Origin of the sequence: Caulobacter sp. KR2-114 (genome assembly GCF_049446115.1) — a bacterium.
Taxonomy (GTDB): Bacteria; Pseudomonadota; Alphaproteobacteria; order Caulobacterales; family Caulobacteraceae; genus Acaudatibacter.
On record NZ_JBMSEC010000001.1, the window covers coordinates 1 to 227,868 of the forward strand.

Consider the following 227,868-nt stretch of genomic DNA (forward strand, 5'->3'; position numbering starts at 1 on the left):
GTGCCGTTGGTGGTCACGCTGACCGAGCCGGCCGTGCCGGTGTCGGAAGCGTTGATCGAGGCAAAGCCGCCCGTGCCCGAGCTGACGTCCGTGCCGGCGCCGGTCAGCACCGTCACCCCGCCGGTGTTCGCCACCGCGTTGATGCCCGCGCCGTTGGTCGCCTGGATCAGCGCCGCGCCAGGCGACACCGTCGCCGACACCGCGCCCGACCCCGTGGCCGTGACGTCGATCGCCGCGCCGTTGGTCGAGGTCACGTTGCCGCCCGTCGTCGCGGAGGCCGTGCCGTCAACGGACGCGACCACGATGCCGCGTCCGTTGTTGTTCGTCACGGCGGTCGTGCCGAGGGTGACGGTGGCGTTGCCCGTGCTGCCTGTCTGCGCCAGGACGCCCGCGCCGCCGATCACGCCGTTGGTGGCGGTGATCGAGCCCCCGGTGAAGCCGTCGACGGTCGCGTTGCCGGTCCCGGCCACCGCCTGGACGCCCACGGCGCCCGTGCCGGTGACGGAGATCACATCGCCCGCGCCGCCGGTCACATGCGCCGGGCCGCTGCCGCTCAGGGCCACAGCCTCGACACCGACGCCGCCCGTCGCGGCGGCGCTGCCGACCGTGATGGTGTTGGTGGCGCCGAGGGTCACGCTCGCGCCGTTGCCGCCGATGTCGTCGGTCCGCGCCTCGATGCCGATGTCACCGTTGCCGCCGGTGGCGCCCACGCTGATGCCGAGGCCGGCGTTGGTGGTGACCGCCGCGCTGGCGTCGTTGTTGCCGAGGCCGCCCGAGCTGACCACCTGGATGCCGGCCAGGCCGCCGCCGGCGCCCGTCACGTTGATGGCGCCGCCCGTACCGTTCAGCGTCACGCTGGCCGTCCCGCCCAGGCCATGATCGTTGACCACGATGCCGCTGCCGTTGGTGGCGGTGACGGACGCGCCGCCGTTCATGACGACGGTGTCGGTGCCCCCGGTGAGGAAGTCGTTGCCGGTGACAGTGATGCCGTTGCCGTTGGTGGCGGTGATCAGGGCGCCATTGTTCACCGTCACGGTCGCCGCGCTGGAACCGTTCTGGGTCACGACGATGCCGCTGGCGCCGGAGACGTTGGCGTCGGCGGTGGCCGAGGCCGGACCGCTGATGCCCAGCGTCCCGCCGGTCACCGAGATGCCCACACCCGTGCCGCCCTGCACCGCGCCCTGGGCGTGGACGGACGTCGAGCCGGTGCCGACGTTGGAGACGACGATGCCGCCGTTCGCGCCGGTCACGGCGCCCGTGGTGACGCTGAGCGGCTGGTTCGAGCCCGCATTGTTGATCTTGGCGATGATGCCCGTGCCGCCGGCGCTGGTGACCGTCGCGCCGCTGACGTCGACCGTCACCGCGCCCGTGTCGCTTTCCGCGTCGATGCCGGCGCCCGTGCCGCCCGTGGTGTGGATGACCGAGCCGGGCGCCGTGGCGGTGACCGTCACCGCGCCGCCGCCGGTGGACTTCACGTTCAGCGCGGCGTTGTTGCCGACCGCCCCGGTGGAGGTCACCACCGCCGTCGCGCCGATGGTGGCGGTGTTGGAGCCGTTGACCGAGGTCTGGTTGATGCCGCCGTTGGTGCCGGTGACCGCACCACTGTAGGTCAGGTTGACCGTGGCGGTGCCGGTGACGTTCACGTCTGCGGCGTAGTCGCCGCTGATGTTGCCGGCCAGGGTCCCCGACACGTTGCCGGTGGAGTTCACCGCCAGGCCCGTACCCGAACCGGAGCCGTGGATGGCCGAGCCGGCGGAGGTGTTGACCGTGGCGCCGCCTGTGCCGGCGAGGATGTTCACGCCGTTCTGGTTGTTGCTCGCCGTCACCACCGACGTACCCGTCTGGGTGAACGAGTCGGTGTTGCCGATCAGTTGCACCGCGCCGGTGCCGAAGTTGTTGCCATTGACGTTGCCGGCCAGGCTGGCCGTCGCGACGCCCGTCCCCGTGCCGCCGGTGGTCAGGCGAACGTTGCCCGTCACCGTGCCGTTGTTGGTCAGGGTGATATTGCCGCCGGTCGAACGATCATCCACGCCGTAGTTGGCGCCGGCGACCGTGACGCCGGTGTTGATCGTCGTGTTGGTCGTCCCCGTCGCGGCCGAGGTTTCGATGCCGTCGACCGCATTGCCCGTCACGTTGGCGCCGGCCGTCACGATGATCGTGCCGCCGCCCGTCGTCGTCGCGAAGAGGCCATCCGTCGCGCCGGTGACCGTCATGGCGTAGGCGCCGCTGGCCCCGCCGTTGGCGATCTGCACATTGCCGCCGTTGCTGACCACCGCGATGCCGGCATCGCCGGAACCGGAGGAATTGATGCTGCCGCCCGAGAGGCCATCGACCGGAACATAGACCGCCAGGTTCTGCGCGCCGGTCGAGGTCAGCAGCACGCCGCCGTCGCCCGCCGCAGAACCGTTCACCACCAGGTTGCCCGACAGCGCCAGGTTGGTGCCCGTGGTGTTCGACTTGAAGCCGATGCTGTTGATCGGGCCAGGACCGCAGATGATCGTGCCGCCGGTCGAGGTCGCCGGCGCGCTGTATGGCCCGGGGTTCTGGGTGCAGGTGGCCGCGAGCGCGACCGCTGGGGTGAAGGTCGTCAGGGCGACGCCCCCGACACCGGCCAGTAGCGAAGACGCCACGAACGAGGACGTGGCGAGCAGCGAGACCCGATTACGGACGGAAGCGCGGCTAGAACGAGACATGCTTTTGAAGCCCCTCAGCGTTTCTTGGGCACATTGCGTGCGGGCACACCGCTCCCAGGGAACGGTGTTCGATCGGGCATCTACAGCCGGTTCGGCAAGCTGCGCAACAGGCTATCTCTGCCACGGCCCAGTCTTTCCACAGCAGAGCGAAGGATATGGCACACGGCATGTCAGCGGCCCGCGAAGTTACGGGCAGGCAAAACTAATCCTCCGGAGGGCAGAAAATCTGCTCACTGAGGCCGCGCGCTCTGCGAACTGGATATCCGCCCGCCTGAGAGGGCCGGCAGACCTCTCTTCGGGACCAGCATGCGCGCACCGACTCGCCACCGTACGTTGCTGGCCGCTATGGTGGGCGCAAGGCCAGGCCTCGCCGCGAAAAGATGGCGGGGCCGTGGTTGTGGAAGGCTGAGGGGCGCTACGACCCGCGCCGAACGAGGAAACGAAATGATCACCCTCTACGAGCACCCCCTCTCCCCCTACGCCCAGAAGGTGAAGATCGCGCTGCGCGAAAAGGGCCTGACCTTCGAGCTCGCCATGCCCGGCGGCCTCGGCGCCGGCGGCGCGGCCGGCCAGTTCGTGGACGCCAATCCGCGCGCCGAGGTGCCGGCGCTGATCGACGACGAGACCGCCGTCTTCGATTCCACCATCATCCTGGAATACATCGAGGACAACTGGCCCTCCCCGGCCCTGCTGCCGCACGGCGCCGGCGAGCGCGCGCGGGTGCGGATGATCGAGGAGGTGATGGACACCCACTTCGAGGCCGTGAACTGGGCCATGGGCGAGATCAACTGGTTCCGCCGCGCCGAGGGCGACCTTGCCGAGCAGCTCAAGGCCCGGGCCGCCGAGCAGACCCAGGGCTTCTATGCCTGGCTGGAAAAGCAGCTCGGTTCGCGCGACTGGTTCAACGGCGCCGAGTTCGGCTGGGGCGATCTGTGCGTGGCGCCGTTCGTCGGCACGGCGATCGGCGTCGGCCACCGGCCGGCCGAGGGCTCGCCGCTCGCCGACTGGTGCGCCCGCGCCTTCGCTCGCCCGTCGGTGGCCCAGACCATCGCCGAGAGCCGGGCCTTCGACGGGGCCCTGACCGACGTCGCCAGCCTGGTGCGCCAGGGCCTGTTCAAGCGCGAGTACCGCGACCACCGCCTGGAATGGATGATCAAGGCCGGCGGCGTGGACGTGGTGCTGAAGGGCCTGGAGGCCGGCAACATCCGCTTCTCGCCGGACTTCGGCTGAGGGGCGCCTCCACCCTAGTCCTCGAAGATCGCCACCGCCCGCGTCCAGCCGGCGGAGGCGCCTTTGATCTTCACCGGAAAGCACGCCACCTCGAAGCCGAAGGCCGGCAGCGCCTCCAGGTTGGAGAGCTTCTCCATCTGCCAGTACGGGATCTCGCGGCCGGCCTTGTGGCCCTCCCAGATGATCTTCGGGTCGCGATCCTCGGCCCAGCGCCGCGCAGTATGGCTGAACGGCGCGTCCCATGACCAGGCGTCGGTGCCGACCACCCGCACCCCACGCTCGGTAAGATACAGCGTCGCCTCGCGGCCCATGCCGCAGCCGGCATGGATGTACTCCGGCTGGCCGAACACCGACCCGGCGCGGGTGTTGACCAGCACGATGTCCAGCGGCTGCAGCGCGTGACCGATGCGCGCCAGTTCGGCCTCGACGTCGGCGGCGGTGGCGACGTAGCCGTCCGGCAGGCCGCGGAAGTCCAGCTTCACCCCCGGACGCAGGCACAGGTCCAGCGGCGTCTCGTCGATGGCGGGCGCGGGCCGCGCCCCGTGGTCGGTGGTGGAATGGAAGTGCCAGGGGGCATCCATGTGCGTGCCGTTGTGGGTGGAGATGGTCACCGTCTCCACCGCCCAGCCCTCGCCGTCCGGCAGGTCTTCGGCGGTCAGGCCGGGGAAGCTGCGCGCCATCTGCGGCACGGAGTCGGCGTGCCGGGTATAGGTGATCTTCGGCTCCATGCCCGGCGGGTCGGAGGGCACGCCCACTTCCAGGGCGATGGACAGGTCGACGAAGCGGCGGGCCATGGGGCCTCCCTATTGCGCGGCGACGGCGTTGGGGCCGTCCAGTTGCTTGGTCAGGCGCTTCGGCGCCACGGCGCGGTAGCTCTGGGCGATCCAGCCGCGCAGCGTCTGGTGATCGATGGCGTCGCCGGGCTGGAACACGGCGTGGACCCAGCCGGACTTGCCAAGCCCGTGCCCGGCCTTGCTCACATAGGGCAGGGTCAGGGCCATCTCGGCGGAGATCGGCAGCTTGACGGTCAGGCTCAGCACGCCCGGCGGCGAGGCCGCCCCGCCGAAGAACACGAACACCTTCTTGCCGACCTTGACCACGGTGTGGTCCCACGGATGGTCCTCCCACCCGCCGGGAAAGCCCAGGGCGTAGGCGATCAGCGCCTGCTCGGCGGCCTTGGCGGCGTCTTCGGCCATCGCGTTCCTCCGCCGCGGAGTAGCGCCCGCACCGGCTTTGCGGTCAAGCGGCCGGACCGATCAGGTCGTCCACCGCTTCCAGCCAGTGGCGCACCGGCGCCGGCGAAGTCTCGCCCAGGTGCATCCAGCAGCCGATGTTGGCGGTGTAGACGGCCGAGGGGCTGTGGGCGTTGAGGGCGGCGACCTTGGCCGCACGCAGCGGCTCGGCCATGTCCGGTCGCAACAGGGAGTAGGCTCCGGCCGAGCCGCAGCACAGATGGGCGTCGGCGACCGGCTGCGGCTGGTAGCCCAGCCGGGTCAGCAGGCGGCCGATCCGGCCCGGCAGGCGCAGGCCGTGCTGCAGGGTGCAGGGCTCGTGCACGGCGATGCGCGGATGGGCCGGCGCCGCCGTAGCCGGCAGGTCGGCGTCCTCCAGCACCTGGATCGGGTCGCGCAGGGCGGCGGCCACGCGGCGGGCCTTGTCGGCATAGGCCGGGTCGCCGCGCAGCAGGTCGGGGTAGTCGGCGATGAACGCCGCGCAGCCGGAGGCGTTGACCACGATCGCCTCGGACCCGGCGTCGAGCTCGCCGATCCAGGCGTCGATGTTGCGGCGGGCGAAGGCCCTGGCCTCGTCCTGGGCGTCGAGGTGGAAGCTGAGCGCGCCGCAGCAACCGGCGCCCGGCGCCTCGCCCAGGCTGATCCCGCAGGCGTCGAACACCCGGGCGGTGACGGCGTTGAAGTGCGGCGCGGCCACCGGCTGCACGCAGCCGCCCAGCTGCGTCATGCGCCGGACGTGCTGGCGGGCGGGCATCGACGGCGCGGGCGGCGGGGCCTTGAGCTTGGCGGCGAGCGATGCCGGGAGGGCGAAGCGGAAAGCACGGCCCAGAGCCATCAGCGGGCGCAGCCGGCCCGGATGGGCGGCGACCTGGCGCAGCGCCCAGCGCTTGAAGCGCTCGGGCCAGGGGCGCGGGACCTGGCGGGCGACCACCTCGCGGCCGACGTCCAGCAGGCGGTGGTATTCCACGCCGGAGGGACAGGTGGTCTCGCAGGCCCGGCAGGTGAGGCAGGCGTCGAGATGGTCCTGGGTGATCGGGCCGGCCTTCTGCCCCTCCAGCACCTGCTTCATCAGGTAGATGCGCCCGCGCGGGCCGTCGAGTTCGTCGCCGGTCAGCTGGAAGGTCGGACAGGTGGCGTTGCACATGCCGCAATGCACGCAGGCGCGCAGCACCTCGTCGGCCGCCTGGCCTTCGAGCGTCGCCGCGAACTTGGGGTCGAGGGTGGTGCGCATCAGAGATCCGGGTAGAGGCGGCCGGGGTTGAGGATGCCCCTGGGGTCCAGCGCCGCCTTCAGGCGCTTGTGCAGGGCGTGCAGCGCGGGCGCCAGCGGGGCGAACGGCGTCTCGGCCGGCCCCTCGCCGAAGAAAAGAGTCGCGTGGCCGCCGGCAGTGGCCGCCGCCACCCGCACCCGGGTCGGATCCTCGCCCGCGGCCAGCCAGCGCTGGGCGCCGCCCCAGTCGATGAACATCTCGCCCGGCAGGTCGACTGTGGACAGCGGCGGCACGGACAGCCGCCAGAGGCCCTTGGGCGGGGTGAACACCGGCAGCGCCATGTGCCGCACGGCGTCCCAGAAGCCGGGCGCATCGTCCTGGCCGCCCAGCTCGGCGCGCGCCGCGGCGACCGCCGCCTCGGGGCCGGACAGGCGCAGGTGCAGCCGGCCCTGGTGGTGGGCGGCCGCAGAGAGCGGCAGCGGCCGGCGCATCAGGCCGGCGATGCGGCCCTGGGCCTCGCTCCAGCCCATCTCGAACGCCAGGGCGGCCTCGGCCCGCGGACGCGGCGCTACGCGCAGGGAGATGTCCAGCAGCACCCCCAGCGCCCCTTGCGCCCCGGCCATCAGGCGGAAGGCGTCGAAGCCGGCGACGTTCTTGAACACCGTGCCGCCGAAGCGCAGCCGCCGGCCGAGACCGTCCAGGATGGTCACCCCCAGCACGCTGTCGCGCACCGCGCCGGCGAAGGGCCGGCGGGGACCGGAGAGGCCCGCGGCCACCACGCCGCCGAGGGTGCTGGCGGGCCCCGTGGAGGGCGGTTCGAACGCCAGCATCTGGCCGCCTTCGGCCAGCACCGCCTCGATCTCCGCCAGAGGCGTGCCGGCGCGCGCGGTGATCACCAGCTCGCTCGGCTGATAGGCGACGATGCCGGCGTGGCCGGCCAGCGGCAGGGGCTCGCCCGCGACCGCGCGGCCGTAGAAGGCCTTGGTGTCGCCGCCGACCAGCCGCAGCGCCTGGCCGGCGTCGGCGGCCGCGCGCACCCGCTCGCCCAGATCGTTCGAGAGGTCTGCGTCGGCCATCAGAACCGCGGCAGCTCGGGGTGCGGCAGCTCGCCCCTGTGCACGTGCATGGCCCCGTACTCGGCGCAGCGCGCCAGGGTCGGGATGGTCTTGCCCGGGTTGAGCAACCCCTGGGGATCGAAGGCGGCCTTGATGGCGGCGAAGGCCTCGACCTCGTCCGGGGTGAACTGCACGCACATCTGATTGATCTTCTCGCGCCCCACGCCGTGCTCGCCGGTGATCGAGCCGCCGACCGAGACGCACAGCTCCAGGATCGCCCCGCCCATGGCCTCGGCCCTTTCCAGGTCGCCCGGCGCGTTGGCGTCGTACAGGATCAGCGGGTGCAGATTGCCGTCGCCGGCATGGAACACGTTGGCCACCAGCAGCCCATGCACCTCCGACAGCCGGCTGATCTCGCTCAGCACGTGCGGCAGCTGGTGGCGCGGGATGGTGCCGTCGATGCAGTAGTAGTCGGGCGCCAGGCGTCCCATGGCCGGGAAGGCCCCCTTGCGCCCGGCCCAGAAGGTCTTGCGCTCGGCCTCGTCGCGGGCGAGCCGCACCTCGGTGGCGCCCGCCGCACGGCAGAGATCGGCCACCCGCGCCAGCTCCTCGCCGACGTCCGCCTCCGCCCCGTCCAGCTCGCACAGCAGGATCGCCTCGGCGTCGGTGGGGTAGCCGGCGTGAGCGAACTGCTCGGCCGCCCGCAGCGCCGGGCCGTCCATCATCTCCAGGCCCGCGGGGATCACCCCGGCGGCGATGATGTCCGCCACCGCCGCGCCGGCCTTGCGCACGTCGTCGAAGGCCACCAGCATCACCTGGGTGAAGCTGGGCAAGGGCGTCAGCCGCACGGTGATCTCGGTGATCACGCCCAGCAGCCCTTCCGAGCCGGTGATCAGCGCCAGCAGGTCGAAGCCGGGCGTGTCCAGGCACCCGCCGCCCAGGGTGACCAGATCGCCCGCCAGGGTGACCATCTCCACCTTCAGGATGTTGTGCACCGTCAGGCCGTACTTCAGGCAGTGCACGCCGCCCGCGTTCTCGGCCACGTTGCCGCCGATCGAGCAGGCCAGCTGCGAGGACGGGTCGGGGGCGTAGAACAGGCCGAGCGGGGCCACCGCGTCGGAGATCGCCAGGTTGCGCACCCCCGGCTGCACCACCGCCGAGCGGGAATCGGCGTCGATCGACAGGATGCGATTGAACTTGCCGAGGCTCAGCAGCACGCAACCCGGATAGGGCAAGGCGCCGCCGGAGAGCCCGGTGCCGGCGCCGCGCGCCACCACCGGGACGCCCATCTCAGAACAGGCTCGCAGGATCGCCTGCACCTGGACCGTCTGCGTCGGCATGGCGACCACCGCCGGCAGCACCCGGTAGCCGGAGAAGCCGTCGCTCTCGTAGGGGCGCAGGCCCTCGGCCTCGGTGATCAGTCCGCCAGCCGGCAGGATGGTCCGCAACCGCGCGATCAGCGCCGCGCGGTCAACGGGGGCGAACGTGGGATCCAGCCGGTCGTCGAACGTGTCGAGCATGGGTCTGGCTTAGCACGGGACGCCCGCGTGGCGAGCCCCCTCACCCAACCCTCTCCCCCAAAAGGGGGCGAGGGCTCGGAGGTCGAACGGTTCGCTGGAAAAAGCCCTCGCCCCGCTCGCGGGGAGAGGGTTGGGTGAGGGGCCGGCGCAGACCTCAGCTGAAGCCGAGCGACTTCGCCGCGGCCACGTGGGTGATGTGGCCGCCCTGCACGTTGAGGCCGGCCGCGAAGCCGGGATCGTCGGCGAAGGCGCCGTCGACGCCCTTGGCGGCCAGGTCGGAGATGTACGGCGCGGTGGCGGCGTTCAGGGCGTAGGTGCTGGTCAGCGGCGCCGCGCCCGGCATGTTGGCCACGCAATAATGGATCACCCCGTCGACCACATAGGTCGGATCGGCGTGGGTGGTGGGATGGCTGGTCTCGAAGCAACCGCCCTGGTCGATGGCGACGTCCACCAGCACCGAGCCCGGCTTCATGTTGGCCAGGTCCGCCTGGGTCACCAGCTTGGGCGCCCGGGCGCCGGGGATCAGCACGCAGCCGATCACGAGGTCCGCGGTGGGCAACGCCTCGGCCACGGCGTCATGGGTGGAATAGGCGGTCTTCAGCCGGCCGTGGAACTGATCGTCCAGTTCCTCGAGGCGCTGAGCGGAGATGTCGTAGAGGGTGACGTCGGCGCCGTGGCCGATGGCCATCTGCGCCGCGTGCTTGCCGGCGACGCCGCCGCCCAGGATCAGCACCCGCGCCGGCAGCACGCCGGGCGCGCCGCCCAGCAGCATGCCGCGCCCGCCGGCGGGCTTGAGCAGGTTGATCGCCCCCACGTCCACCGACATGCGCCCGGCCACCTGGCTCATCGGCGCCAGCAGCGGCAGCCGGCCCCAGCGGTCGGTGATGGTCTCGTAGGCGATGGCGGTGCAGCCGGAGGCCATCAGCCCCTTGGCCTGGTCCGGATCGGCGGCCAGGTGCAGATAGGTGAACAGGATGTGCCGCGGCTTCAGCCGGGCGATCTCGACCGCCTGCGGTTCCTTGACCTTGATGATCATCTCGGCCGCATCGAACACCGCGTCGGCGGTCGGCAGGACCTGCGCGCCCACGCCAGCGTAGACGCTGTCGGCCAGGCCGATGCCCGCGCCCGCGGCGGCCTCGACGAAGACCTCGTGCCCCTCTCGCACCAGGCGCTGCACCACGCCGGGCGTGGCGCCGACCCGGAACTCCAGGGTCTTGATCTCCTTGGGGATGCCGATGCGCATGGACGAGGTTCCTCCGTTGGGCGGGCGCCTCATAGCATGTGGGAATTCATGCCGTCACCGCCAAAGTCGTGAGAATTCACGACCCGGCTTTACCGATCAGGGCACAACAAATTTTCACCTCGATACAGCATCGCGCAATGAGATTGCGCATCGCGGCGGCAAGCGGGCCTCAGGCCGGCAAGGCGCTGACCTGCCCGTCCACGGTGTTGGTATAGCGCTTGGGCACCAGCAGCAGCATCGGCAGGATCAGGGCATAGACCATGATGGTGACGATCACCGCGGTGTTGAACCCCCCTTCCTTGTAGAGCCTCGCGCCCAGCAGGTCGCCGCCGCGGTAGGCGAACCAGTAGGTGCTGATCAGCAGCATCATCATCGTGCCCTGCAGGCCCTTGGGCGTCACCCGGATCGCCAGGTCGACGTAGGCCCCCTGCCCCAGGCCCCCGAGCACCCCCAGCGCCACCGCGGCGACCAGCGAGTCGTTCACCGAGTGGATGAAGAAGAACGGCGCGAACTGCGGGATGGCCAGCAGGGTGCCGATCCACAGCAGGGTCGAGAGCTTCAGCTTGCTGCACAGCCAGCCATAGGCGGTGATGACGGGGATGAAGCCCAGCGAGAACAGGGCGTACCAGAGGCCGACCTGGGCGTCGCTGGCGTGCAGGTCGTTGGACAGGTGGTACTGCAGGGCCACCCCGCCCGCGGGGCCGAACTGCCAGAGCACGTAGATGGTCAGCACCACGTAGATCGGCCAATGTCCGGCCAGGCGGCCGACGTCGGCGAGGAAGGTGAACTGGCCGCGTGTGGTGACGCTGGAATCGAACAGTCGCCGCGGCCCGAACAGGCCGAACAGCATGACCGCGAACATCAGCCCGGCGCCGACCAGGAAGATGGCCCGCGCCGCCGCGGCCGCCTGCTGCCCCTCGAGCGACTGGCTGAGGAAGCCGCCCAGGGCGTAGGAGCCGGCGTCGGGCAGCAGCGAGGCGAGGTTGACGATGGTGCCGGCCATCCCGGTGACCGCGTTCTTCTGGCCGATGGCGGAGGTCAGCGCCCGTGCGGCGCTGGAGCACAGCATCAGGCCGGTGGAGACCAGCAGCACGCCGAACAGCAGGGTCGCGTAGCTGGGCGGCAGGAAGGCGACGAGGCCGAAACCCGCCGCCGTCAGGGCGCCGAAGATCGACAGATAGCCGCGGTCGCCCAGGCCGAACGGGTTCCAGCGGTCACGCAGGAAGCCGATCAGGAAGGAGAAGATCAGCGGGATCGAGGCGAACAGGTTGAAGTTGGCCACCGCCTGGGCGTCGAGGTGCAGCTTGTTCTTCAGGAAGAAGGTGATCGGCAGGCCGATCAGGCCGACGGCCGGCGAGGCGAACTGCAGCAGCACCAGCACGACGCCGCCGCTGAGCAGCACGCCTATCCGCTGCAGGGTGCTGGCCGGGGGCGCGGGGTGCGGCGCCTGGTCGGGGATGGCGGTGACTTCGATCGGGAGCGCCACTTCGGCCAAATCCGCCTCCAACGTGCTGGTTGCGGGCACGCTAGCAGCGCGGCCACGGCGCGCCACGCAAAACTTTGTCCGTGGCGTTCAGGCGGGGACGGCGGCGTCGTCGGAGGCGCCCGCCGCATAGTGGCGCCACAACAGGGCGGCGTTTGCGCCGGCGCCCAGCACGGTCAGCCCAATCACCGCCGACAGCGGCGCCCCGGCCGCGATCAGGCCGGCGGCGGTCAGGCAGCCTGCGGCGCACCCAAGGTCCCAGCCACCCTCGATGGCGACGTGAAAGCGCAAGGCGCAGGGCGAGGCCTTGGCCAGGTTGTAGACCGCGGTCATGGTGGCGGCGACCACGGGCGTGGCCACGAACGCGCCCAGGGCGTTGGCGCCCACCGCCAGCCACGGCGAGCCGACGCTCGCCGCCCGCAGCAGGGCCGCCACGGCGAACACCAGGTTGGCGATCAGCGCCGCCCGCCGCCCATGGCCAAGGTCGATGAACCGGCCGGTCATCAGGCCCGCCGCGGCCCCGGCCAGCGCCGCCAGGGCGGCGGCCCCGCCGTAGGCCGCCAGGTTGCGCCCCAGGGAGATGAACAACACGACCTGCCAGACGAAGAAGAAGCACGCTGCGGTCCAGCCGTCGGCCACGAACAGGGCCATGGCCATGCGCGCCTGCGGCCGTTCGGGGGCGGGACGCCGTTCGATGCCGATGTTCGGCGCGCCGAGCAGTGGCAGCGCGGAGGCCGCCTGGATCAGGGCGACGACGCCGAAGCCGCCCAGCGGGCCGAACCGGGTCAGCATCCAGGCGCCCAGCAGCGGCGCGACGACGCCGACTGCCGCGGCGGCGGCCTCCCGCGCGCCGATCTGGCGGCCCCGCGCCTCGGAGTCGCCCAGGGCGGCGAAGAAGGCGTGGTAGCAGGGCCAGTAGAGGGCGTCCCCCACCGAGGCCATGACCACGGTCGCGGCCAGCCAGCCGTCGACGCCGCGCACCTGCGACAAGAGCGGATACTGCGCCCCCATCATCAGCGCCCCGGCGATCAGCAGCGGCTTCAGGCCGAAGCGCCGGGCCAGCGGCAGCACCCCCTGGCGCGCGCCATAGCGGCAGGCCACGATCGCCACCTGGGTCAGCAGGGTCACGGGCACGGAGACCCCGGCGTGCAGCAGGTAGGCCAGGAAGAACACCCCGCCCGCGCCCATGGCCAGCGCCTGGATCGCATAGTGCAGGTTGGCGCGGTTCACGGCGCTGTTGGTCAGGAAGGCCATTGGCGCTCCGGCGGATGGCCGCCGTTTCGAGGGGATCGCAGACCGCGAGCGCTATCGCATCGTCGGCGGCAAGGCGAGTTACAACGCCGCCATCCGGGCGCCGCCGATTGCCGCCGCGCGGTTCCGCCGGCGCCGGGAGCCTAGCCGCCGTAGCGCGCGGCTTCTCCGGCCGGCGCCGGCGTGTCGCCCAGCGCCTTCGCCGCCCAGTCGAGATCGTCGAGATAGGTTTGCGCCACGCCCAGGTGCACCGGCGACAGCATCAGGTGCAGGCCCGGCGGCTCGGACGTGGTGGAGGTGAACCAGCCGCGCTCGCGCAGCTTCATCCACAGCGCGCCCGGGTTGGTCATGCCGGAATAGGCGATGAGACCCAGTTGCGGGCGACCCTGCACCTGGTAGCCGCGGGCGCGCAGTCCCGCCTCGATGATCTCCCGCGCGTCGGTGACCTGCTTGTGCCGGGCGCGGTAGCCTTCGACGCCAAGGTAGCTCATCACCGCATAGGCGGCGGCGATCGCGCCGCCCGGCCGGGTGCCGGCCAGGGTCGGGGTGACCATCCGCCCGCCCGGCCAGTCGCGGAAGTCGAAGATCATGGCCTTGTGCAGCTCGGCGGAGCGGAACAGCACGGTCGAGGCGCCCTTGGCGCAGAAGCCGTACTTGTGCAGATCGGCCGACATCGACGAGACCCCCGGCACGGCGAAGTCGAAGTCCGGGATGTCGCCGCCGTTGAGGCGCACGAACGGCGCCGCATAGCCGCCGACGCAGGCGTCGACGTGCAGCCACAGCCCCCGCGCCTCGGCCAGCCGTCCCAGCTCGCCGATCGGGTCGATCAGGCCGTAGGGAAAGCATGGGGCGGAGCCGACGATCATCACCGTCTGGCCATCGGCGGCGGCATCGATGGCGGCGGGATCGGCCAGCAGCTCCTTCAGCGCGACCCGGCGGACCTCGATCTCCATCAGGGCGGCGGCCTTGTCGAACGCCAGGTGCGCCGAGCGCGGCAGGACGATGTTCACCGGCCCGGTGACGCCCCGCGTCCTGCGCGCATGATCGCGGGCGGCCTTCAGCGCCATGGTGATGCTGTCGGTGCCGCCCGAGGTGATCGAGCCGGCCGCGCCCTCGGGCGCATGCAGCAGCGACAGGCCATAGCCGATCACCGCCTCCTCCATGCTCTTCAGGCTGGGGAAGGCCGAGGGACCAAGACCGTTCTCGGCCATGTACATCGTATAGGCCGCTTCCTGGACGGCCTCGATGTCCTCGCCGGCGTTGAACACGTAGACGGCGGCCCGGCCGTGGCGCCAGTCGACATCCCCTCCCCCCATCGCGGCCATGCGGGCCTTCAGTTCGGGCCAGGCTTCGCCCGCTTCGGGCAGGGATGCGCGCATGTCAGACCGTCGCCTTCCTTCGATTTCGCGGCTCTTCCACCAGGGTCAGCAGGATCATCAGGCCCATGATCAGGAACGCGATCGAGACAGAGAACATGGTGCTGTAGCCGAGCTGATGGACGATCACACCGCCGATCAGCGGTCCAATGGCCGCCGTTATGCCCTGGGCGGTCTGGGTCAGGGCCAGTCGCATGGCCATGTCCTCCCGCGTGCCGAACTCGAGGACCATGGTTTGCGAGCTCATCATCTGGCCGGATAGCGCGGACCCCAGGCCGATGTAGCTGACGAAGATCCACAGGACCACGCCGCTCATGCCGGCGCCGTGCAGATGCACGAACCAGAGGTCGATGGCGTAGCCCGGGAGGTGCAGGCTGGGCAGCTGCCTGGCAAAGATGAAGACTGCCGTGGCCGCGATCCACAGCATCACCGAGCCGATGAAGGTGGTCCGGAAGCCGAATCTGTCGCCCATGTAGCCCCAGCCCATATTGGTCAGGGTGTCGGCCAGCAGGAACGCCAGCGTCAGTCCTGCCTGCAGGTTGCCGTCGACGGTGACCAGTTTGGCCGAGGCGCCGATGAAGAACGGGATCGCCATCCGCGCCGCCGACGACAGCAGCTGGGCCAACATGAAGAACTTGAAGCTCTTGTCGGCCATGATCAGCTCTGGGAAGTCCTTCATCCGCGCCAGAACGCTGGTCTTCTCGCGCACTGTGGGCGGCTCCGGCTCCTTCATCAGCAAGGCCAGGGCGGTCAGGCCCGCGCTGGTCAGGATCACGGCGAGGAAGAAGGTCGTGGCGTATCCGTTGCCGAACAGATTCTTCTGGATGATGTAGCGCCCGGCGACGAACGACAGCGCGGCGGCCACCAAGCCGCCGATGACGTTGCGCAGCGACTGGAGGATGCCGCGCCGCTTGATGGGGATCACCTTGGCCAGCAGCAGCTGAAACGCCACGCCCTGGGCGCCCTGGAAGAACCCCATGAGGAACAGGAAGATCAGGGTGACGATCAGCATCAGTCGCAGGTTGCCGGTGAGGAACCATCCGGCCAGCGAAATGCCGAGCATGCCCAGGCGCATCATTGTGCCCATCAACATGGACACCGGCAGCACCCGCTTGCGGTGCTCGATGTTGGCGGCGCCGACGATGGGCGAAACCACCGCGCCCACCTGCTGGCAGAAGCCGCCAAGGCCCACGATCAGCGGCGAGCCGCCCGAGATGTGGCCAAGATAGGCCGGCAGAAAGGTCGGGGCGTTGAACAGGCGAAAGCCCGTCATCCCCAGCATGCCGTGCATGAAATGGCCGGCGAAATTGCGCGGCAGGTTATCCCAGACAAATTTCTCGTATTCGGCTTCGGCGGCGGCCGCGGCGTCCAATTCGCTCGTCGCAACCGCCTGTTCTTCAATCACAGCATCGGTCAAAGCGTTTCCTTCTCTATGGCGCCGTCCTAGCAGGAATCCCGCGCCACGGAAGTCTCGGTGATCGCTGTTAAGCGTGCCGCCCTCGTCGGCCGCGCCTGGCCGGGGGCGCCGCCGACGCCGCGCCGCCGCAGCGCCAGCCGGACGGCGCCTTGGTCGCCACCTGCGGGTAGGGACACAGCAGCTGCCCCGGCGCGTCGGCCGGACCGGGCGCCGCGGGCGAACCGGCGCCGGCCTGCAGCGGCCCCGGGGCCTCGCCCACGGTCACCCAGCGGTCCAGCTGCGCCAGCCAGTCGACGTTCCCCGGCCCCGCCCCGCCGCCGCAATGCAGCATGCCGGGGACCATGTAGAGCCGGTAGAAGCCGTCCGTCGGCCCCATCGTGCGGCGCACGTCCTCGTAGTAGGCGATCGACAGGCGGGCCGGGATCGCCGCGTCGTTCCAGCCGTGGAACTGGATCAGCTTGCCGCCGTGCGCCTTGAACCGGCCGAGGTCGGGATCGACGGCGTCGAGATCGTGGCTGGTGCGCCCGCGCGCCTCGTCCAGGCCCGCCCCCAGGTCCAGCTTCAGCATGTCGTAGGCCGGGTCGCCGAAGGCCATGTACTTGAAGAAGTTGCTGCCGAACTGGTTCGAGCGCGCCTGGTCAAGGCGATCGCCCGAGGGGCCGGTGACCCAGGCCTCCCAGCCGCCCGGTTGCGCCTCGCCGCCGAAGGTCAGTCCCGGCATCAGCAGCTTGCCGCTGCGCGGGTCATGCAGCCCGCCGTAGATCGCCCGCGCCGCGCCCACCTGGGCGGCGGTCAGGCAGTCCCCTCCGTTCTGGCCAGGCCGGCACTGCGCCTGCCCGGGATCGAACCGGCAGGCCATGGGATCGACGATGTAGCTCCCGCCGCCGGCGCAGGCCTTCAGCGCCGCCGCCTGCAGGATCGCCAGCTGCGGCGGTCCGAGGTAGGCGTCCGGCGCGGCCTTCAGCGCCTGGGCCTCGAACGCCGCGTAGCCCAGCAGATGGGTGAAGTCGTAGGCGGGCGCGCCGGCGACGATGCCGTCGAAGTCCTCCGGCTGGCGCTGCGCGGTCATCAACGCCTCGCGGCCGCCGTCCGAACAGCCGTCGAAGTACGACTTGCCGGGCCCGACGCCCTTCTGCGCCAGGATCAGCGCCTTGCCGACGTCGGTGGTGACCTTCAGCGCCCGCCAGCCGAAGTCGGCGACCTTCTCCGGATGGCGCAGCGCCCAGCGCCCGTCCGTGCCCTGGTCCGTCTGGTGGCCGTCGTCGGTGGCGGCGGTGGCGTAGCCCTGCGCCGCCGCGGCCTTGATATAGGCGGTCGGAATGCGGCCGGCGAAGCCGCCGTTGCCGAACTGCACGAACTTGCCGTTCCAGGCGCCGCCCACCGGGATCCACACCTCGATGCGGATGTCCGAGCCCGGCGTCGGCTTGGCCGTGACCTGCAGGCGGCAGGCGTTGACGGTGTCGCTCAGCGCCTCGGTGGTGACCTTGGTCACCCCGGCGTGATCCAGGGCGATGTCGCGCAGGTCCGCGCACTTCAGCTCCCGCGCCGAAGCCGCCTGCGGCGACAGAAGCAGACCCGCCAGCGCCAGCACACCGGCGCCCAACCACCCAAAACCACGCATGACTCTGAACACCCCTCCCCGCCCGGTCCGACCCCGGCGCGCAGGACCCGAGTTTTCCCAAGCCTTGCCGCCAGCGCAAGGGGCGCGAACCCTCGTTCGCCCAGCTTGCCTCGCGGCGGACGCCGGGCCATCGTCCCCGCGCCCCTTTGAGGAGAACCCCATGCTCGTCTCGACCAGCAACGACGTCCCCGGCCATCGCGTGGTGCGCCACATCGGCATCGTGCGGGGGATCACCGTGCGGTCGCGCAGCGTGATCGGCAACTTCGCCGGCGGTATCCAGAGCCTGTTCGGCGGCAAGCTGTCGGTCTACGTCAACCTGGCCGAGACGGCCCGCCAGGAGGCCTACGACCACCTGGTGCAGCACGCCCAGGAACAGGGCGCCAACGCCATCATCGCCATGCGCTATGACGCCAACGAGATCATGGAAGGCATCACCGAGGTGCTGGCCTACGGCACTGCCGTGGTCGTCGAGCCGGCTTGAGCTTCATCTCCCTTCCCCCATCGGGGGAAGTACGGCCGAAGGCCGGGATGGGGGCTGAAGCGCGCCGGCCGAGCCGCAAGGGCCCGTTCTCCGCTGGAGCCCCCTACCCCCGCTTCGCGGGGACTTCCCCCAAAGGGGAAGAGAACGAGTGGCTCATCCGTAGAGCGGCGGGCGGCGGTCCTTCCAGGGCAGTTCCTTTTCCAGCTGGCCCGCCAGGCGATAGAGGGTCGCCTCGTCGGCGAAGCGGCCGGTGAACATCATGCCCATCGGCAGGCCGTCATCGGACTGCCACAGCGGCAGCGACACCGACGGCTGGCCGGTGAAGTTGAACGGCGGCGTGGTGGCGTAGGTGTCGGCCTGCCGGCGATCGAACTCCTTGAGCTCGACGGTCAGGGGGTTCAGCCAGTCGATGCGCGGCGAAGTGCGGCTCATGGTCGGCGTCAGGAACACGTCGAAGGTCTCGAACCGCTCCAGGATCTGCCGGTTCATCAACCGCAGCTGCTGCCAGCCCCAGAACGCCTGCTGGCCGGTGAGCCGCTGGCCGCCCTCATAAGCCCGCTGCGCCAGGGGCCCCAGTTCCCCGGGCTGCGGCTCGCGGCCCAGCCGTTCGACCCAGCGCTGGATATTGGCGGCGAAGTTCGAGGCGCTGACGGCGCCCTGGGCCCGGTAGAGCTGGCGGTAGTCGATGCCCAGGCCCTGCTCGAACACCTCGTGCCCGAGGTGCTTCAGGGCGTCGACGGTGCGGGCCAGGGCCGCGAGCATTTCGTCGCCCATCGGCCGACCGCTGGGCGTTTCGGCCGACCAGGCGATGCGCAGCTTTCCGGGGCTGCGCGACACCTCGTCGAGGTAGGGACCGTCCTTGGCCGGCGCCTGGAACGGGTCGGCGGGCTGGGCATAGCCGGTGGCGTCCAGCATGGCGGCGCTGTCGCGCACGGTGCGGCTGACGACGTGGTGCACGGAAAAGCCCATCGCCCCGTCGGAGACTTCGCAGATCGGGGTGCGGTCGCGGGTGATCTTCATCCCCACCAGGCCGCAGTTGGCGGCCGGAATGCGGATCGAGCCCAGGCCGTCGCTGGCGTGCGCCAGAGGGACCATGCCCGACGCCGTCGCCGCCGCGGCGCCGCCCGACGAGCCGCCGGAGATGTGCTCGGGATTCCACGGATTGCCGCAGGCGCCCAGCCGCTCGGAATTGGTCACGCCCGGGATGCCGAACTCCGGCGTGTTGGTCTTGCCCACCAGCACCACGCCCGCCGCGCGGTAGCGCCGCACCAGTTCGCTGTCGCCGGCGTCCGCGGCCACCTGGGCGTAGTTGGAGCCCGCGGTGCGCGGCCAGCCCTTCACCTGGGCGCCCAGATCCTTGATCAGGAACGGCACGCCCTTGAACGACCCATCCGGCAGCGGCCCGGCCGCGACCTGCCGCGCCTCGTCATAGGCCTTGTAAGTGACGGCGTTCAGCGCCCCGTTGTGGCGCTCGATCCGCTCGATGGCGGCCTCGACCAGCTCCGCGGGCGACACCTCGCCCCGGGCGACCAGGTTGGCCAGGCCGAGGCCGTCGTGGTTGGCGTAGTCTTCGAAGGCCATCGCGCGCTCCGCTGGGAAAGGGATAGCGCACACTATCGACCGGCGCCGAGCGCCGCGCCAGTCGCCAGGCTCAGGTTTTCGCGCCGGTCGGCGCGTCCTGGCCGACGAAGGCGACGCTGACCCCCTTCTTGACCGCCTTGCCCAGCTCGACCACGTCCCAGTTGGTCAGGCGCACACAGCCATGCGACTGCCGCTTGCCAATCAGAACCGGGTCGGGCGCGCCGTGGATGCCGTAGGTGGGCACGGTCAGGGCGATCCAGGTCGAGCCTACCGGATTGTTGGGACCGGGCGCGATCTTGAGCTTCCCCTTGGCCCCCTGCGGCGTGAAGGTCAGGCGCGAAGGGTCGTAGTAATAGGCTGGCCGGGGCGCGACCGCGGCGACGGCGAAGACGCCGCTCGGCGCCGGGCGCTCCGAGGAGCCCACCGAGGCCGGATACACTGCCAGCAGCTTGCCGTCGGCGCCGTAGGCGCGGACCTGTTCGTTGGTCTTGTCCACCTCCAGCCGGGCCGCCTGGAAGTCCCGCGGGCCGCTGCGCGGTGCGACCACCAGCAGCCGGCCGCCGGCCTGGGTCAGGTCCGCGCCCGGGTTCAGGGCCACCAGCAGCTTGGGATCCATGTGGAAGCGCTCGGCGAGTTCCTGCCGCGGGTCGGTGAAGCCGAGCGCCGGCAGCTTCGCCATGGCGCGATAGTCCTTCGGGATCGCGCCGATGAACGGCCCGGCCTCGTCGTCCGCGGAAATCACATAGGACTGCATCACCGGCGCGGCGTCCTGGCTGAGCGCCTGCCAGACGGCGGCGTCGAGCGCGCCGGTGGAGGCCAGGCCATGGGCGGCGGCGAAGGCCTTCAGCGCCCGGTGCAGGTTCTCGCCGTCCCGCCCGTCGATGGCGCCCGGCGAGAAGCCGGCGCGATCGAGTAGCACCTCGGCCCGGATCAGCACCGGATCGTAGCTCGCCGGCCTGGCCGCGGGCTGGGCGGTGGTCGGGACCGCCTGGTCGATGGCGAGACCGGCCGGCGGCAGGTTCGCATCGCTCAACGCCACATTGGCCGGCGGCGGCGCCAACACCGGCGCGGCCGAGGCCGAGGACGCCGCCAACGTCACCGGGCGGGCCGCCGTCGCAACCTCTGCCGGGGTCACGGACTTCTGAGAATGATCCTTGAAGTCGTCGCAACCGGCCAGGGCGCCCAGGACGCCGACAGCGGCAGTCAGACGAAGAACAGAAAGGCCGGCCATGGCGCAGCACTCCGAAGCAGGGATCAGGCTTGAACAAGCCCCCGCACCCGCCGGAGTTCCCTCGCCGGTCGGCGCGCCATGATCGGCCGCATGCTGCAGACCGTGGTGGCGGCAGGTTTCGTGCTGGCGCTGATCGCGCTCGCCTGGCGTTGGCTGACGGGCTCCCCGCGGCCGCCAACCGTCGCTCCGCGACCTCCCGCAGCCTTGGGCTCGATGGCGGCGCCAGCCCCCGCGCCGCGCCGGACCGCGACCTGCGAACCGGCGCCCGCCTTCGCCGCCGCGGCGGCGGCCAATCGCGCGAGCCTGGACACGGCCGCATGGTCAGCGCTCGGCCGACCGGAGATCGGCTGGAGGGTCTATGTCCCCCTGACGGCGCGCGAGATCGGCGCCGGCTGCGGCCCGGCCGAGGACGGCTTCGCCCAGGCGCTCGACGCCTGGCAGCGGGCGCATGGCCTTACGGGCGGCGGGGTGATGGACGAGCCGACGCTCAAGGCCCTCGACCTCGTCTGGCTGCGCCGGCGACCCTTCGTGGCGGCCACCGCGCACGGGGCGTGCCCGCCGCCCCCGGATCCCGCGCGCCTCGGCGACCTGCAGCCGGACGAGACCTATGGCGCCGCGCCGATCCAGCTGCGCTCGGACGCGCTGGCCGCCTACCGCCGGATGCTGGCCGCCGCGCGCGCCGACCTGCCGGAGCTGCGCGCCAGTCCGAAGCTGCTGACGGTCTTCTCGGGCTTCCGCGACCCCGCGCTCGACGCCGTGCGCTGCGCGGCCGCCGGAGACTGCGGCACGGTCACCCGCGCCAACTGCTCGGCGCATCGCACCGGTGTCGCGGTCGACCTCGACCTGGGCGCGGCGCCCGGCTTCAGTCCCGACTCCGCCCAGGACGCCAACCGGCTCTACCAGGCCCAGACCCCCGTCTATCGCTGGCTGGTGGCCAACGCCGACCGGTTCGGCTTCGCCAACTACGCCTTCGAGCCCTGGCACTGGGAATGGACCGGCGGCTGAGCGCAAAAAAAAGGGCCCGCCGAAGCGGGCCCTTTCCGTCGTCTGATCGGGCGTGAGGCCTACTGGTAGACCTCGAACAGGCCCGCGCCGCCCATGCCGCCACCGATGCACATGGTGACGACGGCGTGCTTCACGTTCCCGCGGCGACGGCCTTCCTGCAGCACGTGCCCGGTCAGGCGCGCGCCGGTCATGCCGTACGGGTGGCCGATGGCGATCGAGCCGCCGTTGACGTTGTACTTCTCCGGGTCGATGCCCAGCTTGTCGCGGCTGTAGAGGCACTGCGAGGCGAACGCCTCGTTCAGTTCCCACAGGTCGATGTCCTGGACCTTCAGGCCATGACGTTCCAGCAGGCGCGGCACGGCGAACACCGGACCGATGCCCATCTCGTCAGGTTCGCAGCCGGCGACGGCCCAACCCATGAAACGGCCGAGCGGCTTGAGGCCGCGGCGTTCGGCTTCCTTGGCTTCCATGATCACCACGGCGGCCGCGCCGTCCGACAGCTGCGAAGCGTTGCCGGCGGTGATGAACTTGTCCGGGCCCTTCACCGGGGCCAGCTTGGCGAGGCCCTCGAGGGTGGTGTCGGGACGATTGCACTCGTCGCGGTCGACCACGACGTCGACGATCGACTCTTCCTTCGTCTCCTTGTTGACCGTCTTCATGCGGGTCTTCATCGGGACGATCTCGTCCTTGTACTTGCCGGCCTGCTGGGCGGCCGCCATGCGCCGCTGGGATTCCAGCGAGTACTCGTCCTGGTATTCGCGGCTGATCTTGTAGCGCTCGGCGACGATGTCGGCGGTGTCGATCATCGGCATGAAGATCGCCGGGTACTGTTCGGTCAGCCTCGGGTCGTTGTTCTCACGCGCGCCGCCGCCGCCCGGGAAGCTCAGCGATTCCACGCCGCCGGCCACCACGCAGTCGGCGCCGTCGTCCATCACGTAGCGCGCGGCCATGGCGATGGTCTGCAGGCCGGACGAGCAGAAGCGGTTGACGGTGACGCCCGAGGTGGTGATCGGCAGGCCGCCCAGCAGGGCCACTTGCCGGCCCAGGTTGCCGGCGCCGTGCGCCACGTTGCCCATGTAGCAGTCTTCGACGAGTTCCTTCTCGACGCCGGCGCGCTCGACCGCGTGCTTCACGGCGTGGGCGCCCATGGAGACGGTGGGGGTGATGTTGAAACCGCCGCGACCAGCCTTAGCCAGACCCGTACGAGCGTAGGACACGATGACCGCTTCACGCATGATGCGAAAAACCTCCCTGGAGAACAGTTGTTCGAAAAATAACGATCCATAGGCCCGTGGCTACCGAAAAGCGACTCGATCCCTTTGCCGCTTGGGAGTTTTTGCCTTTGGGCTGACGTTTGGTGAACCGGCCCCGACGCCGGGGGCGCCGGCTCAGGCGGCCTGGGCCACCGGCGGACGGCCGATCCAGACCTGGTGGCTGCGGGCCAGCAGCTCGCCGCCGGCGGTGAACAGGGCGGTGCCGGAAATGCGACGGCGCCCCTGCTGCTCGATCGGCCAGGCCATGACGATGCAGGCCTCGCCCACCGCCGGCCGGCGCAGCACCTCGCAGGTCATGGTGCCCAGCAGGCCGCCGCCACCTTCGGTCACCACCCAGGCCACCGAGCCGGCGCAGTCCAGCGCGGCCCACAGCACCTCGGTGGGGACCAGGCCGGCCTCGTCGGCGAACGCCGGATTGGGCGTCCAGGGGCCGGCGACCAGGCCGGGCTCTCGGCCCGCCACCTGACCGGTGAACACGCGCAGGCCGAAGCCTTCCTCCAGCTTGTCGCCGCAGGAGAAGCAGATCGGGTGGAACGGCCGGTGCAGACCCGGGAAGCCGGGCGCGGCCGCCTTGGCCTCCTCGAGCGTCGGCGGCGCGGGCGGCGTCGGGATGTCGGAGATATCGCCCGGCCGGCCCTCGCCGATCAGGTCGCCCTCGGCGGTCTCCAGGCGCACGCCATCGCCGAACGGCTTGAGGAACAGGGGCGTGTTGAGCGGCGGCGGCGCGCGCAGCACGGCGGTGACCACGCCGCTGAGCGGCTTGGCCAGGATGCCGCTGACATAGCCGCCATTGCCGGAGTTGGGGGGCCCACAGAACTGCTGGGCGATCGAAATCTCGGTCGTCATCAAAACCTCGGTCGTCGAAAATGACTGGCGCGAATGAAGAGCGCCGGCAGGAAATCGGGCCTCAGAATTCAGAGCCGCGCCTAACCGTCAAGAGGGACTTCCACCCTCCCCTTCATGGCAGGGGAATCGCATATGGAATTGGCTTCCAGACTGGCGGCCCGAGCGCCGAAGCCCCAAAGGGGGAGGAGAAGCGCCGTTACCGTTCTCTTCCCCCACTGGGGGAAGTACGGCCGAAGGCCGGGATGGAGGCTCCAGCCAGGCGCCGACCGTTCCCATTTTGTTCCATCCATGGTAGAGCTCTGCCATGGATGCGCCCAAGCGCACGATCGACAGGGCCCGCACCCTCAGGCGGGCGATGACGCCCCCCGAACTGCGGTTGTGGGTCGAGTTGCGCGGTCGCAAGCATGGGGGCCTGCGCTTCCGCCGGCAGCATCCGTTCGGCCCCTTCATCCTCGACTTCTACGGCGACAGCGCCCGGCTGTGCGTTCAAGTCGACGGTGAAGGGCACGGCTTCGGCGACACCCCGCGGCGCGACGCCTTTGGCGATCGGTGGCTGCGCGACCAGGGCGTGCGCACGGTGCGCATCGCGGCCGTCGACGTGCGCGACAACCTGGACGGGGTCGTGCAGATGATCGTCCTCGTGGCGCGTGGAGAATGGGAAGGCTAGGTCGGTTCTCCGCTGGAGCCCCCATCCCCCGCTTCGCGGGTACTTCCCCCAAGGGGGGAAGAGAACCGTTCTCCTCCCCCCTTGGGGACCCTGGCCCGTGCGTCGGCCGGTGACCCCCACCCTGCCCGCTTCGCGGGCTGTCCCTCCTCACGAGGGGGAGGGCCCATATCTTACGCGCTAAGGGCGACGTCCTCGGCCGTGCGGTCGTTGTCCGCCGGCGCTTCGCCCAGCCGCTCGACCAGGGCGTGGTATTCGCTCCACAGCCCCTCGGGCAGCCGCTCGCCGAACCGCTCGTAGGCCGCCGGGATCAGCGACGCCTCCTCGCGCCAGACGCAGTCGTCCACGCTCAGCAGCAGGTCGAGCGCCGCTTCGCTCAGGTCCAGGCCGGAGACGTCCAGCGCCCCCTTGGCCGGCAGTCGGCCGATCGGTGTCTCCACCGCCTCGGCGCGGCCGTCCAGCCGCTCGGCGATCCACTTCAGCACCCGGCTGTTGTCGCCGTAGCCCGGCCAGACGAACTTGCCGTTCGCGTCCTTGCGGAACCAGTTGACGAAGAAGATGCGCGGCAGCTTGGCCGGATCGGCCTGTTCGCCGACATTCAGCCAGTGGCCGAAATAGTCGCCCATGTTGTAGCCGCAGAACGGCAGCATGGCGAATGGGTCGCGGCGCAGCTCGCCGACCTTGTTCTCGGCGGCGGCCGTGCCTTCGGAGGCGACGTTGGAGGCCATGAACACCCCGTGGCGCCAGTCGAACGCCTCTGTGACCAGCGGCACGGCGCTGGCGCGGCGGCCGCCGAACAGGATGGCCGAGATCGGCACGCCCGCGGGATCCTCCCACTCCGGCGCGATCACCGGGCACTGGCCGGCGGGGGCGGTGAAGCGGGCGTTGGGGTGGGCGGCCGGCTCGCCAGAGCCGGGCGTCCAGGCGGCGCCCTTCCAGTCGATCAGGCCTTCCGGCGGGGTGTCGGTCAGCCCCTCCCACCAGACGTCGCCGTCGGCGGTCAGCGCCACGTTGGTGAAGATGGCGTTCTCGCTGAGGCCGGCGATGGCGTTCGGGTTGGTGGCCAGGCCGGTGCCCGGCGCCACGCCGAAGAAGCCGGCTTCCGGATTGATCGCATACAGCCGACCGTCGTCGCCGAAGCGCATCCAGCAGATGTCGTCACCCACCGTTTCGGCCTTCCAGCCCGGCAGGGTCGGCTGCAGCATGGCCAGGTTGGTCTTGCCGCAGGCGCTCGGGAAGGCGGCGGCCACGAAGTGCGAGCGGCCCTCCGGCGAGGTCAGCTTGAGGATCAGCATGTGCTCGGCCAGCCAGCCCTCGTCGCGAGCCATCACCGAGGCGATGCGCAGGGCGAAGCACTTCTTGCCCAGCAGGGCGTTGCCGCCGTAGCCGGAGCCGTAGGACCAGATCTCACGGTCCTCGGGGAAGTGGACGATGTACTTGGTCTCGTTGCACGGCCAGGCGCAGTCGGCCTCGCCCGCGGCCAGCGGCTTGCCGACCGAGTGCACCGCCGGCACGAAGAAGCCGTCTGTCCCGATCTGATCCAGCGCCGCCTGGCCCATGCGGGTCATCACCCGCATCGACACCACGACATAGGGGCTGTCGGTGATCTCGACGCCCAGCTGGCTGATCTTCGAGCCCAGCGGCCCCATGCAGAACGGCACGACGTACATCGTGCGCCCGCGCATGGCGCCGTCGAACAGGCTGTTCAGCTGCGACCGCATCTCGGTGGGCTCGAGCCAGTTGTTCGTCGGGCCGGCGTCGGCCGGATCCTTCGAGCAGATGAAGGTCCGGCTCTCGACCCGGGCGACGTCCTTGGGATCGGAGCGGGCATAGAAGGAATTGGGACGCTTCTCGGGATCCAGGCGGATCAGCGCTCCGGCGTCGATCAGCTGCTGCGTGAGGCGATCCCACTCCGCCTCGGACCCGTCGCACCAGACCACCCGGTCGGGCTTGGTCAGGGTGGCGATCTCGCGCACCCAGGCCACCAGGCGTTTGTGTTTGGTGGGCGCGGGGTCGAGCCCCGGAATGGCGGCTACCGCTACTTCCCCATCGGGCATCGACGTCATCACCGTATCTGTTTCGGCCAGGCTGGCGCTGGCCTGCAAAGCCTGTTCCTAAGGTCCGAAACTCGCGACGGCAATGAGTCGTTCAATGCAAAGTTCGTCGAATTGTCGCGGGTTTAGGGCTCACGCAAGGTGAACCCGGCAGCGCCGAAATCGTGGTCAATCTCTCGTCCGGCGGTCAATCCTTGCGCGGAGCGTCGCGGCATCTTGCACTGACCTTTTCTATGACACCGGTAGCATTGGGTTTATCGGCCACGGATGCTTCGAGCCCAGCCGGGCATCTTCCGCAAAGGCCTTGAACCAAAGAGAGACGGACCTGCCGCTCCGGCTTACCGCAACGAGGCGTTCAGGGCGTCGAGCGCCTTGGCGCCGGGGATCAGCTGGGCGTCTCCGAGCTGGTTCAGCGGGGTTTCCACCGTGTTGAGGTGGTCGTGCAGGTCGTCGGCCGCGGGGTCGACGTACAGCAGGCCGGTGACGATCTCGCCGCGCGCCTGGTGTTCCTGCAGCTTGGTGATGGCGCTGATGCGGTTGGTCGGATCGTAGCCGCCGTCCAGCTTGCGCAGCCGCAGCACCGAGCCGTCGTGCTGGGTGACCAGCTCCACCGAGCCCGGCGCATAGTCCACCAGGATCTCCTCGCGCTCCTCGATGATGTCCAGGCGGTTCACCGCGGCGTTGTGCTCGCGCACATAGTCGAAGCTCTTGGTCGAGCCGGCGTGGTTGTTGAACTGCACGCACGGGCTGATCACGTCGATGAAGGCCGCACCCTTGTGGCGGATGGCGGCCTTGATCAGCGGCACCAGCTGAGCCTTGTCGCCGGAGAAGCTGCGGGCGACGAAGCTGGCGCCCAGCTGCAGCGCCAGGCCGACCAGGTCGATCGGCTGGTCGAGGTTGGTGACGCCCTTCTTCGACTTCGAGCCCATGTCCGAGGTGGCCGAGAACTGCCCCTTGGTCAGGCCGTACACGCCGTTGTTCTCGACGATGTAGGTCATGTTGACCCCGCGCCGGATCGAGTGGGCGAACTGGCCCAGGCCGATCGAGGCGCTATCGCCGTCGCCGGAGACGCCCAGGTAGATCAGCTCGCGGTTGGCCAGATTGGCGCCGGTCAGCACCGACGGCATGCGGCCGTGCACGCTGTTGAAGCCGTGCGAACTGCCGACGAAATAGTCCGGTGTCTTCGACGAGCAGCCGATCCCGGACAGCTTGGCCAGGCGGTGCGGCGGCAGGTCGATCTCGTAGCAGGCCTGGATGATCGAGGCCGAGATGGAGTCGTGGCCGCACCCGGCGCACAATGTGGAGACCTTGCCCTCGTAGTCGCGGCGGGTGAAGCCGAGGCCATTGGGCTTCAGCAGCGGGTGATGCAGGCGCGGCTTGGTGATGTAGGTCATGGGCCTGCCTCTACTCGGCGACTTGGGGCACGGGGCGGACGTTGACGTCGCGCACCTGGCGGGAAATCTCTTCGGTGATGAAGCGCGCAGTGATCGGCGAGCCGTCGTAGTTGAGCACCGGCACCAGCTTGGCCGGGTCGACCGCGCCCTCGTTGATGATCAGCGCCCGCATCTGGGCGTCGCGGTTCTGCTCGACCACGAACACCGTCTCGTGCGCGGCGATGAAGTCCAGCACCGCGTCGCTGAACGGGAAGGCCCGCAGCCGCAGGGCGTCCAGGTGGATGCCGCCGGCCTCGAGCGTGTCGAGCGACTCGGCCATCGCCGGGCTGGTCGAGCCGAAATAGATCACCCCGTGCGGCGTTCGCCGCTTGGCGGGACGGATGACCGGCGCCGGCACCAGCGACTTGGCGGTCTCGAACTTCTCCAAGAGCCGCTGCATGTTGCCGACGTAGACCGGCCCCTCCTCGCTGTAGCGGGCATAGGGGTCGCGGCTGGTGCCGCGGGTGAAGTAGCCGCCGCGGCTGGGGTGCGTGCCCGGATAGGTGCGATAGGGGATGCCGTCGCCGTCGACGTCGAGGTAGCGGCCGAAGTCCTTGCCGGCCTCGAGCTCCTCGTAGGTCATCACCTTGCCGCGGTCGAGGCGGCGGCTGTCGTCCCAGGCGAACGGCCGGCACAGCCACTCGTTCATGCCGATGTCGAGGTCGAGCATCACGAAGATGGTGGTCTGCAGGCGGTCCGACAGGTCGAAGGCCAGCGCGCCGAACTCGAAGCATTCGGTCGGATCTTCCGGCAGCAGCAGCGGATGCTTGGTGTCGCCGTGACTGGCGTAGGCGGCCACCAGGATGTCCGACTGCTGGGTGCGGGTGGGCATGCCGGTGGACGGGCCGCCGCGCTGCACGTCGAAGATCACCGCCGGGATCTCGGCGAAATAGCTGAGGCCGATGAACTCCTGCATCAGGCTCACGCCCGGGCCGGAGGTGCAGGTGAACGAGCGGGCGCCGTTCCAGCCGGCGCCGACGACGATGCCGATCGAGGCGATCTCGTCCTCGCCCTGGACGATGGCGTAGCGGTGCTGGCCGGTCGCCGGGTCGACGCGGAACTTCTCGCAATAGTTGGTGAAGCCCTCGGCGAGCGAGGTCGACGGGGTGATCGGGTACCAGGCGCAGACCGTGGCCCCGCCATAGACGGCGCCCAGGGCCGCCGCGTCGTTGCCCTGCACGAAGATCCGATCGCCCACCTTGTCGGCGCGGCGCATCTGCAGGCCGATCGGCTGCAGGATCTTGGCAGCCTCGTCGCGGCCCATGTGCAGGGCCTCGAGGTTGGGCGGGATCAGCCGTTCCTTGGCGGCGAACTCCTCGCGGATCAGGGTCTCGAAGACCTCAACCTCCATCCCCAGCAGGTACGACAGGGCGCCGACGTAGATGATGTTCTTGAACAGCTGGCGCTGGCGCGGGTCGCGGTACGCGGCGTTGCAGATCGCCGTAAGAGGCACGCCCAGGATATTGATATCCTTGCGAAACTTCTCAGCCGGCATGGGCTTGGTGTTGTCGTAGAACAGATAGCCGCCCGGCTCGATGGAGGCGACGTCCGCATCCCAGGTCTGCGGGTTCATGGCCACCATCAGGTCCACGCCGCCGCGCCGGCCCAGCCAGCCCGCCTCGCAGATGCGCACCTCGTACCAGGTGGGCAGCCCCTGGATGTTGGACGGGAAGATGTTGCGCGCGGCCACGGGCACGCCCATGCGGATCACCGCCTTGGCGAACATGCCGTTGGCGCTGGCCGAGCCGGAGCCGTTGACGTTGGCGAACTTGACGACGAAGTCGTTGACGGCGCGAAGGGCGTTCATTCGGCGGCCATGCGGCTGTGGCTCGGGCATGCGCCGTCGGCCTGGGTGATCTCGATCAGGAACTTCTGCATGTCCCAGGCCCCGGTGGGGCAGCGTTCGGCGCAGAGCCCGCAGTGCAGGCAGACGTCCTCGTCCTTCACCATCACCTTGCCGGTGGGCAGGGTCTTGGAGACATAGAGGTCCTGTTCCAGGTTCAGCGCCGGGGCCTTCAGCCGCGGCCGCAGGTCGGCCTCATCGCCGTTCTCGGTGAAGGTGATGCAGTCTACCGGACAGATGTCGACGCAGGCGTCGCATTCGATGCACAGCGGCTCGGCGAACACCGTCTCCACGTCGCAGTTGAGGCAGCGCTGGGCCTCCTTGTAGCCCACGCCCTGGTCGAACCCGAGCTCGACCTCCAGCTTCACATTGCCCAGCGCCTCGACCTTGTCGCGCTGGGGCACGCGGTGGCGGACCGCGTTGGAGATGTCGTTGTCGTAGCTCCACTCGTGGATGCCCATCTTCTGGCTGACCAGGGTGACGCCCGGCGCCGGCCGGTCCGCCACGTCCTGGCCCTCGCACAGGAGGTGGATCGACACCGCCGCCTGATGGCCGTGGGCCACGGCCCAGATGATGTTCTTGGGCCCGAACGCCGCATCGCCGCCGAAGAACACCTTCGGGTTGGTCGAGGCGAAGGTGGTCTCGTTGACCACCGGCATGTTCCAGCGGTCGAACTCCAGGCCGATGTCCCGCTCGATCCAGGGGAAGGCGTTCTCCTGGCCGACGGCCACCAGCACGTCGTCGCATTCGAAATGCACATCCGGCTCGCCGGTGGGCAGCAGCTGGCGGCGGCCCTGGTCGTCGAAGCTGACGTCAACCTTCTCGAAGGTCACGCCGGTCAGCTTGCCAGCGTCGTGGGTGAAGGCCTTGGGCACCAGGTAGTTGAGGATCGGGATGTCCTCGTGCATCGCGTCCTCCTTCTCCCAGGGGGACGCCTTCATCTCGTCGAAGCCGGAGCGGACGATGACCTTCACGTCGGTCCCGCCCAGGCGGCGGGAGGTGCGGCAGCAGTCCATCGCGGTGTTGCCGCCACCCAGCACGATCACCCGGCGGCCGATCTTGTCGACGTGGCCGAACGAGACCTTGGACAGCCAGTCGATGCCGATGTGGATGTTGGCCGCCGCTTCCTGACGGCCGGGGATGTCGAGATCGCGGCCGCGGGGGGCGCCGGAGCCGACGAACACCGCGTCGTAGTCCTCCGCGAGCAGAGCCTTCAGGCTGTCGATCCGCTCGCCGAGGCGCAAAGTGGGGCCCAGGGCGGCGACGTAGCCCACTTCCTCGTCGATCACCGATTCCGGCAGGCGGAAGCGCGGGATCTGGCTGCGGATCATGCCGCCGGCCTTGGCGTCGCCGTCGTAGATCACGACCTCGTAGCCCAGCGGCAGCAGGTCGCGCGCCACGGTCAGGGAGGCGGGCCCTGCGCCGACGACGGCGATGCGCTTGCCGTTCTTCAGCTTCGCCCGCGGCGGCAGGCGGCCCGTCACGTCGTCCTTGTTGTCGGCGGCCACGCGCTTGAGGCGGCAGATGGCGACGGGCTCTTCCTCGATGCGCCCGCGCCGGCACGCCGGCTCGCACGGACGGTCGCAGGTGCGGCCCAGCACCCCCGGGAAGACGTTCGACTTCCAGTTGATCATGTACGCATCCGTGTAACGCTGCTCAGCGATCAGACGGATGTATTCGGGCACCGGCGTGTGGGCCGGGCAGGCCCACTGGCAATCAACCACTTTATGGAAGTAATCGGGCGCCTCAATATTCGTAGGCTCCAACGCGAATAACCTTTCCTTCGGTTCCCCCGGTCTCTTGCGATCAAGGGATGCGCGACGCGGTTGACCCCGCGGCGGCCCCCTGGCGCAGGACGTTTGAGTCCGAACTTAGGCTCAATGTCGAAGCGGCGCCAGCATCGGGCGGCGATTTCGGTGGGACTTTTTCCAGGCGCCGCAAGGGAATTCAACGCGGGGTGAAGACCGCGACGGTCAGGGAATAGGCGGGAAGGCGGAGGATATCGCGGCCCGACGGCAGCACGAAGCGCACCGGCGGCTGGTCCCTGGACGGGTGGCCGCGCACCCCGTCGGCCCGCCAACGGTACTGCCCCGGCCCGTACTGCACGACCTGGACGGCGCCCCCGGGCGGCGCGCCGGCGAACGCCAGCCGCACCGGATGCTCCGTGGCCGGACCACGGTTCAGCAGCAGCACCGCCACCGATCCGTCGGGGCGGCGCAGGGCGTAGGCGGCCACCGCCAGGGTCCCGTCGGCGGCCAGGACGGGACTGTGCGCGGGCAACAGGCGTCCGCCCGGGCCGGCCCAGTCCTGGCTCAGCATCCGCGCGCCCTGGAAGGCCGGCAGCGCCCAGGTCGCCTGGCCGTCCTCGTCGGCCTCCAGGATCATCAGCTCGCCGTTGCCGACGCAGGCTTCGCCGTGCTGCCAGGGGCGGTTGGGATTGTAGCCAAACAGGAAGGCGCCCTGCCCGCCCAGGCTCAGGGTCTCGGCGGCGATCTCGGCGTTGACCAGCGCCCCCGGCAGGTCGTCCTCGGCCGCGCCGCCGAAGGCCGAGAAGCCGTATTCCGACACGATCCAGGGGATGTCCGCCGGCACGCCGTCGGCCTTCAGCCGCGCGAAGGTGTCGGCCAGGCCGCGGGTCTGGCGGCGCAGCCTGGCGCCGATGTCGCCGCACAACTGGTCGTACGGATAGCGCTCGAAGGTGAAGAAGCCGAGGTCGCTCAGCCGCCCCCGCGCCCTCAGCGCGGCGATGAAGCGATGGGTCCACGACCGGTCGGCGCCGGGCGCCAGCCAGACGTCCGAGATCCCGTCCTGCAGCGACGGGCCGCCGGTCTTCAGCGCCGGATCGACGGCGTGGACCACGTCGGCGAACTGGGCGTACAGCCGCGCGAAGTCCTCGGCGGCGATGTTCTGCCCGTCCGGTTCTTCGCCCAGCTCCACCTGAGTGAACGGATAGCCCCGGCGCTTCAGGAAGCGCAGCTCGGCGGCGGCGTTCTCGGGCGTGTCGTAGAGCGCGCCGACCGGGATCATCACCGGCAGGCCATTGGTGATGCCGCTGGCGAACAGCCGGTCGAATCCGGGCTGCTCCAGCCCGACGTCGCGATCGACGGCGCGGTGCCAGGGATCGGTGGAGGAAACCGTGGCGAGCGTCTGCAGCGTCGGCCCGGCGCCATGCCGGACCACGTCGTGGAAGGTCCCGTCGGCGCCCGTTACGCCGAACCCCAGCTCACCGATCGCGTAGCCCATGGCGTCGCGGGGATCGGCGGCGCCCGGCGGCGCGGTGCGCGAGCTCTCGCTCAGCAGCAGGCGCAGGTAGCGGGCGTGGACCGGCCGGTCGGCCAGGCGCAGCAGCCCCGCCCCGCCCTGGCCGTCGTCCACCCGCCCGTGCGGGAAGGTCACCCAGTCGCCGTCGGGATCGTATTCATCGACCCCGGTCCAGTACTGCACCTCGAAGCGGCGGGCGTAGGGGGCCGCCCAGGCGATGCGCGCGGTATCGATCGGCGCCGCCGCATCCAGGCTCAGCACCACCCACTGCGGCCCTTCCTTCGCCTCGCCCGTATAGTGGCGGTCGAGGTAGGGGCTGGACTTCCAGAACGTCGACGGGTCGCCGTCGTCGAGACGCGAATAGCCGTCGTTGTTGGCTTGGTCGACGGTGTCGCCGCGCCGCGGCAGGCGGTAGCCCCAGGTGATCAGGATCGGCGCCTTGGGATCGTCGCTGGAGGTCCAGTAGCCCTGGGCATGCGCCGGATCGCTCCAGGCGCCCTCATTGCCCCAGTGCCACGCCTCGATGGCCAGCTCGGTGCGCAGGCGATAGGTGACCGGCTTCAGCCCCGCCTTGCGCATCCAGGCGATGTTGTGCGCGGTGAACAGCTCGTCGACCCCGCCCCGGGTCATGCCGTCGATGCCGGCGCCGAAAGCCTGGTCGGTGCGGAATGCCGGGCCGATGGGCGTGGGATCGATGCTGACAGTCGGCGCCGGCGCGGGCGGCGACGCCCCGAGCAAGCCCAAGGCGGCGAGCGGAATCAGTGATCGGAAGGGGAGCGCGCGCACGGCGAAGGCATCGCATGCCCCCTACCCGCTCGTCACCCCGGCCGCAGCGAAGCGAAGAGCCTGGGCCGGCGGTTCAGCCACCGAGAAGACATCCAGTCTGGCGCTGCCGCGGAGGTGCGCGATCCCCGTCCGCCATGCGCCCGCACGGCTGGCCCCGGATCTGCGCTGCGCTCCGCCCGGGGTGACGGGAAATGAAGGCGCTGAATGGCGCTAACCGTTGAACCGGTACCCCACCCCTGGCTCGGTGGCGATCAGCTTGGGCGCCGCCGGATCCTCCTCGATCTTGGCGCGCAGCTGGCCGACGAACACGCGCAGGTACTGCACGTCCTCGACGTGCGCCGGTCCCCAGACGGCGGTCAGCAGCTGGCGGTGGGTGATCACCTTGCCGCCGCCCTCCACCAGCCGGGCCAGCAGGTCGTATTCCTTGGGCGAGAGGCGGATCGGCTCGTCGCCGCGGGTGATGCGCCGGCGCTCCAGGTCGATGGTCAGGTCGCCGGCCTTGACCACCGGCTCGGCGCCGCTCTGCAGCAGCCGGTGGCGCAGGGCCACCCGCAGCCGGGCGAGGAATTCGCCGACCCCGAACGGCTTTTCCACATAGTCGTCGGCGCCCAGGTCCAGGGCGTCGATCTTCTCGGTCTCGCGGTCGCGGGCCGACAGGATCAGGATCGGACCGGCGTAGAAGGCGCGCGCCTTCTGCAGCGCCTCCTTGCCGTCCATGTCCGGCAGGCCGAGGTCCAGCACCACCGCGTCGGGCGGCTTGCGGGCGATCTCGCGCAGGCCCGAGGCGCCGTCGTCGGCGCGCACCGGATCGTAGCCGGCGGCGTCCAGCGCCGGGCCGAGGAAGCGGTGGATCTGCGGCTCGTCGTCGATGACCAGGATTCGGGGGCGCGAGGCTGACATGCCTTCTACTTAAGCTCGCTCACAGGAGGATGGCAGGGGTGCGGATGTCCTTCGGCAGGCTGATCAGGATCCGCGTGCCGCGGCCCTCGAAGATCGGGCTGGCGGCGGCGATGCGCCCGCCCATGGCCTCGACGAAGCCCTTGGCGATGGCCAGGCCCAGGCCCGCCCCCTTGCCGCGGTCGCTGGACTCCTCCATCCGCCGAAACTTCTCGAACACGTTCTCCAGCTCGGCCGTGGGGATGCCGCGCCCCTCGTCCTCGATGCTGATCACCACATTGCCCTGGTCCTCGTAGGCGGCAGCCTCGATGGTCGAGCCGTCGGGGCTGTAGGCGATGGCGTTCTCCAGGATGTTGACCAGCACCTGCTGCAGCAGCGACGGGTCGGCCTTCACCAGGGTCAGCTCGCGCGGGAAGTCGGTGGTCAGGCGGCGCTGGCCGCGGCGGCGCTCCACCCGCTCGAGGGCCGCGCGCAGCACGTCGCGCACGTCGATCCAGTCGCGACGGGTCTTCAGCGCCCCGCCCTCCAGCCGGGTCATGTCCAGCAGGTCGCCGACGTAGCGGTTCAGGCGCTCGGCCTCCTCCTTGATCGCCCCCAGCAGGTCCTTCTGCACCCTGGGGTCCAGGGTCTTGCCGTAGTCGATCAGGGTGGTGGCCGATCCCAGCACGGTCGAGAGCGGCGTGCGCAGGTCGTGGCTGATCGAGTTCAGCAGCGCCGAGCGCAGCCGGTCGGTGCGGCGCAGCGCCTCGGCGTCGGCGGCGTCGGCCGCCAGCTCCGCCCGCTCCAGGGCCACGGCGCCCTGGTCGATCAACGCCAGCACGAAGCGGGCGTCGTCCCCGCCCCGCCCCCGCGGCTCGATCGCCACCACGCCGGAACGCGCCTTCAGACTCTGGATCGGCAGGAAGGTCCAGTCGAGGTTCGGAAGGGTGCCCGTGCCGGCGCCGGCCGACTCCCCGTGCTCCCAGGCCCAGCGGGCGGCGGCCATGTCCTGGGTGGCGAAACTGGGCATGTCCGGCGAGGCGACGGCCGGCAGGATCTCGCCGTGCTGGGGCATGAACACCACCGCCGGGCCGCCGGTGGCGGCCGCCAGCTGCTCGGCCAGGGCGCGGGCGGCCTCGTCCTGTTTCGCCGCGCCGGACATCCGGCGGCTGGCGGCCAGCAGGGCCCCGACCGCCGAGGCGCGCTGCGAGGCGGCCTGCGCCTGGTCGCGCACCCGCCCGGTCAGCCAGCCGGTGGCCATGGCGACGGCGAAGAACACCGCGAAGGTGAACACGTCCGAGGCGTGGCCGATGTAGAAGGTCAGCCGCGGCTCGAGGAAGAAGAAGTTGTACGCCACCGCCGCCAGGGCGGCGGCCGTGACCGCCGGCCAGAAGCCGTACAGCACGCCGCTGGCCAGCACGCTCAGCAGGAACACCATCGCCAGGTTCACGCCGGGGGCGAACTGGTCCAGCAGCGCCGCCGCGCCCACCGCCGCCGCGACCAGGCCGACGGCCGCCAGATGGCCCAGCCACATCCGCTTCTTGTCCGCGCGCACCCGCTCCGGCCGCGGCTCGGCCGGGTTGGCGTCGGTGACGATGTGCAGGGCGATGCCCTCGGCGCGGCGCACCAGGGCCGAGGCCAGCGAGCGGCCGCGGGCTTCGCGCCACCAGCCGCCGCGGGGCTTGCCGACGACGATCTGGGTGACGTGGTTGCGCGCGGCGTAGGACAGGATCGCTCCGACCAGGTCGTCGCCACTGAGGGAGACGGTGGAGGCGCCCAGCTGTTCGGCCAGGGTCAGGGCGTCGGCCAGCTGGGCGGCCGCCTGGGCGCCGGGCGGCGGGCGGTTCGGCTGTTCCACGTGCGCCACGGTCCAGGAGGCGTCCATGGTGTCGGCCAGGCGCCGGCCGGCCCGCGCCAGGGCGGTGGCGGTGGCGTCGGCGCCCACCAGCACCAGGATCCGCTCGCCGGCCGCCCACGGCCCCTCGACCCCGGCCCGGCGCATGGCGCCCAGCAGCTGCTGGTCGACGGTCTGCGCCGCCCGCCGCAGGGCCAGCTCGCGCAGGGCGGTGAGGTTCTCGGTCTTGAAGAAGTTGTCCGAGGCGACCCGGGCGGTCTCCGGGACGTAGACCTTGCCCTCCTCCAGCCGCTTGCGCAGCTCGGCCGGGGTGATGTCCACCAGCTCGATGTCGTCGGCGCTGTTGAGCACCTGGTCGGGCACCGTCTCGCGCTGGCGCACGCCGGTGATCTTCCAGACCACGTCCACCAGGCTTTCCAGATGCTGGACGTTAAGCGTGGTCCAGACATCGACGCCGGCGGCGATCAGCTCGGCCACGTCCTGCCACCGCTTGGGATGGCGCGAGCCGGGCACGTTGGAGTGGGCGTATTCGTCGACCAGCAGCAGCCCTGGCTTGCGGGCCAGGGCCGCGTCGAGGTCGAACTCCATCAGGGTGCGGCCGTGGTACTCGATCGGCCGGCGCGGCAGCACCTCCAGGCCGGCCAGCATGGCCTCGGTCTCGGCGCGGCCGTGGGTCTCCACCACCCCTACCAGCACGTCGACGCCCTCGGCCTGGCGGCGCCGGGCGGACTGCAGCATCTCGTAGGTCTTGCCGACCCCGGGGGACATGCCGAGGAAGACCTTCAGCCGTCCCCGTCCCGCCCTGCCGGCCTCGGCCAGCAGGGCGTCAGGATCGGGTCGTCCAGGCTCGCGCCTTCGGGGCTCGTCGAGAGTCATTTGCCCGAAGGGTGAGCCTTGCCGAGCGCGGCGTCGAGGGCGAGGTTGGTCTTCAGCACGTTGACGTGCGCCTGCCCCAGGAAGCCCAGGGTCGGGCCGTCGGTGTGGGCGTCGATGACCGCCTGCACCTTGGCCACGTCGATCCCCCGCGCCGCGGCGATCCGCGCCGCCTGGCGGGCGGCGTTGGCCGGCGAGACGTCCGGGTCGAGACCCGAGGCCGAGCTGGTCAGGGCGTCGGCCGGGATCGCCCCCTTGCCCTCCCCGGCCAGGCTGGTCGCGTCGCCCTTGATCCGCTTGGCCAGATCGGGGTTCAGCGGCCCGTAGTTGGACCCGGACGAGGCCGAGGCGTCATAGCCGTTGCTGCCGGCGGCGGACGGCCGCGGGTGCAGGTATTCCGGCTTGGCGAAGGCCTGGCCGATCAGGGCCGAGCCGATCACCTGGCCCTTGGCGTCGCGGATCAGCGAGCCGCCGGCCTGGTCGGGAAACGCCGCCTGGGCGACGCCGGTGATGGCCAGGGGATAGCCGAGGCCCAGCAGGACGGTGAAGAACACCGTCGAGACGATGGCGGGACGAAGTTGCGAAAGCATGGGATGGGGTCCTCAGGCCAGGTGCAGGATCGAGACAATGACGTCGACGATCTTGATGCCGATGAACGGGGCGATGATCCCGCCCAGGCCATAGATCAGCAGGTTGCGCGACAGCAGCTTGCCGGCGCCGATGGGGCGGTACTTCACCCCGCGCAGCGCCAGCGGGATCAGGGCGACGATGATCAGGGCGTTGAAGATCACCGCCGAGAGGATCGCGCTCTTCGGGTTCGACAGGCCCATGATGTTGAGCGCGCCGAGCGCCGGCAGGGCCCCGACGAAGATCGCCGGGATGATGGCGAAGTACTTGGCCACGTCGTTGGCGATCGAGAAGGTGGTCAGGGCGCCGCGGGTGATCAGCATCTGCTTGCCCACCTCCACGATCTCGATGAGCTTGGTGGGGTCGCTGTCGAGGTCGACCATGTTGCCGGCCTCGCGGGCGGCCTGGGTGCCGGTCTGCATGGCCACGCCGACGTCGGCCTGGGCCAGGGCGGGAGCATCGTTGGAGCCGTCGCCGCACATGGCCACCAGACGGCCCTTGGCCTGTTCCTCGCGGATCAGCCGCAGCTTGTCCTCCGGCGTGGCCTCGGCCAGGAAGTCGTCGACCCCCGCCTCGGAAGCGATCGCCGCGGCGGTGACCGGGTTGTCGCCGGTGATCATCACCGTGCGCAGGCCCATGCGGCGCAGGTCGGCGAAACGCTCCTTCACCCCCGCCTTGACCACGTCCTTCAGGTGGATGACCCCCACCAGGACGCCGTTCTCGGCCACCGCCAGCGGTGTGCCGCCCGAGCGGGCGATGCGGTCGACGGCCGCCTTCAGCTCGGTCGGCATGCTCTCGGGGGCCATGCCGACGGTGCGCAGGATCGCGTCCACCGCCCCCTTGCGCCAGCTGCTGTCGCCGGCATCGAGGCCGGAGATGCGGGTCGAGGCGCTGAACGGCACCGGCTGCGAACCGGCCGGCGGTTCGCCGGTCATGCCGCGTTCCAGCGCCAGGTCGACGATCGAGCGGCCTTCCGGCGTCTCGTCCGCCAGCGAGGCCATCATCGCCGCGCGCATCGCCTGCTCGGGCCGCACGCCGGGGGCGGCGACCACGTCAGTGGCCATGCGGTTGCCGTGGGTGATGGTGCCGGTCTTGTCCAGCAGCAGGGTGTCGACGTCGCCGGAGGCTTCAACCGCCCGGCCGGAGGTGGCCAGCACGTTGACCTTCAGCAGCCGGTCCATGCCGGCGATGCCGATGGCCGACAGCAGGCCGCCGATGGTGGTCGGGATCAGGCAGACGAACAGCGCGCCCAGCACCATCGGGTCCAGCACCACGCCGGAGTACTTGCCCAGGCCCAGCAGGGTCGCCACCGCGATCAGGAAGATCAGGGTCAGACCCGCGAGCAGCACGGCAAGGGCGATCTCGTTGGGCGTCTTGCGCCGCTCGGCGCCCTCGACCATGGCGATCATCCGGTCGAGGAAGGTGTTGCCCGCCGAGGCGGTGATGCGCACCTTGATCCAGTCGGAGACCACGGTGGTGCCGCCGGTCACCGCCGAACGGTCGCCGCCGCTCTCGCGGATAACCGGCGCGCTCTCGCCGGTGATGGCCGCCTCGTTGACCGAGGCCACGCCCTCGATGATCTCGCCGTCGGAGGGGATCACGTCGCCCGCCTCGACCAGCACGACGTCGCCGGCGTTCAGCTTGAAGGCGGCGGTGGGCACGATCATCTGCGACGCCGGGTCGGGCAGCAGCTTGGCCTTCACGTCCACGCGCTGGGCGCGCAGGGCGTCGGCGGCGGCCTTGCCGCGGCCCTCGGCGATGCTCTCGGCGAAGTTGGCGAACAGCACCGTGATCCACAGCCAGGCGGCGATCTGCACGGCGAACCAGGGGGCCGCGCCGGTGCGGAAGGCGTCGACGGCCGAGACGGTCGCCAGGAAGGCGACCACTTCAGTGGCGAGGATCACCGGATTGCCGGCCAGCTTGCGCGGGTCGAGCTTGGTAAAGGCGGCGGCGATCGCCCGCCCGACCACGGCCGAGGAGAAGGCCTGGCTGGAGACGGTGGAGCGCCGCGTAGCGCCCAGGTGGAGGGAAGCGTCGGTCATGGCTTTCTAAGCGCCTTTGCGAGGATCAATGGGCCGCCGCGAGCACTTGGAAGTGCTCGACGATCGGGCCCAGAGCCAGGGCGGGGAAGAACTGCAGCCCGCCCATGATGAGGATCACCCCGATCAGCAGGCCGATGAACAGCGGCCCGTCGGTGGGGAAGGTGCCGCCCGAGGCGGCCAGCTTCGGCTTGGCGGCGATGGAGCCGGCCATGGCCATCACCGGCACGATGTAGGCGAAGCGGCCCAGCAGCATGGCGACGCCCAGGGTGGCGTTCCAGAACGGGGTGTTGGCCGACAGGCCGGCGAAGGCCGAGCCGTTGTTCCCGGTCGCCGAGGAATAGGCGTAGAGGATCTCGGACAGGCCATGGGCCCCGGAGTTCTCCAGCCCCTTCAGGGCGATCGGCAGCACGGAGGCGACGGCGGCGAAGCCGAGGATCGACGCCGGCAGGATCAGCACCGCCAGCATGGCGAACTTGATCTCCCGCGCCTCGATCTTCTTGCCGAGGTACTCGGGCGTGCGCCCGACCATCAGGCCGGCGACGAACACCGCGATCAGGGCCATCACCACCATGCCGTAGAGGCCCGAGCCCACGCCGCCCGGCAGGATCTCGCCGAGCTGGATCATGAACATGGCCACGCCGCCGCCCAGCGGCATGAAGCTGTCGTGCATGCCATTGACGCCGCCGTCCGAGGCGCCGGTGGTGGCTGCGGTCCAGACCGCCGTCGACGGGGCGCCGAAGCGGACCTCCTTGCCTTCCATGTTCACCGAGGCGTCGGCGTGCACCGCCGTCAGCGACGGGGCCGGTTGGGTTTCGGTGGCGTAGATCGCCGCCGATGCGCCCAGCACGAACAGCGCCATCACCGCCACCAGGGCGCGGGCGTCGCGGCGGGCCACGGCCACGCGGCCGAAGGCGATCACGCAGGCATAGCCCAGCACGTTCATCGAGATGATCTCGATCAGGTTGGTCAGGGCGTTGGGGTTCTCGAACGGGTGGGCCGAGTTGGCGTTGAAGATGCCGCCGCCGTTGGTGCCCAGCTGCTTGATGGCTTCCTGGCTGGCGGTGGGGAACAGGCTGATGGTCTGCTTGGCGCCTTCGACGGTCACCGCCTGGGCGTTGGCGAACAGGGTCTGGGGCTCGCCAAGGGCGACGTAGGCCAGGGCGATCACGATCGAGAACGGCAGCAGCAGGTAGAGGCTGATGCGGGTCACATCGACCCAGAAGTTGCCCAGGCCTTCGCCCCGGTTGGCGGCGAACGCCCGCGCCACGGCCGCGGCGATGGCCAGGCCGGCGGCGGCCGACAGGAAGTTGTGGCTGGTCAGCCCGGCCATCTGCGAGAACGTCGAGAGCGTCGTCTCCGGCACATAGGACTGCCAGTTGGTGTTGGTGATGAAGCTGATCGCCGTGTTGAACGCCAGGTCCGGGCTCGCGCCCGGGAAATGCTGCGGGTTGAACGGCAGCAGGTCCTGGAAGCGCACGATCAGGTACAGCACCACGAACCCGGCCATCGAGAAGGCCAGCACGCCCATGGCGTAGGCGATCCAGTTCTGGCTCTTGTCGGGATCGACGCCGAACAGCCGGTAGGAGACGCTCTCCACCGGCTTCAGCACGGGATCCAGCCAGGTGCGCTCGCCCTGCCAGACGCGCGCCATGTACAGCCCCAGCGGAAACGCCAGAGCCACCGTAAGACCGATCGTCACGACGATCTCAGCCCAGCCTCGCAAGTCCATCGCGAGGTCTCCTTTTCTTTGAAATACCTAGAATTTTTCCGGGCGAAGCAGGGCGACGACCATGTAGATGGCCACCGCGACCGCCGCCGCTGCGTAGAGGGCTCCGACCAGCATCAGATCCTCCTCAGGGCGATCACATAGGCGGCGAACACGGCGAGCACGCCGATCCCGCCCAGGATGTAGAGTGTGTCGAGCATCGCTCACTCCGTGGCGGCGCACGCCGCCTCAAAGGCCACGATGGAGCGGGCGATCAGCGGGTCAGGCAGAACAGGGCGGCGACGAGCACCCCCATGAGCGCCATAGCGATATCGGCCAGGATCCGTTCGATGACCTCGCGCCAGCCCCATCGGGACCGAACACGCCTGCCATCGTCCGTTCCTGGCTCGCGCAAGGCCGACAACCAACTTCATCAACGGCCGACAGAATGCGAGCTTGGCCGTCAAGTCTCGACGGGAAGACCTGTGTCTTGGCGTAAAGAGCGCATAAGGGCGCAAGCGCCGTCGGGGCGCCGGCGGCAACCTCCAGCGCAGCGGCGGTCGACGCCGGCTCTTGAGGCCCGAGGGTGAAACGCATGGCCAGGCTTTTGTCCGTCAACGTCGGCCTGCCGCGCGACGTCGCCTGGAACGGGCGCACGGTGCGCACCGGCATCTGGAAGGCCCCCGTGCAGGGCCGCCCTCGCGTGCGCCGGCTGAATGTCGACGGCGACGGCCAGGGCGACCTGGCCGGGCACGGCGGCGAACAGCGGGCCGTGTTCGTCTACCAGATCGGCTCCTACCGCCACTGGGAACAGGCCCTTGGGCGCAACGACTTCGTTCCCGGCCAGTTCGGCGAGAACTTCACGGTCGACGGGCTGGCCGACGACGAGGTCTGTATCGGCGACCGCTTCCAGATCGGCGAGGCGGTGTTCGAGGTCACCCAGCCGCGGGTCACCTGCTACCGGGTCGGCATCCGCCTGAACGAGCCGCGCATGCCCGCCCTGCTGACCGCCAGCGGCCGCCCCGGCTTCTATTTCCGGGTGCTGCAGGAGGGCGATGTCGGCGCGGGGGATGATATCCGCAAGGTCGCCGAGGGCCCCGGCCGGATGTCCGTCGCGAGCGTCAACGCCCTGCTCTATTCGCCCGGCCATCCGCACGACCAGCTGCAGCGCGCGCTGCGGATCGACGCCCTGTCGCCCGGCTGGCGCGCCTCCTTCGAGGCGCTGTTGCAGAGCGGCTCCGACGGCAACGCCGGTCTGGCGCCCGCCGCCGCGTCGCATCCCGCCGCCCCGGGCTTCCGGCCGCTGGCGGTGACCGCCGTCGCCCCCGAGGCCGCCGACGTGCTGTCGCTGACGCTGCGGGACCCTGGCGGGGCCGCCCTGCCCGCGCCGCTGGCCGGCCAGTTCGTGGTGTTGAGGCTGCGCCCGGACCCGGACGGGCCGCCGCTGCTGCGCAGCTATTCGCTGTCCGGTCCGCCCTCGACGGACGGCTATCGCATCAGCGTGAAGATCGAACCGCAGGGCCGCGCCGGCGCCTGGCTGCGGGACCACCTGCGGGTCGGCGACACGGTCGAGGTCAGCGCGCCGCGGGGCGGCTTCGTGCTGGCCGCCGGCGAGCGGCCGGTGGTGCTGCTGAGCGCCGGCATCGGCGCCACGCCGGTGCTGGCGATGCTGCACGCCCTGGCCTGCGCCCGCTCGACCCGGCCGGTGCTGTGGCTGCACGCGGCCCGAGACGGCGCCCACCTTCCGTTCGCCGCGGAGGTCGCGCAGCTGATGGGCGCCCTGGCGCAAGGGCGCCGCTTCGTCTGCTTCAGCCGCCCCGCGGCGGACGACCGCCCTGGCGGCGACTTCGACGCCGCCGGCCGCCTGTCCGCGGCGATGCTGGATCAGGCAGGACTGCCGCGGGACGCTGACGTCTACCTCTGCGGGCCGCAGGCGTTCATGGCCGACATCAAGGCGATCCTGGCGGCGCGGGGCGTCGCCCCGGGCTGCGTGCACAGCGAGATGTTCAGCGGCGGCGAGGCCCTGACCCCCGGCGTGGTCGGGACGGTCGCCCGGTCGCCGCACCCCCCGGCGGGCCAGGCCGGAACGGGTCCGCAGGTGTCGTTCGCGCGCAGCGGCGTCACCGCGCGCTGGACCGCGGGCGCCTATCAGAGCCTGCTGGAGCTGGCCGAGGCCTGCGACGTGCCCGTGCGCTGGTCGTGCCGCGCCGGCGTCTGCCACAACTGCGAGAGCGGCCTGATCTCCGGCGCGGTCGACTACCAGCCCCAGCCGCTTGACGCGCCCGCGACCGGCAACCTGCTGGTCTGCTGCGCCCGGCCGACCGGCGACGTCGTGCTCGACCTCTGAGCGCCACCCGCCGCCACGCAGCCTTCGAAGCTCGGCCTACCCGCCTAGACGCCCTCGATCCAGCTGCGGGGGTCGCAGGCGAACTCCAGCCGCAGGCCGCCGGGCTCCTGGATGATGAAGTGCTGCTTCGGGCCGCCGCGCACCGGCTGCGGCGCGAACTCGACCACGACGCCGGGCCAGGCCGACAGGCGGTCGTGCAAGGCCGCCAGGCCGCCCTCGTCGGCGACGGCGAGCGCAAGGTGGTGCAGCCCGACGTTGGCGCGCCGGTCGAAGGCCACAGCCCCCGCCGGGTCGGCGACCTGCCACAGCGTCAGCACCCCGTGGCCGTCGGATACGAAGGCGGCGGGATAGTCCTTGCGCTCGCCGACCACCTGCCAGCCGAGGGCCTGGCGGAAGAAGTCGACGGTCTGCTGCAGGTCGCGAACGCTCAGGCCGACGTGGTCTATGCCCCAGGTCATGGGAGCGGGGTGGTCCGTCATCGAAAGATCTCCAGTGAAGGGATGAGGCGTGGGGGCGGTCGGCCTCAGGCCGCCGGTCGCGGGACGAAGCCGGGCACGCCGGTCTCCACCACGGCGTTGAACCGCACCCGGGTGGCGATGCGCTCGCGGATCTCTTCCATCGCCTCGTCCGGCAAGGGGGCGATGTCGAAGTTCCCGGCGATCCGGTCGGGATGGGTCGAGGTGGTCAGCACCGCGGTCCCGCGCTGCACCGCCCAGGCCAGGGCGACCTGCGCCGGCGTGCGCTGCAGTCGGCCGGCGATCGCAACGATCACCGGGTCCTCGGTCAGCCGCGGCTCCATACCGTGGCCCAGCGGGGCGAACGCCTGCAGGACGATGCCGTGCTCGCGGCAGTAGTCCAGCAGCTCCCATTCCGGCAGGTAGGGATGCGACTCCACCTGCACGATGGCCGGCAGGATGCGGGCGCCGACGACGATCTCCCGCAGCCGCTCCAGGGTGATGTCGGAGAGGCCGATGGCCCTGGCCTTGCCGGCGTCGACCAGCGCCTCCATGGCGCGCCAGGTCTCGGCCAGCGTCACCCCGGTGTCGTAGATCACCCGGCCCTGGGCGTCCCTCGGCTGCATCTCCTCGCCGGGCGGGAAGGCGAACGGCGTGTGCACCAGGTAGGCGTCGACCTGGTCGAGCTGCAGGCGCCGCAGGCTGGCGTCCAGCGCTGCGGCGACCCGGTCGGGGCGATGGTTGTTGTTCCAGAGCTTGGTGGTGACGAACAGGTCTTCGCGGCGCAGGGTTCCGGCGTCGAAGGCGTCCCGCATCGCCGCCCCCGTGGCCTCCTCGGTGCGGTAGAGCTCGGCGCCGTCCAGGTGCCGGAAGCCGACCTCCAGCGCGGTGCGGATCGCCACGCGCGCCTCGGCGGGATCGCGGATCAAGGCGCCGAAGCCGATCACCGGGAGCGCGCCGGCGCCGCCGGCCAGCGGTATCCGTCGATCGCGGAACGGGTTCGAGAGGGACATGGACTGCACTCCTGAGCTTGCGCGGCGTTGCGGCCGCAGGGGACCTGCCGGCCGGGCCGGCTTTCAGTCTTTTGAAAACAGAGCGGTTTTTGACGGTGCGGACGGGACCGGGCTCGCCGAACGCTCGCCGCTGCAGCCCATGGCGCGCGTGACCGCCTCGCCGCCGCCGAGCGCCACGGAGAGCTGCACGGTGTCGAGATATTGCGCGGCGTGCGCCCGGATGCGGCCCAGCACCGCGTGCTGATAGGCGCGCTCGGCGTCGATCACGTGCAGGCTGTCGACCTCGCCCGCCTGATAGCCGCGCCGGTTCAGCGCCAGGCTGGCTTCGGCCGCCCGCACCGCCCCCGCCTGAGCCGCGGCTTCCTCGCCGTCGTGACGGATCGCCTGCAGCCCGTCCGCCACCTGGCCCAGCGCTTCGACCACGGTCTGCCGGTAGGCCGCCAGCGCCGCCGCATAGCCGTCCACGGCGGCGCGGCGCTCGGCCTTCAGGCTGCCGCCGTGGTAGATCGGGCCGGCCAGCCCGGCCAGAACGCCCCACAGCGCGCCTACGCCTGGCCCTGCGTCGACCAGCGAGGCGGACAGCTGCAGCCGCGGATAGAGGTCGGCGGTGGCCACCCCGACGGCGGCGCTGGCGGCGTGCAGCTGGGCCTCGGCCTCAAGTATGTCCGGCCGCTGGCGGGCCAGTTCGGAGGGCAGGCTGACCGGCAGGTCCGCCGGCAGGGTGAAGTCGTCCAGGTCGAAGTCCGGCGCCGTCCAGTCGGCCGGGCCCTTCCCCGCCAGCACCGACAGGGCGTGCCGCGCCTGATCGCGCTGCTGTTCCAGCGGCGCCAGCAGGGTCTGGTCCTGGGCCAGCTGCGTGGCCGCGGCGGCCACGTCGACCTCGGTGGCGTCGCCGTACCGCCGGCCCGTCCTGACCAGGTCCAGGGTCTTCTGGTCGTCCGCCAGCAGCGCCCGCACGGCGTCGATCTGCGCCCGCGCGGACGCCAGCTGCAGCGCCTGGGTGGCGACGTCCCCGGTCAGGGCGAGATAGGCGGCCTGCAGCCGACGCCGTTGCAGCTCGGCGAGCGCACCCTTCTCCTCCACCAGCCGCTTCGCGCCGCCGAACAGGTCGAAGTCGAAGCGCACCTGCGGCCCGACGGCATAGACGTTCGAGGTGGTCGCCGCGCCGCCCGCCGCGCGCTGTCGCCCGGCCTGCCCCGCGACGTCGAGCTGCGGCAGCAGCTGGCCCCGGGCGGACGCCACGCCCTCGTTCGCCTGGGCCAGGGTCGCCTCCGCGCCGGCCAGTCCGGGGCTGCCGTCGATGGCCTGGCGCATCACCGCGTCCAGCTTGGGCGAGCGCAGCGCCGACCACCATGCACCCGGCGCGGCAGCGGCCAGGCGGATGCGCTGCGGCTGGCTCGCGTCCGGGGCCGCCGGCGGGCGCTCGGCCTGTTCGTCATAGTGCTGGGACTCCGGCGGGGCCGGCCGGCGAAAATCCGGTCCGACGGCGGCGTGCGCCGACAGGGCGGCGAACATCGCCCCGGCGAGAACGACGCGCGGAATGATCCGGTCGGGCCGGGCGCCGGGGTTGCGGATCATCGGACAGCTCCAGAAACGGCGGCCGCCCGCGCGGGCCCGCGCAGCAGCAGCGCCAGCGGGCTGGCGACCAGCATGACGGCCATCAGCAGGGCGAACTGGTCGATCACGGCGATCATCGCCGCCTGGCCGGTGACGGCCTCGTTGAGCGCGGCCAGCCCGGCCCCGGCAGGCGACGCCGCCAGCCGGTCCGCCGTCACGTCCCTGGCCAGCGCCAGGTGCGCGGCCTGGGTGTTGGCGTAGAACAGCATCTGCACCACGGCGATGCCGATCGTGCTGCCGTACAGCCGCGCCAGGTTGAACAGCTCGCCCCCCTCGGCGCGAAGCCGCGGGTCCAGGGTGCTGAAGGCGGCGCGGGTGAGCGCCGGCATCGTCACGCCCAGGCCGATCCCCTGCAGCACCCCGGCGATCGCCACCGGCCGCCAGTCCATCAGTGGCGAATAGCCCAGCATCCGCGCGTTGGCGTAGACCACCAGCGCCATGCCGCCGAGGATCAGCAGCCGGTTGTCGATGCGGGCGGGCTCGCGCCAGGTGACGACCAGCGCGCCGACCAGCGCCAGGCTGCGCGGGATCGTCAGGTAGCCGGTGGTGTCCGGCGGAAAGCCGAGCAGTTCCTCCAGCATGGGCGAGGTCAGCGCCACGGTGGGCAGCAGCACGAAGCCGAAGGCGAAGAACATCACCGTCGAGAGGACGAAGTTGCGGTCCCGGAACAGGGCCTTGTCCAGGAAGTGCGCGCGCGCGGTGAGCATGCGGGCGAGGAACAGCCCGAAGCCGGCGACGGCGGTGATGGCCTCCAGCCGGCTTTCGGGCGAGGCGAACCACTCCAGGCGCTCGCCGCGATCCAGGAACATCTGCAGCCCGATCACGCCCAGCGAGAAGGCCGCGGCGCCGGCGATGTCGAACGCCGGCGCCCGGTCGGCGCGCGTCTCGGTGAGCCGCAGCGACAGGACCAGCAGGACGAGACCCGCCAGCGGCAGGCCGAGATAGAACATCGACCGCCAGCCCCGATACTCGGCCAGCCAGCCGCCAAGGCCGGGACCGCTGAGGATACCGACCAGGGCGACGACCGCGGCGGCCAGGCGCAACCGCCCGTGCGCGCGAGGCGGCGACACATCCAGCAGGATCGCCATCGCCAGCGGCGGGATCACCCCGCTGGCCGCGCCCTGCAGCGTTCGCGCCGCGACGAACTGCAGCGGCGTCGTCGCCCGCGTGACGAGCACCAGGGCGCCCATGAAGATCGCCAGCGCGACCTGGAACACGATCTTGCGGCCGAACGCGCCGGCCAGCCAGCGGGTGGCAGGCATGACCACGGCGCTGGCGGCGATGTACGACGAGAACACCCAGCCGATCTCGTCGTCGCTCATCGACAGGGCGCCCTGGATGTGCAGCACCGCGGCGTTGGGCAGGGAGATGTTGACCCCCTGCAGATAGGTCGCCAGCAGGACGGCGAACGCGACCAGAGGCTGGCCGTCGGCGCGCTCCGGCGCGCTGGCGCCGGCGCTCATCGGACCGCGCCGCCCGGCGAGTGGGAATGGCCCGGCCGCGTGTCGATCCGCGCCGTCACGCTGATGCCCGAATAGAGGGGCCGCGCCGGATCCAGTGTGTCCAGCTCGAGCCGCACGGGCAGCCGCTGCACGACCTTGACCCAGTTGCCGGTGGCGTTCTCCGGCGGCAGCAGCGAGAACTCGGAGCCGGCGCCGGGGCTCAGGCTGGCCACGTGCGCCCGGAAGCTGCGCCCGGGATAGGCGTCGACGTCGATGGTCGCCGCCTGGCCGGGCCGCACATGGGTCAGGTCGGTTTCCCGGAAGTTCGCCTCGACCCAGATCCGCCGGGCCGACATGATCGAGAACACCGGCGCGCCGCTGCTGACGAAGTCGCCCAACTGCAGGCTGTCGACCCGCGTCACCACCCCGTCGTCCGGCGCGGTCACCCGGGTGTAGGCCAGCTCCAGGCGCGCCTTGTCGAGCTGCGCCTTGGCCTCGAGCACCGCCGGGTGGCGGTCGGCGACGATGTTCGGGTCCCCGCCCAGGGCGGCGACGGTGTTGGCGACCTGCTGCTCGATCGCCGCGGCGTGCTGCTGGGCGACCTTGAAGTCGGTCTCGGCCCGCTCGTAGGCCGACCGCGAGGTGAACTCGGAGTCCAGCAACGCCTTCTTGCGGGTGAACTCCTGGCCGTCGAACTGGGCGGAATCGCGCGCCGACTGCAGTTCGGCCAGCTGCTGGCGATAGGTGGCCTTCAGGGCCTCGATCTGCAGCCGCGCGCCGCCCAGCCGCGCCTGCGCCTGCTCGACCGCGATCTGGTAAGGCTGCGGGTCGAGGCGAAACAGCAACTGGCCCCTGCGGACCGTCTGGTTGTCGCTCACCGCGATCTCAACCACCTGGCCGGAGACCCGCGCGTTGATGGCGCCCTTGGTCGCCCGGACGAAGGCGTCGTTGGTGGACACGTAAGGCCTGGGCGCCACGTAGGCGGCCCCAGCGCCCAGGAGAAGGAGCGCCGGAACCGTCACGATCAGCGCGCGGCGAAGCCGCCCGCGCCATGCTCCTGCCGCTCGCCCGGCAGGATCGCCCTGCCCTGTCGGAGCCGATCCATCGGGCGTCGCGCCGGTCCCCTTGTGCATGATCCATCCGCCTTCCGCTGCCGCGGCGCCATCGCCCGCGAACGTCGCCATTGCTTTTTATGCGACGGCGGACAAATATGGAGGCGAGAGACAGGCGTCAAGGATTTTGTTCGGCATGGGACAAAAAGAAAAAGCTCAGGCAAGGCCGCGCGGCCGTCCGAGGGAATATGACCCCGACGCCGCTCTGCAGCGGGCGACGGAGGTGTTCTGGAAGACCGGCTACGCCGGCGCCTCGCTGGACGAGATCTCCGCCGCCGCCGGGATGAACCGCCCCAGCCTGCGCGCGGCGTTCGGCGACAAGCACGCCCTCTACCTGAAGGCCCTGGGCGCCTACTGGGACGCCAAGTTCGCCGCCCTGGGCAAGGCCCTCGACGCGGCCCCGCTGGAGACGGCGCTGATGAACGCCTACGAGGCGGCGCTGGACCTCTATTTCTCGGCGGACGAGGCCGCGCGGGGCTGTTTCGTCGTCGGCACTGCCCTGACGGAAGCGCCGGAGGACGCCGAGATCCAGCGCATCGTCACCGCCGGCTTCCGGCGGCTCGACGCCGATTTCGAGGCCCGCCTGCGCGCGGCGCGGGCGGCCGGCGAGTTGAGCGGCGACGCCGACCCCGAGGCGCTGGCGGTGCTGGCCACCGCCACCATGCACACCCTGGCGGTGCGCGCCCGCGCCGGGGCGACCCGCGACGACCTGCTGGCCCTCGCGCGCCGGGCCGTCGGCGTGATCTGCCGATGAGCGGCGCCCTTGCCGACGTCATCGCGCCGAACCTGAAGGTGCTGTTCTGCGGCATCAATCCGGGACTGACGGCGGCGACGGCCGGTCACAACTTCGCGGGCCGAAGCAACCGCTTCTGGCGGGCGATCCATCTGGCCGGCTTCACGCCCCAGCAACTCGCGCCGGAGGACGAGCGGATGCTGCTGCAATTCGGCTGCGGCGTCACCGCGGTGGTCGAGCGGGCGACGGCCGGGGCCGGCGACCTGACCCGGCAGGACTATGCGGCCGCGGCCGCAGCCTTCGGCCGCAAGATCGCCCGCAACGCGCCAGGCCACGTCGCCTTCCTCGGCAAGCCCGCCTGGTCCGCCCTCTCAGGCCAGCGCCGCATCGCCTGGGGGCCGCAGCCCGGCGCCTTCGAGGGTTCGCGCGTCTGGGTGCTGCCCAATCCCAGCGGACGCAACCTGGCCTTCACCCTGGATCAGCTGGTCGCGGCCTATCGCGACCTGTACGCGGCGGCGTTCGCCGACGGCGAGGGCCCCTAGCTCGCCTGGAGCGTGGTCAGTTCCAGCCGCTCTCGCAGCCGCGGGACAGCGAAGTCGACGAAGGCGCGAAGCTTGAGCGGCATGCGGGCCTGGCGGTTGTAGACCAGGTGCACGGGCCTGGGGGGCGGCTCGAAGTCCGCCAGCACCACGCGCAGCCGCCCGTCGCGCACCGCCTCGGCGACCTGGTACGACAAGGCGCGGACCAGCCCGGCGCCAGCCAGGCCGGCATCGATCGCCGCCTCGATGGTGGTGACGCTCAGGCGGGGCCGGAAGGGCGCCGAGACCTCGGCCCCGCCCTGCCAAAAGCTCCAGGCCGTCTGCACCGGCGCGTCGTCGAACGAGATCACCTGATGGTCTGCCAGGTCCTCCGGCGCGTCCGGCGCGCCGTGAGCGGCCAGATAGTCGGGACTGGCGCACATCACCCGGCGCAGCCAGCCGATCCGGGTCGCAACCAGGCTGCTGTCGGCCAGGGCGCCGATGCGCAGCGCCACGTCCACCTGGTCGTCGAGGAAGTGCGTCACCCGGTCGGTGAGCATCAGGCCGACGGCCACGTCGGGATAGGTCGACAGGAACGCCGTGGCCACCGGCAACAGGTGCAGGCGACCGAACATCGTCGGCGCCGTGACCACCAGCTCGCCCTTGGGCTCGGCGTATTCGCCGGCCGCCGCGCGCTCGGCCTCGGCCACCTGCTCCAGGATCGTCCTGGCCGCGACGACGTAGTCACGGCCGGCCGGCGTCAGCTCCAGTCCCCGGGATGAGCGGATCAGCAGGGTCGTCTTCAGGTTGGCCTCGAGGTCCGCGACCTTGCGGCTGACCGTGGCCAGCGGCAGCCCCAGCGCCCGGCTGGCCTTGGAAAGGCTGCCGCTATCGACGGCGGCCACGAGCAGCGACATGGCCTCGAGACGGTCCATCTACAGGCCTCCCAAATTCCGAGAAGATGCATCCAGGAATCAGCCTCTATCCCAGGCAGTATGGAAGGGACAAGTTTTTCCCCAAGCCCGCATCCGCGCGCCGCTTGAAGGAGATCCCCCTGTGTCCCATGCTCCCCACCACCAGACCGTCGCCGTTGCCGATCGCCGCGGCGGCCCGCCGCTCAACCTGTTCTTCCGCGAGGCCGGACCGAAGGATGCGCCGGCCGTACTGCTGCTGCACGGCTTTCCCTCGTCGAGCCACCAGTACCGGGGACTGATCGAGCGGCTCTCCGGAAAGTACCGGGTGCTGGCCCCCGACCTGCCCGGCTTCGGCTTCTCCGACGCCCCGGACGCACGCCGCTTCGGCTACAGCTTCGACCACCTGGCCGAGGTGATCGAGGACTTCACCGACGCCGTGGGACTGCAGACCTACGCCCTCTATGTGTTCGACTACGGCGCGCCGGTCGGGTTCCGCCTCGCCGTGTCGCGGCCCGAGCGCGTGACCGCCCTGATCAGCCAGAACGGCAATGCCTACGAGGAAGGCCTGTCGCCCGGCTGGACGCCGATCCGCGCCTATTGGGACGATCCGAGCCCGACGAACCGCGAGGCGCTGCGCAGCTTCCTGACCTCCGAGACCACCCGCTTCCAGTACCACCACGGCGAGGCCGACCCGAGCCTGGTCGCGCCGGAGAGCTATACCCTCGATCAGCACGTCCTCGACCAGCCCGGTCACGACGAGATCCAGCTGGATCTGCTGGGCGACTACCGCAGCAACCTGGCCGCCTATCCGCGGTTCCAGGCCTATTTTCGCACGCACCGGCCACCCACCCTTGCGGTCTGGGGGCGCAACGACCCGTTCTTCCTGCCCGAGGGCGCCCTCGCCTATCGCCGCGACAATCCTGAGGCCGAGGTCCACTTCCTGGACGCCGGCCACTTCCCGCTGGAGACGCACCTGGACGAGGCGGCGCGCATCGTGCTGCGCTTCCTGGCGCGTGTGCTCGACGTTCGCCAGGGGCCCGCGCTGTTCGGCGAGCTGACCGAGGCGGCCGCGCCGGCGGAGGCCGCGCCGCACTTCGAGACCATGCGGGCGGTGTTCGGCTTCGTGCCCACGCTGGGCTACGCGCTGGCCGCCGAACCGGCCGTGCTCGGCATCTACCTCTCGATGCTGCAGGCCCTGGGCCAGACCGGCTCGCTCGATCCGATCGCCCAGCAGGTCGCCCTGGCCGCGGTCAGCCACGCCAACGCGGCCGACTACGGCGTCGCAGTGCATGCGACCTTGGCCGGAAGGCTGGGGGCCGGGGAAGCGATCGTGGACGCCCTGCGCCGCGGCGCGCCGTTGCCGGACGACAGGCTGGAGGCGGTCCGTCGCTTCGCCCGGGCGCTGACCCTCGGCCGCACCCAGGTCTCCGACAGCGACGTCGCGGCGCTGCTGAACGCCGGCTACGACCGGCGCGCGGTGGTGGCGATCGCCCTGGCCGCCGCATCCAAGACGCTGGTCAACAGCGTCGCGCAGCTGTCGCGCGCCGAGATCGACGTCGCCTTCCTGGCCCCCGCCGGACCTGCCTCGACCTGACGGGAGAGCCGCCTGCGCAGCGACCGCCGCCGGCTCTAGCCGGCGGCGGTCTTGTCTTCGCGCCAGTCGGCGGCGGTAGCGGTGAACAGCTTGACCATGTCGCCGAGACGCTGCGCCTGGGCGTCCAGCAGGTCGCGACGCACGGTGTTCAGCCGGCGCTGCGCGGTGATGATGTCGACATAGGGCCCGCCGCCGATGGTGTAGGCCGAGCGCGCGTCCTTCAGGTTGGCCTCCGCCGTCGACTGCGCCAGGGCGACCGCCTTCAGCCGCTCATCGTCGTTGGCCAGGGCGGACAGAACGTCCGCCACCTGGGTGAAGGCGGTCAGCACGGTCTGGCGATAGCGCGCCAGCGAGGCCCTGGCCTCCGCCTCCGCCGCCCGCCGGTTGGCCTTCAGCGTGCCGCCATGGAACACCGGGGCGGTGACGCCGGCGGCCAGGGTGTAGCCGGTGGCGTCCCACGAGAACAGCTTGTCGGGCGTGAGCGCGCTCTGGGTCAGGTCCGCCGTCAGGCGGACGTCCGGATAGAGCTTTGCGGTCTGCACGCCGATGTCCGCGGTGGCCGCGTGCAGGTCGGCCTCGGCGGCCAGGATGTCGGGGCGCCGGCGCACCAGGTCCGAGGGTAGGCTGACGGGCACGCTGGCGGGCGCGACGAAGCCGGCCAGGGCGAAGTCCGGCGCGCTCCACTCGGCCGGCGCCTTGCCCACCAGAGCCGCCAGGGCGTGGCGCGCCTCGGCCAGCTGCTGGTTCAGCGGCGGCAGCAGCGCCAGGTCCGCGGCCAGCTGGGCGCGGCCGCCCACCGTCGCCGACTGCGGCTCGCCCCCGGCCGCCTCGGCCTTGCGGATGATGTCGATGTTGGTCCGGTCGTCGGCGACGATCGCCTGCACCGTGGCGATCTGTTCACGCAGCACGGCGATGCGCACCGCCTGCATGGCCACGTTGCCGGTCAGGCTGAGATAGGCGGCGTCGGCGCGCTCGCCCTGCAGGTCGACGCGGGCGCGCGCCTCCTCGACGCTGCGCCGGCCGCCACCGAACAGGTCGAGGTCGTACGAGACGTCTCCGCCGATGGAGAACAGGTTGATCGTCGGGTTGGGAAACCCGGTGAAGCCGAATGACTGGATGTTGATCCGCTCGCGCGCGGCGTTGGCCTTGGCGTCCACCTGCGGCTTCAGGCTGCCTTCCACGCCGGTCGCCTGCTCTCGCGCCTTGGCGAGGTTGGCTTCGGCCTCGGCGACGGTCTGGTTGTCGGCCAGCGCCTGGGTCATCACCGCGTCCAGCTGGGGATCGCCCAGCGCCCGCCACCAGGGGCCCAGGACCCGCTGCTCGGGCGTCAGCACCGCGACCGGCGTGGCGCGATCGCCGGCCATGGCGTAGCCGCCGGCCTTCGGCGCCTCGGGCGGCTGGAAGTTCGGCCCGACCGTGGTGCAGGCCGCAAGGCCCGCGCCGAGGATCGCGATCAGCGCCGTCGTCGCGGCGCCCTGACGTCTAATCCGCCGCGACATGGACCATCTCCGTGGAACGCAGCCGAGGCGTGCGCATGATGAGTAGCAGGGGCATCAGGCCGAGGGTCATCAGCAGCATCAGCCAGAAATCGTCGACATAGGCGACCATGGCGGCCTGGCGCGTGACCTCGCCGTTCAGCGCCTGCAGGCCGCCGGAGCTGCCCGGGTCGAAGGGCGGCGGCAGGTTGGCGTTCAGCACGGTGTCGCCAGGGATCACCCGACCGGCGATGGTCGAGTGCACCACCTGGGTGTTCGAGGTCCACAGCGCCTGCATGATCGAGATGCCGACGCTGGAGCCCAGGCTGCGCATCAGGGTGTAGACCGAGGTCGCCTCGGGCCGCAGCGCCGGGTTCAGGGTGGCGAACGCCAGGGTCGACAGCGGCACGAACAGCAGGCCGATGCCCAGCCCCTGGATCACCCCGGCGCTGATGATCGGCATCTGGCCCATGGCGATGTCCCAATGCGTCATCCGCCACATGGCGTAGGCGTTCAGCGACAGGCCGACGAACAGGATGCCCCGCGTGTCCACCCGGCCCACCAGCCGGCCGACGATGAACATCGCCAGGAACGAGCCGACGCCGCGCGGCATGGTCACCAGACCGCTCTCGAGCACCGAATAGCCCATCAGGTTCTGCAGCATCGGCGGCAGCAGGGCCATGGTCGAGAACAGGAAGACGCCGATGAACATGCCGAACAGGGTGCAGGTGACGAAGTTGCGGTCCCGGGCCAGCGCCCGGTCGAAGAACGGATGCTTCGCCGTCAGGGTCTGCATGATGAACAGGTAGAGGCCGATCACCGCGACGATGGTCTCGGTCCAGATCTCGCTGGAGGAATACCAGTCCTGGGTCGGCCCGCGGTCGACCACCAGCTGGAAGCCGAGGATGAACAGCACCAGGGCGCCGAAGCCGAGGAAGTCGAACGGCCGGCCCTGGTGGCTTCGCTCGGAATCCATGAACACCCAGACGCCGAGGAAGGCCAGGATGCCGATCGGCAGGTTGATGAAGAACACCCAGCGCCAGGTGAGGTTGTCGGTCAGCCAGCCGCCGAGCGCCGGTCCCAGGATTGGCCCCAGGATCGCGCCGGCGCCCCACAGGGCCATCACCTGGCCGATCTGCTCGGGCGGGAAGATGTCCAGCACCACCGCCTGCGACAGGGGCACCAGGGCGGCGCCGCAGGCCCCCTGCAGCAGCCGGAACAGCACGATCTCCGGCAGGCTGGTGGCGATCCCGCACAGCATCGAGGCCATGGTGAAGCCGGCGATCGAGATGACGAACACCTGCTTGCGCCCGAACTTCACCGACAGCCAGCCGGTGAGCGGGGTCATGATCGCCGTCGCCACGATGTAGGACGTCAGCACCCAGGTGATCTGGTCCTGCGACGCCGACACGCTGCCCTGGATGTGCGGCAGGGCGACGTTGGCTATGGTCGAGTCCAGCGAATTCATCACCGTCGCCAGCATCAGGCAGACGGTGATCGGAACCCGGTTGGCGATGTCCTTGGCGGAAGCCATGGCGCGAAACGCTTTGCTACTGGGCGGCCTGCGGAGAGGAAACGGCCGCGTGGGTGGGACCGTTCGCCGGCGCCGGCGGCTTGGGAGGATTGGGATTGCGCACGTCGACGGTGACGTTCGCCGAGAGGCCGGCGCTGGAGGCGACGCCCGGCGGCGGGTTGCGGAAGGCGATCCGCACCGGCAGGCGCTGCACCACCTTCACCCAGTTGCCGGTGGCGTTCTGGGCCGGCAGAGCCGAGAAGGCCGAGCCGGTGCCCGGGCTGAAGCTGGCCACATAGCCTTCCAGCTTGCGCTTGCCGAAGGCGTCGATCTTGATCTCGGCCGGCTGGCCGACGCGCATCTTGGCCAGCTGGTCTTCCTTGAAGTTGGCCTCGACCCACGGGTCGCCGGAGATCAGCCAGAAGGCCACCTGCGAGGCGTTGAGATAGGCGCCCAGCTGCAGCTGGTCGACCCGGGTGACGACGCCGTCCACCGGCGCCACCACCACCGTGTGGCTGAGGTTGGTGCGCGCCGTGCGCAGCGCCGCCTGGGCCTGCAGCACCGCTGGCGGGGCGCCGCCGCCGCCGTGGCCGAGCTGGGCCTGGGCCGCCGCCAGCTGCTGCCTGGCGCTGGCCACCTGCTGGCGGGCGAGATCGGCCTGGTGGTCGGCCTCGGAGACCTGCTGCTTGGAGGCGACCCCGGCGTCGGCCAGGGCGTGCTGCCGCGCGGCCTCCTTGGCGGCAAAGGCCGAGGTCTGCTGGGCGGTGTTCAGCGCCACCTGCGCCTGGTTCTCCTGCGCCTGCAGGGTGGTGATCTGCACATTGGCCGACGCCAGCTGCGCCGCCGCGCGATCGAGCTCGGCGTTGATGTCGCTGGTGTCGAGCCGGAACAGCACCTGGCCGGCCTTGACCGGCTGGTTCTCCTTGACGTCGATCTCGATCACCCGGCCGCCGATGCTGGGGCTGATCGGCGCCTTGCCGATCTGCACATAGGCGTCGTCGGTGTTCTCGAACCGCCCGCCGGTGAGCACGAAATAGGCCACCACCGCCAGGATGAGCACCGGCCCGCCGATCATCAGCGGCCAGCGCCAGCGCTGCCAGAATCCGCCTTTTCGACTTGCCGTGGCGTCACTCACGCGGACCATCCCCTACGGATACAGAAATGAGCAAGCGACACCTTCCGCTCCGCCCGGCGGCGAAACGTGGCGTCTTTATGGTTTGTGCCTACGCGGCGGGAGCGCATGATGGAAATGAAAACTCGTCAAAGGCGCTATGATGACCGTGCATATTTCAGCCCTCGACCTCAATCTCCTGCGGGTGTTCGACGCGGTGCTGGAAGAGAAGAGCGTCACCCGCGCCGGCGCCCGCCTGGGCCTCAGCCAGTCCGCCGTCAGTCACGCCCTCAACCGCCTGCGTTACGCCCTGGACGACGAACTGTTCCAGCGTGACTCGCAAGGGATGACCCCGACCCCGCGGGCGATGGAGATCGGGCCCAGGCTGCACGCCGCCCTGGCGTCGCTGCAGGCCGCCGTCACCCCGGCGGATTTCGACCCCGGGGTGTCCGAGCGCCGTTTCACCATCGCCGCCGGACCGTACAGCTGCTCGGTGCTGGTGCCGGCCCTGGTCGGACGCATGGCCAGCGTCGCGCCGAACACCCGCCTGGAGATCAGCGAGATCACCGCCGACCTGGTCGAGAGCCTGGACGCCGGCCTGATCGACTTCGTGATCGCCGCCTTCGACGACGTGCCGGCGCGCTTCGGCCAGGAGGTGCTGATCGAGGAACAGCTGGCCTGGATCGTGCGGTCGGGTCATCCCCTGACCGAGGGCGAGGTGAACCTGGAACGGCTGGTGGCGACGCCGCACGTGCATGTGGCCAGCCGGCGCGCGACGCTGGGGGGCGGACGGCGGGGGCTGAGCATGCGCTCCAGCTACGAGGACGCCGGCGCCTTCGAGGGCGAGCTGGCGCGGCGCGGCCTGACCCGCAACATCGGCGTTACCGTGCCCGACACCTACGCCGCCCTGGCGGTGGTGGCGCGTTCGGACATGGTGTCGCTGATCCCCCGCCGCCTGGCGCTGATCTCGGCCCAGAGCGGGCGCCTGCAGCTGATCGCCCCGCCCTACGCCTCGCCGACCCTGGAGGTGAACATGCTGTACCGCTCCGACCGTCTGGGTGACCCGGCCATTGCCTGGATGCGGCAGCTGCTGCTGGACGTCTGCGCCGAGCTCTAGTTCACGGAGTCCGCCGGCGCCGCGAGCGCCGCCGGATCGGTGATCCAGGCCGGCCAGCCGTCCACCGGCCAGCCGGCGGCCAGGTGCAGGCTGTGCATCGCCGACAGCATCTGGCGCACCTCGGGGAAGGCCAGGGCCATGCTCTGTACGCCGTCGGCGCCGGCTTCCAGGGCCTTGAACTCCAGGGCGATGTCGATGCCGCGTTCGAGCGGCGTCAGGTGCGCCGAGTGCACCAGGCCGACCGACGACTGCGCCGTGGTCTCCACCGCCGGGGTCTGGCCGAAGTCCGACAGGGCCGCCACCTGCTCCCAGGACTGCACCAGCGCCTGGTGCGCCTCGTCGGTGGCCACGCTGCGTTCGAGGATCGGCAGGATGGCCAGCACGAAGCCGCGGCAGAACCGCTGGGTCAGCCACAGCCGCGCCGTGGCGTCGTCGGTCAGCTCGGTGTCGCAGGCCAGCCGATCTTCGGCGGCGTCGTAGACGAACGAGAACTTGCGGATCTGGCTCATGACCGCCCGGACAGTTGCAGCATCCCCGCCCGCCTACGCCATCGCCCGCCGGGAGGCCAGAGCCGCCGCCCCGGCGCCGCGGCCGGCGAGCCTCAATGCGGGGTCGAGGGCGGCCCGGTCCACAGGTCGCCGTTGCCCGATCCGGTGACCGGCGCGCCGTTGGCGCTCTTCTCGTCGTCGCTGGTGTCGTCGATCTGAATCGACTGGGCAAAGCCGGTGGGGGTCTGGGAGGCCGAGGCGGATGAGGAGTCGGCGGCGGCCTGCGCCTGCACCACCTCGTCGGTGGGGACCTCGATGCGCGGCGGCGGGGCCGTCAGGCAGCGGGTGGCGAACACGCAGGTGTTGATCCTGTACTGGCTCACGTCGGCGATCGCGGGCGCCGAGAGACCAGCCTCCATCGCCGCATCGACCGAGTTGGTGGTCGTGCCGTTGGGCCGGGTGACCAGGCCGAACACGTCGACCCGGGTCGGACCCGCCGCATAGTTCGGCGTCCAGCCCCCGCCGTCATTGCCGGCGCCTAAATCCTGGCCGTCGAGGCTGGTGGGGTTGGCGATCAGCTCATGGCCGCTGGTCGGGGTGTCGAACACCAGGCCGGCGTAGCGCAGCTGACCGCCGGTGTTCTGCTGGATGATGCGCCCCTCGGCCCCAAGCTCCAGGTCGTGGCTGGCCAGGAACACGTGGCCGGTGTCGATCGCATAGGCGCCGGAGGCCTTGCCGGCGTCGAACTTGGCGTCGGCCTTCGCCGCGGCGATGAAGTCCGCCGAGCCCATGAAGATGTCGTCGCGGGCCAGCAGCACCGCCGTCTGGAACGGCGCGGCGGCCGTGCCGAGCGAGCCGCTGACGTCGATCTCGCCCGGCACATAGCCGGTCAGGAGGGTCTGTGGCTGCTGGGTTGGCGGCGCGTCGGTATTGCCGCCGCCGATCACGGTCGTGGAGGCCGCCCGCGCGAAGCCGAGATGCAGGTCGACCTGGCCGCCACCCTGCAGCGCCACGGCGCCGGTGACATCGATGCTGTGCCCGCTGTCCGTGCCCAGCGCCAGGGCGCCGAGCTGGGCCGAGTTCAGCGTCAGGTCCTGCACCAGGATGTCGGCGTTGGCGCCGCCCTCGCCCTGCCCTGCCATGACGACCAGGTTGCGCGCCGTGATCCGGCCGATCGCCGCGTTCGACAGGTGGAACCCGCCGGAGGCGTCCGCGCCGCCGACCACCACAGACTGCGGCGCCCCCAGGGCGGTAATGTAGACATCGTCGCGCGCGCCGGCCTTGCCCGCCACGATCGAGCCCTGCAGGTCCAGCCCTGCCGCGGCGATGTTCAGTCCCCGGACGACCAGCCCGCCCTCACCCTGGTTGACGACGGTGGTGGGCACGATCGGCCAGGTCGGCGCGGTCGCCTGGCCGGTGGTGTTCAACGTCGCCCCACTCGCCAGGTGCAGCACGCCCTGGGTCTGCGCCAGCAGCGACACGCCGGTGACGCTGGCGTTGGCGCCGATGGTGAGGTCGCCGTCGGAGATCAGCGCCACCTGATCGCCGGTGCTGGTCACGCTGACGCCGGAGCCGACGGTCAGCACGCCGCCGGAGCCGGTGGCGAGGTAGATCTGTCCGCCGCTGGACATATTGGCCAGGATGGTCAGGTCGCCCGGGTCGACGAACACGCCGTGCGCGCCCTGCACGGCGCCGGCCAGGGTCACGTCTCCGCCGCCGAACACGAATACCTGGTCCGCCGTCGCCTGGCCCAGATTCACGTCGCCGCTGGCCTGGACATTGACCTGGCCGGAAGGGCTGGCCGGGCTGGCGCCCGCCAGCAGCAGGCTGGTGGGGTCCGCGACGATGCTGTCGGCGGACAGGAACACGCCGCCGGCGCCGGTTCCGGCCGCATCGCCCTGGAGCTGGTCGTTGGCCGCCAAGGTGATCGCCGCGCCGGCGCCGAGGGTCAGGTCCCGACCGGCCTTGAAGGTCTGTCCGGAGGCCACGGCGATGCCCTGGCCGGCCTGAAGGTCGATGTCGCCGCCGGTGATCCCGGCATTGGCCGCGATCGACTGGGCGTTGACGGCGATGGCCCCCGTGGCGGTCATGGCGCCGTTCAGCGTCGCCGCCTTCGCCGCAGAGATCGTCAGGCTGCCGCCGGAGGCCGACGCCAGGGTCACCGCGCCCTGGTCGCTCGTCACGCTCGCGGCGGCGGCGCCGCCGTCGACCAGCGCGCCGGCCCCCGCCGTGATGTCGCCGGTGGCCGCATGCAGCGTGAGGGTGCGCGCGCCGCCCTTGTGCTGGGCGTCGGAGGCCACCGTGGCGCCCGCGCCGAGGGTGATCGTGGTCGCCTCGCCGTCAAGATGCCCCCCCGCCGAGACCGTCACGCCGGTGGCGAAGCCGAGGGCGGCGTGGGCGTCGAGGGTCATGTCGCCACCGCTGGCGAGGCTGGACTGGACCTGGACCTGCCCGGCCGTGCTGGTCGCCGAAAGCGCCCCGGCGGCGTTGATGTTGCCGCCCAGCGCCAGATCCTTGGCGCTCGACAGGGTAATGCCATTGCCGGAGACCGCGCCGAGGGTCAGCGCTCCGGTGGAGCTCGTCACGCTGACGTTGCCGCCATGACCGGCCAGCGCGCTGCCCGGCGCGGCCGTGACATCGCCGCTGGCCGCCAGCGTCAGGTCGCCGCCGCCGCTGTTGTCGGTGTCCGAGGCGAAGCCGCCGCCCGCGCCGATGCTGATGCTGGCCGCGGTGGCGTTCAGGTGGCCGGCGGCGCCGACCACCGCCCCCGGCGCCACTATGATCGCCTTGTCCGCTGTCAGGTCGATGGTCCCGCCGCCGGTCACGCCGCCGCCAAGCGTGATCGTCCCGCCGACCGCCTTCACGGTCAGGGCGGCGCCCGTCGCCGAGGGGCCGGCCAGGGTGACGTCGCCCGCCTCGCCGGTCAGCGCCACCACGTCGCCGGTCACCCCACCCAGATCCAGGCCGCCGGCGCTGGCGTCGGCGGTGATCGCCGCCGACGGATGGGTGGCGTCCTTGCCGGCGATCAGGCTGACGCCGCCGCTGACCGACTGGGCCGTCAGGGTCATGTCGCCCGCCCCGTCGCCGTCGGAATCCGACTGCAGCACGGCGCCCTTGCCGGTGGCGATGGTGGTGGCGGTGAGGTTCAGGTGATCGCCGGCGCTGACGGTGACGCCGGCGCCCAGGGTGATGGCGTTGTCGGCGGCGATGTCGAGCGCGCCGCCACTGGCCACGTTGGCGTTCAGGGTCACGTCCGTGGGATCGATGGACACGCTGGTCGAGCCGTAGAGGGCTCCGCCGACGGTGACCGCATCGGCGGTGCTCAGGGTCACGTCCGTGCCGGCGATGGCGCCGGTGTCGATGGCGCCGCCAAGCGCCGTGAGCGCTACCTTGCCGGTGGGATGGGCCGCCGTGGCGCCGTTCTGCAGCGAACTGGCGGCGTCTAGGCTGATCGCCCCGCTGGCGGTCAGGGTCAACGCCGAGCCCGCGCCGCTGGTGTCGCCGATGATCGCCATCCCCGGACCACCCAGGATGTCGCCGGCGGCGTTGACGTTCACCACCCCGGCCGCCGTCACGGCGCCGTCGGCGTGCACGTCGGCGAAGTCGCTGATCGCATCGAAGCGACCCGCCGCCTTGATCGTCCCTTCCAGGTAGACGCTGCCCCCACTGCCGGCGCCCAACACCGGACCGAATTCGCCGAACCCGCAGTCGGGGCACTGGCTGGCGCCGGCGTCGGCCTCCAGATGGACATCCGTGCCGACGATGTTGCCGGCCTTCAGGTCGCCCCCGTCGGCATAAACGGTGACGGCGTCGGTTCCAGGACCGGTCACCGGCCCGGCGGACAGCAGCGACGTCGGCGCGGCGTCCACCGCGAACGACTCCAGCCAGATGTCTCCCCCGCCGCTGGCGGTGTTGGACTGCAACACCGCCTTATCCTGCAGGGTGATCAGCGAGACGCTCTCGACATCGACAAAGCCACCGGCCGCGACCTTCACCCCCGCGCCCACGGTGATGCTGTCGGGAATGTCGTAGTAGTCACCGTTCGAGTACTGGCTGACGGACACATTGCCGGTGGCCAGCACGTCGCCGCCCAGCGTCACGTCGCCATAGCTGTCCACGGTCACGTCGTGACCGGTCACCTTGCCGATGTTGGCCGTGTTGAAGCCACTGAGCAGCACGTCGCCCACGGGGGCGCCGGTCACCGGCCCGGCGATCAGCGCCGAGGTCGGATCCAGCTCCAGGTCGTAGGTGGTCAGGTCGATGCCGCCCTTGGGTCCCCCGCCGGCGTTGGAGCGCAGGGTCACGCCCGCATCGGCCTGTATCGCGTTGCCGCCGTCGATCTCGATCGCGCCCTGGCTGGTGACGTCGGCGGAGACCACCACCGCGCCGCTCGGCGCCCAGGCGTGGAACAGCACGCTGGCTGTCGAGGGGCCCAGCAACGTCAGGTCGCCGCCGTCGGCTTCCAGATAGACCGTCGCGCCGCCGGTGGTCCCCAGGGTGACGGTCTGGCCGGCGACGATGGTCAGGTCGCTGGTGGGCGCGCCGCTGGCCGGGCCGGCGACGATCGCCGACGAGGCGTCCGCGCTCACGGAACCGGCGCCCAGGCTGAGGCTCGCCGAGCCGGCGCCGCCGCTGTCGGCGCGCAGCACGGAGCCGGCGCCGAGGGTCACGGCCCCGCCGGCGTTGACGGTGACCGCCCCTGCCGCGCTGACGCCGGCGTTGGCGGCGATCGTCAGGTCGCTGCCGGACTCCAGGTCCACGTCGCCGCTGAACACGCCAGGCGCGCCGACGGTGATGGTGTCGCCGGCCAGATAGACGTCGGCCGCGGCGGTCGTCCCGGTCAGGGCCAGGTCGCCGTCCACCGCCCCGTCCAGGTTGCCCTTGACGTTGACGGCGCCGAGGCGGGCGCTGGAGCCGGTGAAGAACAGCCCGCCGTTGGCGGCCCCGATGCTGCCGCCCGAGGCGTCGATGGCGAAGCTGCGATTGCCGCCGGTGATCGGCGTGGCGACCGTCGTGTCGACGCCGACCAGCAGCACCGAGGCCTGGTCCGTGCCGGCCGGCGCGACGCCGGTGGCCTGCGTTACGCCCGACATGTTGATCACCCCGGCGAACGGGGAATCGCCGCCGGCGGCCTCGTCCGGCGCGGCGACCTGCACCCAGGCCCCGGTGGTCGAGCCGCCATGGTTCAGGCTGGCGTCGGCCTGTTCCGAGCCGCTGACGTCGATCGCGCCCAGCCGTTGCACCGAGCCGCTGGCGTTGGTGTCGGTGAAGCTGATGGTCGGCGCATCGGCCAGCACGTAGCCCACCGCGTCGCTGGCGGTGATCTGGCCGTTCTGCGTCACCTGTTCGGAATTCAGCACCACGAAGCCGTTGCCGGCGTTGATCGTCGCCCCGGACTGCACCGTGATCGGCGCCGTGGCGCCGAAGATCGGCACCGAATGATCCGTCAACGGAAGAAACGCCCCCGGTCCGCTCGGGCCGCAGTCGGAACCGCAGAAATTCGGCTCGACGTTGCCGGTCGAGGCGACGAAGGCGCCGACGTTGATCTTGGCCGTCGGACCGATGATCAGGCCCGAGGGGGTGAACAGCCAGACCGCGCCGGGGGCGGTGATCGAGCCCTGGATCGTCGTCAGGCTTTCGCCGGTCACCCGGTTGAAGGTGATCGAGCTGGCGCCGAGCGCCTGCTTGAAGGCGACGATCTCGTCAGCCGACAGGTTGAACGAGCTCCAGTCGATGAACGCCCGCTGGCTGGACTGGTTGACGTCGACTTCCTTGCCGGACCCGGCCGTGGTCACGGTCGCGGTGCCCGTCTGGACGGTCGATCCGGTGGGCAGGGCGCAGGCGTCGCCGCCCCACAGCACGGCGCTGCCGAGCGCAGAGGCGGCGCAGGCGGCCAGCAGGCCGGCCCGACGCGAAGGGGAACGAAGGACTGCAGGGCGGGTCATCGACCGCCTCCCTTGGACACGGAACGGGTAAGCATCGACACGGCGTCGGTGAGGCCGACCGTCAGGTTGACCATGAAGCGCGAGCCCGGGACCGGCTGGCCGTGGCCGAGCGGCGGCTCGTGCGGGACGGCGTAGGTCATCTCCAGCCGCCCGCGGCCGGGCATGTCGATGCGCAGGCCACCGCCGTAGGAGGCGACGTCGATCGTGGTGTGGGCCCCCGGCGTCAGGGTCCACAATCTCGCGGCGTCGTAGAACACGAACGGCTCCAGCCGGAACCGGCTGGCCACCGGGAACGGGCCGAAGCGCACCTCGGCGACCCCGGCGATGGCCTTGTCGCCGAACGCGGCGCCGGGCTCGTAGCCGCGGCCGATCGACAGGTTGCCGACCGCGTACTGTTCCGGGGCGGTCAGCGGATGGTCGGAGTCCTGGCCCTCCAGGCGACCGTACAGCCTCAGCCTCTGCACCGTCGGCGTCTCGCCCTCGAGCTTGAACTTGGCGACGAAGGCCTGCGGATCGGCGCCCAGGCGCGACAGGTTGGTGTCGCCGCTGTGCGAGGCGCCCAGGATGTCGAGGCCCTTGCGCAGCTCCACCGAGCCGCTCAGCTGGCCGCCCTGGCGCGGCCGCCACTCGGCGCGCAGCGAGGCCGACAGCACCCGCAGCTCGTCGTCCGAGATGCCGATGGTCTTGAACAGCTTGGTCTTCTGGTCATCGATCTCGAACGCCGCCTCGCCCACCACGGAAAGGCTCGTGCGCTCGACGAACGGCTGGCTGATGGCGAAGCGGCCGGTGGCGACGTTGGTGGCGATGTCCAGCGGCGCGACCGCGCCCTTGGGATTGGCCCAGGCGCCCAGCCCCATCAGCGTCAGGGTCGTGCCGGAAGCGTTCAGCCGCTGCTGATGGGTCAGGCGCACCACCTCCTGGCGCCCGCCGTCCAGCGAGGTGTAGGCCTGCAGCGAGGTCTGGTCGCCAAACTCCGAGCCGCCAAAGTGGTCGACGCCCACCAGGGCGCCCCACGGGCCGTTGGCGTCGGGATAGAGGTTGTTGACGTTGGCGTAGACCCGCCATTCCTCGCGCTTGGCCTGCACCACCAGGTCCATGCCGCCGGGAACCGTGCCGCGGCGCAGGGCCCCGGCGAGGGCGAGGCCGGGAATGTCCCGCGCCCGCTGGTAGGCGCCTTCGATGGCTGGCAGGGAGAGCGGCTTGACGTCGATCAGCGGCGCGAAGGCGGCGCTGGCCTGGCGCCGCGCGACGGGGTCCTTGGCCAGCACGGTGAGGTTCGACACCCGTCCCTCGACCACCCGCATGTGCACGACACCGGCGTCGACCGCCTGCGGGGTGACCACGACGGCGACGAAGGGATAGCCGGCGGCAGCGTAGAGCGCCTCGGCCTTGCGGGCGATCTTGCGCAGGTCCGCCAGGGTCACCGGCTTGCCGCGATACGCGGCCCAGGCCGGCTCCAGCGCCGCGGCGGGCAGCGCCGTGGCCTCGTCGAAGCGCACCGCCTCGAGGGTGAACTGCGGGCGCAGGTCCTGCGCCGAGGGCGGGACGGTGGTGCGGTCGATGACCGGAGGCTGCAGCGGCGCGGACGGCGACTCGACCTTGGGCAGGGCGGCCGTGGGGTCGACGGTGGACGACAGCGGCGGCGTCGCGCCCTGCGCCAGCGCCACCGCCGGAATCACGGCCGCGAAAATGGGACCGAACGCTAGGCTCGCGCCGATGGCCTTCAAGGCAGTCCTCCAAGCCACCGGCCCAAAGGCGCACAACGGTAGCGAACGTTGTTATTGCAACATGTTTCGGCGTCGCGTCCAGGCCCCGCATGCGTGGATTTCTCCCTGCGCGCGAAAAAAGCACCGCCGGGTTCAGGCCTGCCCAGGCCGACGCCGGCCATCTGCGCACCGGCCAAGCCTCTCGACGCGGCGCGAGCGGCCGTGCTCTATTCGCCTAACAGCGTTAGGTCTGCGCAGAGGAATACCATCGTGAGTTTCAGCCGCCAGGCCGCCCTGATCGCGGCCGTGGCCGCCCTGGCGGTCGCCCTGCCCCCCTCCGCCCAGGCCCGCAGCTACCAGGACATGGCGCTGGGCCAGAACCGCGAGGCGCAGGCCTGTCATGGCGTCTGGCGTTTCGAGGGCGCCGGGGCGCCCAGCGCCGTCGATGTCTACTGCGGCGCGTGGGACTCGCCCACCGGCACGGCGCGGGCGGTGGCGAGCGCGGATCAGGCGGCCGCGAAGCTGGCGGAAACCTGCGCCGGCGCGTCGCCGCTGGTCTCGGCCGACCCGGCTCTGATCGTGCGCCAGGTGGCCTGCCGCCGCGCGGACGGTGACACCGGTCCGGCGCGATTCGGCCTGATCGCCGTGTCGCCGGAGGGTCGCGCCGCCTACGGAACCGCCTTCCCCGCCGACTGGGCGCCGCTGCTGGCGGCGGCGCGGGCGACGCTCGGCGAGACGGCGGGCGCGGCGGCCGCGCAGAGCCCGCCCGGGCTGAAGGAGATCGAGGCCGTCTACCCGGAAGGCCCGCCCGGCCAGGGCGCTGCCTTCAACTACGAGCTGCTGCGCCGCCGCGGCTACGAGCAGAACGTGGCCTGGAGCTTCGGCGCGTCGGAGCGCGACTTCAGCGAACTGTTGCGCGCACACCAGAAGGCCGCGCCGGACGACAAGGCTGGCGAGGCCGAGATCCTGGGCGAGATCGGCCTGAACCTGTCCAACGGCGGGCGCTTTCAGGACGCCGCCGACCTGTTCGACCGCGCCGAGGCGGAGGCTGCGGGCGCCGGCGACCGGCTGCTGGTCAGCAAGATCGCGAACTACCGCGCCATCGACGCCCTGAACCGCGGCGACAACGCCGCCGCCCGGCGCCTGGCGCTGGCGGCGAACATCGAGCGCGAGCGCACCCTGGGCGGGGCGCCGAAGCCCGGCGGCGGACCGCGCATCACGGGCGCCGATGCGATGCAGATCGAGGACCGGGCGGCCGCCCAGCGCCAGCGCGCCATCGTCGCGGCGCTGGAGGACATCACCCCGGCCGACAAGGCCCGCGTGCTGTCGGCCCAGGCCGACGAGATCGCCGCCGTGGCGGCCCGCGCCCTGGGCCAGGCAGACGCCGGCGCCCTGCTGGACCGCGCCCTGGCGGAGCTGTCGCAGAGCGCCGCCCAGCCCGCCTGGCTGGCCGGGCAGATCTATGAGGAACGCTCGACCCTGGCCCTGGCGCGCGGCGACGCCGCGGCGGCGGCGGCCGAGGCGGCGCACGGCCTTCGCCGGGTGCGCGAGCTGGCGCCGGAGACCCGCATCGAGGCGCGGCTGATGCTGGCGCTGGAGCGGGCTGAGTGGGCCGCGGGCCAGCGCGCCGAGGCCCTCGCCACCGGCCGGGCGGCGGTCACCATCCTGGAGCGCCAGAGCGAGGCGCCCGGCATGCCGGCGGACGTGGCCTCCGGGCACATCGAGGCCCTGCTGAGCGAATACGAGCGCACGGGCGACCCGGCGCTGGCCAGGGAATATTTCGAGACCCTGAGCCTGGTCTGGGACGGCGCGGCGTCCCGCGCGGCCGCCCAGCTGGCCGCCCGCCTCGGCGAGGGCAAGGGCGGGGACACGGTTCGCGCCTACCAGGACGCCCAGCGCGCCTACCGCGCGGCCCTGTCCCGCCGCGTGCGCCTGTCGGGCGCCGAGGCGACCTCGGAAGACCTCGACAAGGCCGACAAGGCGGCCGACGCCGCCGCAAAGCTGATGTTCGCGGCCGAGAACCAGGTGCGGGCCGTCTCGCCCCGCTATCTGGAACTGCTCAATCCCAAGGTCGCCACCGGCGACCTGCAGGCCGTGCTGCGGCCGGGCGAAGGCTATGTGCGGGTGGTGCTGGCCAAGGCCGGAGGCTATGGCGCGGTGGTCACCCGCGACGGGGTGACGCCCTATCGCATCGCCCTCGGCGCCGGCGAAGCCGACCGGCTGGTCACCGGCCTTCGCACCAGCGCCGTGATCCGTGGTCGGCGCCTGCCGGACTTCGACATCCTGGCCGCCCGCAAGCTTTACCGGGCGATGTTCGAGCCGGTGGCGGCCATCATCAGCCCCCTGCGCACCCTGCACCTGGACGGCGGCGGCGTGCTGGCCGCCCTGCCCGCCGGCGCGCTGATCGTCAGCGACATCGACGACGCCCACCTGCAGCAGATCGCCCTCGACCAGGACTATTCCGGCGTGGACTGGTTCGCCCGCCACCACGCCCTGGACACCGCCCTCGGTCCGGCCGCCTTCGTGCGCACCCGCCAGGCCGGCGGCGCGGCGCCGATCCCCAACGTGGTGGCGTTCGGCGACTTCCGGCCCGACCCCGCCCGTGCGGCCGCGCAGATCGCCGCCGCGCACGGCCTCTCCGAGCGCTGCCGCGCCGAGGTGCAGAGGGCGCTGACTGGCCTGCAGGCCCTGCCCGAGACCGCCACCGAGGCGCGCGACGCCGCCGCGGCGTTCGGTGCGGACGGCCATGCCACCCTGGGCGCCGCCTTCACCGACGACGACTTCTTCAAGGCCTCGGACGTGGCCAACGCCCAGGTGCTGGTGCTGGCCACGCACGGGGTTCTGGGCCTGTCGACCTGCTTCGCCGAGCCGGCGCTGCTGACCTCGGTGGGGCCGCAGGGCGATGGCCTGATCGAGGCCTCGCAGCTGCTCGATCGCTCGCTGAAGGCGCGGCTGGTGGTGCTATCGGCCTGCGACACGGCCGGCGGCGGGCACGTCACCGGCGCGGCCCTCACCGACGGTGGCGAGGCCCTGTCCGGCCTTGCCCGCGCCTTCATCTACGCCGGCGCGCCCAGTGTCCTGGCCACGGAATGGAAGATCGACGCCAGCGCCTCGGCGCTGCAGACCGACGTGCTGCTGCGTACGGCCGCGCGGGACGGCCGGACCGTGGCCGAGGCGCTCAACGCCGCCCAGGCCAGCCTGTACGACAACGCCGAGACCGCCCACCCCTTCTACTGGTCGGGCTTCGTGCTGATCGGCGACGGCGGCGCCAAGCTGGTGGGCCCGGGGGCCTAACGCCCCCCCCACTGTCATCCCGGAATCCGCAAAGCGGATATCCGGGACCGCGGCAGGCGCGGGCGCTCGCCACGCCCGTCATCCGCCAGCGCTTCCGGCGGTCCCGGATAACGCTCCGCGTTTCCGGGATGACAGAGAGTGGCGTCAGTCCAGGCCGTAGCTCTCGATCAGGGCATACACCCGGGCCCGGTCGAGGCCATTGCTGGGCGCGGCGGCCAGCACCTGCTCGGCTTCCAGGGCGTGGGTGGCGGAATCGGCCCGCGCCAGGGCGCAGGCCGTGGCTGCGGCCCGGACTTCCGGATCGCTGAGCGCGGCATAGGTCTGCGGCAGGCCCGGCGCGCCGGCGGACACAGTGAAGTCGGCCTGCACCGCCCCGCCCGACGCGTCGGTCGCCGCCAGATGATAGCGCCCGGGCGCGAAGCTGATGGTGGCGAACACAAGATCGCCGGCGCCCGACGCCTCGCCCAGCACCTGGCCGCCTGGGCCACTGAGCGTCGCCTTGTAGGGTCCGGCGCCGCCGGTCAGCCGCACCAGCAGCGCGCGGGGGCCCGGCGAGAGCTCCTGGCTGCCGGCGGCCAGCTGCGGCAGGGCGAAGCCGAAGCTGTCGGCGCCGCCCTTCAGGCGCACATCCCAGGGCAGCCGCTTCATGTCGGGCATCACCTGATCGTTGACCGCGCGGTAGGCGTTGCCGACCATGGTCGGCGCGCCCGCCCGGGCGGCCACCACGAAGGGCGCCTTGGCGTCGACCTTGACCACGCCTCGCCCGTCCAGGGACAGGGTCAGCCGCGTGTCGCCGGTGGCGGCGATGCGATCGCCCACGCAGACCACTTCGAGCACCCGCGGCCGGGAAACCGCCGCGCCCGCGCGGGCGATGTTGACCCCGGCCGGGTTGCCGTCGATGCGGGTGACCACGCCGGCCCCCACGCACGCTGCCTGGGCGGCGCCGGCGAAGGCCAGGGCCGCGACGGCCGCGCCTGCGGCCAGCAACAGACGCTCAATCTTCTTCGTCATCAGCGAATTCCTGCATGGCGCCGACCGCCGCGGAGGCGAATGCTGGCGCGGAGAGATAGCCCCAATAGCCGTGATCCAAGGATATCAGAAGTAGGCCTATGCCCGTCCAGTGGGCGGCAAAGGCGAACGCCCAGTTCAGCACCACCGGATTGAACGGCAGCAGGCGAAGGCGGATTAGAAAGTGCCGCCCGCGGTGCCGGGTCCGCAGGTTCAGGTAGTGCTCGCGGATTCGCCCGGTGACCAGGAAGCCGTAGGTGATGGCCGAGGACACCACTAGCAGGGTGGTCAGCTGGATCCACAGCGGCACCCGCTTGAGGCCGCCGTCGGAGAGCTCCAGCCCCCGTACTGAGTTGGCGATGATCATCGGGCCGGCCATCTCGTTGAGCGGGGTCTGCTCGAAGTCAGCCGCCACCGCATTGGTGCCGCCGACGATCACCAGGCGCCCGCACAGCAGGTCGTGGCTGGCGTTCTGGCCGGCGGCCACCACGTCCGCGGCGGAGATGCGGCGGAACACGGCGTGGTCGGCGCCCGGGCCGCAGTTGGCGAAGCCCTTCCAGTCCGGGGGCAGGTCCGGCCAGACCCGGCTGTTCTCCCCCTTGCCCAGCGACAGGTGGTAGTTGATCAGCTCCCCGTGGCTGGCGGCCTCGGCCTGCGGCTTGGCGCAATCGGTCTTGGCCTTGTCCAGCCAGCGCTGGGCCGGTGAGCCCGGCGGGATCTTGCCGTCCTGCAGGAAGCCGTAGGCCAGCAGCACCGCCGAATACAGCACCGGAGAGCCGCCGGGATTCTTGACGCACTCGTAGGGCAGGAACTCGCGCACCACCCCGTCCTGGTCGGCCATCATCTTGACCTGCGACCAGAAGATGTTGGGCGCCGGCACGACCACGTCGTCGAAATCGGTGGCCGGCAGCACGATCGACGAGCCGTCGCCGCCCAGCACCGAATCGGGAAACGCCTGCCGCGCCAGGATCAGCGGCGGCGCGGTCGGTGTGTGGCCCCAGTCCTGCAGCACCTTGTGCAGCTTGGCCGCGCCAGCCTCGTCGCCAGGCGTCGGGGTGGCGAAGTCGACATCGACGATCACCGCCCGGGCGCCCTTCCCGCCCGGCGCGGTGCGGATGTAGTCCAGGGTGTCGGCGATCACCCCGCGCGGAGCGGTGGCGGAGGGCGCGCGCGGCGGTCCGCTGGCCGAGCCCACCGACGAGATCGTCTGGTCGTCGACGTCGATCAGCATCGCCGGGTCGCCCTTGCGGATCAGGTCGGCGCGCATCTTGAAGGCGCTCTGCATCATCTCGCGATCGGGCTGGCCGAACATCGAGCGGTTCACGGCCGGGATGCGCATCGCCCCCAGCACCACCAGCCCCGCCAGGAACGAGACGATGAATCGCCGAGACGTGCCCATGCGCGCGATGTGCTGGCGAACCCGCACCAGGGCGCGGACGATGGGGCGGTCGTTGCCCTCCATCAGGCGTCGGCGCTCATCACGCGAAGGGGTGCGGCGCTAAAACGGGGAACGCACTGACGATGGGGACGGCGGCGGGCCATGTCCTGTCATGCTTCGCCTCGGCGAGCTTTGCAATCGTCGGTCGGCGAACGATGGAGTCGGAACGCCTCCCGGGCGTCGATTCAGAACGACAGACGCAGCGACGACTGCAGCACGGTCTGCGCCTGCGCGGCCGGCTCGGCGGCCGTGGCGCGCGAGGGGCGACTGCTCCAGATCTTCATAGCCTCCAGGCGCAGGTCGGCGTGCTTCGACAGCGCCAGGCGCCAGGCGCCGGTCAGGGCCCAGCCATGCTCGTCGTTGTTGTCGATCGTGGTCAGACTGTGATCGACCACGTCGAAGCCATCGATGCGCCCGGTCAGGGTGGCGCGGCCGACGTCGTGCGAGACCAGGGCGTAGGCGGCGTGGAAGCTGACGTCGGCGAACAGGCCGTCGCCCGTGGGAAAGCCCATCTCGGTGCGCCCGACCATCGCCTGGGCCAGCACCCGGGTGTGCGGCGCGGGGTCGAGCCGGGCGCCGACCTCGGTGAACCGGGTCGCCCAGGCCCACTGCAGGTCCGGCGTGACGCCGACCTTGTCGCCGCGGTTGTCGTAGTGGAACACGTGGACGGCGAAGGCGTCGGACGGCCGCCACTCGCCGCGCAGGTACCAGCCGGTACGGTGATCGATCTCGAGCTGGGAATAGCTGTCTGTCGCCTGCACCATGGCGGCGAATGGGCTCAGCGGCGGCAGGGGGAACGACCCGTTGGCGGTGGACTTCAGGTCGTGCATCGCCCAGCCGCGATAGGTCAGCAGGGTCCCCGCGGTGTCGTCGTAGCCGAACACGCCCCCGGTCAGGGACAGCTGCTGCTCGCCGAAGTCGCGGCTCACCTGCGCCTCGGCCCCGACCACCTTGACCTCCTCACCCACCCAGCTGTTGATCGCCGACGGGGTGATGGTGTCGGTCACGCCCCAGACCGGGGCGTCGTGCTCCAGGGAGATCGGCGGGTAGAACAGGCCGAACCGGGCCTGGAAGCGGGTGTCGGAGCGGGGGACCGGCTTGAACACCACATAGGCCTGCGAAAGATCGACCGGGTGTTCCTGGCCGGGCTGGGCGGTGACATCGACCACCGCGCTCCAGGCCCAGTTCAGTCTGGGACGCCACTCCAGCGCCGCTTCCGCCACCTGCAGGCGCGCGCGATAGCCGCCGCGCGCATCGCCGCCGTAGCGCGCCTTGCCATAGCCGCCGTCGGTGAACGCGGGCTCGCCGTCGGCCGCGGACAGTCGCAGGTCGACCAGGCCATGCAGGGTGTCGGGCGACAGGATGTCGGCCTGCGCCCAGGCGGGCGACACCCAGGCGATCTGGGCCACCAGCGCCCAGGCCAGGCTCAATGGTGTCAGCGCCGCAAGCCGCATGGCCGGCGCCCTCCCCTCGGCGCGAGCTACCCGCCGCCGCTGGACGCCAGGGGCGTCGACCAGCCGACGGAAGTGGCTGAATTCACGCGTCTATCTTCGTGCAAGAAGGTCAACACTTCCTTGAGCGGCATCGGCCGGGCGATCAGGTAGCCCTGCGCCACGTCGCAGCCCATCGCCGCCAGGATCGCGTAGGCGGTCTCGGTCTCGACCCCTTCGGCGGTGACCTTCAGGCCCAGGCTGTGCGCCAGGTCGACGGTGGAGCGCACCAGCAGGGCGTCGCGCTGGCTGTCGGCGACGTTCAGCACGAAGGCCTTGTCGATCTTCAGTTCGTTGGCCTTGATCTGTTTCAGATAGGCCAGCGACGACAGGCCCGAGCCGTAGTCGTCGATCGAGATGTGCAGGCCGGCGCCGGAAAACCGCTCGATCAGCCCCAGCGCCAGTTCCGGGTTCTCGATCACCGCGGTCTCGGTGACCTCGAAGCACAGCGCCCCCTCCGCCCGGGACGCCAGCTGCAGGGCCGTGTCGCCGAAGTCCGGGTCGCTGAGCAGCCGACCGGAGATGTTGACCGACATCTCAAGCTCGTGCCGCGCGATGCGCATGGCCGCCTGATGTTCGATGGCCTCGGCCAGCACCCAGTCGGTGAGCGCGCGGATATGGCCGGTCTCTTCGGCCAGCGGGATGAACCGGTCCGGCGCGATCAGGCCCCGGGTGGGATGGCGCCAGCGCACCAGCGCCTCGACGCCGCAGATGCGGCCGCTGCGGATGTCGCGCTTGGGCTGATGGTGCAGCACCAGCTGCCCCGCCTTCAGGCCCTCCAGCATCTCGCTCATCATCGACAGGTTGCTGGCCGGATCGCCGTAGGCGGCCGGGTCGAAGACGGCGATCTTGCGCCGCGCGGCGCGCGCCTGCTCGACGGCGATGTTGGCCCGCTCCACGGCCGAAAGGCCCTGCGGCGCCTCGGCCGGCTGCCCGGCCAGGCCGACGGTGACGCCGACGTCCACGGTCGCGGCCGCCAGCCGCACCGGCGCCTCCAGGCCGTCGACCAGGCCGGCGAAGAGCGCCGTCGCTGCGGCGTCGTCCGTGGCGCGGAAGGCCAGGCCCAGCACATCGCTGGACAGGCGGGCGATGACCGCGGACGGCATGCGCCGCGCCAGGCGCGCGCCGAGTTCGCGCACCAGGGCGCCGGCCTGCTCATAGCCGATGGCCGCGCGCAGGTGGCCGTAGCGCTCCACGCCGACGGCCGCGACCATCACCCCGTCCGCGCCGCGCCGGCGCAGCTCCGTCAGGTGCTTTTCCAGGCCCAGGCGGTTGGCCAGTTCGGTCTCGCCGTCGTGCATGGCCAGGTGGGTGATGCGCCGTTCGCGCTCGCCGATCTCGGCGGCCATGGCGTTGAAGCTGTCGGCCAGCCGGGCGATCTCGTCGCGGGTGTCGACGGTGACGCTGGCGTCCTGACCGGCCTGGAGCCGTCTTGCGGCGTCCTCGAGCGCCGAGATCGGCCGGGTGACGCTGCGCGCCAGGGCCCAGCTGCCGGCGAACACCAGCGCCAGCCCCATCAACCCGGTGACCAGGATCACCCCGGTCAGCGCCTGGTAGGGCGCCAGCGCCCGCGCCAGGGGATAGCGCAGCAACAGCACCGCCGGCGCGCCGCCGCCCATCGCCTTCAACGGCTTGGCCAGGGCGATCGCCGGGCCCTCGGCCGACGGAAGATCTCCCGGCTCGCCCTTCCCGGCGCGGCTGGCGGCGATGAACCGGTCGATGGTCCGCATCTGTGCGGCCTTGAAGCCGGCGTTCGACGACACCCAGCCGCCGCGCCCGTCGCGCCCGAGCACCATGGCGTCGAGCGGGATGGCGGAGAGCCGCTCCAGGGAAGTCATCTCGCGGTCGTCGAGGCGGCCGGCGAACACCACCCAGCCGGTCAGGGTGGGCGACAGGATCGGCGCGGCGATCGCCTGGAAGGGCCGGCCGTTCATCACCAGCACCCCGGCGGGCGCATCCTCGTTCTGCGCCGCGCCGCTCACGGCCGCAGCGGCGTCGCCCAGCGGGCGGTCGTCGGAGGCCATGACGGTTCCGTCGACCCCGACGATGAAGGCCTCGTCGATGCCCAGCCGCCGGCGCAGGTTCTCCAGCGCCGACTGGATGGTCGCCTTGTCGTGCGTCGCCACCGCGGCGCGGAAGCCGAAGTCGCGCGAGAGCAGCCCGGCGCCGTCTTCCAGCTGCTGCGAGCGCATCGACCAGAGCCGGTCGAACACCGCCCCGCTGGCGGCCAGCTGCTGGCGGGTGACCCGCTCGGCGTTGCTGGTCACGGCGCCGTAGACGGCCAGGGAAATCAGGGTCAGGGCGACGCCGAACAGGGCGGCGTAGAGCACCGCCAGCCGGGTGCGCAGATGCCGGAACTTCGGCAGGCGCATCGTCAGTAGGCTCCACGATGTTCGGGCGGCGCGCGCATCTCCGCGGTGACGGCCATCCGGCCCTGGCCGCGGGCGGTCAGGGTGTTGCCGGCCGCGCGAAGGTACGGATGCCAGACCCGCACGGTCAGGTCGCCCGCGGGCACGTCGTGCAGCACGGCCAGGCCATTGGCGTCGGTCTTCGCCGCGGCGGCGGCGTCGGTCACCAGGATGAAGGCGACCATGCTGTCGTGGATGTTGCAGCCGAGGGCGATCACCCCCGCCTTGTCGAAGCGCACCTTGCGGCTTTCGTCGCGGCCATAGAGCTTCAGCTCGAAGGGATGCGCCGGCGAAAAGGAATAGACGTGGTGGCGCACCTTATCGAGGTTGGGAAAGGCCACCTCGGCGCCCACGGGCACGACCAGGACGAAGGGGTCGAACTGCAGGTCGTGCTGCGCCATGCGGTAGGGCCCGCTCAGGTGCGACGGCCCGTGAACGTCGGGCAAGGTCACCACCGCATCGGCAACGGGCCGGCCCGAGGCGGTCCGCACGCTCACCAGCAGGTCCGCCGCCCGCGCAAGGGTGGGAGCCAGCAGGACGAGCATGGACAGCAACACGGCGCGCATGACGCCGGATTAACCGGATTTGGTGAACCGCCCCTAAAGCCGGCGCCGGACTGGCGTGCGCCTCAGCCGTACCGGCGCGCCTGGCCACGGTCTTCGTGCAGGAACCGCACCAGGTCCTCGTAGGCCATCGGCCGGGCGATCAGGAAGCCCTGGGCGGTGTCGCAGCCCATGGCGGCGAGCAGGGAATAGGCCGCGTCGGTCTCGACCCCCTCGGCGGTGACCTTCATTCCCAGGCTGTGCGCCAGGGCGATGGTGGTGCGCACCACCAGGGCGTCCTTCTGGCTGTCGGCGACGCCGAGCACGAAGGCCTTGTCGATCTTCAGCTCGTCGGCGCGGATCTGCTTGAGGTGCGCCAGGTAGGACAGGCCCGCCCCGTAGTCGTCGATGGCGATGCCGATGCCGGCGTCGGAGAAGCGCTCGAGGGTGGTCAGGGCGACCGGCGGATTTTCCATCACCGCCGACTCGGTGACGTCGAACACGATGCGCCCCTCGGCCTTCGCCGCGGCGGTGATGGCGTTCTCGATGAACTCCGGGTCGCTGAGCAGCCGCCCCGGCACGTTGATCGACATGTCCAGGTCGTGGCGGGCGGTCTTCAGCGCGGCCTGCAGGTCCAGGGCGTTCTTCAGCACCCACTCGGTCATCGGCCGGATGTGGCCGGTGGTCTCCGCCACGCCGACGAAGCGGTCGGGCGACAACAGGCCCAGCCGCGGGTGGCGCCAGCGCACCAGGGCCTCGACGCCGCTGGTGCGGCCGCGGCGCATGTCGTGGCGCGGCTGCAGGTGCAGCACCAGGTCGCCGGCGGTGATCGCCTGCGCCATCTCGCTCATCAGCGCCAGGGTCGCCGCGGGATCGCCATAGGCGCCGGCGTCGAACACACCTACCGGCCTGTGCGCCTTGCGCGCCTGGTCCACGGTCGAAAGGGCCCGCTCCACCGTGGTGCGCGCGCCTGCGTCGCCGCCGATCAGCGTGGCCAGGCCGACGGTGACGTCGATGTTGAAGCTGACCCCGCTGACCGTCACCGGCGCGCGCAGCGCCTCGGTGATGCCCAGCGCGACCTTGCGCGCGGCGGCCTCGTCGGGGGTGCGGAAGATCACCCCCAGGCTGTCGCCGGAAATCCGCCCGATCGGCCACTTGGGCATCGCCCGCGACAGCCGCGCGGCCACCTCCTCCAGCAGCTTGCCCGCGGGCTCGTAGCCGACGGCGACATGCAGGCTCTTGAGGCGGTCGACGCTGACCGCGGCCATCACCACACCCGTCGCGTTCTTGCGCGCCAGGTCGGTCAGCCGCCATTCCATGGCGAAGCGATTGAGCAGGCCGGTCTCGGCGTCGTGCATGGCCGTGTGGCGGATGCGCCGGTCGCGTTCGGCAAGGGTGGAGGCCATGGCGGTGAACCGGCGCGCGATGTCGCCCGCCTCGCCCTTGCCCTCGGTGTCGACCTCGGGGGACGAGCCCTTTTCCACCTGGTCGATGGCCTGGCCCAGGGCCTCCAGCGTGCGCGCCAGACGGTTGGCGCGGCGGGTGGCCAGGACGACGAACACGCCGCCCACCAGGGCGAAAACCAGGCCGGCGGCCGCCGCCACCATCCAGATCGCCGCCGGCAGCAGCGCCGCCGGCGCCGCGAAGGCCGCCTTGGCCGGAGCCGCCGCGGCTGGCGCCGCCAGCGCGGAAGCCGGCGCGGCCAGGGTCAGTCCGATCAGGGTCAGGGTGCGGCAAGCCATGCCGCCGATCTAGCTGAACTTCGTGAAGCCCAGCTAAAATCAAACGGTTAGTACGACTTAACCCTACCGCGCCCCAACACCGGCTTCAGGTCGCCAGGGCGATGCCGCCGTCCACCGGGATCGTCGCCCCCACCACGTAGTCGCCGGCCCGCGACGCCAGGTAGATGGCCGCGGCGGCCATGTCCTCGTCCGTGCCGATGCGGCGGGCCGGCACGCGCTGGGCCACCTCGTCGCCGTGGTCGCGCGCGTCGCGGTTCATCTCCGAGGCGAACGGCCCGGGCGCGATGCAGCTCACCACGATGTTGTCCTCGATCAGCCGCGCGGCCAGGCGCCGCGTCAGGTAGATCAGCCCCGACTTGGAGGCATGGTAGGAATAGGTCTCCTGCGGGTTCAGCCGCATGCCATCGATCGAGGCGATCATGATCACCTTGGCCGGCCGCTCGTGCGACCCCGCCGCCGTCAGCGCGCCGTGCAGCGCCTGGGTCAGGAAGAACGGGGACTTCAGGTTCAGGTTCAGCACCTTGTCCCAGCCGCTTTCCGGGAAGCTGTCGAAGTCCGCGCCCCAGGCCGCGCCGGCGTTGTTGACCAGGATGTCCAGCTTGGGCTCCAGCGCCGTCAGCCGCTCGGTCAGCGCCTTGCAGCCCTCCACCGTCGACAGGTCCTGCGGCAGGGAGATGCACGTTCCGCCGCCCCGCGACAGCTCCTCCGCCGCCGCGTCGCACTGGGCGACCTTGCGCGAGGAGATGTAGACCTTGGCCCCGGCGTCGAGGAAGCCTTCGGCGATCATCCGGCCGATGCCGCGCGAGCCGCCGGTGACCAGGGCGACGCGGCCCTCCAGTGAGAACAGATCCTTGCGCATGACGTCCCTTCCCTTTGCCTGTGCAGGGGCGGAGGTCACGCGGGATGGCGCTTCAGGTCAAGCGCGGAGGCTTCAGTCGCCCGCGGCGGCGTCCAGCAGCAGGTAGGCGCGCCCAGCGTCGGAGGCCAGCAGGGCGGCGGCCTGGAAGCCCTGGTGGTCGCGGCGCATGGCCTCGGCGATGATCGCGGCATAGCGCTCGACGAAGGTCTGGGCGTTGGCGCGGAACGGGGTGTCGCTGATCAGCCGGCGTGACAGCCGGCGTACGGCCGCCGGCGCCAGGGTGCGAACCACCTCGCGCGCGCCTACCGGGTCGTTGGTCTGCACGACGGCGGCGATCTCCTCGACCCGGCCGCGCGACAGCAACGCCGTCGGATCGATCCCCATGCCCTCCACCTCCCGGAACAGGCTGCGGCCAAGCTCGGCGTCCTGGCCGGCGGCGTCGCCGTCGATGGAGGTCAGCAGCTCCTTCCACGACCAGCCTTCGGCGGCCGTGGTCGGCGGCGAGGCGCCGCCGGCGGCGCCCTGGAACACCGCCTTGAATTCCTCGTCGGTCGCTGTGGGCGTCAGCCGCAGGCGCGGACGGCCCGCCGGTTCCGGCGCGGTGGGCGCCGCCGCGGGCGGGGTCGCCGGCGGGACGACCTCGGCGGCGGCCGGCGCCTCGACCGCGGGCGGCGGCGGGGCGGCGGTCCCGGCGGTCGGCTCGTGCGGGTGCAGCGACGAGATCCGCGCCGGCCGGCCGGCGGGGGCGCGGCGCAGGCCCTCGGCCCCCTGCCCGCCCTGGGCGACCACGCCCATCAGCTGGACCGCCTCGCTGAGCATCTCGTAGTTGCGCTTGACCCGGTCCTGGAAGGCCGCGTCGATCGCCTGGGTCTCCTCCGAGGCGCGGCGCGCGGTGGCCAGCAGTTCGTCGAGGCCGGTGGCCAGGGCGGCGCGGATCTGCTCGGCCTGCTTCTCCGCCTCGGCCGGCATCTGCGAGGCGCGGGCGCCCACCTGGTTGAGGACGGTCTCCAGCGTCTCGATCGCGGTGCGGGCGTCGGTGACCCCGGTCTCCAGCCGCTTCGAGGTGCGCTGGCCCGCCTCCTCGATCAGCCGAGCCGACTGCTCGATCAGCCCACGCGCCTCCGACAGGCGGGCCTCGAACACCTGGTCGGCCTTCTGGCCGGCGGAAAACGCGGCCTCGTTCAGCTGCTCCACCCGGGCGCGGGCCGCCTCGGCGTGGATGTCCGCCGCCTCGCGCGCCTCGCTGGCGGCGTGAGACAGGGCTTCGACCGCGGCGTGCATCTGCGCCTCAAGCGCCTGCCGCTCCTTGGCCCCGGCCTCCGACAGGGCGTTCAGCGAGCCGACGGCGCTGTCGCTGAACAGGTCGCGCTCATGCCGCGCATGCTCGGACAGCTCGCGGAACTTGGAAGCGGCGGCCTCGATCAGGTCGCTCAGCGCCTGGGCGCCGATCGTGGTCACCTCGTTCAGCGCGGCGACGTCGCGGCTGGCGCCGGCGATGAAGGTCGACAGCTGCGCCGTGCGGCTCTCGGCCAGGGCCGCGAAGTCCTCCTGGTCGGCGCGCAGGGCGTGGGCCACCGTCACCAGGCTGGCGCGCTGGTGGGTCAGGCCGTCCTCGAGGGCCCGCAGCTGGTCGCCCACGCCGAGCCCGGCGGTCTCCAGGCGGGCGATCTGCCGGGCCAGGTCGTCGCCGGCGGTGCGCGAGGCGTCCGTGGCCTCCATCGCGGCGGCGGCGAGGTCGGCGGCGCGACCGGCCAGGCTGGCCTCGGCCTCACGCAGCTGGGTTTCGGCCAGGTCGGTGGCCTGGGCCACCATGTCCACCTGGCGATTGATCGCATCGGCCACGGCGGCGGCGCGGGCGTCGAGGGTCACCGCCAGGGTCTGCATCTGGCCCCGTTCCTTCGAGAGGCCATCCGTCAGGGCCACGGCGGTGCGGTGCGCGTTGCCGGCGGCGTCGGACAGCTGGGCGGTCTCCCGCGCCAGCGCCTCGCGCAGGGCGCTCAACCGCTGCGAGGCCTCGTCGGCCATGCGAGACGCGGCGTCCACCTGCAGCCTCAGGGCCTCCACCACGCTGCCCGCCTCGTTGGCCGCCACGGCGGCCGGGCCGATCATCACGTCGGTGAGCTGCTTGGCGCGGCGCACCTCGCCGGCCAGCAGCAGCGCCTGGCGCACGGCGAAGGCGGCCGCCCAGATGAAGCCCAGCGGCGCCACGGCCAGGGCGGCCAGCACGGCCAGGCCGAAGGCTTCGTTGTCCAGCGGGCCGAGCCGCGACTGGTAGCCGACCACGAACGCGGCCAGCCCACCGGCCCACAGCAGCGAAGCCACCGTCGCGGCGATATACGGGCCGCGGACCGGCGGGGCCTTGGGCGCTCTCAGGTCCGGCAGGGCGCTGGCGGGCAAGTCGGTCCTCGCCGGAAACAGCGCCTGGGCGGGCGCATCCGTGGTCCTGGCCACCGATTGCGCCGCCGCGGGCGCGGGGGGCTGCATCCGCAAAGCCGGTTCGGCGGGCGCGGGTTCCGTGCGGACAGGTTCGGCGGCCGGCGGCGCGGCGAGCGTCGGCTCGGGCGGCGAAGGCGCGTCCAGCGGCTGGGCCGGACGCAGAACCGGTCCCTCCGAAGCGGGCGGCGGCGGCGCGGAGGGTTCAGCGGCGGCGGGCGGAGCGGCGTCCGGCGCAGGTTCGGGCGCCGAGCGCTCGGGCGTCGGCACGGCGCCCACCTTGATGGACGGGAAGACCAGAGGAGTACGTTTGCTGCTGGACATCGCGTCCCGAACTCGAGGCCACGCCAAACCCCGCGTGCGACGGCCCCCTTCGCACGCGTTCTGAAGGTAGCGGCGAAATCGCGAATGCGCAAAGCGACTTCGCCCGATCAATGATCCTGACATGCCGATGAGAAAACCTCGCCCATCCGGCGGGGGTGGTTCGCTTGCGCCGAGGGCGCGCCTCGCATAATTCACCGGCAAAGGGCCCGTCCGTCGACGCACATCATGCGGCGGCGGATTTTTCGTTTGGCCTGGACCCGCCTTATGTCGCTCGAACTCGCGCCGCCCCCTCCCGCCCTCGGGCGCGCCAAGGATCCCCACGCCATGCTGACCCACCTGCAGCGCCTGGAGGCCGAGAGCATCCACATCATGCGCGAGGTCGTGGCCGAGTGTGAGCGGCCGGTGATGCTCTATTCCGTGGGCAAGGACTCCGCCGTGATGCTGCATCTGGCGGCCAAGGCCTTCTATCCGTCCAAGCCGCCGTTCCCGCTGCTGCACGTCGACACCACCTGGAAGTTCCAGGCCATGTACGAGATGCGCGAGCGCATGGCCCGCGAGCTGGGCTTCGACCTGATCGTCCACCAGAACCCCGAGGCCAAGGCGCGCGGCATCAACCCGTTCGACCACGGCTCGCTGCACACCGACATGTGGAAGACCGAGGGCCTGAAGCAGGCGCTGGACAAGTACGGCTTCGACGCGGCCTTCGGCGGCGCCCGGCGCGACGAGGAGAAGAGCCGGGCCAAGGAGCGGGTGTTCTCGTTCCGCTCGGCGCAGCACGTCTGGGACCCGAAGAACCAGCGGCCGGAGCTGTGGAAGCTCTACAATGCCAGGAAGCGCCAGGGCGAGAGCCTGCGGGTGTTCCCGATCTCCAACTGGACCGAGCTGGACATCTGGCAATACATCCACCTGGAGAACATCCCCATCGTGCCCCTGTACTACGCGGCCGAGCGGCCGGTGGTGGAGCGTGACGGCGCGCTGATCATGGTCGACGACGAGCGCATGCGGCTCAATCCCGGCGAAACGCCGATGATGAAGAAGGTCCGTTTCCGCACCCTGGGTTGCTACCCCCTGACCGGGGCGGTGGAGAGCGAGGCCGACACCCTGCCGCAGATCATCCAGGAAATGCTGCTGACCACCACTTCGGAGCGCCAGGGCCGGGTCATCGATCACGACCAGTCCGCCTCGATGGAGAAGAAGAAGCGCGAGGGGTACTTCTAGTGGCTCACATTAGCGACCTGATCGCGTCCGACATCGACGCCTATCTGGAGCAGCACCAACACAAGTCGCTGCTGCGCTTCATCACCTGCGGCAGCGTCGACGATGGTAAGTCCACCCTGATCGGGCGGCTGCTGTACGATTCCAAGATGATCTTCGAGGACCAGCTGGCGGCGCTGGAGGCGGACTCCAAGAAGGTCGGCACCCAGGGCGGCGAGATCGACTTCGCCCTGCTGGTCGACGGCCTGGCCGCCGAGCGCGAACAGGGCATCACCATCGACGTCGCCTACCGGTTCTTTTCCACGGACCGGCGCAAGTTCATCGTCGCCGACACCCCCGGCCACGAACAGTACACCCGCAACATGGTCACCGGCGCCTCGACGGCCGACCTGGCGGTGATCCTGATCGACGCCCGCAAGGGGGTGCTGACCCAGACCCGCCGTCACTCGTTCCTGGTCAGCCTGATCGGCATCAAGAACGTGGTGCTGGCGGTCAACAAGATGGACCTTGTGGACTACGATCCGGCCGTGTTCGAGCGCATCGTCGCCGACTACCGGACTTTCGCCGCGGGGATCGGCATCGACGACTTCCTGGCCATCCCGATCTCCGGCCTGCGCGGCGACAACATCACCAGCGCCAGCGACCGCACCCCCTGGTACGGCGGGCCGACGCTGATGCAGCACCTGGAGACGGTGCAGATCGACGAGGCGCGGCTGCAGGCGGGGCCCTTCCGCATGCCCGTGCAGTGGGTCAACCGACCGAACCTCGACTTCCGCGGCTTCGCCGGCCAGATCGCCGCGGGCGTGGTCCGGCCCGGCGACGCGATCAAGGTGCTGCCCTCGGGCCGCGAAAGCCGCATCGCCCGCATCGTCACCAAGGACGGCGATCTCGACGAAGCCGTGGCCGGCCAGTCGGTGACCCTGACCCTGACCGACGAGGTCGACTGCTCCAGGGGCGACGTGATCGCCGTCGCCGGCGATCCGCCGGAGGCCGCCGACCAGTTCGAGACCACCGTGGTGTGGATGGCCGAGGAACCGCTGCTGCCCGGCCGCCCCTATTGGCTGAAGATCGGTACACGGATGGTCTCGGCGACGGTCACGGAGCCCAAGTACAAGATCAACGTCAACACCCTGGAACACCTTGCCGCCAAGCAGCTGGAACTGAACGAGATCGGGGTCTGCAACATCAGCCTCGACCGGGCGGTGGCGTTCGATCCGTACGAGGTCAATCACGACCTGGGCGGCTTCATCCTGATCGACCGGATCACCAACGCCACGGTCGGCGCCGGCATGATCCGCTTCGCCCTGCGCCGCTCGCAGAACATCCACTGGCAGGCGCTGGACGTCACCAAGGCCACGCGCGCGGCGGCCAAGGGTCAGCGCCCGGCGGTGCTGTGGTTCACCGGCCTGTCCGGCTCGGGCAAGTCCACCATCGCCAACCTGGTGGAGAAGAAGCTGCAGGCCATGGGCCGGCACACCTATATCCTGGACGGCGACAACGTCCGGCACGGCCTGAACCGCGACCTCGGCTTCACCGACGCCGACCGGGTGGAGAACATCCGCCGCGTGGCCGAGGTGGCCCGGCTGATGGCCGACGCCGGCCTGATCGTGCTGGTCTCGTTCATCAGCCCGTTCCGCTCCGAGCGGCGGCTGGCGCGCGACCTGCTGCCGGCCGGCGAGTTCATGGAGGTGTTCGTCGACACCCCCCTGGCCGTCGCCGAGGCGCGCGACGTCAAGGGCCTCTACCGCAAGGCCCGGGCCGGCGAGCTGAAGAACTTCACCGGCATCGACAGTCCCTACGAGCCGCCGGAGAACCCCGAGATCCGCGTCGACACCACCCAGGTGGCCGCAGCGGACGCCGCCGAACTGATCGTGCAGCGCATGGACGAGCGGGCGGAGGACTACAGCATCTGAGGCGGCGCGCGCCTCAGGCGAAGACGCCGGCCAGTTCCTCCCGCGAGCCCAGCCCGGTCGCCGGGCCGATCGCCGCATGGAGAGAGTCGAGCGCGCCCAGCCCGAACACAAGACCGATCGGCGAGCCCGCGGCAGAGCCGCACGCCGCCGGCAGTTTGGCGATGAGCCAGCTTGGCGTTCCACTCGCGGCCGCGCGCAACACGCCGCCCACCCCGCCGGCGACACCGCCGGCAACCCCACCGGCCAACGCGGCGGCGACAAGGGTCGCGATCGAGAGGCCGAGAATGCGCCACACCAGGCGCCGGGTTGCAGGCCAGCTGCGCCAGACACTGACCCGCCCCTCGGCGGCGGTGACAAACGGCGAGAACGCCAGCCGCGCGTAGAGGTAGACATAGGCGGCGGCAAGCGGTGTCGCCGTCGCCGCCAGGACGAGGCTCATGCGCAGGTCGAGCATCGCCAGCACGTCCTTCAGGGCCGGATGCGCCGGAAACTTCGCCGCGTTGCCACCGACGCCGATCATCACGCCGAAGATCACCGCGATCGCCAGCACCCCGAGGATCGCCAGCCCCCCGAGACAGATCGCGCGCAGCAGCCCTGCGCCGAGCAGCCGCCATTCGAGCTTGGTCCATTGCAGGCCCCAAGGGCCCAGCCTTCGGTTGTCGTGATGATCCGCCGGGAGCTCCATCACCAAACGCAGCATTGCGCCCGTCAGCATGGCTTCGCAGACAAGCTTGAGCGCCCCGACCAGCAGCGAAAGCCAGACACTTAGCGTGCTGTCGCCGGGCGCCAGCTCACCGGCCAGGGAGACCGCCGAGAACAGCAACATGGCCAGCGGCGCCCGGCGAAAGGCGACGTTCAACGCCGCCCATCCGGACCTCATCGCATCTGCGAACACGCCCATCCCCCCAACTGCATCAAGACACCCTTGCCTGAGCAAGGGCGCATTGCAACGGCCGGGCGAACAGCGTGTGGCATGCCTTCGACGCCGGCAGACGGCGTGCGAAATGGCGCGGCGCCTCATCTCGGGGATTGAGCGGCTCAACCCTTCGTGTAAGGCCAAGGCTGTTCAGCGCTGGGGGAAGTATGCGTCTGAGTCTTGTGACCGCTCTGGCGGCGTTGATCGGCGGACCGTGTCTAGCGGCCGACATCACCAAATCCACCGACGGAGACACCTACTTCAACCGGCCCGGTGCGAGCCTGGCGGCGCATGACGCCGACGTGCGCGAGTGCCGCAAGCTGAGCGAGCTGGTGCACCAGCCCCTGGGCGCGATGCCCGCGACCACGATCTACACGGACTCGCCAGCCGCCGGCGCCATCGGCGGGGCGCTCGGCACGGTCGTGGCGGTCGACATGCAGATCGCCATCGAAGACAGGGCGGTGCGGCCCGTGCTGATCGAGGACTGCATGGTCGTGCGCGGCTGGCGGGTGGTCCAGGTGAACGCCGCCCAGGCGCAGGCCCTGACCGAGCTGCCGCACAAGGACAAGGCCGCCAGGCTGGCCGAGTATGTCGGCGCCGCGCAGCCGGTTGGAACGGTGGTGCGCACGTTCGCCAACGAGGCCGCAGGGCCGGGCTCCGCCGGCATCTTCGTTCCGGGGGCGCGAGGAGGGTCGCAGCTCAGCGCGGAGGCCGCTTCGCACGCGGACAACGGCCGGCCCGAGGTTCCGCGGGGCCGCTACTACACCCCGCCCGCCGACCCGCGGAACGCGCCCTGGCGGCCGTACAGCGCCCGGCCGCCGAAGCCGCTGAAGGACGTGGAGCTGGGGGGCGCGCCGCCGCACATGGCCCTGATCGTCGTCAACGTCGGCGGCGACGACCGCGTGGTCAAGGTCACCCTGGAGCGCGTCGGTCCCGACTGGGCGACACCGGCCTGGTCCGACGGCAAACCTGCGCAGATCACCGCCGCCCTGCCGGCCACGACTGTCGCCAAGGCCGGGCAGCGCAACGGCGCCACCCTCGTGTTTCCCGCAGCCCCAGGGCGCTGGCGCATCGCCAGCGTGGGCGTCGGCGAGGTGACCTTGAGCCTCTGCTTTGGCTCGCCCGCGTTCGAGGTCAAGGAAGGTGAGGTCGTCTACGCCGGCGCGTTCGCGCCCGACCACGTCATGCCGGACATGACCCTCGAGCCTGCCAGGGCCGCCTTCCCCGCCTTGTCCACCGCGGTGGATAAGCTGCGAGCGGCGGAGTGGATCAATGGCGCGCAGGGTCAGTGCGAAGGGACCTATTTCTATGTGATGGAGGCGCCGGGCAGGCCGTACCTGCCAGACTACCGGTTCGGCGCCCGGGCAGGCGTCAATCCCCCGGACGTCGCGCCCAACCCCGGCGTGTCGCCGGGGCCGGACGGCGCCACGCCGACGGGCGGCCGTGGCGGCTAGAGCGATGGCGCGCCTGGCGATCGGCGTGGGCCTGGCGCTGGCGGCCGCCGCGACGGCGGCCTTGGCCGCGCCGGAAGCCTATATCGTGCACATGCCGGGCTATCAGCCGCCGGACACGCATCGCGCGCCTCGGCCGCCGGTCTCCGAAGACCTGCAACGCGACCTGGCGCGGCCGGCGCTGGTCGCGGATGGCTCGGCGCCGGCGGTCCAGAGCGGCGCGCTCAGCAAGGGGCAAGCCGTCCTCACCGTCGGCGTACTCCATGGCCTGACGGCGACTCTCGACGAGGCGATGAGCACGGGCGGATGGCGTCCGGTGCGGATCGCGGCCGGTTCGCCGCTGTTCGGAACGCCGATGGGCGGACCGGATGGCCCGACGCTGGCCTGGTGCGCGCCACAACGCCAGCCGGATGCGAACGGCGCGCCGCATTGGCGCACCTTCTGCCTGCCCTTCGGGGAGAAGGGCTTTGTCTGGGTGGAGGCGAAGCCGGCCCTGATGCCCCTGACCCTGGCCTGGATGGACGGCGTCGCGCGGGACGCTCCCGCGCCGAAGGTCACCCGGGGGACGGCTGCCCTGCCGGCCATGAAGCTCGCCTATGTGTTCGGGGGCTGGGACAAGCGCGGGTGGATGCTGCTGCAGGAGACCTTGGACTGGGGCGAGGGCCCGCAGCCGCTCCGCGCCATCGCCCTGCCGCCAGGCGGCAACGGCGCCGTCACCGTGAAGTTGATGGGCGGCGAGATCGCCTTGCGCCAGGCCTCAGCCTCGCGCCCCGAGGCGGCGGTCGCCGACGTGCTTGCGCCGCCGCGGGCGGACGCGCCGATCGTCTTCTAGGCGCCGGCGCAGAACTGCGACTGCTTCCCGTCACAGATTTCCTGCAAGGCCCGGCGCCCGCGCCTGTGGCAGAAGGCGGGTCACAAGACATTCTGGAGGAACCGCAATGACCATCGGCAATGACGGCACGGGGCTGCAACTGCGCTCCCTGGTGAAGGACACCGGCGAGATCGAGATCTCGCTGGCCCGCGTGCCGATCCCGCAGCCGGCGGACGACGAGATCCTGGTGCGCATCGAGGCCACGCCGATCAATCCGTCCGACCTCGGCCTGCTGCTGGGGCCGATCGACGTGTCGACGGCCAAGGTCAGCGGCTCGGGCGACGACGCGGTGGTCACAGCCCCCCTCTCCGCCCCCGCCATGCGCGCCCTGGCGGCGCGGGTCGGCGAATCCCTGCCCGTCGGCAACGAGGGCGCGGGCACGGTGGTCGAGGCCGGGTCCTCGCCGGAAGCCCAGGCCCTGGTCGGCAAGAAGGTCGCCATCCTCGGCGGCGCCATGTACGCCCAGTACCGGGCGGTGAAGGTGCGCGACGCCCTGCCGCTGCCGGCGGACGCCACCGCCGCCGACGGCGCCTCGTGCTTCGTCAACCCGCTGACCGCCTTGGGCATGGTCGAGACCATGCGCCTGGAGGGCCACACCGCCCTGGTGCACACCGCCGCCGCCTCCAACCTCGGCCAGATGCTCAACAAGATCTGCCTGAAGGACGGCGTCGATCTGGTGAACATCGTGCGCAGTCCGGCGCAGGCGCAGATCCTCAAGGACATCGGCGCCAAGCACATCGTCGATTCCAGCGCGCCGACCTTCATCGACGACCTGATCGCCGCCCTCACCGAGACCGGCGCCACCCTGGCGTTCGACGCCATCGGCGGCGGCAAGCTGGCCGGCCAGATCCTGAGCGCCATGGAGGTGGCGGCCAACAAGCGCTCGGGCGCCGCCTACAGCCGCTATGGCTCGACCACCTACAAGCAGGTCTACATCTATGGCGGACTGGATACCGGCCCGACCGAGCTGAACCGCGCGTTCGGCATGAGCTGGGGCCTGGGCGGCTGGCTGCTGACGCCATTCCTCGGCAAGATCGGCGCGCAGGGCGCCCAGCGCCTGCGCCAGCGCGTGGCCGACGAGCTGAAGACCACCTTCGCCAGCCACTATACGGCCGAGATCTCCCTGGCCGAGGCGCTGAAGCCCGAGGTGATGGCGGCCTACAACCGCAAGACCACCGGCGAAAAGTACCTGATCAACCCGAACAAGGCCTGAGCCTGGGTCGGCGAGCGGCGAACCGCCGCTCGCCCGCCACGGCGCCGCTCAGTCCGCCAGCAGGGCGTGGGCGATCTTCTCGCGGGTGAACGGCAGCTCGCGGATACGCGCGCCAAGCGCATGGGAGACGGCGTTGCCGATCGCCGCCATCGCCGGTCCCAGCGAGACTTCGCCCGCGCCCACGCAGCGTTCGTGCTGCGCCATCACCAGCTCGATCTCCACCGGCGGGACCTCGTCGAAGCGCAGGATCGGATAGTCGTCCCAGGTGATCGACTGCACGCCGCGCCCGGCCAGGCGCACCTGCTCCTTCAACGCCCAGCTGGCGGCCATGATCATGCCGCCCTCCAGCTGGTTCTTCACCCCGTCCGGATTGATCACCTGCCCGCAGTCGGCGGCGCACCACAGGCGTTCGAGCCGCACTTCGGCGTCGACGCTCAGCGCCGCGGCGACGGCGACATAGGCCCCGCGGTCGCGATAGCGGCAATACGCCAGTCCGAGCCCCTGCCCGGCCCCGCCGGGACCGCGCTCGGCCCAGCCGCTCATCCGCGCCAGCGTCTCCAGCACATGCCGCGCGCGCGGATCGGAGGTCATCCCCAGGCGGAAGGCCAGCGGGTCCTGGCCGGCGATCTCGGCCAGCTCGTCGATGAAGCATTCGCCGGCATAGGTGTTCACCGGCCCGCCCAGGCCGCGCAGCGAAGAGGTGCGCACAGGGCCTGGCGACACCAGGTGCTCGGCATAGCGCCGCGCCGGGATGTCGTAGGACGGCAGGGCGTTGAGGATGCCGCCGCTGAAGCGCACCCCGCCGGGCCCGGTGGGCGGGACCATCGGCGGCGGCGGCGGCAGGCCGAGCGCGGTCTGGGCCAGGGCCTGGCCCCGGCCACCGGTATGCGAGCCGCTCCAGATGTCGGCGGTGTAGTCGACCAGCCGCCCGCCGGCGTCCAGCTCGGCCGCCAGCTCGATGTGCATCGCCGTGCCGAGCGGTTCGTGGCCGAACTCGTCCTCGCGCCGCCATTGCACGCGGATCGGCGCGCCCGGGCGGCGCATGGCGATCACGGCGGCGTCGACGGCGGCGTCGTCAGAGCCGTTGTGGCCATAGGTTCCCGCCCCCTGGGCATGGATCACGCTGATCGCCTCGGGCGCCAGGCCGCAGAGCCGCGCCAGCAGCTGGCGCATCGGATAGACGCCCTGGGCGTGGGTCCAGACGGTCAGCCGGCCGTCCTGAAACTGCGCCACGCCGCATGACGGGCCCATCGAGCCGTGGGCTATGTATGGCCGGCCGTAGGCGGCCTGATGGCGGCGCCGATTTGAAGCCTCCGCCGGCGGATCTCCGGTCGGATAGGCCGTGGCGGGCATGGCCTTCAGCGAGATCGGCTCCGACACCGCCGGCGACAGGTCGCGCGCGCCGTGCCAGGCGGCGCCGAGCTCGGCGGCGCCGATGGCCGCCTGCACCGCCCGCTCGCTGGGCGACAGCAACGCTACGAACTGGCCCTCGCGGACGATCTCGATCGCCGCCTCGCCCGCGGCGTGACGGATCGCCGCCTCGTCCAGGTCGGCAAGCACGGCGTCCGGGCCGGGCTGGCGCAGCACCCGCGCGTGCAGCATGCCGGGCAGCGCCAGGTCCTGCAGATAGGCGGCGCCGAACACCTTGGGCGGCAGGTCCAACCGCGGGGCGCTCTGGCCCAGCAGCCGGTGCTGATCGGGGGACTTCCAGCGGGCTTCGCCGGTGGGCGGCTGGCTCAGGTCCACGGCGTCGGCCAGGTCCCAGTAGCTGAGGCCCGCATCGGCGCCGTCGCGCTGGAAGACGCCGTCGCGCACGTCCAGCACGCCCGGCGCGCAGCCCAGGCGCTTGGCCGCCTCGGCGACGAACAACGCCCTCGCCTCCGCGCAGGCCGCGCGGATCGCCGCGCCGGAAGTCTCGATGCTCATGCTGCCGACGGTCAGGCCTTCGTCGGGGGACAGGTCGGTCTGCGGCGTGACCACGTCCAGCCGCGACATGCCCACGTCGAGTTCCTCCGCGGCGATCATCGCCAGGCCGGTCAGCGCCCCCTGCCCATACTCCACCTTGCCCACCGCCACGCGAACGCGGCCGGGGGTCTCGAAGCCGATCCAGCGATCCAGGCGCGGGTTGTTGGCCAGGTTGACCGGGATCATGCCGCCACCTGCGCCCGCATCCGCTCGGCCGCCAGGGCCACCGCGGCCAGGATCCGGTTGTGCGCCCCGCAGCGGCACAGGTGCCAGGACAGCGCCTGGGCGATCTCGGCGCGGCTGGGGTCCGGATTGCGGTCCAGCAGCGCCTTGGCGGCGACGATGATGCCGGAGAGACAGTAGCCGCACTGGCCGGCCTGCAGGTCCAGGAACGCGGTCTGCAGCGGATGCGGCCGTTCCGGGGTTCCGATCCCTTCCAGGGTGGTGATCGACTTGCCCTCGAGGTTGCCGACCTCCAGCTGGCAGGACGCCCTGTCCTCGCCATCCACCAGCACCGCGCAGGCGCCGCACTGGCCGGCGCCGCAGCCGTAGCGGGCGCCCTTCAGCTCAAGCTCGGTGCGCAGAACGTCCGGCAGGCTGGCGGTGTCGTCGACGCTTAGGCGATGCGTCTGGCCGTTGATGGAAAGGGTGACCTCGCGCAGCACGCCGACCTCCGGGAAGCGAGGCCGCCAGCGTGGCGCCATTGCGCGCCGGAGAGAAGCAATTCAGTCGGCGTCGTGTCCGTCATCGGTCAGCGCATCGGTGATGCGATAGCGTCGGCCGGTCTCGACGTCGAAGTGGGTGGCGGCGGGGTCTTCGCCGGCCAGCGCCTGCAGCACCCGTCCGTTCCAGCTGACGAGCCGGCCGGCCGGCGAGCGGCGCAGCCAGGCGGTCTCCACCGCCGGCGGACCATCAACGGCGGCCACCCGCGCCCGCCAGATGGCGGGCGCGGGCTCGGCAGGAGCCCCCTGCCCGGCCTCTGGCCGCTCCCCGGTGACCGCCTGCAAGCGCAGCCAGGCGTTCACCGCCGCGGCCACGGGCCCCGGCACGGGCAGGCCGGCGAACCAGCGGGAGACCGTCGAGCGGTCGACGCCCAGGGCTTCGGCGAGGCGGGACATCCAGCCCCGCTCGCCGAAGAGGGCGACGGCCGCCCGACGGAGCTCCTCGGCGGTCAACCGGTGAACTCGGCCGCAAAAGCTTCCTGCGCCTGGATGAACCGCAGGACCTGCTCCGAAAAGCCGTCCAGGTGGGTCCAGGGACCGTAGCCGACGCCGTTGCGGGCGCTGGCCACGTTCAGCAGGTAGGCCTTCGCCGCACGGGGCGGCGGGACCTGGTCATGCGACTGTTCGTCGGTGACCACGATCAGCCGGTCGTGCGGCAGCCGGTTCACGTGCGCCACGGCCTTGCCGAGGTAGGTGCCGCCGTGCGGCTGCGACCGCACCACCGCGTCCACCCCCGCCATGCCGCGCCGCGCCGGGACCTCCACCACCTGGTTGGAGAAGGTGAAGACCCGCACGTCGCCCGGGACGATCGAGGCCAGGGTCGCAGCCGCGTCGAGCCGGGTGAGGTCCGACTTGGCCGAGAGCCGTGCGTCCATCGAGCCCGACACGTCCACCAGCACGATGGTCCGGCCGGCCAGGACGGGGCCTTGCAGCACCGCCTCGGCCAGGGCCTGGTCGAGCTGGGGTTCGAAGCGCGGCGCCGCGCGGGCCGCCGCCACATAGCGGAACGGCAGCACCCGCTCGGCGCCCCGGCGCGCCAGGATCGCCTCGGTCACCAGGGCCTCGTCGACGCCCGCCTGGTCCATGTTCCGCAGGTTGCGGAGCAGGGCCAGGTAGCCCAGCTTGCGCTCGGCCAGCAGGCGCTCGAAGGTCTCGCGCTTGTCGGCGCCGCCGGACAGGGCCACTTCCCAGGTGTCCGGAGACGGCAGGGTGCGCTCGGCGACCTGCTTCCACAGGGCCGCCTGGGCCTCGTCCTTCGGCTTGGCGTGCACCAGGAACAGCACGTCGCGCAGCTTCACCGGGCCCTCGCGGTCGTACTTGGCCAGCTGGTAGGCGTCGAACTTGCCGAACGCCTGCGCCAGGCCGAGCTTGACCTGCTTGGCCAGGGGCTTGCGCCCGCCGCGCCAGTACAGGGCCAGGAACTCCGACAGCTCGTCCGCCCGCTGGATCACCCGCGCGATGGTCTGCGAGACCAGGGCGGTCCCGCGGCCGGTGCGCACGAGGGCCAGCAGCAGCAGCAACGGCGCATGCCGCAGCTTGAACTGTTCGCGCGCCTCGATCGCCAGGGCGGCCGTGGTCGCGGCGGGAACCTCGAGGGCCAGGGCCAGGATGCGATCGGCGATCGCCTGGCCGTCCTCGTAGAACTCGTCTTCCCACAGCAGGCACGACAGCACCGAGCGGCGCAGCGCCTGTTCGGCGGTCAGCACGACGGCGGGCGCGCCCTCGTGGGTGAGGGGCGGCGGACGGGGAGCAAAGATGTTGAGACGCATCGGACGCCTCCTCTGACTGAATTACGGACAACCGGGCCGGGGAAAGGGCGAGAACGAAGTCCCCCCGGCCGAGCGGCTGTCACCGCCCTTTCAGGGAGTGGGATTCGAACCCATGCCGTGAGGCTTCACCATCGAAGAAATCGCTCTCTTCACCACCAATCCGGAGCTCCGAAAGCCACGGCGGCCGGTCCGTTTCCGGAGCCAGCCGCCGCGATCTCGAAGCTGAGCCTTGATACCAGAAATGATGCGTTATGCAACACGAAAGTTTCACGGGGAATGGTCGTCCTGGGCAGGCGCTTCCCTCGGATCACGTCCATCCGAACCTCGGGCCGAAGCCCGGGCCGCCCTTTTCCTGGTGACGATGAACCCCAGTCCTGTCGCCACCGCGAAACCTTCAATGCCGGGGAACGTCCGGGGATCGTAGCCTCCCGAAGGAAGCGCCGTTTCAAGGACGAAGTAGCGATCCCACATCACCACCGGCAAAGCACGCAACACTAAGCGCCCTGGGGAACAGGCGAGATCGAAGACGCCCCTTGCGGGGCCCCGGCGCGCGAGGCGTGTGGCCCCCGCCTTCCGGCTTGCGAAGAAATCGATCTCTACGCCACCAGGACGCACGCCGCAGGGGTACAGGCGGAAGCGGCCATTCCATCGCTCTATCCAACTGAGCTACGCGGCAAGCCGCGAGGGGACTCGAACCCCCGACCTATGGATTAACGAAGCAATCGCTTCCTACGCCACCTGAGGCGCGGTCCTTCTATGACGGGATGGTGCGTAATGCAACAATTAATGTTCGCGCTCCGCCCGCCCCCTCGAGCCCTCTGCTGGCGCTCCGGGCGTTCGGCGCGGCGATCGCCTTCGGCGACCGCATAGGCGCGGGCTTACGCCCGCGCCTCGCGCCTCACCCCTTCACGCACACCACCTGGCGCAGAGTGTGGACGATCTCCACAAGGTCGGACTGGGCGGCCATGACGGCGTCGATGTCCTTGTAGGCCATCGGCGTTTCGTCGATCACGCCCTCGTCCTTGCGGCATTCCACGTGGGCGGTGGCCGCGACGTGGTCCTCCAGCGAGAACCGCCGCTTGGCCTCGGCCCGGCTCATGGCCCGGCCGGCCCCGTGCGAGCAGGTGCAGAACGAGTCCGCATTGCCCTTGCCACGGACGATGAACGACTTGGCGCCCATCGAGCCGGGGATGATCCCCAGGTCGCCGTCGCCCGCGCGCACCGCCCCCTTGCGGGTCAGCCAGACCGTCTCGCCGAAGTGGGTCTCCTGCGCCACATAGTTGTGGTGGCAGTTGACCGCCAGCTTGGTGAGCTGGAACGGCGGCAGGGTCTCGCGCAGGGCCATCAGCACCCGGTCCATCATCAGCTGCCGGTTGGCCCGGGCGTAGTCCTGGGCCCAGAGCACCGCCTCGACGTAGTCGTCGAACAGCGGTTCTCCCTCCAGGAAGAACGCCAGGTCCCGGTCCGGCACGTGGTAGCCCAGCACCCGTCGCGCGAGCTCCTCGCGGGCCCGTTCGATGAAGTAGGTCCCCACCAGGTTGCCGGTGCCGCGCGAGCCGGAGTGCAGCATCACCCAGACCCGGTCCGCCTCGTCGAGGCAGACCTCGATGAAGTGGTTGCCGCCGCCCAGCGTACCCAGCTGCTTCAGCGCCTTGTCGCCCCGGATCTTCGGGTGCTTGTCCACGATCCGCTCCAGTCGCGCCGACAGACCGCCCTTGAAGGCGGTCGCCGAGGAGGCCGGCGCATCCTTGAAATCACCCCCCGGTCCGTTGCCGGCCGGCGCCTTGCGTTCGATTGCGGAGCGAAGCGGCGCAAGGGAATCCGGCAGGTCGGACGCCGTCAGGCTGGTCCCCACCGCCATCATGCCGCAGCCGATGTCCACCCCGACCGCCGCCGGGATGATCGCCCCCTTGGTGGGGATCACCGAGCCCACCGTGGCGCCGCGGCCAAAGTGCACGTCGGGCATCACCGCCACGTGGCTGTGGATGAACGGCAGGCCGGCGACGTTGCGCAGTTGCTGCACCGCCTGGTGTTCCATGGGCACGCCACGGGTCCACGCCCGGATCGGCGCGCCGTGGCTTTCGATCACTTCATATCCGCTCATCGTCCTCACTCCTCTGCCGCCCCTCCCGGCGTCACGGTCGAAGGAGGACTCCGCAAACGAAGAACCCCTCCAGGCCGGGCCGGGAGGGGTTCGCTCGCATCGCCGAAAGATCCGGTCGGACCCTTAAGCCTCGCTCCCCTCCGCCGCGCGCACGTCCAGCCGCTCGGTCATCTGACCGGGCTGCGTGACCTTGCGATTGGTGTCTGGCGAGTGGCCGAACATGGTTCCGTGTCCTTTCGGGAGCGGCGCTGGTACACGCATCGCGCGACCGGCGCCAGCCCCTTTCGAAAAGAATCTGCGGGCGCCGCCTATTTGCGGCAGACGACGTCGCGCAGCACCGGCGCGTTCAGGGTGAAGCCGCCGCCGTTGAAGCGGAAGCCGCGGCCCCGGTAGCTGGTGTCGTAGTAGGCCGCCGCGCCCAGGCCCTGCCGGCGGCAGAACCAGTCGGCCGCGCTGCGGTCGAAGGCGGCGATGTCCTGGCCGTCCTGCTTGGGACGCGGGAAGAACACCACCGAGCGGCCGGGGATGCCGCCCGAGCCTGACCAGCGGCTGTCGTCATAGCCGCGATCGTCGCCATATCCGCGGTCGGGGCCACGATCCGGGCCACGGCCGTAGCCGCCGGCGTAGCCGCCGCGGTCATCGTCGCCCCGGTCACGGTCGCCGTAGCCGTAGCCGCGGTCCGGCCCCGGATCGCGGCCGTAGCCGCCGCCGCCGGCCTGCCCGTAGGCCGAGCCTTGGCGCAGGGAAGACACGGAGCGGCCCAGGCCGAAGCGGTCGAGATTCGGCACGTCGCCCGACAGGGTCTGGCAGTTGCCGCGCAGGCCGGCGTCGGAACACACGGTCCAGTCGCCGTCGAAATGGGCGCTGCGGGCGGTGTCGTTGAAATTGTCGTTCTGCAGGTTGTCGTCGGCGCCGGTGATGGTGATCGAGCGGCCCTGGAAGTTCGGGAATTCATAGAGGGTGGCGCGCGCGCCGGCGGCGGGCTGGGCGTGGGCCGCGCCCGCCACGGCGGCGGCGGACGCCAGAACGGCCGCGACGGCGGTCAGTCGGATCGTGCGAGTCATCGATATCTCCTCCCAGGCGGCGAACCGCGGGGTTTTTGTTGCGATGTCGCAACCTCCATCCCACGCCATGAACCGGGGCTGAACCATGTTCGCCCGCTCGGTGAGACGCGCCGCGCGGAGGCCGCGCCCTCAGGCCCTCAGTCGAAGCTCAGAACGATCTTGCCGAAGTGCTCGCCGCCCTGCATCGCCTTGAACGCCGCCACGGCCTCGGTGAACGGGTAGACCTTGTCCACCACCGGCTCGATGCGATGCAGCTCCAGGGCCTTGCACATCGCCTCGAACATCGCCCGCGAGCCGACCGAGACGCCCTGCAGCTTGGCGCCGGTGGCGATCATCGTGCCGATCTGCAGCGGCTCGGCGGCGCCCGCCAGCACGCCGATGATGGCGATGTGGCCCATCAGGGCGATGGCCTTCAGGCTCTCGGTGAGGGTGCCGGCGCCGCCGACCTCCATGACGAAGTCGACGCCAGCGCCGCCGGTGATCGCCCGCGCCGCGCGACCCCACTCGGGCGTGGTCCTGTAGTTGATCACATGGTCGGCCCCGAGCGCCTTGGCGCGCTCCAGCTTCTCGTCCGACGAGGAGGTGATGATGGTGCGATAGCCGGCCGCCTTGGCGAACTGCAGGCCGAAGATCGACACGCCGCCGGTGCCCTGCAGCAGGACCGTGTCGCCGGGCTCGAGGTGAGCGTCGCTGAACAGCGCCCGCCACGCGGTCAGGGCCGCGCAGGCCAGGGTCGAGACCTGGTGGTCGCTCAGATAGTCGGGAACCTTGGAGACCCCCTGCTCGGAGAACACCGCCAGCTCGCGCCCGGCGCCCGGGATCGGCAGGCCGAGCGCCGACATCTGGCCCTCCATGGTCGGCTTGCCGGCGAACCACTTCTGGAAGAACAGGGTCGAGACCCGGTCGCCCACGGCGACACGGGTCACCCCCTCGCCTACCGCCTCGACCACGCCGCAGCCGTCGGAAAACGGGGTCAGGGGCAGCGGCGTCTGGGGGCCGTAGACGCCGCCCACCATCAGCAGGTCGCGGAAGTTCAGCGACACGGCGCGCATGCGCACCAAGACCTCGCCCGGCCCGGGCTTGGGATCGGGAACCTCCAGGACCTTCAGGTTGTCGAGGCCGATTCCATCCACCAGCTGCAGCGCGCGCATCGCAAGCTCCTCCCAATTGTTGAAACACGTTCTGATCCGTGTTCCGCGAGGGCCGGCAAGCGCCATTTCTGCCGCCGTCAGCCGGTGGCGGGCGCCCCCAGCCGCCGGCGGATGGCCCGCGGCAGCGCGACGGCGCCGGCCAGGCCCAGGCCCGCCAGCAGGCTCATCGCCAGGTAGCCGCGCGCGCCGATCATGTCGAACAGGGCCCCCGACCCCATCGACGCCAGGCCCATGAACAGCCCCCCGGAGAGCACCGAGTTCACCGTCTGGGCGGCGCTGGCGCTGCCCGGCGGGCTGAGCCGCTCGACCAGCTGCAACGAGCCCATGAAGGTGGCGGTGAAGGTGGCGGCGTGCAGGCACTGGATCGGGACCAGCACCCACAGCGGCGGGGAATAGGCCAGCACCGTCCAGCGGACGAGGCCGCCGACGGCGCCGGCGATCACCAGCCGCTCGGCCCCGAGGGCCCGGCGCAGCGGCTCCATGAACCACAGGAAGCCGATCTCGGCGACCACGCCGACGCCCCACAAGACGCCGGTGGCGCTGGAGGGCAGTCCCTGGGCGCGCCAGGCCAGGGTGGAAAAGCCGTAGTAGAAGGCGTGGCTGGACTGAATCAGCCCCACGGAGACCACCGCCAGCATGAACACCGGATCGCGCAGCAGGCCGCCCAGGCCGCGCCAGCGGTCGGGCCCGGCGACGTCCTCGCCGGCCTCGTGCACCGGGTCGTCCGGCAGGATCAGGAACCCGCCGACGGCCGCCGCCGCCGCGGTGGCCACCAGCCACCAGAGGATCGCGTCGGGGCTGGTCCCGGTCAGCATCACCCCCATCAGCACATTGGCGACGACATAGGCCGCCGACCCCATGCCGCGCGGCCAGCCGTAGTTGAAGCCATGCAGCCGCGCGCGGCGCAGGGCGATCACATCGCCGAGGGGGCTGAGGTTGGCGAACAGGCTCTGCGACACCAGCCACAAGGCCCACCATGCCGCAAAGCCGTGCGTGGCGAAGAACAGGCCGTACAGCGCCGTCGTGCCGAGACCGAGCAGCCCCAGCGGCGTGCGGCGAAGGCGAAACCCGTCGGCCCAGACGGCGATGGCCGGTCCGGTGACCATGCGGGCGATCGCGGGCGCGGCCAGGATAAGGCCGATCTGCGCGCCGGAGAGGCCGTGCGCCTTGAACCACAGGCCGATGTATGGCGCGGAAACGCCCGTGCCGAGGAAGATGAAGGCATAGAAGAGGCCGAGGCGCCGGGTGACCGACATGGCTCCGCTAGAGCGCGACACGGTCGGACAGAGGCGGCCGATCGTCAGATCGCAGCGCGGATTCAGCCGTTCGAGTGCGGTCTGGTCGCAATACCGGGTTCCCGTTGCGCCACGCGCTCTAGCAGAGTCGGCTTTCCGCGTCGCGGCTGAAGGCCGCCCGCGGGCCGGGACCTTGCGGGGCGGACGTCAGCGCGCGCGGGTCGCCCAGAGGCTGGGCCAGTCGTCCATCGGCACGCCATGGCACTCGGTCATCACCTGGGCCGAGGCCAGCTGGAAGGCCTTGCCGTCCCAAACCCAGCTCATCACCTCGCCGCAGTCGCCGATGCCGCGGCCCTTGGCGAAGCTGGAGAGGGTGGCGGTCTTGGGCTCGAACTCCGGATCGGCCAGTTCGTTGGTGTCGCGTTCAGCCAGGCCCGGCGGATAAGGCAGCCGCAACGGCCGAAGCGCGCCGCCCTTCTCGTCGCCCAGCATCAGGGTGTTGCCGATGCTGTAGGCCCCCTGATCGCAGACCGGCCCCCACAGCACCAGGCCCGGCGCCAGCCGGGCGATCAGCGGCGCATCCATGTCGCCGCCCGGCTGGGCGGTGCAGTCCCTGCCCCGCGCGCGCCGCACGGCGGTGGGCACATGCCCGGGGAGGCCCGCCTGAGAGGGAATCGTCGCTGCCCGCACGACGGGCGCCGGCGGGACCGCGGGCACGGCGGCGGCCGGCTTGTCGCCCTTGCGGCCCAGGGCCGTGACCGTGCCCACCCGCTGCTGCTGGTCGTCGACCCACAGCAGGGCGGCGGCGCTGCCGCCGAGATCGAGGGAGAAGATGCTCTTGCCGCCGCCCGTGACCTCCAGGCCATGGCCCTCGCGCAGGGCTTCGACCAGGGCGGCGCCCTGGGGGGGCGACAGCTGAACCGACTGGCCGTCGTCCCCCGCCTTCACGGGGAGAGTCGCCAGTCCGGGCACAGGGCGGCCGTCGATCTGCACCGCCCAGGCCGAGGCCTTGGGCGCATCGTCGGCGGTGATCACCAGGCTGACCACGGGCTGCGCCCCCGCCGCGCCGCCGCGGGCGATGCGCACATAGCCGCCGATATCGGCGTCGGCGTCGGGGAAGCCGAAGGCCACGCAGGCCCTGACGTTGTCGCAGACGGCGTACCAGGCCTTGAAGGTCTTCACCCCGGTGGCCTGCGCGGCGCCGGCCTGAACGAGCGCGATCACGGCGACCACGGCGAGCTGAAGCGCTCTCATCACCCTTCCCTCCCTGCGCCGCCGCCGGGCGGCGGGTCAGCCCCCGAGGTCGAGGCGCCGCTCGTGGGCCATCTGAGCGTAGAGGCCGATGATGCGACGGTCGAGGTCGTTGTCGCCCGCCGTCTCCACCCGCTCGTGCAGGGCGATCAGCAGGCGGCGCAGGGCGGCGTTGGCCGCGTCGAGCCCCGACCAGGTGAAGTCGGTGTCGACCTCGGCGGCCGCCTTGGCGAGGGCGCCGTCGAACGCCGCGTCGTAGCGGCCGGCGGCTTCGCCCAGCACCGCGCGGATCGCGCCGTTCTCCCACACGCGGGCGGCGGGCCCGCGCTCGGCCTCCTGGCCCGCCAGCGCCGCCAGCATCGACAGCATGCCCACGCGCCCGGCCATGTAGTCGCCGGTGGCTTCGGGGGGCATCGGCGTGGAGAGCGCGACCGCGAAGCTGGTCATGATCTCGGGCAGGGTCGGGGTCATAGGGCCTCCAGCGCGGCGAGATGCTGGGCCAGAATCTGGTCCTGGCGGCGAGCGGTGAACCAGCCGGAAAAGGCCAGGATCGGTTCCTTGAACCCGCCGTCACGCCATTCCTTGGCGGCGGATGTCCAGATGGCCTGGCCCTTCACCGAAGCGAAAAGCCGCCACCAAGCGAACGCCCTGGGATCGACCTTCAGGCCGCTGGCGCGCTCCCAGATGGCGATGCCCTCCTCCAGGCTGACCATGCCCGAGACGGTCGGCGAGCCCGGCAGCGACCACAGCGGATCGCACGCCCAGCCGAGATCCTCCAGCGGATCGCCCAGGTGGGCCATTTCCCAGTCGAGCACGGCGATGATCTTGCCGGCGCCGTCCTGCAGGAAGTTGCCCGAGCGATAGTCGCCGTGCACGACGGCGATCTTCTGCGCCGGCGGGGGCGGGTTGGCGCGCAGGCGGCGGATGGCGGCGCGGACGATCGGCTGCGGATGCAGCTCGTCCTCGTCGATCACCCCGGCCCAGTAGTCCAGCGCCTGCGACCAGCATTCGTCCGGCCGCGGCATGTCGGCGGCCGCCAGGATCGGCAGGTCTTCCACCGGCTGGCCGGCGATGCGGCCCATGATCGAGAAGAACTGCTCGCCGATCGCCCGGCCGTGCGGCGCATAGGGATCTGGGGCGAACGGACTGCCGGTCATGCCGCCGTCGATGCGGCCCATGATGAAGAACGGCCGCTCCAGTTCGGCGCCCTCTTCCTCCAGCACCAGGGCCTCGGGCGCGGCCACGCCGCGGCCGGTGAACGACTGGATGGCGAGGAACTCCAGGCGCCGGTCGGTCTCGATCAGGCTGCCGGGCGGGTCACGGCGCAGGATGTAGCCCTTGGCCTCGCCGCCGATCTCGGCGTCGAACTTGTAGGTCTCACGGCTGGCCCCGCCGGAGATGCGGCTGAGGCTGGTGACCGTGGCGGGCTGGCCGTGGGTGCGGGTGAGGTACGCCTCGAGGCGTTCGGCTAGGGTCATGGGATGTGTGTCTACTTGGCGAAGTCGAGCATGCCGGTGAAGCCGGACGGGCCGTGCGGCCCCAGGAACAGCTGTTCCAGGACTCCGCGGCCGACCTCCTTGTGGCCCTTGTCGTCCTCGTAGGTGACCTTGCTCAAGGCCTGGACGTGAAGGTGGTGCGGCAGGCGCACGTCGATGTCGGCCAGCTTGAAGTCCTCGCGCTCCACGGCCAGCTGGCCGTGGTTGACGCCATGGCCCCACTTCGGGTGGCCGTAGCCGAGCCCCAGCATGAAGAACTCGTACTGCGGCTCGAAGGTGATCTTGCGGGTGGTGCCCGGCTCGCGCAGCGTCACCACCGCGCTCCTGGCGTGGCGGGTGCCGGACTTCCACTCGATGTCGATGCCGCAGTCCTCGATCTCGCCCAGGCCCTCGACGTTGGCGCCTTCGCGCGCCCACACCGCCCGGCGGTTCCACGGCTCGCCGGCCGCATCGTCGTTGGTGTGGAAGAAGAACGAGCCGCTCTCGAAGTTGCTCGGCGACCAGACCCAGTAGAACTGCGGCGCGGTGGGCGGCACGGTCTCCTGCGGGTCGCGCGCGCCGACCGGCCGCACGCCCCACGAGCGGTCGCGGGTGCCCATGAAGCCGTCGACGCTGTCGCGCTTGCCGTCCACCTCGATCCAGCCGCTGTAGCGGCCGTTCTGGGTCAGGCGGGTGTAGTCCATGAAGGCCCGCGGGCCGTTGCGGCGGATGAAGCGCGGCTCCTCGATCGGGAACGAGCGGCCCTCGAACACGATCTCGGCCTTGATCCGGTGTTCGGGCGAGTCGACCGTGAGCTTCAACTTCTGCAGCGGCTCCAGCACCGTGACGGCGATGGGGCCGACCTGCATGTCCATCCGCTCCATCATCAGCCAGCGGCTGGCGTGCAGGTTCACCTGCACCCCGTCGCGAACGACGCAGAAGGCGGCGTCGATGATGTTCAGGTGCGGGTAGATGCCCATGGCGGCGGCGAAGAACAGCTCTCCCTCGGCGCCGTAGCCGTTGAAGAAGTACCGGTCGTAGAAATTCCGGTCCGTACCCGAATAGGCGATCGGCTCCGGCGTCTGGTGTATGGGGAAATCGTCGCCCTTGGTCAGAGCCATGGTCGTCTCCTCGTGCGTCGGCTTGGGTGGCGCTTGGCGAAGCCTTATGCCCCGGGCGTCGGGCGTGGCAACGATGACGGTGGGGAAGATGACCTTGCGGAAGTTTCGGGGGACCTGAGACCATGATCTGGACGCGGAAGACCTGGACGATGCTGGCCGCGCTGAGCGGCTTCCTGGCGGTGGGCTTCGGCGCCTTCGGCGCGCACGACGTGACCGATCCGGCGGCCAGGGACTGGCTGAAGACCGGCTCGACCTATGAATTCATCCACGCCCTGGCCACTTTGGCGTGCTCGGCCCTGGTCGTGGCCGGGGCGCCGCGGGCTCGGCATGCGCCGGCGCTGTTCCTGGGCGGATCGCTGTTGTTCAGCGGCTCGCTCTACGCCATGGCCCTCGGCGCGCCGCACATCCTGGGCGCGGTGACGCCGGTCGGTGGGCTGATGTTCCTGGCCGGCTGGCTGGCGCTCGCCTGGTCGGCCCGGGATATTCGCTGAACGTGGGGCCAAGAGGCTAGGCCGGCTCCAGCACCTTGGTCGGGCGCGCCAGGCCGTAGAGGGCGATGGTCGACAGCACGATCGCCACCAGGATGATGGTGGCCAGCGGCCGCGCGGTGCCGTCGTGGGTCGCGCCCACCAGCACGGTCATCGCCGCGCCCACCGCGAAGGTCGAGGCGCCCATCAGCGAGGAGATCGCGCCCGTGCGCGTCAGGTCCACGCTCATGGCGGCGGCCTGGGTGTTGGGCCCGATCAGGCCGAACGAGGCGATCACCAGGAACAGCGGCGCCAGCACGCCCCAGATGCCGCCGAAGCCGGTGTAGGCGGTGATCAGCATGACCACGGCGAACACGATCGACAGCGGCCGGGCCCGCATCAGGATGTGTTCGGGCGTGTGGCGGCGCAGCCAGTGCGCGTTCAGCTGCGACAGGGCGATCATGCCCAGGGCGTTGGCTCCGAACACCCAGGCGAACACGCCGGGGGCGATGTGATAGTCGCCGATGATCAGCTGCGAGGCGGCGGCGATGTAGCCGAACAGGGCCGCGCCGTTCAGCGAGCCGGCCAGCACGTAGCCGATCAGCTGCGGATTGGTCATCAGCACGCCGAAGCTGGTCCACACCGCCTCGCCCCGCGCCAGGGCGGCGCGCTCGGGCGGATGGGTCTCGACGAAGGCGAACAGGGCCCACAGGGTGATCAGGCCGGCGGCCACGACCTGGAAGATGAAGATCGCCTGCCACCCGAGGCTGACCAGGGCCGCGCCGGCCATCGGCGCCAGGATCGGCGCCACGCCCATCACCAGCATCAGCAGCGACAGCGCCCGCGCCGAGGTCTGGTGGTCGAAGCGGTCGCGGATCGCCGCGCGCGCCAGCACCTGGCCGGAGCCCCCGCCCAGCGCCTGGAAGAAGCGGGCGACGATCATCGCCTCCAGAGACTTCGAAAAGATGCAGGCCACCGTGGCGACCAGGTACAGGGCCAGGCCCCCCAGCAGCGGCAGCCGCCGACCGACCCGGTCGGACAGCGGGCCGTACAGGAACTGCCCCACCGCCAGGCCGATCAGGAAGGCGCCCAGGGTCGACTCCGCCGGGGCATGGAAATAGGCGCGCAGCGCGGGCAGGCTCGGCAGGTACATGTCGATCGACAGCGGCGCCACCGCGGTCAGCGCCCCCGCCAGCAGGATCAGGCTGAACGGGATACGCGTGTGGACGGCAGGCTCGGACATGGCGCGGCTTCTAATGACGTTTGGCGAAAAACTGAAAGCCGAACGCGGGGGAAGCGGCTCGCAGAAGCCATATGGGGCGGTCTATAGCCACGCGCATGCCCCCTGCCCTCACAAAGTCATCCGCCCATGCTCCCGGGCTCGGCGCGCGCGATGGCCTGCTGGCCCTGGCGGTGGTCGCCGTGTGGGGCACGAACTTCGTGGTCATCCGCCTGGGCCTGAGCGCCCTGCCGCCGCTGCTGTTCGCCGCCCTGCGCTTCACCTTCGCCGCCCTGCCGGGGGTGCTGCTGATCCGCCGGCCGCAGGTGCGCTGGCGCGAGCTTGCCGCCTACGGGCTGCTGATCGGCACGGGCCAGTTCGGCGTCCTGTACATCGCGATGCAGGGATTGATCTCGCCGGGCCTCGCCTCGCTGGTGGTGCAGAGCCAGGTGTTCTTCACCATCGGGCTGTCCATGTGGCGCGCGGGAGAGCGGCTGAGGCGCTTCCAGTGGGCGGCCCTGGCCCTGGCGGTGGCCGGCTTCGGCGTGATCATCGACCACGCCCAGGGCGCGACGACCCCGCTGGGCGTGGGCCTGGTGCTGATCGCCGGGGCCAGCTGGGCCGGCGGCAACATGGTCGCCCGCGCGGCGCCGGGGGCCAACATGCTGGCCTATGTGATCTGGGCCAGCCTGTTCTCGGCGCCCCCGCTGTTCGTCCTTTCCTTCGTTTTCGAGGGCCCCGCGCGGATCGCCGCCGGCCTGGCGCACGCGGGCGTGGTCACCTGGGCGGCGGTTCTCTGGCAGAGCCTGGGAAACACCATCTTCGGCTATGCGGCCTGGGGCTGGCTGCTGGCGCGCCACCCGGCGGCGACGGTGACACCGCTGGCCCTGCTGGTGCCGGTGTTTGGCATGGCCGCCTCGGCCCTGTGGCTCGCCGAGCCGCTGCCGGCCTGGAAGCTGGGCGCCGCCGCCCTGGTGCTCGGCGGCCTGGCGTTGAACGTGTTCTGGCCGATGCTGCGCTCGCGGGGCGGGGCGGCTGTGCAGGGGGCTTAGGCGGCGCCCGGTTCCAGACCCGCCACCGTCATCCTCGGCCTTGTGCCGAGGGTCCAAGAACACGGGAGAATGATTGGCGCGCTTCGAAGGCGCGCCACGACGCGGCGATCGCGGTGCGTCGCTCCGCTGCCGCTCGCGACATCCTCTCTCGTGTTCATGGATCCCCGGGACTGGCGCCCGGGGATGACGGTGGTGAGAGTGGGACAGGGCTCCGGCCAACAAAGCAAAAACCCCCGGCCTTTCGACCGGGGGCTCGCGATCAGGTTTGCGCCAGACCTTAGTGCTTGATCGCCTTGGCGACCTTGTCCTGGGCCTTGCCGACGGCGTTCTGGGCCGTGCCGACGGCCTTTTCCGCGGCGCCCTCGGCGCGCAAGCGTTCGTTGCCGACGGCCTTGCCGGCGGCTTCCTTGACGGCGCCCGTGGCCTTCTTGGCGGCGCCTTCGATGCGGTTCGTGCTCATCGCGATCTCCTTGAGTTGACGGGATAACCTCGGGCTGAACAACGCCGCGCTCCGGCTGCAGTTCCGCAACTGACCCGCCGTCAGCCTTGCTCCGCGACGCCCCGCGCGCCAGGGTGCCGGCGGTCACGAGAACACGAGGGGAGAGACCTGATGTCCGCGCTGGAGAGCCAGATGCCGCCCGTGCAGTACGCCGACCTGGGCGACGTGCGCATGGCCTACTACGAGGTCGGCCCGCGCGGGCAGGGCGTGCCGATCATCTTCTGCCACGGCTTCCCGGAACTGGCGTTCTCCTGGCGCCACCAGCTGAAGGCCTGCGAGGCCGCCGGCCGCTGGGCGATCGCCCCGGATCAGCGCGGCTATGGCCTGACCTCCGCCCCGGAGGCCGTGGAGGCCTATGACATCGAGCACCTGACCGGCGATCTGGTGCGGCTGATGGACAGGCTGAAGATCGAGAAGGCGGTGTTCTGCGGCCACGACTGGGGCGGCATCGTCGTCTGGCAGATGCCGCTGCGCCACCCGGACCGCGTCGCCGGGGTGATCGGCCTGAACACCCCGTTCATGCCGCGCGCGCCGGCCGACCCGATCGCCATCATGCGCGCGCGCTTCGGCGACGAGATGTACATCGTCCATTTCCAGAAGCCCGGCGAGGCCGATGCGGTGCTCAACGGCAACGTGGCCAAGGCGATGGGCTTCTTCATGCGCCGGCCGATGGCCGAGACCCCGCCCGCCAGCGGCGGCCTGTCGGGCAGCCTGACGGGCAGCAAGGAGACCTCGGCGACGCCCGAATCGACCTTCGCCCTGGTGAAGATGCTGCAGCTCTACGACCCGGCCGGCGACCCGCGCCCGGCGCTGCTGACCGACGAGGAGATGGCCGCCTTCGTGGAGAGCTTCGAGCGCACCGGCTTCACCGGCGGCATCAACTGGTACCGCAACTTCACCCGCAACTGGCAGCGCGCGGAGGGCATCGAGGACAAGGTCACGGTCCCCTCGCTGATGGTGATGGCCGAGAAGGACGCCGTGCTGCCGCCCTCCGCCGCCGACGGCATGGAGGCCTACATCACCGACCTGGAAAAGACCCTGATCAAGGATTCCGGCCACTGGACGCAGCAGGAACAGCCGGAAGCCGTCAACCGGGTGATCCTTGACTGGATGGACCGCCGCTTTCCGAAGTAGAAGGGTCGCATGGATCGCATCGCCCCCGTCCCTTCCGTGATGTCCTCAGCCGGCCGGCGAGGGCTGTATCTGGAGACCGAGCCGTTCAATTCCGGCTGGCTGGACGTGGGCGACGGCCACGAGATCTTCTTCGAGGAATGCGGCGTGCGCGGCGGCGTGCCCGCCGTGGTGCTGCACGGCGGCCCCGGCGGCGCGATCAACGCCACCATGCGGCGGTTCTTCGATCCCACCCGCTGGCGCGTGGCGCTGTTCGACCAGCGCGGCTGCGGCAAGAGCCGCCCCAACGCCTCGCTGGACGCCAACACCACCTGGACCCTGGTGGAGGATATCGAGCGGCTGCGCGAACACCTCGGCATCGAGAAGTGGTGCGTGTTCGGCGGCTCCTGGGGGTCGACCCTGGCGCTCGCCTACGCCATCCGGTACCCGGAGCGGGTCACCGGCCTGGTGCTGCGCGGCATCTTCCTGGTCACCGAGCGCGAGCTGAAGTGGTTCTACCAGGACGGCGCCTCGATGCTGTTCCCGGACGCCTGGGAGCGCTTCCAGGCCCCGATCCCGCCCGCCGAGCGCGGCGACATGATCAGCGCCTACCACAAGCGCCTGACCAGCCCCGACCGCCGCGTGCAGGCCGAGGCCGCAGCGGCCTGGAGCCAGTGGGAGGGCGACACCATCTCGCTGCGCGGGCCCGAGGCGCGGCCGTCGAAGTTCAACGAGGTCGACTTCGCCATCGCCTTCGCCCGCATCGAATGCCACTTCTTCGCCAACAAGGGCTTCTTCGACGAGGATGGCTGGCTGCTGAAGAACGTGCACCGCATCCGGCACATCCCGGGCTGGATCGTGCAGGGCCGCTTCGACGTGGTCACCCCGCTGGAGACCGCCTGGGCGCTGGGCAAGGCTTGGCCCGAGGCGCGCTTCGAGATCATCTGGGACGCCGGCCACGCCTCCACCGAACCCGGGGTCATCGACGCCCTGATCCGCGCCACGGACGCGGCGCTGACGGCTTAGCGCCAGTCCGCCCTCCCCTTCATGGGGAGGGAAAGATCGCGCAGCGATCAGGGTGGGGAAGTGAGATGGCGCGCGCCGGCTGGCGAGACTGGCCTGTGCACCGGCAGGCGTTCCCCACCCTGGCGGCTTCGCCGCCTGTCCCTCCCCGTGAAGGGGAGGGAAGATAGGGCGAATTACAGCAGAGCCCCTCGCCCGCTGGTGACTTCGGAATAGCGGTGAACGCGCACCGACTGCACCAGGCCGAAGCCCACCATCACCGTGATCATCACCGTGCCGCCCCACGACAGCAGCGGCATCGGCACGCCGACCACCGGCGCCAGGCCCATCACCATGGCGCCGTTGATCATCAGGCACAGGGCGAAAGTGGCGGTCACGCCGGAGGCGGCCATGCGGCCGAAGTGGCTGTGCGACACCGAGGCGATGCGCAGGGCCATGAAGATCACCGCCATGTACAGCAGCAGCACCGCCACCGAGCCGACGAAGCCGAACTCCTCGGCCAGGGAGGCGAAGATGAAGTCGGTCTGCTTCTCGGGCAGGAAGTTCAGCTGGCTCTGGGTGCCCAGGCCGAAGCCCTTGCCCAGCAGCCCACCGGAGCCCAGGGCGATCTTGGACTGCATGATGTGATAGCCGGAGCCGGACTTGTCGGCCTCCGGGTCGAGGAAGGTCAGCAGCCGCGCCTTCTGGTAGCTCTTCAGCACGAACATGAAGGCCAGCGGCACCACGGCGACGACCCCGGCCAGGCCTATGGCCACCAGCCGCAGCGAAAGCCCGGCGAGGATCATCATCACCCCGCCGGTGGCGGCGATCAGCAGGGCGGTGCCCAGGTCCGGCTGCTTGGCCACCAGCGCCGCCGGCAGGCCAATCAGCGCCGCCGGGATCAGCAGCCACCACGACAGGCGGGCGTTGCGGCCCGACAGGGTGTGGTAGAAGCGGGCCAGGGCCAGCACCAGGCCGATCTTGATGATCTCGCTGGGCTGGATGCGGATCGGTCCCAGGTCCAGCCAGCGCTGGGCGCCCAGGGCCGAGTGGCCGACCACGTCCACCGCCGCCAGCAGCAGCACGCCCACCGCATAGACCGGGTAGGCCAGCGCGAACCAGACGCGCAGGTCGACCATGGCCAGGATGATCATCAGCACCAGGCAGCCGGCATAGCGGATCAGGTGCGGCGCAGCCCAGGGCCACCATTCGCCGCCGGCGATGGAATACAGCATCACCCCGCCGATGCCGGCGATGATCGACAGCAGCAGGGCGAAGGTCCAGTCGATGTTCGCCAGCTTGACGATCAGACGATCGCGCTCGCCGGGACGGGTCAGGGCGCTGACGGTCATGCGGCGCGGCTCATGGCGTGTCCGTGTCGGGCTGGGGCGGCGGCGGCGCCGGCGGCGCGATCGGCTGCTGCGCCTGGCCGGGGATCGGCGTCGGCGCCTCGGGCGCGGCGCCCTCCACCGGCGGGCCGTCCGGATTGCCGCCCACGGGCGTGGGCGTGGGCAGGGGCGTGACGATGCGGGCGCGGATTTCCGGATCCTTGAGCAGCGCCACCTTCATGATCTCGGCTGCGCGCGGGGCGGCGGCGGAGGCGCCCCAGCCGCCGTGCTGCACCAGCACGCTCATGGCGTAGCGCGGCTCGTCCACCGGCGCGAAGGCGATGAACCAGGCGTGGTCGCGCATGGCCCAGTCCATGTGCACCGTGCCGCGCGCGCCCTTGTAGGTATGCGCCTGCGCGGTGCCGGTCTTGCCGGCCATCATGATCGGCCCCAGGCCGAGCTTTGCGGTCGCCGCGGCCGTGCCGCTGGTCACCACGTCCGCCATCGCCTTCTGCACGAAGGCCAGATGCGCCGGGTCGACCGGAATGTCGGGGACCTCGCTGCCGGGCGGCAACTCCTTGCCGCCGACCGACTTCACCAGCCGCGGCATCAGCTGCTTGTGGCCGTTGGCGATGCGCGCGCACATCACGCACAGCTGCAGCGGATTGACCGCCAGCGCCCCCTGGCCGATGCCGAAGCTGGGCGTCTCGCCCGGCCACCAGCGCTCGTGGAACACCCGCTGTTTCCAGGCCGTGTCCGGCAGGGTGCCCTTGTTCTGCGGGATGTGGATCTCTGGGAACACCTGGTTGATGCCGAACTTGCGCGCCGTCTCGGCGATGGCGTCCGGGCCGACTTCCAGGGCCGTCTGGTAGAAGAAGATGTCGCACGAGGTGACGATCGCCTGGTGCATGTTCAGCGTGCCGTGCGACTTGTCGCAGTGGAACACGTGGCCGCCGAACGGGAACGAGCCGCCGCAGGTGTGGGTCTTGTCCGGGCTGACGCCGTGCTCCAGCGCCGTCAGCGCCACCATGGTCTTGAAGGTCGAGCCCGCCGGGAAGGTGGCGGTCAGCGCCTTGTTGAACAGCGGCTTGTGGTCGTAGTCGGCCAGCGCCTTGTACTCGGGGCCGGTGAGGCCCTTGACGAAGCGGTTGGCGTCGAAGCTGGGCGCGGAGACCAGGCACAGGATGTCGCCGTTGCGGCAGTCCATCATCACCGCCGCGCCGCTCTCCTCGCCGAACACCTCCAGCGCCCGGTTCTGGATGTCGGCGTCCAGGGTCAGCTGGATCTGCGCGCCCGGCGTCGAGGGGATGTCCCCGGCCGGGTCCTCGCGCACCACGCGGCCCTTGACGTCCACCTCGACCTTCTTGGCGCCGGCCTTGCCCCGCAGCGCCAGGTCGAAGGCCTTCTCGACCCCCTGCTTGCCGATGCGGAAGCCCGGGTTCAGCAGGATCGGGTCGACGGGGCCGGTCTTCGGCACATCGGGCGCCGAGACCTTGGCTACATAGCCGATCACGTGGGCGAAGGCGCCGCCGAACGGATAGACCCGCACCTCGCCCATGTCGGCGGTGACGCCCGGCAGCTCCGGCGCGCGGACGTTGATGCGGGAGAACTCCTCCCAGGTCATGTCCTCGAGGATCGGCACGGGCGAGCGCTTCGGCGCCTGCTTGATATCGGCGACGGCGCGCTTCTGGCGGCTCGGGTCGAGCTCGATCAGCTCGGCGATCCGCGCCACCACGTCTTCCGGCTTGGTGTGGTCTTCCTTGGTCACCAGCAGCCGGAAATCGGGACGGTTGGAGGCCAGCACCACGCCGTTGCGATCGACGATCAGGCCGCGCGGCGGCGGCTGCAGGCGAAAGTCGAACTGATTGTTGTCCGACAGCTTGGTGTAGCGACCGCTCTCGATCACCTGCAGCTGAGCCAGGCGCCCGCCGAGCGCCAGCACCCCCACCCCCAGCAGCCCGCCGAACACGAAGGCGCGGCGGCCGAATTCGCCCTGCCGCTCGTTGACTTCGTTGAAGAAGATCTGGGGGTTGCTCATCGGAAGCGTACGTCCGCGTCTTCATACCGCTCGATCAGACTGTGCGCTAAGGGATACAGCGCCGCAGTCACGAGGAATTGCCAGCCCACCGCCACCAGGCTGGGCACCGCCCCCGAATCCAGGGTCAGCAGGTACATGCCGACGGCGAACGCCAGGGCGCAGGCGCAGGCGTACCAGATCCACATGGCGATGAAGCTCTGCCCGGCCAGCACGTTGCGCAGCATCAGCACCGGCGCATAGGCCGCCAGCAGGCAGGCCGGCCACAGGCCGGTGGGCGTGCCCCACAGCCAGTCGCAGTAGAAGCCGAGCAACAGCAAGGCGAACGGCGGCAGCACCGAGGGCCGGATCATCGCCCAGGCGAAGGCCGGGACCAGCCCGAACACCGGCTCTGGAAGCTGCAGGCCATAGACGCGGATCGGCGCGGCCAGGATCAGGCTGGCCAGCGCGCACAGCAGGAACGGCCCTCCCAGCCAGCGGATCGGATTGAGCTGCCGCGCGACGTTGGCGGGCATCAGAAGGGCGCTTCCTCGTGATCCGGCGCGGCCGAGTGCGCGGGATGGTGGGGCGCGGTCGTCGTCGCGGGGCGCGCGGCCGGCTTGGCCGCCGGGGGCTTGTGCGCCGCGTCGGCGGCGTCGTGCGGCTTGCGCGCCGCCGCAGCGCCGTCGGCGGGCTTGGCCGCGGGCTTGGGGCCGGGACGCGCCGGCTTGGCGTCGGGCTTCGCGGCGTCGCTCGCCGCGCCATGGCGCGGGGCGTCGGACGGCTTGGCGGCGGGCTTGTCGGCCGGCCTGGCGGGCTTCGGCGCGGGGCTGGCCGCCAGGGCGGCGCTGTCGCTCAGTCCCTCGGCGGGCTTGGCGGCGGCCGGCTTGGGGGCGGCGAAGGCGGGCAAGGCGTCGTCCGGCGGCGCGGTGGCCGCGCTCGGCAGGGTCTTGGCCTCCGGCTTGGCCAGCAGCTGCGAGAAGTCACGGAACAGCAGGATCTGCACGTAGTCGATCGGCGAGGCGTCGGAATCCAGCGCCACGCGCCAGCCGCCGTCGAGGTCCTTGACCACCACGCCTACCGGCAGGCCGCGCGGATAGACCCCGCCATCGCCGGAGGTCGTCACCCGGTCGCCCTCGACCAGCGCATCGTGGCTGCGCAGATAGGCCAGCTTGGGCGTCGGCCCGCCGTCGCCGGTCAGGATGGCCCGGGCGTTGGTGCGGGCGATCATCACCGGGGTGCGGCTCTCGGTGTCGGTCAGCAGCATGATCCGGCTGACATCCTGCGAGACGCCGGTCACGCGGCCCACCAGGCCGTGCTCGGCCAGCACCGGATTGCCCTCGATCACGCCCTTGCTGGCGCCGGCGTCGGCCAGCCGGGTGTTGGAGAACGGGCCGCGCGCGTCGGTCAGGGTGCGGGCGAACACCATGGCGATCGGCGGGTCGGTCTTCACCCCCATCAGCGCCCTGTAGCGCGCGTTCTCCTCGCGCAGCTTCAGCGCCTCGTCGCGCCAGCGGTCGTCCATGACCAGCTGGGCTTTCAGCCGCCGGTTCTCGTTGGCGGCGTCGATGTAGGATCCCACGAAGTCGCCCGCGCCCCCCACCCAGCGCACCGGCGCCGACAGGACCTCACCGACGGGCCGGGTCACATGGTCGGTGACCCGCCGCACCTGGTCATAGGCGCTGGCCCGCAGCGTCTCGCGCCGATCGCCCAGCAGGAACGCCAGCGCGGCCACGACAGCCACGATCAGCGCTACCGCGGCGGTCCACGTGAGCGGTACTTTCAGCGTGCCAAAGGGACCATCCCTGAGGGACAATCACCGCCTCCCGAGGCCCCCGCCCCAGTTCAGAATCGTTATGAGTCTAGGCGCTTTAGCGCCTTATGCGAATGTGGATTCCAGGACGCCCTTCATCCACTTGGGATGTTCGAGCACCTTGCCGCAGCCCAGGGCCACGCAGGCCAGGGGATCGTCCGCCACGGTGACCGGCAGGCCGGTATGGTCGCGGATCTCCAGGTCCAGGCCGCGCAGCAGGGCGCCGCCGCCGGTGAGCATGATGCCCTTGTCGGCGATGTCGGCGGCCAGTTCCGGCGGCGTGGCTTCCAGCGCCACCTTCACCGCCTCGACGATCTGCGCCACCGGCTCGGCCACGGCGTCGGCGGCCTGCTTCTCGGAGATGCGCACCTCGCGCGGCACGCCCTGCATCAGGTCGCGGCCCTTGACGTCGATCGCCAGGCCGTGGCCGTCCTCCGGCGAGCGGGCGGTGCCGATTTCCTTCTTGATCCGCTCGGCGGTGGTCTCGCCGATCAGCAGGTTATGGTGGCGGCGCATGTAGCTGATGATCGCCTCGTCCATCTTGTCGCCGCCGACGCGGACCGAGCGCGAATAGACGATGCCGGACAGGCTGAGCACGGCCACCTCGGTGGTGCCGCCGCCGATGTCGACCACCATCGAGCCGGTCGGTTCGTGGATCGGCAGGCCCGCGCCGATGGCCGCCGCCTGCGGCTCGTCGATCAGCCCCACGCGGCGGGCGCCGGCGTTCAGGCAGCTGTCATGGATGGCGCGGCGCTCGACCGCGGTGGCGCCCGACGGCACGCACACCAGCACCTTGGGGTTGATGAAGCCGCGGCGGTTGTGAACCTTGCGGATGAAGTGCTTGATCATCTCCTCGGCGACTTCGAAGTCGGCGATGACCCCGTCGCGCATCGGACGGATGGCTTCCATGTGGCCGGGGGTGCGGCCCAGCATCATCTTGGCGTCGATGCCCACGGCGTGGACCTGCTTGCGGCCGCCGGCGTTGCGCAGCGCCACCACCGAGGGCTCGTTCAGCACGATGCCGCGGCCCTTCATGTAGATCAGGGTGTTGGCGGTGCCGAGATCGATGGCGATGTCGTTGGAGATCACGCCGAACAGGGACGAAAACATTCAGAGCTCAGTGTTGTTGAGGCCAGGGACGAACGCGACGCAGCCCGAGGGGACCGTCCGGTCGCGGCCGTCGCGCGATCCCCTCCGTCGCGACTCCGCCATCCGCCGTTCGGCTCTTGGGTGGAGGCCTCCTGTGCCCCGCCCTCATGTCGATTGCAAGGCGTTTGTAACACCCTGTCGCCGCGAAGGATTGGGCCTATCCGACGGCCGCCAGCACCACTCCGGCGGCGACGACCAGGGCGGCCCCGATCTGGGCCGTCGACAGCCTCTCGGCGAACAGCCGGCGGCCGGCCAGGGCGGCGATCGGCATCTCGCAGACCCCCACCGCGCGCACCGGCCCGGCCGGCGACAGGGCGAAGGCGGTGAACCACAGACCGGACGCCGCCGCGCCGAAGAATCCGGCCGGCAGGGACGAGCGCACCGAGGTCACCGCCACCCACAGGGCGCGCCGGTCGCGCGCCGCCAGCCAGGCTGACAGCACGCTCGATTGCATGGCCTGGACGGTGAACACGGTGATCTGCGCGGCGAGCACCGGATGGGCGTGATCCAGCGTCAGCGCCGCCTGGCGATAGGCGTTGGACGACAGGGCGAAGCCGGCGCCGGCGACCAGCCCCAGCAGGGCCGCGCTCCAGTCCCGCGGCGTTTCGCGGCCGCGCGGCCAGGCCAGGGCGAACAGGCCTGCGGTGACCAGGCCGATGCCGGCCCAGGCGCCGGCGCGCAACGGCTCGCCCAGCACCAGGCCCATCACCGCCGCCAGCGGGATCGAGCTCTGCTGGAAGGCGGTGCCGAGGGCGAAGGTCGAGCGGCGCATCGACACCAGCATCGCCGCCGTCGCCGTGATCTGCGCCGCCCCGCCGAGCGCGCAGGCCAGCCAGAAGCCGGTCGCGAAGTGCGGGGCGGGATGGGCGGTCAGGCTCCAGGCGACCGCGGCGAACAGCGCCGAGAACGGCAGGCCGAACAGGAAGCGCACCAGGGTCGCGCCCCACGGCCCGGCGCCGGTCAGCAGGCCGCGCTGCAGCGCATTGCGGGCGACCTGCAGCGACGCCGCGCCGATGGTGACGGGGACCCAGACCAGGCTCATGCGGCCGGGCTCAACGCGGCGCGGCCGGCGGGTTCAGGTCCTGCACCTTCAACGCCCCCAGAAAGCCGCGCGCGACCGTGAAGTTGCCGAAGAACAGCCCGACCTCGCCGTCGGAAAAGCGGCCCATCACGCGCACCGAATAGAAGGCTCCGACGGTGATGTGGTCCGGCCCTGAGCCGGCGAACCGCGCCAGCGGCAGGCAATGCCGCGGCTCGGTCGGCATGTCCTCGGCCTGCGGAGCCGTGCCGGCGCGCACCCGGAACGAGGCGCGCCGCGGCGCCTTGGCCGGCAGGGCCTCGGCGTTGGCGTCAGCCGCCGGCTGGGTCTCGACCACCCGCAGGCCGACGATCCGGGCCGCCCCCCACTGCGCGAAGGCTTCGGGCCGCGCGGCGTAGAAGCAAGGCTCTCCGTCCCTCAGCACGGTGGCGATCGGCGCGGTCAGCTTGACCGCCCCCTCGTCCCCGGGGCGCCCCGCGCCCGGGATGGCGGCGAGCGCGGCGGCGCAGAGCGCGACCGCCGGGGTCGCCGACAGGCCGCGGCGCCGCGTGACGTTCGGCAGCATCGACATCCCCCACCCTGCCCGCGCCCACGCCGGCCGCCTCCCGCGGAAGGCGACCGACCCGGCCAGTGTGCGTCAGAATCCGCTGGCGGTCATCGGCGCCGGGGCGCTCTTCTCCTTGCGCGCCGAGAGGTTGTTCAGGGCGTTGACGTAGGCCATGGCGCTGGCGGTCAGGGTGTCGGTGTCCGCGGCCTGGCCGGTGGCGATGCGGCCGTCCTCCTCCAGACGGACGGAGACCTGGGCCTGAGCGTCGGTGCCCTCGGTGACCGCGTGCACCTGGAACAGGCGCAGGGTCGCGGCGTGCGGGGCGACCTGGTGGATGGCGTTGAACACCGCGTCCACCGGGCCGTCGCCGGTGGCGGTGGCCGACTTCTCGACTCCGTCGACGGTGACCGTCAGATGCGCTTCCTGCGGACCCTCGGTGCCGGCGATCACCCGCAGGGTCTTGACCTGGATGCGGTCGGCGCCGCGCGCCAGGGCGTCGTCCACCAGGGCGACGATGTCGTCGTCGAACACGTGCTTCTTCTTGTCGGCCAGGTCCTTGAAGCGGCCGAAGGCCTCGTTCAGCGCGTTCTGGCCCAGGTCGTAGCCCAGCGCCTTCAGCTTCTCGCGGAACGCGTGGCGGCCGGAGTGCTTGCCCATCACCAGGTTCGAGGCGCCCTGCCCGACGTCCTCGGGCCGCATGATCTCGTAGGTGGAGGCGTTCTTCAGCATGCCGTCCTGATGGATGCCGCTCTCGTGGGCGAAGGCGTTCTTGCCGACGATCGCCTTGTTGAACTGCACCGGAAAGCCGGTGATGGCCGAGACGTAGCGGCTGGCGCGGGTGATGTGCTCGGTGCGGATGCGGGTCGGGAACGGCAGGCGGTCCTGACGCACGCGCAGGGCCATCACCACCTCTTCCAGCGCCGCGTTGCCGGCGCGCTCGCCGATGCCGTTGATCGCCACCTCGACCTGCCGCGCGCCGGACTGCACGCCCGACAGGCTGTTGGCCACGGCCAGCCCCAGGTCGTTGTGGCAGTGGGTGGAGAAGATCACCGTGTCGGCGCCGGGCACGTTCTCGATCAGGTCGCGGAAGATCTCGCCGTATTCCGACGGATAGGTGTAGCCCACGGTGTCGGGGATGTTGATCGTCCCGGCCCCGGCCTTGATCGCCGCCTCGACGCAGCGGCGCAGGAAATCGCGCTCGGTCCGGGTGGCGTCCTGGGCCGACCATTCCACGTCGCCGCACAGGTTGCGGGCATGGCCGACCGAGCCGGTGATGGCGTTCAGCACGTCTTCCTGGCTCATGCGCAGGATGTGGTCGCGGTGCTGCGGGCTGGTGGACAGGAAGGTGTGGATGCGGCCGCGCCTGGCCGGACGGATCGCCTCGGCGCAGCGGTCGATGTCGCCGATGCCGGCGCGGGCCAGGCCGCAGACGGTGCTCTCGCTGACGATCTCGGCCACGCGGCGGACGGCCTCGAAGTCGCCGTTCGAGGCGATCGGGAAGCCGGCCTCGATCACGTCGACGCCCATGTCCTCCAGGATTTTGGAGAGTTCCAGCTTCTCTTCCAGGGACATCGAGGCGCCGGGCGACTGTTCGCCGTCGCGCATGGTGGTGTCGAATACGATCACGCGGTCGCGCTCAGACACGGCCTGAGGGGCGTTCGCCACAGAGGCGTTCTCTTGAGGGGCGGTCATGGGAAACTTTCTTCACGGTGAGACAGGCGGGCGTCGGGATGTCCCCTGAAGCGCCCTGCCGCGAAGGTTCACGCAGCCAGCAGCGCCCAGGGGCCGCTAAGGCCCAGCGAGAGAAGAAGCAAGCTGTCGCGACGATTGCGCATGGCCTGAGGGTTTAGACCCTCGCGGCCGCACTCGCAAGACTGTTGCGCGCGACGGGCTGTATGGCCGCAGAGGCGCAACTTTGTTCCCGGAATCGTTGCTATCGCGGCCGCGACTGCCGCGAATGCCATAACATCAGGATCAGAACGTCTTCACCCACAACTTCGTAGATGATTACGTACTGAATGTCCGGAATGGAAAGCTCACGGGTTCCGGACACATGGCTTGGCCTGCCGGCCTGGGGCCACCGAGCGAGGAAGTTCGCGCGCTCCAGTATTCGACGCTCCACACGTCTTGCGGCCGCAGGATCACGTTCCGCGAGAAACGTCCGGACTGAAGCCAGGGCGCGCCGCGCGGAGGGCGACCACCGGAGCCTCATTCCGCTTCGTCGATTCCCCGATAGCGCGCTTCCGACTCTGCGACGACCACATCATGGTCGACAAATCGGCCCTCGGCGAAGTCCGCACGCGCCTCGGCCACGGCCTCCTCGACTGCCCGCCAATCCTGAAGCTGGTGCTCAACGAGGCGCGCCAGATAGGTCTCGACAGAAACGTTCTCGAGATCGGCAAGGCGATCGAGTTCAGCCTTCACGGAGTCGGCGAGCGGCACGGTGACGTGGACTGTCATGGGCCCAGATTATCCCGTTTTGTTCTCACTGTCAGCAACCGCATCCTCCCGCGCCCGCAGCCAGCGGCGCGCCACCAGGCCGGCGCCGATCCACAGCGCCGCGGCGGCGGCGAGCAGCGCCGCCTCCCCCGCCCCGCCCCCGTTCATCGCCCGCACGACCGTGCTGCCGGCGAAGGCGGTCAGGGCGATCTTCGGCACGATGCCCAATGCGGTGCCCAGGGCGAAGCTGGACAGGCGCATGCGGGTGACGCCGGCCGCCATGTTGACGACGATGAACGGCGCCGAGGGGACCAGCCGCACCACCAGGCTGGCGGTGAAGCCGTTGCGCGCCACCAGGGCGGTGAAGCGGTCGACGCCGGGGCTGTTGAGATCGCGCAGCACCCGGCCACCGAACAGCCGCCCCAGGCCGAACCCCACCAGGGCCGAGGCCCAGGTGCCGATCCAGCTGTAGGCCATGCCGGCCCAGGGGCCGAACGCCACCACGGCCGCGGCGATCAGCACGAACTGCGGCACGCCGACGAAGGCCAGCAGCGCGAAGGCCGCCACCGCCGCCGGCAGGGCCCAGGGGCCGTGCGCCGCGGTCAGCCAGCCCTGCACCTGCGCCTCGCCGCCCAGTCCGAGCAGTTGGGCGCCGAACAGGAACACGATCCCCACCCCGCCGAACAGCAGAAAGGACACGGCCACGCCGCGCCAGGCGCGGGCGTCCATGTTGGTGAGGAACTGGACCAGGCGGCGCATGCCCTCGGCCGCCGACCGGCGCCGCGCCGCCGCGCCTACTGCGGCAGGCCCACCGCCGGCATCTCCCGCGGCGGCAGCGCGGCCAGCGCCGGGCTGGCGGCGGACTTGTCGAAGGCGGCCATGATGCGGTCGAAGCGGGCCTGGGTGGCGGCCTTCATCTCCGGATGGGTGAAGATGTAGAGGTCGCCGTCCTTGACACCCTCCACCACCCGATTGGCCACCGGCTCGACCGGAATGCCCGACAGCACCGGCGAGAACGGCGCGTCGGCGGCCGGCGCGGCGCGCTGGTCGGCGCCGTAGGCCTCGGTGCGGTTGCGGCGGCTCTCGTGGATGCGGGTCTTCACGAAGCCGGGGCACAGGATCGACATGCCGATGTTCTTGGCCGCCAACTGCATCGCCCAGCCCTCGCTCATCGCCACGACCGCGAACTTGGTGGCGCAATAGGGCTCCATGCCCGGCGGCGAGACCATGCCGGCCATGCTGGCGGTGTTGACGAAGTGGCCGCCCTCGCCGTGGCTCTCGATCAGCGGGGCGAAGGTCTCCACCCCGTAGACGACGCCCATCAGGTTGACGTCCACCACCCAGTCCCAGTCGCGGGCCGGCACCGTGCCCAGCGGCCCGCCGGAGCCGACGCCGGCATTGTTGCAGACCAGGTGCACCTTGCCGAACTTAGCGATGGTCTCCAGCGCCGCGGCGCGCACCGCATCGCGGCTGGTTACGTCGCAGATCACCCCCTCGGCGCGGACCTGCTTCTCGCGCAGGCCGTTGACCGCGGCCTCCAGGGCGCCGGCCTCGATGTCGGCCAGCATCACCGCCATGCCCTCGCGGCCGAACGCCTCGGCCATGGCCAGGCCGATGCCGCTGGCGCCGCCGGTGATGAAGGCGACCTTGCCCTTGAGATCCTGCACGCTCGTCTCCCGTTGTTGCCGCGCGCCCCGCGCGGTTGAGTCTTGCCGCGCTCCGCGCGACTTCGGGGCGATCAAAAGCGGGCGCGGTTCGATCTGTCGAGCCGTTTCAGGTCCGGCGACGCGGTTTCGAAGCGCTGACGGGCCGGATTCCACCGATAGGTGGCGCGGTAGGTGTGATGCGCGGGCCTGGGGACCGGGTCGTCGCCGCAGCCGGTGGTCCCATCGTTGGTGATCGTCTCCGACACCGTGATGTCCAGACGTCGGTACGGTCGGCCCGGGTCTGCCCGGGTGATGAAGGTCGGCGCCTCGAGGTCCTGCCAGCCGCAGGCGCGGCTCGACAGGGCGAACAGGGTCGCCAGCCGCTGGAACCGGTCGCCCCGCACGAACAGGAATAGCCACGACGAATAGGTCTGGCTGGAGTTGGAGTGCTCGCTGTAGGTGACCAGGGCGTCGTCGCCGGGGCCGAGGGCCAGCCGCGGGTGCTCGCTGAAGCTGGTGTCGCGGTCCATGCCCACATCGATGGCGTCCAGCAGCCGGGGCTGCGGGCTGTCGTCGTAGAGCGCCAGCAGGGTGGTGCTCGCCACCCGGTCGTCGGACTGGCCGAGATCGGCCAGCACGATCAGGCGCACGCGCCCGCCCGAGTGGATCGACAAGGCCTCGGCGCCGGTCACCACGATCGGATCGGGCGGATCGCCGCCATAGTCCTTGCCCGCCGGATGGCGCAGCGCCTTGTCCAGATGGCCGTGCAGCTCGCCCGTGGCCGGATCGGCGGCAAGGTCCGGGACCACCTGGCGCAGCAGCCGCAGGTAGGTGACCCCCGGATGGCCCGGCACGAGGCCTTGCGGCGAGTCGGCCCACGCCGTCGCCGGCGCGGCCAGCGCCGGGAGCGCAGCCAGCGCCGCGAGCACGGCCAACATCCCTCGCACGCCGTCCCGCCGCATCGTCGCCGCCTCCCGAAGCCGGCGGCGAAGTTGCGCCTGCCGCCCCCGGCGCGTAAAGACCCGGCCGCCGGTCACCCCCGACCGCATCCCCACAAAGAGGAGTCGACCCGATGTTCGCCGAATCCGCCGCGCTCGCCCGCGTGAAGCCCTCCGCCACCCTGGCGGCGGACGCCAAGGCGCGTGACCTGAAGGCGGCCGGGAAAAACGTGATTTCCCTGGCGGCGGGCGAGCCCGACTTCGATACGCCGGACAACATCAAGGAAGCGGCCATCAAGGCCATTCGCGACGGCAAGACCAAGTACACCAACGTCGACGGCATTCCGGAACTGAAGGAGGCGATCTGCGCCAAGTTCGCCCGCGAGAACGGCCTGAAGTACACCCCGGCGCAGGTGAACGTGTCGCCGGGCGGCAAGCCGGTGATCTACAACGCCATGGTCTCGACGCTGAATCCGGGCGACGAGGTGGTGATCCCGACGCCGTATTGGGTCAGCTACCCGGACATGGTGCTGCTGGCCGGCGGCCAGCCGGTGTTCGCCCCCACCACCGCCGAAAACGGCTTCAAGCTGAAGGCGGCCGACCTGGAAGCGGCGATCACGCCGAAGACCAAGTGGCTGATCCTCAACTCGCCGTCCAACCCCTCCGGCGCGGCCTACACCAAGGCCGAGCTGCGGGCGCTGGCCGACGTGCTGCTGCGCCACCCGCAGGTGTGGGTGCTGACCGACGACATGTACGAGCACCTGGTGTTCGGCGACTTCGAGTTCTGGACCATCGCCCAGGTCGAGCCGCAGCTGTACGAGCGCACCCTGACCATGAACGGGGTCTCCAAGGCCTACGCCATGACCGGCTGGCGGATCGGCTATGCGGCCGGCCCGGTCCCGCTGATCAACGCCATGCGCAAGGTGATGAGCCAGACCACCTCGAACCCGGCGTCGATCTCGCAGTGGGCGGCGGTCGAGGCGCTGAACGGGCCGCAGGACTTCATCAAGCCGAACGCCAAGCTGTTCGAGGGCCGGCGCGACCTGGTGGTGTCGATGCTGAACCAGGCCAACGGCATGCATTGCCCCACGCCGGAGGGGGCCTTCTACGTCTACCCGTCGGTAGCGGGGCTGCTGGGCAAGACCGCGCCCAGCGGCAAGGTGATCAACTCCGACGAGGACTTCGCGGTGGAGCTGCTGGAGACCGAGGGGGTGTCGGTGGTGTTCGGCGCGGCGTTCGGCCTCTCGCCGTTCTTCCGCATCAGCTACGCCACCTCCAACGCCGCCCTCGAGGACGCCTGCACGCGCATCCAGCGCTTCTGCGGCGCGGTGAAATAGGCCCAGCGGTGAGCGAGTCCGACCGCAAGGCCCTGGCGGCCGACATCTCGGCCGCCTCGCGCCTGCGGGGGACCTTCACCCTGCGATCCGGTCAGGTCTCGGACCAGTACTTCGACAAGTACCGGTTCGAGGCCGACCCGGCGTTGCTGGCGCGCCTGGCGGCGGCCATGGCGCCGCTGGTCCCGGCCGAGGCCCAGGTGCTGGCCGGGCTGGAGCTGGGCGGCGTGCCGATCGCCACCGCCATTTCGTTGCACACCGGCCTGCGGGCAGCCTTCGTGCGCAAGCAGGCGAAGACCTATGGCACCTGCCTGGCGGTGGAGGGCGGCGCCGTGGCCGGCCTCAAGGTGGCGATGATCGAGGATGTGATCTCCACCGGCGGGGCGGTGGTCGACGCCGCGCGGCTGCTGCGCGAGGCGGGCGCCGAGATCGTGGCGGTGGTCTGCGCCATCTGGCGCGGCGCCGGCGAGCCGGCGATCCCCGGGCTGGACGTCCCGGTGCGGGCGGCGTTCCGCATGGCGGAGCTGCCCTGAAGCTCCTTCCCCCTGAAGCCCCTTCCCCCTGAAGCCCCCTCGCCTGGGCGAGGAGGCTCCCGGGATGGCGCCCGTGGCCCTAATCGGCCTTCAACCAGGTGTCCTTGGCCACGTCCCGGGTCAGATTCAGGTGAACCTTGTCGTCCACCCAGTCGACCCACGACAGCGGAATCTTGTGGTGCTGGCCGAGGGCCTGCAGGTCCATCTTGGCCAGCTCGATCTCCGAGCCGCGCACGTGGTCGACCCGTCCGACGTGGTGGTTGTCCGAGCTGACCACTTCCATGTGTTCGCGGATTTGCGTTGCGTCCGCCATGCGATCTCTCCCTTGGCTTTGAGGCGCGGGCGCCTGGGCGACCCGTCGCGTAGGCAAACCCGCCAGACGCTGAGACGTTGCATGGATGCCATCGTCGTCGCGCCAGGGTAGACTGGTCATTCAGCCAGGGGCGACGGACGGCCATGAGCGAGATCATCAACCTGAACAAGGCCCGCAAGGCCCGCGCCAAGGACGAGCGCAAGGCCAAGGCGACGGAGAACCGCGCCAAGTTCGGGCGCGCCAAGTCTGCCATGTCGCTGGACAAGGCCCGGGCGGAAAAGCTGCAGCGCGCGCTCGACGACGCCAAGCGCGAGCCCTGAGGCCGCATGGCGCTGCGCAAACGTTCGCTGGCCCTGGCCGGCCACGCCACCTCCCTGGCGCTGGAGCCGGCCTTCTGGGGCGTGCTGGAAGAGATGGCCCAGGCCCGCGGCATGAGCCTGTCCGAACTGGTGGCGCGGATCGACTCCGAGCGCGGCGGCAGCCCGCTGGCCTCGGCCTGCCGGCTGGCCGCGCTGTCCCACGCCCGCGGTCCCCTGGACAGCTAGGCCCCGTCAGTCGAACGTTCGCCTCTCTAACTCGGCGGGGTCGGACGGGGGGCGGGCGACGGCTGAGGATCGGGGGTGGAGGACGGCGCCACGGTGGCGGTCGCCACTGGCGGGTTCTGCGCCATCGCCACCCGCCGCGGCCGCCCCTCCTCGAACGCCAGGTAGGCCAGCACGCCCACCACCATCACCACCGCCACCGCGAGGAAGGCGAACAGCGGCGCCGCCCTGTCGCTGGGTGGGGGCGCAAGATCGCGCTCGGCCGTCTCGTTTCGCTCGCTCATCGACGTCTCCTCGGCAAGGAAACGGGCCGCCGACACGGCCGGTTCCTGGCGTTCGGCCGCGGCGTGCTACATATGTTCCATTCGAATCCCGCGCCTTCCCCCAAGCCCCATCCTTCCGAGCCGCCTGTTGTCCGACACCCCTTTCGATCCTCCGGCCTTCCGCATCTCCGATCTCGCCCGGGCCGACCGCGGCGCGCGGGACTATCTGGCGGGCCTGAACCCCGAGCAGCGCGAGGCGGTGGAGAGCGTCGACGGGCCGGTGCTGGTGCTGGCCGGCGCGGGCACGGGCAAGACCCGGGTGCTGACCACGCGCCTGGCGCACATCCTGGCCACCGGCCGGGCGCGCCCGTGGGAGCTGCTGGCGGTCACCTTCACCAACAAGGCGGCGCGCGAGATGCGCGAGCGCATCACCGCCATCATCGGCCCGCAGGCCGAGGGCCTGCGCTGGCTGGGCACCTTCCACTCGATCGCCGCCCAGATCCTGCGCCGGCATGCCGAGCTGGTGGGGCTGAAGTCCAGCTACACGATCATCGACCCTGACGATCAGGAACGGCTGATCAAGCAGCTGCTGGAAGCTGAGAATATCGACGCAAAGCGTTGGACGCCAAAGCATTTCGCCGGGCTGATCGACCACTGGAAGAACCGCGGCTGGACGCCGGACAAGCTGCCGGCGGCCGAGAGCGGGCATTTCGCCAACAACCGCGGCCAGGCCCTGTACGCGATGTACCAGGACCGCCTGCGGATCCTGAACGCCTGCGACTTCGGCGACCTGCTGCTGCACAACCTGACGATCTTCACCAGGCACCCCGACGTGCTGGCCGAGTACCACGAGCGCTTCCGCTACCTGCTGGTGGACGAGTACCAGGACACCAACGTCGCCCAGTATCTGTGGCTGCGGCTGCTGGCGCAGAAGGGGCAGAACGTCTGCTGCGTGGGCGACGACGACCAGTCGATCTATGGCTGGCGCGGCGCCGAGGTGGACAACATCCTGCGCTTCGAGCGCGACTTCGCCGGCGCCAAGGTGATCCGGCTGGAGCGCAACTACCGCTCCACCGAGCACATCCTGGCCGCCGCCTCCGGCCTGATCGCGGCCAACAAGGGCCGTCTGGGCAAGACCCTGTGGACCGAGGCCCAGGGCGGGCAGAAGGTGCAGGTTCGCGGGGTCTGGGACGGCGAGGCCGAGAGCCGGCTGATCGCCGACGACATCGAGCGCTGGGTCAAGGGCCGGCGCCATCGCGACATCGCCATCCTGGTGCGCGCCAGCTTCCAGATGCGGTCCTTCGAAGAGCGCTTCGTGCTGCTGCAGATCCCCTACAAGGTGATCGGCGGGCCCCGGTTCTTCGAGCGGGCCGAAATCCGCGACGCCCACGCCTACCTGCGCCTGGTGCAGTCCGAGGACGACGACCTGGCCTTCGAGCGGATCGTCAACACGCCCAAGCGCGGCCTCGGCGACACCACCATCCAGAAGCTGCTGCAGCTGGCGCGGCTGCGCGGCGTGTCGGCGGTGGCCGCGGCGCGCGAGCTGGTGCGCACCGACGAGCTGCAGGCGCGCACCCGCACCGCCTTGTCGAACTTCCTGCGCGATCTCGACCGCTGGCGCGGCCAGCGCGGCCAGATCCACCACCAGCGGCTGACCGAGACCATCCTCGACGAGAGCGGCTATACCGACGCCCTGCGCCTGGACAAGGGGCCGACCAGCCAGACCCGGCTGGAGAACCTCAAGGAGCTGGTGCAGTCGATGGGCGCGTTCGAGAGCCTGGAGGCCTATCTCGAGCACGTCTCCCTGGTGATGGACCTCGACCGCGAGGGCGGCGACGACGCCGTGCAGATCATGACCCTGCACTCGGCCAAGGGGCTGGAGTTCCCGCTGGTGTTCCTGCCGGGCTGGGAGGAAGGCGTGTTCCCCAGCCAGCGCAGCGTCGACGAGAAGGGCGAGAAGGGGCTCGAGGAGGAGCGCCGCTTGGCCTACGTCGGCATCACCCGGGCGCGCGAGGAGGCGCGCATCTCGTTCGTCGCCAACCGCCAGGTCTACGGCCGCTGGACCAGCCAGCTGCCCAGCCGGTTCGTCGACGAGCTGCCGATCGCCAACGTCGAGGCGGCTTCCGAGACCGGCTACTACGGCGGCGGCCCCGGCATGCGGGAGGCCGGCTCGCGCTGGGACGACGTCTCCTATGGCTCAGGCTACGACAGCCCCGGATGGCGGCGCGCGCACCAGCGCGGCTTCGCGGGCGGCCCGCCCGGCCGCACCCAGGTGATCGAGGGCGAGGGCCGCCTGGTGGCGATCTCCGACCCTGCCCACACCAGCGGCTACGCCAAGGGCGACCGCGTGTTCCACCAGAAGTTCGGCTATGGCCAGGTGCGCACGGTCGAGGGCAACAAGCTCACCGTCGCCTTCGACAAGGCCGGCGAGAAGAAGGTGATCGACAGCTTCGTGGAGCGGGCGTGATGGCCGCGCCCTGCCCTCGGTGACGCCGGCCTGATCCTAGACGTCCAGGTCCTCGGCCAGGATGGCCATCTCGAACAGGAACGAGCCGTCCTCGTCCTCGTCCTCGTAGATCACGCCGATGAATTCGCCCTTCATCTCGACCTCGGCGGAATCCTTCTGCTTCGGCCGCGCCTTCACGGCGATGTGCGGGTTGCCGAAGGTCCGCTTCAGGTGCGCCTGGATGCGGTCGATGTCTTTCTGGTCCACGGGGTATTCGCTCCGGCGTCTGATCGGCCGGAACCTAGAGCGCGTCAGGCTCAAGTGGAAGCCGGTTGAGCCGCCCGATGCGCTCTAAATGCGAAAGGAATCGGTCTTTCGGGGCTTAGCCTTGAAAGACCGGGGCCTTCTGCGCCACCGCAAGCGGTGGATCGCCTCAGATGACGTAGTCGTAGACGGCGTCGGCCAGGGTGTGGTCCATCGACTTGGACGGCTCTTCGCACGTCGGGCAGTTCACCAGCCGGGCCGGCACGCCGGCGGCGGTGCAGTGCGGCGGCACGGGCTTGAGCACCACCGATCCGGAGGCGACCTTGGCGTAGTCGCCGACGACGATGTTGCCCAGCACCTTGGCCCCGGCGCCCAGCAGCACGCCCTTGCCGATCTTCGGGTGGCGGTCGCCGCGCTCGGCCCCGGTGCCGCCCAGGGTCACCCCGTGCAGCATGGAGACGTCGTCGCCCAGCACCGCGGTCTCGCCGATGACGATGCCGGTGCCGTGGTCGAAGAAGGCGCCCTTGCCAATCACTGCGGCCGGATGGATGTCGACCTGGAACAGCTCCGACACCCGGCTCTGCAGGTAGAAGGCCATGGACTCGCGGCCCTGGGTCCACAGCCAGTGGCTGACCCGGTGGCTCTGCAGCGCCAGGAAGCCCTTGAAGAACAGGAACGGCTGCACGTAGCCCTTGCAGGCGGGGTCGCGCTCGAACACCGCCTTCAGGTCGGCCTCGGCCGCCGCGACGATGCCGGGGTCGCCCTCGTAGGCCTCCTCGGCGACTTCGCGCAGGCTCATGGCGCGCAGTTCCTGGTCGCCGAGCTTGCGGGCCAGCTGATAGGATAGGGCGTCGGCGATGTTGGCGTGGCGGATCACCACCGCGTTGAGCAGCGAGGCGAGGCTCGGCTCGATGCGGGCGACATGTTCGGCTTCGTTGCGCAGGGACGCCCACACGGGCGGCGCGGCGCCGACGTCGACGACTTCAAGATGTTGAGCCATCGGCAGATCTCCCCTTCGACCGGCGCTTCAAACCGGTTTCGCCCTTACTGGGCGATATGGGCCGCCAGCCTAGGGGGCGCCAGAGCCGGGTTGTCAAAAAAAATCCGCCACCGTACGCGTTGCGGATCGCTGCAGGCCTCTATACCTCCGCCACGCTTGCGCAAATCTTATTGAGGAAAGCCCCGCGTGGCCCATTCCGTTCCCCCTGCCCCCGCCTTCGGCGACCTGCTGCCGGTCGAGGCGTCCGACGCCGTGCTGGACTTCCTCGCCCACCGGCGCTCGGCCTCGGCGCTGGCGCTGCGGGCGCCCGGCCCCGACGACGGCGAACTGCGGGACATCCTGACCCTGGCCGCGCGCGCACCCGACCACGGCAAGCTCGCCCCCTGGCGCTTCGTGGTCTTCCAGGGCGAGGCCAAGGCCGCCTTCATCGCCGACCTGGAGGCCATCGCCGCGGCCCGCGAGGACAGCCCCAAGGCCCTGGCCAAGCTGGGCAAGATCCGCACGCCGCCACTGACCGTGGCGGTGATCTCGCGCCATGTCCCCGGCGAGATCCCCGAGTGGGAACAGCGGCTGTCGGCCGGCGCGGTGTGCACCCTGATGACGGTCGCCGCCCAGGCCATGGGCTACGGCGCCAACTGGATCACCGACTGGTACGCCTACGACGGCGCGGTCGACACGCTGCTGAAGCTGGCCCCGGGCGAGAAGGTCGCCGGCTTCATCCACATCGGGACCGTCGCCGAGGCCCCGCAGGAGCGCGTGCGCCCGGACCTGGCCGCCATCACCACCGACTGGCCGGGGTAGGGTCCCCCCTCCCCAACTCTTCTGTCATCCCGGAAAAGCGCGTCAGCGCTTTATCCGGGACCGCCGGAAACGCTGGACGGTCAGCTACGGCTGGCGCCGGCATCTGCCGCGGTCCCGGATATCCGCTGCGCGGATTCCGGGATGACAGTAAGAGGGGATGGATCGAAGGGCGGCCTCACCGCCCGCGGTACGCCGGCACGCCCTGGTCGGGCAGCCATAGGCCCTCGGGCGGGACGCCGGTCTGCCAGAACACGTCGATCGGGATGCCGCCGCGCGGGTACCAGTAGCCGCCGATGCGCAGCCAGCGCGGCTGGGCGACCTCGACGATCTTGCGGCCGATCGCCACCGTGCAGTCCTCGTGGAAGGCGCCGTGATTGCGGAACGCGCCAAGGTACAGCTTCAGCGACTTGGACTCGATCAACCAGTCGCCGGGGGCGTAGTCGATCACCAGGTGGGCGAAGTCGGGCTGGCCGGTCACCGGGCACAGCGAGGTGAACTCCGGCGCGGTGAAGCGCGCCAGATAGAGGCTGCCCGCCTGGGGGTTGGGCACGCGCTCGAGAATGGCCTCCTCCGGGCTGGCGAAGCCGCGGATGTCCTGGCCGAGTTGGGTGAGGGTGTCGGTCATGGCGGGGCGTTTAGCGCCAATCGTTCCCCGCGGGAATGCAGCGCCGGTTCCGGAGCGCGACAAGCGCGCGGGCGGCCGCTATCAAGCGACGCAAAGGACAGCGAGGAGCCTAAGGAGAGCGGCATGTCGGGCAAGGATTTCGAAGGCGCGGTGGTGATCGTCACGGGGGCCTCGACCGGCCTCGGCCGCGCGATCGCGGTGGAGACCGCCTCGCGCGGGGCCCGGGCCGTGGTGGTCAACTACGCCTCCAGCGCCGCCGAGGCCGAGACCACGGCCGAGCAGGTGCGCGCGCAGGGCGCCGAGGCGATCCTCTGCCAGGCCGACGTGGCCGACGACGCCGCCTGCCGCCGCATCGCCGAGGCCGCCGCGCCGTTCGGCCGGGTCGACGCCCTGTTCAACAATGCCGGCATCACCAAGTTCGCCCAGAACCACGGCGACCTCGACGCGGTGTCCGCCGAGGACTTCCAGCGGCTGTACGCCGTCAACGTGGTCGGCGCCTACCAGATGATCCGCGCCGCCCGCCCGCTGATGGACGCCGCGCCGCGGCCCGCGGCGGTGGTCAACACCGCCTCGGTGGCCGGGGTGATGGGCATCGGCTCGTCGGTGCCCTACGCCGCCTCCAAGGGCGCGCTGGTGACCATGACCCTGTCGCTGGCGCGCGCCCTGGCGCCGAAGATCCGGGTCAACGCCGTGTGCCCGGGTTACATCGACACGCCGTGGTTCGGCCGCAACATGGACGAGGCGGGACTGGAGCGTCTGCGCCAGGGCGTCGCCGCCTCCGTGCCGCTGCAGGTCGTTTCCCAGGCCGAGGACATCGCCGGCCCGGCGGTGTTCCTGGCCTCCCCGGCCGCCGCCCATATCACCGGCGAGACCCTGCTGATCGACGCCGGCTCGCACCTGGGCCGCGCCCCGCTCGGCATGCGCTAGGCCGGCGCCGGCCGGTTGGGCCTTTGCGCCGCGCTTATCTGGCCGAGTCGCCGCCCGGATCGCTTCCTTACGCGATGATCGGGCAAGGTCGCCCAGCGTAAACGCCCAGTTCGCGGGCAATCTAGAAGCCTAAAAATTGGGCGCCGAGGGGGCGTTCCCGCTCAAAACATGGCCGCTCGGCACGCCGACCCGGGTTCTCGGGACCCGGCGCTGTTGGCGCACGGCCAGGCTTTGCACCATGGCGCGCGGGGCCAAGGCGTCTCGCCAGAACGTCGCCGCCGTTCACAAGCGCGGCGCAACACAAAGGGGATATAAGATGAAGTCGTGGAAACTGGTTCTGTGCGCGTCAGCGTTCAGTCTCGGTCTGGCCGGTCTGGGCGTCGCCCACGCCGATCCGCTTGCGTCGCCGGCGATGACCGCGCCGCTGTCGTCGAACGCCAACCCGCTGTCGGTGGACGCCGGCCCGCTTGGCAAGATCTATGTGTCCGGCCAGGTCAGCGGCATCGGCTACACCCAGAGCCACCCGACCGACAACGGCGTGGGTGACAAGTCCAGCTACGGCGACCTCAGCAACGCCCAGGTCGAGATCCAAAAGACCGACGGGCCGATCCAGTTCTATATCCAGGCCGGCCAGTACTCGCTGATGTCGCTGGGCACGCAGTACGTCAAATCCGACATCGTGACCCCGCTGACCTACACCAATGTCCCCGTCGCCTATCTGAAGGTGGCGCCGACCTCGAGCTTCAGCGTGATGGCCGGGCGTCTGCCGACGCTGATCGGGGCCGAATACACCTTCAGCTTCCAGAACATGAACATCGAACGCGGCCTGCTCTGGAACCAGGAGCCCGCGATCAGCCAGGGCGTGCAGGTGAACTATTCGCACGGTCCGCTGTCGATGTCGTTCGCCGTCACCGACGGCTTCTTCTCCAGCAAGCTGTCGACCCTGTCGGGCCTGGCGAGCTACGCCATCGACTCCAAGGACACGATCGCCTTCGCCGGCAGCGGCAACGTCAGCAACTACACCCGGCCGGCGACCTTCGTGACCAGCACGACGCTGCAGAACAGCCAGGTGTTCAACCTGATGTACACCCGCACCGACGGGCCGTACCTGATCGAGCCGTACCTGCAGTACACCCATGTCGACGCCAACCCGGCGGCCGGCATCCCCAACTCCGCCTCCACCTGGGGCGCCGCGGTGCTGGCCAAGTACAGCTTCAACCCGGAAATCAGCCTGGCCGGCCGCGTCGAGTACATCAGCGCCAGCGGCGGGCCGAACACGGCCTCGGCCACCAACCTGCTGTACGGCCCGCATTCCAACGCGTTTTCGCTGACGATCACCCCGACCTGGCAGCGCAAGGCGGTGTTCGTGCGCGGCGAGTTCTCCTACACCCACGCCAGCGACATCCTGCCCGGCTTCGGCTTCGGCGTGGACTCCGGCTTCAACCACAAGGATCAGACCCGCGGCGTGATCGAAGCCGGGATCATGTTCTGATCCGATGAGGTCGTAATCGGAGAGTCCTCCACGGACTCTGCAGCGGGGGCGGGTCGTCGAAAGGCGCCCCGCCCTTGCCGTTTTGGGGTCAGCCGCGGCCGATGTACGGCATCTTCGTCGCCATCACCGTCATGAACGGCACGTTGGCGTCCAGCGGCAGGTCGGCCATGTAAACCACGGCGTCCGCCACGTGGGCCACGTCCATCACCGGCTCGACGGCCATCTCGCCACTGGCCTGCGGCACGCCCTGGCTCATCCGCGCGGTCAGCGGCGTCTCGGCGTTGCCGATGTCGATCTGGCCGCAGGCGATGTCGTGGCGGCGGCCATCCAGCGCGATCGAGCGGGTCAGGCCGGTGATGGCGTGCTTGGTCGCCGTATAGGGCGCCGAGTTCGGCCGCGGCGCGTGCGCCGAGATCGAGCCGTTGTTGATGATCCGCCCGCCGCGCGGGTCCTGGGCCTTCATCAGCCGGATCGCGCCCTGGGCGCACAGGAAGGCGCCGGTCAGGTTGACGTCCACCACCCGCTTCCACGCCTCGTAGGAGAGCTCCTCCATCGGCACGGGCGGGGCGCCGGTCCCGGCGTTGTTGAACAGCAGGTCCAGCCGGCCGAACGTCTTGCCGACCTCGGCGAACAGCGTCTCGACCTGGGCCGGATCGCCGACGTCCGCGGGCACGGCCAGCGCCTGGACCCCCAGCTCGGTGATCGCCTGCGCCACGGGCGCCAGCCGCTCCACGCGCCGTCCCGCCAGCGCCACCGACCAGCCGGCGCGCGCCAGGGCCAGGGCGCAGGCTTCGCCGATGCCGCTGCCGGCGCCGGTGACCAGGGCGACTTTCCTCAACACCGTTCTCCCCTCAGGCAGGCCCCGTACGCTGGCGCAGCCAGGCGTCCACCCGCGCCTCCGCGTTGCGGCGGATGTTCATGTAGTACAGGCCGTAGTCGTACACGTGATAGATCCCGCCGGCCGTCAGCAGATTGTTGAACGCCCGGCCGCTGTCCGGCGAGACGTCCACACCCAGGGCGCCGTGCTCGCACCAGGCCCCTGTGACCCCGGGGATCGGCGCCGGCATCGGGCCCATCGCGCCGCCCGCCACGCCGCCCAGGTTCGCCTGCGGCCCCGCGCCGCCATCCTTGCGCCAGGTCAGCGGATTGACGCAGACGATCGGCTGGCCGCCCGCCAGCTGGTAGCGCCCGCCCATCCACAGCACCGAACGCTCGTCGCGCCGCGTGTCGTCCTGGCCCCGGCGCACGCTGTTCCAGTTGACCACGCAGGCCGTCTGGGTGGGCGCGCGGCAGACCGGCAGCCCCCTGGCCTCGATCGTCTCCGGCAGCGACGAGCCGGGGATCTCGGCGAACACCAGCCGCTTCATCAGCGGCGTGCCGATCACCCGTTCCTGCAGCAGGCGCATGGCGTGCACCGAGCCCTGGCTATGGCTGGCGATGATGAACGGGCGGCCGTGGTTCTCGTGCGCGATGTAATAGTCGAACGCCCGCAGCACGTCGGAATAGGCCAGGTCGATGGCGGCGAAGGCGTCCGGCCCCCCGCGCAGGAAGGCGGCCAGCTCGGCCTGGCGGTACCGGGGCGCGTAGATCCGGCAGCAGCCGTTGAATACGCTGGCCTGGCCGCGCAGCACCGCCCGGTCGACGCCCCGGCCGGTCAGGCCGCCCTCGTCGAAGGCGGCGTTCCAGCGGTCGCCGATCACATAGGTGGTGGGGTGAATGAAGAACACATCGGCCCGGGCCGTGGCCTGGCGGTCCTGCGCGCCGCTGCCGGCCGGCGTGTCGTCCGCCGCCGACGGCCGTCCGGGCCAGGCCGCCCAGGCGTCGGGCGAGGCGTAGTCCGGCGCGGCCGGCGCCGAGGCGGCGTCGAACGGCCGGCGCGGTCCCCCGCCCAGCAGCCCCTGCCCCGCCGCCGGGGTCGCCAGACCCGCGGCGGCGACCCAGTATCCGGCGACAAGGGCCACGAGGAAGGGATTGCGGCGGCGCATGGCGGTCTCCGGGCGATGAGCTCCAGTCCCATTCACGTCCGAATGCTGCCAGCCCGTCGCCGGACCACAGGGTATCACGGGCGTCCGGGCGGGGGCTTGCCTCCGTCGCCGCCCGGCGCCCCAATCCCTCCACCCCTGCCCCAAGGAGTCCCGCCATGCGCCCCACCCCCGCCGACAAGCGCCAGGCCTTCCGCGCCCTGCACGCCGAGGGCTGCTTCGTGCTGCCCAATCCCTGGGACGCCGGCTCGGCGGTGCTGCTGGAGAGCCTGGGCTTCAAGGCCCTGGCCTCGACCAGCGCCGGCATGGCCTGGGGCATGGGCCGCCCCGACTATGGCGTGGCCCGCGACGAGGTGCTGTCGCACCTGTCGGTGCTGACCCACGCCAGCGCCCTGCCGGTGAACGCCGACTTCGAGAACGGCTTCTCGGACGATCCGGAGGGCGTCGCCGCCAACGTCGCCCTGGCCGCCGACACCGGCGTGGCGGGCCTGTCGGTGGAGGATTCCACCGGCGACGCCCAGAACCCGCTTTACGAATTCGACCTGGCCGTGGCCCGCATCGCCGCGGCGCACAAGGCGCTGGCGGGGTCCGGCGTGGTGCTGACCGCCCGCTCCGAAGGCTTCATCCGCGGCCGGCCGGACCTCGACGAGACCATCCGCCGGCTGACCGCCTTCGCCGAGGCGGGCGCGGACTGCCTCTACGCCCCCGGACTGCCGGGCGAGGCGGAGATCACCGCGGTGGTGCGCGCCGTCGCCCCGCTGCCGGTGAACGTGCTGTCGCCGGGCCTGCCGGTGGCCACCCTGGCCGGCTGGGGCGTGCGGCGGATCAGCGTCGGCGGCTCCCTGGCCCGCGCCGCCTGGGGCGGCTTCCTGGCCGCCGCGCGCGAGATCGCCGACCAGGGGACCTTCGACGCACTGGCCCGGGGCGCGCCCGGCGGCGAACTCAACCGCATCTTCGCCGAGGCGCAGGCGCGGCTGGGCTAGACGGCCTCCGCGGCCCCCGGGGGGAACTAGGCCGGGCCCGCGCCCGGCTTGGGGCCGTGCGCCGTCGGGCTGGCAAGGCCGCTCTTGTTCATGCGCGGCGCCAGGCCCTCCAGCAGGTCGGCCAGTTCCTGCAGCCGCACGCGCTCGGAGATGTTGAGCCGGGTATAGAGGTGCACGTCGCCGTGCATCTGCACGGCCTCGCCCCAGCGCTTGCGGGCGTCCTGCAGCAGGTTCTGCGCCTCGTCGGTGAAGATCACCTCGGCCTCGCCCTCGGGGTCGCGCACATAGACGTAGTTGCCGCCCATCGGCGACAGCGGCCGGCCGTCGCGCAGCAACATGAAGCGATAGGTGCGCCCCGACGCCCCCTTAAGATCCAGCAAGTCCCGCAAACGCTACGCCTCCCGCACTCGTCGCCCACCCGTGACCAGCAAGCCGGGCGACATGCGGGCCAATATCAGGCCGAACAAGGGCGAACGCTCACGATTGCTGACGCTTCGCCGCGTGCGTCGACCGGCCTCCCGGGGCCTCGGCCGAGCGGGCCATGGCCGGCCGTCGCGGATTGGTGCGGGCGGCCGGGATCGAACCGGCACGAGCCTCTCGGCCCTACGGATTTTAAGTCCGTTGCGTCTACCAGTTTCGCCACGCCCGCGGGTCCGGTTGACCGGCCCCGTTTGGCTGCATTCACGAGCCGGGGCAATGCCTCAGCCCTTTTTCGCCCTGTCCCCACGACGCTTGGCGGCGCCCGGGCGCGACGCCATAGGGGCCAATAATGATTAACGAGGCTACTCAGCCTATTTACAGATGCCCCGGTCAAGAAAGGATACCGACGTCACTGTATTCGACATTGGAAGATTCCACGCCACAATGCTTTCCGACACCCCCGCCTGTTCGTGCGCTTGCACGCGACATGTCGGGTCTGCGAAGTGCATCGACGCGTCGTCCTGAGGGAAGATGGCTAAAATGCTCAAAATGGGTGGCCTTTTTGGCGTCTCAGATCCTCCCCATCACCCACCTGGGGGATTGAACAAAGCTTAACAACTTATGAATCCTGCGCCGTCAGCCGGAGTACCCCGGCCGGTGTGGGGGGCGTCTCCACGCTGCGAGTTCCCTCTCTTCCCGTGGAGACCAACATGAAGAAGTATCTCGGCGCCGTTGCGGCGGCCGCCCTTGTCCTCGGCGGAGCCAGCTCCGCGATGGCCGCCCAGGCCAGCGCCAGCGTGACGGCGTCGGCGGTGGTGGTGACCCCGATCACCGAGTCGGTGACCACCAACATGAACTTCGGCAAGCTGGTGATGAACGCCAGCAACTCGACCGGCACGGTGGTGCTGACCCAGAGCAACACCCGCAGCGCGGGCGGCACCGGCGTCGATCTCGTCGGCGGCACGGGCGGCGTCTCGGCGGTCGTTCACTTCGTCGGTGACACCACCAATGGCGGCAACAGCGCCTACAACGTGACGATCGACAGCACCGCGACGCTCAACGACCCCGGCAATGTTCACAGCATGAGCGTCACCAGCATCGGCACCACCGATCAGACGACCGGTCTGGTGGGCGCCCAGGACGTCCACATCGGCGCGACGCTCAACGCGGCCGCCAATCAGGCGGCCGGCTCCTACCAGGGCTCGTTCAACGTGACGGCGGCCTACCAGTAAGGGCGCAGCCTCGCGCCCCTGCAGAGGGCGTCCGCGGCGCCGTGCGTCGCGGACGCCCTCTTTTGCCGATGTCTCACCCCATCGGATTAACCGAATTGAGAAAGCGCCGTGCGAGGTTGCCCTTGCACGACAAGGAACTTCGCATGCTGACGCGCCGCTCGCTCTCGTTGCTGGGCCTCTCGGGCGTCGCCGCGCTCGTCGGCTTTCGCCCCGCCCTCGCCGAAGGCGCGGCGAACCTCAACATCTCGCCGCACCGGATCGTCTTCGACCCGAACACGCGCGTCTCAACCGTCCTCGTCTTCAACACCGGCGATGCGCCCGCAAGCTACAACATCGAACTGATCGACAGGGTGATGGCGGCCGACGGGTCGTTGATCAGCCTTGCGGATGCGCAGAAGGCGCCCGCCCTGGCCGACGCCGTCGCGCGGCTCAAGACCGCCCGGGAGATGGTGACCTTCACCCCGCGCCGCGTGGTGCTGGCTCCCGGCGAGAGCCAGACGATCCGTATCCGGGTGCTCCGCCCCGATGGGCTGGCGCCCGGCGACTACCGGACCCACCTCACCGTCACGGCCGTCCCGCCGCAGGACCAGGGTCTTACGGCGGACCAGGCGGCAGCGCAGTCTGACGGATCGATCAGCGTCCGTCTGACCGCACTGTTCGCCATCAGCATACCGCTGGTGGTGCGCCAGGGCCCCGCCGACGTGGCGGCAGCGCTCGAAAACGTCCGCTACAGGCCCGCCGCCGGCGCGGCGGCGCCCGCCGGTACGCTGAGCCTGGAGATCGCGCGCAAGGGCGCCAGTTCCCTGTATGGCGATATCGCTGTCCGCAGCGCCAAGGACGGCCCGCGAGGAAAGCCACTGGGCGCCCTGGGCGGACTTGGCGTGTACGCCGAGATCGACCGCCGCTCCGTGCAGGTGCCGCTCTCCAGGCCCCTGACCCCAGGCGAGATCGTGACGATCACGTACACGGATGAAGATTCCAAGGTTGGTCAAATAATTGCGGGCACTTCCTACAAGGTCGGATGAGGCGGCTTCAGGCATTTCTGACCGGCCTCGTCGCAGCAGTGTCGGTCTGCTTGGCCACGCCATGCGCCGCCGATGACTCGGCGGACCTGCCGATCGCGCTGAACGTCATCAATCGGGCGCCGCCGGCTATTGTGGATCAGCCGGCGCTGTTCACGGCCGACGACCTGCTGCTGCTGGAGGTGGACTCCGACGGCTACCGCTTGTCCGACGGCATGAGCGCCTTCTCGTCCCGCTCCGGCCTGTTCCTGCCGCTCGGGGAGCTGTCCCGTCTCTTCGACCTGGCGATCAACGTGGACTGGACCCGCGGTAGCGCCGAGGGATGGGTGCTCACCCGGGGACGGGTGTTCCAGCTGGACCTGCCGCACCGGCGCGCCCGCATCGGCGACCGCGACCTGGAGATCGAGCCGGCCCAGGCGGCGGTGTTCGACGGCGACATCTACCTACGCACCGACCTGCTGGAGCGGCTGCTGCCGCTGAAGTTCAAGGCGCAGGTGCACGACCTGGTGCTGGATGCGACTCCCACGGAACAGATGCCGTTCCAGGCGCGTCTCGCCCGGGACCAGATCCGCGCGCGGCTGGCCAACGGCCCGGCCGCCGAGGATGTGCTCAAGGTGCGCACCCCCTACGCCGCCTTCACGCCACCGGCCGCCGACATCGACATCAGCGCGGAAGCCGGCAACCGCGGCGAGCGCAGCCTGGCCTACACCTTCCGCGCCAGCGGAGACCTGGCTTATGCTGGCTTCCAGGCGTTCGTCAGCTCGGACACCAACGCCAGGCCCAGCGACGTGCGACTGCTGCTGGAGCGCAAGGATCCCGAGGGTCACGGCGTGGGCGCGCCGCTGCTGACCCGGGCCAATATCGGCGACACCTATACCCCTGGCCTGCAACTGGGCGCCCGGAGCGCCGGCGGCCGGGGGGTGTTCTTCACGTCCGAACCCATCACCCAGGCCAGCGTCTTCGACCGCACGAACATCCGCGGCGACCTGCCGACCGGCTACGAGGTCGAGCTTTACGTGAACGAGGTGCTGCGGGCGTCGCAGTCGGGCGCCGGCGACGGGCGCTACGCCTTCGACAACGTCGAGCTCGCCTTCGGTCTCAACACCATTCGCCTGGTGTTCTACGGCCCCCGCGGCGAGCGCCGGGAAGAGGTCCGCCGCATCAACGTGGGCGCGGGCGCGTTGACCAAGGGCCAGTTCACCTTCGCCCTGGGCGCGGTGCAGGAGGGCACACCTCTGGTCGACATCCGCCACCAGCCTCCTCTGGGAACCATCTTGCCGGGATATGGGCGGCCCCGGATCGTTGGTGACATCGCCTATGGCCTGACCCGTCTGACCACTGTGTCGGCGGGCTTCGCCGACTACACGCCGCAGACCGGTTCGCGCCGGCAGATGGGCATGCTGACCCTGGCCACCTCGACCGCCGGTTTCGCCGTCCAGGGCCTGGCGGGGCTCGATAGCCGGGGCGGCGCGGCGCTCGCCGTGGGCCTGGCGGGGCGCCCGCTGGGCGTGTCGCTGGTGGGCCGGTACGCCGAGTACCTGGGCGGGTTCGTCGACGAGCTGCAGCCGGGAGGCGTCGGCAACGGCTCCCCTCTGCGCCGCAACGCCACCCTCAACGTCGACTTCGCGCCCCAGCTGGCGGGCGCGTCGCTGCCGCTGAGCCTGCGCCTGTCGGAAGACGGCTATGCGGACGGGGGCCAGCGGTTCGAGGGTTCGGCGCACGCCTCCAAGCCGATCGGCCGCTACCTGGCCTCGGCGTCGCTCGACTATCAGCAGTTCAGCGCAGGCGGCCTGGGCAGCCGCACCCTCACCGGCGGAACCGAGGTGGCGGCGATCGCGGGCGGCGGCTGGCAGCTCCGCGGGGCCATGGCCTACCAGCTGCTGCCGCAGGCGCGCCTCAGCGCCCTGTCGCTGACCGTGCAGCGCAACTACGCGCAGAGGATGGCGATCCAGGTGGCCGCCAGCCACAGCTTCGGTCCCGGCGCCGGCACGACCCTGTCCTTTGCCAACACCCTGCGCCTTCGGCTGATGGACGCTTCCCTGACCGGCAGCTACGACAGCGCGACCCACGATGTGCGCATCGGCCTGCGCCTGGCCACCGGCTTCATGTTCAATCCACTGCGCCGGCGCTACGAGGCGGTCGGCCCCGGCGCGGCGGCGGGCGGCGCCGTCCTGATCGATTCCTTCGTCGACGTCGACGCCGACGGGCGCCGGGGGAAGACCGAGAAGCCGGTTCCGGGCGTCGGCGTGACCGGGGGCCGCTACGACATCGCCACCGACGCCCACGGCGAGGCCCTGGTGACGGGGCTCGGCGACGGGGCGTCGGCGCGCATCCACCTGGACACCGAAAAGCTCGACGACCCCTACCTTGTCGGCCCGCCACGCGCGATCGAGATCGTGCCACGGCCGGGGCGCGTGGCGGTGGTCCCCTACCCGTTCGTCGCGACCTCCGAGGTCGAGGTCAAGGCGGTGTTCCGCCGGGGCGCCGCGCTGCGCGGTCTCTCCGCCCTGTCGCTTCAACTGGTGGACGCCCAGGGCAAGGTGCTGCGCGCCGCCAGGACCGAGTACGACGGCACCGCCCTGTTCGAGGAAGTGCCGCCGGGGAGCTATGTCCTGCGGGTGGACCCGGAGCAGGCGGCGCGCCTGCACCTTGGCTTCGCCAGGAACCCCGGCGTCGTCGCCAGGCCGCAGGGCGGCTTCGCCGGGCAGATCACGGGCGAGGTCGTCGTCCAGCCATGAACCATACGGACCGTCCGACGCACGCCGCGAGCCCCCATCCGGGGGATTGTTGCGGCATGGCGGGGGCGCCACAACACATTCACGGGGGTCGTTCATGAGCCTGCGCCGGCGAAACTTAGCGTTGCTCGTGACCCTTTCGGCGCTGGCCGCGGCGACATCCGCCGCTGGCGCCGACTGCAGCATCAGCATCACGCCCAAGAACGGAACCAGTCTGGGCAAGATCGTCGGACCGCCATCGGTCGGCGGACTGGCGACCACCTTCACCATTCCCACTGGCTCGGGCGCCGTCACCCAGAGCCCCGCCGCCTCCTCGGCCGGCGCCGCGATACTGCTGCACCCGCCCTCGAACTTCCAATGGGAGGTTGAGATCAAGGCGGGCGGGAACTGCAACAACACTATCAGCGTCACGGTGTTGGCCACGTCAAGCAAGTTCAGCTTTCCGGGCACGGCGACCTTTACCCTGGCCAAGGTGAACGGTATCCAGAACAGCCTGCCGGCCACGTTGAACAATAGCGGCGGCTCCTTCCCGCTGAGCTTTTCGAGCTCCGGCAGCAACGGCGACGCGATCTTCGACATCGGCACCTCGATCATTCTGCCGGCCAACGCGGCCGGCGGGACCGCGTCCTGGACGACCACGGTGACGGCGCAGTGAGCGGGCGGCGCGCAGCGGCGCCAACGGGCGCGCTCCTGGCTCTCGGCCTCGTCGCCGTGGCGAGCCTGATGGCCTCGGACGTCCTGGCCGCTGGCGGCCGGCGCAGCATCAGCGTTTCAGCCAGCGCGACCGTGCTGCAACCAGCCTCCGTGGCCCTGGTGCAGAACTTCAGCGCAGGCGCCACCAAGACCAAGGGCAGCAACCCGACGGGGACGGTGATCGTGCCGGCGACCTATCCGCTGTTCGGCTCGCCGGCGCCCGGCTACCCGGACACTCAGCCGCAAGGCGGGGCCAACGCGGTGGCGCCAGCCGCGGCTCGCATCGATCTCACCGGCCAGCCCAACGCCGCGTTCACCCTGAACGTGCAGGGCTGGACCCAAGTGGCCGGCACAGCGGGCGCCACGATGGCGCTGGCCAGCAACACCTATTATTCGCCGACAAACGCTCCGACCAACGCGCCGCGCGGGGTATTCAACGCCCAGGGCAAGGCGACAATCTATGTCGGCGGAACGATCGTGCTCGCCCGCGACCCCAGCGGCTCGACGGTCACGATGAAGCCGACCTTCACCATCACCTACAACTAGACACACCCTCTACCGGATGCGGTCCAGGCGATCGATTGGCGAGATTTCCCCCTCAGCCAATTCCCCCCGCACGCGAGCCGGCTTGCAACTTTTGGCAGGATGCGTGCCCCATATGGGGGACACTGTGTCGCACACGTAACTTTGTTCAGCGAACAGTCACGTCTGTTTGCTATGAGTGTGGCAACTCAGTGCACGCGTCGCGTCGAAACCCTGCTGTTCCCTGCAAGAGCCTGCCGCCAGATGCCTTCCTCGACCGCCTTCTACTTCGTCGACGCTGCCGGCGTGGCCACGGCCACGTTTGATGACGCCCAGACCTCGGCAAAATCGCCGCTGCGCCCGCGCGTGTCAGGCGTGGCCGATCTGCTGTGCATCAAGGGCGACAGCGCACGTGGAAAGCTTTCGCGCGCCATCCAGCGGGCGATCGACGAGAACACCCGCTCGGTGATCATGGTGGGCGAGGAGTTCGAGCCGCGGCGGATGGTGACCGTCCGCGGCGCGCGCGAGGACGGCCGCGCCGTGGTCACCTGCGTCGAGCTCGACGCCGGGGTTTCGCAGCTGCAGGTCGGCGACGTGGTCGAGCTGTTCAGCCTGTCGCCGGCCGAGGCCGAGATCGCCATTCTCTTGACCCGCGGCTCGTCCCTCGCCGACGTCGCCCAGCACCGCGGCGTGCAGCAGGAGACGGTGCGTGGTCAGGTCAAGGCGCTGCTGCGCAAGGTTGGGGTCGCCAACCAGAAACAGCTGGCCGCCGTGATGGCGCAGGTCGGCGCGGCGCTGCTGGACGTGCCTGCCGGGCTGGCCGCCGTCAGCGCCTGAAGATCAGCGGCCGAAAACAGGGGGCCTGAGACCGGGCGAGGAGCCGCGCCCTCACGCCTCCGCGCCGGCCTCCATGCGGATGGTCTTGGCGCCAATGCCCTCCAGGGCGGCGACCAGTTCGTCGACGGTGGTCTCCACCTCCGCCTGGTCGCGGCCGCGGATCACCAGGTTGGAGCCGTAGCCCTCGGGGCCGAAGAACGGATAGCTGCCCAGCGACAGCGCGGGATGGGCCTTGGCGAGAACCTCCAGCGGGGCGGCGATCGCCCCCTCGCCGGTGCCTTCCACCCGCACCGTGCGGGCGATCACCACCTTGCCGGTGCGCAGGCGCGGGCCGACGTCCTCGAGCATGCCGCGCATGATCGCCGGCACCCCGGCCAGCACGAACACATTGCCGATGGTGAAGCCGGGCGGCCCCTGCACCGGGTTCTTCACCAGGTCGCCGCCCACGGGCACCCGCGCCATGCGCCGGCGCGCGGCGTTCAGCTCGCCCTGCCAGCGCGCCTGCATCATCGCCAGGATGTCGGGGTGCTCGTACAGCGCCACGCCGAACGCCTTGGCCACGCTGTCGGCGGTGATGTCGTCGTGCGTCGGGCCGATGCCGCCGGTGGTGATCACATAGTCGTAGCGGCCGCGCAGATGATTGAGCGTCTCGACGATCTCGTCCTCGACGTCCGGCACCACCCGCGCCTCGGCCAGGTCGACGCCATAGGTCGCCAGGTATCTGGCGATGTCGCGCAGGTTGGTGTCCTGGGTGCGGCCCGAGAGGATCTCGTCGCCGATGATCATCACGGCGGCGGTGACGCGATCGCTGTCGGACATGCTGACTTCCCTCGCCGATCCCTTGCGGGGCGGACGGTTCTGGACCTGGACCCTTCAATCACGGCATAGGCCGCGGATGCTTCTGCCGCAACCGATGGCGCACGGCCGGCTGGTCCAGCGCTACAAACGCTTCTTCGCCGACGTCGTGCTGGACGACGGGCGCGAGATCACCACCCACTGTCCGAACCCCGGCGCCATGCTGGGGCTGAACACGCCGGGCCTGGGGGCCTGGGTGTCGGCGGCGGACGGAGCCAAGCGCAAGCTGCCGTGGACGCTGGAGCTGGTCGAGGTCGACGGCGGCCTGGCGGGGATCAACACCCTGCACCCCAACCGCATCGTCGCCGAGGCCCTGGCCGCGAACGCCATCCCCGAGGTCGCCGGCTATACGAGCCACCGGCGCGAGGTACGCTTCGGCGAGGCCAGCCGGGTGGACTTCCTGCTGGAGGCGCCGGACCGGCCGCCGTGCTGGCTGGAGGTCAAGAACGTGCACCTGCGCCGCGAGGGGTCGCTGGCGGAGTTTCCGGACTGCGTGGCCGCGCGCTCGTCGAAGCACCTGCGGGAACTCTCGCGCGAGGTGGCGGGCGGCGCCCGGGCGGTGCAGTTCTTCGTCATCCAGCGCACCGACTGCGACCGCTTCGCCGCCTGCGCCGAGCTGGACCCGGCCTATGCCGCCGGGCTGACCGCGGCGGCGCAGGCGGGCGTTGAAGTTCTGTGCTATCGTTGCGACATAAGTCCGACCGCCATCACCCTCGCCGACCGGATTCCCTGGATCCACGCGCCGGCCTGACCCGAGAGCCACCCGAGACCGCCTATGTCCCTCGACAACGACGTCATCGAAGCCGACTTCCGCACCGAGACCATCAAGCTGCATGGGCCGGAAGGCTTCGAAGGCATGCGCCGGGCCGGCCGCCTGGCCGCCGAATGCCTGGACATGCTGATCCCCTATGTGGTCCCCGGCGTGACCACCGAGCGGCTCGACACCCTGGCGCGGGAGTTCGTGCTAGACCACGGCGCCCTGCCCGCCTGCCTGTTCTACCGCGGCTATTCGCACACCGTGTGCATCTCGCCCAACCACGTGGTCTGCCACGGCATTCCCGGCGATCGCACCCTTCGCGAGGGCGACATCGCCAACATCGACGTCACGGTGATCGTCGACGGATGGCACGGCGACACCTCGCGCATGTACGGCGTCGGCGAGGTCGCGCCGCGGGCGCGCCGGCTGGTGGAGATCACCTATGAGGCGCTGAACCGCGGCCTGGCGCTGGTCAAGCCGGGCGTGCGGCTGGGCGACATCGGCCACGCCATCCAGTCATACGTGGAGTCCATGCGCTGCAGCGTGGTCAAGGACTTCTGCGGCCACGGCCTGGGCAAGGTGTTCCACGACTCGCCCAACGTGCTGCACTTCGGCCATCCGGGCACCGGCGAGGTGCTGAAGGAAGGCATGTTCTTCACCATCGAGCCGATGGTGAACTTGGGCAAGCACCAGGTGAAGGTGCTGAACGACGGCTGGACCGCCGTCACCCGCGACAAGTCGCTGTCGGCCCAGTGCGAGCACTCGGTGGGCGTCACCGCCGACGGCTACGAGGTGTTCACCGCCTCGCCGGCCGGCCTGTTCCAGCCGGCGATCCTGGGCGCCTGACACGCGCCCTGACGTTTCGCACGCCGGGGCGGAGCGCTTGGGCGAACCCCTTGCCAAGCACGAACAAATAAAGAACATTGATCGCCATGCCGCGATCGACGAGAGAGGCTGTGGAGGAGCTGCCGCTGCTGGAGGCCGGTCTATGGCCCGCATCGCCGGCGCCCGAGCCCCCGCAGCCCCACCGCGCGAAGACGCCTGACCGCCCGCCGCCGGCGGCGCTCGGCCACCGCGAGCGGCTGCGGGCGCGGGCCGCCAAGGCGCTGGACGCCCTGCCCGACTACGAGCTGCTGGAGCTGATGCTGGCGCGCAGCCTGCCGCGCGGCGACGTCAAGCCGCTGGCCAAGGCCCTGCTGGCGCGGTTCGGGGGCCTGGCGGCGGTGTTCGGCGCCAGCCTGGCGGAGCTGACCGCGGTCAAGGGCGTCGGCGAGGCGGTGGCGCTGGACTTGAAGCTGGTGCAGGAGGCGACCTTGCGCATCGGCCGCGGCGAGGTGGCGCGCCGCCCGATGATCGCAAGCTGGAGCGCCCTGCTGGCCTATGTGAAGGCGGCCATGGCGCACGAGGGCCGCGAGCAGTTCCGCGTGCTGTTCCTGGACAAGAAGAACCAGCTGATCGCCGATGAGGTGATGAACCACGGCACGGTGGACCATGCGCCCGTCTATCCGCGCGAGGTGATGCGCCGGGCGCTGGAGCTGTCGGCCAGCGCGGTGATCCTGGTGCATAATGATCCGTAAGCGGCCTTTTTAATCCCGCACGATCCCGGCTAAGCACCTTGAATCATCAATATTTTTTCACTTGTCGCGAACAAAGCGAAGATCGAAAATGATCGGCGGCTCTGAAGGGTCCGAAGACCGATCAGAGCCCAGTCGCCGCCCCCTGGCGCGACTGCGCCCCCAGTTCAAAATCGGAAGCGTGACATGCCCAGTCTGACCGACGGAGAGATCCGCCGCGCGATCAAGCGGGTCAAAACGACGATCAAGGAAACCGTGCTCATCGACGGTGAAGGCCATGGGACGGGACGTCTGGTGTTGGTGATACGGCGTATGCCGACCCGGGTCACCGCCGATTGGATGGCCCAGCAATGGCGCGATCGAAAGCGGGTCAAGAAGAAGCTCGGCGCCTATCCGTCGATGTCCCTCAGCGAGGCGCGTGAGGTGTTCGCGCGTGACTATGGGGCGGCCATTCAAAAGCGCCGCAGCATCAAGATCGTGCGCGACGTGCGACCCGGCACTGTGGAGGATCTATTCGCCGCCTACGTCGCCCATTTGAAGGCGAACGACAAATCGTCGTGGAACGACGTGGAAAAGAGCCTCAACAAGGTCGTCGATACGCTCGGTCGCAGCCGTCCCGCCAGAGACATCGAGCCGGATGAGATCGTCGAGTGCATCAGGCCGATCTTTGAACGCGGCGCCAGGCAGATGGCCGATCACGTGAGATCCCACATCCGATCGGCGTTCAGCTGGGGCATGAAGTCGGAGCACGACTACCGGAGCAAGTCGGAGCGACGCTTTCGCCTCACCTACAATCCGGCCGCGGGGATTCCGACCGAGCCAAAAACGCCTGGCACGCGATGGCTGAGAGAGGCAGAGTTCGTCCAGCTCTATCGGTGGCTCGAAATGCCCAGCACCCCTGTTCATCCATCCTATCCGAGAGCCGTGCAGGTGATCATGCTGGCTGGCCAACGCGTCGAGGAGATAGCGTCGCTCCACGAAAGCCAGTGGGACTCGGCTGAACGCATCATCGACTGGTCGAAGACCAAGAACGAGAAGCCCCACGCGATCCCCGTCCCTGACATTGTCGCCGAGTTGCTGGATTCCATCACACCCAACGAGTTTGGCTGGTTCTTCCCGAGCGCCAAGGACCCGAGCCGCCCCGTCACACCAGGCACGCTCTACAGCTTCATTTGGCGGCAGCGGGGAACCGGCGTCATTCCGCACGTCACCAATCGCGACCTTCGCCGGACCTGGAAGACCCTCGCGGGCAAGGCCGGCTTGTCGAAAGAGATCCGCGATCGGCTGCAGAACCATGCCCTGCAGGATGTGAGTTCGAAGAACTATGACCGTTGGACCTATATGCCGGAGAAGCGGGCTGCGATGCGCAAGTGGAACCTGTGGGTGACTAGGCTCCTCGCTTCGTCGCAAGGCACGATCGCGGCCTAGCCTTTAGCGAAGAGCTGCCAGTGCGTCGGGCTGCGCTCAAGCGATGCCCTGGGGGACTAGGCCGCGCTGGAACGGTTCCTCTATCTATATGGCGCCTAGGGCGACTGCCGCGTGGATGGAAGGCTCTCCAACGGACGCTTTCATTTCCTTGAGTTCACGCCCGACGCATGGATCGCGCCGGAAGGACAGTTCGCGAAGGGGTTCACCCAGAGCCGCCGCCTGCCCGTAGCAGGCGCTGCGCTTGCAACCGGCGCATCTGGCGCTGGAAGGCCGGCGGGCTGAAGCCCGTGACCGCCCCGAAGTGGCGATGAAAGAGGTCAGACTCATGCCGACCGACGTCGCAAGGTCGGCTATCGCCACCGGCTTGCTTGGGTTGGCGGTAAGCTAGCTAGTCGGCGGCAGTCTTGATCTGGTGCAGGCGGTTGTCACGCCGACCTAGCTGGCGAAATGAAGACCTTTTTGCGGGGCCCGCTTCGACCCCAGTGGTAGGAGACTGCGACCTGGCCTCTCGACGAGATGCCCTAGAACTTCGTCGCAACCATGGTGGCGGCCGCCCCGTTCCTCGTCAGGCAGAGACAGCAGCGCGAGGAGCCCGTTCGGCAACGGCGGAACGCGGCGCACTAGCGCTACGAGGAGCCTCGTCTAAGCTCAAAATCGGCTTCGCAGGTTCACTGGGCCTGCGGAGTCCTGGCGGGACCTAGCGTTGGCGCGCGACCGAGGCGCCGAGCGATGTTCGACAGGACCGATCCGTGCGCGGTTGCCCCCAACACCCTGCTCGCACTTGAGTTGAATTTGCGCTGGACATATTTGCACTCGCATTGCTACATTCCTGAGACTTAGCTGGGAGGTGTTTATGGGCAAGTCGCGTTCCGCAATGGCCGTCTCCACCGCCTTGGCGGCCCTCGTGGCGCCGGCCGTCGCGCCGCAGGTCGCCGATGCGACTCCAACGATCGACACGCACTCCGCCAACCCGGGCGGCAACGCGCAGGTCAAGTTGCCGGTGGGCGGCGACCTGATGAGCTTCACCGTGCGCGACAACGCCGCGGGCATGGCGGTCGCCGACCACACGTCGCATGCCTCCCATGCTTCGCACGCCTCCCACGCCTCGCATGCCTCCCACGCCTCCAGCCGCTTCTAGTCTGGACGAGGACATCGTCGTCGCGTTCTCGACGGCCACGCAGGCGCTCGAACCGCTGCAGGCGGCGGCCTACAGAATGATCGGCCGGGCTGCCTGCCAGATCGGCCAGGACGGACACCAACTGGTCTGCCGCCTGACACCGATCAGGGCCAAGGGCCGCGCCGATCGGAACCTCCGCGCCGAGTTCCTGGACCTGGTCACCGACGAGAACTTGCGCGCGCGGATCGAGGCGAAGACCGAGGGCACGCGCAACCTGATCCTGGCCCTGGCCTTCGGGGCGCTGGCCGCAGATAGCGGCGCGTAAGCGCGCATGTCCAAGTTCGAGCCCGCCGAGGCCTTCGCACCGCCCGCCGGCGCCCTTCGGCTCCTGCCGTTTCGTTTCGAGCGGCTGCTGGACGGTCGCGTGCTGGTTTCCAACATGGCCGGCGACATGGTCGAGCTCACCGACTACGAGCTCGATCGTCTCTCCGCGCTGGAGCTTCGTCCGGGCGATGGCCTCTACGAGCGCGCCTGCGAGTCCCTGCTGGTCCACCGCGAAGGACAATCAGCCCCGCTGCAGCTTCTGGCCATGCGGGTGCGCAGTCGCCTCGCCTTCCTACGCGCCGCCACACCCCTCCACATCTTCGTGGTGACCCTGCGCTGCGAGCACTCCTGCCCCTACTGCCAAGTCTCCCGCCGCAGCGTCGATCGCGATCGCTACGACATGGACTTGTCCACCGCGATGGCTGGCCTGGAGGTCGCCCTCTGCGCCCCCTCCCCGGCGATCAAGATCGAGTTCCAAGGGGGCGAGCCGCTCCTCAACTTCGACCTGATCAAGACCTTTGTCCCCCTCGCGGAAGCGGCTGCCGCCGAGCGCGGCAAGACCCTGGGCTTCGTCATCACGACGAACCTCGCGCTCCTCACCGACGAGGTGCTGGCCTTCTGCAAGGCGCATGGGATCTTGATCTCTACCTCAGTGGACGGGCCAGCCGACCTGCACAACCGCAACCGGCCCCGTCCCGGCGGCGACAGCCATGCCCTGGCAACCGAGGGCATTCGGCGGGTACAGGACTACCTGGGTCGCGATCACGTCGGCGCGCTGATGACGACCACGGCGGCAAGCCTTGGCCGGGTCGAGGAGATCATCGACGAATACGTCCGTCTGGACCTCGACGGCGTCTTCCTGCGCCCGCTGTCGCCGTACGGCTTTGCGGTGAAGACCAAGCTCTACCAGCGCTACGGTCAGACCGAATGGCTGGAGTTCTACAAGCGCGGGCTTGACTACATCCTTAAGCTCAACAGGCGAGGCCGGCACTTTCCGGAGTTCTACACGGCGCTCCTGATGCGGCGCCTGTTGACCGACAAGCCGGTGAATTTCGTCGACCTGCGCAGCCCGGCGGGGACCGGCCTCGGGGCCCTGGTCTACAACTACGACGGCCGCGTCTTTGCCTCCGACGAGGCGCGGATGCTGGCCGAGACCGGCGACAACACCTTCGAGCTGGGCCGGCTGGGGGAAGACGACTACCGCTCGCTGATCCTCTCGGACAAGCTGGTCGACATGGTCGGCGAGACCCTGACGCAGTGCGCGCCGATGTGTTCGTCGTGCGTGTTCGAGCCCCACTGCGGCGCCGATCCCGTCTACCACCACGCCACCCAGGGCGATGTCGTCGGCATCAAGCCGCTGTCGGATTTCTGCGCCCGACAGAAGGGGGTGCTCACACACATTCTCGACTTGCTGCACCATTCGCCGGAGGACGCCGCGATCCTGCGGCGATGGGCGCAATGACCCCGCTGGTGCTCTCCGGAAGGGCCCAGGGTCTCGCGTTCGCCGACCCGTCGCGACCACGGCGGGTCCTGCGGCTCCGCGCACCTGGCGAGGGTCCTACCGTTCCGACCCACGACGCGGCGCTCATCCGGACAGCCGCCGATTGGGATCTGGCGGCGGCCCATGGGTTCTCGCAGGCCGTGGTCGCGTCCGAAGCGCCAGACGCCGACATCCCGCTCGACGTGGTTCGGCCTGGACAGCCCTTCGCACACCTGACCGAAGGCGACGTCGTCGGACTCGACATCCGCTCAGGCCGGCTGCGGGTGCTCTATCGCCAGCAATCCCGGCACAACGCCTTCCTGGTGACCGAGCGCTGCAACAACTACTGCCTGATGTGCTCCCAACCGCCCAAGGACGTCGATGATGGCTGGCTGCTGGACGAGATCGTGGAGGCGCTTTCGCTGATCGACCCAGCCACGCCGGCGATCACCTTTACCGGCGGCGAACCCCTCACCGAAGCGGGCCGGTTCATTGGCGTCGTCGAGAAGACCAAGACACTCCTGCCGCAGACGGCCGTTCACGTCCTTTCCAACGGGCGCGCCTTTGCAGACACGGCGGTGACGAACGCCTGGGCGGCTCTGGAACACCCCCTGCTGTCCGTGGGCATTCCGGTCTACAGCGCGGTCGACCAGATCCACGATCAGGTCGTCCAGGCACGCGGCGCCTTCGACGAAACGATCCTCGGCATCCTGCGCCTGAAGGACCGCGGCCAGAGGGTCGAGGTCCGCGTCGTCCTCCACGCCCTCACCGCGCCACGCCTTCGCCAGACCTGCGCCTGGCTTGCCCGCAATCTCCCCTTCGTGGACCACGTCGCCCTGATGGGCCTGGAGAACACGGGCTTCGCCATCGCCAACGACGCCCAGCTCTGGATCGATCCGCTCGACTACCAAGACGAGCTCGCGGAGGCGGTAGACATCCTCGACGCGGCCCGCGTTCGCGTCTCGATCTACAACCTGCCGCTCTGCCTGCTTCCCGAACCGGCCAGGCGCTTCGCAGTCCGGTCGATCTCGGACTGGAAGAACGCCTACCCTGAGACCTGTGGCCCCTGCACGGCGAAGGACCGCTGCGCCGGCTTCTTTTCCACCGGCCGGCCGCGCCTCAGCCGCGGTCTCGCTCCCATCCTGGTCTGACCCTTACGGCGCCCTGAGGCGGGCGAAGCATTTTACGGTGACGGCCGTCCGCTCTGGCCCCGCCGCCCCCTCGCGGTAGTCCTCAAGCACAAACCGCTCCCGCAATTGGCGCTCGACCTCGCCGGGCGCCGGCAGCTGACGCCAGTTCTCACCCCGGTTCGCGAAAGTCTCGAACAAGAGCCACCCGCCCGGTTGCAACACCCCCGCGATGTCCTGCAGAAGGGGAGCACATACGAAGTCGGTCACCACCGCGCCGACAAACGTCTTCTCCTGAAACGGCAGCGTCTTGTTCGCGTCCAGGACGACGGCGCCGAAGAATCCCGAACAAGCGCCGGACAGCGCCGCGAGTTGGACCATGCGCTGAGGCTCAAGGTCGGCCGAGATGACCGAATGGCCGGCACACAGCAGCCATCGTGTATGGCGCCCGTGGCCGCCCGGCAGGTCCAGAACAGGCCCGCGCGCCAAGCCGACCTTCGCCAGCCAACGCCGCAGATAGGACGAGGTGGGATCGCGTGGCGGCACGGGCGTTAGGCCGACCCTAGCCCTAGCTGGGCGGGAGGATCGACCGTCAGACTCCAGACCAGGGCAAGCACCCAGCCCAGCAGGGTCCAGCCCAGGAAGAGGTTCAGAGCGAGGATGGCGCCGGCGTTGCGCTTGCGCCGCCCGAACGCGATCAGGGTCGGCAGGAAGTAGACCGCGGCGCAGCCCAGAACGATGAGGACGATGACCAGCAGTCCGACGGCGGCAAGGCCGGTATATCCGCCGGGCGGCGTGGTGGTCGCGGCGGAGGGGGACGCGGCCGGCGCACCGGTATCGCTGCTTGCAGCCGACGTCGCGGCGTCAGGTACGGCTGGGGTCGTCGCCTCGCCCCCTGGCGGAGCCGGCGGCGCCCGGCTCGTATCCACATTTGCCGTCGGATGGTTCCAGCCGTAGCGATATTCCGGAGAACTCAGCCTGCGCCTGTCAGGGTCCGCGAGTTGATCACGCGCTGCAAAGCACCCCCGGGTCCATTCCGCGCCCGTTGACGGAACGCCGCTGGCATCGCACGGCGAATGTCCCGAAACACTGCGGTTGGCTTCCCAGTAGCTGGCCCCCGCTAGCGTCTCGCCGGCGAGCCCATGGAACCAAGCCTCATAGCGTGCGCGATCGGCCTGACCGCGCTGGAACTCTGCAGGCCCGGATGGAGCCACCGGTTCGGGCGTTGGCGCCGTATCTTCCACCGGCTCGTTGCCCGTCGCATGGAGGCGCGCGCAAGCCTCCTGCGTTGCGTCTGCCTCCGGTCGCCCATGAGAACAGACATAGTCGTCAGATCCGCTCTGGCGGCTGACCGCCAAAGCCGGCGTGGCGCTCAGAACCAGAAACAGAAGTCCCCCCGCGAGCCCTTTGAGCATGACGCCTCCCCTGCCCTGGGTTGCATCAAAGCCGAGGTCTACCGCGGCCGCCAGAACTATTCAGTGGTGGGCTCGAAACAGCCTGACCCGGACCATCACCGGCCCGAAAAGGGCGGCTTGGCAGGGATGTGGCATCGGAGGCAATTGCCGCTTGCCGCCTCAATCTGTCTTCGGCAGACATCCGGCATGGCTCGGGCAGGACGATTGGATCGCGCGCAACGCGTGCGGGCGCGGCGACAGTGGTGGCAGCGTCACGGCGCCTTTGCCTCAGGTCTGATCGTCGGGGCCATCGTTTCGGGCGTGCTTTCGTCGTTGATCTGCAACCTGCTCAGATGAACCGCCGCAGCGGGCGACTCGCGGACTTCAGCAGGTGGCCGGCACGGCTGGCCACACCTTCTTCAAGGAAAGCTCTCTCGAGCGCGGCCCGCTGGATTTCAGTAACCGCCGCCCCCCCCTGAAGCCCTATCGGCGGCGCGCCGCCGCAAACCCACGATCAGTAGCGATGAATCGCGCCAGCATCGGCGTGATGAGCTTCGCCGGCTCGACGGCGCGCCCCGTCCCCTCCCCCAGCAGTTCGCCGTAGCGGACCAGGTCGCGATGCAGCGCGGCCGGCAGTTCGAGGGTGACCTTGACCGGGGTGTCGTCCGCGATCTCGGACAGCTTCAGCTTCGTCATGGTCATGCTCCATAGGGTTCGAGGACGAGATCGCGATTCAGGATCACCCGCACCGCCGCGCCCGGCCGAATCGTCAGGGTGGGTGGAATCGACAGGGTCTTGCCGACGACCTGCTGACCGACCTGGTTGGCGGAGTCGGCCCCGGCGCGCCTGAGGGCCATCGCAAGGTCGGTCTCCGAGCCGGTCGATTGGACTTCCGTTCCGACGCTCAGGAGGCTGGTAACGGCCGCTGCAGCGAACAAGGCCCGCCAGTGGTGATCGACCTCGTCCTGCAGCCCTGAGAATCCCGATGCGTCGCCGCCGGGGAGGTTCTCCAGCGCCACGGACCGGCCATTCGGCAGAAGCAGTCGGGTCCATACGAGCTGGACACGGCTTTGGCCGAACGAGACCTGGCTCTCGTATCGACCGACGAGCCTGGATCCAGCGGGCACGAGCCGGTAGCGGCCGCTCACGCTGTCATAGACGTCCTCCGTAACCTGAGCCGTCACCGCCCCGGGAAGATCGGACCTGATGCCGGTGATCAGCGCCGCCGGAATGACCGCACCGGCCTGCAGAGCGTATGGCGATGCCGGCGTTGTCAGGCGGTCCGGGCTCACGGTCCGGCGATCGGGGGGCTGGTCCAGCAGGCCGCCCCCCGTCCTCGGCGAGGTTGGCGAGCCGGCCTCCGTGATGGGAAGGGCGGGCGCCGCCAGGACGGACGCCGCCACCGAAGCCTGCCCGGTCGGGCCGAAGAGGTGGCTGGTCCGCGCGGCCTGGCGCTCCTGATCGAGCGCACTGCCGGTTGCGGACGCGGCCGTCGCGGACGAGGCCGCCGGCAGAGCCGTCTGGGCGGACAGCACGGGCCGCCCCAGGTCACCCGGCAGCGGCGGTCCAAGCTTGGGAATGTCGCCGGCGGCGGCATAGTCCTTTGGCAGCGCGTTGAGACGCTCAGGCGGCGGGGGCGCGGTGGAAAACTCCGCCAGGCCCGACGCCGTGGGAGGTCTCGCAAGCAGACCCCATCCGACCACGCCCGCCACAGCCAGGGCGGCTGCCGCAGCGGCGCCGATCAGCACACGACGCGAAAGCCGGACGACGGACGGGCGGCCGGCGCGCAGGCTGATCGGGCGATCCGATCCTCCTGGCGCTTCTCGATCGATGGCCATTCAACGGCCTCCCGCCAGGCGGGCAATACGCACGACCTGCGCTCGCCCCTTGGCGCCGGCCAGGCGCAGTTCGGCGACCTGAAAGAGATGATCGACCACCATCCGGCGACCCACCATGCGGTAGTTGACCAGGACCGCCGTCTTGCCATCCAGGACGAAGAGCGGCGGCAGGTCGACGGCCCCCGCGGCCTCGGGGAAGTCGATGACCACCTGGCGGCCATCATCGAAGACCCGCAGGGGACGCCATAAAGGCTTGTCCCCCTCCAGCCGGTAGCCGAAGTTCAGGAGGCCGAGGTCGATAGCCGCCTCGGCGACGGCCGGCTTGGTCGCCGGCTCGGCGACCGCCGCCGGCGGCCGACGGATCGCCACCAGCGCATCGTCGGCGTAGCGCCACGACACCTCGGACATCGCAACCCGACCGGTGGCGTGCAGGTCGAGGTGGTAGGTCCGGCGGTCGGTGTTGATGACCAGGTTGGTGGCCAGGTCCGGCCGCGTCGGCTTGACGAGGATGTGGATGCGCCGCGAGGCGCCTGACCCGCTCTCCGTGTCGCCGATGATCCAGCGCACCGTGTCGCCGGCCGCCACCGGACCGGTCCCGACCAGGGTCTCGCCCGGCTGCAGCACGATGTCGGTGACGCGGTCCGGCGCGGCATAGACGTCGAACAGCGCTCCCTCCGCGTAGGGGTAGACCATCCGCGCCATCAGCGAGGCGCCGCCCGCCGGCGACAGATGCGCCCCCGCATTCGCCCGGGCGACGGCCACCGCCGCGGGAGAGAGGAGCCTGGGCTTGTACGGGCCAGCTGCCGGCTTCGCCGCCAGGATCGCCGGCGCGGACGCAGGTTCAGGCGGGAGGGGCGTTCCGACCGGCGCGGCCGAGGGAGCGAGCGCCGCTGCCGCGGCGCCGAGGAAGAGCGGGATCATGTTCAGAGGTCCTTTGACCAGGAAATGGCGTCGACGAAGATGCCTAGGGGGTTCTTCTGCAGGGCGTCAGCGGTGCGCGGCGGCTGCAGGACGACGGTGAGGATCGCGGTCCAATGTTCGGTTGCGACCAGCTGACCGCCGGCATAGTGGCGCTCGGCCCAGGCCACGCGGAAGCTGGAGGGCGACGCTCTCAAGACGCTGGTGACGTCGACCGCCACCTGGGACTTACCGACCAGTGAGAAGGGGTCGGCCTGGTGGGCGTAGTCCGCCAGGGACAGGGCGCCGTTCTGGGTCACCAGATCGTAAGCCGACAGCCATGCGTTCCGCAGCACCACCGGGTCCGCGGGCAGGCCACGAACGGCCTCGATGAACCGGGCCAGGCGCCATGCGATCTGCGGGTCGGTGGGCCGGTATCCGTCCGCGGCGGGAGCAACCGCCTTTGCCTCGCCAAGGTGATCGACCTCGACCACCCATGGGGTGATCGACCCTCGCAGGGTCAGGGCGACGATGCCGGCGGCGAGGCCGCCGCTGAGAAGCAGGCTGCCGAAGGCCATCAGGCGCCAGTTGCGGGCCTGCACACGGGCGGAGCCGATGCGTTCGTCCCAGGCCTGACCAGCCTTCTGGTAGGGGGTTTCGGGGACCGGGGTCGCGCCGAAGCGCACGCCGGATCGGCGGAATGGGGTCATGCGACACTCCTTGCTTGGGGCGGTTCAGTCTTCGGGGCCGTCCAGGTCAGGCCCCTGGCTGTGGCCGGCCTGATCGCTGGACTGGAGGTGGTGGGCGGCCATGCCGGCGCCGTGGGCGACGTGCGCCCAATCCGTGCCCGCCTCCCCGGCAGATCGGTCGACGTCGCCGCGGTCATAGTCGCTGGCCCAGGCCGGCGCGCCGCCCGCCGATCCACTGCCACTGGATGGACCTGCGTTGTCGTTGGCCGGCGCCGATGGGGCGGCCGGCGACGCTGGCGACGGGCCGCTGGGCGGGGGCGAGCTCCCGCCGCCTGACGGACCCGGCCCGCCTGGCGGGGTTGCCCCACCCCGCGGCCCCATAGAGGCCGCGGCTCCAACCCCACCGGCGATGGCGCGCACCCCAGCGGCGCCGGCCATAGCGACTCCAGCGACCGTCGCGGCCGTGCCCACCGCGGCGCCGGCGCCCAGCTGTGGCGCGCCGGAGACCAAGCCGTTGGCGATGCCCGGACCGAAGATGCCCAGGCCCAGGAAGGTCAGGGCGGCCAGGGCGAGGCTGAGCACGGCTTCAAGGTCCGGCTGGGTCCCCGGCGCACCTGAAGGGTCGGTGAATTGGCTGAACAGGGTCGAGCCGATGCCGACGATGACGGCCAGCACGAGGACCTTCACGCCCGAGGCCACGACGTTTCCGAGCACCTTCTCGGCCAGAAAGGCCGTGCGCCCGAAGAGGCCGAAGGGGACCAGGACGAAGCCGGCCAGGGTGACCAGCTTGAACTCGATCAGGCAGACGAACAGCTGCACGGCGAGGACGAAGAAGGCGATCACCACGATCAGGAAGGCGACCAGCAGCAGAAGGATCTGGATCAGGTTCTCGAAGACGCCGGGGAAGCCACAGAGTTCGCTGGCTGCCTGCAGCAGGGGCTTGCCGGCGTCGATGCCCGCCTGGGCCAGCTTTCCCGGATGCAGGAAGTCCGAGGCGGACATGCCGCCGCCGGCCGCTTTCAGGCCCAGCCCCGAGAAGCTCTCGAAGACCACCTTGGCCAGGGCGTTGAAGTTGGAGAGGAGGAAGGCGAAGAAGCCCACATAGAGGGTCTTCTTGATCAGCCTCGCCAGTACCTCCTCACCGGGCGACCACGCCCAGAAGACAGCGGCCAGGGTGACGTCGATGCCGACAAGAGTGGTGGAAACCCAGGCGACATCGCCGCCCACCAGCCCGAAGCCTGAGTCGATATAGCGGCTGAAGGTGTCGAGGAATTGGTCGACGATCCCCGGGTTCATGGGCTGACCTCCGGGCCCTGGAAGAAGGCGCGGCGGGCCTGCGCCCAGGCCGCGCGGCAAGTCGGATCGTCGCCCGCGGCGGTTCCCTTGGTCCGGCAATGGTCGAGCGCGCTGGACGAGGCCTCCGCCCGATCCGTTGCCGGGTCGTCCCGGCCCGCCGCCTGCAGCCAGGCGGCGCTGATGATCAGCAGGGCGATGATGCCGATGGCGACCAGGAAGGCGGCCAGGCAGGCGTGATCGAAGACCTGGGGCTCGGGCCGGTGCGGCCGGTCCTTGAAGAGTCCGGGCCAGCCCATCAGTGGAAGAGCTCCACCGAGCCCGGCTGGTAGGTTTCCGCCCCGCCGAAGAACTGGGAAAGGCGAGCCTGGGCATCGGCGAGGGCCGAGGCCAGATCCGCGCCGCTGAGCGCCTGCGCCCTTCCCTGCGAGGCCAGCAGGGCCGCAATGTCCGACAACTGCTGCGCCTGCAGGGCAAGGAGCTGGTTGCCCGCCTGGGCGGCCTGAAGTGCGCCTGTCGCCCCCTGACTCGAGGTCACCAGGGACTGCATCTGGTCCTTCGCGCCCGGCATGTTGCCGACGACGCCGGCCTGCACCCGGAGCGCGTCCTGGAACCCCGCCACGGACGCCTGCCAGCGCTGCTGGGCGCGGGCGACGAGGTCGGCGTCCGTGGTCGACAGGCTCACCGCGCCGTAACGGCTGGAGAAGGCCTGGTCGACCTGGCCTACGTCGTAGGCCAGGTGCTGCGCCTCGCCGATCAGCTGCTGTGTGCGCGCGACCTCCGCCTGCAGCGGCGCCAGGATGCTCTGAGGCAGGCTGGCCAGGTTGCGGGCCTGGTTGATCAGCATCTGCGCCTGGTTTTCCAGGGCGGTGATTTGGTTGTTGATCTGGTCGAGGGCGCGGGCGGCTGTGAGGACGTTCTGGCTGTAGTTGCTCGGATCGAAGACCGTCAGCTGGGCGCTGGCCGGCGGCGCGACGGCGAGAAGGGCGATCGCGGCCAGGCCGGCGGCAATCGGGCGGGACAACAGGACAAGTCGACGGCTCATCGAGCACGCTCCTCTGCGAGGGTGGTTTGGAGGGTGTTCGGGCCGCCCCGGACGAGGTCGGCGGCCCAGGGAAGGTCCCGGTGCGCGAGCCAGGCCGCGCTGAAGCGCTCGGCGCCCTGCGCCTCCAGCAAGGCGGTGGTCGCGGCCTGATCGGACCGGGAGGAGGCGGCGCAGAACGCCAGCGCCACGGGACCGAGGCCGAGCTCGAAGAGCCGGTTGCCTTGGCGCGACTGGCAGTAGTAGTCGCGCTTGGGCGTCGCCCGGCTCAGGATCTCCAGCTGCCGCTCGTTGAGACCGAAGCGCCGGTAGATGGCCGCGATCTGCGGCTCCAGCGCGCGGTCGTTCGGCAGCAACAGGCGGGTCGGGCAGCTCTCGATGATCGAGGCGGCGATGGCGCTGCCCTCGATGTCGGCCAGTGACTGGGTAGCGAACACCACAGAGGCGTTCTTCTTCCGCAGCGTCTTCAGCCACTCGCGCAGCTGGGCGCCGAAGGTGGCGTCATCCAACGCCAGCCAGCCCTCGTCGATGATGATCAGCGTCGGCCGACCATCCAGCCGCCGCTCGATGGCGTGGAATAGGTAGGCCAGCACGGTCGGCGCGGCGGCGGAGCCGATCAGCCCCTCGGTCTCGAAGGCCTGCACCTCGGCGCCGCCGAGCTGCTCGGTCTCGGCGTCGAGCAACCGCCCCCACGCGCCGGCAAGGGTGTAGGCGCCCAGCGCCCGCTTCAGGGTCTGCGCCTGCAGGAGGACCGTCAGGCCCGTAAGGGTGCGCTCGTCCGCAGGCGCCGACGCCAGCGATCCGAGGGCGCTCCAGACGTGCTCGCGCAGCTCCGGGGTAACCAGCAAGCCCTCTCGGGCGAAGACCCCGGCGAGCCAGTCCGCGGCCCACACCCGCTCGGCGATGTCGTCGATGCGCGCCAGGGGCTGGAGGGCGACGCTTGCCCCGCCCCCTTTCGTCTCACCGACGGCGGCGCCGAGGTCGTGGAAGTCTCCGCCCATGCCGAGCACGGCCGCGCGGATTGACCCGCCTGCGTCGAACGCGAACACCTGTGCCGCGCCCTGGGCGCTTCGATAGCGCCGGAACTGCAGCGCCATGAGCGCCAGCAGGACGCTCTTGCCGGCGCCGGTTGGCCCGACGACCAGGGTGTGGCCGACGTCCCCCACGTGCAGCGACAACCGAAAGGGCGTCGCGCCGTCCGTTCTCGCGAAGAACAGCGGGGGCCCGCCGAGATGGTCGTCCCGCGCCTGCCCGGCCCAGACGGCCGAGATCGGCGCCATGTGCGCCAGGTTGAGCGTGGAGATGGGCGGCTGGCGGACGTTGGCGTAGGCATGGCCCGGCAGGGATCCGAGCCACGCGTCCACCGCATTGACCGTCTCCACCATGCAGGTGAAGTCGCGTCCCTGCAGGGTCTTCTCCACAAACCGTAGCCTGGCGTCGGCCGTGGCCGCGTCCTGACCCCAGACACAGACGGTGGCGGTGACGTAGGCGTAGCTGACCAGGTCCGCCCCGATATCCTGCAGGGCGGCGTCGGCGTCCGCCGCCTTGTTGGCTGCGTCGTTGTCCACGAGGATCGAAGCCTCGTTGGTCATCACCTCCTTGAGGATGGCGGCGATGGACTTGCGCTTGGCGAACCATTGGCGGCGGATCCGCGCGAGCAGCCGGACCGCGTCGGTCTTGTCCAGGCAAAGGGCGCGCGTGGACCAGCGATACGGGAAGGCCAGCCGGTTAAGCTCGTCGAGCAGTCCGGGCCAGGTCTGGCTCGGAAACCCCGACACCGTCAGCACGCGCAGGTGCGCATCACCGAGCTGGGGCGCCAGGCCGCCGACCAGGGGCTGGTCGGGAAGGAGCACATCCAGCCCAACGGCCGCATCGGGAACGGCCACGTCCTGGGGGCGCGTCGACACCGTCGAGTGCAGAAAGCTGAGCGTGGCGGCATCGTCCAGCCACGCCGCTTCCGGCAGAAAGCCTTCGAAGAGGGCGAGCAGCCGATCCGTGCGGTCCGCGAAGCCGCCGAGCGCCTCGCGCCAGTCGATGTCGCGCGCCTTCCGCCCCTCGTAGAGCCACCCTTCCAGCCAGCCGGCGCTCTGCGCCGGCGGCAGGTGCTGGAAGGTAAGACGGTAGGCGCTCTCGAAATGCGCCCCTTCCATCTCGAACTGGGCGCGCCGCTCGGCCTCCACCAGGCGGGAGACCCGATCGGGGAAGTCGCTCAGCGGATAGTCCGCCGCCGGCTGGCGCTGGGCTTCGATGTAGATCGCCCATCCCGAGCCCAGCCGGCGAAGGGCATTGTTGAGCCGGGCCGTGACCGCCACCAGTTCGGCGGGCGTGGCGGAGTCCAGGTCCGGGCCCCGGAATCGGGCAGTCCGTTGGAACGAACCGTCCTTGTTGAGGACGATCCCTGGCGCCACCAGGCCGGCCCAGGGAATGAAATCGGCAAGCAGGGTCGCGCGCCGGCGATATTCTCGCAGGTCGAACATTGGAAACTCCGAACGAATTCAGGAAGAAGGGGCGAACGCCTAAACTGCGAACCAGGTCGGCAGGCGCAGGTGCCGGCGGACGACCTCGATGACCTGCGGGTCGCGCCGGGCCGCCCAGACCGCGAGCGACTGCCCCAGGGCCCAGAGGGCCAGGCCGACGAACCAGAGCCGAAGCCCCAGGCCCACCGCGGCGGCGAGGGTGCCGTTGAGGATGGCGACGGCCCGCGGCGCGCCAGCCAGGAGGATGGGCTCAGTGAGGGCGCGGTGAACCGGCGCCGTGAACCCCGGGATGTCGGCTTCGGCGGCCATCAGACCAGGACCCCGCCGCCGAAGCTGAAGAAGGACAGGAAGAAGGAGGAGGCGGCGAAGGCGATCGACAGGCCAAAGACGATCTGGATCAGGCGTCGAAAGCCCCCGGACGTCTCCCCGAACGCCAGGGCCAGGCCGGTGAGGATGATCACGCAGACGGCGACGATCTTCGCGACCGGCCCTTCGACGCTGTCGAGGATCTTCTGCAACGGCGCTTCCCAGGGCATGGACGAGCCGGCCGCGAGGGCCGGGGTTGTCAGGGCGAGCAGGATCAAGGGGCTGGCGGCGGCGGCGATCGACAGCCGGGCCAGGCCACGGCGGGTGGGCGTGCACATCAGGCGTCTGCTCCAGAGAGAACGGGGACGAGCCGGTAGTCACCGGCCGGGGTGAGGCCCTCGACGGCGGAAAGTTCGGCCAGGCGGCGGTCCTGGCCGCGGCCGGCGAGCACGGCGATGAGATCGATGGTCTCGGCGATCAGCGGACGGGGCACGCTGACGACGGCTTCCTGGATCAGCTGTTCAAGCCGGCGCAGGGCGCCCAGGGCCGAGCCGGCGTGCAGGGTGCCGATGCCGCCGGGATGGCCGGTGCCCCAGGCCTTCAGCAGGTCGAGCGCCTCCGGTCCCCGCACTTCGCCGATCGGAATCCGGTCAGGCCGCAGCCGCAGGGCCGAACGCACCAGGTCGGTCAAGGACGCGACCCCGTCCTTCGTTCGCAGAGCGACGAGATTGGGCGCGGCGCATTGCAGCTCGCGGGTGTCCTCGATCAGGACGATGCGCTCGCCACAGCCGGCCAACTCGGCCAGGAGGGCGTTGACCAGCGTCGTCTTGCCGGTGGACGTGCCACCGACGACGAGGATGTTCTTGCGGCTGACGACAGCCTCGGCGAGCGCCCTGCCCTCGCCTGCGGTCATGACCCCACGAGCGACGTAGTCGAGCAGGGTGAAGACCGCCACGGCCGGCTTGCGGATGGCGAAGGCGGGGCCGGCCACCACCGGCGGCAACAGGCCTTCGAAACGTTCGCCGCCGTCCGGAAGCTCGGCCGACAGCCGCGGCCGATCCCGATGCGCTTCCACGCCGACGTGGTGGGCGACGAGGCGGATGATCCGCTCTCCGTCCTGCGAGCCCAAATGCGCTCCGGTATCGACCAGCCCTTCGCCGAGGCGGTCCACCCACAGGCGACCGTCCGGGTTCAGCATCACCTCGACGATGTCGTCGGCATCGAGCCACGCAGCGATTGCGGGCCCAAGGGCCGTGCGCAGCATGCGCGCGCTACGCGCGAGGGTTTCCGATCGTCCAGTGGACTGTGTGAGGGTGATCTGGCGGTTCACACCGGGGGATCCCGTCCCCGGAGCCATGATCGGCGCGCGGTGGACGGCCGACTGAATAGGGCCGCCAAATTCCGTGGCGCAACAAGGCTTTGGGCGTAGTAGTGCGCCTGCGCGCAACAAGAAACGAAAGCGCTGTCGCTATCCGTTCACGGCTCCGGCGCAACCTTCTCGAGCCATTCGACGATGCGCCGGGGCGGGGCGCCGGACGCCCTGACGTCGAACAGCAATTCGCCCGACTGCCGCACGTGGGCCACCGTGAAGGCCTTCTTCTCGTCAGCGCTGTTGTCGACAAGGATGGATGCGTCGGCCACCCGTATTGCGTGCGAGATCGCGCGCTGCGTCTTGGGGAACCTTTCGACCAGCCGGTCGATCGGCACGTCGTGCCCCCCGCCGGCGTAGCGGGTCTGGACCCGGCCAATCGACAGCCCCACGTTAGCCAGACCCACAAAGAACAGCAGGACGAAGTAGCCGGCCGCCTGCAGCTCTCGAATGCGATCGATCTTCGACTCGACCGATCCGTCAGGATGCTCGACCCAATGGGAAAACACGGTCTCATAGGCGAACGGGACGCGGGCTCGCATGGCGTTCAGCACGAAGGAGTCCACGCTCTCGCGCGCGACGCCCATCCACTGGCGGTTGGTGTCCCTCAGCTCCTGCGCCCACGCCGGGAGCTTTGGCTTCGGCTCCGGCAGGATGGACAACATCATCCGATCCGCGTTGATCAGAGGTATGTGGAGCGCCGGTGCGAGATAGTCGTACCACATGGTCGACTTGCCCGACCCGTTGTGGCCGGCGAGCACGATCGCCAGTGGCTTTCCAGAATCGACCTGCACCTCCAGGACCGCGTCGACCGCGGTCGAGAGGATGTTCACGCGACGGCCTTGAACTTGCCGTCCTCGAAGGTGCCGCGTTCTTGTTTGCCATCGACCTCACGAACGATGAGATCGGGATTGCCCTCGTCGACGTAGAACTTCGGCACACCCTTGGCCATCCGCAGCTTCACACCTGGCTTGCGGAGGCGCCAACCGAGCTCTCGCATGGCCTTGCGGCTCATCTCGAGCGTCTCGGGCGTAGTAGCCTGCTGTCCCTTGTCGTTCGTCAGCACGGCATCGCCGAAGCTGTAGCTATACCGCGCGCGCTTACCCTTCCGCAGGACCACCTTGGCGGCGCCGGTTTCAATCTTGCGATACTTGGTCGTCATTGGAGGAAGATAAGCGCTTCGAGGACGGGCCGCCAAGATGCGCCATGGACGCTTAACGCGAAATTGGGGGCGTGGCCTGATCGAGGGGCGACAGCCGCTCATTCGCTCTCGGCCCTCGGTCCAACATCCTCCTGGATTTCGGCCAGCAGACCACCACCCTTGGCCATCTCCCTGGCGACCGCCTCGACGAACGCCTGGTAGCGGTCTCGGCCTGAAGCTCGGGCGGCGGGCTGCGCAGAGGCCGGCAGCGGCGGCGTCACGACGAGCCAATGGCGCACGAACACCGCCAGGGCCTCGGTCTCGACCCGCTGGCCGCGCTCCAGTCTCTCGAGCTGCCGTCCAATCCGATCGAGCCGCCGGGACAGCGCGGCCTCCTGCCGCTCGGCGCTGTCCGCCGAAAAGAACGAGGCGACGGCCGCCTCTATGACCGAGGACTTGGTCCATCGCTTCTTGGCCGCGAGCTGCGCCACCTGCCGCATGAGGCCGGGCTCGAAGTAGATGCTCATCCGGACCTTCGACGAAGAGTTCACAGCTCCATCCCATCGTCCGGATCGAGGGATGCCTGGCGGGCTGCCAGTCCGGACCGGCGGCGAAAGGCGTCGCGCTCATCCACGAGCCCCGGCTGGATCGGCGGTCCGCCGTCGTCGTCGAAATCCGCGAACTCGGGCAGGTCCGGCGCCGGGGATTCAGGCGCGTCCGGCGCGAGCAGCTCCGGCTCCAGCCTCAGGCCGCCCTCCGCGTGCCTGTCGGTTCGGCGAACCACAGGCCAGGGCGCTTCCACCCCTACCGGCCCGACAGACCCTGACGGCCAGGGCGTCGCGAGCCTCGCCGGCGCCGGCGGCTTTCCCACCCGCCTAGCAAGAAGGCGGTCGACGAAGTAGCGCACCTTCGTCGCCCGGATGGGCGCACAGCCCGAGACCAGGACGACCTCGTCGGTCGCCGGCAGCTGCATCACTTCGCCCGGCGTAAGCAGCGGGCGCGCCGTCTCCTGGCGCGACACCATCAGGTGTCCCAGCCAGGGCGAGAGCCGGTGGCCGGCGTAGTTCTTCATGGCCCTGAGCTCGGTGGCCGTTCCGAGGGCGTCCGACACCCGCTTTGCGGTCCGCTCGTCGTTCGTCGCGAAGGCCACCCGCACGTGGGCATTGTCGAGGATGGCGTTGTTCGGCCCGTAGGCGCGCTCGATCTGGTTCAGACTCTGGGCGATCAGGAAGGCCTTGATGCCGTAGCCCGCCATGAAGGCCAGGGCCCCCTCGAAGAAGTCCAGCCGCCCCAGCGCGGGAAATTCGTCCAGCATCAGCAGCAGGCGGTGGTTTCGGCCCCTCGCCTGCAGATCTTCCGTCAGTCGCCGGCCGATCTGATTGAGGATCAGCCGGATCAGGGGCTTCGTGCGGCTGATGTCCGAGGGCGGTACGACCAGATAGAGGCTCACGGGCCGTTCGGATCCGACCAGGTCGGCGATGCGCCAGTCGCAACGCTCGGTGACCTTGGCCACTACTGGATCGCGATAGAGGCCGAGGAACGACATGGCGGTGGACAGCACGCCCGAGCGCTCGTTCTCCGACTTGTTGAGCAGCTCCCGCGCCGCGGCGGCGACCACCGGGTGGGGCCGTTCGCCCAGGTGCAAGGTGCTCATCATCGCCCGAAGGGTCGCCTCGATCGGACGGCCGGGATCGGAGAGGAAGTTGGCGACGCCGGCGAGAGTCTTGTCCACCTCGGCATAGAGGACGTGCAGGATCGCGCCCACGAGCAGGGAGTGGCTGGTCTTCTCCCAGTGGTTCCGGCGTTCGAGCGCTCCCTCCGGATCGACCAGGATGTCGGCGATGTTCTGGACGTCGCGCACCTCGGCATCGCCGCGGCGCACCTCAAGAAGGGGATTGTAGGCGCTGCTCTCGGGATTGGTGGGATCGAACAGCAGCGCCGACCCGAAGCTCGCGCGCCAGGCCGCCGTCAGCGACCAGTTCTCCCCCTTGATGTCGTGGACAATGACCGAGCCGGTCCAGGTCAGGAGGGTCGGCACCACCAGCCCTACCCCCTTGCCGCTGCGGGTCGGCGCGAAACAGAGGATGTGCTCAGGCCCGTCGTGGCGAAGGTAGCGGCCGCGCCAGGCGCCCAGCACCACGCCGCGGTCGTGCAGAAGCCCTGCCGCACGCACGTCACGATCGAACGCCCACCGCGCCGATCCATAGGTCGTGACCGACCGGCTCTCCCGGGCCCGGATGACCGACAGGACGACGGCGATCAGGGCGCCGATGAGGCCGCCCGACGCCGCAATGGCCGCCCCGTGCAGGAAGATCTTCGGAGCGTAGGCGTCGAACTCGAACCACCAGACGAAGAAGGCCGGCGGCGGGTAGATCGGCCGGCCTAGAAACCGGACCCAGGGCGAGCCGAGCTCAGCCTGGAATCCGAGCCTCCAGGCCGTCCACTCCGTGGCCGCCCAAACGAAGCCGAGGGTCACCAGAAGGACAGCGAAGACCTGTCCCCACAGCACGCGCGTGCCGGACATCTCAATCTCCCAGGTCGCAGATCAAATCCCCGGACCGCGGTCGCGGCCAAGGCGCCAGTCGAAGCCGCCGCCGGTCATGCCGACGCCGCGCACAGTCCCGCCGAGCTGCGGTTCGATCACCGGACGCCAGGGGACGAGCAAGAAGTCCTGGCTGCGCTCCACCAGGGCGAAGGCGCCGGAGGCCAGTTGCACGCGACGCCGGTAGACGCCGGACACCTCTTCACCTGGGGCCAGGGCGGCGAATGGCAGACCAACCTCGGACGCCAGCCGCGCGCCGGCGCCCTGAACCTCACGCGCCTGCAGACGGGCCAGCAGCCCGGGCCGGAACCTCAGCTCGCCGCTCTCCAACCGTTCGGCGTCGCCGGTGGCGACCAGACGGTCCGCGCGCGCCCGCAATCCGTCATGGACCTCGCCGGCGAGGCGACTATCTCCGAACGCCGCTTCGCCGCGCAGCAGCTGGCGGTCGAGCCAAGTAGCGCCGTCGGCCGCGACCTGGCTGTCGAGGTCGAGCAGCGACAGCACCCGCATGATCGCGCGTCGGCTTGTCTGGCCTTCCGTCGCCTGCACCCGTTGCAGGAAGTCGGGAGGGACGGACCAGGTGTCGGAGTCGATGCGCTCCACCACGCCAAGGCGACGCAGCGCTTCCAGCCGCCGGACGTGTGTCTCGACGAAGGCTTCCGGCTCCGGCCCACCCTCGGCGATGCGGGCCGCGAGGTGCTGGCTTGGCCTGTACATGCCGCTCTCGGCGTTCGCCCTCTCTGCGATCGTCCGGTCTGCCGGGCGTGGACCCGGCGGCCCGACACTGACGATGGCGCCGACGGGAACGCCTTCAATTTCCTCCCCATCGCCATCGATGTTGAAGTGGTGCGTGCGCCCGTCGAGCCCCTCGACGATCACCGCCAGACGATCGCCCAGATCGTCGGACAGGCGTCGTCCGACCAGGCGACCAACCACGGTGTGGCTGGGCGGCCCTTCGTGCAGCTCGACCGCCTCCGGCGATACACCGCCTGCGCCGCGCATGGCCGCGTGCAGCGACCTGATGATGTCGTCGCGCTCACCGAGGCGACGCAGGATGCTCTCCGCGTCCGATCGTATCGTCCACCCGCCGCCCACATCGCACTCTGCCAGGCCGAGGCGCTGCAGCGTCTCCAGGCGACCCATCCGGAGGGTCCTGTCGAAAGGCGTTCGCCCGTCGACGGGATCGAGGCCGGCGGCCGTGTCGCGAAGCATGGCCCGGTCGAGGCTGGTGAGGCGGCGCTGTCCAATCTCGCTTTCGAGACGACGCCGGACGTCGGCAACCGTCTCCGGCCCCAGCTCGAGCGTCACCAGCTCACTGGCCCGGCCGCGCAGGCCGTGGGCGATGTAGTCACCGGCGATGAACAGCGGCTTGCCCTTCAGGTCACGACCGCGCAGCACGATGTGGCTGTGGGGATGGCCCGTGTTGAAGTGATCCACCGCCACCCAGTCCAGCGGAACGCCGAGGTCACGCTCGACCTGCGCCATCAGATCCCGAGTGAAGGCGCGCAGGTCCGCCAGCTCGGCGCCATCCTCTGCCGAGACGATGAAGCGGAACTGGTGCGGATCGCCCTCTCCCCTGGCCAGGAACGCCCGTCCGTCAGCGTGATCCTCGGCGGCGGCGTAGAGTTCGCCGCGCCCACCGTCTCGGGTGGTGCCGTCCCGTTGGAGATAGCGCAGGTGTACCCCGGGGGCCGCGCCCCTGAGCAGCTTGACTACCCTCGCCTTGACCATCACGCGCCGGGCGCCGCGCTGGCTCGACTGCGTGAGCGCCTGGGCCCGGGCGGCCGCCCGACCGACGCCGACCCTGTTGAAACGCCCTCGGGAACGCCCCCCGTTTGCAGGCTCGCGTAGCGCCAGCTGTCGCACCTTCGCCGCGAAGCCCACGGGTCGCCGACCATCCGGTCGAGATCGGCCGATCCTGAGCTTGAAGTCCTCGTCGTCCGCGCTCATGGCGCCGTCCAATCCGCCGCAGAATAAGGGGTTGATGGACGGAGCGGCGCCACGCCTTCGTCGAAGCGGCGCCGTTCACGGCGGCGCAAACCCATGTGCAGACTGACTGTTTCCTGGGCGAGAGAGCCAACGGCGCCGCCGCCCTTTATCTTGCCCTCCCTCCAGGTCTTTCCAGAGGCTCCCCTCCCCCACGCCAGGACACAGCCTACCGGCCCAGAAAGACGCCCACCCACCCCCGCGCTCATGGCGCGTCCCCCATCGCCACGGCGACGAAAAGATCAGCGGCGCCGGGATCGGCTGCGGCCCCGGCCGCATGCACGGTGTCTCGCTGGCGCGGCGATATCTGCGCAAAGACGCTGTAGCTCGCCACCGGTGGCTTTGCAGTCGGAGCGCCGCCAACCTGCAGTCGGGGCGCGAGCGCGGCGATGTAGGCCGTCGTCTCGCTCGGCAGCGGCCGGCCCGAGGAACGCGCTTCGATGTAGCGACCGGCCCCCGCGCTGTAGGCGGCCAACATCCCGACTGGCCCGAACCGGTCGTACAGCTCGCGCAGGTAGGTGGCGCCGGCGAGGACATTGTCCGCCACATCGAACGGCGATGGACCTAGCCCCAGCCGTTCGCGAAAGGTCGCCCAGGTCGCCGGCATGAGCTGCATGAGGCCCATCGCGCCCTTCACCGAGACGGCGCAGGGATAGCGCGCACTCTCGTGGTTGATGACGGCCTCGAGCCACGTCGGCGGCACGCCGGAGCGGGCCGAAGCGGCCGACACGGTGTGCTCCAGATCGGCCGACGACAGCCGCGGACAGGCCATGGACCCGGCTGTCGAATGACCGGCCGACAGCAGGGAAAGCACCATCCCGATGACGGGCAAGGCTGCCACGCGCGTCGAACGCTTCAAGCCCAGGGCGCGCCCTTGACCCGTTCGCCGCCTCGTGGCGGAGGACATTGTGATCGGGACGAGGGAGCGGTCGATCCCTTGATCGAACAAGAGAGCATGACCAAGGACGGAAGGGAGCTGCCGGCTCAATACCGCCTCTCCACCCACAGAGGCGCCGCCAGACCGAGGATAGCGGACCGTGGCACTGGACCGAAGTAGCGGCTGTCGAGGGAGCCCGGGGCGGAGTTGAGAAGGAAGACCTCGCCCTCTCCCAGACGCGCGCATCCACTCCAGCGCGGCAGAAGCTCCCCACGCCGGCCACGCGGCAGCGCGAGCCCGATGGGTTGTCCGTCGACCGCTACCGTGGCGCCCGTGCGGCAGACGGTGGACGGCGGCAAGGCGGCGATGTGCTTGATCAGCGGGACGCCCAGGGGAGCGTAGCCGCGCAGGTCGAGCCAACGCGCCAGCGCCGGCGGTGGCTGGACGACGACAAGGTCTCCGCGCTTGAGCGGGTCTCTCGATGCAAGCCGATAGAGGCCTGTGGGCGCGCTGGCTGTGGCGTTCCAGATCAGCCAGGGACGAGGTGGGGGGGCGGCTAGCACCGCGATGGCGGCCACGCCGAGGATGGCGATGCGCTTCATGACTGAAGGTCTCGCCGGGCCAGCCAGGCCGCATGGCGATCAAGGGCGTAGGCTCGAACCGGCAGACCGACGGACAGGCGGTGGTGAACCACGCGCCAGTGGTCGACGCAGGCTGCCGAGGGATCGAGCCCGAGGTCCTCGACCTGGTCGATGGCCGCCAGGACCTGCTGGACCCGGGGCCAGCCCGACAGGTTCAGCAACACCTCGCCACCTGGCGTAACGCCGGCCGCCGTCGTGATCGCGCCTCCCCTCGGGACGGTCCGCAAGATGGCGATGCGCGAAACCGTTGTGCCGTAGTCGCCGGCCGCCCACCGCACGAATCCGAATACGGCGCCTGGGGCGAAACCGAGGAAGCGTGTGCGGCGGTCGAGGATCAGCTCGTCGGCAGGAGCGCCGAAGCGGATCCACCGCTCGACCACGCCCGGCTGATGCACCAGCTCCGCCCAGGTGAGGCTTGCCGCGCCCGGCCGCCCAACCAGACCTGGCGGCAACGCCGAGGCCGCGCGGCCCGCCACGGGCGACGGATTGACCGGCGCCATCAGCGCGCCCCGATGTTGGGGTGGCGCCTGGCCGGGAACACCCGGCCGACGCCGGGATCGCTGGTCGAGGCCTTCGTCCCGCGCTCCGCCCAGGCCTGCAGGTCGCTAAGGGCGTAGACCACGCGCCCGCCGATCTTCTTGTAGGTCGGCCCCGTCCCGTAGGTCCGGTGCTTCTCGAGCGTCCGTCCTGATAGGCCGAGGAAGCGCGCGGCCTCTGGGGTCCTCAGGTAGCGGGGCGGAAGGGCGGCGGCGATGTCGCTCACAGTACGGCTCCTGGCTGTGTGGGGCCGTGGCCGGCGAAGGCCTCGGCGTCCCGGCCAGGAAATCGGAGCCGACCCCTTCAAGGGGATGGCGAAGCTTGGGGGGACCGGTTTTCGCCACCCCTGCGCCGCCCGCCACAGAGAGTTGGCCCGGCGGGGGAAGCCGCCGGGCCAGGGACGCGATCAGACGGCTTCCAGCAGCCGCCGAGCCTTCGTCTCTAGGTCCAGCCGGACGTCCTGATGCGCCTTGCTCCGCGCCACGGCGGTGATGCCCTGCACGAAGTCGAAGACGCTCTGCGGCGGATGGCCTTCCTCGGCCAGGACGGTGTCGATCACCTTGATCGTCTCGGCCTTGCTGAACCCGCGGCTCTTCAGGAAGGCGCGGCGGTCGTCGTCGTCACGCGCGACGATCTTGTCCCGCGCCGCGCGGATGCCGGCGATGAAGGGCGCCGGACTGGCGTTGGCGAAGGCGTCGAGCGCTGGCGCGGCTTCGTGGGCGAAGCGGCTCGCCACGTACTTGGAGTGGCGCAGGGTGAGCTCCTGGAAGTCCTCGACGCCCCAGAGATTGCGGTTCTGGCACACCGCCCGGAGGTAGAAGCTGGCCAGGCCCAGGGTCTTGGAGCCGACCTCGGAGTTCCAGCAGTAGAAGCCGCGGAAGTAGAGATCCGGCGCTCCGTCGGCCAGTTTGCCAGCCTCGATGGGATTGAGATCGTCCACCAGGAACATGAAGACGTCCCGGTCGCCGGCGTAGAGGGTGGTGGTCTCCTTCGTCACGTCGACCATCGGATTGTAGGTCATGGTCGACCAGTCGAGCACGCCGGGCACCTTCCACCGCGTATCGCCGACACCGTTCCCGGCGATGCGTTGCACCGCGGACACCAGCTCGTGGTCGAAGATCCGCCCATAGTCTGGTCCGGTGACGGCCCGGAGTTCCAGTCGGCCGTCGTCGGTCTGCAGGGTCTTGACCTGCTCGGCGCGATGATTGGTCAGGCCGTACTGCAGATTGATGCCGGCCAGGGAGGCCGGAAGCTGTCGCAGATAGGCCGCCGGCGCGCCGACCAGGCTCGCGAGCTGCCCGAAGCTCCAGTGCGTCGGCGACAGAGGCTCGGCGCCGCCGGGAAGCTCCAGCCGCAAGGTCTCGGCATCGTCGCGGCCCGCGATCACCCGGATGGCGGCGCTTTCGATGACCTGGGTCCGGGACCGTTCCGCGCGACCGCGCACCGACGCGTAGAGGTCGTCGAGCGAGAGGAACCGCTCGTCGTCGCTGCGGGAGAACCACTCCGACGAAACCCGCGAGATGTTCCGGCCTCGGCTGATATCGACCCGATGGGCCTGGGCGCCGGGCGCAACTTGGTTGTCCATGGCTTGCATGGTCTTGATCCTTGATTTGGAGGGTGGCGCGCCCCGCCGGCGGCGGGGCGCTTGAGGCCCGGTCAGGCGGCGCGGCGGGACCAGATCAGGCTGTAGCCTTCCTCGGCGTCCACCAGGCTGGCGAAGATCGGAGCGGGGAAGCTCGGGTCGTCCAGCTTGACCGACAGGTAGCTGTTGTTGTCGCGGGAGGTCTTCTTCCAGGCCGCGCCGAACTCGGTGGCGCCGGCGAAGATGCGGTAGTCCGGGCCCTTGTCGTTGTCCGTCTCGACGGGCTTGAACTGGGCGGTCTTGACGTTGAGCGTCAGGGTCTTGATTGAGCCCGAGAAGGAGCCGTCTTCGCTCTTGGTGAAGGTTCCGATGGTGGCCATTGAGGTATCTCCTGTCTGCTTCGGACCGCGCTCATCGCGGCCTCGACGGCGATCAGGAGGACGAGGGGCGGTCGGGACCGCAGCCGCAGGCCCGCAGCGTCAGCGAAGGACGGCAGAGCCGGCGTTTCTTGTCTCGCGAGGAGGCGCCTCAAGCGCCGGGGAAGAAACAGAGGCGCCGCTGTTGCGGAGACCGATCGGGGGCTTTCCCAGCCCCGAACCCTTCGGCCCGATCAGGCCAGAGAGACCGCATGAGCCGGTGCGGCCAGACACGGGACCACAACAGTCACCCCGCCATCACCAGGACCGCAAGGGAGCGTTTCGACGCCGAACCGCTGGCGGCGCCCATCCACTCGCCCAGCCCTCCGCGGCGCAGGACATGGACTGGACAATGCACGCCGCCGGCGCGCCCGGCCGCCGCCCGAACACCTCCCCGCGACATCGCGAAACGTCCGGCAGAAGCGACCACATCTCGCCGCATCGACGTCGGGGAGTGGTCTCGCCGACGCCTAAGCCCTTCGCTCCACGCCGCCCAGACACCGGCGCCCAAAGCCGCCCGCCGCACAGCCCTTCCACCAACATCAGCCCGCGACCACTCCCCTGGGAATCAACGCCGCCCTCTGCGCCGTCGTAGCCCCGCGTGTCGTCCTCAGGTCTGGGAACTCCGGACAGGCGGGATCACGTCCCTTGGGCGGACAGGGGGGCGAGGTCCAGCCGCAGATCCAGGACCGCATCGCCGTCGATCGGCGCCGGCGACCGGGCGTCGAAGTTGGAGACGGTGACGCCAACCAGGCGTACGCCCCGTGCTGGAGGGAAGAACGAACGGATCAGTCCGAGGCTGGCCGCCCGCAAGCCCTCGCGAGCGCCGACCGGCCGGGCGAAGGACTGTCGACGGGTCGACTGCTGGAAGTCCGACCACTTGACCTTGACGGTCACGGTACGCCCGAACTGGCCGGTCCTCTCGCACCAGGCCCAGACGTCGTCGGCCATCTCCAGGACGCCGGCTTCGATCCTGGCGGGGTCCAGATAGTCGTCGTCGAAGGTGGTCTCCGATCCGGACGACTTGCGCTCGCGGTGCGGATTGACCGGCCGGTGGTCCTCGCCGCGGGCGATCCCATAGTACCAGGCGCCGGCCTTGCCGAAGCGCGACTGCAGGTCTGAGCGCGACCAGGCCTTCAGGTCCGCCCCGGTGGCGATGCCCAGCTCGTGCATCCTCGCCGCCGTCGCGGGGCCGACGCCGTGGAACTTCGCCACCGGCAAAGCCTCCACGAATGCAGGCCCCTCGCTCGGCTGGATGGCGAACTGGCCGTTGGGCTTGCGCTGACCTGACGCCAGTTTGGCCAGGAACTTGTTGTAGGAAACACCCGCGGAAGCATTGAGCCCCGTCTCCTCCAGGATGCGCGCACGGATGGCCTTGGCGGTCAGCCACGCGGTCGGCAGGCCGGCCTTGTTGGCGCTGACATCGAGATAGGCCTCGTCGAGGGCAAGTGGCTCCACCACGTCCGTGAACTCGGCGAAGACAGCGTGAATCTGGGCGGAGACGGCCCGGTAGACATCGAACCGTGGCGGCACGAAGATCAATTCCGGACACCGCCGCAGCGCCGTCGCCGACGCCAGCGCGGAGTGCACCCCGAACCGGCGCGCTTCGTAGCTAGCCGCCGCGACGACCCCGCGCCGGGCGCCGTGGCCGACCGCCACCGGGCGGCCCGCCAGGTCGGGGTTATCCCTCTGCTCGACCGATGCGTAGAACGCATCCATGTCGACGTGGATGATCTTCCTGGGCGGCTCGGACATGGCTGTCCGACGCTAGCATGCGACGAACAGGCCCTGAACCGCCGCCCGCCCAATGCTGACAGGCCCTCATCCCGCCGATCAGGTCGACTTCCTGCGGCTGGACCTGGACGCCTTCGGAGCCGCGGGCGCGCCGCCACGCCCCTTTTGGCCAAGACCCAGACTCTTCGCCATGGCCGATCGGGCGGCGCTGTAGTTGGCCGACACCATCGGATAGTCGGCGGGCAGACCCCATTTCTCCCGGTATTGCTCCGGCGTGAGCCCGCGCGTGGCCAAGTGACGGCGGAGCGTCTTGTAGGGCCGGCCGTCCTCGAAGCTGACCAGGGCTTCGGCCGTGATCGACTTCCTCACCTGCCCCACCGGCATGCGCTTGGCCGCGGCCGGCGCCTCCGCTTCCACAGCCCCATCCTCCGGGCCCGCCTCCGGCACGGCCTTCACCGCCGCCAGGCTGGACGCGATCTGCTGCACGACCGTCGGGATTTCAGCAGGCGTGACGTGTGAGTTGGAAAAGTAGGCGGCGGCCACCTCGGCCACGAGTTCTTGCAGTCGTTCCGAATCGGCCACCAGCGCGCTCCCAAAACTGTTCAATGCGCACGAGAGTGAAGCCTCCGGGCCGGACAAATCAAGCCGCCCAGCAACCTATTCTTCGCGGCGAGCGTCTCCGAAATACGCATGAAGCTTGGGATCGATTGAATATCTTGCTGCCGCCCGGCGCCATTTCTCAGCATCCTCGCCCATAGAGAGCAGAGTGGCGCGATCAGTCACTTTGGCGATCCGCCAGTTCAGATGCTTGGTACGGACAACCCTGCGAGCAGCGGCGCATAGTTGCCCAGCCGGTCCGAGATGAATTCGACGAACAGCCGCACGCGCTTAGTCTTGCGCGTCTCGCCATGGGTGAGCATCCAGAGCGCGCCGTTTATACGCGGGGCGAGGCCCGGAGCCTGCAGCAGCAGAGGGTCAGGGTCGCCGACGAAGCAGGGTAGCCTTGTCAGGCCGATCCCTTGCCTAACGGCGGCGATCTGGGCCTCGGCGTCCTGGGCCCGAAGCGGGACCCGCCGGATTGCAACTCGCCGAATTCTCATGACGTCGCCCTGCCCTCACTACTCGCGGCGGATGCGCGTCAAGCCGCCTCAGAGGGAAGGCCTCATTGAAGAAGGCCTTGAGCATGACCTCATCGACCATGCCGCTCCGATCGAGCCTGGCTGCGACAGGCCGATCTTCGTGGGACAAGCCAGTCGCGAGCATCCTGATGCCAGACCCCGACGACCCGGTCGCTATCGGCCTTCCTTGCCGGACTGCTGCTTCATGAGGCGCCACCGCGCATACTGATCGGCCTTCGCCGGATCGGGGTCCTCGTAGCCCTGGAGCCAGAAGCTGTACCAATCGACGTTCAACTGCTGGGAGGCCAGGCGCTCCAGGGGCTTCACCAACACGTGTGTGCCGCGCGGATAGATGTACCAATCGACCGGCTTTCCGAGGCGCTTCAGCACGGCATAGGTGTCCCAGGCCGGGGAAAGGTAATCCCCGCCGAGCTGCTCGATGAGCAAGGGTGTGCGGACGCGGTCGAGATGGAAGAAGGCGCTGTTGGCGAGCCAAAGCTTCAAGCCCTCGCCCGCTGGCGGGGCGTCGCCCATCAGACTGTCGTAGTATTCAAGTCCGCTCGCCCCATCCCCCCGCCCGACCTGGCCGCCGTAGCCGAACAGCGTGACGCTATCGCCGTCCGCCGTCGTGGCGGCTGCGATCGGATAGGTGGAGAAGGCCATCATCTGGTCGACGAACATGCCCGTGTAGCTCCAACCGATCAGGCCGACACGCGAGCGGTCGATCAGCCCCCGAGCGTCGAGGGTGTCGATGATCCCCTCGATCCCGGCCTGGGCGGCGGTCAGCTCGAAGTGCGTGCCGCCACCCTTGTGGAGCTCGCCCATCTGCACGACGACGAAGCCACGGCCGGCCAGGGCCTGGGCCGTAAACGGCCCAGGCGCGGCGCCCTCGAAGACGAAGGCGTGCGGCTGGAAGCCGTGGGTCTGCACCACCAGGGGATAACGGACGCCGGGCCGATAGCCCACCGGGAGGATGAGGTCTCCGGACCAATCCTGCCCGTCGCGGCCGCGCCAATGGAATTCCTCCTGACGGCCAAAGGTGATGCCGCGGAACTGCGGGTTGAGGTCGGTGATCGCGCGGGAACGGCCGGTTTTGAGGTCACGACCGACAATCTCGGGAACGCGGTCATAGTCCTGATCGAAGGCCAGCCGCAGACGCTCCGTGGAGCTGTGCGCCTCCACGGTGGCGGCGCTCCAGCCGCCTGCCGCGCGGGAATAGGTGACCTCTTGCGCCGCCGCGCCGTCCGCTTGCGGAACCGTCACCACAATGCGATCGGCGCCGATCGCGCGCAGCCCTGTGATCCGCGGCCCGGTCGCTGACAGCTTCGCCACGGTCCTGGTCTCGCCCGTCGCCACGTCGGCCTCGAGGATCGCGGGATCGGCGGGGGGACCCTCCCCCGCCGCGCCCATCCGGATGTTGGCGACGGCGACCCGATGCGCATCCAGCCAGGCGATGCCAGGTGCGCCCGCGGCCCAGGGCCCGAGGGGGCCGACGGGGCCGCCCGCGAGCGGACGCTCGGCGCCGGTCGCGAGGTCGTAGAGCACGAACTGGCGGGCGCAACTCCCGCTCACCCCGCAGGGCGTCACCACAGGGACTGAGCCTGGACCGCCGGAGGCGAGTGTGGCCCAGGCCGGATCCGCCCGGAACGGCCGAAGGGCGAGCGCGTGTCGCCCGTCGGGGGACATCCGGAACAGAGGTTCGAACAAGTCCTCGAACGACGCACCCAACGGCTTCGGCGAGCCGTTTCCGTCGGTGTCGGCGGCATAGAGCTGGTAGCGGGGTTGGATCCGGTCCCGTCCTTGCTGGAGGACCTCGTGCACGCTCCGATTTCGAAGCGGGAACGATGTCTTCGACCATTCCTCGTTCACATTGGGGACGGTGGCGACATAGACGACGCGGTCGACGCCGGGAATCACGTGGAAGTCCGTGACGCGCCGAGGGTGGTGGGTGAGCTGCCGCAGGCCCCCAGCAACCGGGTCGAAGGCGAAGACCTGGGCGGGAGCCTCGTCCACCGATGCGATGAAGCCGAGGGTGTGGCCGTCTGACAGCCAGGTCAGCTGGCTGATCGCCTCGATGTTGTCCGCCGAGGTGGTCCGCAGGACCTGGCGGGGCGTGGGCCTCGGGCCCTTACCATCCACATAGGCCAGGGCCGGCGCCGTATCATAGACCGAAAGGACGTAGATATTGCGTCCCGCCGCAAGGTCGCCCGTCTCCGTGGCGATGGCGAACCAGCGGCCATCGCCCGAAACCTTCACCGCTTCGGGCCCAAAGGCCGAAAGATAGACGTCCGGATCGATCAGGCGCGTCATCTCGACGATGTCGCGCACGGTCGGCGCACGACCTTCCGCGGGCGCCGCCGCAGCCGCCCCCGCGAGGGCGGCGGCGAACGCCAGCCCGAAAACCACACTACGCATCATTTGCCTCACCAGCGTTTCGTCAGGGCGACGGAGAAGAAGCGGCCGCGTGGGTCGGCGTTTTCGGCGTCGTAGCCGACCCCGTCCGTGTTGTTCACGAAGGGTGGGTCAGCATCGAAGAGGTTCTCGACGTTCATGGAGAGGCGCAGGCCTTCCAATCGCCGATCCCGATGGCTCGCCCCAAGGTCGTAGGTGAGCCCCAGGTCGACGGTGGTGAAGGAGTCCACGTCCCGCGCCGGCGCGCTCACCGTGTCCTTGTAGCCGGAGGTGAAGTTCACATCTGCTGAGGTCGAGAACGCTCCCCAGGTCCAAACTACGCTGTCGTGCATGTTCAGGCGGGCCGGATAGTGGACAGTCCCCACCAGCTCGACGACCCGGGACGATGCGCCAAAGGATTGGCTGTACTCGAACAGGTAGCTGGCGTTCAGGCTCAGATCGATCCGTCCGGCCGCGCCGACCTCGAACCCATAGGTCGCCTCAATGTCCAGGCCCCTCGTCCGGTTCCGCGCAGCGTTCTGCAGCCGAGTGTCGACGACGGCGCCCACGATCGCCGGCGTGCAGCTCGCCGGATCGCCGGAGAAACCCGGCGCCGAGCAGAGCGAAGTAAGCTGCGCCTGGCTTGGGTTGCGGGTCACGATGGAGGCGTATTGGGCCTCCTGGATCAGGACCGATCCGACGGCCGCCGGCGAGCTCACCCGGTTTCGGAAGTCCACGTCGAAGTAGGTGAGGCTGAGATGCAGGTCCTTCAGGGAAGGCGGCCTATAGGCGAGGCCGAACGTCCAATTGCGTGAGGTCTCGTTCTTCAGATCCGGCGCCACGCCGTCCAGAATGAGGACGGTGGTCTGGCCGGTGGGAGACTTGGGGTCCGTCAGGGCCAGCAGCCCCGAGCTCGGGGTGGCCCCAAGCGTCGTCAGATTGGGCGCGCGAAACGAGCGACCATACGCAGCCCGGGCCTCGAGCCCGACGACCGGGGACCAGGAAAGGCCAATCTTGGGATTGAAGCTGTTGGCGTCCGGGCGCCGGCTCGGGGTCGGCGCAAGCTCCTCGTCGCTATAGTGCTCGTAGCGTCCGGCGAGCGACAGGTTCAGGCCCTGGAATCCCGGGCGCGCATTCTCGGCGGACACCAGCGGCGCATCGAGCTCCGCGAAGGCGGCGTAGACCTCGCGACGCAGACGCTTGTCGGAGGCGTAACCCGGACCGGTGAAGGAGTCTCTGAAGCGCTCCTCTCGGAAGTCGAGCCCGGCCGCCACCTTGAGGTCCCCTCCCCCAAGCCGCGCGAGTGGCCCATCGACCACCGCGTTGGCGGACGAGACCGTAGAGTCGATGTGGGACTTGCTCGTCCCGTAAACGGCCTTGAGGGTCTGGGGATTGGTGAAGGAGCCGTCGCCGAAGGGATTGAAGGCGGTCTGGGGGTTGGAGTCCGCCAGGGCGACGGCGAGCTGGCCGAAGTCGACGGCCCCGTTGGTTCGCACGGTGAGCTCCCGGCTGGACGCGCCGTAGACGTTCAGTCGCCACTCGCGGGGAAGCCGCACTTCGGCGCCGGCCGCCCCTCCGTACGACTGCGTCGTCCCGTGCCCGATCGTCGGGCCGAAATCCTTCCCGAAGTCATAGCCCAGGATGGTCAGCCCCTGGTTCAGGGGATCCACGAAGAAGGCATTCGTGGAGGGCACCACGATGGGCGAGAAGAAGCTCCCGATGCGCTGATCGAAGACCCGGCGGGAATACCGAGCTTCGGCGAAGAGCTCGACCTTCTCGCTCACCTGCTGCCGCAGATGCCCGTAGAGGCTGTTGCGTTCCTGCTTGGGGAAGAGGTCCAAGGCCCAGTTGCCATCCCCAAGGTTCAATTGCCCAGGGATCAACTGGCCCGCCGTCAGATGACGCCCGTCCTGACCCGCCGGGATGGCGAAGACCGGCTGGAACGCCAGGTTGAAGATGTTGGCCGGGTTCGAATAGGGCCGCCGGAAGTCCGAGCCGCCGAGCGGACGCAGGTCCTGGCTGCGGGTGAACGGGCGGTCCGTGTAGCGCAGCCGGTCCTGCGAGAAGTACTCATAGGCGCCGAGGAAGCTCCCCCCGGTCCAGCTGTAGCCGATGGTCTGTGAGGCCAGGACCTGATTGAAGTCGCCGTGGCCCACGCCGGTGCGGAACCGGGTCTCGGCCCCTTCGAAGTCCTTCTTGAGGATGACGTTCACCACCCCCGCCACGGCGTCGGCGCCGTAGACCGCCGAAGCGCCGTCCGCCAGCACCTCCACCCGGTCGACCGCGGCCAGGGGGATGGACGACAGGTCGGTGAAGTTCGCGTCGAGCCCGGCGACCGGCAGCCGTCGGCCGTCGACGAGCACCAGGGTGGAGTCGGAGCCCAATCCCCGCAGATTCACACCCGTGGCGCCCGAGATATTCGAGCTGGCCTCGCCGATGACGGTGTTCTCGCCGATGCCGCCACGGAAATTCTGCGGAAGCCCATGCAGAACGTCCGAGAGGGTGATGTAGCCCCGCCGGTCCATCTCCGCGCGACCGACCACGATCAGCTCCGAACCCACCGGCGCCGAGCCGCGGATGTGGCTGCCCGTGACCGTCACTTCGCTGACTTGCGCCGGCTCATTGGCAGCGCCGGCCGCCGCGGCGTCCGGGGGGGGCACGGCGTTCCTCACGATCATCACGACCCCGGCCGGGGTCGTTTCTCCCCGAAGGCCCGAGCCCCTAAGAAGGACGCGGAGCGCTTCGGCGGGCTCGAAGGCGCCCTTGACGCCCGGCGCCTGACGACCCCGCACGAGGTCTTCGGTGAAGATGATCTGCTGGCCGGTTTGCCGACCGTAGTCCCGCAAGGCCCGGGACAGGGTCTCCGCGGGAATATCGTAGGTCCGCGGCTGCGCCGCAGCCGCGCTGGCAAGCGCGGAAAGCAGCGCGCCGCCGATCAAGGCCGTAGCCGTCAGCAGCCGACGACGATTACGAAGAGCCCCCATTTTGTTCCCCGATGGTCCAGCCGCTCGCATGCGGTTCGGGGTGGAGGACGCGCGACTTGCCCCTTCCCTCACGAAACCGTCGCGGTTTCGTCACTTTTTGCGCCGGATCACAACCTTGCCGTCTGGATCCTCCGTGGCCTCAACCGGGAGATAGCGCTCCACGGTATCGACGAAGCTCCCCACATCGCCGGCGTTGAAGACGCCGCTTATCCGCAGCGACGCCGCCGAGGGGTCCACCGTCACCGGCGCGCTGGCATAGCGGCTGATGCGTTGCGCGACGCTGGCCAAGGGCTCGTCCTCGAAGATCAGCTGACCCGCCTGCCAGGCGGTCACCCGATCGAGGCTCGCCACCTCGATGCGGGACGGCGCTTGCGGCTCGGAGACGAGTTCCTGCCCGGGCGTGAGCACCACCGACCCCGTGGGGCTTGCCCCCGGGCCCCGGGTCATCGGCGCCGCGTTGCGCGCCGGCCGGACGCCCAGAACCGTCACCCGCCCCTCGATCAGCGTGACCAGGACCCTTGGCCCCGCCAGGTCGATATTGAAGGCTGTGCCGGTGGCCACCACAGTCTGCTCGCGCGCCCGAACGGAGAACGGCCGCGTCACGTCGTGCGCCACATCGAAACGGGCCTGCCCGGAGAAGAGCTGGAGGCGGCGCGCGTCGCGGCTCAGTCGGACCACAACTTTCGATCCGGAATCCAGGGAGATCCGGGAGCCGTCCGCCAGGGTGACGACCCGGCGCTCACCGCGAGCAGTCTCGTAGGTCCGAGGCACCGCCACTCGCCCCGTCGCCACGAGCAGGCCGCCGCCCGCGCCGGCCGCGAGCACCAGACAGGCGGCCGCGGCCGCCGCCCACACGAGGCCTCGCCCTTTGCGACGCCGACTCTGCCGGCGCGCCCGGTTCAGGGCGTCACGGCGCGCGGCCATCAGCTCGGGCGACGCCGCGGCTTCCCCCACGGCCGACCAACCGGCCTGCACCCGGTCCCAGGCCGCCGTGTTCGCGGGGTCGGCGGAGATCCACGCCTCGAACCCCTCGGAGCTCTCGACACCAAGCTCGGTCAGGCGAGAGCGCCAGGCGCTCGCCTCCACGAGCCGCCGGGCGGCCGCCTCGTTTCGCACGCTGTTCGGCATCAGGCCTCGCCTCCGAACCGGGTCGCGAGATGCAGGATCGCCTTCATCACGTACTTCTCGACCGCCGAGACGCTGACCCCGTAGAGCAAGGCGATCTCCTTGTGCTTCAGCCCTTCGAGGCGATGCAGCAGATAGACGTCGCGCACCTTCTCGCCGAGTTCATCCAGCACCTTCATGACGTCGGCGACCTCGGTCCGGGCGAGTAAGACGCGCTCGGGGTTTCGATCCTCCAGAAATTCCCGGGTCACTTCGCTCACGAGGTTCTGATCGACGTCGCGCAGCGCAACTCCCCCGCGGGCCACCGCCTTGCGGCCTCGGTCGCGAAGCAGGTTGGTCGCCACCTTGAAGACGAAAGCTTCGGGATCCTCCGGCTGCTCCCGCTCGATGGAGGCGACAAGTCGGACGAAGGTCTCCTGCGTCCTCCGCCTCCGCGCGATCGCCGATCCGGCGGAGGAAGAAGCTCATCAACGGGCCTCGGAAGCGCGCATCGAGCCGAGCGACGAGCGCCTCCCGCGTCTCCCGGTGCGGCTGGTTGGAAGCCTGCATGCGCCCTCAAACCCCGGCCCGCAGACTGCCACGCGCAGGCTGCAGGGGAGAGGAAGACGCGCAAGCCTCAGCGCTCCTCAAGCCGCACGCCGCCTTTTTTCTTGCGACCGGCACTGCTTCGCCGTCGCGAACTTGACGCCACTCTCCATGGCCGCCTTGCCCTCCCGATGTCGGCGAACCCAGGGCCGCCCCTACCAGTGGTCGTCTCCGACGGTCGAGATGCGCAGTCCTGCCAGCACGAAGCTTAGCTGGCGCCCGACGAAGCATGCTCCAGCAATGGCTCGCCTCACCCGCCTGAGACGTCCCCCTCTCCGGTTCGGCGTCGGCGGGGTGATTAACTGCCGATCATCCTGACCCAGCGTGGCCAGGCTCCCCCGATGAAAGCTGGTCCCGTACTACGCCGGTGAGCTTGCGCCTCTCGTCGAGAGGATTTGCATTACCCGCGCGGCGATATCCTCGGCAGTCGCCACATCGCTGAAATGGGTCAGGTAGCCGCCATCTTCCCCCATGAGGAATGTCATCGCGGTGTGGGGAACGTCGTACGCGCCGTCCGCGTCGGCCGCCTCTCGGGCGGCATAAACCTTGTAGGCCGCCTTTATCGCGTCCACCTGCGCGCGGTCGCCGGTCAGCCCCAGGAACCGCGGGAAGCGGCTCTGCAGAAAGGCCCGCATCACCTGAGGCGTGTCCCGTTCTGGATCGACACTGACGTAGAGAGGCTGCAGCTGCTCGGCGACAGGCCCCATCAGCCCCAGGGCGCGGGACAGCTTTCCGAGGTTCTCGGGGCAGACCACCTTGCAGTGCGTGAAGCCGAAGAAGATCAGTGGACAGGACCCCAGGAAGGTGCGGTCCGTCACCGTGCGACCGTTGTGGTCGGTGAGCTGGAACGCGCCGCCAAGCTTCACCGACGGTCGGACGATCTGGGTCATGTTGACGCCCCCTGCCCTTAAACCCAGCGCAGGACCAGGTCGACCGGACGGGACACGTGCAGTTCGACGACCAGCGCCCCATCCTCGAACCAGACCTGCTTGGCGTGGGTCTCGGTTGCGTGCGGGGCGCCGTGCGCCAGCTCGACGCCATCGACCTCCAGCGTCCAGTCCAGGCCCTGGCGACGGACGTTGGCGAATGCGAAGCGAGCCGGGCCGCCGGCGGCCCCATGCGGCGGGCGCGCCGTGACCACCAGGGCGTTGCGATCGGCGAGGAAGGCCGCGCGGGCGACATCGATCTCGCGTGACACATCGGCGAGGTGCGGCTGCGCGAGCCGCGTGCGCGCCCAGTCGGCGTTGTACAGCTGGTTGAGGCCGCCCCGTCTGTTCAGGCGCGCGTAGGCGAAGTTGGCGTTCCCGGAGAGCGGAGTCACGCCGACGAACCTGCCGTCGACCCAGGTGTCATCGTTGCGGGGGTAGTAGTATCCGCCGTCCTTCCAGGTCGGGTTCATGTTGCGATCGACGTAGTCCAGGATCTCTGGCAGACGCGGGTCGCCCCCTTCCGACAGGATCAGCGAGAACCATCCCCAGATGCCCGCGTGGCGCGGGTCCGGCCCGGAATATTCACGGACCCCCGGCGCGCCTTCGCCCCCCAGAATGCGCGCGCCCCGCCCGTAGCGTTTGCCGTCGGCGGCCATCTCGCGCTCGTTGATGATGACCAGCGAGCCCTCGCCGTCGCGGTCGAGCGCCGCGGCCGTGATGTAGTCATAGGTCGACAGGGCGTAGTCCGGGTTGGCCCCGTGCAGCGCCCAGTAGCTCCAGGGGGAGGCCACGTAGAAGCTGCCCGGCGCGGGCTCCGTGCTTCCGGGAGTCCGCGCTGGCGCGATGCGGTTCTGCGCCGCCAGCCACAGGAACGGGGTCTCTTGGCCGCGCCGATAGGCGCCGAAGCGCTCCCAGGCCTTGAAGTGCCCCGCCGCCGCCTCGTCCGCCCGCGAGCCGCCGAGGCGGGCGTCCTGCCACTTCAGCCCCCATAGCGGGAACTGGTTGCAGGTAACGAAAACTTCGTTCGGCTGGCAGGCCACGCCCATGTAGCCGTTTTCGACATGCTGCCAGTAGATGAGGTCGTTGAGCGTGAGCAGGCTGTACTCCGCGACGGACTTGCCGAAGCCGAAATCCTGGAAGCCTTCGAACCTCAGCGAACCGACCTCGTCGTACTTCGCGTCGTCGAAGAGGTAGGCGTAGAGCGCCGTCACGTGATTGAGGTGGCCGCTATACATCACGTTCTCTTTGACTACCGGGTCCCACCAAGGGGTCTGCGGCGCCGTCAGGTCCGGATTCCAAGCCGGGCTGCCCTGGCTCACGGCGAACCAATAGCTCCAGACGTCGGGGTGCTGCAGCTTGTGGATGGCACGATCCATGTCCGCCCTGAACACGCCCGGCGCGGCCGTCAGGTGATGCTGGTAGCCCTGGGCCAGCACGTGCGCCATGCCGGAGAGCTGGTAGTAGTAGGCGGTGAACTCGCCGAGCTGGGTGAAGTCGTTGCTGAGCATCGGTCCCCAGTCGCCGTCTTCGCGCCAGAGGACGTTGCGGACATGCCGCAGGTGCCCGGTCGCCTTCTCGTCGAGGACGGGCGCATCGGCGAACTCATCGCGGGCGCGAGCCGCAAGCCCGGCCCGCGATCCGGATCCAGGCGTCGACGGCGAGGCGGCCGGCTGGCCGGCGGCTTCAGGGCGCAGCGGAACCTCGAGGGCGGTCACAGTCTTCCTCCGCATCTGGCGCCGCCACTTCAATGGCTCGAGGCCACGCTACGCCCGGGATGATTGTCTGACAAGATGGACCCCCATCCCAATTTGATCAGCGTGGTTGCGCTCGGATCAGCACTCCTCATCACGCCGAATGCTTTGCAGGCGACGCGGTCGGCGCGGTGTCGTCATCGAGGTTCTTCCGCACCTTGTCAGACAATTTTGCCCGCGATCCGCAGATGGGGCGCCGCGGCAGGCTAGCGCCACCCGCGGCGTTCAGCCTCCAACCGGCGTGCGGGAAATCTCGCGCACATTGTGGGCGACGTGCGCCCGCGCCGCCCCCTCGGCGCGATCGGGATCGCCGGCGACGATGGCGGCGAGGATGGCGATGTAGTCGGCCACCACGACGGCGCGGTGCTCAAGCCCGGCGAGCTGGACGCGCATCGTATGGGTGCCGACCTGCTGCATCAGTTGCTGCAGGACCGGATTGTCCGCCAATTGCAGGAGGACTCGGTAGAAGCGGTTACGCTCCTGCGCGAACTCGAACGCATCGAAGCGCTCCGGCAGGGCCGCAAGGCGGCGAAGCTCCGCCTCCGCCAGAGACCGGGTTTCGCCGGCTGCGGTGTTGGCGGCCGCGAGGCGCGCCGCCAGACCGATCAGCACGTCCAGCACGGCAAGGGTCTGGAGATGCTCCTGCCGGTCCACCGCCCGGATGACGGCCCCCTTGTGACGCTGCAGGGTCACGACCCCTTCGGCGGCCAGCCGCGAGAGCGCTTCGCGCACCGAGCTGCGGCTCACCTGGAATCGTTGCGTCAGGGCGATCTCGGTGAGCCGCTGCCCTGGTCGGAACTCGCCGGTGTAGAGGCCGCGGATCACGGTCCGCCAGACGCGCGCCGCCGCCCCATCGTTGTGCGGCCGTTGCGCCGGCGGGCCGGCAGCGGCCTCTGTGTTCGATTCCGTGGTGGTCAAGCTGGCCGGGTCCTCAGCGCATCGATTGGCGCTCGCGCACGCGCACAGGATGCGGTTCCGTGCGCCTGTGGTCCAGACCTCAGCCTGCGCTCCGGGCGGACCCGGGCGCTACGGCCAGCTGGTCATGCCCGGGATCGCCGCGGTGGTGACACTGCGCCGGCAATGCGCCTCGAACGCCAGGACCGCGGGCGTCTTGCGGATGTTCCTGGCCGAGATCATGCCGAGCTTCATCGGCGGAAAGTCGTCCTCCAGCCGAACATAGGCCAGCGCCTTGCCGTTCAGCGCCACCATGTTCTTCGGCCGGGCGGTGAGAAGGGAGAAGCCGAGCCCGGCGCCAACATAGCTGCGCACGGTTTCCGGCTGGTCGCTGCGCGCGACCACGTTGAGCGGCACGTCCGCCCGGACGAACAGCGAATGGAAGTAGTCCTTGCTGACGGGCAGGTCGAGCAGGATAAAGGGCTGGCCCGCCAGGTCCTGGAGCCTGAGGCTGCCCCGGCTCGCGAGTGTATGATCGGCGGCCAGCAGCACATAGGTGGGCATCAGGGCCAGTTGCTCGAACTGCAGGTCATCACCCTGCTGTTCATAGGTCAGGGCCACATCCAGCTCCGCTTTGCGGACCTTGGCGACCAGCTCCGCCTCGTGGTCCTCGATCATTTCCAGCGTGACCTTGGGGTACGCGGCCGCGAAGTCCGCACAGAGGTCCGGCAACAGCAGCGGCGCGAAGGTCCTGAACGCGCCGATTCTGAGCGGGCCCGCGACCGTGGAGGTGATCTCGTGGGCCAGATCGTGCAGACCCTCGGCATCCTTCAGTAGAAGCCGCGCAGCGACCAGCATCCGCTCGCCGGCCGGCGTCAGTGACAGCCCCTGCGCGTGGTGACGGAAGAATAGCTGAACCCCGAACTCCGCCTCCAACTGGGATATCGCTGACGAGATCGAGGGCTGTGAGATGTGCACCCGCTCCGACGCAAGGGTGATGCTGTTGGTCTCACCGGCGGCGACGAAATAGGAGAGTTGTTTAAGCGTGAAGCGCACGGCGCCGCCCCTCCCGTCGAACCTGCGGAGGAGGAAGCTAGCGACAGGCGATGCCGTTTGCACACCCCCGGCCTTCGCCGAATGCGCCGGACCGCGGTCAAAGGCGGAAGGGATGGGCGGCTGGCTAGGGATTGCCCGGAACCCCGAAGGTGGGCGCCGAGGCGGGATCGAGGCCGCGCCGGACGTAGTCCAGCATCTGCGGGCGCCAGACCCGCCACAGCTCGCGCAGCCCCGACAGCGGCTGCTCGGCCCAGTCGATCCGCAGGTCGACCAGCGGCCAGGCCTGGTCATCGACGACAAGCAGGCCTGCCGAGTGAATCGGGCCCTCTTCACCCCCGCCGGCCAGCGCGGCGTCGAGCGCGCCCAGAAGGCGCTCGGCGAGGTGATCTTGCGGTCGCCGGGCGAACGCCTCGACCATGGCGGCCGGGATGTCGCCGCCGGCCAGCAAGTTGCCGGCCGCGGCCGCATTCGGGACGACGGCGTGGCCATAGAGGCCAAGGCACGCCTCGCCGCTGAAGGCGGCCGCACGCCCCTGCCCGTCCACGACGGCCAATTGCCGAAAGGCGGTGCTGGCCCCCGTCGAGTTGCGCAGGGCGGCGATCGCCGCGTCGGCCGAGAGCCCTTGCGCGAGCCGCTCCAGGCCCGCCGGTCCCAGCCGCGGATCGGTGATGTTCTGCGTCGCGACGGCCCCCACGCCGGCCCTGGCGTGCGCGCACCGCGCGGCCACGCAAGGACTGGAGGATGAGATCGCCACGCCGAACATGCCGGTGCGCTCGCAGCGCGCCACTATCGAGAAGGTCATTGCGGGATCACCGCCGTCGCCTCGATCTCGACGAGCCATTCCGGCCTGGCCAGCGCCGTGACCACGAGGCCCGTCGAGACGGGAAAGACACCTTGCAGGAACCGGCCCATCTCGCGGTAGACCGCCTCGCGGTAGCGGACGTCCACCAGGTACACCACCACCCGACAGACGTGGTCTAGTTCGCCCCCCGCCTCCTCCACCAGGGTCTTGATGTTCTGCATCGCCTGACGGGCCTGCAGCCCTGCGTCGCCGACGTGCAGGCTCTCGCGCGTGTCGAGATCCTGCGAGATTTGCCCGCGGACGAACACCATCCGCCCCTGCGCGACGACGGCCTGGCAGAGGTCGTTGTCGAGGTTCTGCTCCGGATAGGTGTCGCGGGTGTTGAAGGGACGGATCCGGATGTGGGTTGTCAAAGCCTGCCTCCATGGCGACGGTCGAGGCGCACGGGCCGACCGGCCCGCGGCCGCACAGCTTCAGGACTGGGCATGGGGTCTGCCCGGCCGCTCGCCGGCGCGGTTTTGCGCGATGTGATCGGCCAGGGCCTCCGCGTCTTTCCAGACCCCCCAGATGAACGAAGACGCCCGGCGCGAGAGCCAGGGAAGCCCGAGGAAGTAGAGGCCTGGGATGACGCCAACACCGTCGCGATGGAGAGGGCCGCCGCGGTCGTCGAACGCATCCAGCCTCATCCAGCTGAAATCAGGGGCGTATCCGGTGGCCCAGACGATCGCCGCTACGTTCGACCGCGCCAGATCGAGTTCCAGCAGGGGGTCCGTGACGCACGACGGGTCCGGCCCGATAAGCCGGGCCGTCGGCTCCTGCGGCATGACCAGGCCTTCCCGTTCGACATAGGCGTCGGCTTCGTCCAGCAGCGACAGCAAGTCGGCGTCACCCAGCGCGATGTTCGCCGCCAGGTCCGGCGCGAAGCTCATCACCCCATCGCGCCAGCCCTGCGCCTGCCCGACGAGCGTCACGCCCTGGGCGGCCAGCTCACGCAGGTCGATCGTGCGGCCGCCATAGGCTCCACTTACGGCGATGGTGACGTGTTGCGACCCGGACTGCGCGGCCTTCGCATCCCAGTGCCCCAGAGCGCCCAGCCACCAGCAGAAGTCGCGGCCCCGGTAGCGGCGCGGCGGCCGGCTATGGCGGCCCACGCTGAGGAAGACCCGCCTCCCGGCCCTGACGAGTTCCTCGGCGATCTGCACGCCCGATGACCCCGCCCCGACCACGAGGACGGCGCCGTCCGGCAACTGCGAGGGGTTGCGGTAGGCGGCGGCGTGCAGCTGAACGACGTCGGCGTGCGCCGGGCAAATGGCGGGCACGATGGGGCGCTGGAAAGGTCCCGTGGCGGCGACGACATTCCGCGCCTCGATAACGCCCTCGGTTGTCTCGGCGCGAAATCCCTCGCCGTCGACGCCTCGGCGCAGGGCGATGACGGCCACCCCGCAGCGGATCGGCGCCGCGATCTGCCGGGCGTAGGCCTCGAAATACTGCACGATGCGAGCCTTCGGCGCGAAGCTGTCCGGATCCAGGTCCGAGAACGCCATGCCGGGAAGCCGGTCGTGCCAGGCCGGCCCGTTGGCCACCAGGGAATCCCAGCGACGTGTGCGCCAGCTCTCGGCGACACGATCCTTTTCCACCACCAGATGCGGCAGACCATGGCGGCTCAAGTGCTCGCTCATGGCAATACCCGCCTGACCGCCGCCTACCACCAGCGTGTCAACGCGTTCTACTGACATCCCCGGATACCCAGCTTAGCCTCATGACAGGACACTCTGCCCCGAAGGCGTGAGTTGGTGATCTTGCTAGGTGGACTACTGCGTCCTTCAAATAATGATTTCACGCAGCTCTGCTTAGGATTTCCAAAAGTCGAGCTCGCTGTGATCGCTTCAGGGAAAGCTCGGCAGATCCTCGCTTTTTGCGATTTGCTCGCGTCGGTGGCGTCCGCCAATGGCGACCGCTCACCCGCGTGCGGCGAAGGCCGCGTGGCAAACTTGCCTGGAGGCCGGACTGTCTAGCCGCGAAATCCTTGCTCGCCTGGTGTCCATGCCGACGGTGAGCCGCACATCCAACGCGGCCATCGCCGGCCATGCGGCCAAGATCCTGCTCGACGCTGGCTTCGACGTCGCCGTGGTGGAGGCCGGCGAAGGCCGGCAAAACCTGTTCGCCTCAATCGGACCGCTCGATCGCAAAGGGATCGTGCTTTCGGGCCACACCGACGTGGTCCCGGTCGATGGACAGTCCTGGACCAGTGACCCCTTTCGCCTGGTCGAGCGTAACGGGCGGCTCTACGGGCGCGGCGCGGCGGACATGAAGGGCTTCGTGGCCTGTGTGCTGAATGCCGCGCGATCGGTGGATCCCCGCGCCTTGAAATGGCCCCTGCACGTCGCCCTGTCGTGCGATGAGGAAATCGGCTGCGTGGGCGTGCGCCCGCTGCTGCAGCAACTGCACCGCCAGGGCGTGGCCGCCGCGCTCTGCATCGTGGGCGAACCCACCTCGATGCGCGTCGCCACCAGCCACAAGGGCAAGCTATCGGCCCGCGCGGTCTGCCTCGGCCGGGAGGCTCACTCGGCCCTGGCGCCGCAGGGCCTGAACGCGATCCACCTGGCCAGCGACCTGGTCCTGGCGCTGCGGACCTGCCAGTCCGAGTTGGCGACGCAAACCGGCCTGGAGCCGCTGTTTGACCTGCCCTATTCCACAGTCCATGCCGGACTGATCAGCGGCGGCGTCGCGCTCAATATCGTGCCGGCGCGGTGCGTGATCGACTTCGAGATACGCAACCTGCCGACGGTGGCCGCCGAGACGATCCTGGACCGGATCCGGGAGGAGGCCCACCAGATCCTCGCCCGCTGCGGCGATGCGGCGGCGGACATCATCATCGAGGTCACCGGCGGCTATCCCGGACTGCACACCCCTGCGGGAGATCTCGGCGACATCGTCTCACTTCTGGGCGGCAACGACCGCATCGGGCTCTCCTTCGGCACGGAGGCCGGGCTCTTCCGGGACACCTTGGGATGCCCCACAGTGGTGTGCGGCCCGGGCTCCATGGACCAGGGGCACAAACCCGACGAGTTCGTCACGCTCGATCAGCTCGCCCAATGCGACGCGATGCTGCAACGCCTGCTGCAACGGTTATCGATCGACCGGCCCCTGTGAATACCCTGGGGGACTGCTCAACAGCGCTCCTGCTGGAACAGCGCCAGATCGGTGGCTGAGCCACGGTTGTGGCCCGCCCCTGACAGGAACGCCATCATGCGGGGGAAGAAGCTGAAGGCCCAGACGTAGAACGACGGAGAGCGCAGATTGTAGCGAAGATAGCTCAGCATCGCAGCCTCCTCATGCCTCGGGCTGAAGGACGAGCGCCGTGCGCCCTGTCAGGGTGACACTCAACGTCGCGCGGCCGTCCCGATCGGCCACCAGCCTCCCGCCGGGGCCGCCTGTGACGGCGTAGGGACGCCCGGGCTGCAGACGCTCGAAGCCAAGGACTTGCTTGGCGGCGCCCACACCCGGATGGAGCACCAGCTGCAGGTCATCGCCGCTGCTGTAGGCGCGGGCCACCTGCACGGCGGGATAGTCCGCCTGCGCCAGGATCGGCGCCTTGTAGATGTGCGCAGGCGGCCCCTTGGCGATCGCGTCGCCCCAGAAGTTTCGGCGCCCGACGCGAGCCTGCACGGCCGTCGCGTTGCCGAGGTTGGACACTTCGGTGAAGCGAAGCACCCCGCCGTCGTCGCGGCGCCCGCCGATCCTGTCGAGGGTGTTGAAGGCGGCGGTGGCGATCTCCTCGTCCCCGAACTCCCGGGCGGTGTAGGCGATGCCCGCCATCGCCCGGCCGTGGCCGGTGCGGTAGTTGCCGCCGTCGAAGCCCGGGCCGCTGGTCCGGAACACCGCAAGGCCGTCGTCGCCCGGAACGATCTGGCGCAGCAGGTCTCCCCTGCCCGTGGCCCACATGCGCCAGGCCCGGTGCGGCATGAAGCCGTTAGTGATGACGGCCAGTCCAAGGTCGCCGGCAGGGAACCTGAATTCAAAGCCGGTGTAGCTCGACCGCACGCCGATGACCGAGCCGTTCACGGCGGTGAACTCGGTGTCGACGCCGCGCAGCCAGTCCGGGAAGACGCTCTCGACGTGATTGGAGCCGAACAGCCGGTCGTAGATCTTCAAGGCGCTCATGCCGTAGTGATTGCAGATCGGATAGACCCAGTTCGGCTCGCACGGATAGAGGCAGTAGGGAGATGCCTTGAAGTTATCCAGCAGAGACTGAATGACGCTATGGATGTCGTGTTCATAGGTCTTTCGACCGTTCAGCCGGAACGGCAGACTTCCAGGCTTTATGTATCGGCGGTCACCGGTCGCGCTCATGTACATGCAGATCATCTGCGCGTAGAACGCCGTCAGCATGATGTTGTCTTTGCCGGCCGGGTCGAAGTTGGTCAGGTTCAAGTGCCCGCCGATCGACTCATAGATCCAGTAGCGCCACACCTCGGGCTGCCGATAGCGGTCGATCAGGTTCCGCTGCGCCTGCGACAGATACCCGTGGAAGCTTGGCGTGTACTGGGCTTGTGACAGGCTCAGCGCGTAGCCCAGGCCGTTGAGTTGATAGCGCCGCGCCGCCGACTGGAACTCGTCGATCCGCTCGAAGCCGTTCCAGGTCTCGATCGGTTGCAGGGCCCGGTCGAGCGCATAGCGCAGCGAGGCGAGCTGCTCGACCGTCAGTTCGCGCTCCGGCAGGCTGGGCGGCGCCACGGAGTGTTCGCGCGCGGCGGAGAAGGCTGCCGGCAAGGCCTCGGAACGGCGTTCGAAGGTCTTCCGTCCAGCGGCGTTGCTCCTCGCCCGGACCGTAAGACGCCAGGCCACGAAGGCCGCGACGATCGCCAGATTGACGACCGGGCCGAGGGTCCAGGGATCCGGCGGCGCGAGGAGGGCAGCCGCCAGGGCGGCGCCGAACCATACGAGCAGCGGCGCCACGACCAAGCCCGCCCCGAACCAGGCGAACATCCCGACCGCGAAGAGCACCAGGGTCAGGGGAAACAGCAGCGCCTGCCAGCCGCCGCTGGCTATGAACCCGCCCCCGGGGAGCCACAGCCCCTGGCCGAACACCCGAAGGTGCGGCGAGGCTCCGGGGTACTGCAGCGCCAAGCCGACCGACAGGACGATGGAATAAAGGCCGATCGTGCGCGAGATGTGACGCCGCGTGATCGGCCCCGTGCCTCCAGACCGGATGGGATCCAGGGCGTTCGCTTCAAAGACGTCGACAGACATGCGATCAGAAGTCTTTCCAGAATTGCCGCACGGCCAGGTCCCAGCCGTGGCCGCAGATCGGGCCAAGGTCGGGAACCAGCGTGCGGACGCTCAAACTCGACACCACCGCCAACAGCACGAGCGCGAGCCCGCCTGTGAGCCGTGCTTCCCAGGAACCTACCCACCGACGGGCGGCCGCCGGCGGGCTGGCGCCCAGGGTCCAGGCCGCCGCAGCGTCGTCCCTGGTCTTCGTTCCTGCGCCGGGCAGGCGCGGAAAGAGCCACGCCAGCACGCTGTAGACCTGGCTGAGGATGAAGACGCCAAGGGCGCAGCAGATCACGTCGCGCCCCTAGAAGCGGCGGCGCAGCCCCACCCCGGCCGTCCGAGGCGTGGCGCTGGTGACGTTGTAGGAGTGGGGATAGGCAATCTGCGACGCTTGGTTGATGGCGACGGAATCGAACAGGTTGTTGACGAACAGGTAGGCGCTCCACTTGTCCCCATCGACGCCGATGCGCGCGTTGGCCAGCGCATAGGCCTTGATCCGGAGCCGGTCGGGATCGGTGACACCGAAGGTGGAGAAGGACTCGCCCACATAGTTGGCGTCCAGGCGGACATAGCCGCTCCAGGCGTCTCCCAAGGGACGGCGGTATTCCACGTTCACGTCAGCCATGACCTTGGGAATGAAGGGCATCCTGTCGCCGGCCTGGCCCGGCGAGACGATCACCGACGAGCTCTCGCCCTTGGTCAACTTCGCGTCGAGGAGCGTCAGGTTCGCCCCGAACGTCAGCGCTGGCGTTGGGCGGGCCGTGACTTCAAACTCGGCGCCCCGCACCCGGGCCGCGCCGGCGTTGGCGATGAATTCATGCAGGTCATCGGGCGTGAAACCGCTGACCTGGATGTCTGTCCAGTCGATCTCGAACAGGGCCGCGTCGACAACCAGCCGGCGATCCAAGAACGACGACTTCACGCCGAGCTCATAGTTCCACAGGTGGTCCGCGCGGTAGGGGGTCAGCTGCGTGGCGAGCCCGACGACCTGGTTGGCGCCGCCCGGACGGTAGCCCTGCGAGGCCGAGGCGTAGACCATGAGGTCGGGGTTGAAGCGGTACTCGCCGTTGAACTTCAGCAGCGTGCCGTTCTCCTTCGTCCCGAACGTCGAGGTCGGCGTCGGCGCGTATTCGCCGAACAGGCCCCACGGAACGTCGGTGCTGCCGGCGACGGTCCGGCTGTAGTGGAAGTACCGAAGCCCGGCGGTCAGCGTCAGCTTGTCGATGGGCTTGTAGGACAGCTCCCCGTAGGCGGCGACCTGCCGGTACCGGTCCGAGATCGGCCGGTAGTAGACCACCATGGGCGGCTGCAGGGGCGCAAGGGTCACCGAAGAGGCGACGACGTCCTCGCTGACCACATGTTCCTTCCGATCTTCCGCGAAGAGGCCCACCGTCCAGCTCAGGCGATGGTCGCCGCTCGAGGTCGCCCGCAGCTCGCCGGTCAGATCCTGCGTCGTGCCGGGCACGAGGAAGGCGGTCGGGGTGATCGTGGAGAGATAGTTATAGAACTGATTGAGCTGCGCGTTGCTGCAGCTGTCGACATTGTAGTTGAGCGCACACCCGCCCGGGTTGGCGGTCGACTGCGCATAGAAGGTGTCGTCGCTGGGTGTGTAGAGCGACTTGCGATGCTGGTAGGACGCCACCGCCGTGACCGTTGCGACGTCCGTATCGTAGCGGGCCGTCAGGTTGTAGATCTGGCTGCGGCTCCTGTAGGGCTGGCTGATCTGGGAATCGTACAGGTACCGGCCCAGCCGGTCGTCCCAGCCGTCGAAATAGGCGTCGACGTTCTCGAAGGCGCCGCTGGCGTCGACCGTCAGCTTGGTGGTGGGCGTCAGCCGCAGCATCAGCCGCGCGCCGGTCGTGCGGTTGGTGTTGATGTTGTTGCGGTGGGTGAAGATGTTGTCGATGTAGCCGTCGGCATACTCGGTATAGCCCACCACCCGCGCCGCCAGCAGATCATCGACGATCGGCACGTTGACCATGCCGTTGACCATGTAGTTGACGCCGCCGTGCTCGGTGCCGCTCACCGTACCTTCGACGGCGCCTTCGTACACAGACTTCGGCTTGTTGAAGATGACCCTGAGGGCGCCGCTCATGGAGCTGGCGCCGTAGAGCGTGCCCTGCGGTCCGCGCAACGCCTCGACGTGGTCGACATCGAACAGCGCGAAGCTGGGCGTGTTGCCGCCCGCATCGCTGGAGAAGCCGACCGAGCCCGCGACGGGGGTTTCATCGTAGTAGAGCCCGACCGTCGGCTCGCCCGCGGTACGGATGCCGCGGATGGTCAGCCGCTGAGCGCCCGGGCCGTTGTCCTCGATGCGCAGGCTCGGCACGAACTTGGCGACATCCTGCACATCGGAGACGCCGATGTGGGTCAGGTCGCGTCCGGAAAGGGCTGTGATCGCGATGGGCGTGTTTTGCACCGTCGTCGACCGGCGCAGGGCCGTGACGACCACCTCGCCGAGCGCCGTGTCAGCGCTCGCCGGCCCGACGGCGGGCGACGCGGCCTGATCCGCGGCGAGCGCCGGCGAGGCCGCTGAGCAGACGCCAATCGCGAACGCCGACGTCAGGAGCGTGGTGCGCAGGTCGCTGCCGCGCGTGGCGCGCCAGGACCGGGTGGCGACGTGTTCGGTGGTCATTCTTCTCTTCCCCCTCATTCCAAGTTCAAGTCCGGCGAAATTCAAAGTCCGGGCCCTGCCATGGCGCAGACCGCAACGCGCGCCACCGAGGACGCCCACCCATCCCGGGGCGAGGCGACCTGCGCCGGGCGCGTTTGCGCGCGGCGCATCCTTCCAGCTTCGGTTCCGACACAGCGTGGCGGCCGTTCACGGGTCTTCCGATCAAGTGGCCGGAACGCCCGCGCCGGTCTGCTCTTGGGTGAACTGTCCACGGCTGTGACAGGCCTGTAAAATAGCGCTTTCCGATCTGCTGATTAGCTTTGGCTGAGGCAGGGAATAATTTGTATATGCAAATCAGAAAGTCAGGACGTTCACCCCTTGCGGGCCGGCTGAGGGGGCAGATTTTGTCGGCCGGGGCGCGTCCGGACTCTTCTCGTCAGGCCAGAACGGCGCGAAGGGCGGAGCCGTATCTGGCGACGATCGCGTCCCGGCGGTGGTGGCGTCCGCCGCTGACGACCTGCCGCCCGCCGCACCAGACGCCGTCCACGAGGCCGCGGCCAGCGCTGAAAATCCAGCTGTCCAGCACGGCGTCGCCCGCACGCGAGACGAGGCACGGATGGCGCCCGTCGAAGGCGACGATGTCGGCGCGCGCGCCTGGATGCAGCGCCGAAGCCGGCCCACCCAGGGCCTGGCCGCCCCCTGCCAGGGCGCGAGGATGGAGGTCGCCGCCGGTGGAGCGCCCAGCCCCGCCGGCCAGGACGTTGCGGCGCCTGAGGGCTAGCCGCTGCGCGTACTCGAGCGTTCGCAACTCCTCAGCCGGATCGATGGACACGTTGGAATCGCTGCCGATTCCGAAGGCGCCCCCCAGGGCCAGGTAGTCGGATGCCGGGAATACGCCGTCGCCCAGGTTCGCCTCGGTGACGGGGCACAGGCCGACCACCGCGCCGCTCGCCACGATGCCCGCAGCTTCCGCAGGCTTCACGTGCGTGGCGTGCACCAGGCACCAGGTCGGCCCCACCGGCGCATGGTCCAGCAGCCAGGTCACCGGCCGCGTTCCGGTGGCGGCGAGGCAGTCGTTCACTTCCCGGGTCTGCTCGGCGATGTGGATGTGCACCGGACCGCCCTGCGCCATCGGCACGATCGACGCCAGTTCCTCGGCGGTCACGGCCCGAAGACTGTGCGGCGCGACGCCGACCACAGCGTCCGGCAACCCGGCGACAGCAGCGCGACTGGCCGCCATCAGGCGGCCATAGGCCTCGACGTCGTTCACGAAGCGGCGCTGCGCTCCGCCTGGCGCGGCCCCGCCGAAGCCGCCGTGGGCGTAGAAGACCGGCAGCAGCGTCAGCCCAATCCCAGTCTCATGCGCCGCGGCGGCGATCCGCGCAGCCATTTCAGCGGGGTCCGCATAGGCCCGGCCGTCGCGATCGTGATGAAGATAGTGGAACTCGCCAACGCGGGTGAAGCCGCTCTCCAGCATCTCCAGATACGCCAGGGCGGCGATCGCCTGCAGACCCTCGGGATCGAGTCGCTCGACAAAGCGATACATGACCTCGCGCCAGGTCCAGAAGCTGTCGTCGCCTGCTCCACGCGCTTCCGCAAGACCGGCCATGCCGCGCTGAAAGGCGTGGCTGTGGAGGTTTGCGAGGCCTGCGATCGCAGGCCCGTAGCCGGGCGCTCCGGACTGCGGGACGCCCGTCTCGACGCGGCTAATAAGGCCGTCCGCGATCGTCAGTCTGACCGACTGCGCCCAGCCGTCCGGCAGTAGGGCGGACTCGAACCAGAGCGTCTCTATCGGGCTCGACGATCCGCGGGCGGCCCCAGGAATTCGCGAATTGGTCACTGGACATCCCTCGTCTGCGGCGCATATGTCTATACATATTGGACCGGCCCGCAAGACGCCGCCGGTGGCGCGGGGAGCCCGGCGATGCGATGCGATGGGGTGTGGAGGAATGCCCGCCTGGCGACCCTCGCCCCGACCATGCCCGGCCTCGGGGTGGTGGAGGACGGCGTGGTCGCCGCCCGCGATGGGGTGATCCTCTACGCCGGCCCCGCCGGCGCCGCCCCGGCGCTCGACGCCCCCCAGGTGATCGACTGCGACGGCCGGTGGATCACGCCGGGCCTGATCGATCCGCACACCCATCTGGTCTTTGCCGGCGAGCGCGCCCACGAGTTCGAGCTGCGCCTCGCCGGCGCCGCCTATGAGGCGATCGCCCGGGCCGGCGGTGGCATCCTCTCGACCATGGCGGCCACCCGGGCCGCCTCGGAAGCGGACCTGGTCGCCCAGGCCCTGCCCCGCCTGGACGCGCTGATCGCCGAAGGCGTCACCACGGTCGAGATCAAATCTGGCTACGGCCTTTCAACCGAGCACGAGCTGAAGTCGCTGCGCGCGGCCCGCGCGCTGGGCCGGCATCGCCAGGTGGACGTGCGCGCGACATTCCTCGGGGCCCACGCCCTTCCCCCGGAGTTTCGCTCGGATGCCGACGGCTACGTCAGCCTGGTCTGCGACACCATGATCCCCACCGTCGCCGCCGAGGGTCTAGCGGAGGCGGTCGATGTGTTCTGCGAGGGCGTCGGCTTCACGCCGGACCAGGCGCGGCGGGTCTTCGTCGCGGCGCGCGCGCACGGGCTGGAGGTCAAGATCCACGCCGAGCAGCTCTCGAACCAGCACGGCGCAGCCCTAGCCGCGGCGTTCGGAGCGCTCTCGGCCGACCATCTCGAGCACCTGGACGACGCCGGCGTGGCGGCCATGGCCGCCGCGGGCGTCGTGGCCACGCTCCTGCCCGGCGCCTTCTATTTCACGCGGGAACGGACGGCGCCGCCGATCGAGGCCCTGCGCGCCGCCGGGGTGGCGATGGCGCTGGCCACCGACTGCAATCCTGGCACCTCGCCGCTGACCTCGCCCCTGCTGGCCATGAACATGGCGGCGACCCTTTTCCGGATGACCATCGAGGAATGTCTCGCGGGCGTCACGCGCGAGGCGGCCCGCGCCCTGGGGCTGCTCGCCGACCGGGGAACGCTGGAGGCGGGCAAGCTCTGCGACCTGGCGATCTGGGACATCGGCCGTCCTGCCGAACTTGTCTACCGCATGGGCTTCAACCCGCTCCATGCGCGCATCTGGAGAGGTGTCTGAAGCATGGTGGTGCTGCGTCCCGGCGAGGTCACCCTCGCGCAGTGGAGACAGATCTATCGCGGCGATGCGGTGGCGCTGCACGCCGACGCCTGGCCAAAGATCGCCCGCGGCGCGGAGGCCGTCGGTCGCATCCTGGCCAGGGGCGAGCCGGTCTACGGCATCAACACCGGGTTCGGTAAGCTGGCCAGCGTCCGGATCGGCGAGGCAGACCTGGAGACGCTGCAGCGCAACATCGTCCTGTCCCACGCCGCGGGCGTCGGCGCGCCCTCGCCGATCCCCGTGGTCCGGCTGATGATAGCGCTGAAGCTCGCCAGCCTGGCGCAGGGGGCGTCGGGGGTGCGGGCGCCGACCGTGGCGCTGCTGGAGGCGCTGCTGACGCGCGGGCTGACCCCGGTGACGCCCTGCCAGGGCTCCGTGGGCGCCTCCGGCGACCTGGCGCCGCTGGCCCACATGACCGCGACCATGCTCGGCGTCGGCGAGATCTTCGTCGAGGGCGAGCGCGTGGCCGCCTCCGAGGCCCTGGCCGCCGCCGGCCTCGAACCTGTCGCGCTCGGCCCCAAGGAGGGCCTGGCCCTGCTGAACGGGACGCAGTTCTCCACGGCGAACGCCCTGGCCGGACTGTTCGAGGCTGAGATGCTGTTCCGGTCGGCGCTTGTCACCGGCGCGCTCTCGACGGAGGCGGCCAAGGGATCGGACACCCCGTTCGATCCACGCATCCACAGCCTGCGCCGTCACCAGGGGCAGATCGAGACCGCCGCCGCGCTGCGGGCGTTGATGGCCGGATCGGCCATCCGGGCGTCCCACCTGAGCCAGGACGAACGCGTGCAGGATCCCTACTGCCTGCGCTGCCAGCCGCAGGTCATGGGTGCGGTGCTGGATGTGCTTCGCCAGTCGGCGCACACCCTCGCCAACGAGGCCAACGGCGTTTCGGACAACCCCCTGATCTTCGCCGACACGGACGAAGCGCTCTCCGGCGGCAACTTCCACGCCGAGCCGGTGGCCTTCGCCGCCGACGCCATCGCCCTGGCAGTCTGCGAGATCGGGTCGATCTCGGAGCGCCGCATCGCCATGCTGGTCGACCCGGCGCTGTCGGGCCTGCCGGCCTTCCTCACGCCGGCCCCCGGTCTGAACTCCGGATTCATGATCCCGCAGGTCACGGCGGCGGCTCTGGTCTCCGAGAACAAGCAACGGGCCTACCCGGCCAGCGTCGATTCCATCCCAACGTCGGCGAACCAGGAAGACCATGTGTCCATGGCCGCCCATGGCGCGCGGCGACTGCTGGGGATGGCGCGCAATGCTACCGCCGTGATCGGCATCGAACTGCTGGCGGCGGCGCAGGGCTGCGACTTCCACGCGCCCCTCACCTCCAGCGCGCCGCTTGAAGCGGTGCGGCGGCATTTGCGCAGCCGTTCGCCGCAGCTCTGCGACGACCGCTATTTCCATGCCGACCTGGACATCGCCGGCGGGCTAGTGCGAACCGGTGCGCTCACCAGCTTGGTCCCAGACCTGCCGGGCGTGGCATGAGCCCCGCTCCGGAGTGGCTCGGGGTCACGCGGGGCGAGGTCCCCGTGATCATCAGCATGCCGCATGCCGGCAGCCGCATCCCGCCGCAGATCGAGGCGCAGCTGTCGTCCCCCTGGCTGGCGCGCAAGGATACCGACTGGTGGATCCCGGAACTCTACGACTTCGCCGCCGGGCTTGGCGCCACCGTCGTGCGCACCCGGCTTTCCCGCACGGTGATCGACGTCAACCGCGATCCGTCCGGGGCTTCGCTGTATCCCGGTCAGGCGACCACCGAGCTTTGCCCGACAACGACCTTCGACGGCGAGCCGCTCTACCTCGACGCCGGGCCTGATGCGCAGGAGATCGCCCGGCGGCGAACGGCTTATTTCGTTCCCTATCACCAGGCCCTGCGCGCGGAGATCAACCGCCTGCGCCAGGCCCATCGCAAGGTGGTCCTGTACGAGGCCCACTCGATCCGTTCGCGAATCCCCCGCCTGTTCGAGGGCGAGCTGGCGAACTTCAACATCGGCGCGAACGGCGGGCAAAGCTGCGCCGCCGCCCTGGCGGCGGCCGTGGAGGCGGCATGCGCTGACCCCGCCTTCACCAGGGTCACCGACGGCCGCTTCAAGGGCGGATGGACCACCCGCCACTACGGCGCCCCTCGCGACGGGGTGCACGCGATCCAGATGGAGCTGGCCTGCCGCGGCTACATGGACGAGCCGGCCGCGGCGCCCACGCCCGACACCTGGCCGTCCGCCTATTCCGATGCGAGGGCCGCCCCGATGCGCGCCGTCCTCACCCGCGTCATCGCCAGCTGCATCGCCTTCGCCATCGCCTGAGGCCTTCATGACCCGTCTCGACACGTCCCGCGTCGTCCGCCCCGCAACCGGACCGGAGCGCTCCGCCAGGAGCTGGCTCACCGAGGCGCCCCTGAGGATGCTGATGAACAACCTGCACCCGGACGTCGCCGAGCGGCCCGAGGAGCTCGTCGTCTATGGCGGCATCGGCCGGGCGGCGCGCGACTGGGAAAGCTTCGACAAGATCGCCGAGACCCTGCGCCGCCTGGGCGACGACGAGACGCTGCTGGTGCAGTCCGGAAAGCCGGTGGGTGTCTTCCGCACCCACGCGGACGCGCCCCGGGTGCTGATCGCCAACTCCAACCTCGTGCCCCGCTGGGCGACCTGGGACCACTTCAGCGAACTCGATCGAAAGGGGCTGGCGATGTACGGCCAGATGACCGCCGGGTCCTGGATCTACATCGGCGCCCAGGGGATTGTGCAGGGGACCTACGAGACCTTCGTGGAGATGGGCCGTCAGCACTACGACGGCGACCTCGGCGGGCGCTGGCTGCTGACGGCGGGGCTTGGGGGCATGGGCGGCGCTCAGCCGCTCGCCGCGGTGATGGCTAGCGCCTCCTGCCTTGCGGTGGAGTGTCGCCCCGCCTCGATCGCCATGCGTCTGCGCACCGGGTACCTCGACCGCTCCACCGAGAGCCTTGACGAGGCCCTGGCCTGGATCGAGCAGTCCTGCCGCGACCGGCGTCCCCTCTCGGTGGGCCTCCTGGGCAACGCCGCGGAGGTGCTGCCCGAACTCTTCCGCCGCGGCGTGCGGCCGGACCTGCTCACCGACCAGACCTCGGCCCACGACCCGGTGAACGGCTACCTGCCGCGCGGCTGGAGCCAGGAGCGCTGGGACGCCATGCGCGCTCAGGATCCGAAGCAGGTCGAGGAAGCGGCCAGGGCGTCGATGGCCGAGCATGTGCAGGCGATGCTGGACTTCCAGGCCGCCGGCGTGCCCACGGTCGACTACGGCAACAACATCCGCCAGATGGCCAAGGAGGCCGGGGTCGCCAACGCCTTCGATCTCCCCGGCTTCGTCCCGGCCTACATCCGCCCCCTGTTCTGTCGCGGCATCGGGCCGTTCCGCTGGGCCGCCTTGTCGGGCGATCCGGAGGACATCGCCAGGACGGACGCCAAGGTGAAGGCGCTGATCCCCGATGACGCCCACCTGCACAACTGGCTGGACATGGCCGCCCGCAAGATCAGGTTCCAAGGCCTGCCCGCGCGGATCTGCTGGGTGGGGCTGGGTGACCGGCACCGCCTGGGCCTGGCCTTCAACGAGATGGTCGCGTCCGGGGAATTGAAGGCGCCGATCGTCATCGGCCGCGACCACCTCGACAGCGGCTCCGTCGCCTCCCCCAACCGGGAGACGGAGGGCATGCGCGACGGCAGCGACGCAGTGTCCGACTGGCCGCTGCTCAACGCCCTGCTGAACACGGCCTCGGGGGCCACCTGGGTATCGCTGCACCACGGCGGCGGCGTCGGGATGGGCTTCTCGCAGCATGCCGGCATGGTCATCGTCTGCGACGGCACCGAGGCGGCCGCGCGACGGATCGAGCGGGTGCTGTGGAACGACCCGGCCACCGGGGTCATGCGCCATGCCGACGCCGGCTACGACATCGCCCTGCAGGTGGCGCGCGAAAAGAACCTCGACCTGCCCGGCATCCTCTGATGCGCATCCTAAGGGCCGCAGACCGGCGGGCGACACGCTGGAAGAACGGCGGCGGCGTCACCCGTGAGGTCGCCGCCTGGCCGCCGGACGCCGGCGTGGGCGCGTTCGAGTGGCGGCTTAGCCTGGCCGAGATCACGCGGGACGGTCCGTTTTCGACCTTTCACGGTGTGGATCGCAGTCTGACGGTCGTCGAGGGCGAGGCGCTGGCGCTCGATGTCGACGGTGAGAGGCACTGCCTCGGCGCCCGAGCGCGGCTCGCCTTTCCCGGCGAGGCCGCCGTCGCCGCCCGGCTGCGCGCGGGCCTGGTCCGCGACTTCAACGTCATGGTGAGGCGCGACGCCTGGCGCGCCTGCGTAGCCGACCTTTCCGGCGGCCCTGTCCACGCCGCCTGCGGCGGTCCTGCCTTCCTGCTCGCCCTCTGCCCCGGACGCGTCGCCTTCGAGGGGGCCGAGCACCGCCTCGAACGCCTGGATGTCGCGCACCTGTCCGCCGGCGAGACCGCGACGCTCATGCTTGATGGCGCGCACAGCGCAGTCCTGGTGGCCCTGGAGCCAGTGCTCGCGCGCCCGGATGGCGCGCGGCCAGCCCCCGCCTTCGCCCCACGTTCGAGCGAGAGAAGAGATGCGCGAACCCACTGACGCCTCCGCCAGCCGAAATCCCAGCCGGGAGGCTGCCGAGGGGCCGGGCCGCGGGTCGCGGTGGCCGACCATCCTGTCCTACGGCCTGGGCGACTTCAGCATCGGCGTGATGTGGGGGGCAGTGGTCGGGTACCTGATGTATTTCCTGACCGAAGTGTGCCTGCTCACGGCGCGGGAAGTCGGCGTGATCATGCTGACGGCCCGCCTGATCGGCGTCGCCGGCGACGTGTTCGTCGGCGTGCTCGTGGACCGGCGGCCGGACGGCAGCCGCGCGCGCCCGTTCCTGAAGTACGGCGGCGTGCTGTTTCCCGTCTTCTTCTTCCTGACCTTCCTGCCGCTACCCGCAGGACACCACCAGCTTCAGTTCCTCTGGTCGTTCGTCGCGCTGACGGGGCTGACCCTCTCCAACGCGGCGCTCAGCACGCCCTATTCGGTGATGCTCAACCTGATCACCGAAGACACCCGGCTTCGCATCCGGCTGTCGACGAGCCGGACGATCGGGGCCAGCATCGGCGTCTTCGCCTCGGCGGGGTTCATCCCGCTGGCGGACCTGCTGGGAGCAGGCAACCGCAAGCTCGGCGTGCCCTACGCCGTCGGCCTCGGCGCCCTGGTCATCCTCGTGTCGCTCCTGACGCTGGCGCGCAACTGCCGCGAACGGATGACCGGGCACATGCATGCGTCCGGCCTGCTGGACGGCCTGCGCAAGCTGGCGCGCGATCGCGAGTGGATCGTGGTCACGCTGTCGATGATCTTCAACATCATCGGCATCACCCTGCTGTTCGGCAGCGTCACCTATTACGCCAAGTACGCGCTGGGCCTCAGCGACTACTACGGCGTCCTGCTGGGCCTGCTGTCCAACGTCGCCGTGCTGGCCGGCAGCGCCGCCGCCGAGCCATTCCTCGAGCGCCTGCCGCTGACCTTGAGCCTCGGCGTTTCAGGCGTGCTGGGCGGGCTTCCGATCCTGGTGCTCTACGGCCTGCCGGCAGGCCTGCCCGCAGCGATCGTGGCGTATGGCGTATCCGGCCTCTTCCTCGGGGTCTGGAGTTCGGTCTCCTACGCCATCCTGGCCGAGGCCACCGAGGCCGGCGAGCCGGGCAAGGCCGCCAACGCCCTTGGCGTGCCCTACGCCCTCAACAACGCCCTGATCAAAGGCGGCACATCGCTCGGCGGCTCGTTCCTGGCCTTCACCATGGCGGGGGCCGGCTTTGTCAGCGGCGCGGCGACCCAGTCGGCGGACGCCGTCCACGGCATCGTTCGGGCCGCCTGCCTGCTGCCGGCGGCCGCCTTCATCCTCTCCGGAGCTGTCGCCGCCCTCTATCCGCGCGCGCCGAAGACCGCGCGGACCTGAAAAAGCCAGCCGCGCGTTCAGCGCGCCGGTTCGAAGCGCCCCTTCAGGCGATAGCTGCCGCCCGGATGCCAGAGACGCGCCAGAGTGACTGGAGTCTCGTGATTCCAGGTCCGGCGCTCCACCACGAGGCAGCAGGCGCCCACCTTCAGGTCGAGAGCGTCGCTCTCCCGGGCCTGGGCGGGCAACGCCGATATCGTATGTTCCGCCTGCGTCCAGGGCACGTTGGCGATCAGCCAGGGCCCGGGTGGCGTCCGGTCGAGGGGTTGGGCAAGCAGCGCCGGCGCGGCGTCGAGATTGACGATCCGCTCCTCCAGCTGGAAGGGCTCCTCGTCGGCGAGGTGCAGGCAGCGCAGCCATAGAAGCCGTGTGCGCCGGCTGACATTGAACAGATCCCGGCGCGGGTCGTCATCGGGCACGATCTGCTGTTCGAGCCGGCGGTAGTGGTAGGCGCGGCCGCTTCGCTCGATGATCTCGCGCACGTCCCAGATCTCGAAGGCGGCCCGCTCCTGCGCCCGGCGGGCAACGATGGTGCCGGTGCGCCGGCGCCGTTCCAGCACGCCGTCATGCACCAGGCTCTGGATGGCCTTGTTGGCGGTCATGCGCGAGGTGTCGAAGTGCTCGGCCAGTTCGAGCTCGGTCGGAATGCGCGTGCCGGCCGCCCACGCGCCGCTGTTGATCCTGTCCGACAGGGCGTGCCGGATTTGCAGCCAGCGCGGCCCGGAGCCATCGGATTTGAGGGCCGACAGGAGGGAGCTGCTCTGTGGAGGCGTCTTCGACCGCGCGCCTGTAGAGCTGCTCAAACCTCGCCTCCGGGCTGCGGCCACGAAGCCGGCCTCGTCCAGTTCCCAGGGCCCTCGATACACCGGGGAGCGCAGGATTCCAAAGCCGCGGACCGCCGCAGACGTCTAATGTATAGCCTATTGTTCCGGCGCCCGGCGCGCTGAAGGCCCCTCCCCGACCCGCTTGGCGCCTAGGATGCGCCAGGCCAGGGCGCCGAGGCCGATCCAGCTGCCGAAGACGATCCACTCCATGGGGGGGGCCTTCGAGGCGCCAAGCAGGGGTTGCGCCAGGAGATAGCCTCCCGCCGACCCCATGGCGACCAGGATCGCAACGAGCATGGGCGCCCCGCCCGGCGTCCTGAACGGTCGCTCTGCGCCCGGCTCCTTGATCCTCAGGCGGAGCGTGGCCAGGCACATCACGAAGTAGCAGATGATCGCCGCCATCGCCCCGGCGTTGTTGAGCGGCGCTAGCGCGCCGCGGCCGGCCACCGAGCAGAGCGCTGCGGCCGCGACGATCAGCAGGAAATCGTGGCTTCCTCGCGCCGTCCTGTTCGCGTCGACGTCCGCGTTGAAGGCGCGGAACACACGCATGACCCGGGAAGACGACAGCAGCACGGCATTCATGATTGAAAGGATGCCGGCGATGCCGGCGACGAGGATCGCGCGGCCGGCCCATCCGCCGCCGAACAGGGCGTCCGCGGCGAACACCGCGGGCAAGGGCGCCCCGATGGTCTCTGCGACCGGCGCCGCCGCCGCGCAGGCGCCGACGATGCCCATGTATATCAGGGCGGAGGCGATGACGGTGGCGACCATCAGGCGCCCGACCGTCCGCATGGACAAGGTGGAGTTCCGCTCGCCCACCAGTTTGGCGATGGAGGAGAATCCGCCGATCCAGAACGGGCTGGCCGCGACGATCCCGAGAACGCGCCACAGCTCGCCCTGGCCGCTCCGTCCCGAGGGCAGCTCGAGGGCGCGCCCCGGCTGCCCGAACAGAAGTCCGCCGACGATGAGGCAGAGTACGATCGCCACCTTGGCGGCGGTGAGGAATTCGCCAGTCCGGGCCGAAGCGTGTAGTCCGCGCCGGTTCACCGCATAGACCAGCCAGAGCGAGGCCTGAGAGATGATCAGCTCCGGCGCCGTGACCCCGGCGCCCAGCACGCTGAACAGCGGCGGTGCGCGGAGGATCGGAAACAGCGTCTCGAGCATCCAGCCGAGGGAAACCGCTTCGAAACTGAGCATCGCGACGGCGATGAACAGCAGGAACCATCCGACCAGGAAGGCGGCGAAGCGCCCAAATACCCGCTCGGCGTAGACGATCTCGCCGCCGGAGACAGGCATCATCCCGGCCAGTTCCGCATGGCAGGCCGCCACGCCGGCCATCATCACCGCACCGACGGCGAAACCAGCCAGGGTGTCCCGAGCCCCCGCATCGCCCAGCCAGAAGCCGACGAACGTGATCCAGCCCACGCCGATCTGGCCGCCGATGGCGAGGGCGAGAAAGGCCAGCGGACCCAGCTCCCGGTGGCCGGCGGAAGGGGACGGCCCCGATGTGCTCAAGCCGTCTTTCGTCACGCGCATTTTCCCCGGCCGCTGATTCCGGCCGCATGTCGGCCAGCCCTCGCGGCAATGTCTTCAGGCCGACGGCCCAGGAAAGGACTATTTGGCGAGGCGGTGCATCAGCTATGCCGAAGAGGGGCCAAGCCCAGGCGAACGAAGTTGGCGATCTGCGTCTGGCGCGCCGGACTGGCGGGTGGCAGCGGCTTCGCCGGCCAGGCCGGGGGCGTGGCGGCGATGAACAGGAAATCTTCGACCGCCAGTTGTCGGCGTACTTCGCCGTCTTGCTGGGCCTTGCGAAATTTCTGGCGTCCCAGCTCGGTAAAGCGCCGCGACAGCTCCAACACGGATTCCCGGGCGTCCGGCGATAAGCCGCCCAACCCGCTGTCCAGTCGGAGCGGGCAAATGTCGCGGTTCTGCTGAACCAGCGCATATCCCCGTTGCTGGGCGTCCAGCTCACCGGCCGCTGACAGGCCGGGGGAGTCGATCAGGTCCGAAACGAAGAGAACGATGCGGAAGGCGCGTTCGTAACAGGCGGTGACGATCCCATTGAGGTTCACCCAGCGAGGGCTGGCGGTGGGGAGCTGTTCGCCAAGTCAGCCCGCGACACCAAGCGGCGCCAGATCAGCCTAGGTTCCTGCCCTCCGGCCGTGGCGCCGCGCGCAGGAAAGGCTGCACATATGGATCACGAGGAAACCGCGCAAACCATACCAGGGCAATCCCTGAGTTGCCTGGGGGCGCTCGTTGTCGTCTGAGGGAAATGTTCCGCCCTGCTCGCACGGCGTTCGCGGTCCGTTGCTCGCGGGGCTGAAGAGTTGACGATTCTTGGTTGGCGCAAGTTCGCCAGGTCCAGCGCGCCCTATCGCGTCGCCAGCTCCAGCCCCAGCGGCACGGCCCAGGCAATGAGGCCGATGGCGCTGATCACGAACGCAACGATGACGACGGCATAGCCGTGCGGCCGGTGTTTGAAGGCGCGGGGCATGTCTCCAACACTACACCCGGCCCGCGAAGCAACAAGCGAGGCCGGCGCCGGGCCGATGGCGAAGCTGTCAGTCCGGTCAGTTCTGCGCCGCCTGATTCCCGAACCCTGACCTCCCCGTCAGGGCTCTTGTCTTTGGGCTACGCCCAGGCATAGAACCCCAGGCCAGAAGGCCGACAGCCCGGGTTAGCGCTCGCCCCAGGCTCTAGCCTGAGCGCCGGCAGCCGATCGGCACACCTTACTTATCGACCCACCTGTGCGCCCTCCCCGCTGACGGCGATGAGCTCAGCGACTCGACCGTTCGATCCAGTGAAACCGCCGAGGATCACCCACCTATCTGTCGGGATGGTGCGTGCCGAGTGCGGCGCCCGTGCGTCGTCCATCAGACCAATTCGCCCAAAGAACGGTGGTATTGTGCTCCTCACTTAGGAATCAAAATCGGCGGCTGGGCAATGACGTGAGTGAGAGGGATCGGGCGCTCTTCGCCTTATGGGTGGCAGGATATAACCGCCTTCGAGACATCGGGTCCGCCTGCCTCAACGCCGGCGATGATGACGGTTTCAACGCCGCTTTCGCGCAGGCCGAGAAGGTGCGCGACCTGATCTTTGCTACAGCAGCGTTGACGCGGGCCGACGCGGTGTTGAAAGCGCGTTTCCTTGCGCAGATCGCTCAAGAGCGCGAGTGCGACCTCACCGGCACCCGCGCGATGGACGCGATATTGGATCTGGGGCGATTTGTGGAAGGCGCTGCGAACGACGGCTAAATGGTGCAGGCTGGCGCTGCAGCGTCTCAGGCCAACGCCGGGGGCGCCATAGGCGCGCTGGGCAAAGCCCAACCTCTTCGGGCGGATGAACGCCGTCGCGGCGAACTATGAATTCCAGCCTGCCGAGTTCTCGGCACTGGATCTCCCTGGCCTTCGGAGTGCGCGAGAGCAGAAGCTGGGCGATCTCCGCAGCGCGACCAGCGTCTGCCGCCGTCACGAAGAGTACGCCGTTCTCAAGGTCTTCTGGCCGCTCGGCCAGGATTTGAAACACATAGGTGTGCGGCAAAGCCTTCGCCTCGCGCGTTCATCCCGTGATGGAACGCACGAGAGCGCCGCTTGTTCGCGCCCGAACAGCCAGCCCGCTAGCCGTGGGTCCTTTGCTCGCCGTGGACGCGCGAGGAGCGCGCCTCGTCTTCGGACCCGACTTTGCCGACGAAACGGCCTCCGTCCCAAACGTCAACGACTCTGCCTGGCCTTAGCAATCGCGCCGTAGAGAGCGCCTGGCCGTCGTTGTCGGCGAAAATGCCGAACCAATCCCCATAGCCGTCGCGATCGACGAGCATTCCCCGATACATGTCTCCGATCCTGGTCGAGGCGAACCCCCATAGGCCGCCGCGGCACAACCTTATCTGTCGGACATCCGACATTGCGCGGAATTCGTGACGCTCCGGGAAGTTCGCGGATTCCAAAGCGCGCGATCAGATATCGTACTCAATTCGAGTTTTGGCTAAGCAAGACCCTTAGTGAAAACCTACATTTCGGCAGCCGCAGCCATTTTCGGCGGCGCCGGTCGGCGCGATGTCATTCGCGGGCGCTCGAAGGCGGGTAGCGCCGTGGCGTAGGCGTTGGCGTAGCCTGGCGGTTGCGCTTCGGGTCAGGTCTCCAGGTCTCACCATTGCGGCTCGAGCGGCTCCCGTCCGGCCCTCGTCAGCACCCTCTTGCCGTCGCTGTCCGACGTCAGCAGGCCGGTGAAGCAGCCCAGAGTAGGCGTAGCGACGCTGCCGTCTAGGAAGTCTTAGAGCCTTAGCGCGCCTGCTCGAAGACCGTCTCAGCCTGCGGCTCGGAAACCCGCAGCCGGCAGATCAGCCCCTCCTGCCGCCAATCCAAGCGCGCTTCGCATCCCTCGCGTCCTTCGAAGGCGCGCTCGATCACGGAGGTCCCCAGTCCCCGACGCGCGGGCGGTGAGACCGCCCCCCCCCCCCCCCCCCCCCCCCTTCAGCTCGAAGTCGCCGTCCGGCCCGGCCTGCCATGAGACCTCCACGCGCCCATGCAGGGTGGACAGGGCGCCGTATTTGACGGCGTTGGTGGCAAGCTCGTGGAGCACCATCGCCAAGGCCTGAGCGGTAGCGGGCCGAAGCCGCCTGTCGCTGCCCTCGAGGCGCACCCTGGCGGGGTCGCCGAGGCCGTACGGCGAGAGCTCCTCCTCCACCAGACGTCTCACCTCGGCGCCTTCCCAGCGGGTTTCCGCCAGGAGCTGGTGGGCGCGGGCCAGGGCGTGAACCCTCCCCCGCAGGACCTCTCGCAGCTCATCGGCATCTTTGCCACGGCTGAGAGCGACCAGTCCTTCGACCACCGCCAGGAGGTTGTTGGCGCGGTGGTCTACCTCGCGCGCCAGGAAGCGCAGCCTTTCTTCGTCTTCCTTCCGGTCGGTGATATCCATCACGACGCCTATGGCGCCACCGGGTTCACCCGCCTCGCCCACCTGTGCCTCCGCCCGTGCGTTGAACCAGCGCACCTGCCCGTCCGGAAGGCGGTAGCGATACTCGATCTCAAAGAACCGTTGGCCCTTTGCGCGCGCAGCATCGGCCGCGAGCTGGATGCGTTCGAGTTCGCCGGGCAGGTAGTTGGCCGACAGACTGGCGAAGGTCGGTTTGGCGTCGGGCGGGAGGCCGGCCAGCAGTTTGAGTTCGCGACTCGGCGCGAGGCGACCGTCCGTCTCGGTCCGCCAGGCGACCATCCGGCCGGCCCGCAAGGCCATTTGCAGCTGCTGCTCGGAGTTCCTCACCGCGTCGTCGGCCAGTTTGCGTTCGGTGATGTCGATCAGAACGCCCACAGAGCGCCTTGCCACCGGCTTGCCCGCCTCATCCGCCTCGAAGACCGCCTCCCCCACGGCCGTCACCCAGCGCACGTCGCCGTCTGGCCGCACAATGCGGTATTCGTAGGGCGCGGCCTCCCTAACCGCCGGGTCCAGCGCGCGCTGGGCCTGCGCTGAGGTGCGGGGAAAGTCGTCCGGATGGGTGACTGCAGCGACCATCTCGTAGGTAACCGACGCATCCGCATCGAACCCACATATTTCCTTCGCGCGCGGCGAATAGATCATCTCGCCTGTGTCGAGACGCCATTCCCAGACCCCGACGCCCGCGGCGTTGGTCGCCAGGCGAAGCCGCGCCTCGTTCTCCCGTAACGTCGCCTCCGTTCGGCTCGCCCGAAGCTCGGCCTCGGCTTCGCGGCTGACGTCGATGTTGGTCCCGAACCAGCGCCGGATTCGCCCCTCCGCGTCACGCAGAGGCACAACGCGCGTATGGAACGGCCGAAATGCCCCATCACGCCCCTTCAGGGGAAAGACCATCTCATCGGCCTCCCCAGCCGCAAGGGTCTCACGCCACTTACGCCGGACGGCGGGCAGCACGGCGGGATCATGGATGATGGCGAGGCCTTCGCGGGACAAGGTGTCGGGATCTTTGCCGATGTAGTTCAGCCAAGCGTCATTGACCCAGACGATCCGGCCGTCGCCGTCGGAGATCCAGCACGGCATCGGCAGATGCTCAGCGAGCTGCGAAAGGCAGCTCGCCTTCGTCCACCTGATCCAAGACGGTCATCAGCGTCTCGTCCCCGCCGCCTGCGCAGCGCTAACGCTTGAGGCGACGCTTCATTGCGGCTGAGGCGACGCTTCGTTGCGGCGGCGAAGCGGTTATCCTCAGGACCTCGACTTGGTTCCTCGCGCCGTTAGGACGTCGAACCTTGCGGGTTCGAAAATCCCTCCTGAGACGGAACAGTCGCGTGTCTGCTCCGAAAGGGACTGCAGGCACGCGGCAGCAGTTCCCAGCGCCTCGACGCCACGTTGACGCTCACGGCTCTTTTTTTGATTTGACGCGTTTGCCAATGCGCCCGGGCGACTTCTGCGCCTGTAGCGGGCGACTTCGACGGAGTGAAAGCTTGGCGGATGTCGAACGGACGCGGGACGCCCAATCGGAAGTGGCCCGCGAGCGGCTGCTGCTCAACGCAATTACCGACTATGCCATCTACATGCTCGACCCGTCTGGCGTCGTCACGAGTTGGAACCCCGGGGCCGAGCGGTTCAAGGGGTACCAAGCCGAGGAGATCATCGGTCAGCACTTCTCGCGCTTCTACACCGAGGAAGATCGTGCGGCGGGACTGCCCGCGCTCGCCCTCGAAACCGCGGCGCACGCCGGCCGCTTCGAGCGGGAAGGGTGGCGCGTTCGCAAGGACGGCCGCCGCTTTTGGGCGAACGTCGTCATCGATCCGATCCGGCTGCCCTCGGGCGAGTTGATCGGCTTCGCCAAGATCACCCGCGACCTGACCGAACGCAGGGCCGCGGAGGAAGCGCTGCACCGAAGCGAGCAGCAGTTGCGCCTGCTGGTGGAGGGCGTCACTGACTATGCGATCTACATGATCGACCGCGAGGGGTTCGTCACGAGCTGGAACGCCGGCGCCGAGCGTATCAAGGGCTACAGCCGCGACGAGATTCTGGGCCGCCACTTCTCCCAGTTCTACACGGAGGACGACAGGCGCGAAGGCATCCCCGCCCGGGGACTGCAGACCGCCGCGCGCGAGGGCCGCTGGGAGACGGAAGGCTGGCGCGTCCGTAAGGACGGCAGCCGCTTCTGGGCCCACGTCATCCTGGACGCGATCCGCGACGACGCCGGCGAGCTCGTCGGCTTCGCCAAGATCACGCGCGACGTCACCGAGCGCAAGGCCGCCGAACAGGCCCTGGAGGAAACCCGCCAGGCCCTGGCGCAATCGCAGAAGATGGAGGCGATGGGCCAGCTCACTGGCGGGGTGGCGCACGATTTCAACAACCTGCTCACCGTTATCATCGGCGGCCTCGACACGATCGCGCGGAACAAGGACGCCCACCCTTCGCGGATCGACCGCGCGCTCGAGATGGCACGCCACGCGGCAGATCGCGCCGCGGCCCTGACCAGTCGCCTCCTGGCTTTCTCACGCAAGCAGGCGTTGCGGCCGACGCCGGCGGACCTCAACGCGCTGGTCCGCGACATGACGGAGCTTCTGCACAGGACGCTGGGCGAGGACGTGGAGTTGGAGGGTGTCCTGTTTCCCCGCCTATGGCGCACGGAGGTCGACCAGAACCTGCTGGAAAGCGCCATCCTCAATCTGGCGGTCAATGCGCGGGACGCCATGCCCGGCGGGGGCAAGCTGACCCTGGAAACGGCCAACACCTATTTGGACGAGCACTATACTGCCAGGGACGCGGAAGTGATCCAGGGGCAGTACGTGATGATCTCCGTGACGGACACGGGCGCGGGCATGCCCTCGGAAGTCCTGGCCAAGGTCTTCGAGCCTTTCTTCACCACCAAGGAGCCCGGCCGCGGAACGGGCCTGGGGCTCAGCATGGTCTATGGCTTCGTCAAGCAGTCGGGCGGCCACGTGACGATCTACAGCGAGGAAGGTCAGGGCACATGCGTGAAGCTCTATTTCCCGCGCTACCACGGTGACGCCGTCCATGCTCCAGTCCAGGCGCTCGAACGCCCGCGCGCGGCGGATAGTGAGGTCGTTCTAGTCGTTGAGGACAATCCTGACGTGCGGGCCTACAGCGCGATGAGTCTCAAAGAGCTTGGTTACGAAGTCGTCGAGGCCGTCGATGCGGACAGCGCCATGCGGGTCCTCTCAAGCGGCCATCGGGTCGACTTGCTGTTCACCGACGTCGTGCTGCCGGGCAAGACGGGTCGGGTCCTGGCGGAAGAGGCTGTCGCCCTTCGTCCGGGGCTGCGCGTGCTCTACACCACGGGCTACTCCCGCAACGCTATCGTCCATCAGGGACGCCTCGATCCTGGCGTGCAACTGCTGCCCAAGCCGTTCACCTTCGAACAGCTGGCCGTGAGCGTGCGCCAAGTGCTGGACGCCTGAACGGCGGCGCTCTGCTGCCTGGCGCCGCGATCCCCGGAATTGTGCCGCGGCAGACTGGAGACGGTGCTGCGAAATTCCTCTCGTTCGGGTGAGCCACCGCGCGATCGTGCGCGTATCTCCAACAATGCTGGAGATTTGGCGTTGTACAGGTTGCTCGTTTTCTACCCAGGCTGCGCTCGGCCTGTGGCCACGTCGTATGTGGAGCGGGCCGGAGCAGTTCTACACAAGATCAGGGACCTGTTGGCGGCGCACCGGGGCTGCGAGCGGATCGTGGTGATGCGAGACGAGGTTCGGCTTTTTTCCGTGGATGAGGCGGGGAACAAACTGCCCTAGTTGCGGAGCTGGACCCGCATGCGTCAACCTCCCGCGCGGCGGCCGAGCAGGTCGGCAACGAAGCGACAGCTGACGGCCATCCTCCGGGAAGCGGACGTTCCGATCGACCGCTACGAGCCCGAAGCGGTCCTATGCATCACGCGCGGAGTCTCGGGATCGGCAGGCGCGTAGGCTAAATGGATAGGACAGCGCGCTCTGGCGCAGGTGCGCCGAACCGGAAGCTTCCGAGAGCTACTCCCACGCCATGGCCCTCTAAGGTGCGGGAACGGACACAGCGCTATCGCGTGAGCAAACCAATCTACCCGCTAGCTCTCGACAAACGTCAGCCCGCAAAACCTGTCCTATAGAACAGCCACCTCTCCGAGAGACCGTCTCGCGCGTTCAGCGATCAACAACCAAGCCTTTTCGGCAGCCTGCCTTGCTTGCGGAAGGATGGCGCGAACACTTGCCAAGTCGCCCCCGCGCGCCGCCGCCTCCAACCCTTCGGCGAGATATTGCAGGCGCCGAGCTCCGAAAGCCCCGGACGTGCTCTTCAGATCGTGAGCCTCACGCGCCACGCCCTTGGCATTGCCATCGAGAGTCAGGATTTCGATCTGCTCGAGCCGTTCCCGCGCACCGACCAGATAGACCTCAAGCATGTGCACGAACTTGGCCGCAGGAAGGATGCTGCCCAAGCCGTCGAGGTAGGAGTGCTCAAGATCTTCAACGGTCTCCGCGCCAGGCCGCACGGCGGCTTCACCAGACACGATCCGGCCGACCAGCCTCAGGAATTGCGGGCCATCGATCGGCTTGGCGATGTGATCGTTCATTCCGGCGGCGAGGCAGCCCTCGATGTCGCGCTGCATGGCGTTGGCCGTCATTGCGACGATGGGCACCCGCGAACCCGCCCCAGGCAGCGACCGGATCAGCCGGGCGGCCTCCAAGCCGTCCATGACCGGCATTTGCATGTCCATCAACACCAGATCGTACTCGCCGGACCGCACCGCCGACACTGCCTGCGCTCCATTCTCCACGCAGTCGACCACGTGGCCATCGCCTTCCAGCAGGGTCCGGGCCAAAAGCGAGTTGATCTCGTTGTCCTCGGCCAGCAGCACTCGCGCGTGGGCCGCGCCTGACGTCGTCGCAACCACTGGCTGGGGCGGCGCCAATGTCGAGCGCGACGAGTCTATCAGGTCACTCAGGCAGTCGACCAACGCCTGATGGCGCACGGGCTTGGTGAGGAAGGCGTCGAAGCCCGCGCGCGCGGCCCGATCGGTGCTGAGCGGGGCGCCTATCGACGAGGCCAGCACTAGCTTTGGTTGACGCCAGCGGACGTGGGACCGGATTTGCTCGGCAACCTCATCGCCGGCGATGTCCGGCATCATGTGATCGAGCAGAATAATGTCGAAGGCGTCGCCCTGTTCGTCGGCCACGCGGATCGCCCGAAGAGCTTCGACGCCGCCCGCCGCCTCTGTAACGACCGCTCCATCCCCGGTCAGCTGCCGAGCGAAAATGCTGCGGTTGAGTTCGATATCGTCGACAACAAGGATACGCAGACCCTTGAGATCCGCTTTGGGCCGCCCGGCCGCGAGCGCAGCCGCCCCCTCCTTCAACGTGACTTCGAACCAGAAGGTGCTTCCGCCACCCCGACGATCCTCGACGCCGATGCGCCCGCCCATCAATTCCACTAGCTGGCGGCAGATCGAGAGCCCAAGGCCCGTGCCGCCAAACCGCCGGGTAATTGATCCATCCGCCTGCTGGAACTTCTGAAACAGCTTGGCCTTGTCGTCAGCAGAAAGCCCGATGCCTGTATCGCTGACCTCGACCCGGACGGCGGCGGAGCCTGATGGGGTGCGCCGCGACATCACCTCGACCGAAACGAAACCCCGATCGGTAAACTTCACGGCGTTAGACAAGAGGTTCAGCAGTATCTGCCGCAGGCGGGTGGGATCGCCCTTCAGCGGCCGGCAAGCATCGCCGTCAAGATAGGAGGCAATCTCCAGCGACTTTTCCGCGGCGCGGGTCGACAGGAGTTCGACCACGTCCTCGACCACAGTCTCCAAGCTGAAGTCGACGGTCTCGATCTCCACCTTGCCGGCCTCCAGCTTGGAGATGTCGAGGATGTCGTTGATGATGCCGAGCAGGCAGTCGGCGGACACGCGCACCGCGTCAGCGAATTTCCGCTGTTCGCCATTGAGATCAGTGCGCAGCAACAGGGCGTTCATGCCCATGATGCCGTTCATGGGTGTACGGATTTCATGGCTCATGTTCGCCAAAAATTCTGACTTGGCGCGATTCGCAGCGTCCGCCTCGTCACGAGCCTTGGCCAATACCTGTGCTGTCCTCTTCAGGTCAGTGACGTCGACGACGACGGTGACAAGGCCGCCCGCCTCCGTCGGCCGATGCTCGATCCGGAGCCAGCGGCCGTCAGCGGTCTCCTGCTCAAAAACAGCGTTTGCCTGACGGCGCGCGGTGACCCGCTCATCGAGCCAGACTTCGACCTCTTCGGGCCCTATGCTAGGGTGCGCCAGGGCCGCCGCTCTAAGGATTTCCCGCGCGGCTACGCCCGCTTGCAGGACGAGGCCGCCTTCCATCAACACCGCATAGCGGCTGTTCCAGGCCACCAAACGGTCCTCAGCATCGAAGAACGCCAGGCCATCGGGCATCGCGTCCACTGCTTGGCGCAGTTGCGCCAGGGCGCGGTTCCGACCGCGCGCGTCTAGCAACAGGGCTCCGGCAGCAATTGCCACCGTGATAAACGTCAGGCTGGTGACCAAGATGGCAAGCATCGGACGCGACATCAGATCGCCACCGACCGCCTGAGCGTGGTCGACTGTCACGGCAACTGCGGACATGGCGGTAAAATGTAGTCCGCAGATACCCAGCAGCAGCAGCACCGCGGCCAGGGCTTGGCGACGAAGCGGCGCGCGCGGGCTGGCCACCTGAAGCGCGGCGATCGAAAACACAGCGCCGACCAGTAGCGAAGTCGCGACATAGGCGCCGTCCCAGATCACCAAACCTCGTACGCGCCAGGCCAGCATCCCGGTGAAGTGCATCGAGGCAATCCCGCCGGCAACAAGGGCGCCGCCAACTGCCTTGCGCGGCCATCCCCGTCCCGGCGCCGCGACGCCGAAGCCGACGACGGAGAGTACAACGACGAGGGCAAGGGAGGCGGCCGTGATCACCTCATCGTATCCGGCCGGCAAGCCGGGTTCGAAGGCGAGCATGGCCACGAAATGCGTATCCCAAACGCCGGCGCCAAACACGAGGCCGACGACACCAAGCCAGATTGGCCGGCGTGCTTCGGCGGACGGCAGCTTGGCGTAAAGATTGATGGTGGTCGCCACAGTCATGGCACAGACGCCCGCCGCCAGCAGCACAAGCCGCCAGTCGTGTTGGGTCGAGATACAGCTGAGAACCTTGAACACCCTCGCCGCCTCCAGCCATCCGCGACCTCGCGGACACGGAGGCCATGAAACGGCGGGGCGGTTGACGATTCGACAAGCGGACTTGCTGTGCGGCCACCGGCCGCAGCTCGACGTTAGCAGATGGAAACCCGCTTCCGGTGACAAACGCGGGAAACTATAGTTTCAACGGCAAGACACCCAGGACGTGTGACAGACATGGCCAGCTTTGCGTGCCTCCGGGTTTTGACCCCGGCGAACATGGCGAGCCGCCTCGGGCTCGAAGCCTTGATCGACAAGTTCGCCAAGGCCTTCCTTGACTCTCGCTGGGCATTCCCCCGGCGCTATGAAGTGCTAGCGGCAGGCGCCTATCTACTGGTCGAGCCGCGCGGCGGACGGCTGGATCGTCTCTACCTCGAGGATATGGCGACTGACCTGCAGTTGAAGCTCTTCGGCGCGGAAGGCGAGGGTGAAGTTACCCTTGTCGCGTTTGAGGGAGCCGCCGAGGAAGTTGCCCGTTTCGCCGCCTTGAGCGCCCAGGCTCTCGAACATCTGCTGGGCGGTGGCGAGCATCATCCGCCATTCGTCGGTCAGATCACGCGCGTCTCGCCGCTTGACGTCGTTGGTGCGGGACCGCCGACCCAATCCAACGCGCCGACCGTGGAGGGCCGAAACCTCCCGCCCCGGGTACAAGACGTCGATCCGGTTTTCTACGGCGTCTACTTCACGCCTCGTGAGCGGTTCGTCGGTTGCCTTGTGGCGGCCGAGACGGAACGCTTCAACCTCCAGGAAGGCCTACGCCCCGCTGATGCCCAGTCCGCCCACGAATACGATGAGAGGAGCACCGCGGCGACGGTCCGCGCTCTGGAAATCTTGTCGGGGCGAAGCGGTCTGTTGTTCGTCCCGGTCTGCTTCGGGTCGATCATCCATGGCATCGAACGCGACCGCCATGCACGATTCATGGAGGGCCTGCCGGCGGGACGCCGCGCCCAGACCGCGGCGGCGGTCTACGACGTGCCGCGCCAGCTGACATATCGCACGATCCCGATCCTGACCGACTTCCTGCGTCGATATTTCGGCACCATCGACCTTCAGGTGAGCGACCCAGACTTCGCCGTCGAGGCCCTGCCCCATGAGGGCGTTAACAGCGTAACCTTCGTGGTGCCAGACGGCGACGCCAAGAGCCGCCTTGCGGCCATCCGTCGCTTCGGCAATCGCCGCGAGGCTTATAAGGCGCGGCGAATTTGGTCTGCGGCAACCAATGTGCGGACACATACTGAACTCGAGCTGTGCTTCGCCCTAGGCATTCCCTTTGTAACCGGCCGCGCGGTCTCATCGGCACTGGATCGTCCCCCACACCAGCCAGAGCTTGCCGCTTCGCGGCTGCCCCTACGCGCAGCCTGAGGGGACGGCCCATCGGGGCCAATCGCCCCCATCGCCGAGCTCGGAGGCTCTATGGATTCGTTCGGCCGCTCCTAGATGACGACTGTCGAAGGTCAGCAAGCACGCTCGCAAGCGCCGAGGGTGGATAGGGTTTGGCGAGTAAGGGGCTACCTGGATAGCGCACACTCAAGTCGGCCGGCCTATAACCCGTCGAAAAGACGAACGGGATGCGTCGTTGCACTAACACGTCAGCGACCGGGAATACTGTTTCTCCGCCTAAGTGGACATCGAGAATCGCAGCTTCTATATTTGGAAGCGCTGAGATCTGGGCGAGCGCCTGGGCCACGGAACCGGCCGACCCAGCCATAGCGCATCCGATATCGGAGAGCATGTCTTCCAGCATGAAAACCAGCATCGCTTCGTCTTCCACGACAAGTACCTGCATGCCCTGGATGATCGCGCTGCCGTCGCAACTGCCCATAGCGCTCCTTACTCCTCCATTCGCAGCTAGGCTGCGGGCGCTTCACCATGCCGCAGATCGGTTAAGCGTCCCCTTCCCGCCGCCCGGAGATTGAAACGAATATATGACCGCAACCTGAGAGACTAGAATCCTGCTGGTCAAACGGCGCGATAGAGCTAGGCTTGGGCCTTCGCCTGTTGGCCGAGGCGCGCCGTAGGCCTTGCAGACGCCTTCGCCGTTGGAGGAAGCGACTTGTCAGAGTCCCGATTGGCGCAGCCGTTTCGCATGACCGCGTTCGCACCCAGCGACATCGAAAGGCGCTTGGCGTTCGTCAACCTCGCATCCGAGGACCTCGAGCGGATCACAGAGGTGCGCGCCGACGTCCTGACGCACCTCGACGAGCACGTTGAGGCCTTCTTTGGGCACCTTGCCAAGTTCGATGAGGCCAAGGGGCTGACCGGGCGTCCGGAACTGCTGGACGAGGCGCGGCGGCTCAAGCGTGAACATCTGACGGCGATGGTCTCCGGTGACTATGGTCTGACGTATGTCGAACAACGCTTCCGGCTTGGGCAGCTCTATAGCCGCGCCGCGCTCGAGGTCAGCATCTTCATGGGCGCTTTCCACGCGATGATGGCTTCTGTCGGGCGTAGGGTGATGATGCGCTACCCAGCGGACGCAGTGGTCGGCTTCGAGCACTTCGTCTCGCTCAAGAAGGTCGCCTTCTTCGATATTGCCGTCATCGTCGATGCTATGATGGCCGATCGCGAACAAACCATCCTTCAGCAGCAGGAGGCGATCCGCGAGCTCTCGACCCCTACCTTGCAGGTTCGCGAGCAACTGCTGATCCTACCGATCATTGGGGTATTGGACACCCAGCGCGCCAAGCAACTGACCGACAATCTGCTTCGTTCGATCCGCGCGCACCGAGCCCGGGTGGTCGTCATGGACATCACCGGCGTAGCCACGGTGGACACCAAAGTCGCCAACCACCTCATCCAGGCCGTAGAAGCGGCGGCGTTGATGGGCGCAGCGGTCATCATCACGGGCGTCTCCGCCGACGTCGCCCAGTCCCTGGTGACGCTGGGCATCGATCTCAGCCGGATCACGACGCTGGGGGACCTGCAAGGCGGGCTGGAGGCGGCCGAGCGCATCCTCGGCTACGACGTCGTGCGCGCCGATCAGGCCGTCGCGGGGTAGCGGCGCGCATGTCGGTCCCGATCCTCAAACAGGGCGCCATCCTCATCGCCTCCATCCAGGCGGCTTTGACAGATCACGATCTGCTCGGGCTCAGGGACGAGCTCGCCGAAAAGATCGGTCGACTACGGGCGCGCGGCGTCGTGATCGACGTCACGGCCCTGGATGTCATGGACTCGTTCGCCACGCGCACCTTACGGGGGATCGCCGCGACGGCGCGACTTCGCGGCGCCGAGACCGTGGTTGTCGGCATCCAGCCCGAGGTAGCCATGGCGCTCGTGCAGCTTGGATTGACGCTGAAGGGCGTACCCACGGCGCTAGACCTTGAAGAAGGGCTTGAGCTGCTCAGGCGCTCGCTGATTGCGGATCGCGCGCCGTGACCCAAGCGTTCAGGGTCGCCGTCAGCCGGGACGCCGATATTGTCACGGCCCGGCAACTGGGCCGCGAACTCGCCACGAAAGCCGGCTTCACCGGAAGCGACCTTACGCTGATCGCCACGGCAATCTCCGAAGTCGCCCGCAACATCGTCGCCTACGCTGCCCACGGCGAGATCCTGCTCGATCTTGCCGAACGCAACGGCGTGAGCGGCCTGCAGGTCATCGCGCAGGACCATGGTCCCGGTATCGCCGACATCGACCAAGCTATGCGTGACGGCTTTTCCACTGGCAAGAGCCTGGGCCTAGGGCTCCCGGGGGCGCGACGGCTGATGGACGAATTCGAGATCGAATCCGAGGTTGGCAAGGGAACGACCGTGGTCATGCGCAAGTGGCGCCGATGAGCGAGCTTAGCGCAATCGAATGGGGGGTCGCCGCCCGTCCATTCCGCGGCGAGATCGAGTCAGGCGATCAGCATGTCGTGGCGCCGTTCGATGGCGGGGTGCTCGCGGGGGCGATTGACGGTCTCGGGCACGGGCCGGAAGCCGCGCGCGTGGCGTGCCGGGCTGCGGAAGTATTGTCCGGCGATCCCGCGCGTCCTGTGGGTGACTTGATCGAGCGCTGCCACGCGGCGCTACGCGGCAGCCGGGGAGCCGTCATGACGCTCGCCGCCATCGACACGCGCACCGAACGGGTGACGTGGGCGGCAGTCGGCAACGTCGAGGCGACGCTCTGCAGAGCGTCGCCGGACGCACGACCGCCGCGTGAGACGATCGTTCCTCGCAGCGGCGTCGTCGGATACCAGCTTCCGGCACCGCGCGCCGTCAGCTTGCCGATCGCCGCTGGCGACGTCCTGATTATGGCCACCGACGGCATCGGACACGACTTCGTTCTGGACTCGCCGTTTGGACGGCCTGCACGGAGCCATGCGGAAGCCGTGCTGGATCGCTATGGCAAGGAGACGGACGATGCGCTGGTGCTCGTAGTCCGCTACCTGGGCCGAGCGCCATGACCGCCACGCCTCAGTTCGACCAACTCTATCGCAATGCCCTCCGCCAGCATCTGGCCGGAGGCGGCGAAAGCGCGCTGCACCAAGCCTATCAAGTGGGCCGTGTCGCCCTGAGTCTCCGCCTCGGGGTCGTCGACCTGATCCTCGTTCACCAGGCCGCTCTCGCGGATGCCCTCGGCCAGTCATCCTCGAAGGACGTGGCTGGTCTCATTGGGCCGGCGACCGAATTTCTTGCGGAGTGCCTGTCGCCCTTCGAGATGATGTTACGGGGCTTCGAGGACGCGAACGCGCGGCTCAGCGCCTCGAACGCCGAACTCACAGAAACCAACGCCGCGCTTGCAAGCGCACATCAAGCGCTGAAATCGGAAGTCGCTGAACGTGAGCGGGTCGAAACCGCCCTTGTACATGCACAGAAGCTGCAGGCCGTGGGGCTACTCGCCGGCGGCGTTGCGCACCATTTCAACAATCTTCTGACCGTTGTACTCGGCAACCTGCAGCTCGCACAACGGCGTCTGCGCCTGGGTGACGACATCGAGCGTTTCCTTGAGGCCGCTGTCGGCGGCGCGGAGCGCGGCGCCCAGGTGGTTAAGCAGCTCCTGACCTTCTCGCGCCAGCAGGTGTTGGAGGCGCGAGTGCTAGAGGTCGCGCCCTGGTTGGACTCGGCTAGGGCGTTGCTCGCCAGCGCCTTGCGCGGCGACATCGTAATCGAAGTCGAAGGTGCTCCCCCACTGCGACCGATCCGCATCGATCCGACGCAGCTGGAGTTGGCATTGTTGAACTTGGCGGTGAACGCGCGTGACGCCATGCCCACGGGCGGACTTCTGCGCCTTTCTGCCGCCGACTGCAGGATTGCCGACGGTCGACTCGGGCTTGAGGGGGACTTCGTCGTCATCTCCGTCACCGATACGGGCGCGGGGATCGATCCCGAGATCGTACCGCGTGTATTCGAGCCATTCTTCACGACCAAGGCGCTTGGGCCAGGTGCGGGGCTGGGCCTCAGTCAGGTTCATGGGTTCGTCCACCAGTCGGGAGGGGCGATCGAACTGGAAAGCGTCGTCGGACAAGGGACAACCTTCCGCCTCTATCTGCCCGCAACTGCCGCACTTCCTGCCGAGCTTGCCAGCGACGTGATCGATCCGACGGCGCGAGACGGCTCCGGGCGGGTGCTGGTCGTGGACGACGACGTCGAGGTCGCGCAGCTCGCGGGTGAACTCCTGACCGGGTGTGGCTACGAGGTGAAGCTCGCGCATCGGGCCAAGGCGGCGCTCGATCTGCTTGGCGCCGGCGAGCCCATTGATCTGTTGTTTTCTGATATCATCATGCCGGGGGGAATGAATGGCGTTCAGTTGGCCGACGAGGTGCGACGGCGCTACCCGCGGCTGCCCATCCTCCTGGCGACGGGCTACAGCGACGCCGTGGCAGAGGCCACGCAAAAGGCGCTACCTGTGATCACCAAGCCCTATGACGCCCGGCGCCTCTGCGACCGGATCCACGAGCTGCTGCGCGCGGCCGCCTGAGGACAAGCGGACGCTCTGACGCAAGTCCACCTTCTGGATAACCCCAGGTTGTTAATCAGATTCAGGCACGCTCTCCCGAAAACTCAGAGGGAGGATCGCGAGGATGCTGACGTCATCCGGGAAACCGGGGCTGGCGACACGAGAGGTGGAGCAGCCTCATCCGATCGCTTTCTCCATCCATCTGAGTCGCAACCTGGTGGTCCAGGGACTCGGCCTCACAATGGTCTGCCTCATCGGACTGAGCCTTCTCGACTGGCCGTTGGTGCTGGGCTGGGCGACGGCCGCTGCATTCGCCATCATGGCGGAAAACCAGGTGCTCAAGCGATTGGCCAAGGGCGGTGCGCCCGCGAGCTTCGCTCGAGTCTGGGCGCCCTGCCTGCGCTTCCTCGCCACCAGCATCTATGCCCTGGCCGCCCTGGTGCTCATCGCCAAGGGAGGGCCTGGAGAGAGGCTTTTCGCCTTCGCTCTCATGAGCGCCTCGATGGTGCACGTGCTGATGCGCTACTACCGCTCTCCAAGGGTCCTGGTGATCAGTCTCTCGCCCTACTTCATCATCCTTGGTCTGGTGGACATCGGCCTCACCCGGTCAGCGGTGCAGGATGGTCGTTATCTGGCGGCCCTGGCCCCTGTGTTCACCATCGCCATGTTCGCGGTCCAGTTCTGGTCGGCCCGCGCACAGCTTTCTGGCGCCTGGGTGGAGTTGATGGGCGCTCGCGAGACCGCGGAAGAGCGGGAACGGGCGGCGACCGCGGCCAACCGCGCCAAGTCCGAGTTCCTGGCCAACATGAGCCATGAGTTGCGGACGCCGCTGAACGGCGTCCTTGGCATGGCCCAGGCCCTGACCAGCGACAGCCTCACGCCGACGCAACGCGAGCGGGTGAAGATCATCCGGCGCTCCAGCGAGACTTTGCTCTCCGTCCTCAACGACCTGCTGGACCTCTCCAAGATCGAGACCAACGCCTTCGAACTCGACAACGTGGAGTTCGACCTGGAACACTTGGTGCGCGGCGTCGCGGCCGCCTACTATCCGCTTGCGCAGAAGAAGGGCGTTTCGTTCGACCTGGACGTCGCCGTCGGCGCGAACGGGCACTATCTTGGCGATTCCGGCCGCCTGCGGCGCATTCTCCACAGCCTGTGCGACAATGCGGTGAAATTCACTCAAGCTGGTCGCGTCCTGTTCGCAGTCGACAGGATCGAGGAACGTGTGGTCTTCCGGGTGACCGACACCGGGATCGGCATCGCTCCCGGCGATCTTTCGCAACTGTTTGACGGTTTCTTCCAGGCGGACGGCGCCCTGACGAGACGGTATGGCGGGGCAGGGATTGGCCTTGCGGTGTCTCGCAACCTCGCCATCCTGATGGGCGGCGAGATTCAAGCCACCAGCGAACCGGACCAGGGTTCGATCTTCACCTTGAGCGTGCCGCTCGAACGGCTCACAGCATCGGCAAGCGAGCCTTCGCGTCCGTTGGCCGAGGCTTCGGCGCTCAAGGTGCTGGCGGCCGAGGACAACGCCACCAACCAATTGGTGCTCAAAACATTGCTCGGCGCGATCGGCATAGAAGCCGTCCTCGTGAACGACGGCCGGGAGGCGGTGGCCGCCTGGGAGGCGGAGGACTGGGATGTGGTTCTGATGGACATCCAGATGCCTGAGATGGATGGACTGACGGCTACCGCGACGATCCGCGCACGGGAACGACAGAGCGGCCGGGCGCGCACGCCAATCATCGCGGTCACCGCCAACGCCATGACACATCAGATCGTCGAATACGAAACTGCCGGTATGGACGGGACGGTCGCCAAGCCAATCGACATGGCGGCACTGGTCCGTGTCCTGGAACAGACGTTGACGACGCCGGGGTCAGCCGACGCTCCGGAGGCGAAGGCGGTCGGCGGCTAGACTCTCACGACAGAGGCGGCGGCGGGCGCCGTTGCGCGGGCGAGGAGACGGCCGATCCGCGTCATGATCTCGGCCCCGCTGAACGGCTTAGTCATACAATCCCGCGCGCCGAGGCCCACCGCGCGTTGGACGTCACCGGCGCCGAGCTGACGGGCCATCAGCAGGCTCGGGATGGCGCATTGGTCGGACCCGCGGTTCAACGACGCCAATACCTGCAAGCCGGACATGTCGGGAAGGTTGAGCTCGACGATCAGCGCGGCCGGACGGAAGCTGCTCAGCGCCTCGACCGCCGCCTGGCCGGTCCGGGCCATTACTGAATGATAGCCTGCCACATCCAGGCGCAGCTGGATGATCTCGAGGATCGTCCGATCGTGCTCGACGATCATTATTTTCAAGCCGCGCGTATCAAAGTTCATGGCGACCACCTCGTTCCGCAACGGCGCTTTGGCGATCAGAACAGGTCAAGCGCCCCAGCCTCCGCCCGTTCGTCCGCGTCTTCGCCTCCGCCGAGAGTGGCGCGTAGGCGGTTCGCCAGATCGCCGAGCGTGATTTCCGAGAGGGCAGGCGTCAGGTCGAGGGCCTCGCCCGGTCCGGCCACCGCCAACCGTCGGACGAAGGCCGAAAGACCCGTCAGATGCTGACTCAGCAGATCGACAGCATGCAGGCCTTCGACGAGGCGTTCGCGCCGATCCATGTCCACCGCGGGTATGAATTCGCCGATCAACGCATCGAGGAAGATGCAGCGCGCGCCAGCAAGCTCAACTTCCCACGCCAGTGCTTCAAGCAGGTCGGATGTTTTGGTTTCCAACCGTTCCGGTGCAACAATTTCAATGGACATGGCGACGCCTCCCGCACAGCCAAACGCTGCACCATGGTCCTTAATCGCCGTTGAAATCGCCCCTGGGCCGCCAGCGACAAATCGTCCGCAGGCCGCAGTAGTGCGCGGACCCGCGGACGCTTCACGCCCACAAGCAGCCAAGAGCACCGATGGGCTGAGGCCGGCTGCAACATCGACCGCTCGAACCGTGGAGCTTACGGAACCCCTGACCTTACATTGTCACGGGCCTTCCTCGACAATGCAGCTGGCTTCCATCGAGGCCCCGGAAGCGCTCACGCCCTCCCAGAAATAGCCTTCCACTCTCTCGCCATTACCGTTGAGTTGTCACTCAAGGCCTATCTCTTGCACGTCGGCGTCAGCGACGAGTGGAACCGCATTCACATTGGCCACGACCTTCTCGCGGCCCTGGCCTGCGCTCGACATGCTGGCCTCCGTGATGCGCCAGATTCCCTCGCCAGCCTCGCGGCCGAGCTGACCCCCTTTTATCAGCGCCACCCCGTTTGGCCGAAGGCGACACAGTCGCTGATCTCTTCGCCCCTGGCCGAAGCATACGGCACGGCGGGCGGCCTCATTTGGACCGCGGCCGAGCAGATCGGTTGCGCCGGCATCGCGGCTGGGAAGGAGGGCACATGAGTGGGCAAAGGCAACGGTTGGGGGCCGGACCAGTTGCGGCGCGCTAGGTGCATCGACGGTTCGGGCGGTCGGCGAGGCGGGGTCCATCGCCAGTGTGACGGTCGAGCGATGTGCGGCGTGGATCGCACTGGATGTGGAAATCGATCGACTGACTCTGCGCTGGGCCACGCTTGAGGCACAAGTGGCGCGTGATCATGGTTGGCTTCTTCTGGGCGCGGAGGCGCGGCAGGCGCTCCCGGAGGCCGCCGAAATGTTCCAGATCGACGATGAGTTAGATGTGCTTTCCAATTGGCGGGATGCCGCGCTAGGGCCGCTATCACAGCTCCCAGCCAAGAACCTGCGCGATGTTGCAGGCAAGCTCGCTGTGGCCGCTCGCCTGCTGCAGCGCGAAGCCATGCGGGCTCAGCCGCTCGTCGACGCTGTGCTCATGGAATTGGGGCAATTGCAGTGCTTGGCATGCGGAGCGCCCGAAGCGCTTTGAACCAGGCGGCGCTCACGCAGCCAGCGCCTCCCG

The 227,868-nt window shown here is 69.8% G+C and carries 195 protein-coding genes, 1 tRNA gene and 1 pseudogene (1 of these 197 only partly in view); 60 read left to right on the forward strand and 137 right to left on the reverse strand.

Annotation, left to right across the window (positions count from 1 at the left end; genetic code table 11):
- A partial coding sequence (locus ACO2Q3_RS00005) for a beta strand repeat-containing protein (protein ID WP_423304263.1) occupies nt 1–2,693 on the reverse strand: 2,693 nt, incomplete at its 3' end.
- A 444-nt stretch (nt 2,694–3,137) separates the two neighbouring features.
- Between ACO2Q3_RS00005 and ACO2Q3_RS00010 the strand changes: the two genes are divergently transcribed.
- Nucleotides 3,138–3,923 (forward strand): glutathione S-transferase family protein, encoded by a 786-nt coding sequence (locus tag ACO2Q3_RS00010; protein WP_423304264.1) that lies wholly within the window; start codon nt 3,138–3,140, stop codon nt 3,921–3,923.
- Between the two features lie 14 nt (nt 3,924–3,937).
- On the opposite strand, the gene ACO2Q3_RS00015 is transcribed toward ACO2Q3_RS00010, so the two are convergent.
- From ACO2Q3_RS00015 to ACO2Q3_RS00065, 11 genes are all read right to left on the reverse strand, one after another.
- Entirely contained in the window at nt 3,938–4,717 is a 780-nt protein-coding gene (locus ACO2Q3_RS00015; RefSeq protein WP_423304266.1) for a cyclase family protein, read from the reverse strand.
- Between the two features lie 9 nt (nt 4,718–4,726).
- Nucleotides 4,727–5,119: an MmcQ/YjbR family DNA-binding protein gene (locus ACO2Q3_RS00020; RefSeq protein WP_423304267.1), complete on the reverse strand. Its 393-nt coding sequence runs from the start codon at nt 5,117–5,119 to the stop codon at nt 4,727–4,729.
- A 43-nt stretch (nt 5,120–5,162) separates the two neighbouring features.
- Complete coding sequence (gene glcF, locus ACO2Q3_RS00025; protein ID WP_423304268.1) at nt 5,163–6,386, reverse strand: glycolate oxidase subunit GlcF; 1,224 nt, start codon at nt 6,384–6,386, stop codon at nt 5,163–5,165.
- Nucleotides 6,386–7,441: a glycolate oxidase subunit GlcE gene (glcE, locus tag ACO2Q3_RS00030; RefSeq protein WP_423304269.1), complete on the reverse strand. Its 1,056-nt coding sequence runs from the start codon at nt 7,439–7,441 to the stop codon at nt 6,386–6,388. The genes glcF and glcE overlap by 1 nt, the downstream gene beginning before the upstream one ends.
- Nucleotides 7,441–8,940, reverse strand: coding sequence for an FAD-linked oxidase C-terminal domain-containing protein (locus ACO2Q3_RS00035; protein WP_423304270.1), 1,500 nt, complete (start codon nt 8,938–8,940; stop codon nt 7,441–7,443). The genes glcE and ACO2Q3_RS00035 overlap by 1 nt, the downstream gene beginning before the upstream one ends.
- Nucleotides 8,941–9,094: 154 nt before the next feature.
- A complete protein-coding gene (gene ald / locus ACO2Q3_RS00040) occupies nt 9,095–10,183 on the reverse strand; it encodes an alanine dehydrogenase (RefSeq protein WP_423304272.1) in 1,089 nt (362 codons plus the stop codon).
- Nucleotides 10,184–10,352: 169 nt separating this feature from the next.
- A complete protein-coding gene (locus tag ACO2Q3_RS00045; RefSeq protein ID WP_423305635.1) occupies nt 10,353–11,669 on the reverse strand; it encodes an MFS transporter in 1,317 nt (438 codons plus the stop codon).
- Between the two features lie 87 nt (nt 11,670–11,756).
- Nucleotides 11,757–12,920 (reverse strand): MFS transporter, encoded by a 1,164-nt coding sequence (locus ACO2Q3_RS00050; protein ID WP_423304273.1) that lies wholly within the window; start codon nt 12,918–12,920, stop codon nt 11,757–11,759.
- 140 nt (nt 12,921–13,060) lie between these two features.
- Nucleotides 13,061–14,296, reverse strand: coding sequence for a pyridoxal-dependent decarboxylase (locus ACO2Q3_RS00055; RefSeq protein WP_423304274.1), 1,236 nt, complete (start codon nt 14,294–14,296; stop codon nt 13,061–13,063).
- A gap of 1 nt (nt 14,297) precedes the next feature.
- Nucleotides 14,298–15,710, reverse strand: coding sequence for an MFS transporter (locus ACO2Q3_RS00060; protein ID WP_423304275.1), 1,413 nt, complete (start codon nt 15,708–15,710; stop codon nt 14,298–14,300).
- Between the two features lie 67 nt (nt 15,711–15,777).
- Entirely contained in the window at nt 15,778–17,331 is a 1,554-nt protein-coding gene (locus tag ACO2Q3_RS00065) for a tannase/feruloyl esterase family alpha/beta hydrolase (protein ID WP_423304276.1), read from the reverse strand.
- A gap of 160 nt (nt 17,332–17,491) precedes the next feature.
- Here ACO2Q3_RS00065 and ACO2Q3_RS00070 point away from each other — a divergent pair, with 160 nt between their 5' ends.
- Entirely contained in the window at nt 17,492–17,812 is a 321-nt protein-coding gene (locus ACO2Q3_RS00070; protein WP_423304277.1) for a YbjQ family protein, read from the forward strand.
- A gap of 153 nt (nt 17,813–17,965) precedes the next feature.
- On the opposite strand, the gene ACO2Q3_RS00075 is transcribed toward ACO2Q3_RS00070, so the two are convergent.
- Both ACO2Q3_RS00075 and ACO2Q3_RS00080 read right to left on the reverse strand, forming a co-directional pair.
- On the reverse strand, nt 17,966–19,393 hold the full coding sequence (locus ACO2Q3_RS00075) for an amidase (RefSeq protein WP_423304278.1): 1,428 nt from the start codon (nt 19,391–19,393) through the stop codon (nt 17,966–17,968).
- 70 nt (nt 19,394–19,463) lie between these two features.
- Nucleotides 19,464–20,624, reverse strand: coding sequence for a L,D-transpeptidase family protein (locus ACO2Q3_RS00080; RefSeq protein WP_423304279.1), 1,161 nt, complete (start codon nt 20,622–20,624; stop codon nt 19,464–19,466).
- A 90-nt stretch (nt 20,625–20,714) separates the two neighbouring features.
- Here ACO2Q3_RS00080 and ACO2Q3_RS00085 point away from each other — a divergent pair, with 90 nt between their 5' ends.
- Entirely contained in the window at nt 20,715–21,629 is a 915-nt protein-coding gene (locus ACO2Q3_RS00085) for a D-alanyl-D-alanine carboxypeptidase (RefSeq protein WP_423304280.1), read from the forward strand.
- Between the two features lie 59 nt (nt 21,630–21,688).
- Here the strand turns inward: ACO2Q3_RS00085 and ACO2Q3_RS00090 are convergent, their stop codons facing one another.
- Nucleotides 21,689–22,864 carry an acetyl-CoA C-acyltransferase gene (locus tag ACO2Q3_RS00090; RefSeq protein WP_423304282.1) on the reverse strand — a complete coding sequence of 392 codons (1,176 nt, stop codon included), beginning with the start codon at nt 22,862–22,864 and terminating at the stop codon, nt 21,689–21,691.
- Between the two features lie 153 nt (nt 22,865–23,017).
- Complete coding sequence (locus ACO2Q3_RS00095; protein ID WP_423304283.1) at nt 23,018–23,749, reverse strand: hypothetical protein; 732 nt, start codon at nt 23,747–23,749, stop codon at nt 23,018–23,020.
- Nucleotides 23,750–24,053: 304 nt separating this feature from the next.
- Between ACO2Q3_RS00095 and ACO2Q3_RS00100 the strand changes: the two genes are divergently transcribed.
- Complete coding sequence (locus tag ACO2Q3_RS00100; RefSeq protein WP_423304284.1) at nt 24,054–24,416, forward strand: endonuclease domain-containing protein; 363 nt, start codon at nt 24,054–24,056, stop codon at nt 24,414–24,416.
- Between the two features lie 170 nt (nt 24,417–24,586).
- Here ACO2Q3_RS00100 and ACO2Q3_RS00105 read toward each other — a convergent pair whose 3' ends face one another.
- The 11 genes from ACO2Q3_RS00105 to ACO2Q3_RS00155 form a co-directional block, all read right to left on the reverse strand.
- Nucleotides 24,587–26,479 (reverse strand): phosphoenolpyruvate carboxykinase (GTP), encoded by a 1,893-nt coding sequence (locus ACO2Q3_RS00105; RefSeq protein WP_423304285.1) that lies wholly within the window; start codon nt 26,477–26,479, stop codon nt 24,587–24,589.
- A gap of 326 nt (nt 26,480–26,805) precedes the next feature.
- On the reverse strand, nt 26,806–27,861 hold the full coding sequence (locus tag ACO2Q3_RS00110) for a 2-oxoacid:ferredoxin oxidoreductase subunit beta (RefSeq protein ID WP_423304286.1): 1,056 nt from the start codon (nt 27,859–27,861) through the stop codon (nt 26,806–26,808).
- Between the two features lie 10 nt (nt 27,862–27,871).
- Nucleotides 27,872–29,737 carry a 2-oxoacid:acceptor oxidoreductase subunit alpha gene (locus ACO2Q3_RS00115; RefSeq protein WP_423304287.1) on the reverse strand — a complete coding sequence of 622 codons (1,866 nt, stop codon included), beginning with the start codon at nt 29,735–29,737 and terminating at the stop codon, nt 27,872–27,874.
- Nucleotides 29,704–31,467 (reverse strand): FAD-dependent oxidoreductase, encoded by a 1,764-nt coding sequence (locus ACO2Q3_RS00120; RefSeq protein WP_423304288.1) that lies wholly within the window; start codon nt 31,465–31,467, stop codon nt 29,704–29,706. The genes ACO2Q3_RS00115 and ACO2Q3_RS00120 overlap by 34 nt, the downstream gene beginning before the upstream one ends.
- Nucleotides 31,468–31,690: 223 nt before the next feature.
- Nucleotides 31,691–33,748: a hypothetical protein gene (locus ACO2Q3_RS00125; RefSeq protein ID WP_423304289.1), complete on the reverse strand. Its 2,058-nt coding sequence runs from the start codon at nt 33,746–33,748 to the stop codon at nt 31,691–31,693.
- Nucleotides 33,749–34,000: 252 nt separating this feature from the next.
- Nucleotides 34,001–34,690, reverse strand: coding sequence for a response regulator (locus ACO2Q3_RS00130; RefSeq protein WP_423304290.1), 690 nt, complete (start codon nt 34,688–34,690; stop codon nt 34,001–34,003).
- A gap of 19 nt (nt 34,691–34,709) precedes the next feature.
- Nucleotides 34,710–37,397: a DUF4118 domain-containing protein gene (locus tag ACO2Q3_RS00135; RefSeq protein ID WP_423304291.1), complete on the reverse strand. Its 2,688-nt coding sequence runs from the start codon at nt 37,395–37,397 to the stop codon at nt 34,710–34,712.
- Entirely contained in the window at nt 37,394–37,984 is a 591-nt protein-coding gene (gene kdpC / locus ACO2Q3_RS00140) for a potassium-transporting ATPase subunit KdpC (protein WP_423304292.1), read from the reverse strand. Before kdpC ends, ACO2Q3_RS00135 begins: the two co-directional genes overlap by 4 nt.
- Nucleotides 37,985–37,996: 12 nt before the next feature.
- A complete protein-coding gene (kdpB, locus tag ACO2Q3_RS00145) occupies nt 37,997–40,063 on the reverse strand; it encodes a potassium-transporting ATPase subunit KdpB (protein WP_423304294.1) in 2,067 nt (688 codons plus the stop codon).
- A gap of 25 nt (nt 40,064–40,088) precedes the next feature.
- Nucleotides 40,089–41,792: a potassium-transporting ATPase subunit KdpA gene (gene kdpA / locus ACO2Q3_RS00150; RefSeq protein ID WP_423304295.1), complete on the reverse strand. Its 1,704-nt coding sequence runs from the start codon at nt 41,790–41,792 to the stop codon at nt 40,089–40,091.
- A gap of 27 nt (nt 41,793–41,819) precedes the next feature.
- Nucleotides 41,820–41,906, reverse strand: coding sequence for a potassium-transporting ATPase subunit F (locus tag ACO2Q3_RS00155; protein WP_423305636.1), 87 nt, complete (start codon nt 41,904–41,906; stop codon nt 41,820–41,822).
- 457 nt (nt 41,907–42,363) lie between these two features.
- On the opposite strand from ACO2Q3_RS00155, the gene ACO2Q3_RS00160 reads away from it, so the two are divergent.
- Entirely contained in the window at nt 42,364–44,115 is a 1,752-nt protein-coding gene (locus ACO2Q3_RS00160; RefSeq protein ID WP_423304296.1) for an MOSC domain-containing protein, read from the forward strand.
- Nucleotides 44,116–44,159: 44 nt separating this feature from the next.
- On the opposite strand, the gene ACO2Q3_RS00165 is transcribed toward ACO2Q3_RS00160, so the two are convergent.
- The 5 genes from ACO2Q3_RS00165 to ACO2Q3_RS00185 form a co-directional block, all read right to left on the reverse strand.
- On the reverse strand, nt 44,160–44,594 hold the full coding sequence (locus ACO2Q3_RS00165; RefSeq protein WP_423304297.1) for a VOC family protein: 435 nt from the start codon (nt 44,592–44,594) through the stop codon (nt 44,160–44,162).
- A 44-nt stretch (nt 44,595–44,638) separates the two neighbouring features.
- Entirely contained in the window at nt 44,639–45,583 is a 945-nt protein-coding gene (locus ACO2Q3_RS00170; RefSeq protein ID WP_423304298.1) for an aldo/keto reductase, read from the reverse strand.
- A 63-nt stretch (nt 45,584–45,646) separates the two neighbouring features.
- Nucleotides 45,647–47,161: an efflux transporter outer membrane subunit gene (locus tag ACO2Q3_RS00175; protein WP_423304299.1), complete on the reverse strand. Its 1,515-nt coding sequence runs from the start codon at nt 47,159–47,161 to the stop codon at nt 45,647–45,649.
- Nucleotides 47,158–48,663: an MFS transporter gene (locus tag ACO2Q3_RS00180; RefSeq protein WP_423304300.1), complete on the reverse strand. Its 1,506-nt coding sequence runs from the start codon at nt 48,661–48,663 to the stop codon at nt 47,158–47,160. Before ACO2Q3_RS00180 ends, ACO2Q3_RS00175 begins: the two co-directional genes overlap by 4 nt.
- On the reverse strand, nt 48,660–49,619 hold the full coding sequence (locus ACO2Q3_RS00185; RefSeq protein ID WP_423304301.1) for an efflux RND transporter periplasmic adaptor subunit: 960 nt from the start codon (nt 49,617–49,619) through the stop codon (nt 48,660–48,662). Before ACO2Q3_RS00185 ends, ACO2Q3_RS00180 begins: the two co-directional genes overlap by 4 nt.
- A 271-nt stretch (nt 49,620–49,890) precedes the next feature.
- Between ACO2Q3_RS00185 and ACO2Q3_RS00190 the strand changes: the two genes are divergently transcribed.
- Together ACO2Q3_RS00190 and mug are read left to right on the forward strand one after the other, a co-directional pair.
- Complete coding sequence (locus ACO2Q3_RS00190; RefSeq protein WP_423304302.1) at nt 49,891–50,508, forward strand: TetR/AcrR family transcriptional regulator; 618 nt, start codon at nt 49,891–49,893, stop codon at nt 50,506–50,508.
- Nucleotides 50,505–51,029, forward strand: a complete 525-nt coding sequence (gene mug / locus ACO2Q3_RS00195) for a G/U mismatch-specific DNA glycosylase (RefSeq protein WP_423304303.1) — start codon at nt 50,505–50,507, stop codon at nt 51,027–51,029. Before ACO2Q3_RS00190 ends, mug begins: the two co-directional genes overlap by 4 nt.
- Here mug and ACO2Q3_RS00200 read toward each other — a convergent pair.
- Nucleotides 51,026–51,940 (reverse strand): LysR family transcriptional regulator, encoded by a 915-nt coding sequence (locus tag ACO2Q3_RS00200; RefSeq protein WP_423304304.1) that lies wholly within the window; start codon nt 51,938–51,940, stop codon nt 51,026–51,028. The genes mug and ACO2Q3_RS00200 overlap by 4 nt on opposite strands.
- A 121-nt stretch (nt 51,941–52,061) precedes the next feature.
- Between ACO2Q3_RS00200 and ACO2Q3_RS00205 the strand changes: the two genes are divergently transcribed.
- Entirely contained in the window at nt 52,062–53,513 is a 1,452-nt protein-coding gene (locus tag ACO2Q3_RS00205) for an alpha/beta fold hydrolase (RefSeq protein ID WP_423304305.1), read from the forward strand.
- Between the two features lie 35 nt (nt 53,514–53,548).
- Here the strand turns inward: ACO2Q3_RS00205 and ACO2Q3_RS00210 are convergent, their stop codons facing one another.
- The 3 genes from ACO2Q3_RS00210 to ACO2Q3_RS00220 are packed head-to-tail and all read right to left on the reverse strand — an operon-like array spanning nt 53,549 to nt 57,636.
- Nucleotides 53,549–55,012, reverse strand: a complete 1,464-nt coding sequence (locus tag ACO2Q3_RS00210; protein ID WP_423304306.1) for an efflux transporter outer membrane subunit — start codon at nt 55,010–55,012, stop codon at nt 53,549–53,551.
- Nucleotides 54,996–56,522 (reverse strand): DHA2 family efflux MFS transporter permease subunit, encoded by a 1,527-nt coding sequence (locus ACO2Q3_RS00215; protein WP_423304307.1) that lies wholly within the window; start codon nt 56,520–56,522, stop codon nt 54,996–54,998. Before ACO2Q3_RS00215 ends, ACO2Q3_RS00210 begins: the two co-directional genes overlap by 17 nt.
- A gap of 16 nt (nt 56,523–56,538) precedes the next feature.
- Complete coding sequence (locus ACO2Q3_RS00220; protein ID WP_423304308.1) at nt 56,539–57,636, reverse strand: HlyD family secretion protein; 1,098 nt, start codon at nt 57,634–57,636, stop codon at nt 56,539–56,541.
- A 139-nt stretch (nt 57,637–57,775) separates the two neighbouring features.
- On the opposite strand from ACO2Q3_RS00220, the gene ACO2Q3_RS00225 reads away from it, so the two are divergent.
- Complete coding sequence (locus ACO2Q3_RS00225) at nt 57,776–58,729, forward strand: LysR family transcriptional regulator (RefSeq protein WP_423304309.1); 954 nt, start codon at nt 57,776–57,778, stop codon at nt 58,727–58,729.
- Here ACO2Q3_RS00225 and ACO2Q3_RS00230 read toward each other — a convergent pair.
- From ACO2Q3_RS00230 to ACO2Q3_RS00240, 3 genes are all read right to left on the reverse strand, one after another.
- Nucleotides 58,726–59,238 (reverse strand): hypothetical protein, encoded by a 513-nt coding sequence (locus ACO2Q3_RS00230; protein WP_423304310.1) that lies wholly within the window; start codon nt 59,236–59,238, stop codon nt 58,726–58,728. The genes ACO2Q3_RS00225 and ACO2Q3_RS00230 overlap by 4 nt on opposite strands.
- 92 nt (nt 59,239–59,330) lie before the next feature.
- The gene (locus ACO2Q3_RS00235) at nt 59,331–65,162 is read right to left on the reverse strand and encodes a filamentous hemagglutinin N-terminal domain-containing protein (RefSeq protein WP_423304311.1); all 5,832 of its coding nucleotides are present in this window, start codon (nt 65,160–65,162) and stop codon (nt 59,331–59,333) included.
- Nucleotides 65,159–66,889 (reverse strand): ShlB/FhaC/HecB family hemolysin secretion/activation protein, encoded by a 1,731-nt coding sequence (locus ACO2Q3_RS00240; RefSeq protein ID WP_423304312.1) that lies wholly within the window; start codon nt 66,887–66,889, stop codon nt 65,159–65,161. Before ACO2Q3_RS00240 ends, ACO2Q3_RS00235 begins: the two co-directional genes overlap by 4 nt.
- 249 nt (nt 66,890–67,138) lie before the next feature.
- On the opposite strand from ACO2Q3_RS00240, the gene ACO2Q3_RS00245 reads away from it, so the two are divergent.
- Nucleotides 67,139–70,162 (forward strand): CHAT domain-containing protein, encoded by a 3,024-nt coding sequence (locus tag ACO2Q3_RS00245; protein ID WP_423304313.1) that lies wholly within the window; start codon nt 67,139–67,141, stop codon nt 70,160–70,162.
- 144 nt (nt 70,163–70,306) lie between these two features.
- On the opposite strand, the gene ACO2Q3_RS00250 is transcribed toward ACO2Q3_RS00245, so the two are convergent.
- From ACO2Q3_RS00250 to ACO2Q3_RS00285, 8 genes are all read right to left on the reverse strand, one after another.
- On the reverse strand, nt 70,307–71,173 hold the full coding sequence (locus ACO2Q3_RS00250) for a hypothetical protein (RefSeq protein ID WP_423304314.1): 867 nt from the start codon (nt 71,171–71,173) through the stop codon (nt 70,307–70,309).
- Nucleotides 71,157–72,632: a CHASE2 domain-containing protein gene (locus ACO2Q3_RS00255; protein WP_423304315.1), complete on the reverse strand. Its 1,476-nt coding sequence runs from the start codon at nt 72,630–72,632 to the stop codon at nt 71,157–71,159. The genes ACO2Q3_RS00250 and ACO2Q3_RS00255 overlap by 17 nt, the downstream gene beginning before the upstream one ends.
- Before the next feature lie 161 nt (nt 72,633–72,793).
- Nucleotides 72,794–74,062 (reverse strand): hypothetical protein, encoded by a 1,269-nt coding sequence (locus ACO2Q3_RS00260; RefSeq protein WP_423304316.1) that lies wholly within the window; start codon nt 74,060–74,062, stop codon nt 72,794–72,796.
- A 26-nt stretch (nt 74,063–74,088) separates the two neighbouring features.
- On the reverse strand, nt 74,089–76,470 hold the full coding sequence (locus tag ACO2Q3_RS00265) for a putative bifunctional diguanylate cyclase/phosphodiesterase (protein WP_423304317.1): 2,382 nt from the start codon (nt 76,468–76,470) through the stop codon (nt 74,089–74,091).
- Between the two features lie 2 nt (nt 76,471–76,472).
- Nucleotides 76,473–77,072 (reverse strand): methylamine utilization protein, encoded by a 600-nt coding sequence (locus ACO2Q3_RS00270; protein WP_423304318.1) that lies wholly within the window; start codon nt 77,070–77,072, stop codon nt 76,473–76,475.
- A gap of 62 nt (nt 77,073–77,134) precedes the next feature.
- Complete coding sequence (locus tag ACO2Q3_RS00275) at nt 77,135–78,790, reverse strand: putative bifunctional diguanylate cyclase/phosphodiesterase (RefSeq protein WP_423304319.1); 1,656 nt, start codon at nt 78,788–78,790, stop codon at nt 77,135–77,137.
- Nucleotides 78,791–78,875: 85 nt separating this feature from the next.
- Nucleotides 78,876–79,649 carry an SDR family oxidoreductase gene (locus ACO2Q3_RS00280; RefSeq protein WP_423304320.1) on the reverse strand — a complete coding sequence of 258 codons (774 nt, stop codon included), beginning with the start codon at nt 79,647–79,649 and terminating at the stop codon, nt 78,876–78,878.
- 72 nt (nt 79,650–79,721) lie between these two features.
- On the reverse strand, nt 79,722–82,406 hold the full coding sequence (locus tag ACO2Q3_RS00285) for a polar localization protein TipN (protein WP_423304321.1): 2,685 nt from the start codon (nt 82,404–82,406) through the stop codon (nt 79,722–79,724).
- Between the two features lie 264 nt (nt 82,407–82,670).
- Between ACO2Q3_RS00285 and cysD the strand changes: the two genes are divergently transcribed.
- The gene (cysD, locus tag ACO2Q3_RS00290; RefSeq protein ID WP_423304322.1) at nt 82,671–83,624 is read left to right on the forward strand and encodes a sulfate adenylyltransferase subunit CysD; all 954 of its coding nucleotides are present in this window, start codon (nt 82,671–82,673) and stop codon (nt 83,622–83,624) included.
- On the forward strand, nt 83,624–85,534 hold the full coding sequence (gene cysN, locus ACO2Q3_RS00295; RefSeq protein WP_423304323.1) for a sulfate adenylyltransferase subunit CysN: 1,911 nt from the start codon (nt 83,624–83,626) through the stop codon (nt 85,532–85,534). Before cysD ends, cysN begins: the two co-directional genes overlap by 1 nt.
- Before the next feature lie 13 nt (nt 85,535–85,547).
- Here cysN and ACO2Q3_RS00300 read toward each other — a convergent pair whose 3' ends face one another.
- On the reverse strand, nt 85,548–86,393 hold the full coding sequence (locus ACO2Q3_RS00300; protein ID WP_423304324.1) for a hypothetical protein: 846 nt from the start codon (nt 86,391–86,393) through the stop codon (nt 85,548–85,550).
- A gap of 224 nt (nt 86,394–86,617) precedes the next feature.
- On the opposite strand from ACO2Q3_RS00300, the gene ACO2Q3_RS00305 reads away from it, so the two are divergent.
- From ACO2Q3_RS00305 to ACO2Q3_RS00315, 3 genes are all read left to right on the forward strand, one after another.
- Nucleotides 86,618–87,904: a hypothetical protein gene (locus ACO2Q3_RS00305; RefSeq protein ID WP_423304325.1), complete on the forward strand. Its 1,287-nt coding sequence runs from the start codon at nt 86,618–86,620 to the stop codon at nt 87,902–87,904.
- Nucleotides 87,905–87,908: 4 nt separating this feature from the next.
- Nucleotides 87,909–88,733, forward strand: a complete 825-nt coding sequence (locus ACO2Q3_RS00310) for a hypothetical protein (protein WP_423304326.1) — start codon at nt 87,909–87,911, stop codon at nt 88,731–88,733.
- Between the two features lie 106 nt (nt 88,734–88,839).
- Nucleotides 88,840–89,985, forward strand: coding sequence for a zinc-binding dehydrogenase (locus ACO2Q3_RS00315; protein ID WP_423304327.1), 1,146 nt, complete (start codon nt 88,840–88,842; stop codon nt 89,983–89,985).
- 48 nt (nt 89,986–90,033) lie between these two features.
- Here the strand turns inward: ACO2Q3_RS00315 and ACO2Q3_RS00320 are convergent, their stop codons facing one another.
- The 12 genes from ACO2Q3_RS00320 to ACO2Q3_RS00375 all read right to left on the reverse strand — a co-directional run bounded on the left by ACO2Q3_RS00320 (nt 90,034) and on the right by ACO2Q3_RS00375 (nt 103,842).
- Entirely contained in the window at nt 90,034–92,136 is a 2,103-nt protein-coding gene (locus ACO2Q3_RS00320) for a molybdopterin cofactor-binding domain-containing protein (RefSeq protein WP_423304328.1), read from the reverse strand.
- On the reverse strand, nt 92,133–92,615 hold the full coding sequence (locus tag ACO2Q3_RS00325) for a (2Fe-2S)-binding protein (RefSeq protein ID WP_423304329.1): 483 nt from the start codon (nt 92,613–92,615) through the stop codon (nt 92,133–92,135). Before ACO2Q3_RS00325 ends, ACO2Q3_RS00320 begins: the two co-directional genes overlap by 4 nt.
- 60 nt (nt 92,616–92,675) lie before the next feature.
- Nucleotides 92,676–93,068 carry a hypothetical protein gene (locus tag ACO2Q3_RS00330; RefSeq protein ID WP_423304330.1) on the reverse strand — a complete coding sequence of 131 codons (393 nt, stop codon included), beginning with the start codon at nt 93,066–93,068 and terminating at the stop codon, nt 92,676–92,678.
- 53 nt (nt 93,069–93,121) lie between these two features.
- Nucleotides 93,122–94,441 carry a TROVE domain-containing protein gene (locus ACO2Q3_RS00335; protein WP_423304331.1) on the reverse strand — a complete coding sequence of 440 codons (1,320 nt, stop codon included), beginning with the start codon at nt 94,439–94,441 and terminating at the stop codon, nt 93,122–93,124.
- A gap of 898 nt (nt 94,442–95,339) precedes the next feature.
- Nucleotides 95,340–96,545 carry an RtcB family protein gene (locus ACO2Q3_RS00340; RefSeq protein ID WP_423304332.1) on the reverse strand — a complete coding sequence of 402 codons (1,206 nt, stop codon included), beginning with the start codon at nt 96,543–96,545 and terminating at the stop codon, nt 95,340–95,342.
- Nucleotides 96,546–96,853: 308 nt separating this feature from the next.
- On the reverse strand, nt 96,854–97,609 hold the full coding sequence (locus ACO2Q3_RS00345; RefSeq protein ID WP_423304333.1) for a beta/gamma crystallin-related protein: 756 nt from the start codon (nt 97,607–97,609) through the stop codon (nt 96,854–96,856).
- A 137-nt stretch (nt 97,610–97,746) separates the two neighbouring features.
- Nucleotides 97,747–98,760, reverse strand: coding sequence for a zinc-dependent alcohol dehydrogenase family protein (locus ACO2Q3_RS00350; RefSeq protein WP_423304334.1), 1,014 nt, complete (start codon nt 98,758–98,760; stop codon nt 97,747–97,749).
- Nucleotides 98,761–98,837: 77 nt separating this feature from the next.
- Nucleotides 98,838–100,016, reverse strand: coding sequence for an MFS transporter (locus tag ACO2Q3_RS00355; protein WP_423304335.1), 1,179 nt, complete (start codon nt 100,014–100,016; stop codon nt 98,838–98,840).
- A 186-nt stretch (nt 100,017–100,202) separates the two neighbouring features.
- Entirely contained in the window at nt 100,203–101,249 is a 1,047-nt protein-coding gene (locus ACO2Q3_RS00360) for a DUF1176 domain-containing protein (RefSeq protein WP_423304336.1), read from the reverse strand.
- A gap of 36 nt (nt 101,250–101,285) precedes the next feature.
- Nucleotides 101,286–101,717: a hypothetical protein gene (locus tag ACO2Q3_RS00365; protein WP_423304337.1), complete on the reverse strand. Its 432-nt coding sequence runs from the start codon at nt 101,715–101,717 to the stop codon at nt 101,286–101,288.
- Entirely contained in the window at nt 101,714–102,724 is a 1,011-nt protein-coding gene (locus tag ACO2Q3_RS00370) for a phosphotransferase family protein (RefSeq protein ID WP_423304338.1), read from the reverse strand. The genes ACO2Q3_RS00365 and ACO2Q3_RS00370 overlap by 4 nt, the downstream gene beginning before the upstream one ends.
- 11 nt (nt 102,725–102,735) lie before the next feature.
- On the reverse strand, nt 102,736–103,842 hold the full coding sequence (locus ACO2Q3_RS00375) for a hypothetical protein (protein WP_423304339.1): 1,107 nt from the start codon (nt 103,840–103,842) through the stop codon (nt 102,736–102,738).
- A gap of 122 nt (nt 103,843–103,964) precedes the next feature.
- Between ACO2Q3_RS00375 and ACO2Q3_RS00380 the strand changes: the two genes are divergently transcribed.
- Nucleotides 103,965–104,333 carry a DUF423 domain-containing protein gene (locus ACO2Q3_RS00380; protein WP_423304340.1) on the forward strand — a complete coding sequence of 123 codons (369 nt, stop codon included), beginning with the start codon at nt 103,965–103,967 and terminating at the stop codon, nt 104,331–104,333.
- 16 nt (nt 104,334–104,349) lie between these two features.
- On the opposite strand, the gene ACO2Q3_RS00385 is transcribed toward ACO2Q3_RS00380, so the two are convergent.
- Nucleotides 104,350–105,552, reverse strand: a complete 1,203-nt coding sequence (locus ACO2Q3_RS00385) for a multidrug effflux MFS transporter (RefSeq protein ID WP_423304341.1) — start codon at nt 105,550–105,552, stop codon at nt 104,350–104,352.
- Between the two features lie 95 nt (nt 105,553–105,647).
- On the opposite strand from ACO2Q3_RS00385, the gene ACO2Q3_RS00390 reads away from it, so the two are divergent.
- Nucleotides 105,648–106,580: an EamA family transporter gene (locus tag ACO2Q3_RS00390; RefSeq protein WP_423304342.1), complete on the forward strand. Its 933-nt coding sequence runs from the start codon at nt 105,648–105,650 to the stop codon at nt 106,578–106,580.
- Nucleotides 106,581–106,857: 277 nt separating this feature from the next.
- On the opposite strand, the gene ACO2Q3_RS00395 is transcribed toward ACO2Q3_RS00390, so the two are convergent.
- Nucleotides 106,858–107,040, reverse strand: coding sequence for a CsbD family protein (locus ACO2Q3_RS00395; protein ID WP_423304343.1), 183 nt, complete (start codon nt 107,038–107,040; stop codon nt 106,858–106,860).
- 150 nt (nt 107,041–107,190) lie between these two features.
- Here ACO2Q3_RS00395 and ACO2Q3_RS00400 point away from each other — a divergent pair, with 150 nt between their 5' ends.
- Together ACO2Q3_RS00400 and pip are read left to right on the forward strand one after the other, a co-directional pair.
- Entirely contained in the window at nt 107,191–108,213 is a 1,023-nt protein-coding gene (locus ACO2Q3_RS00400; RefSeq protein ID WP_423304344.1) for an alpha/beta fold hydrolase, read from the forward strand.
- A gap of 9 nt (nt 108,214–108,222) precedes the next feature.
- Nucleotides 108,223–109,215 carry a prolyl aminopeptidase gene (pip, locus tag ACO2Q3_RS00405; protein WP_423304345.1) on the forward strand — a complete coding sequence of 331 codons (993 nt, stop codon included), beginning with the start codon at nt 108,223–108,225 and terminating at the stop codon, nt 109,213–109,215.
- A gap of 173 nt (nt 109,216–109,388) precedes the next feature.
- Here the strand turns inward: pip and rodA are convergent, their stop codons facing one another.
- From rodA to ACO2Q3_RS00470, 13 genes and pseudogenes are all read right to left on the reverse strand, one after another.
- Nucleotides 109,389–110,543: a rod shape-determining protein RodA gene (gene rodA / locus ACO2Q3_RS00410; protein ID WP_423304347.1), complete on the reverse strand. Its 1,155-nt coding sequence runs from the start codon at nt 110,541–110,543 to the stop codon at nt 109,389–109,391.
- A gap of 10 nt (nt 110,544–110,553) precedes the next feature.
- Nucleotides 110,554–112,557 (reverse strand): penicillin-binding protein 2, encoded by a 2,004-nt coding sequence (gene mrdA / locus ACO2Q3_RS00415; protein WP_423304348.1) that lies wholly within the window; start codon nt 112,555–112,557, stop codon nt 110,554–110,556.
- The gene (locus tag ACO2Q3_RS00420; RefSeq protein ID WP_423304349.1) at nt 112,554–113,069 is read right to left on the reverse strand and encodes a hypothetical protein; all 516 of its coding nucleotides are present in this window, start codon (nt 113,067–113,069) and stop codon (nt 112,554–112,556) included. The genes mrdA and ACO2Q3_RS00420 overlap by 4 nt, the downstream gene beginning before the upstream one ends.
- Before the next feature lie 230 nt (nt 113,070–113,299).
- Nucleotides 113,300–114,349 (reverse strand): annotated as a pseudogene (gene mreC / locus ACO2Q3_RS00425) (rod shape-determining protein MreC); the annotation flags it as partial.
- A gap of 63 nt (nt 114,350–114,412) precedes the next feature.
- A complete protein-coding gene (locus ACO2Q3_RS00430; RefSeq protein ID WP_423304350.1) occupies nt 114,413–115,456 on the reverse strand; it encodes a rod shape-determining protein in 1,044 nt (347 codons plus the stop codon).
- A gap of 196 nt (nt 115,457–115,652) precedes the next feature.
- Nucleotides 115,653–116,537 (reverse strand): EamA/RhaT family transporter, encoded by an 885-nt coding sequence (locus tag ACO2Q3_RS00435; RefSeq protein ID WP_423304351.1) that lies wholly within the window; start codon nt 116,535–116,537, stop codon nt 115,653–115,655.
- Between the two features lie 10 nt (nt 116,538–116,547).
- Nucleotides 116,548–117,105: a hypothetical protein gene (locus tag ACO2Q3_RS00440; protein WP_423304352.1), complete on the reverse strand. Its 558-nt coding sequence runs from the start codon at nt 117,103–117,105 to the stop codon at nt 116,548–116,550.
- Nucleotides 117,106–117,171: 66 nt separating this feature from the next.
- Nucleotides 117,172–118,773, reverse strand: a complete 1,602-nt coding sequence (locus tag ACO2Q3_RS00445; protein ID WP_423304353.1) for a 2-isopropylmalate synthase — start codon at nt 118,771–118,773, stop codon at nt 117,172–117,174.
- A 241-nt stretch (nt 118,774–119,014) separates the two neighbouring features.
- A complete protein-coding gene (locus ACO2Q3_RS00450) occupies nt 119,015–119,293 on the reverse strand; it encodes a type II toxin-antitoxin system RelE/ParE family toxin (RefSeq protein WP_423304355.1) in 279 nt (92 codons plus the stop codon).
- Nucleotides 119,290–119,541 (reverse strand): hypothetical protein, encoded by a 252-nt coding sequence (locus ACO2Q3_RS00455; protein WP_423304357.1) that lies wholly within the window; start codon nt 119,539–119,541, stop codon nt 119,290–119,292. Before ACO2Q3_RS00455 ends, ACO2Q3_RS00450 begins: the two co-directional genes overlap by 4 nt.
- A gap of 9 nt (nt 119,542–119,550) precedes the next feature.
- Entirely contained in the window at nt 119,551–120,279 is a 729-nt protein-coding gene (locus ACO2Q3_RS00460; RefSeq protein WP_423304359.1) for a TVP38/TMEM64 family protein, read from the reverse strand.
- Between the two features lie 35 nt (nt 120,280–120,314).
- The gene (locus ACO2Q3_RS00465) at nt 120,315–121,187 is read right to left on the reverse strand and encodes an SDR family NAD(P)-dependent oxidoreductase (RefSeq protein ID WP_423304361.1); all 873 of its coding nucleotides are present in this window, start codon (nt 121,185–121,187) and stop codon (nt 120,315–120,317) included.
- Between the two features lie 71 nt (nt 121,188–121,258).
- Nucleotides 121,259–122,104, reverse strand: coding sequence for a hypothetical protein (locus ACO2Q3_RS00470; RefSeq protein WP_423304362.1), 846 nt, complete (start codon nt 122,102–122,104; stop codon nt 121,259–121,261).
- A 134-nt stretch (nt 122,105–122,238) separates the two neighbouring features.
- On the opposite strand from ACO2Q3_RS00470, the gene ACO2Q3_RS00475 reads away from it, so the two are divergent.
- Both ACO2Q3_RS00475 and pyrE read left to right on the forward strand, forming a co-directional pair.
- A complete protein-coding gene (locus ACO2Q3_RS00475) occupies nt 122,239–123,441 on the forward strand; it encodes a pyridoxal phosphate-dependent aminotransferase (protein WP_423304364.1) in 1,203 nt (400 codons plus the stop codon).
- Nucleotides 123,442–123,449: 8 nt separating this feature from the next.
- Nucleotides 123,450–123,971, forward strand: coding sequence for an orotate phosphoribosyltransferase (pyrE, locus tag ACO2Q3_RS00480; RefSeq protein ID WP_423304366.1), 522 nt, complete (start codon nt 123,450–123,452; stop codon nt 123,969–123,971).
- A gap of 79 nt (nt 123,972–124,050) precedes the next feature.
- On the opposite strand, the gene ACO2Q3_RS00485 is transcribed toward pyrE, so the two are convergent.
- Nucleotides 124,051–124,284 (reverse strand): DUF2171 domain-containing protein, encoded by a 234-nt coding sequence (locus ACO2Q3_RS00485; protein ID WP_423304368.1) that lies wholly within the window; start codon nt 124,282–124,284, stop codon nt 124,051–124,053.
- A 143-nt stretch (nt 124,285–124,427) separates the two neighbouring features.
- Between ACO2Q3_RS00485 and ACO2Q3_RS00490 the strand changes: the two genes are divergently transcribed.
- Complete coding sequence (locus tag ACO2Q3_RS00490; protein WP_423304369.1) at nt 124,428–124,604, forward strand: DUF4169 family protein; 177 nt, start codon at nt 124,428–124,430, stop codon at nt 124,602–124,604.
- Between the two features lie 6 nt (nt 124,605–124,610).
- The gene (locus tag ACO2Q3_RS00495) at nt 124,611–124,829 is read left to right on the forward strand and encodes a ribbon-helix-helix domain-containing protein (protein WP_423304371.1); all 219 of its coding nucleotides are present in this window, start codon (nt 124,611–124,613) and stop codon (nt 124,827–124,829) included.
- A 26-nt stretch (nt 124,830–124,855) separates the two neighbouring features.
- Here ACO2Q3_RS00495 and ACO2Q3_RS00500 read toward each other — a convergent pair whose 3' ends face one another.
- Complete coding sequence (locus tag ACO2Q3_RS00500; protein ID WP_423304372.1) at nt 124,856–125,110, reverse strand: hypothetical protein; 255 nt, start codon at nt 125,108–125,110, stop codon at nt 124,856–124,858.
- A 79-nt stretch (nt 125,111–125,189) separates the two neighbouring features.
- On the opposite strand from ACO2Q3_RS00500, the gene ACO2Q3_RS00505 reads away from it, so the two are divergent.
- Nucleotides 125,190–127,556 (forward strand): UvrD-helicase domain-containing protein, encoded by a 2,367-nt coding sequence (locus tag ACO2Q3_RS00505; protein ID WP_423305637.1) that lies wholly within the window; start codon nt 125,190–125,192, stop codon nt 127,554–127,556.
- Nucleotides 127,557–127,592: 36 nt separating this feature from the next.
- On the opposite strand, the gene ACO2Q3_RS00510 is transcribed toward ACO2Q3_RS00505, so the two are convergent.
- A complete protein-coding gene (locus ACO2Q3_RS00510) occupies nt 127,593–127,802 on the reverse strand; it encodes a DUF3126 family protein (RefSeq protein ID WP_423304374.1) in 210 nt (69 codons plus the stop codon).
- Nucleotides 127,803–127,968: 166 nt separating this feature from the next.
- Nucleotides 127,969–128,799 carry a serine O-acetyltransferase gene (gene cysE / locus ACO2Q3_RS00515; protein WP_423304376.1) on the reverse strand — a complete coding sequence of 277 codons (831 nt, stop codon included), beginning with the start codon at nt 128,797–128,799 and terminating at the stop codon, nt 127,969–127,971.
- A 186-nt stretch (nt 128,800–128,985) separates the two neighbouring features.
- Here cysE and ACO2Q3_RS00520 point away from each other — a divergent pair, with 186 nt between their 5' ends.
- Entirely contained in the window at nt 128,986–129,600 is a 615-nt protein-coding gene (locus tag ACO2Q3_RS00520; RefSeq protein WP_423304377.1) for a nitroreductase family protein, read from the forward strand.
- A 175-nt stretch (nt 129,601–129,775) separates the two neighbouring features.
- Here the strand turns inward: ACO2Q3_RS00520 and queF are convergent, their stop codons facing one another.
- On the reverse strand, nt 129,776–130,225 hold the full coding sequence (gene queF, locus ACO2Q3_RS00525; RefSeq protein WP_423304378.1) for a preQ(1) synthase: 450 nt from the start codon (nt 130,223–130,225) through the stop codon (nt 129,776–129,778).
- A 123-nt stretch (nt 130,226–130,348) separates the two neighbouring features.
- On the opposite strand from queF, the gene ACO2Q3_RS00530 reads away from it, so the two are divergent.
- Complete coding sequence (locus ACO2Q3_RS00530; protein ID WP_423304380.1) at nt 130,349–131,152, forward strand: SDR family NAD(P)-dependent oxidoreductase; 804 nt, start codon at nt 130,349–130,351, stop codon at nt 131,150–131,152.
- A gap of 316 nt (nt 131,153–131,468) precedes the next feature.
- The gene (locus ACO2Q3_RS00535; RefSeq protein ID WP_423304382.1) at nt 131,469–132,644 is read left to right on the forward strand and encodes an outer membrane beta-barrel protein; all 1,176 of its coding nucleotides are present in this window, start codon (nt 131,469–131,471) and stop codon (nt 132,642–132,644) included.
- Nucleotides 132,645–132,732: 88 nt separating this feature from the next.
- Here ACO2Q3_RS00535 and ACO2Q3_RS00540 read toward each other — a convergent pair whose 3' ends face one another.
- Complete coding sequence (locus ACO2Q3_RS00540) at nt 132,733–133,485, reverse strand: SDR family oxidoreductase (protein ID WP_423304383.1); 753 nt, start codon at nt 133,483–133,485, stop codon at nt 132,733–132,735.
- Nucleotides 133,486–133,495: 10 nt separating this feature from the next.
- Nucleotides 133,496–134,629, reverse strand: coding sequence for a DUF3089 domain-containing protein (locus ACO2Q3_RS00545; RefSeq protein WP_423304385.1), 1,134 nt, complete (start codon nt 134,627–134,629; stop codon nt 133,496–133,498).
- A 155-nt stretch (nt 134,630–134,784) separates the two neighbouring features.
- Between ACO2Q3_RS00545 and ACO2Q3_RS00550 the strand changes: the two genes are divergently transcribed.
- Nucleotides 134,785–135,609: an isocitrate lyase/PEP mutase family protein gene (locus ACO2Q3_RS00550; protein WP_423304387.1), complete on the forward strand. Its 825-nt coding sequence runs from the start codon at nt 134,785–134,787 to the stop codon at nt 135,607–135,609.
- A gap of 26 nt (nt 135,610–135,635) precedes the next feature.
- On the opposite strand, the gene ACO2Q3_RS00555 is transcribed toward ACO2Q3_RS00550, so the two are convergent.
- Both ACO2Q3_RS00555 and ACO2Q3_RS00560 read right to left on the reverse strand, forming a co-directional pair.
- Nucleotides 135,636–135,998, reverse strand: coding sequence for a hypothetical protein (locus ACO2Q3_RS00555; RefSeq protein ID WP_423304389.1), 363 nt, complete (start codon nt 135,996–135,998; stop codon nt 135,636–135,638).
- 171 nt (nt 135,999–136,169) lie between these two features.
- Nucleotides 136,170–136,258, reverse strand: a tRNA-Leu gene (locus ACO2Q3_RS00560).
- Nucleotides 136,259–136,739: 481 nt separating this feature from the next.
- Between ACO2Q3_RS00560 and ACO2Q3_RS00565 the strand changes: the two genes are divergently transcribed.
- From ACO2Q3_RS00565 to ACO2Q3_RS00590, 6 genes are all read left to right on the forward strand, one after another.
- A complete protein-coding gene (locus ACO2Q3_RS00565) occupies nt 136,740–137,261 on the forward strand; it encodes a DUF4402 domain-containing protein (protein WP_423304391.1) in 522 nt (173 codons plus the stop codon).
- Between the two features lie 122 nt (nt 137,262–137,383).
- Nucleotides 137,384–138,286, forward strand: a complete 903-nt coding sequence (locus tag ACO2Q3_RS00570; RefSeq protein WP_423304393.1) for a hypothetical protein — start codon at nt 137,384–137,386, stop codon at nt 138,284–138,286.
- 50 nt (nt 138,287–138,336) lie between these two features.
- Nucleotides 138,337–141,021 (forward strand): hypothetical protein, encoded by a 2,685-nt coding sequence (locus ACO2Q3_RS00575; protein WP_423304395.1) that lies wholly within the window; start codon nt 138,337–138,339, stop codon nt 141,019–141,021.
- 94 nt (nt 141,022–141,115) lie between these two features.
- Nucleotides 141,116–141,673 carry a hypothetical protein gene (locus ACO2Q3_RS00580; protein ID WP_423304396.1) on the forward strand — a complete coding sequence of 186 codons (558 nt, stop codon included), beginning with the start codon at nt 141,116–141,118 and terminating at the stop codon, nt 141,671–141,673.
- A gap of 68 nt (nt 141,674–141,741) precedes the next feature.
- Nucleotides 141,742–142,257 carry a DUF4402 domain-containing protein gene (locus ACO2Q3_RS00585; protein ID WP_423304397.1) on the forward strand — a complete coding sequence of 172 codons (516 nt, stop codon included), beginning with the start codon at nt 141,742–141,744 and terminating at the stop codon, nt 142,255–142,257.
- Nucleotides 142,258–142,497: 240 nt separating this feature from the next.
- Nucleotides 142,498–143,070, forward strand: a complete 573-nt coding sequence (locus tag ACO2Q3_RS00590; protein WP_423304399.1) for a helix-turn-helix transcriptional regulator — start codon at nt 142,498–142,500, stop codon at nt 143,068–143,070.
- A gap of 51 nt (nt 143,071–143,121) precedes the next feature.
- On the opposite strand, the gene ACO2Q3_RS00595 is transcribed toward ACO2Q3_RS00590, so the two are convergent.
- The gene (locus ACO2Q3_RS00595) at nt 143,122–143,889 is read right to left on the reverse strand and encodes a competence/damage-inducible protein A (protein WP_423304400.1); all 768 of its coding nucleotides are present in this window, start codon (nt 143,887–143,889) and stop codon (nt 143,122–143,124) included.
- 76 nt (nt 143,890–143,965) lie between these two features.
- On the opposite strand from ACO2Q3_RS00595, the gene sfsA reads away from it, so the two are divergent.
- The 8 genes from sfsA to hxsC all read left to right on the forward strand — a co-directional run bounded on the left by sfsA (nt 143,966) and on the right by hxsC (nt 151,756).
- A complete protein-coding gene (gene sfsA / locus ACO2Q3_RS00600; RefSeq protein ID WP_423304402.1) occupies nt 143,966–144,676 on the forward strand; it encodes a DNA/RNA nuclease SfsA in 711 nt (236 codons plus the stop codon).
- Nucleotides 144,677–144,700: 24 nt separating this feature from the next.
- Entirely contained in the window at nt 144,701–145,528 is an 828-nt protein-coding gene (gene map / locus ACO2Q3_RS00605) for a type I methionyl aminopeptidase (protein ID WP_423304404.1), read from the forward strand.
- Nucleotides 145,529–145,614: 86 nt separating this feature from the next.
- Nucleotides 145,615–146,259 carry a JAB domain-containing protein gene (locus tag ACO2Q3_RS00610; RefSeq protein WP_423304406.1) on the forward strand — a complete coding sequence of 215 codons (645 nt, stop codon included), beginning with the start codon at nt 145,615–145,617 and terminating at the stop codon, nt 146,257–146,259.
- Between the two features lie 183 nt (nt 146,260–146,442).
- Entirely contained in the window at nt 146,443–147,684 is a 1,242-nt protein-coding gene (locus ACO2Q3_RS00615) for a tyrosine-type recombinase/integrase (RefSeq protein ID WP_423304407.1), read from the forward strand.
- 853 nt (nt 147,685–148,537) lie between these two features.
- The gene (locus ACO2Q3_RS00620) at nt 148,538–148,822 is read left to right on the forward strand and encodes a hypothetical protein (RefSeq protein ID WP_423304409.1); all 285 of its coding nucleotides are present in this window, start codon (nt 148,538–148,540) and stop codon (nt 148,820–148,822) included.
- Nucleotides 148,794–149,126 carry a hypothetical protein gene (locus tag ACO2Q3_RS00625; RefSeq protein WP_423304411.1) on the forward strand — a complete coding sequence of 111 codons (333 nt, stop codon included), beginning with the start codon at nt 148,794–148,796 and terminating at the stop codon, nt 149,124–149,126. The genes ACO2Q3_RS00620 and ACO2Q3_RS00625 overlap by 29 nt, the downstream gene beginning before the upstream one ends.
- A gap of 6 nt (nt 149,127–149,132) precedes the next feature.
- Entirely contained in the window at nt 149,133–150,587 is a 1,455-nt protein-coding gene (gene hxsB / locus ACO2Q3_RS00630) for a His-Xaa-Ser system radical SAM maturase HxsB (RefSeq protein ID WP_423304412.1), read from the forward strand.
- The gene (hxsC, locus tag ACO2Q3_RS00635) at nt 150,584–151,756 is read left to right on the forward strand and encodes a His-Xaa-Ser system radical SAM maturase HxsC (protein WP_423304413.1); all 1,173 of its coding nucleotides are present in this window, start codon (nt 150,584–150,586) and stop codon (nt 151,754–151,756) included. Before hxsB ends, hxsC begins: the two co-directional genes overlap by 4 nt.
- Before the next feature lie 3 nt (nt 151,757–151,759).
- Here hxsC and ACO2Q3_RS00640 read toward each other — a convergent pair whose 3' ends face one another.
- From ACO2Q3_RS00640 to ACO2Q3_RS00825, 38 genes are all read right to left on the reverse strand, one after another.
- On the reverse strand, nt 151,760–152,278 hold the full coding sequence (locus tag ACO2Q3_RS00640) for a class I SAM-dependent methyltransferase (RefSeq protein WP_423304414.1): 519 nt from the start codon (nt 152,276–152,278) through the stop codon (nt 151,760–151,762).
- 5 nt (nt 152,279–152,283) lie between these two features.
- The gene (locus ACO2Q3_RS00645; RefSeq protein WP_423304415.1) at nt 152,284–153,147 is read right to left on the reverse strand and encodes a superinfection immunity protein; all 864 of its coding nucleotides are present in this window, start codon (nt 153,145–153,147) and stop codon (nt 152,284–152,286) included.
- Nucleotides 153,148–153,609: 462 nt separating this feature from the next.
- A complete protein-coding gene (locus ACO2Q3_RS00650) occupies nt 153,610–153,822 on the reverse strand; it encodes a DUF2274 domain-containing protein (RefSeq protein WP_423304416.1) in 213 nt (70 codons plus the stop codon).
- A gap of 2 nt (nt 153,823–153,824) precedes the next feature.
- A complete protein-coding gene (locus ACO2Q3_RS00655; RefSeq protein WP_423304417.1) occupies nt 153,825–154,964 on the reverse strand; it encodes a TrbI/VirB10 family protein in 1,140 nt (379 codons plus the stop codon).
- Entirely contained in the window at nt 154,965–155,885 is a 921-nt protein-coding gene (trbG, locus tag ACO2Q3_RS00660; RefSeq protein WP_423304419.1) for a P-type conjugative transfer protein TrbG, read from the reverse strand.
- 2 nt (nt 155,886–155,887) lie between these two features.
- Nucleotides 155,888–156,571, reverse strand: coding sequence for a conjugal transfer protein TrbF (trbF, locus tag ACO2Q3_RS00665; protein WP_423304420.1), 684 nt, complete (start codon nt 156,569–156,571; stop codon nt 155,888–155,890).
- A gap of 24 nt (nt 156,572–156,595) precedes the next feature.
- The gene (gene trbL, locus ACO2Q3_RS00670) at nt 156,596–157,846 is read right to left on the reverse strand and encodes a P-type conjugative transfer protein TrbL (RefSeq protein ID WP_423304421.1); all 1,251 of its coding nucleotides are present in this window, start codon (nt 157,844–157,846) and stop codon (nt 156,596–156,598) included.
- Entirely contained in the window at nt 157,843–158,142 is a 300-nt protein-coding gene (gene trbK-alt, locus ACO2Q3_RS00675) for a putative entry exclusion protein TrbK-alt (protein WP_423304422.1), read from the reverse strand. Before trbK-alt ends, trbL begins: the two co-directional genes overlap by 4 nt.
- Complete coding sequence (gene trbJ, locus ACO2Q3_RS00680; RefSeq protein ID WP_423304423.1) at nt 158,142–158,888, reverse strand: P-type conjugative transfer protein TrbJ; 747 nt, start codon at nt 158,886–158,888, stop codon at nt 158,142–158,144. Before trbJ ends, trbK-alt begins: the two co-directional genes overlap by 1 nt.
- Entirely contained in the window at nt 158,885–161,362 is a 2,478-nt protein-coding gene (gene trbE / locus ACO2Q3_RS00685; RefSeq protein ID WP_423304425.1) for a conjugal transfer protein TrbE, read from the reverse strand. The genes trbJ and trbE overlap by 4 nt, the downstream gene beginning before the upstream one ends.
- A gap of 39 nt (nt 161,363–161,401) precedes the next feature.
- Entirely contained in the window at nt 161,402–161,671 is a 270-nt protein-coding gene (locus ACO2Q3_RS00690) for a VirB3 family type IV secretion system protein (protein ID WP_423304426.1), read from the reverse strand.
- Nucleotides 161,671–162,006 (reverse strand): TrbC/VirB2 family protein, encoded by a 336-nt coding sequence (locus ACO2Q3_RS00695; protein WP_423304427.1) that lies wholly within the window; start codon nt 162,004–162,006, stop codon nt 161,671–161,673. The genes ACO2Q3_RS00690 and ACO2Q3_RS00695 overlap by 1 nt, the downstream gene beginning before the upstream one ends.
- A complete protein-coding gene (gene trbB, locus ACO2Q3_RS00700; protein WP_423304428.1) occupies nt 162,006–162,932 on the reverse strand; it encodes a P-type conjugative transfer ATPase TrbB in 927 nt (308 codons plus the stop codon). Before trbB ends, ACO2Q3_RS00695 begins: the two co-directional genes overlap by 1 nt.
- Nucleotides 162,933–163,144: 212 nt before the next feature.
- Nucleotides 163,145–163,870 (reverse strand): zeta toxin family protein, encoded by a 726-nt coding sequence (locus ACO2Q3_RS00705; protein WP_423304429.1) that lies wholly within the window; start codon nt 163,868–163,870, stop codon nt 163,145–163,147.
- The gene (locus ACO2Q3_RS00710) at nt 163,867–164,199 is read right to left on the reverse strand and encodes a hypothetical protein (RefSeq protein WP_423304430.1); all 333 of its coding nucleotides are present in this window, start codon (nt 164,197–164,199) and stop codon (nt 163,867–163,869) included. The genes ACO2Q3_RS00705 and ACO2Q3_RS00710 overlap by 4 nt, the downstream gene beginning before the upstream one ends.
- A 98-nt stretch (nt 164,200–164,297) precedes the next feature.
- Entirely contained in the window at nt 164,298–164,705 is a 408-nt protein-coding gene (locus tag ACO2Q3_RS00715; RefSeq protein WP_423304431.1) for a CopG family transcriptional regulator, read from the reverse strand.
- A 20-nt stretch (nt 164,706–164,725) separates the two neighbouring features.
- Nucleotides 164,726–166,702, reverse strand: coding sequence for a conjugal transfer protein TraG (locus ACO2Q3_RS00720; protein ID WP_423304433.1), 1,977 nt, complete (start codon nt 166,700–166,702; stop codon nt 164,726–164,728).
- Between the two features lie 21 nt (nt 166,703–166,723).
- A complete protein-coding gene (locus ACO2Q3_RS00725; RefSeq protein ID WP_423304435.1) occupies nt 166,724–168,670 on the reverse strand; it encodes a DUF3363 domain-containing protein in 1,947 nt (648 codons plus the stop codon).
- 241 nt (nt 168,671–168,911) lie between these two features.
- Nucleotides 168,912–169,565, reverse strand: a complete 654-nt coding sequence (locus tag ACO2Q3_RS00730) for a lytic transglycosylase domain-containing protein (protein WP_423304436.1) — start codon at nt 169,563–169,565, stop codon at nt 168,912–168,914.
- A 125-nt stretch (nt 169,566–169,690) separates the two neighbouring features.
- Nucleotides 169,691–170,185: a S26 family signal peptidase gene (locus ACO2Q3_RS00735; protein ID WP_423304437.1), complete on the reverse strand. Its 495-nt coding sequence runs from the start codon at nt 170,183–170,185 to the stop codon at nt 169,691–169,693.
- Nucleotides 170,182–170,724, reverse strand: a complete 543-nt coding sequence (locus tag ACO2Q3_RS00740) for a DUF2840 domain-containing protein (protein WP_423304438.1) — start codon at nt 170,722–170,724, stop codon at nt 170,182–170,184. The genes ACO2Q3_RS00735 and ACO2Q3_RS00740 overlap by 4 nt, the downstream gene beginning before the upstream one ends.
- Nucleotides 170,724–170,987, reverse strand: a complete 264-nt coding sequence (locus ACO2Q3_RS00745; protein WP_423304440.1) for a helix-turn-helix transcriptional regulator — start codon at nt 170,985–170,987, stop codon at nt 170,724–170,726. The genes ACO2Q3_RS00740 and ACO2Q3_RS00745 overlap by 1 nt, the downstream gene beginning before the upstream one ends.
- A gap of 180 nt (nt 170,988–171,167) precedes the next feature.
- The gene (locus ACO2Q3_RS00750; RefSeq protein WP_423304441.1) at nt 171,168–172,355 is read right to left on the reverse strand and encodes a DUF932 domain-containing protein; all 1,188 of its coding nucleotides are present in this window, start codon (nt 172,353–172,355) and stop codon (nt 171,168–171,170) included.
- A gap of 62 nt (nt 172,356–172,417) precedes the next feature.
- Nucleotides 172,418–172,723, reverse strand: a complete 306-nt coding sequence (locus ACO2Q3_RS00755; protein ID WP_423304442.1) for a DUF736 domain-containing protein — start codon at nt 172,721–172,723, stop codon at nt 172,418–172,420.
- Between the two features lie 675 nt (nt 172,724–173,398).
- Nucleotides 173,399–174,514 carry a DNA polymerase IV gene (gene dinB / locus ACO2Q3_RS00760; RefSeq protein WP_423304443.1) on the reverse strand — a complete coding sequence of 372 codons (1,116 nt, stop codon included), beginning with the start codon at nt 174,512–174,514 and terminating at the stop codon, nt 173,399–173,401.
- Nucleotides 174,515–174,592: 78 nt separating this feature from the next.
- On the reverse strand, nt 174,593–175,075 hold the full coding sequence (locus tag ACO2Q3_RS00765; RefSeq protein WP_423304444.1) for a MucR family transcriptional regulator: 483 nt from the start codon (nt 175,073–175,075) through the stop codon (nt 174,593–174,595).
- A 218-nt stretch (nt 175,076–175,293) separates the two neighbouring features.
- Entirely contained in the window at nt 175,294–175,593 is a 300-nt protein-coding gene (locus ACO2Q3_RS00770) for a LysR substrate-binding domain-containing protein (RefSeq protein ID WP_423304445.1), read from the reverse strand.
- 192 nt (nt 175,594–175,785) lie between these two features.
- On the reverse strand, nt 175,786–178,026 hold the full coding sequence (locus ACO2Q3_RS00775; protein WP_423304446.1) for an alpha/beta hydrolase family protein: 2,241 nt from the start codon (nt 178,024–178,026) through the stop codon (nt 175,786–175,788).
- Nucleotides 178,027–178,034: 8 nt separating this feature from the next.
- The gene (locus ACO2Q3_RS00780) at nt 178,035–180,986 is read right to left on the reverse strand and encodes a TonB-dependent receptor (protein WP_423304447.1); all 2,952 of its coding nucleotides are present in this window, start codon (nt 180,984–180,986) and stop codon (nt 178,035–178,037) included.
- A gap of 90 nt (nt 180,987–181,076) precedes the next feature.
- On the reverse strand, nt 181,077–182,114 hold the full coding sequence (locus ACO2Q3_RS00785) for a FecR family protein (RefSeq protein ID WP_423304448.1): 1,038 nt from the start codon (nt 182,112–182,114) through the stop codon (nt 181,077–181,079).
- The gene (locus ACO2Q3_RS00790) at nt 182,114–182,551 is read right to left on the reverse strand and encodes an RNA polymerase sigma factor (protein ID WP_423305638.1); all 438 of its coding nucleotides are present in this window, start codon (nt 182,549–182,551) and stop codon (nt 182,114–182,116) included. Before ACO2Q3_RS00790 ends, ACO2Q3_RS00785 begins: the two co-directional genes overlap by 1 nt.
- A 504-nt stretch (nt 182,552–183,055) precedes the next feature.
- On the reverse strand, nt 183,056–183,586 hold the full coding sequence (locus ACO2Q3_RS00795; RefSeq protein ID WP_423304450.1) for an SCO family protein: 531 nt from the start codon (nt 183,584–183,586) through the stop codon (nt 183,056–183,058).
- A gap of 17 nt (nt 183,587–183,603) precedes the next feature.
- Nucleotides 183,604–185,340, reverse strand: coding sequence for a hypothetical protein (locus ACO2Q3_RS00800; RefSeq protein ID WP_423304451.1), 1,737 nt, complete (start codon nt 185,338–185,340; stop codon nt 183,604–183,606).
- A 261-nt stretch (nt 185,341–185,601) separates the two neighbouring features.
- Nucleotides 185,602–186,294 carry a GntR family transcriptional regulator gene (locus tag ACO2Q3_RS00805; protein ID WP_423304452.1) on the reverse strand — a complete coding sequence of 231 codons (693 nt, stop codon included), beginning with the start codon at nt 186,292–186,294 and terminating at the stop codon, nt 185,602–185,604.
- Between the two features lie 108 nt (nt 186,295–186,402).
- On the reverse strand, nt 186,403–187,326 hold the full coding sequence (locus ACO2Q3_RS00810; RefSeq protein ID WP_423304453.1) for a LysR family transcriptional regulator: 924 nt from the start codon (nt 187,324–187,326) through the stop codon (nt 186,403–186,405).
- Nucleotides 187,327–187,450: 124 nt separating this feature from the next.
- A complete protein-coding gene (locus ACO2Q3_RS00815; protein ID WP_423304454.1) occupies nt 187,451–188,128 on the reverse strand; it encodes a DUF1028 domain-containing protein in 678 nt (225 codons plus the stop codon).
- Entirely contained in the window at nt 188,125–188,541 is a 417-nt protein-coding gene (locus ACO2Q3_RS00820; RefSeq protein ID WP_423304456.1) for a RidA family protein, read from the reverse strand. The genes ACO2Q3_RS00815 and ACO2Q3_RS00820 overlap by 4 nt, the downstream gene beginning before the upstream one ends.
- 60 nt (nt 188,542–188,601) lie before the next feature.
- Entirely contained in the window at nt 188,602–189,864 is a 1,263-nt protein-coding gene (locus ACO2Q3_RS00825) for a flavin-containing monooxygenase (protein WP_423304457.1), read from the reverse strand.
- A gap of 211 nt (nt 189,865–190,075) precedes the next feature.
- On the opposite strand from ACO2Q3_RS00825, the gene argE reads away from it, so the two are divergent.
- On the forward strand, nt 190,076–191,281 hold the full coding sequence (argE, locus tag ACO2Q3_RS00830) for an acetylornithine deacetylase (RefSeq protein ID WP_423304458.1): 1,206 nt from the start codon (nt 190,076–190,078) through the stop codon (nt 191,279–191,281).
- A 17-nt stretch (nt 191,282–191,298) separates the two neighbouring features.
- Here argE and ACO2Q3_RS00835 read toward each other — a convergent pair whose 3' ends face one another.
- The 5 genes from ACO2Q3_RS00835 to ACO2Q3_RS00855 all read right to left on the reverse strand — a co-directional run bounded on the left by ACO2Q3_RS00835 (nt 191,299) and on the right by ACO2Q3_RS00855 (nt 197,859).
- Complete coding sequence (locus ACO2Q3_RS00835) at nt 191,299–191,451, reverse strand: hypothetical protein (RefSeq protein WP_423304460.1); 153 nt, start codon at nt 191,449–191,451, stop codon at nt 191,299–191,301.
- 10 nt (nt 191,452–191,461) lie between these two features.
- Nucleotides 191,462–193,381 carry a hypothetical protein gene (locus ACO2Q3_RS00840; RefSeq protein ID WP_423304461.1) on the reverse strand — a complete coding sequence of 640 codons (1,920 nt, stop codon included), beginning with the start codon at nt 193,379–193,381 and terminating at the stop codon, nt 191,462–191,464.
- Between the two features lie 4 nt (nt 193,382–193,385).
- Nucleotides 193,386–193,700, reverse strand: a complete 315-nt coding sequence (locus ACO2Q3_RS00845) for a hypothetical protein (RefSeq protein WP_423304462.1) — start codon at nt 193,698–193,700, stop codon at nt 193,386–193,388.
- Nucleotides 193,701–193,709: 9 nt separating this feature from the next.
- On the reverse strand, nt 193,710–196,040 hold the full coding sequence (locus tag ACO2Q3_RS00850) for a TonB-dependent receptor (protein WP_423304463.1): 2,331 nt from the start codon (nt 196,038–196,040) through the stop codon (nt 193,710–193,712).
- A gap of 415 nt (nt 196,041–196,455) precedes the next feature.
- Complete coding sequence (locus ACO2Q3_RS00855) at nt 196,456–197,859, reverse strand: formimidoylglutamate deiminase (RefSeq protein WP_423304464.1); 1,404 nt, start codon at nt 197,857–197,859, stop codon at nt 196,456–196,458.
- A gap of 84 nt (nt 197,860–197,943) precedes the next feature.
- On the opposite strand from ACO2Q3_RS00855, the gene hutI reads away from it, so the two are divergent.
- Genes hutI through ACO2Q3_RS00885 form a run of 6 tightly spaced genes read left to right on the forward strand, consistent with a single transcriptional unit; the run spans nt 197,944 to nt 205,149 of the window.
- The gene (gene hutI, locus ACO2Q3_RS00860; RefSeq protein ID WP_423304465.1) at nt 197,944–199,149 is read left to right on the forward strand and encodes an imidazolonepropionase; all 1,206 of its coding nucleotides are present in this window, start codon (nt 197,944–197,946) and stop codon (nt 199,147–199,149) included.
- 3 nt (nt 199,150–199,152) lie between these two features.
- Nucleotides 199,153–200,673 (forward strand): histidine ammonia-lyase, encoded by a 1,521-nt coding sequence (gene hutH, locus ACO2Q3_RS00865; RefSeq protein ID WP_423304466.1) that lies wholly within the window; start codon nt 199,153–199,155, stop codon nt 200,671–200,673.
- Nucleotides 200,670–201,491 (forward strand): N-formylglutamate deformylase, encoded by an 822-nt coding sequence (gene hutG, locus ACO2Q3_RS00870; RefSeq protein ID WP_423304467.1) that lies wholly within the window; start codon nt 200,670–200,672, stop codon nt 201,489–201,491. Before hutH ends, hutG begins: the two co-directional genes overlap by 4 nt.
- A gap of 7 nt (nt 201,492–201,498) precedes the next feature.
- The gene (gene hutU / locus ACO2Q3_RS00875) at nt 201,499–203,163 is read left to right on the forward strand and encodes a urocanate hydratase (protein WP_423304468.1); all 1,665 of its coding nucleotides are present in this window, start codon (nt 201,499–201,501) and stop codon (nt 203,161–203,163) included.
- Nucleotides 203,163–203,801 carry a HutD family protein gene (locus ACO2Q3_RS00880; protein ID WP_423304469.1) on the forward strand — a complete coding sequence of 213 codons (639 nt, stop codon included), beginning with the start codon at nt 203,163–203,165 and terminating at the stop codon, nt 203,799–203,801. The genes hutU and ACO2Q3_RS00880 overlap by 1 nt, the downstream gene beginning before the upstream one ends.
- Entirely contained in the window at nt 203,785–205,149 is a 1,365-nt protein-coding gene (locus tag ACO2Q3_RS00885) for an MFS transporter (protein ID WP_423304471.1), read from the forward strand. The genes ACO2Q3_RS00880 and ACO2Q3_RS00885 overlap by 17 nt, the downstream gene beginning before the upstream one ends.
- 17 nt (nt 205,150–205,166) lie before the next feature.
- On the opposite strand, the gene hutC is transcribed toward ACO2Q3_RS00885, so the two are convergent.
- From hutC to ACO2Q3_RS00905, 4 genes are all read right to left on the reverse strand, one after another.
- On the reverse strand, nt 205,167–205,973 hold the full coding sequence (gene hutC, locus ACO2Q3_RS00890; RefSeq protein WP_423304472.1) for a histidine utilization repressor: 807 nt from the start codon (nt 205,971–205,973) through the stop codon (nt 205,167–205,169).
- A 93-nt stretch (nt 205,974–206,066) separates the two neighbouring features.
- A complete protein-coding gene (locus ACO2Q3_RS00895; protein WP_423304473.1) occupies nt 206,067–207,500 on the reverse strand; it encodes an APC family permease in 1,434 nt (477 codons plus the stop codon).
- Nucleotides 207,501–207,604: 104 nt separating this feature from the next.
- On the reverse strand, nt 207,605–208,042 hold the full coding sequence (locus tag ACO2Q3_RS00900; protein ID WP_423304475.1) for a hypothetical protein: 438 nt from the start codon (nt 208,040–208,042) through the stop codon (nt 207,605–207,607).
- 299 nt (nt 208,043–208,341) lie between these two features.
- On the reverse strand, nt 208,342–208,464 hold the full coding sequence (locus ACO2Q3_RS00905; RefSeq protein ID WP_423304476.1) for a hypothetical protein: 123 nt from the start codon (nt 208,462–208,464) through the stop codon (nt 208,342–208,344).
- A gap of 454 nt (nt 208,465–208,918) precedes the next feature.
- On the opposite strand from ACO2Q3_RS00905, the gene ACO2Q3_RS00910 reads away from it, so the two are divergent.
- Nucleotides 208,919–209,224, forward strand: a complete 306-nt coding sequence (locus tag ACO2Q3_RS00910) for a hypothetical protein (protein WP_423304477.1) — start codon at nt 208,919–208,921, stop codon at nt 209,222–209,224.
- 1,048 nt (nt 209,225–210,272) lie between these two features.
- On the opposite strand, the gene ACO2Q3_RS00915 is transcribed toward ACO2Q3_RS00910, so the two are convergent.
- The gene (locus ACO2Q3_RS00915) at nt 210,273–212,030 is read right to left on the reverse strand and encodes a PAS domain-containing protein (RefSeq protein WP_423305639.1); all 1,758 of its coding nucleotides are present in this window, start codon (nt 212,028–212,030) and stop codon (nt 210,273–210,275) included.
- A 350-nt stretch (nt 212,031–212,380) separates the two neighbouring features.
- Between ACO2Q3_RS00915 and ACO2Q3_RS00920 the strand changes: the two genes are divergently transcribed.
- Complete coding sequence (locus ACO2Q3_RS00920; protein ID WP_423304478.1) at nt 212,381–214,333, forward strand: PAS domain S-box protein; 1,953 nt, start codon at nt 212,381–212,383, stop codon at nt 214,331–214,333.
- Nucleotides 214,334–215,007: 674 nt separating this feature from the next.
- On the opposite strand, the gene ACO2Q3_RS00925 is transcribed toward ACO2Q3_RS00920, so the two are convergent.
- Nucleotides 215,008–218,073 (reverse strand): response regulator, encoded by a 3,066-nt coding sequence (locus ACO2Q3_RS00925; RefSeq protein ID WP_423304480.1) that lies wholly within the window; start codon nt 218,071–218,073, stop codon nt 215,008–215,010.
- A 195-nt stretch (nt 218,074–218,268) separates the two neighbouring features.
- Here ACO2Q3_RS00925 and ACO2Q3_RS00930 point away from each other — a divergent pair, with 195 nt between their 5' ends.
- From ACO2Q3_RS00930 to ACO2Q3_RS00960, 7 genes are all read left to right on the forward strand, one after another.
- Nucleotides 218,269–219,453, forward strand: coding sequence for a hypothetical protein (locus ACO2Q3_RS00930; protein WP_423304481.1), 1,185 nt, complete (start codon nt 218,269–218,271; stop codon nt 219,451–219,453).
- A gap of 706 nt (nt 219,454–220,159) precedes the next feature.
- The gene (locus tag ACO2Q3_RS00935) at nt 220,160–221,089 is read left to right on the forward strand and encodes a protoglobin domain-containing protein (RefSeq protein ID WP_423304482.1); all 930 of its coding nucleotides are present in this window, start codon (nt 220,160–220,162) and stop codon (nt 221,087–221,089) included.
- A gap of 8 nt (nt 221,090–221,097) precedes the next feature.
- Nucleotides 221,098–221,466 (forward strand): STAS domain-containing protein, encoded by a 369-nt coding sequence (locus ACO2Q3_RS00940; protein WP_423304483.1) that lies wholly within the window; start codon nt 221,098–221,100, stop codon nt 221,464–221,466.
- Entirely contained in the window at nt 221,463–221,864 is a 402-nt protein-coding gene (locus ACO2Q3_RS00945) for an anti-sigma regulatory factor (protein ID WP_423304484.1), read from the forward strand. The genes ACO2Q3_RS00940 and ACO2Q3_RS00945 overlap by 4 nt, the downstream gene beginning before the upstream one ends.
- Nucleotides 221,861–222,472: a SpoIIE family protein phosphatase gene (locus ACO2Q3_RS00950; protein WP_423304485.1), complete on the forward strand. Its 612-nt coding sequence runs from the start codon at nt 221,861–221,863 to the stop codon at nt 222,470–222,472. The genes ACO2Q3_RS00945 and ACO2Q3_RS00950 overlap by 4 nt, the downstream gene beginning before the upstream one ends.
- Nucleotides 222,469–223,986 (forward strand): ATP-binding protein, encoded by a 1,518-nt coding sequence (locus ACO2Q3_RS00955; RefSeq protein WP_423304486.1) that lies wholly within the window; start codon nt 222,469–222,471, stop codon nt 223,984–223,986. The genes ACO2Q3_RS00950 and ACO2Q3_RS00955 overlap by 4 nt, the downstream gene beginning before the upstream one ends.
- Before the next feature lie 103 nt (nt 223,987–224,089).
- Nucleotides 224,090–225,883, forward strand: a complete 1,794-nt coding sequence (locus ACO2Q3_RS00960) for an ATP-binding protein (protein WP_423304487.1) — start codon at nt 224,090–224,092, stop codon at nt 225,881–225,883.
- Here the strand turns inward: ACO2Q3_RS00960 and ACO2Q3_RS00965 are convergent.
- Together ACO2Q3_RS00965 and ACO2Q3_RS00970 are read right to left on the reverse strand one after the other, a co-directional pair.
- Nucleotides 225,880–226,299: a response regulator gene (locus ACO2Q3_RS00965; protein ID WP_423304488.1), complete on the reverse strand. Its 420-nt coding sequence runs from the start codon at nt 226,297–226,299 to the stop codon at nt 225,880–225,882. The genes ACO2Q3_RS00960 and ACO2Q3_RS00965 overlap by 4 nt on opposite strands.
- Nucleotides 226,300–226,334: 35 nt before the next feature.
- Nucleotides 226,335–226,721, reverse strand: coding sequence for a hypothetical protein (locus tag ACO2Q3_RS00970; RefSeq protein ID WP_423304489.1), 387 nt, complete (start codon nt 226,719–226,721; stop codon nt 226,335–226,337).
- 321 nt (nt 226,722–227,042) lie between these two features.
- On the opposite strand from ACO2Q3_RS00970, the gene ACO2Q3_RS00975 reads away from it, so the two are divergent.
- Together ACO2Q3_RS00975 and ACO2Q3_RS00980 are read left to right on the forward strand one after the other, a co-directional pair.
- The gene (locus ACO2Q3_RS00975) at nt 227,043–227,354 is read left to right on the forward strand and encodes a hypothetical protein (protein WP_423304490.1); all 312 of its coding nucleotides are present in this window, start codon (nt 227,043–227,045) and stop codon (nt 227,352–227,354) included.
- A gap of 94 nt (nt 227,355–227,448) precedes the next feature.
- On the forward strand, nt 227,449–227,835 hold the full coding sequence (locus ACO2Q3_RS00980; RefSeq protein WP_423304491.1) for a hypothetical protein: 387 nt from the start codon (nt 227,449–227,451) through the stop codon (nt 227,833–227,835).
- Nucleotides 227,836–227,847: 12 nt separating this feature from the next.
- Here ACO2Q3_RS00980 and ACO2Q3_RS00985 read toward each other — a convergent pair whose 3' ends face one another.
- On the reverse strand, nt 227,848–227,868 hold the end of the coding sequence (locus ACO2Q3_RS00985) for a tyrosine-type recombinase/integrase (protein WP_423305640.1). Its footprint extends 252 nt past the window's final position; only the last 21 of its 273 coding nucleotides appear in the window; its start codon lies beyond the right edge, outside the window; its stop codon occupies nt 227,848–227,850.

What these genes read in the sequence shown, in the direction of transcription:
- ACO2Q3_RS00010 (WP_423304264.1), top strand. Translation starts at nt 3,138, where the DNA reads ATGATCACCCTCTACGAGCACCCCCTCTCCCCCTACGCCCAGAAGGTG.
- ACO2Q3_RS00015 (WP_423304266.1), bottom strand. Translation starts at nt 4,717, where the DNA reads ATGGCCCGCCGCTTCGTCGACCTGTCCATCGCCCTGGAAGTGGGCGTG.
- ACO2Q3_RS00020 (WP_423304267.1), bottom strand. Translation starts at nt 5,119, where the DNA reads ATGGCCGAAGACGCCGCCAAGGCCGCCGAGCAGGCGCTGATCGCCTAC.
- glcF (WP_423304268.1), bottom strand. Translation starts at nt 6,386, where the DNA reads ATGCGCACCACCCTCGACCCCAAGTTCGCGGCGACGCTCGAAGGCCAG.
- glcE (WP_423304269.1), bottom strand. Translation starts at nt 7,441, where the DNA reads ATGGCCGACGCAGACCTCTCGAACGATCTGGGCGAGCGGGTGCGCGCG.
- ACO2Q3_RS00035 (WP_423304270.1), bottom strand. Translation starts at nt 8,940, where the DNA reads ATGCTCGACACGTTCGACGACCGGCTGGATCCCACGTTCGCCCCCGTT.
- ald (WP_423304272.1), bottom strand. Translation starts at nt 10,183, where the DNA reads ATGCGCATCGGCATCCCCAAGGAGATCAAGACCCTGGAGTTCCGGGTC.
- ACO2Q3_RS00050 (WP_423304273.1), bottom strand. Translation starts at nt 12,920, where the DNA reads ATGGCCTTCCTGACCAACAGCGCCGTGAACCGCGCCAACCTGCACTAT.
- ACO2Q3_RS00055 (WP_423304274.1), bottom strand. Translation starts at nt 14,296, where the DNA reads ATGCGCGCATCCCTGCCCGAAGCGGGCGAAGCCTGGCCCGAACTGAAG.
- ACO2Q3_RS00065 (WP_423304276.1), bottom strand. Translation starts at nt 17,331, where the DNA reads ATGCGTGGTTTTGGGTGGTTGGGCGCCGGTGTGCTGGCGCTGGCGGGT.
- ACO2Q3_RS00070 (WP_423304277.1), top strand. Translation starts at nt 17,492, where the DNA reads ATGCTCGTCTCGACCAGCAACGACGTCCCCGGCCATCGCGTGGTGCGC.
- ACO2Q3_RS00075 (WP_423304278.1), bottom strand. Translation starts at nt 19,393, where the DNA reads ATGGCCTTCGAAGACTACGCCAACCACGACGGCCTCGGCCTGGCCAAC.
- ACO2Q3_RS00080 (WP_423304279.1), bottom strand. Translation starts at nt 20,624, where the DNA reads ATGGCCGGCCTTTCTGTTCTTCGTCTGACTGCCGCTGTCGGCGTCCTG.
- ACO2Q3_RS00085 (WP_423304280.1), top strand. Translation starts at nt 20,715, where the DNA reads ATGCTGCAGACCGTGGTGGCGGCAGGTTTCGTGCTGGCGCTGATCGCG.
- ACO2Q3_RS00090 (WP_423304282.1), bottom strand. Translation starts at nt 22,864, where the DNA reads ATGCGTGAAGCGGTCATCGTGTCCTACGCTCGTACGGGTCTGGCTAAG.
- ACO2Q3_RS00095 (WP_423304283.1), bottom strand. Translation starts at nt 23,749, where the DNA reads ATGACGACCGAGATTTCGATCGCCCAGCAGTTCTGTGGGCCCCCCAAC.
- ACO2Q3_RS00100 (WP_423304284.1), top strand. Translation starts at nt 24,054, where the DNA reads ATGGATGCGCCCAAGCGCACGATCGACAGGGCCCGCACCCTCAGGCGG.
- ACO2Q3_RS00105 (WP_423304285.1), bottom strand. Translation starts at nt 26,479, where the DNA reads ATGACGTCGATGCCCGATGGGGAAGTAGCGGTAGCCGCCATTCCGGGG.
- ACO2Q3_RS00110 (WP_423304286.1), bottom strand. Translation starts at nt 27,861, where the DNA reads ATGACCTACATCACCAAGCCGCGCCTGCATCACCCGCTGCTGAAGCCC.
- ACO2Q3_RS00115 (WP_423304287.1), bottom strand. Translation starts at nt 29,737, where the DNA reads ATGCCCGAGCCACAGCCGCATGGCCGCCGAATGAACGCCCTTCGCGCC.
- ACO2Q3_RS00130 (WP_423304290.1), bottom strand. Translation starts at nt 34,690, where the DNA reads ATGTCAGCCTCGCGCCCCCGAATCCTGGTCATCGACGACGAGCCGCAG.
- ACO2Q3_RS00135 (WP_423304291.1), bottom strand. Translation starts at nt 37,397, where the DNA reads ATGACTCTCGACGAGCCCCGAAGGCGCGAGCCTGGACGACCCGATCCT.
- kdpC (WP_423304292.1), bottom strand. Translation starts at nt 37,984, where the DNA reads ATGCTTTCGCAACTTCGTCCCGCCATCGTCTCGACGGTGTTCTTCACC.
- kdpB (WP_423304294.1), bottom strand. Translation starts at nt 40,063, where the DNA reads ATGACCGACGCTTCCCTCCACCTGGGCGCTACGCGGCGCTCCACCGTC.
- kdpA (WP_423304295.1), bottom strand. Translation starts at nt 41,792, where the DNA reads ATGGACTTGCGAGGCTGGGCTGAGATCGTCGTGACGATCGGTCTTACG.
- ACO2Q3_RS00155 (WP_423305636.1), bottom strand. Translation starts at nt 41,906, where the DNA reads ATGCTGGTCGGAGCCCTCTACGCAGCGGCGGCGGTCGCGGTGGCCATC.
- ACO2Q3_RS00160 (WP_423304296.1), top strand. Translation starts at nt 42,364, where the DNA reads ATGGCCAGGCTTTTGTCCGTCAACGTCGGCCTGCCGCGCGACGTCGCC.
- ACO2Q3_RS00165 (WP_423304297.1), bottom strand. Translation starts at nt 44,594, where the DNA reads ATGACGGACCACCCCGCTCCCATGACCTGGGGCATAGACCACGTCGGC.
- ACO2Q3_RS00170 (WP_423304298.1), bottom strand. Translation starts at nt 45,583, where the DNA reads ATGTCCCTCTCGAACCCGTTCCGCGATCGACGGATACCGCTGGCCGGC.
- ACO2Q3_RS00175 (WP_423304299.1), bottom strand. Translation starts at nt 47,161, where the DNA reads ATGATCCGCAACCCCGGCGCCCGGCCCGACCGGATCATTCCGCGCGTC.
- ACO2Q3_RS00180 (WP_423304300.1), bottom strand. Translation starts at nt 48,663, where the DNA reads ATGAGCGCCGGCGCCAGCGCGCCGGAGCGCGCCGACGGCCAGCCTCTG.
- ACO2Q3_RS00190 (WP_423304302.1), top strand. Translation starts at nt 49,891, where the DNA reads ATGGGACAAAAAGAAAAAGCTCAGGCAAGGCCGCGCGGCCGTCCGAGG.
- mug (WP_423304303.1), top strand. Translation starts at nt 50,505, where the DNA reads ATGAGCGGCGCCCTTGCCGACGTCATCGCGCCGAACCTGAAGGTGCTG.
- ACO2Q3_RS00200 (WP_423304304.1), bottom strand. Translation starts at nt 51,940, where the DNA reads ATGGACCGTCTCGAGGCCATGTCGCTGCTCGTGGCCGCCGTCGATAGC.
- ACO2Q3_RS00210 (WP_423304306.1), bottom strand. Translation starts at nt 55,012, where the DNA reads ATGTCGCGGCGGATTAGACGTCAGGGCGCCGCGACGACGGCGCTGATC.
- ACO2Q3_RS00215 (WP_423304307.1), bottom strand. Translation starts at nt 56,522, where the DNA reads ATGGCTTCCGCCAAGGACATCGCCAACCGGGTTCCGATCACCGTCTGC.
- ACO2Q3_RS00225 (WP_423304309.1), top strand. Translation starts at nt 57,776, where the DNA reads ATGACCGTGCATATTTCAGCCCTCGACCTCAATCTCCTGCGGGTGTTC.
- ACO2Q3_RS00230 (WP_423304310.1), bottom strand. Translation starts at nt 59,238, where the DNA reads ATGAGCCAGATCCGCAAGTTCTCGTTCGTCTACGACGCCGCCGAAGAT.
- ACO2Q3_RS00235 (WP_423304311.1), bottom strand. Translation starts at nt 65,162, where the DNA reads ATGACCCGCCCTGCAGTCCTTCGTTCCCCTTCGCGTCGGGCCGGCCTG.
- ACO2Q3_RS00250 (WP_423304314.1), bottom strand. Translation starts at nt 71,173, where the DNA reads ATGACGAAGAAGATTGAGCGTCTGTTGCTGGCCGCAGGCGCGGCCGTC.
- ACO2Q3_RS00255 (WP_423304315.1), bottom strand. Translation starts at nt 72,632, where the DNA reads ATGGAGGGCAACGACCGCCCCATCGTCCGCGCCCTGGTGCGGGTTCGC.
- ACO2Q3_RS00260 (WP_423304316.1), bottom strand. Translation starts at nt 74,062, where the DNA reads ATGCGGCTTGCGGCGCTGACACCATTGAGCCTGGCCTGGGCGCTGGTG.
- ACO2Q3_RS00265 (WP_423304317.1), bottom strand. Translation starts at nt 76,470, where the DNA reads ATGCGCCTGCCGAAGTTCCGGCATCTGCGCACCCGGCTGGCGGTGCTC.
- ACO2Q3_RS00270 (WP_423304318.1), bottom strand. Translation starts at nt 77,072, where the DNA reads ATGCGCGCCGTGTTGCTGTCCATGCTCGTCCTGCTGGCTCCCACCCTT.
- ACO2Q3_RS00275 (WP_423304319.1), bottom strand. Translation starts at nt 78,790, where the DNA reads ATGGCTTGCCGCACCCTGACCCTGATCGGACTGACCCTGGCCGCGCCG.
- ACO2Q3_RS00280 (WP_423304320.1), bottom strand. Translation starts at nt 79,649, where the DNA reads ATGCGCAAGGATCTGTTCTCACTGGAGGGCCGCGTCGCCCTGGTCACC.
- ACO2Q3_RS00285 (WP_423304321.1), bottom strand. Translation starts at nt 82,406, where the DNA reads ATGTCCAGCAGCAAACGTACTCCTCTGGTCTTCCCGTCCATCAAGGTG.
- cysD (WP_423304322.1), top strand. Translation starts at nt 82,671, where the DNA reads ATGTCGCTCGAACTCGCGCCGCCCCCTCCCGCCCTCGGGCGCGCCAAG.
- ACO2Q3_RS00305 (WP_423304325.1), top strand. Translation starts at nt 86,618, where the DNA reads ATGCGTCTGAGTCTTGTGACCGCTCTGGCGGCGTTGATCGGCGGACCG.
- ACO2Q3_RS00310 (WP_423304326.1), top strand. Translation starts at nt 87,909, where the DNA reads ATGGCGCGCCTGGCGATCGGCGTGGGCCTGGCGCTGGCGGCCGCCGCG.
- ACO2Q3_RS00315 (WP_423304327.1), top strand. Translation starts at nt 88,840, where the DNA reads ATGACCATCGGCAATGACGGCACGGGGCTGCAACTGCGCTCCCTGGTG.
- ACO2Q3_RS00320 (WP_423304328.1), bottom strand. Translation starts at nt 92,136, where the DNA reads ATGATCCCGGTCAACCTGGCCAACAACCCGCGCCTGGATCGCTGGATC.
- ACO2Q3_RS00330 (WP_423304330.1), bottom strand. Translation starts at nt 93,068, where the DNA reads ATGTCCCGCCTCGCCGAAGCCCTGGGCGTCGACCGCTCGACGGTCTCC.
- ACO2Q3_RS00335 (WP_423304331.1), bottom strand. Translation starts at nt 94,441, where the DNA reads ATGCGTCTCAACATCTTTGCTCCCCGTCCGCCGCCCCTCACCCACGAG.
- ACO2Q3_RS00340 (WP_423304332.1), bottom strand. Translation starts at nt 96,545, where the DNA reads ATGAGCGGATATGAAGTGATCGAAAGCCACGGCGCGCCGATCCGGGCG.
- ACO2Q3_RS00345 (WP_423304333.1), bottom strand. Translation starts at nt 97,609, where the DNA reads ATGACTCGCACGATCCGACTGACCGCCGTCGCGGCCGTTCTGGCGTCC.
- ACO2Q3_RS00350 (WP_423304334.1), bottom strand. Translation starts at nt 98,760, where the DNA reads ATGCGCGCGCTGCAGCTGGTGGATGGAATCGGCCTCGACAACCTGAAG.
- ACO2Q3_RS00355 (WP_423304335.1), bottom strand. Translation starts at nt 100,016, where the DNA reads ATGTCGGTCACCCGGCGCCTCGGCCTCTTCTATGCCTTCATCTTCCTC.
- ACO2Q3_RS00360 (WP_423304336.1), bottom strand. Translation starts at nt 101,249, where the DNA reads ATGAGAGCGCTTCAGCTCGCCGTGGTCGCCGTGATCGCGCTCGTTCAG.
- ACO2Q3_RS00365 (WP_423304337.1), bottom strand. Translation starts at nt 101,717, where the DNA reads ATGACCCCGACCCTGCCCGAGATCATGACCAGCTTCGCGGTCGCGCTC.
- ACO2Q3_RS00370 (WP_423304338.1), bottom strand. Translation starts at nt 102,724, where the DNA reads ATGACCCTAGCCGAACGCCTCGAGGCGTACCTCACCCGCACCCACGGC.
- ACO2Q3_RS00375 (WP_423304339.1), bottom strand. Translation starts at nt 103,842, where the DNA reads ATGGCTCTGACCAAGGGCGACGATTTCCCCATACACCAGACGCCGGAG.
- ACO2Q3_RS00380 (WP_423304340.1), top strand. Translation starts at nt 103,965, where the DNA reads ATGATCTGGACGCGGAAGACCTGGACGATGCTGGCCGCGCTGAGCGGC.
- ACO2Q3_RS00385 (WP_423304341.1), bottom strand. Translation starts at nt 105,552, where the DNA reads ATGTCCGAGCCTGCCGTCCACACGCGTATCCCGTTCAGCCTGATCCTG.
- ACO2Q3_RS00390 (WP_423304342.1), top strand. Translation starts at nt 105,648, where the DNA reads ATGCCCCCTGCCCTCACAAAGTCATCCGCCCATGCTCCCGGGCTCGGC.
- ACO2Q3_RS00395 (WP_423304343.1), bottom strand. Translation starts at nt 107,040, where the DNA reads ATGAGCACGAACCGCATCGAAGGCGCCGCCAAGAAGGCCACGGGCGCC.
- ACO2Q3_RS00400 (WP_423304344.1), top strand. Translation starts at nt 107,191, where the DNA reads ATGTCCGCGCTGGAGAGCCAGATGCCGCCCGTGCAGTACGCCGACCTG.
- pip (WP_423304345.1), top strand. Translation starts at nt 108,223, where the DNA reads ATGGATCGCATCGCCCCCGTCCCTTCCGTGATGTCCTCAGCCGGCCGG.
- rodA (WP_423304347.1), bottom strand. Translation starts at nt 110,543, where the DNA reads ATGACCGTCAGCGCCCTGACCCGTCCCGGCGAGCGCGATCGTCTGATC.
- mrdA (WP_423304348.1), bottom strand. Translation starts at nt 112,557, where the DNA reads ATGAGCAACCCCCAGATCTTCTTCAACGAAGTCAACGAGCGGCAGGGC.
- ACO2Q3_RS00420 (WP_423304349.1), bottom strand. Translation starts at nt 113,069, where the DNA reads ATGCCCGCCAACGTCGCGCGGCAGCTCAATCCGATCCGCTGGCTGGGA.
- ACO2Q3_RS00430 (WP_423304350.1), bottom strand. Translation starts at nt 115,456, where the DNA reads ATGTTTTCGTCCCTGTTCGGCGTGATCTCCAACGACATCGCCATCGAT.
- ACO2Q3_RS00435 (WP_423304351.1), bottom strand. Translation starts at nt 116,537, where the DNA reads ATGAGCCTGGTCTGGGTCCCCGTCACCATCGGCGCGGCGTCGCTGCAG.
- ACO2Q3_RS00440 (WP_423304352.1), bottom strand. Translation starts at nt 117,105, where the DNA reads ATGTCGATGCTGCCGAACGTCACGCGGCGCCGCGGCCTGTCGGCGACC.
- ACO2Q3_RS00445 (WP_423304353.1), bottom strand. Translation starts at nt 118,773, where the DNA reads ATGACCGCCCCTCAAGAGAACGCCTCTGTGGCGAACGCCCCTCAGGCC.
- ACO2Q3_RS00450 (WP_423304355.1), bottom strand. Translation starts at nt 119,293, where the DNA reads ATGAGGCTCCGGTGGTCGCCCTCCGCGCGGCGCGCCCTGGCTTCAGTC.
- ACO2Q3_RS00455 (WP_423304357.1), bottom strand. Translation starts at nt 119,541, where the DNA reads ATGACAGTCCACGTCACCGTGCCGCTCGCCGACTCCGTGAAGGCTGAA.
- ACO2Q3_RS00460 (WP_423304359.1), bottom strand. Translation starts at nt 120,279, where the DNA reads ATGCGCCGCCTGGTCCAGTTCCTCACCAACATGGACGCCCGCGCCTGG.
- ACO2Q3_RS00470 (WP_423304362.1), bottom strand. Translation starts at nt 122,104, where the DNA reads ATGTTGGCCGTGCTCGCGGCGCTGGCTGCGCTCCCGGCGCTGGCCGCG.
- ACO2Q3_RS00475 (WP_423304364.1), top strand. Translation starts at nt 122,239, where the DNA reads ATGTTCGCCGAATCCGCCGCGCTCGCCCGCGTGAAGCCCTCCGCCACC.
- ACO2Q3_RS00485 (WP_423304368.1), bottom strand. Translation starts at nt 124,284, where the DNA reads ATGGCGGACGCAACGCAAATCCGCGAACACATGGAAGTGGTCAGCTCG.
- ACO2Q3_RS00490 (WP_423304369.1), top strand. Translation starts at nt 124,428, where the DNA reads ATGAGCGAGATCATCAACCTGAACAAGGCCCGCAAGGCCCGCGCCAAG.
- ACO2Q3_RS00495 (WP_423304371.1), top strand. Translation starts at nt 124,611, where the DNA reads ATGGCGCTGCGCAAACGTTCGCTGGCCCTGGCCGGCCACGCCACCTCC.
- ACO2Q3_RS00500 (WP_423304372.1), bottom strand. Translation starts at nt 125,110, where the DNA reads ATGAGCGAGCGAAACGAGACGGCCGAGCGCGATCTTGCGCCCCCACCC.
- cysE (WP_423304376.1), bottom strand. Translation starts at nt 128,799, where the DNA reads ATGGCTCAACATCTTGAAGTCGTCGACGTCGGCGCCGCGCCGCCCGTG.
- queF (WP_423304378.1), bottom strand. Translation starts at nt 130,225, where the DNA reads ATGACCGACACCCTCACCCAACTCGGCCAGGACATCCGCGGCTTCGCC.
- ACO2Q3_RS00530 (WP_423304380.1), top strand. Translation starts at nt 130,349, where the DNA reads ATGTCGGGCAAGGATTTCGAAGGCGCGGTGGTGATCGTCACGGGGGCC.
- ACO2Q3_RS00535 (WP_423304382.1), top strand. Translation starts at nt 131,469, where the DNA reads ATGAAGTCGTGGAAACTGGTTCTGTGCGCGTCAGCGTTCAGTCTCGGT.
- ACO2Q3_RS00545 (WP_423304385.1), bottom strand. Translation starts at nt 134,629, where the DNA reads ATGCGCCGCCGCAATCCCTTCCTCGTGGCCCTTGTCGCCGGATACTGG.
- ACO2Q3_RS00550 (WP_423304387.1), top strand. Translation starts at nt 134,785, where the DNA reads ATGCGCCCCACCCCCGCCGACAAGCGCCAGGCCTTCCGCGCCCTGCAC.
- ACO2Q3_RS00565 (WP_423304391.1), top strand. Translation starts at nt 136,740, where the DNA reads ATGAAGAAGTATCTCGGCGCCGTTGCGGCGGCCGCCCTTGTCCTCGGC.
- ACO2Q3_RS00580 (WP_423304396.1), top strand. Translation starts at nt 141,116, where the DNA reads ATGAGCCTGCGCCGGCGAAACTTAGCGTTGCTCGTGACCCTTTCGGCG.
- ACO2Q3_RS00585 (WP_423304397.1), top strand. Translation starts at nt 141,742, where the DNA reads ATGGCCTCGGACGTCCTGGCCGCTGGCGGCCGGCGCAGCATCAGCGTT.
- ACO2Q3_RS00590 (WP_423304399.1), top strand. Translation starts at nt 142,498, where the DNA reads ATGCCTTCCTCGACCGCCTTCTACTTCGTCGACGCTGCCGGCGTGGCC.
- ACO2Q3_RS00595 (WP_423304400.1), bottom strand. Translation starts at nt 143,889, where the DNA reads ATGTCCGACAGCGATCGCGTCACCGCCGCCGTGATGATCATCGGCGAC.
- sfsA (WP_423304402.1), top strand. Translation starts at nt 143,966, where the DNA reads ATGCTTCTGCCGCAACCGATGGCGCACGGCCGGCTGGTCCAGCGCTAC.
- map (WP_423304404.1), top strand. Translation starts at nt 144,701, where the DNA reads ATGTCCCTCGACAACGACGTCATCGAAGCCGACTTCCGCACCGAGACC.
- ACO2Q3_RS00610 (WP_423304406.1), top strand. Translation starts at nt 145,615, where the DNA reads ATGCCGCGATCGACGAGAGAGGCTGTGGAGGAGCTGCCGCTGCTGGAG.
- ACO2Q3_RS00615 (WP_423304407.1), top strand. Translation starts at nt 146,443, where the DNA reads ATGCCCAGTCTGACCGACGGAGAGATCCGCCGCGCGATCAAGCGGGTC.
- ACO2Q3_RS00620 (WP_423304409.1), top strand. Translation starts at nt 148,538, where the DNA reads ATGGGCAAGTCGCGTTCCGCAATGGCCGTCTCCACCGCCTTGGCGGCC.
- ACO2Q3_RS00625 (WP_423304411.1), top strand. Translation starts at nt 148,794, where the DNA reads ATGCCTCCCACGCCTCCAGCCGCTTCTAGTCTGGACGAGGACATCGTC.
- hxsB (WP_423304412.1), top strand. Translation starts at nt 149,133, where the DNA reads ATGTCCAAGTTCGAGCCCGCCGAGGCCTTCGCACCGCCCGCCGGCGCC.
- hxsC (WP_423304413.1), top strand. Translation starts at nt 150,584, where the DNA reads ATGACCCCGCTGGTGCTCTCCGGAAGGGCCCAGGGTCTCGCGTTCGCC.
- ACO2Q3_RS00645 (WP_423304415.1), bottom strand. Translation starts at nt 153,147, where the DNA reads ATGCTCAAAGGGCTCGCGGGGGGACTTCTGTTTCTGGTTCTGAGCGCC.
- ACO2Q3_RS00650 (WP_423304416.1), bottom strand. Translation starts at nt 153,822, where the DNA reads ATGACGAAGCTGAAGCTGTCCGAGATCGCGGACGACACCCCGGTCAAG.
- ACO2Q3_RS00655 (WP_423304417.1), bottom strand. Translation starts at nt 154,964, where the DNA reads ATGGCCATCGATCGAGAAGCGCCAGGAGGATCGGATCGCCCGATCAGC.
- trbG (WP_423304419.1), bottom strand. Translation starts at nt 155,885, where the DNA reads ATGATCCCGCTCTTCCTCGGCGCCGCGGCAGCGGCGCTCGCTCCCTCG.
- trbF (WP_423304420.1), bottom strand. Translation starts at nt 156,571, where the DNA reads ATGACCCCATTCCGCCGATCCGGCGTGCGCTTCGGCGCGACCCCGGTC.
- trbL (WP_423304421.1), bottom strand. Translation starts at nt 157,846, where the DNA reads ATGAACCCGGGGATCGTCGACCAATTCCTCGACACCTTCAGCCGCTAT.
- trbK-alt (WP_423304422.1), bottom strand. Translation starts at nt 158,142, where the DNA reads ATGGGCTGGCCCGGACTCTTCAAGGACCGGCCGCACCGGCCCGAGCCC.
- trbJ (WP_423304423.1), bottom strand. Translation starts at nt 158,888, where the DNA reads ATGAGCCGTCGACTTGTCCTGTTGTCCCGCCCGATTGCCGCCGGCCTG.
- trbE (WP_423304425.1), bottom strand. Translation starts at nt 161,362, where the DNA reads ATGTTCGACCTGCGAGAATATCGCCGGCGCGCGACCCTGCTTGCCGAT.
- ACO2Q3_RS00690 (WP_423304426.1), bottom strand. Translation starts at nt 161,671, where the DNA reads ATGGCCGCCGAAGCCGACATCCCGGGGTTCACGGCGCCGGTTCACCGC.
- ACO2Q3_RS00695 (WP_423304427.1), bottom strand. Translation starts at nt 162,006, where the DNA reads ATGTGCACGCCCACCCGCCGTGGCCTGGCCCGGCTGTCGATCGCCGCC.
- trbB (WP_423304428.1), bottom strand. Translation starts at nt 162,932, where the DNA reads ATGCTGCGCACGGCCCTTGGGCCCGCAATCGCTGCGTGGCTCGATGCC.
- ACO2Q3_RS00710 (WP_423304430.1), bottom strand. Translation starts at nt 164,199, where the DNA reads ATGACGACCAAGTATCGCAAGATTGAAACCGGCGCCGCCAAGGTGGTC.
- ACO2Q3_RS00715 (WP_423304431.1), bottom strand. Translation starts at nt 164,705, where the DNA reads ATGAGCATCTACTTCGAGCCCGGCCTCATGCGGCAGGTGGCGCAGCTC.
- ACO2Q3_RS00720 (WP_423304433.1), bottom strand. Translation starts at nt 166,702, where the DNA reads ATGTCCGGCACGCGCGTGCTGTGGGGACAGGTCTTCGCTGTCCTTCTG.
- ACO2Q3_RS00725 (WP_423304435.1), bottom strand. Translation starts at nt 168,670, where the DNA reads ATGAGCGCGGACGACGAGGACTTCAAGCTCAGGATCGGCCGATCTCGA.
- ACO2Q3_RS00735 (WP_423304437.1), bottom strand. Translation starts at nt 170,185, where the DNA reads ATGAAGCGCATCGCCATCCTCGGCGTGGCCGCCATCGCGGTGCTAGCC.
- ACO2Q3_RS00740 (WP_423304438.1), bottom strand. Translation starts at nt 170,724, where the DNA reads ATGGCGCCGGTCAATCCGTCGCCCGTGGCGGGCCGCGCGGCCTCGGCG.
- ACO2Q3_RS00750 (WP_423304441.1), bottom strand. Translation starts at nt 172,355, where the DNA reads ATGCAAGCCATGGACAACCAAGTTGCGCCCGGCGCCCAGGCCCATCGG.
- ACO2Q3_RS00755 (WP_423304442.1), bottom strand. Translation starts at nt 172,723, where the DNA reads ATGGCCACCATCGGAACCTTCACCAAGAGCGAAGACGGCTCCTTCTCG.
- dinB (WP_423304443.1), bottom strand. Translation starts at nt 174,514, where the DNA reads ATGTCCGAGCCGCCCAGGAAGATCATCCACGTCGACATGGATGCGTTC.
- ACO2Q3_RS00770 (WP_423304445.1), bottom strand. Translation starts at nt 175,593, where the DNA reads ATGAGAATTCGGCGAGTTGCAATCCGGCGGGTCCCGCTTCGGGCCCAG.
- ACO2Q3_RS00775 (WP_423304446.1), bottom strand. Translation starts at nt 178,026, where the DNA reads ATGCGTAGTGTGGTTTTCGGGCTGGCGTTCGCCGCCGCCCTCGCGGGG.
- ACO2Q3_RS00780 (WP_423304447.1), bottom strand. Translation starts at nt 180,986, where the DNA reads ATGGGGGCTCTTCGTAATCGTCGTCGGCTGCTGACGGCTACGGCCTTG.
- ACO2Q3_RS00785 (WP_423304448.1), bottom strand. Translation starts at nt 182,114, where the DNA reads ATGCCGAACAGCGTGCGAAACGAGGCGGCCGCCCGGCGGCTCGTGGAG.
- ACO2Q3_RS00795 (WP_423304450.1), bottom strand. Translation starts at nt 183,586, where the DNA reads ATGACCCAGATCGTCCGACCGTCGGTGAAGCTTGGCGGCGCGTTCCAG.
- ACO2Q3_RS00815 (WP_423304454.1), bottom strand. Translation starts at nt 188,128, where the DNA reads ATGACCTTCTCGATAGTGGCGCGCTGCGAGCGCACCGGCATGTTCGGC.
- ACO2Q3_RS00825 (WP_423304457.1), bottom strand. Translation starts at nt 189,864, where the DNA reads ATGTCAGTAGAACGCGTTGACACGCTGGTGGTAGGCGGCGGTCAGGCG.
- argE (WP_423304458.1), top strand. Translation starts at nt 190,076, where the DNA reads ATGGCGACCGCTCACCCGCGTGCGGCGAAGGCCGCGTGGCAAACTTGC.
- ACO2Q3_RS00835 (WP_423304460.1), bottom strand. Translation starts at nt 191,451, where the DNA reads ATGCTGAGCTATCTTCGCTACAATCTGCGCTCTCCGTCGTTCTACGTC.
- ACO2Q3_RS00840 (WP_423304461.1), bottom strand. Translation starts at nt 193,381, where the DNA reads ATGTCTGTCGACGTCTTTGAAGCGAACGCCCTGGATCCCATCCGGTCT.
- ACO2Q3_RS00850 (WP_423304463.1), bottom strand. Translation starts at nt 196,040, where the DNA reads ATGACCACCGAACACGTCGCCACCCGGTCCTGGCGCGCCACGCGCGGC.
- hutI (WP_423304465.1), top strand. Translation starts at nt 197,944, where the DNA reads ATGCGATGCGATGGGGTGTGGAGGAATGCCCGCCTGGCGACCCTCGCC.
- hutH (WP_423304466.1), top strand. Translation starts at nt 199,153, where the DNA reads ATGGTGGTGCTGCGTCCCGGCGAGGTCACCCTCGCGCAGTGGAGACAG.
- hutG (WP_423304467.1), top strand. Translation starts at nt 200,670, where the DNA reads ATGAGCCCCGCTCCGGAGTGGCTCGGGGTCACGCGGGGCGAGGTCCCC.
- hutU (WP_423304468.1), top strand. Translation starts at nt 201,499, where the DNA reads ATGACCCGTCTCGACACGTCCCGCGTCGTCCGCCCCGCAACCGGACCG.
- ACO2Q3_RS00880 (WP_423304469.1), top strand. Translation starts at nt 203,163, where the DNA reads ATGCGCATCCTAAGGGCCGCAGACCGGCGGGCGACACGCTGGAAGAAC.
- ACO2Q3_RS00885 (WP_423304471.1), top strand. Translation starts at nt 203,785, where the DNA reads ATGCGCGAACCCACTGACGCCTCCGCCAGCCGAAATCCCAGCCGGGAG.
- ACO2Q3_RS00905 (WP_423304476.1), bottom strand. Translation starts at nt 208,464, where the DNA reads ATGCCCCGCGCCTTCAAACACCGGCCGCACGGCTATGCCGTCGTCATC.
- ACO2Q3_RS00930 (WP_423304481.1), top strand. Translation starts at nt 218,269, where the DNA reads ATGGCCAGCTTTGCGTGCCTCCGGGTTTTGACCCCGGCGAACATGGCG.
- ACO2Q3_RS00940 (WP_423304483.1), top strand. Translation starts at nt 221,098, where the DNA reads ATGTCGGTCCCGATCCTCAAACAGGGCGCCATCCTCATCGCCTCCATC.
- ACO2Q3_RS00950 (WP_423304485.1), top strand. Translation starts at nt 221,861, where the DNA reads ATGAGCGAGCTTAGCGCAATCGAATGGGGGGTCGCCGCCCGTCCATTC.
- ACO2Q3_RS00955 (WP_423304486.1), top strand. Translation starts at nt 222,469, where the DNA reads ATGACCGCCACGCCTCAGTTCGACCAACTCTATCGCAATGCCCTCCGC.
- ACO2Q3_RS00960 (WP_423304487.1), top strand. Translation starts at nt 224,090, where the DNA reads ATGCTGACGTCATCCGGGAAACCGGGGCTGGCGACACGAGAGGTGGAG.
- ACO2Q3_RS00965 (WP_423304488.1), bottom strand. Translation starts at nt 226,299, where the DNA reads ATGAACTTTGATACGCGCGGCTTGAAAATAATGATCGTCGAGCACGAT.
- ACO2Q3_RS00970 (WP_423304489.1), bottom strand. Translation starts at nt 226,721, where the DNA reads ATGTCCATTGAAATTGTTGCACCGGAACGGTTGGAAACCAAAACATCC.